The 230686-nt window shown below is 64.1% G+C and carries 193 protein-coding genes, 5 tRNA genes and 8 pseudogenes (2 of these 206 only partly in view); 100 read left to right on the top strand and 106 right to left on the bottom strand.

Annotation, left to right across the window (positions count from 1 at the left end):
• Positions 1–296: the 3' end of a manganese catalase family protein gene (locus tag ACY8GK_RS10240; RefSeq protein ID WP_196177452.1), read on the top strand. It extends 622 nt beyond the left edge of the window; only the last 296 of its 918 coding nucleotides appear in the window; the start codon falls outside the window, past its left edge; it ends in the stop codon at positions 294–296.
• A gap of 61 nt (positions 297–357) precedes the next feature.
• On the opposite strand, the gene ACY8GK_RS10235 is transcribed toward ACY8GK_RS10240, so the two are convergent.
• The 3 genes from ACY8GK_RS10235 to ACY8GK_RS10225 all read right to left on the bottom strand — a co-directional run bounded on the left by ACY8GK_RS10235 (position 358) and on the right by ACY8GK_RS10225 (position 2731).
• Positions 358–873 (bottom strand): ferritin-like domain-containing protein, encoded by a 516-nt coding sequence (locus ACY8GK_RS10235; protein ID WP_196177450.1) that lies wholly within the window; start codon positions 871–873, stop codon positions 358–360.
• Positions 874–977: 104 nt separating this feature from the next.
• Complete coding sequence (locus tag ACY8GK_RS10230; RefSeq protein WP_462402946.1) at positions 978–2033, bottom strand: zinc-binding metallopeptidase family protein; 1056 nt, start codon at positions 2031–2033, stop codon at positions 978–980.
• A gap of 32 nt (positions 2034–2065) precedes the next feature.
• A complete protein-coding gene (locus ACY8GK_RS10225; RefSeq protein WP_196177446.1) occupies positions 2066–2731 on the bottom strand; it encodes an SOS response-associated peptidase family protein in 666 nt (221 codons plus the stop codon).
• Between the two features lie 334 nt (positions 2732–3065).
• Here ACY8GK_RS10225 and mqo point away from each other — a divergent pair, with 334 nt between their 5' ends.
• Positions 3066–4706, top strand: a complete 1641-nt coding sequence (gene mqo / locus ACY8GK_RS10220; RefSeq protein ID WP_196177869.1) for a malate dehydrogenase (quinone) — start codon at positions 3066–3068, stop codon at positions 4704–4706.
• 208 nt (positions 4707–4914) lie between these two features.
• Here the strand turns inward: mqo and ACY8GK_RS10215 are convergent, their stop codons facing one another.
• From ACY8GK_RS10215 to ACY8GK_RS10200, 4 genes are all read right to left on the bottom strand, one after another.
• On the bottom strand, positions 4915–5823 hold the full coding sequence (locus ACY8GK_RS10215) for a LysR family transcriptional regulator (protein WP_196177444.1): 909 nt from the start codon (positions 5821–5823) through the stop codon (positions 4915–4917).
• A gap of 75 nt (positions 5824–5898) precedes the next feature.
• Entirely contained in the window at positions 5899–6798 is a 900-nt protein-coding gene (locus ACY8GK_RS10210) for a bestrophin family protein (RefSeq protein WP_196177442.1), read from the bottom strand.
• Between the two features lie 22 nt (positions 6799–6820).
• The gene (moaA, locus tag ACY8GK_RS10205; protein WP_462402945.1) at positions 6821–7825 is read right to left on the bottom strand and encodes a GTP 3',8-cyclase MoaA; all 1005 of its coding nucleotides are present in this window, start codon (positions 7823–7825) and stop codon (positions 6821–6823) included.
• A gap of 133 nt (positions 7826–7958) precedes the next feature.
• A complete protein-coding gene (locus ACY8GK_RS10200) occupies positions 7959–8417 on the bottom strand; it encodes an Lrp/AsnC family transcriptional regulator (RefSeq protein ID WP_462402944.1) in 459 nt (152 codons plus the stop codon).
• A gap of 146 nt (positions 8418–8563) precedes the next feature.
• Between ACY8GK_RS10200 and ACY8GK_RS10195 the strand changes: the two genes are divergently transcribed.
• Positions 8564–9727 (top strand): trans-sulfuration enzyme family protein, encoded by a 1164-nt coding sequence (locus ACY8GK_RS10195; protein ID WP_196177436.1) that lies wholly within the window; start codon positions 8564–8566, stop codon positions 9725–9727.
• A gap of 79 nt (positions 9728–9806) precedes the next feature.
• Here ACY8GK_RS10195 and ACY8GK_RS10190 read toward each other — a convergent pair whose 3' ends face one another.
• From ACY8GK_RS10190 to ACY8GK_RS10180, 3 genes are all read right to left on the bottom strand, one after another.
• The gene (locus ACY8GK_RS10190; RefSeq protein ID WP_196177434.1) at positions 9807–10985 is read right to left on the bottom strand and encodes a vWA domain-containing protein; all 1179 of its coding nucleotides are present in this window, start codon (positions 10983–10985) and stop codon (positions 9807–9809) included.
• 12 nt (positions 10986–10997) lie between these two features.
• The gene (locus ACY8GK_RS10185; RefSeq protein WP_196177432.1) at positions 10998–11843 is read right to left on the bottom strand and encodes an AAA family ATPase; all 846 of its coding nucleotides are present in this window, start codon (positions 11841–11843) and stop codon (positions 10998–11000) included.
• A gap of 123 nt (positions 11844–11966) precedes the next feature.
• Positions 11967–13040 carry a DUF748 domain-containing protein gene (locus tag ACY8GK_RS10180; RefSeq protein ID WP_196177431.1) on the bottom strand — a complete coding sequence of 358 codons (1074 nt, stop codon included), beginning with the start codon at positions 13038–13040 and terminating at the stop codon, positions 11967–11969.
• Positions 13041–13165: 125 nt separating this feature from the next.
• Here ACY8GK_RS10180 and cysK point away from each other — a divergent pair, with 125 nt between their 5' ends.
• The 3 genes from cysK (at position 13166) to ACY8GK_RS10165 (ending at position 15485) form a co-directional block, all read left to right on the top strand.
• Positions 13166–14140 (top strand): cysteine synthase A, encoded by a 975-nt coding sequence (gene cysK / locus ACY8GK_RS10175; RefSeq protein ID WP_196177429.1) that lies wholly within the window; start codon positions 13166–13168, stop codon positions 14138–14140.
• Positions 14141–14245: 105 nt separating this feature from the next.
• Positions 14246–14371 (top strand): hypothetical protein, encoded by a 126-nt coding sequence (locus ACY8GK_RS10170; protein WP_268947979.1) that lies wholly within the window; start codon positions 14246–14248, stop codon positions 14369–14371.
• A 178-nt stretch (positions 14372–14549) separates the two neighbouring features.
• Positions 14550–15485 carry an aspartyl/asparaginyl beta-hydroxylase domain-containing protein gene (locus tag ACY8GK_RS10165; protein ID WP_196177427.1) on the top strand — a complete coding sequence of 312 codons (936 nt, stop codon included), beginning with the start codon at positions 14550–14552 and terminating at the stop codon, positions 15483–15485.
• Between the two features lie 57 nt (positions 15486–15542).
• Here ACY8GK_RS10165 and ACY8GK_RS10160 read toward each other — a convergent pair whose 3' ends face one another.
• Complete coding sequence (locus tag ACY8GK_RS10160; RefSeq protein ID WP_462402943.1) at positions 15543–16421, bottom strand: DMT family transporter; 879 nt, start codon at positions 16419–16421, stop codon at positions 15543–15545.
• Positions 16422–16566: 145 nt separating this feature from the next.
• The gene (locus ACY8GK_RS10155) at positions 16567–17439 is read right to left on the bottom strand and encodes a DUF6279 family lipoprotein (RefSeq protein WP_196177423.1); all 873 of its coding nucleotides are present in this window, start codon (positions 17437–17439) and stop codon (positions 16567–16569) included.
• Positions 17440–17564: 125 nt separating this feature from the next.
• Here ACY8GK_RS10155 and ACY8GK_RS10150 point away from each other — a divergent pair, with 125 nt between their 5' ends.
• A complete protein-coding gene (locus tag ACY8GK_RS10150) occupies positions 17565–18401 on the top strand; it encodes a CvfB family protein (RefSeq protein WP_462402942.1) in 837 nt (278 codons plus the stop codon).
• On the opposite strand, the gene ACY8GK_RS10145 is transcribed toward ACY8GK_RS10150, so the two are convergent.
• From ACY8GK_RS10145 to ACY8GK_RS10130, 4 genes and pseudogenes are all read right to left on the bottom strand, one after another.
• Positions 18402–18782 (bottom strand): hypothetical protein, encoded by a 381-nt coding sequence (locus ACY8GK_RS10145; protein WP_462402941.1) that lies wholly within the window; start codon positions 18780–18782, stop codon positions 18402–18404. It lies immediately after the preceding gene.
• 187 nt (positions 18783–18969) lie between these two features.
• Positions 18970–20800, bottom strand: a pseudogene (locus tag ACY8GK_RS10140) (ABC transporter ATP-binding protein).
• A gap of 61 nt (positions 20801–20861) precedes the next feature.
• On the bottom strand, positions 20862–21419 hold the full coding sequence (locus ACY8GK_RS10135; RefSeq protein ID WP_196177866.1) for a peptidylprolyl isomerase: 558 nt from the start codon (positions 21417–21419) through the stop codon (positions 20862–20864).
• Between the two features lie 302 nt (positions 21420–21721).
• Positions 21722–22645 carry a LysR family transcriptional regulator gene (locus tag ACY8GK_RS10130; protein ID WP_196177415.1) on the bottom strand — a complete coding sequence of 308 codons (924 nt, stop codon included), beginning with the start codon at positions 22643–22645 and terminating at the stop codon, positions 21722–21724.
• A gap of 164 nt (positions 22646–22809) precedes the next feature.
• Between ACY8GK_RS10130 and ACY8GK_RS10125 the strand changes: the two genes are divergently transcribed.
• Entirely contained in the window at positions 22810–23409 is a 600-nt protein-coding gene (locus ACY8GK_RS10125; protein ID WP_196177413.1) for an FMN-dependent NADH-azoreductase, read from the top strand.
• Positions 23410–23475: 66 nt separating this feature from the next.
• Here the strand turns inward: ACY8GK_RS10125 and ACY8GK_RS10120 are convergent, their stop codons facing one another.
• Complete coding sequence (locus ACY8GK_RS10120; protein WP_462402940.1) at positions 23476–24276, bottom strand: c-type cytochrome; 801 nt, start codon at positions 24274–24276, stop codon at positions 23476–23478.
• A 524-nt stretch (positions 24277–24800) separates the two neighbouring features.
• On the opposite strand from ACY8GK_RS10120, the gene ACY8GK_RS10115 reads away from it, so the two are divergent.
• Positions 24801–25562: an amidotransferase gene (locus ACY8GK_RS10115; protein WP_462402939.1), complete on the top strand. Its 762-nt coding sequence runs from the start codon at positions 24801–24803 to the stop codon at positions 25560–25562.
• Between the two features lie 203 nt (positions 25563–25765).
• Here the strand turns inward: ACY8GK_RS10115 and ACY8GK_RS10110 are convergent, their stop codons facing one another.
• Genes ACY8GK_RS10110 through ACY8GK_RS10100 form a run of 3 tightly spaced genes read right to left on the bottom strand, consistent with a single transcriptional unit; the run spans position 25766 to position 31530 of the window.
• Positions 25766–27220, bottom strand: a complete 1455-nt coding sequence (locus tag ACY8GK_RS10110) for an AdeC/AdeK/OprM family multidrug efflux complex outer membrane factor (protein WP_196177408.1) — start codon at positions 27218–27220, stop codon at positions 25766–25768.
• Positions 27217–30369: a multidrug efflux RND transporter permease subunit TtgB gene (ttgB, locus tag ACY8GK_RS10105; RefSeq protein ID WP_462402938.1), complete on the bottom strand. Its 3153-nt coding sequence runs from the start codon at positions 30367–30369 to the stop codon at positions 27217–27219. The genes ACY8GK_RS10110 and ttgB overlap by 4 nt, the downstream gene beginning before the upstream one ends.
• Before the next feature lie 3 nt (positions 30370–30372).
• Positions 30373–31530: an efflux RND transporter periplasmic adaptor subunit gene (locus tag ACY8GK_RS10100; RefSeq protein WP_462402937.1), complete on the bottom strand. Its 1158-nt coding sequence runs from the start codon at positions 31528–31530 to the stop codon at positions 30373–30375.
• Positions 31531–31819: 289 nt separating this feature from the next.
• Here ACY8GK_RS10100 and ACY8GK_RS10095 point away from each other — a divergent pair, with 289 nt between their 5' ends.
• On the top strand, positions 31820–32452 hold the full coding sequence (locus ACY8GK_RS10095; protein WP_196177402.1) for a TetR family transcriptional regulator: 633 nt from the start codon (positions 31820–31822) through the stop codon (positions 32450–32452).
• A 51-nt stretch (positions 32453–32503) separates the two neighbouring features.
• Here the strand turns inward: ACY8GK_RS10095 and ACY8GK_RS10090 are convergent, their stop codons facing one another.
• Entirely contained in the window at positions 32504–33958 is a 1455-nt protein-coding gene (locus ACY8GK_RS10090; RefSeq protein WP_462402936.1) for an MDR family MFS transporter, read from the bottom strand.
• A 398-nt stretch (positions 33959–34356) separates the two neighbouring features.
• Between ACY8GK_RS10090 and ACY8GK_RS10085 the strand changes: the two genes are divergently transcribed.
• Positions 34357–35226: an isocitrate lyase/PEP mutase family protein gene (locus ACY8GK_RS10085; protein WP_196177397.1), complete on the top strand. Its 870-nt coding sequence runs from the start codon at positions 34357–34359 to the stop codon at positions 35224–35226.
• 30 nt (positions 35227–35256) lie between these two features.
• On the opposite strand, the pseudogene ACY8GK_RS10080 reads toward ACY8GK_RS10085, so the two are convergent.
• Positions 35257–35610 (bottom strand): annotated as a pseudogene (locus tag ACY8GK_RS10080) (AraC family transcriptional regulator); the annotation flags it as partial.
• On the opposite strand from ACY8GK_RS10080, the pseudogene ACY8GK_RS10075 reads away from it, so the two are divergent.
• Both ACY8GK_RS10075 and ACY8GK_RS10070 read left to right on the top strand, forming a co-directional pair.
• A pseudogene (locus ACY8GK_RS10075) lies at positions 35580–35780 on the top strand (putative quinol monooxygenase); the annotation flags it as partial. The pseudogenes ACY8GK_RS10080 and ACY8GK_RS10075 overlap by 31 nt on opposite strands.
• Before the next feature lie 36 nt (positions 35781–35816).
• Entirely contained in the window at positions 35817–36071 is a 255-nt protein-coding gene (locus ACY8GK_RS10070) for a hypothetical protein (RefSeq protein WP_196177396.1), read from the top strand.
• A 56-nt stretch (positions 36072–36127) separates the two neighbouring features.
• On the opposite strand, the gene ACY8GK_RS10065 is transcribed toward ACY8GK_RS10070, so the two are convergent.
• The 5 genes from ACY8GK_RS10065 to bglX all read right to left on the bottom strand — a co-directional run bounded on the left by ACY8GK_RS10065 (position 36128) and on the right by bglX (position 43903).
• Positions 36128–36739, bottom strand: a complete 612-nt coding sequence (locus ACY8GK_RS10065) for a flavin reductase family protein (protein ID WP_196177394.1) — start codon at positions 36737–36739, stop codon at positions 36128–36130.
• Positions 36740–36863: 124 nt separating this feature from the next.
• Entirely contained in the window at positions 36864–38186 is a 1323-nt protein-coding gene (locus ACY8GK_RS10060; RefSeq protein ID WP_462402935.1) for an MFS transporter, read from the bottom strand.
• Between the two features lie 234 nt (positions 38187–38420).
• Positions 38421–39755: a sigma-54-dependent transcriptional regulator gene (locus ACY8GK_RS10055; protein ID WP_196177390.1), complete on the bottom strand. Its 1335-nt coding sequence runs from the start codon at positions 39753–39755 to the stop codon at positions 38421–38423.
• The gene (locus ACY8GK_RS10050; protein ID WP_462402934.1) at positions 39749–41506 is read right to left on the bottom strand and encodes an ATP-binding protein; all 1758 of its coding nucleotides are present in this window, start codon (positions 41504–41506) and stop codon (positions 39749–39751) included. Before ACY8GK_RS10050 ends, ACY8GK_RS10055 begins: the two co-directional genes overlap by 7 nt.
• 111 nt (positions 41507–41617) lie before the next feature.
• Entirely contained in the window at positions 41618–43903 is a 2286-nt protein-coding gene (bglX, locus tag ACY8GK_RS10045; protein WP_462402933.1) for a beta-glucosidase BglX, read from the bottom strand.
• A 183-nt stretch (positions 43904–44086) separates the two neighbouring features.
• Here bglX and ACY8GK_RS10040 point away from each other — a divergent pair, with 183 nt between their 5' ends.
• The 3 genes from ACY8GK_RS10040 to ACY8GK_RS10030 are packed head-to-tail and all read left to right on the top strand — an operon-like array spanning position 44087 to position 46080.
• Positions 44087–44689 carry a LemA family protein gene (locus ACY8GK_RS10040; protein ID WP_196177384.1) on the top strand — a complete coding sequence of 201 codons (603 nt, stop codon included), beginning with the start codon at positions 44087–44089 and terminating at the stop codon, positions 44687–44689.
• Positions 44689–45435, top strand: coding sequence for a TPM domain-containing protein (locus ACY8GK_RS10035; RefSeq protein ID WP_196177382.1), 747 nt, complete (start codon positions 44689–44691; stop codon positions 45433–45435). Before ACY8GK_RS10040 ends, ACY8GK_RS10035 begins: the two co-directional genes overlap by 1 nt.
• Before the next feature lie 27 nt (positions 45436–45462).
• Positions 45463–46080: a TPM domain-containing protein gene (locus tag ACY8GK_RS10030; RefSeq protein WP_196177380.1), complete on the top strand. Its 618-nt coding sequence runs from the start codon at positions 45463–45465 to the stop codon at positions 46078–46080.
• Positions 46081–46123: 43 nt separating this feature from the next.
• Here ACY8GK_RS10030 and ACY8GK_RS10025 read toward each other — a convergent pair whose 3' ends face one another.
• Positions 46124–46957: a DMT family transporter gene (locus ACY8GK_RS10025; protein ID WP_196177379.1), complete on the bottom strand. Its 834-nt coding sequence runs from the start codon at positions 46955–46957 to the stop codon at positions 46124–46126.
• A 159-nt stretch (positions 46958–47116) separates the two neighbouring features.
• Between ACY8GK_RS10025 and ACY8GK_RS10020 the strand changes: the two genes are divergently transcribed.
• Complete coding sequence (locus tag ACY8GK_RS10020) at positions 47117–48334, top strand: class I SAM-dependent methyltransferase (protein WP_196177377.1); 1218 nt, start codon at positions 47117–47119, stop codon at positions 48332–48334.
• 30 nt (positions 48335–48364) lie between these two features.
• On the opposite strand, the gene ACY8GK_RS10015 is transcribed toward ACY8GK_RS10020, so the two are convergent.
• The 3 genes and pseudogenes from ACY8GK_RS10015 to ACY8GK_RS10005 all read right to left on the bottom strand — a co-directional run.
• Complete coding sequence (locus ACY8GK_RS10015) at positions 48365–49600, bottom strand: hypothetical protein (protein ID WP_462402932.1); 1236 nt, start codon at positions 49598–49600, stop codon at positions 48365–48367.
• A 270-nt stretch (positions 49601–49870) separates the two neighbouring features.
• Positions 49871–50890, bottom strand: a complete 1020-nt coding sequence (locus ACY8GK_RS10010) for a DUF4917 family protein (RefSeq protein WP_462402931.1) — start codon at positions 50888–50890, stop codon at positions 49871–49873.
• A 158-nt stretch (positions 50891–51048) separates the two neighbouring features.
• Positions 51049–51216: pseudogene (locus ACY8GK_RS10005) on the bottom strand (DUF3053 family protein); the annotation flags it as partial.
• Between the two features lie 79 nt (positions 51217–51295).
• Here ACY8GK_RS10005 and ACY8GK_RS10000 point away from each other — a divergent pair.
• From ACY8GK_RS10000 to hemB, 3 genes are all read left to right on the top strand, one after another.
• Positions 51296–52045: a TorF family putative porin gene (locus tag ACY8GK_RS10000; RefSeq protein ID WP_462403009.1), complete on the top strand. Its 750-nt coding sequence runs from the start codon at positions 51296–51298 to the stop codon at positions 52043–52045.
• Between the two features lie 40 nt (positions 52046–52085).
• Positions 52086–52265, top strand: a complete 180-nt coding sequence (locus ACY8GK_RS09995) for a DUF1289 domain-containing protein (protein ID WP_196177371.1) — start codon at positions 52086–52088, stop codon at positions 52263–52265.
• 147 nt (positions 52266–52412) lie between these two features.
• Positions 52413–53387, top strand: coding sequence for a porphobilinogen synthase (hemB, locus tag ACY8GK_RS09990; protein ID WP_196177369.1), 975 nt, complete (start codon positions 52413–52415; stop codon positions 53385–53387).
• 63 nt (positions 53388–53450) lie between these two features.
• On the opposite strand, the gene ACY8GK_RS09985 is transcribed toward hemB, so the two are convergent.
• Positions 53451–54263, bottom strand: coding sequence for a class I SAM-dependent methyltransferase (locus ACY8GK_RS09985; protein ID WP_462402930.1), 813 nt, complete (start codon positions 54261–54263; stop codon positions 53451–53453).
• A gap of 507 nt (positions 54264–54770) precedes the next feature.
• Here ACY8GK_RS09985 and ACY8GK_RS09980 point away from each other — a divergent pair.
• Positions 54771–55058, top strand: coding sequence for a hypothetical protein (locus tag ACY8GK_RS09980; RefSeq protein ID WP_196177365.1), 288 nt, complete (start codon positions 54771–54773; stop codon positions 55056–55058).
• Positions 55059–55106: 48 nt separating this feature from the next.
• Here ACY8GK_RS09980 and ACY8GK_RS09975 read toward each other — a convergent pair whose 3' ends face one another.
• A complete protein-coding gene (locus ACY8GK_RS09975; RefSeq protein ID WP_462402929.1) occupies positions 55107–57206 on the bottom strand; it encodes a TonB-dependent siderophore receptor in 2100 nt (699 codons plus the stop codon).
• Between the two features lie 186 nt (positions 57207–57392).
• Positions 57393–57673, bottom strand: a pseudogene (locus ACY8GK_RS09970) (isochorismatase family protein); the annotation flags it as partial.
• 265 nt (positions 57674–57938) lie between these two features.
• On the opposite strand from ACY8GK_RS09970, the gene ACY8GK_RS09965 reads away from it, so the two are divergent.
• The 3 genes from ACY8GK_RS09965 to ACY8GK_RS09955 all read left to right on the top strand — a co-directional run bounded on the left by ACY8GK_RS09965 (position 57939) and on the right by ACY8GK_RS09955 (position 60905).
• On the top strand, positions 57939–58367 hold the full coding sequence (locus ACY8GK_RS09965; protein ID WP_196177363.1) for a DUF2231 domain-containing protein: 429 nt from the start codon (positions 57939–57941) through the stop codon (positions 58365–58367).
• Positions 58364–59656, top strand: a complete 1293-nt coding sequence (locus ACY8GK_RS09960) for a PQQ-dependent sugar dehydrogenase (protein WP_462402928.1) — start codon at positions 58364–58366, stop codon at positions 59654–59656. The genes ACY8GK_RS09965 and ACY8GK_RS09960 overlap by 4 nt, the downstream gene beginning before the upstream one ends.
• A 355-nt stretch (positions 59657–60011) precedes the next feature.
• Positions 60012–60905 (top strand): PA4780 family RIO1-like protein kinase, encoded by an 894-nt coding sequence (locus ACY8GK_RS09955; protein WP_462402927.1) that lies wholly within the window; start codon positions 60012–60014, stop codon positions 60903–60905.
• A 113-nt stretch (positions 60906–61018) separates the two neighbouring features.
• Here the strand turns inward: ACY8GK_RS09955 and pip are convergent, their stop codons facing one another.
• Complete coding sequence (pip, locus tag ACY8GK_RS09950) at positions 61019–61999, bottom strand: prolyl aminopeptidase (RefSeq protein ID WP_462402926.1); 981 nt, start codon at positions 61997–61999, stop codon at positions 61019–61021.
• Positions 62000–62268: 269 nt separating this feature from the next.
• Here pip and ACY8GK_RS09945 point away from each other — a divergent pair, with 269 nt between their 5' ends.
• Positions 62269–63228: a TIGR03885 family FMN-dependent LLM class oxidoreductase gene (locus ACY8GK_RS09945; protein WP_462402925.1), complete on the top strand. Its 960-nt coding sequence runs from the start codon at positions 62269–62271 to the stop codon at positions 63226–63228.
• A 103-nt stretch (positions 63229–63331) separates the two neighbouring features.
• A complete protein-coding gene (locus tag ACY8GK_RS09940) occupies positions 63332–64213 on the top strand; it encodes an MBL fold metallo-hydrolase (protein ID WP_196177355.1) in 882 nt (293 codons plus the stop codon).
• 30 nt (positions 64214–64243) lie between these two features.
• Here the strand turns inward: ACY8GK_RS09940 and ACY8GK_RS09935 are convergent, their stop codons facing one another.
• On the bottom strand, positions 64244–64543 hold the full coding sequence (locus ACY8GK_RS09935) for an ArsR/SmtB family transcription factor (protein ID WP_196177353.1): 300 nt from the start codon (positions 64541–64543) through the stop codon (positions 64244–64246).
• An 84-nt stretch (positions 64544–64627) separates the two neighbouring features.
• Between ACY8GK_RS09935 and ACY8GK_RS09930 the strand changes: the two genes are divergently transcribed.
• A complete protein-coding gene (locus ACY8GK_RS09930) occupies positions 64628–65719 on the top strand; it encodes an NADH:flavin oxidoreductase/NADH oxidase (RefSeq protein ID WP_196177351.1) in 1092 nt (363 codons plus the stop codon).
• Between the two features lie 136 nt (positions 65720–65855).
• Here ACY8GK_RS09930 and ACY8GK_RS09925 read toward each other — a convergent pair whose 3' ends face one another.
• Positions 65856–67466 (bottom strand): catalase, encoded by a 1611-nt coding sequence (locus tag ACY8GK_RS09925; protein WP_462402924.1) that lies wholly within the window; start codon positions 67464–67466, stop codon positions 65856–65858.
• A gap of 255 nt (positions 67467–67721) precedes the next feature.
• On the opposite strand from ACY8GK_RS09925, the gene ACY8GK_RS09920 reads away from it, so the two are divergent.
• On the top strand, positions 67722–68822 hold the full coding sequence (locus tag ACY8GK_RS09920; protein ID WP_196177347.1) for a mechanosensitive ion channel family protein: 1101 nt from the start codon (positions 67722–67724) through the stop codon (positions 68820–68822).
• A 62-nt stretch (positions 68823–68884) separates the two neighbouring features.
• Here the strand turns inward: ACY8GK_RS09920 and ACY8GK_RS09915 are convergent, their stop codons facing one another.
• Positions 68885–69823, bottom strand: coding sequence for a LysR family transcriptional regulator (locus tag ACY8GK_RS09915; protein WP_462402923.1), 939 nt, complete (start codon positions 69821–69823; stop codon positions 68885–68887).
• 109 nt (positions 69824–69932) lie between these two features.
• Between ACY8GK_RS09915 and ACY8GK_RS09910 the strand changes: the two genes are divergently transcribed.
• On the top strand, positions 69933–71135 hold the full coding sequence (locus ACY8GK_RS09910) for an MFS transporter (protein WP_462402922.1): 1203 nt from the start codon (positions 69933–69935) through the stop codon (positions 71133–71135).
• Positions 71136–71164: 29 nt separating this feature from the next.
• Here the strand turns inward: ACY8GK_RS09910 and ACY8GK_RS09905 are convergent, their stop codons facing one another.
• Both ACY8GK_RS09905 and ACY8GK_RS09900 read right to left on the bottom strand, forming a co-directional pair.
• A complete protein-coding gene (locus tag ACY8GK_RS09905; RefSeq protein ID WP_462402921.1) occupies positions 71165–73519 on the bottom strand; it encodes an FdhF/YdeP family oxidoreductase in 2355 nt (784 codons plus the stop codon).
• Between the two features lie 95 nt (positions 73520–73614).
• On the bottom strand, positions 73615–74787 hold the full coding sequence (locus ACY8GK_RS09900; RefSeq protein WP_196181437.1) for a GGDEF domain-containing protein: 1173 nt from the start codon (positions 74785–74787) through the stop codon (positions 73615–73617).
• Positions 74788–75073: 286 nt separating this feature from the next.
• On the opposite strand from ACY8GK_RS09900, the gene mdcA reads away from it, so the two are divergent.
• From mdcA to madM, 9 genes are read left to right on the top strand one after another with little or no spacing between them, the layout of a single operon-like run.
• Positions 75074–76735 (top strand): malonate decarboxylase subunit alpha, encoded by a 1662-nt coding sequence (gene mdcA, locus ACY8GK_RS09895; protein WP_196181435.1) that lies wholly within the window; start codon positions 75074–75076, stop codon positions 76733–76735.
• Positions 76735–77586, top strand: a complete 852-nt coding sequence (locus ACY8GK_RS09890; protein ID WP_230376249.1) for a triphosphoribosyl-dephospho-CoA synthase — start codon at positions 76735–76737, stop codon at positions 77584–77586. Before mdcA ends, ACY8GK_RS09890 begins: the two co-directional genes overlap by 1 nt.
• Entirely contained in the window at positions 77586–77885 is a 300-nt protein-coding gene (locus tag ACY8GK_RS09885) for a malonate decarboxylase subunit delta (protein ID WP_196181432.1), read from the top strand. The genes ACY8GK_RS09890 and ACY8GK_RS09885 overlap by 1 nt, the downstream gene beginning before the upstream one ends.
• Positions 77878–78735 carry a biotin-independent malonate decarboxylase subunit beta gene (locus ACY8GK_RS09880; RefSeq protein WP_196181430.1) on the top strand — a complete coding sequence of 286 codons (858 nt, stop codon included), beginning with the start codon at positions 77878–77880 and terminating at the stop codon, positions 78733–78735. The genes ACY8GK_RS09885 and ACY8GK_RS09880 overlap by 8 nt, the downstream gene beginning before the upstream one ends.
• On the top strand, positions 78732–79523 hold the full coding sequence (mdcE, locus tag ACY8GK_RS09875) for a biotin-independent malonate decarboxylase subunit gamma (protein WP_196181428.1): 792 nt from the start codon (positions 78732–78734) through the stop codon (positions 79521–79523). Before ACY8GK_RS09880 ends, mdcE begins: the two co-directional genes overlap by 4 nt.
• Before the next feature lies 1 nt (position 79524).
• A complete protein-coding gene (locus tag ACY8GK_RS09870; protein WP_462402920.1) occupies positions 79525–80151 on the top strand; it encodes a malonate decarboxylase holo-ACP synthase in 627 nt (208 codons plus the stop codon).
• Positions 80148–81068, top strand: coding sequence for a malonate decarboxylase subunit epsilon (gene mdcH, locus ACY8GK_RS09865; protein WP_462402919.1), 921 nt, complete (start codon positions 80148–80150; stop codon positions 81066–81068). The genes ACY8GK_RS09870 and mdcH overlap by 4 nt, the downstream gene beginning before the upstream one ends.
• A 58-nt stretch (positions 81069–81126) precedes the next feature.
• Positions 81127–81549, top strand: coding sequence for a malonate transporter subunit MadL (gene madL / locus ACY8GK_RS09860; RefSeq protein WP_196181422.1), 423 nt, complete (start codon positions 81127–81129; stop codon positions 81547–81549).
• Position 81550: 1 nt separating this feature from the next.
• Positions 81551–82315: a malonate transporter subunit MadM gene (gene madM, locus ACY8GK_RS09855; RefSeq protein ID WP_462402918.1), complete on the top strand. Its 765-nt coding sequence runs from the start codon at positions 81551–81553 to the stop codon at positions 82313–82315.
• Positions 82316–82327: 12 nt separating this feature from the next.
• Here the strand turns inward: madM and ACY8GK_RS09850 are convergent, their stop codons facing one another.
• From ACY8GK_RS09850 to ACY8GK_RS09835, 4 genes are all read right to left on the bottom strand, one after another.
• A complete protein-coding gene (locus ACY8GK_RS09850) occupies positions 82328–83245 on the bottom strand; it encodes a LysR family transcriptional regulator (protein WP_196181419.1) in 918 nt (305 codons plus the stop codon).
• Between the two features lie 101 nt (positions 83246–83346).
• Entirely contained in the window at positions 83347–84471 is a 1125-nt protein-coding gene (locus ACY8GK_RS09845; protein WP_196181417.1) for a beta-glucosidase, read from the bottom strand.
• A gap of 132 nt (positions 84472–84603) precedes the next feature.
• Complete coding sequence (glf, locus tag ACY8GK_RS09840) at positions 84604–85773, bottom strand: UDP-galactopyranose mutase (RefSeq protein ID WP_196181415.1); 1170 nt, start codon at positions 85771–85773, stop codon at positions 84604–84606.
• Positions 85761–86933 (bottom strand): glycosyltransferase family 1 protein, encoded by a 1173-nt coding sequence (locus tag ACY8GK_RS09835; RefSeq protein ID WP_462402917.1) that lies wholly within the window; start codon positions 86931–86933, stop codon positions 85761–85763. Before ACY8GK_RS09835 ends, glf begins: the two co-directional genes overlap by 13 nt.
• 288 nt (positions 86934–87221) lie before the next feature.
• On the opposite strand from ACY8GK_RS09835, the gene galE reads away from it, so the two are divergent.
• The 4 genes from galE to ACY8GK_RS09815 all read left to right on the top strand — a co-directional run bounded on the left by galE (position 87222) and on the right by ACY8GK_RS09815 (position 89858).
• Positions 87222–88217 (top strand): UDP-glucose 4-epimerase GalE, encoded by a 996-nt coding sequence (gene galE, locus ACY8GK_RS09830; RefSeq protein ID WP_462402916.1) that lies wholly within the window; start codon positions 87222–87224, stop codon positions 88215–88217.
• 129 nt (positions 88218–88346) lie between these two features.
• Positions 88347–88853, top strand: coding sequence for a CinA family protein (locus ACY8GK_RS09825; protein WP_196181409.1), 507 nt, complete (start codon positions 88347–88349; stop codon positions 88851–88853).
• A 24-nt stretch (positions 88854–88877) separates the two neighbouring features.
• On the top strand, positions 88878–89387 hold the full coding sequence (locus ACY8GK_RS09820) for a hypothetical protein (RefSeq protein WP_196181407.1): 510 nt from the start codon (positions 88878–88880) through the stop codon (positions 89385–89387).
• A gap of 9 nt (positions 89388–89396) precedes the next feature.
• Positions 89397–89858 carry a DUF421 domain-containing protein gene (locus tag ACY8GK_RS09815; RefSeq protein ID WP_196181405.1) on the top strand — a complete coding sequence of 154 codons (462 nt, stop codon included), beginning with the start codon at positions 89397–89399 and terminating at the stop codon, positions 89856–89858.
• Between the two features lie 52 nt (positions 89859–89910).
• Here ACY8GK_RS09815 and ACY8GK_RS09810 read toward each other — a convergent pair.
• From ACY8GK_RS09810 to ACY8GK_RS09790, 5 genes and pseudogenes are all read right to left on the bottom strand, one after another.
• Positions 89911–90087, bottom strand: a pseudogene (locus ACY8GK_RS09810) (con-10 family general stress protein); the annotation flags it as partial.
• A 570-nt stretch (positions 90088–90657) separates the two neighbouring features.
• Positions 90658–91404, bottom strand: a complete 747-nt coding sequence (locus ACY8GK_RS09805) for an outer membrane beta-barrel protein (protein ID WP_462402915.1) — start codon at positions 91402–91404, stop codon at positions 90658–90660.
• Positions 91405–91588: 184 nt separating this feature from the next.
• Positions 91589–92590 carry an NADP-dependent oxidoreductase gene (locus ACY8GK_RS09800; RefSeq protein WP_462402914.1) on the bottom strand — a complete coding sequence of 334 codons (1002 nt, stop codon included), beginning with the start codon at positions 92588–92590 and terminating at the stop codon, positions 91589–91591.
• Between the two features lie 84 nt (positions 92591–92674).
• Complete coding sequence (locus ACY8GK_RS09795) at positions 92675–93490, bottom strand: MlaA family lipoprotein (protein ID WP_196181397.1); 816 nt, start codon at positions 93488–93490, stop codon at positions 92675–92677.
• On the bottom strand, positions 93483–94781 hold the full coding sequence (locus ACY8GK_RS09790; protein WP_462402913.1) for a serine/threonine protein kinase: 1299 nt from the start codon (positions 94779–94781) through the stop codon (positions 93483–93485). Before ACY8GK_RS09790 ends, ACY8GK_RS09795 begins: the two co-directional genes overlap by 8 nt.
• A gap of 222 nt (positions 94782–95003) precedes the next feature.
• Here ACY8GK_RS09790 and ACY8GK_RS09785 point away from each other — a divergent pair, with 222 nt between their 5' ends.
• Positions 95004–95369 carry a hypothetical protein gene (locus ACY8GK_RS09785; RefSeq protein WP_462402912.1) on the top strand — a complete coding sequence of 122 codons (366 nt, stop codon included), beginning with the start codon at positions 95004–95006 and terminating at the stop codon, positions 95367–95369.
• A 202-nt stretch (positions 95370–95571) separates the two neighbouring features.
• On the opposite strand, the pseudogene ACY8GK_RS09780 reads toward ACY8GK_RS09785, so the two are convergent.
• Positions 95572–97122: pseudogene (locus ACY8GK_RS09780) on the bottom strand (glycoside hydrolase family 17 protein); the annotation flags it as partial.
• A gap of 209 nt (positions 97123–97331) precedes the next feature.
• Here ACY8GK_RS09780 and ACY8GK_RS09775 point away from each other — a divergent pair.
• The 10 genes from ACY8GK_RS09775 (at position 97332) to ACY8GK_RS09730 (ending at position 111498) form a co-directional block, all read left to right on the top strand.
• Entirely contained in the window at positions 97332–98180 is an 849-nt protein-coding gene (locus ACY8GK_RS09775; RefSeq protein WP_196181392.1) for a glycine betaine ABC transporter substrate-binding protein, read from the top strand.
• Positions 98181–98458: 278 nt separating this feature from the next.
• A complete protein-coding gene (locus ACY8GK_RS09770) occupies positions 98459–98770 on the top strand; it encodes a DUF485 domain-containing protein (RefSeq protein WP_196181391.1) in 312 nt (103 codons plus the stop codon).
• Complete coding sequence (locus ACY8GK_RS09765) at positions 98767–100431, top strand: cation acetate symporter (RefSeq protein WP_230376245.1); 1665 nt, start codon at positions 98767–98769, stop codon at positions 100429–100431. The genes ACY8GK_RS09770 and ACY8GK_RS09765 overlap by 4 nt, the downstream gene beginning before the upstream one ends.
• Positions 100432–100723: 292 nt before the next feature.
• Positions 100724–101203: a CS1 type fimbrial major subunit gene (locus ACY8GK_RS09760; RefSeq protein ID WP_196181390.1), complete on the top strand. Its 480-nt coding sequence runs from the start codon at positions 100724–100726 to the stop codon at positions 101201–101203.
• Positions 101204–101301: 98 nt separating this feature from the next.
• Complete coding sequence (locus tag ACY8GK_RS09755; protein WP_462402911.1) at positions 101302–103800, top strand: TcfC E-set like domain-containing protein; 2499 nt, start codon at positions 101302–101304, stop codon at positions 103798–103800.
• 73 nt (positions 103801–103873) lie between these two features.
• On the top strand, positions 103874–105094 hold the full coding sequence (locus tag ACY8GK_RS09750; protein ID WP_462402910.1) for a hypothetical protein: 1221 nt from the start codon (positions 103874–103876) through the stop codon (positions 105092–105094).
• Positions 105095–105205: 111 nt separating this feature from the next.
• Complete coding sequence (locus ACY8GK_RS09745) at positions 105206–105943, top strand: molecular chaperone (RefSeq protein ID WP_196181387.1); 738 nt, start codon at positions 105206–105208, stop codon at positions 105941–105943.
• Positions 105944–105970: 27 nt separating this feature from the next.
• Complete coding sequence (locus ACY8GK_RS09740) at positions 105971–106603, top strand: response regulator (RefSeq protein WP_462402909.1); 633 nt, start codon at positions 105971–105973, stop codon at positions 106601–106603.
• Positions 106600–110286 (top strand): transporter substrate-binding domain-containing protein, encoded by a 3687-nt coding sequence (locus ACY8GK_RS09735; RefSeq protein ID WP_462402908.1) that lies wholly within the window; start codon positions 106600–106602, stop codon positions 110284–110286. The genes ACY8GK_RS09740 and ACY8GK_RS09735 overlap by 4 nt, the downstream gene beginning before the upstream one ends.
• A 3-nt stretch (positions 110287–110289) precedes the next feature.
• Positions 110290–111498 (top strand): EAL domain-containing response regulator, encoded by a 1209-nt coding sequence (locus tag ACY8GK_RS09730; protein ID WP_462402907.1) that lies wholly within the window; start codon positions 110290–110292, stop codon positions 111496–111498.
• A 93-nt stretch (positions 111499–111591) separates the two neighbouring features.
• On the opposite strand, the gene ACY8GK_RS09725 is transcribed toward ACY8GK_RS09730, so the two are convergent.
• Positions 111592–111744, bottom strand: a complete 153-nt coding sequence (locus ACY8GK_RS09725; RefSeq protein ID WP_081016659.1) for a DUF3309 family protein — start codon at positions 111742–111744, stop codon at positions 111592–111594.
• Positions 111745–111981: 237 nt separating this feature from the next.
• Between ACY8GK_RS09725 and ACY8GK_RS09720 the strand changes: the two genes are divergently transcribed.
• Positions 111982–112170 (top strand): carbon storage regulator, encoded by a 189-nt coding sequence (locus ACY8GK_RS09720; RefSeq protein WP_462402906.1) that lies wholly within the window; start codon positions 111982–111984, stop codon positions 112168–112170.
• 9 nt (positions 112171–112179) lie between these two features.
• On the opposite strand, the gene ACY8GK_RS09715 is transcribed toward ACY8GK_RS09720, so the two are convergent.
• The 6 genes from ACY8GK_RS09715 to ACY8GK_RS09690 all read right to left on the bottom strand — a co-directional run bounded on the left by ACY8GK_RS09715 (position 112180) and on the right by ACY8GK_RS09690 (position 118464).
• Positions 112180–112407 (bottom strand): YheU family protein, encoded by a 228-nt coding sequence (locus ACY8GK_RS09715; protein WP_196181382.1) that lies wholly within the window; start codon positions 112405–112407, stop codon positions 112180–112182.
• Between the two features lie 180 nt (positions 112408–112587).
• A complete protein-coding gene (locus ACY8GK_RS09710) occupies positions 112588–113772 on the bottom strand; it encodes an osmoprotectant NAGGN system M42 family peptidase (protein WP_462402905.1) in 1185 nt (394 codons plus the stop codon).
• 15 nt (positions 113773–113787) lie between these two features.
• Positions 113788–115533: an N-acetylglutaminylglutamine synthetase gene (gene ngg, locus ACY8GK_RS09705; protein ID WP_462402904.1), complete on the bottom strand. Its 1746-nt coding sequence runs from the start codon at positions 115531–115533 to the stop codon at positions 113788–113790.
• A 3-nt stretch (positions 115534–115536) separates the two neighbouring features.
• Positions 115537–117324, bottom strand: coding sequence for an N-acetylglutaminylglutamine amidotransferase (locus tag ACY8GK_RS09700; RefSeq protein WP_462402903.1), 1788 nt, complete (start codon positions 117322–117324; stop codon positions 115537–115539).
• Positions 117325–117513: 189 nt separating this feature from the next.
• Positions 117514–117870, bottom strand: coding sequence for a YbaN family protein (locus ACY8GK_RS09695; RefSeq protein WP_462402902.1), 357 nt, complete (start codon positions 117868–117870; stop codon positions 117514–117516).
• 6 nt (positions 117871–117876) lie between these two features.
• Positions 117877–118464: a UPF0149 family protein gene (locus tag ACY8GK_RS09690; protein ID WP_196181375.1), complete on the bottom strand. Its 588-nt coding sequence runs from the start codon at positions 118462–118464 to the stop codon at positions 117877–117879.
• 241 nt (positions 118465–118705) lie between these two features.
• Between ACY8GK_RS09690 and recQ the strand changes: the two genes are divergently transcribed.
• The 3 genes from recQ to ACY8GK_RS09675 all read left to right on the top strand — a co-directional run bounded on the left by recQ (position 118706) and on the right by ACY8GK_RS09675 (position 121878).
• Positions 118706–120835, top strand: coding sequence for a DNA helicase RecQ (recQ, locus tag ACY8GK_RS09685; RefSeq protein WP_462402901.1), 2130 nt, complete (start codon positions 118706–118708; stop codon positions 120833–120835).
• Positions 120836–120965: 130 nt separating this feature from the next.
• Entirely contained in the window at positions 120966–121403 is a 438-nt protein-coding gene (slyA, locus tag ACY8GK_RS09680) for a transcriptional regulator SlyA (protein WP_196181373.1), read from the top strand.
• A 193-nt stretch (positions 121404–121596) separates the two neighbouring features.
• On the top strand, positions 121597–121878 hold the full coding sequence (locus ACY8GK_RS09675) for an Rdx family protein (protein ID WP_196181372.1): 282 nt from the start codon (positions 121597–121599) through the stop codon (positions 121876–121878).
• Here the strand turns inward: ACY8GK_RS09675 and ACY8GK_RS09670 are convergent, their stop codons facing one another.
• From ACY8GK_RS09670 to ACY8GK_RS09660, 3 genes are all read right to left on the bottom strand, one after another.
• Positions 121879–122769 (bottom strand): DMT family transporter, encoded by an 891-nt coding sequence (locus ACY8GK_RS09670; protein ID WP_462402900.1) that lies wholly within the window; start codon positions 122767–122769, stop codon positions 121879–121881. It lies immediately after the preceding gene.
• A 111-nt stretch (positions 122770–122880) separates the two neighbouring features.
• Positions 122881–123645 carry an AraC family transcriptional regulator gene (locus ACY8GK_RS09665; protein WP_196181370.1) on the bottom strand — a complete coding sequence of 255 codons (765 nt, stop codon included), beginning with the start codon at positions 123643–123645 and terminating at the stop codon, positions 122881–122883.
• Between the two features lie 15 nt (positions 123646–123660).
• Entirely contained in the window at positions 123661–124428 is a 768-nt protein-coding gene (locus ACY8GK_RS09660) for a hypothetical protein (protein WP_196181369.1), read from the bottom strand.
• A gap of 285 nt (positions 124429–124713) precedes the next feature.
• Here ACY8GK_RS09660 and ACY8GK_RS09655 point away from each other — a divergent pair.
• From ACY8GK_RS09655 to ACY8GK_RS09630, 6 genes are all read left to right on the top strand, one after another.
• A tRNA-Glu gene (locus ACY8GK_RS09655) sits at positions 124714–124789 on the top strand.
• Between the two features lie 2 nt (positions 124790–124791).
• A tRNA-Gly gene (locus ACY8GK_RS09650) sits at positions 124792–124867 on the top strand.
• Between the two features lie 92 nt (positions 124868–124959).
• Positions 124960–125035: transfer RNA gene (locus ACY8GK_RS09645), tRNA-Glu, on the top strand.
• A gap of 3 nt (positions 125036–125038) precedes the next feature.
• Positions 125039–125114, top strand: a tRNA-Gly gene (locus ACY8GK_RS09640).
• A gap of 85 nt (positions 125115–125199) precedes the next feature.
• Positions 125200–125275: transfer RNA gene (locus tag ACY8GK_RS09635), tRNA-Gly, on the top strand.
• A gap of 225 nt (positions 125276–125500) precedes the next feature.
• A complete protein-coding gene (locus tag ACY8GK_RS09630) occupies positions 125501–125710 on the top strand; it encodes an Arm DNA-binding domain-containing protein (RefSeq protein WP_462402899.1) in 210 nt (69 codons plus the stop codon).
• Here the strand turns inward: ACY8GK_RS09630 and ACY8GK_RS09625 are convergent.
• From ACY8GK_RS09625 to ACY8GK_RS09605, 5 genes are all read right to left on the bottom strand, one after another.
• Entirely contained in the window at positions 125682–125903 is a 222-nt protein-coding gene (locus ACY8GK_RS09625; protein WP_462402898.1) for a hypothetical protein, read from the bottom strand. The genes ACY8GK_RS09630 and ACY8GK_RS09625 overlap by 29 nt on opposite strands.
• A 389-nt stretch (positions 125904–126292) precedes the next feature.
• Positions 126293–127381: a fimbrial protein gene (locus ACY8GK_RS09620; RefSeq protein ID WP_462402897.1), complete on the bottom strand. Its 1089-nt coding sequence runs from the start codon at positions 127379–127381 to the stop codon at positions 126293–126295.
• Positions 127382–127425: 44 nt separating this feature from the next.
• Positions 127426–129948 (bottom strand): fimbria/pilus outer membrane usher protein, encoded by a 2523-nt coding sequence (locus ACY8GK_RS09615; protein ID WP_462402896.1) that lies wholly within the window; start codon positions 129946–129948, stop codon positions 127426–127428.
• A 176-nt stretch (positions 129949–130124) separates the two neighbouring features.
• On the bottom strand, positions 130125–135179 hold the full coding sequence (locus tag ACY8GK_RS09610) for an RHS repeat-associated core domain-containing protein (RefSeq protein WP_462402895.1): 5055 nt from the start codon (positions 135177–135179) through the stop codon (positions 130125–130127).
• A gap of 2 nt (positions 135180–135181) precedes the next feature.
• Entirely contained in the window at positions 135182–135769 is a 588-nt protein-coding gene (locus ACY8GK_RS09605; protein WP_462402894.1) for a hypothetical protein, read from the bottom strand.
• A gap of 348 nt (positions 135770–136117) precedes the next feature.
• On the opposite strand from ACY8GK_RS09605, the gene ACY8GK_RS09600 reads away from it, so the two are divergent.
• Genes ACY8GK_RS09600 through ACY8GK_RS09585 form a run of 4 tightly spaced genes read left to right on the top strand, consistent with a single transcriptional unit; the run spans position 136118 to position 147055 of the window.
• Positions 136118–137875 carry a hypothetical protein gene (locus ACY8GK_RS09600; RefSeq protein ID WP_462402893.1) on the top strand — a complete coding sequence of 586 codons (1758 nt, stop codon included), beginning with the start codon at positions 136118–136120 and terminating at the stop codon, positions 137873–137875.
• Positions 137876–137919: 44 nt separating this feature from the next.
• Positions 137920–140346: a hypothetical protein gene (locus ACY8GK_RS09595; protein ID WP_462402892.1), complete on the top strand. Its 2427-nt coding sequence runs from the start codon at positions 137920–137922 to the stop codon at positions 140344–140346.
• A 1-nt stretch (position 140347) separates the two neighbouring features.
• Positions 140348–143218 carry a hypothetical protein gene (locus tag ACY8GK_RS09590; RefSeq protein ID WP_462402891.1) on the top strand — a complete coding sequence of 957 codons (2871 nt, stop codon included), beginning with the start codon at positions 140348–140350 and terminating at the stop codon, positions 143216–143218.
• A gap of 54 nt (positions 143219–143272) precedes the next feature.
• Positions 143273–147055: an RHS repeat domain-containing protein gene (locus ACY8GK_RS09585; RefSeq protein ID WP_462402890.1), complete on the top strand. Its 3783-nt coding sequence runs from the start codon at positions 143273–143275 to the stop codon at positions 147053–147055.
• A gap of 74 nt (positions 147056–147129) precedes the next feature.
• Here ACY8GK_RS09585 and ACY8GK_RS09580 read toward each other — a convergent pair whose 3' ends face one another.
• The 3 genes from ACY8GK_RS09580 to ACY8GK_RS09570 all read right to left on the bottom strand — a co-directional run bounded on the left by ACY8GK_RS09580 (position 147130) and on the right by ACY8GK_RS09570 (position 149270).
• A complete protein-coding gene (locus ACY8GK_RS09580) occupies positions 147130–147669 on the bottom strand; it encodes a fimbrial protein (RefSeq protein WP_462402889.1) in 540 nt (179 codons plus the stop codon).
• 129 nt (positions 147670–147798) lie between these two features.
• Entirely contained in the window at positions 147799–148524 is a 726-nt protein-coding gene (locus tag ACY8GK_RS09575; RefSeq protein WP_462403008.1) for a fimbrial biogenesis chaperone, read from the bottom strand.
• 209 nt (positions 148525–148733) lie between these two features.
• Positions 148734–149270, bottom strand: coding sequence for a fimbrial protein (locus ACY8GK_RS09570; protein WP_462402888.1), 537 nt, complete (start codon positions 149268–149270; stop codon positions 148734–148736).
• A 410-nt stretch (positions 149271–149680) separates the two neighbouring features.
• Between ACY8GK_RS09570 and ACY8GK_RS09565 the strand changes: the two genes are divergently transcribed.
• Entirely contained in the window at positions 149681–151168 is a 1488-nt protein-coding gene (locus tag ACY8GK_RS09565) for a hypothetical protein (protein WP_462402887.1), read from the top strand.
• 40 nt (positions 151169–151208) lie between these two features.
• Here the strand turns inward: ACY8GK_RS09565 and ACY8GK_RS09560 are convergent, their stop codons facing one another.
• The 13 genes from ACY8GK_RS09560 to minC form a co-directional block, all read right to left on the bottom strand.
• Entirely contained in the window at positions 151209–151619 is a 411-nt protein-coding gene (locus tag ACY8GK_RS09560) for a PA2817 family protein (RefSeq protein ID WP_196181078.1), read from the bottom strand.
• Positions 151620–151683: 64 nt separating this feature from the next.
• Entirely contained in the window at positions 151684–152673 is a 990-nt protein-coding gene (locus ACY8GK_RS09555) for an ABC transporter ATP-binding protein (RefSeq protein ID WP_196181077.1), read from the bottom strand.
• A 1-nt stretch (position 152674) separates the two neighbouring features.
• A complete protein-coding gene (locus ACY8GK_RS09550) occupies positions 152675–153475 on the bottom strand; it encodes an ABC transporter permease (protein ID WP_196181076.1) in 801 nt (266 codons plus the stop codon).
• A complete protein-coding gene (locus tag ACY8GK_RS09545; protein ID WP_196181093.1) occupies positions 153465–154277 on the bottom strand; it encodes an ABC transporter permease in 813 nt (270 codons plus the stop codon). Before ACY8GK_RS09545 ends, ACY8GK_RS09550 begins: the two co-directional genes overlap by 11 nt.
• Positions 154278–154300: 23 nt before the next feature.
• Entirely contained in the window at positions 154301–155107 is an 807-nt protein-coding gene (locus tag ACY8GK_RS09540; RefSeq protein WP_196181075.1) for an alkaline phosphatase family protein, read from the bottom strand.
• A 130-nt stretch (positions 155108–155237) separates the two neighbouring features.
• Positions 155238–156302 (bottom strand): ABC transporter substrate-binding protein, encoded by a 1065-nt coding sequence (locus ACY8GK_RS09535; RefSeq protein WP_196181074.1) that lies wholly within the window; start codon positions 156300–156302, stop codon positions 155238–155240.
• Positions 156303–156588: 286 nt separating this feature from the next.
• Entirely contained in the window at positions 156589–158751 is a 2163-nt protein-coding gene (locus tag ACY8GK_RS09530; protein WP_462402886.1) for a mechanosensitive ion channel family protein, read from the bottom strand.
• A gap of 48 nt (positions 158752–158799) precedes the next feature.
• A complete protein-coding gene (locus ACY8GK_RS09525; protein ID WP_196181072.1) occupies positions 158800–158964 on the bottom strand; it encodes a hypothetical protein in 165 nt (54 codons plus the stop codon).
• Between the two features lie 212 nt (positions 158965–159176).
• Entirely contained in the window at positions 159177–160466 is a 1290-nt protein-coding gene (locus ACY8GK_RS09520) for a M18 family aminopeptidase (RefSeq protein WP_196181071.1), read from the bottom strand.
• Positions 160467–160624: 158 nt separating this feature from the next.
• On the bottom strand, positions 160625–161260 hold the full coding sequence (locus tag ACY8GK_RS09515) for an RluA family pseudouridine synthase (RefSeq protein ID WP_196181070.1): 636 nt from the start codon (positions 161258–161260) through the stop codon (positions 160625–160627).
• A 94-nt stretch (positions 161261–161354) separates the two neighbouring features.
• The gene (gene minE / locus ACY8GK_RS09510; RefSeq protein WP_196181068.1) at positions 161355–161609 is read right to left on the bottom strand and encodes a cell division topological specificity factor MinE; all 255 of its coding nucleotides are present in this window, start codon (positions 161607–161609) and stop codon (positions 161355–161357) included.
• 3 nt (positions 161610–161612) lie between these two features.
• Complete coding sequence (gene minD / locus ACY8GK_RS09505) at positions 161613–162425, bottom strand: septum site-determining protein MinD (protein ID WP_196181066.1); 813 nt, start codon at positions 162423–162425, stop codon at positions 161613–161615.
• Positions 162426–162520: 95 nt separating this feature from the next.
• A complete protein-coding gene (gene minC, locus ACY8GK_RS09500) occupies positions 162521–163273 on the bottom strand; it encodes a septum site-determining protein MinC (RefSeq protein ID WP_462402885.1) in 753 nt (250 codons plus the stop codon).
• A gap of 111 nt (positions 163274–163384) precedes the next feature.
• On the opposite strand from minC, the gene ACY8GK_RS09495 reads away from it, so the two are divergent.
• Positions 163385–164317, top strand: a complete 933-nt coding sequence (locus ACY8GK_RS09495; RefSeq protein WP_196181063.1) for a lipid A biosynthesis lauroyl acyltransferase — start codon at positions 163385–163387, stop codon at positions 164315–164317.
• Between the two features lie 19 nt (positions 164318–164336).
• On the opposite strand, the gene ACY8GK_RS09490 is transcribed toward ACY8GK_RS09495, so the two are convergent.
• Complete coding sequence (locus ACY8GK_RS09490) at positions 164337–164792, bottom strand: MarR family winged helix-turn-helix transcriptional regulator (RefSeq protein WP_196181061.1); 456 nt, start codon at positions 164790–164792, stop codon at positions 164337–164339.
• Between the two features lie 263 nt (positions 164793–165055).
• Here ACY8GK_RS09490 and ACY8GK_RS09485 point away from each other — a divergent pair, with 263 nt between their 5' ends.
• Positions 165056–165805, top strand: coding sequence for a sulfite exporter TauE/SafE family protein (locus tag ACY8GK_RS09485; protein WP_196181091.1), 750 nt, complete (start codon positions 165056–165058; stop codon positions 165803–165805).
• Positions 165806–165921: 116 nt separating this feature from the next.
• On the opposite strand, the gene ACY8GK_RS09480 is transcribed toward ACY8GK_RS09485, so the two are convergent.
• On the bottom strand, positions 165922–167268 hold the full coding sequence (locus tag ACY8GK_RS09480; RefSeq protein WP_462402884.1) for a class II 3-deoxy-7-phosphoheptulonate synthase: 1347 nt from the start codon (positions 167266–167268) through the stop codon (positions 165922–165924).
• A 104-nt stretch (positions 167269–167372) separates the two neighbouring features.
• On the opposite strand from ACY8GK_RS09480, the gene ACY8GK_RS09475 reads away from it, so the two are divergent.
• From ACY8GK_RS09475 to ACY8GK_RS09465, 3 genes and pseudogenes are all read left to right on the top strand, one after another.
• On the top strand, positions 167373–168128 hold the full coding sequence (locus ACY8GK_RS09475; RefSeq protein ID WP_462402883.1) for a spermidine synthase: 756 nt from the start codon (positions 167373–167375) through the stop codon (positions 168126–168128).
• Between the two features lie 285 nt (positions 168129–168413).
• Positions 168414–170127: pseudogene (locus ACY8GK_RS09470) on the top strand (DEAD/DEAH box helicase).
• A 170-nt stretch (positions 170128–170297) separates the two neighbouring features.
• Positions 170298–170951, top strand: coding sequence for a thiopurine S-methyltransferase (locus ACY8GK_RS09465; protein WP_196181054.1), 654 nt, complete (start codon positions 170298–170300; stop codon positions 170949–170951).
• Positions 170952–171012: 61 nt separating this feature from the next.
• On the opposite strand, the gene htpX is transcribed toward ACY8GK_RS09465, so the two are convergent.
• Together htpX and ACY8GK_RS09455 are read right to left on the bottom strand one after the other, a co-directional pair.
• Positions 171013–171900: a protease HtpX gene (htpX, locus tag ACY8GK_RS09460; RefSeq protein ID WP_196181052.1), complete on the bottom strand. Its 888-nt coding sequence runs from the start codon at positions 171898–171900 to the stop codon at positions 171013–171015.
• Positions 171901–172228: 328 nt separating this feature from the next.
• Positions 172229–173440, bottom strand: coding sequence for a pyridoxal phosphate-dependent aminotransferase (locus ACY8GK_RS09455; RefSeq protein ID WP_196181050.1), 1212 nt, complete (start codon positions 173438–173440; stop codon positions 172229–172231).
• 169 nt (positions 173441–173609) lie between these two features.
• On the opposite strand from ACY8GK_RS09455, the gene msrB reads away from it, so the two are divergent.
• The 5 genes from msrB (at position 173610) to ACY8GK_RS09430 (ending at position 177138) form a co-directional block, all read left to right on the top strand.
• Positions 173610–174005 (top strand): peptide-methionine (R)-S-oxide reductase MsrB, encoded by a 396-nt coding sequence (gene msrB, locus ACY8GK_RS09450; protein ID WP_196181048.1) that lies wholly within the window; start codon positions 173610–173612, stop codon positions 174003–174005.
• Positions 173998–174507 carry a glutathione peroxidase gene (locus ACY8GK_RS09445; protein WP_462402882.1) on the top strand — a complete coding sequence of 170 codons (510 nt, stop codon included), beginning with the start codon at positions 173998–174000 and terminating at the stop codon, positions 174505–174507. The genes msrB and ACY8GK_RS09445 overlap by 8 nt, the downstream gene beginning before the upstream one ends.
• 330 nt (positions 174508–174837) lie before the next feature.
• Positions 174838–175728 (top strand): ATP-binding protein, encoded by an 891-nt coding sequence (locus ACY8GK_RS09440; protein ID WP_196181045.1) that lies wholly within the window; start codon positions 174838–174840, stop codon positions 175726–175728.
• Positions 175725–176207: a GAF domain-containing protein gene (locus tag ACY8GK_RS09435; RefSeq protein ID WP_462402881.1), complete on the top strand. Its 483-nt coding sequence runs from the start codon at positions 175725–175727 to the stop codon at positions 176205–176207. The genes ACY8GK_RS09440 and ACY8GK_RS09435 overlap by 4 nt, the downstream gene beginning before the upstream one ends.
• Positions 176208–176325: 118 nt before the next feature.
• A complete protein-coding gene (locus ACY8GK_RS09430) occupies positions 176326–177138 on the top strand; it encodes a UDP-2,3-diacylglucosamine diphosphatase (RefSeq protein ID WP_462402880.1) in 813 nt (270 codons plus the stop codon).
• Between the two features lie 14 nt (positions 177139–177152).
• Here the strand turns inward: ACY8GK_RS09430 and ACY8GK_RS09425 are convergent, their stop codons facing one another.
• Positions 177153–177464 carry a DUF962 domain-containing protein gene (locus tag ACY8GK_RS09425; RefSeq protein ID WP_196181042.1) on the bottom strand — a complete coding sequence of 104 codons (312 nt, stop codon included), beginning with the start codon at positions 177462–177464 and terminating at the stop codon, positions 177153–177155.
• A 151-nt stretch (positions 177465–177615) separates the two neighbouring features.
• On the opposite strand from ACY8GK_RS09425, the gene ACY8GK_RS09420 reads away from it, so the two are divergent.
• Complete coding sequence (locus ACY8GK_RS09420; protein WP_462402879.1) at positions 177616–178677, top strand: AraC family transcriptional regulator; 1062 nt, start codon at positions 177616–177618, stop codon at positions 178675–178677.
• On the opposite strand, the gene ACY8GK_RS09415 is transcribed toward ACY8GK_RS09420, so the two are convergent.
• The gene (locus tag ACY8GK_RS09415; protein ID WP_196181040.1) at positions 178634–180088 is read right to left on the bottom strand and encodes a TrkH family potassium uptake protein; all 1455 of its coding nucleotides are present in this window, start codon (positions 180086–180088) and stop codon (positions 178634–178636) included. The two genes, ACY8GK_RS09420 and ACY8GK_RS09415, sit on opposite strands and share 44 nt — an antisense overlap.
• Before the next feature lie 187 nt (positions 180089–180275).
• On the opposite strand from ACY8GK_RS09415, the gene ACY8GK_RS09410 reads away from it, so the two are divergent.
• Positions 180276–180845: a nitroreductase family protein gene (locus ACY8GK_RS09410; protein ID WP_462402878.1), complete on the top strand. Its 570-nt coding sequence runs from the start codon at positions 180276–180278 to the stop codon at positions 180843–180845.
• Between the two features lie 217 nt (positions 180846–181062).
• Here the strand turns inward: ACY8GK_RS09410 and ACY8GK_RS09405 are convergent, their stop codons facing one another.
• The 5 genes from ACY8GK_RS09405 to ACY8GK_RS09385 all read right to left on the bottom strand — a co-directional run bounded on the left by ACY8GK_RS09405 (position 181063) and on the right by ACY8GK_RS09385 (position 184676).
• On the bottom strand, positions 181063–182400 hold the full coding sequence (locus ACY8GK_RS09405) for a sensor histidine kinase (protein WP_462402877.1): 1338 nt from the start codon (positions 182398–182400) through the stop codon (positions 181063–181065).
• Positions 182401–182469: 69 nt separating this feature from the next.
• Complete coding sequence (locus ACY8GK_RS09400; protein ID WP_196181037.1) at positions 182470–182886, bottom strand: Spy/CpxP family protein refolding chaperone; 417 nt, start codon at positions 182884–182886, stop codon at positions 182470–182472.
• A 154-nt stretch (positions 182887–183040) separates the two neighbouring features.
• A complete protein-coding gene (locus ACY8GK_RS09395; RefSeq protein WP_196181036.1) occupies positions 183041–183718 on the bottom strand; it encodes a response regulator transcription factor in 678 nt (225 codons plus the stop codon).
• 51 nt (positions 183719–183769) lie between these two features.
• Positions 183770–184069, bottom strand: coding sequence for a YciI family protein (locus tag ACY8GK_RS09390; protein WP_196181034.1), 300 nt, complete (start codon positions 184067–184069; stop codon positions 183770–183772).
• Between the two features lies 1 nt (position 184070).
• On the bottom strand, positions 184071–184676 hold the full coding sequence (locus ACY8GK_RS09385) for a septation protein A (protein WP_196181032.1): 606 nt from the start codon (positions 184674–184676) through the stop codon (positions 184071–184073).
• A gap of 69 nt (positions 184677–184745) precedes the next feature.
• Between ACY8GK_RS09385 and ACY8GK_RS09380 the strand changes: the two genes are divergently transcribed.
• The 6 genes from ACY8GK_RS09380 (at position 184746) to ACY8GK_RS09355 (ending at position 190851) form a co-directional block, all read left to right on the top strand.
• Complete coding sequence (locus tag ACY8GK_RS09380; protein WP_196181030.1) at positions 184746–185606, top strand: PHP domain-containing protein; 861 nt, start codon at positions 184746–184748, stop codon at positions 185604–185606.
• Between the two features lie 13 nt (positions 185607–185619).
• Entirely contained in the window at positions 185620–186249 is a 630-nt protein-coding gene (locus ACY8GK_RS09375) for an L-threonylcarbamoyladenylate synthase (protein WP_196181087.1), read from the top strand.
• Between the two features lie 122 nt (positions 186250–186371).
• Positions 186372–187070: a segregation and condensation protein A gene (locus ACY8GK_RS09370; RefSeq protein WP_462403007.1), complete on the top strand. Its 699-nt coding sequence runs from the start codon at positions 186372–186374 to the stop codon at positions 187068–187070.
• Positions 187071–187092: 22 nt separating this feature from the next.
• Positions 187093–187896 carry an SMC-Scp complex subunit ScpB gene (gene scpB / locus ACY8GK_RS09365; protein ID WP_462402876.1) on the top strand — a complete coding sequence of 268 codons (804 nt, stop codon included), beginning with the start codon at positions 187093–187095 and terminating at the stop codon, positions 187894–187896.
• A gap of 142 nt (positions 187897–188038) precedes the next feature.
• Positions 188039–189130: a 23S rRNA pseudouridine(2605) synthase RluB gene (gene rluB, locus ACY8GK_RS09360; protein ID WP_462402875.1), complete on the top strand. Its 1092-nt coding sequence runs from the start codon at positions 188039–188041 to the stop codon at positions 189128–189130.
• Positions 189131–189432: 302 nt separating this feature from the next.
• The gene (locus tag ACY8GK_RS09355) at positions 189433–190851 is read left to right on the top strand and encodes an amino acid permease (protein WP_196181024.1); all 1419 of its coding nucleotides are present in this window, start codon (positions 189433–189435) and stop codon (positions 190849–190851) included.
• A 45-nt stretch (positions 190852–190896) separates the two neighbouring features.
• Here the strand turns inward: ACY8GK_RS09355 and ACY8GK_RS09350 are convergent, their stop codons facing one another.
• Entirely contained in the window at positions 190897–191781 is an 885-nt protein-coding gene (locus ACY8GK_RS09350) for a LysR substrate-binding domain-containing protein (RefSeq protein WP_462402874.1), read from the bottom strand.
• Positions 191782–191955: 174 nt separating this feature from the next.
• On the opposite strand from ACY8GK_RS09350, the gene ydiJ reads away from it, so the two are divergent.
• On the top strand, positions 191956–194976 hold the full coding sequence (gene ydiJ, locus ACY8GK_RS09345; RefSeq protein ID WP_462402873.1) for a D-2-hydroxyglutarate dehydrogenase YdiJ: 3021 nt from the start codon (positions 191956–191958) through the stop codon (positions 194974–194976).
• Positions 194977–195398: 422 nt separating this feature from the next.
• Here ydiJ and ACY8GK_RS09340 read toward each other — a convergent pair whose 3' ends face one another.
• The gene (locus tag ACY8GK_RS09340) at positions 195399–195758 is read right to left on the bottom strand and encodes a 4a-hydroxytetrahydrobiopterin dehydratase (protein WP_196181018.1); all 360 of its coding nucleotides are present in this window, start codon (positions 195756–195758) and stop codon (positions 195399–195401) included.
• Between the two features lie 46 nt (positions 195759–195804).
• Positions 195805–196590, bottom strand: a complete 786-nt coding sequence (gene phhA, locus ACY8GK_RS09335) for a phenylalanine 4-monooxygenase (protein WP_196181016.1) — start codon at positions 196588–196590, stop codon at positions 195805–195807.
• Between the two features lie 252 nt (positions 196591–196842).
• Between phhA and ACY8GK_RS09330 the strand changes: the two genes are divergently transcribed.
• Entirely contained in the window at positions 196843–198402 is a 1560-nt protein-coding gene (locus tag ACY8GK_RS09330) for a sigma-54-dependent transcriptional regulator (protein ID WP_462402872.1), read from the top strand.
• A gap of 218 nt (positions 198403–198620) precedes the next feature.
• On the opposite strand, the gene ACY8GK_RS09325 is transcribed toward ACY8GK_RS09330, so the two are convergent.
• Entirely contained in the window at positions 198621–198875 is a 255-nt protein-coding gene (locus ACY8GK_RS09325; RefSeq protein WP_462402871.1) for a DUF2790 domain-containing protein, read from the bottom strand.
• Between the two features lie 403 nt (positions 198876–199278).
• Here ACY8GK_RS09325 and acs point away from each other — a divergent pair, with 403 nt between their 5' ends.
• The 8 genes from acs (at position 199279) to ACY8GK_RS09285 (ending at position 207357) form a co-directional block, all read left to right on the top strand.
• On the top strand, positions 199279–201234 hold the full coding sequence (gene acs, locus ACY8GK_RS09320) for an acetate--CoA ligase (RefSeq protein WP_462402870.1): 1956 nt from the start codon (positions 199279–199281) through the stop codon (positions 201232–201234).
• Between the two features lie 521 nt (positions 201235–201755).
• Positions 201756–202556: an ABC transporter substrate-binding protein gene (locus ACY8GK_RS09315; RefSeq protein WP_196181008.1), complete on the top strand. Its 801-nt coding sequence runs from the start codon at positions 201756–201758 to the stop codon at positions 202554–202556.
• Positions 202557–202643: 87 nt separating this feature from the next.
• The gene (locus ACY8GK_RS09310) at positions 202644–203333 is read left to right on the top strand and encodes an ABC transporter permease (RefSeq protein ID WP_462402869.1); all 690 of its coding nucleotides are present in this window, start codon (positions 202644–202646) and stop codon (positions 203331–203333) included.
• Positions 203330–204028: an ABC transporter permease gene (locus ACY8GK_RS09305; protein WP_196181004.1), complete on the top strand. Its 699-nt coding sequence runs from the start codon at positions 203330–203332 to the stop codon at positions 204026–204028. The genes ACY8GK_RS09310 and ACY8GK_RS09305 overlap by 4 nt, the downstream gene beginning before the upstream one ends.
• A 22-nt stretch (positions 204029–204050) precedes the next feature.
• Positions 204051–204815 (top strand): ABC transporter ATP-binding protein, encoded by a 765-nt coding sequence (locus ACY8GK_RS09300; protein ID WP_196181002.1) that lies wholly within the window; start codon positions 204051–204053, stop codon positions 204813–204815.
• A 97-nt stretch (positions 204816–204912) separates the two neighbouring features.
• Positions 204913–205893 carry a transcriptional regulator ArgR gene (gene argR / locus ACY8GK_RS09295; RefSeq protein WP_196181000.1) on the top strand — a complete coding sequence of 327 codons (981 nt, stop codon included), beginning with the start codon at positions 204913–204915 and terminating at the stop codon, positions 205891–205893.
• Between the two features lie 74 nt (positions 205894–205967).
• A complete protein-coding gene (locus tag ACY8GK_RS09290) occupies positions 205968–206255 on the top strand; it encodes a DUF5629 family protein (RefSeq protein WP_196180999.1) in 288 nt (95 codons plus the stop codon).
• A 4-nt stretch (positions 206256–206259) separates the two neighbouring features.
• The gene (locus ACY8GK_RS09285) at positions 206260–207357 is read left to right on the top strand and encodes a lactonase family protein (protein WP_462402868.1); all 1098 of its coding nucleotides are present in this window, start codon (positions 206260–206262) and stop codon (positions 207355–207357) included.
• A 47-nt stretch (positions 207358–207404) separates the two neighbouring features.
• Here the strand turns inward: ACY8GK_RS09285 and ACY8GK_RS09280 are convergent, their stop codons facing one another.
• From ACY8GK_RS09280 to ACY8GK_RS09245, 8 genes are read right to left on the bottom strand one after another with little or no spacing between them, the layout of a single operon-like run.
• Positions 207405–211052, bottom strand: a complete 3648-nt coding sequence (locus ACY8GK_RS09280) for an AAA family ATPase (protein ID WP_462402867.1) — start codon at positions 211050–211052, stop codon at positions 207405–207407.
• Complete coding sequence (locus tag ACY8GK_RS09275) at positions 211049–212287, bottom strand: exonuclease SbcCD subunit D C-terminal domain-containing protein (protein WP_196180996.1); 1239 nt, start codon at positions 212285–212287, stop codon at positions 211049–211051. The genes ACY8GK_RS09280 and ACY8GK_RS09275 overlap by 4 nt, the downstream gene beginning before the upstream one ends.
• Positions 212288–212341: 54 nt before the next feature.
• Complete coding sequence (locus ACY8GK_RS09270) at positions 212342–213964, bottom strand: BatD family protein (RefSeq protein WP_462402866.1); 1623 nt, start codon at positions 213962–213964, stop codon at positions 212342–212344.
• Complete coding sequence (locus ACY8GK_RS09265) at positions 213961–215679, bottom strand: tetratricopeptide repeat protein (protein WP_196180994.1); 1719 nt, start codon at positions 215677–215679, stop codon at positions 213961–213963. Before ACY8GK_RS09265 ends, ACY8GK_RS09270 begins: the two co-directional genes overlap by 4 nt.
• On the bottom strand, positions 215676–216752 hold the full coding sequence (locus ACY8GK_RS09260; protein WP_462402865.1) for a vWA domain-containing protein: 1077 nt from the start codon (positions 216750–216752) through the stop codon (positions 215676–215678). Before ACY8GK_RS09260 ends, ACY8GK_RS09265 begins: the two co-directional genes overlap by 4 nt.
• Positions 216745–217239, bottom strand: coding sequence for a DUF4381 domain-containing protein (locus ACY8GK_RS09255; RefSeq protein ID WP_196180992.1), 495 nt, complete (start codon positions 217237–217239; stop codon positions 216745–216747). The genes ACY8GK_RS09260 and ACY8GK_RS09255 overlap by 8 nt, the downstream gene beginning before the upstream one ends.
• Complete coding sequence (locus ACY8GK_RS09250) at positions 217236–218180, bottom strand: DUF58 domain-containing protein (protein ID WP_462402864.1); 945 nt, start codon at positions 218178–218180, stop codon at positions 217236–217238. The genes ACY8GK_RS09255 and ACY8GK_RS09250 overlap by 4 nt, the downstream gene beginning before the upstream one ends.
• Before the next feature lie 4 nt (positions 218181–218184).
• Positions 218185–219144, bottom strand: coding sequence for an AAA family ATPase (locus tag ACY8GK_RS09245; protein ID WP_196180990.1), 960 nt, complete (start codon positions 219142–219144; stop codon positions 218185–218187).
• 228 nt (positions 219145–219372) lie between these two features.
• On the opposite strand from ACY8GK_RS09245, the gene ACY8GK_RS09240 reads away from it, so the two are divergent.
• Positions 219373–220707: a T6SS phospholipase effector Tle1-like catalytic domain-containing protein gene (locus tag ACY8GK_RS09240; protein WP_196180989.1), complete on the top strand. Its 1335-nt coding sequence runs from the start codon at positions 219373–219375 to the stop codon at positions 220705–220707.
• 78 nt (positions 220708–220785) lie between these two features.
• Here ACY8GK_RS09240 and ACY8GK_RS09235 read toward each other — a convergent pair whose 3' ends face one another.
• On the bottom strand, positions 220786–221142 hold the full coding sequence (locus ACY8GK_RS09235; protein ID WP_196180988.1) for a hypothetical protein: 357 nt from the start codon (positions 221140–221142) through the stop codon (positions 220786–220788).
• A gap of 355 nt (positions 221143–221497) precedes the next feature.
• Here ACY8GK_RS09235 and ACY8GK_RS09230 point away from each other — a divergent pair, with 355 nt between their 5' ends.
• Entirely contained in the window at positions 221498–226339 is a 4842-nt protein-coding gene (locus ACY8GK_RS09230) for an NAD-glutamate dehydrogenase (RefSeq protein ID WP_462402863.1), read from the top strand.
• A gap of 163 nt (positions 226340–226502) precedes the next feature.
• On the opposite strand, the gene ppsR is transcribed toward ACY8GK_RS09230, so the two are convergent.
• Positions 226503–227321: a posphoenolpyruvate synthetase regulatory kinase/phosphorylase PpsR gene (gene ppsR, locus ACY8GK_RS09225; RefSeq protein WP_196180983.1), complete on the bottom strand. Its 819-nt coding sequence runs from the start codon at positions 227319–227321 to the stop codon at positions 226503–226505.
• Positions 227322–227499: 178 nt separating this feature from the next.
• On the opposite strand from ppsR, the gene ppsA reads away from it, so the two are divergent.
• Together ppsA and ACY8GK_RS09215 are read left to right on the top strand one after the other, a co-directional pair.
• Positions 227500–229875: a phosphoenolpyruvate synthase gene (gene ppsA / locus ACY8GK_RS09220; protein ID WP_462402862.1), complete on the top strand. Its 2376-nt coding sequence runs from the start codon at positions 227500–227502 to the stop codon at positions 229873–229875.
• Positions 229876–229971: 96 nt separating this feature from the next.
• Positions 229972–230686 carry the 5' portion of an alpha/beta fold hydrolase gene (locus tag ACY8GK_RS09215; RefSeq protein WP_196180980.1) on the top strand. It continues 278 nt past the right edge of the window, so only the first 715 of its 993 coding nucleotides appear in the window; the start codon lies at positions 229972–229974; the stop codon falls past the right edge of the window.

Below are 230686 nucleotides of genomic sequence, written 5' to 3'. Positions count from 1 at the left end.
CAGAGTTCAGCAAGACCTACTTCAACATGTCCAGTGGCCAGGAAATGCGTGGTTCCTGGAACCAGGGCGAGGACTGGGTGTATGTCGAGAACCCGACACCGGGCGTCGACGGCGGCGATGGCAACGCTTCGGTGGAACTGGATACCGCCTCGGCCGAGACGCTGGAGCAGTTCAAGCTGCGTACCATGTCCGATCCGATGGCCAAGCCATTGACCGGTGCGGAACTGGGCAGTGGGCTGGCGGACGAACTAGGCACCCAGGCGGGCCTGGACGGCGACAAGACTCTCAAGCCGTAAAGACAAAACCGCACTGGAAGCGATTCCAGTGCGGTTCAGGCGTCAAGCCTGGGCTTTGCGCTTAACGCTTGGCTTCGGCATCCGGATCGGCCGAGCGAGCAAGGAAGGCACGGGTCACTTCCGGCAAGTGTTCCCTGAGCCAATCGGCCATCGCGATCTCTTCCTTGATGATCGACCGGCAAGCGTCTGCCGTTTTCGTGTCGCCAGCATAGTCGGCCGCTTCGATCAGGACGGTGTACGAAGCGATCTCCATGTTTTCGAAAATGTACCCCGACATTGCGCCCTTGACCACTTCGTCGCTCATGGTGGCGCCACCGACGGCCTGCCCGAACGCCATGAGCTTGCCAGCCAGGTCCTTGAGGGTCGAAGTGCTGCCGCCGAGTCGCTTGATGCAGTTCTCGAGCGTTTCCTGTTGCCCTTGAGTCTCCCGGATATGCTGCTCGATCCTCGCCTTGAGAGTCGGATAGTGTTCCAGCCGCTCCGCCTGTCCCTTGAGCATGGTTTCAGCTTGCTGTTCCATCGCATGAGCATCACGCAGCCAGTCCAGCAGGTGTTCCTGTGGTTTGGTTGAGGCCATCTCGTTGACTCCTTCGGTTGGGTGGTGTGATTGAGAGATCTGGCCGGCCCCGACCGTTCAGCGTTTGCGATGAACGGACCAGGGGCTTGCCGCCAGGTAACCGATCAGGCCCGTGGATCGAGCAGGAAGGCGGCCAAGGTGGCGGCGCAAGCGCTGATGCCTTCTTCCAGGATGACTTCCAGGCCATGGGTGTTCTCGGTGGGAATGGCCAGGCAGCCGGCCTTGGCCGCGATGCCGCTGCTCATTACCGCACTGGCATCGGAGGCGAAGTCCACCAGCAGGGCGGCCTGCGGATCGTATCCGGCGCTTCGTGCCGCCTTCATCAGTGCCATTACCACCGAAGGGGTGTAGTAGCCTTTCTGGTCCCCGGTATTGACGATCGGATCGGCCACCAGCCGGGTCTCGTATTCCTCGAGGACTGGCCCCACCTCAAGGGCGATGGTGGTATCGCCTGGCAGGCGCGAGGCGGCGAACATCGCACCGGCATTGGACTCTTCCTCGAGCGTGGTGAAGACGAACCAGACATCCTGAGGCAGTTCGGCACGCTTGGCCCGGACCCGCTCGGCGGCCTGGATCGCTGCCACGAGGGGCGCGCGGTCGTCGAGAAAGTGCGCGGCAACGGCATCGTTGATACGCAGCGGTGCCCTCCAGCGGCGCGCGAACACCACGCGGGTTCCCGGCCGCACGCCCATCTCGAGCAGTTCCAGCGCGCTGCGTCGGGTCACCACGTGCACGTCATCCCAGTGCACATCGCCCGCCAGCACATCGCGTCCGGTGCGGGAGGCTTGCGAAGCGTGCATGGAGCCATAGGACAGGACGCCTTCGAAGGACCCAAGGTCGCCAAGGATTTCTACGGGACAGACACCGAAGCAGATTGGCTGTGCGCCACCGAGCGCCACGACCTGCAGGGTGCCGTCCGGCATGACGCGCTTGACGATCATGGCAATTTCATCCATGTGAGCCATCACGCGGATGCTGTCGTCGGGGTCGGCAGGCCTGTCGGCGCGGATCACGCCCAGCACATTGCCAGCGCGGTCGACGCTCACCTCGTCGCAATGGGCGCGCAGGGCCTCGATGCACAGCTTGCGCACTTCGTCTTCCTGTCCTCCTGGGCCGTAGGCCTGGAGCAGTCTGTCGAGCAAAGGCTGTTGGTCAGGCATGGTTCTCCTTCCATATCGCTTGCGTGTCAGGTTCAACGGGCCAGCGGCGTGAACCCGCGCTTGGCCGAAAACAGTTGCTCAAGGCGATCGTTACCCAAGGCGTGGGGCAATAGCTGCTGCCGGGCCTGGCACCAGTCCAGGTCCGCTGCCAGCCAGGCCTTGGCAGGCTCGCCCTCGAGTATCAGCAGACGTTGCTGCCCGGCCTCGTCGGCGCAGGTCATCAAGGCCAGCCCGTCGCAGCCATTGGGCTCGCTGCCAACCTGGGCCAGAGCCGCAAGGAACAGTGGGCCGGCGTGGCGGGCCGTGATGTAGGCCAGGCGTGGACGAGTGCCGGCCAACATGGCACTGGAGGCTTCGTACCAACCTTCGACCGGGATCAGTGCCCGGCCCTGGTCGCGTAGCCGGGCATACTGCCGAGAGCGCAGGACCTGTTCGAGGGACAGGTGGGTCAATGGCAGGCCACCCATCGACCAGTCAGGTGTCCAGCCCCAGCGCACGTCCACGCAGGTGGGCTGACCGTTGCGCAGCAGCACCGCCCGCACACGCATTTTCGGCTTGACCAGATGCTCGCGCGTCCTGGCCGGGCCGGGCAGCAAGTCTGCCGCTGCGTCTGCCTGGTGACGAGCATCCAGCAAGGGCGCAGCGAAGAAGGCCAGCGCGGCGCTGGCATCCGCCGATTGAACGATGCATTCGCACATTTGGATCACCTGCTCGGAAAATGGACTCACCGGGAAGCGCCAAGACCATGGAGCCCACGGCGTAGCTGTTAAATTTCCGAGACTGGGCGGGAAAGGTTCGTTCAGCCAGCGCATCCATGAGGCCGATGAGTGGCTCCGGAAAGACCCTGAACGGCTGATGGGGGCGTCAGCGGCAGCAACTGGCGGTACTGCCGGCCAGGTACCTTCATTGCGCTGCCTGCGACCGGCCATTGGTCGTGTCGGCTGCACGCTACCGAACCACGGGTGATCGAAACCTAACCACACATCGCGACTGGAAGGAGTCCACGACTTCGAGGGCAACGAGATGAACACAATGAAGCATGTGCAGGCGGCCCTGGTCACGGGGTTTCTGGTCTTCGCGGCTGGCGCCCATGCAGCCGAGACCAGGCGAGTCGACGTGCTGCTGGTCGGCGGCGGAATCATGAGCACGACCCTGGCCATCTGGCTCAACGAACTGGAGCCTGGCTGGAGCATGGAGATGATCGAGCGACTGGACCAGGTGGCCGAGGAAAGCTCCAACGGCTGGAACAATGCCGGTACTGGCCACTCGGCGCTCGCCGAGCTCAACTACACGCCCGAGAAGGACGGCAAGATCGACATTTCCAAGGCTGTCGAGATCAACGAGTCGTTCCAGATCACCCGGCAGTTCCTCGCATGGCAGGTCAGGAACGGCGTGCTCCATGACCCTCGTTCGTTCATCAATTCGACACCGCACATGAGCTTCGTCTGGGGTGACGACAACATCGCATTTCTCAGGAAGCGCTACGAAGCCCTGCAGAAAAGCCCCTTGTTCCGCCCGATGCAGTATTCCGAAGACCCTGAGCAGATTCGCCAATGGGTCCCGCTGATGATGGAAGGGCGCGATCCGCGGCAGAAGATCGCCGCCACCTGGACGCCCATCGGTACCGATGTCAACTTCGGCGAGATCACCCGCCAGTTCGCCAGGCACCTGCAGGGCAACAAGAACTTCTCGTTGAAGCTGTCCACCGAAGTCAGCGACATCACACGCAACGAGGACGGTTCCTGGCATGTCGAGTACAAGAACCTCGAGGATGGCCACGAAGCGGCCACCGATGCACGGTTCGTCTTCGTGGGCGCCGGTGGTGCGGCATTGCCGCTGCTGCAGAAGTCGGGCATCGAGCAAGCCAAGGACTATGCGGGCTTCCCGGTTGGCGGTTCGTTCCTGGTCACCGAGAATCCGCAAATCGCCGAGCGACACATGGCCAAGGCCTATGGCATCGCCTCGACCGGCTCGCCGCCCATGTCAGTGCCCCATCTCGACACTCGAGTGCTCGACGGCAAGCGGGTGATCCTGTTCGGACCGTTCGCGACGTTCTCCACCAAGTTCCTCAAGGAAGGCTCCTACCTGGACCTGTTCGCCAGCATGACCACGCACAACGTCTGGCCGATGATGAAGGTCGGCTTGCATGAGTTCGACCTGGTCCAGTACCTGGCCGGCCAGTTGATGCAGTCCGACGACGACCGCTTCGCTGCCTTGCAGAGTTATTTCCCCAATGCCAGGCAGGAAGACTGGCGCCTGTGGCAGGCCGGGCAACGGGTGCAGATCATCAAGCGTGATCCGGACAAGGGCGGCGTGCTCAAGCTCGGCACTGAGGTGGTCGCCGCCAGTGACGGCAGCATCGCCGGCCTGCTAGGCGCCTCCCCAGGCGCCTCGACGGCGGCGCCGATCATGCTCGATCTATTGCATAAGGTGTTCAAGGACAAGGTCGCGTCGCCGGCCTGGCAGGACAAGATTCGCCAGATCGTGCCGAGCTACGGCACCCGCCTCAACGATCATCCCGAACAGGTAGCCCAGGAGTGGGCCTACACCAGCGAGATCCTGCAACTGGCGCCACCGCCGCAGATCGACAAGCAGCGTCATCCGGACCAGCCGAAGGACATCGATCCACTGGGCCAGAAACATGGCGACTCGGACCCTGATCTCAAGCCCTGATGGGCGACGGGTGTAGAAGCCGCAAGTTGCAAGCTGCAAGCCGCAGCGGAACGTGGAGGCTTGGAAGCGTCGCTCTTGCAGCTTGCAGTTCAAAACCTGCCGCTCGTCGGCTTCGGGGAGTCCCTTGGGGCTTGCCAGGTCAATCGGTACGAGGTATCCCTCCCTTGCAATTCGACCCGCCCGGTGCGGGTTTTTTTTCGCCGGTCGATCAGTTCGATCGGGCTTGGCCTGGCTTGGCCGGGAACAGTTCGCCGGCCCTGGCGAAGCATTGCTCGGCGATGGCCGATCTTGGCGCGCTGCGCCGTAACAGCAGGCCGACCGGACTGTGGATGCTCGCTTCGGCTACCGGGATGATCCGCAAGTGCTGGTTCAGGGCTTCCAGGCCGCAGTGAAGCGGCATGACCGCACAGCAGAGGCCGGCACCGATGGCCTGGATGAGCTGGAAGGTCGAGTCGCTTTCCAGTAGCGCCAGCGGCTCCAGCCCGCGGCTGCGAAAGCTCAGGTCGAGCGACTGGCGGTAGTGCATGCCTTTGCTCAACAGGCCCAGCGGCAGGGCGCCGAGGTCTTCCCAACGCAGTTGATCCTGGTCGAAACGAAAGTGCCGCGTATCGTGCAGCAGGCCCATGGTGGTGGTGCCGAGCTCGATCACGTCGAAGAAGCTGGTATCGACCTGGTCCAGGTAGCAGATGCCCAGGTCCAGCTGGTTGCGACTCAGGCCATCGATGACTTGCTCGGAGCTGAGCGAGGAAAGCTCGTAGCGCAGCTCCGGGTAACGTTCGCGCAGGGGCAACAGCAGGGTCATCGGATCGAAGCTCGACAGCGGCACGCTACCCAGGCGCAGGCTGCCGACCACCTGGCCGCGGCAACTGGCCGCCTCGGCCTGCAGGCCATCGTGGGCGGCCAGCAGCGTGCGGGCCCAGGCCAGGACCCGTTCACCGGCCTCGGTGAAGCCTTCGAAGCGCTGGCCACGCTTGACCAGCATCAGGTCCAGTTCGTCCTCCAGGTTGCGCAGGCGCATGGACAAGGTCGGCTGGGTGACATGGCACAAGGTGGCCGCCTGGCCGAAGTGCCGGGTCTGGTCGAGGGCGATGAGGAACTTCAGCTGCTTGATGTCCATGGTACGGCCTGGAGCGGAGGGGGTCCGTCGACCATAACCAACTCCGTGGCGCCTGGCCAATCTTTATGGCCTGGCTCAGGTCAGCACGTGACCGACCGGCGCCAGGGCTTCAGGCAGCGGTTCGTGCCCCAGCGCGGCCAGGATGTCGCGCTCGATGGTCCGTACCAGAGCATCGGTCGGCAGGTCGTTCTCGTCGCGCCCGAACGGGTCTTCCAGCTCGTTGCCGATGGCATCCAGGCCGAAGAAGGTATAGCTGACCAAGGTGGTGAACAGCGGCGCCAGCCAGCCGAGCGGCTCGGCCAGGGCGAAGGGCAGCAACAGACAGAAAATGTAGATGGTCCGGTGCAGCAGCAGGGTATAGGGGAAGGGCAGGGGCGTTTGCTTGATCCGCTCGCAGGTGGCCTGGACTTCCGCCAGGCCGGTCAGGCGCTGCTCGAGCAGGGTGTAGCGCCATTCACCGATGTGGCCCTGTTCGGCCAGCCGCGAACAGTGGCTGCCGACCTCTTGCAGGATGCCGTTGCAGACATTGTGCGCGCTGATCCGGCCGGGCTCTTGCAGCCAGGGGGCGGCGGCGCTGGCGGCGTCTTCGTTGCGCAGTCGCGCGTTGAGGGCATGGGCGAAGCCGCACAGGCTGTACAGCAGCTCGGCGCGCAGCCGGGCGTCGGCCACCACCACGCTTTGCCGAACGAACGAGCGGGTCTCGATCAGCAGGCGGCCCCAGGCCTTGCGCCCTTCCCACCAGCGGTCATAGCAGGCGTTGTTGCGAAAGCTCATGAATATCGACAGCGACAGGCCGAGCAAGGTGAACGGTGTGGCGCTGACCGGATAGAACAGGGCCGGATAGTGTCGCTCGACCATCACGATCAGTGCGGCCAGCACGGTCACCAGCAGGCAGCGCCCGGCGATGCGCTTGACGATCGAGCCCTTGAGGGTGAACAGCACGCGCAGCAGGTCGGGACGCGGGGGAACGATCATGGATTACCCGATGTGGTCGCGATCAGCCACCGGTCATGTTCATGAAACGCAGGATCTGCACTTCGCCGCCGACTTCGAAGTGATGGCGGTAAGGCTTGAGCTGCACGGCTGTGCGGATGGACTGTTCGAGGCGCGCCGGATCGCCCGGATGGGCCCGCAGCACCTGCTTGAGGTCCAGCGAGTGCTCGTTGCCCAGGCACAGCAGCAGGCGACCTTCAACCGTCAGGCGCACCCGGTTGCAGGTCGCGCAGAAGTTGTGGCTGTGGGGCGAGATGAAGCCGACCCTGGTTCGCGGTGCCTCGGCCAGGCGCCAATAGCGTGCCGGCCCCAGGGACGACTCGGCCGACTCGACCAGGGTGAAATGCTCGGCCAGGCGCGCGCGTACCTCATCGCTGGAGCAGTAGGACTCGCCACGTTCGTGTTCGCTGATTACGCCCAGCGGCATTTCCTCGATGAAGGAAATGTCCAGTTCCCGGTCGATGGCGAAGCGCACCAGGTCGACGATCTCGTCGTCGTTGCGGCCCTTGAGCACCACGCAGTTGAGCTTGGTCCGACGGAACCCCGCGCGGCGCGCGGCATCGATGCCGGCGATGACCTGTCGCAGGTCGCCGGTGCGGGTGAGCGCGCGAAAGCGCTCCGGATCCAGGCTGTCGAGACTGATGTTCAGGCGCGCAACACCGGCGTCGAACAGCGGCTGGGCCAGCCGGCCCAGTTGCGAGCCATTGCTGGTCAGGCACAATTCTCGCAGCCCGGGCAGGGTCGCGATGCGCGCGCACAGCTCGACGATGCCCTGGCGTACCAGCGGCTCGCCGCCGGTCAGGCGAATCTTGCGCGTGCCGAGGGCCACGAAGCGCTCGGCGACCTGATACAGCTCTTCGAGCGTGAGGATGCGTTGGCGCGGCAGGAACTGCATGTCCTCGGCCATGCAGTAGACACAGCGGAAATCACAGCGGTCGGTGACCGACATGCGCAAGTAGTCGATTTTCCGGTTGTAGCCGTCGATCAAGGACTGGTCACGTTCTTCCACAGATATGCCTGAATGCTGGGGGCGTCATGCACGCCGCGTGTCAAGTCAACCTATAACCTGGCCAAGGCTGCGTCAAATTGGTTTTTCCGACCGCACGATCAGCCTGCTCTATCGGTACGCCAAGATCGCTGGCTCAACGTCGCACCGGGAACGCCGTGGTGAATTTCATCTGCTCCATGGCGAACGTGGATGTGATGTTGGACAAGCCATCGGTGCTGGTGATCAATTTCTTGTAGAAGCGATCGTAGGCCGGCATGTCCGATACCACCACGCGCAGCAGGTAGTCCCAGTCACCCGCCATTCGGTAGCACTCCATGACTTCCCCGAAACCGCTCACGGTCTCGGCGAAACCGGCCAGCCAGGCGGTGTCGTGGCGCTGGGTCTTGAGCTGGACGAAGACCGTCAGGCCCAGGCCCAGGCGCTGCGGGTCGAGCAGGGCGACGCGGGCGCGAATGTAGCCTTCTTCCTCGAGCCGCTTGACCCGTTTCCAGCAGGGTGTGGTCGACAGGTTGACCGCTTCGGCCAGGTCCTTGAGCGAAATCGAGGCATCGCGTTGGAGCAGGGTGAGGATGTGCTGGTCGAAGCTGTCCATGTCGCTGAGCGCTATCCAGGCAAGGCTATGATGTGCAGCCTAACCAAGCCGAGGCGCCGCGCATAGGGGTATGGCCTGCCAAGCGGCCTGGCGGGGCGGGATGTGCCATAGTGTTCTTTCAGGTTCCATTCGCCACAGGCCAGACCATGTCCGACAAGCCGCGCCACTTCGCTACCCGCACCATCCATGCCGGCGAGCAGAACCTCGTCGCTGACAATGCCCTGTTTCCGGCCATCGTCACCGCCAGCTCCTTCGTCAAGCATGGTCTGGACGACCACCCGGCCTATGCCTACAGCCGCGTGGCCAACCCTACCCGGCATGCCTACGAGACCTGCGTCGCGGCGTTGGAGGAAGGCGTCGGCGCCGTGGCCTGCGCGTCCGGGGTCAGCGCCACCGCCACGGTGCTCGAGCTGCTGCCCAAGGACTCCCATGTGGTGGTCATGCGGGGCGTCTATGGTGGTACCTTTCGTCTGCTGGAAGACTACCGCGCGCATACCTGCGGACTGACCACCAGTCATGTCGATCTCAACGACCTGCAGGCGGTGAGCGATGCGATTCGCTCCGACACTCGGCTGATCTGGATCGAGTCGCCGACCAACCCGTTGTTGCAACTGGTGGACATCAAGGCGCTGTGCGACCTGGCCCGTGCCCGCGGCGTGCTGACCTGCATCGACAACACGTTCTGCTCGCCCTGGAACCAGCGACCGATCCGCCTGGGTGTCGACCTGGTGATGCACTCGGCAAGCAAGTACATCGGTGGCCATTCCGATCTCATTGGCGGCGTGGTAGTGGCAGCCGACGAACGCCTGTTGGCTCGGCTGCGCAAGATCAGCATGGCGGTCGGTGCGATCCAGGGCCCGTTCGATTGCTACCTGGCCCTGCGCGGTCTCAAGACCCTGGATGTGCGCATGGAGCGTCAATGCGCCAATGCCTTGCAGGTCGCCAGGTTCCTGGAAAACCACCGCAACGTCGAGCAGGTGTTCTACCCAGGGCTGGAGAGCCATCCGCAACACGCCCTGAGTCAGCGCCAGATGCGCAGCGGCGGCGCAGTGGTGGCGATGCGGGTCAAGGGCGGCCGGGCGGCGGTTGAGCGTCTAGTGGAGCGGCTGCAGATCTTTGCCCTGGCCGATTCGCTGGGCGGGGTCGAGAGCATGGTCAATCATGCCTGGAGCATGTCGCACAATTCGCTGCGGCCCGAGCAGAAGCAGCAGATGGGCATCACCGAGAACCTGCTGCGGCTGTCGATCGGTGTCGAGGATGACCGGGACCTGATCGAGGATCTGGGTCAGGCGCTGGCGGCTGCCGGGTAGACCGGCCTGGCCATGGTCGTCGGCGAAGGCGCTGGCGGGCCGCTCAGCAGCCGGCCCATGACGTGCCATCGAGCCTGGTTCATTTGCCCAGCTCCCGCATCCCGTCCTCCAGCCCTTGCAAGGTCAGCGGGTACATGCGCTGCTGGACCAGCTCGCGTACCAGGCCGGTCGATGCGCTGTAGTCCCAGGTCTGCCGGGGGTAGGGGTTGATCCACACCAGCTTCCTGAACTTCTCGGTGAAGCGCTGCATCCAGACGTACCCGGCTTCTTCGTTCCAGTGCTCGACGCTGCCGCCGGGCTGGGTGATTTCGTAGGGCGCCATCGAGGCGTCGCCGACGAAGACCACCTTGTAGTCGTCGCCGTACTTGTGCAGCAGGTCGAACGTGGCGAAGCGCTCGGCATTGCGCCGCAGGTTGTTCTTCCACACCGTCTCGTACACGAAGTTGTGGAAATAGTAGTACTCCAGGTGCTTGAACTCGGTCTTGCAGGCCGAGAACAGTTCCTCGCAGACACGGACATGGGCGTCCATGGAGCCGCCGATATCGAACAGCAGGAGCAACTTGACGCTGTTGCGTCGTTGCGCACGCATCTGGATGTTCAGCAGCCCAGCATCCCGGGCGGTGTGCTCGATGGTGCCGTCGATGTCGAGCTCTTCGGCAGCGCCGTCGCGAGCGAACTTGCGCAGGCGGCGCAAGGCCAGCTTGATGTTGCGGGTCCCCAGTTCGACCTGATCGTCCAGGTTGCGATATTCCCGCGCCTCCCACACCTTGACCGCCTTGCCCTGGCGCGTACCGGCGTCACCGACCCGAATGCCCTCGGGGTTGTAGCCGCCCGCGCCGAACGGGCTGGTGCCGCCGGTGCCGATCCACTTGTTGCCACCGGCATGCCGGCCCTTCTGTTCCGCGAGGCGCTGCCTGAAGGCTTCGATCAGCTTGTCCAGCCCGCCCAGCGACTGAATCGTTGCCCGTTCCTCTTCGCTTAGCGAGCGCTCGAATTCCTTGCGCAGCCACTGTTCGGGAATCAGGGCCTCCAGGTGCCGGTCGAGGTGCTGCAGCCCATCGAAGTAGGCGCAAAAGGCTCGGTCGAACTTGTCGAAATGTCGCTCATCCTTCACCAGGATGGCGCGCGCCAGGTAATAGAACTCGTCCATGTCGGCGAACACCACCTGCTTTTGCAGGGCCGCGAGCAGGTCGAGCAGTTCGCGCAGTGACACCGGCACCTTGGCCGCGCGCAGCTCGTTGAACAGGTTCAGCAGCATGGCACGGCTCCGTCAGCGGTTGCCGCGCCGGCTCATGAAAGCCAGGCGCTCGAGCAACTGGACATCCTGCTCGTTCTTCACCAGCGCGCCTGCCAAGGGCGGGATGGCCTTGGTCGGATCGCGTTCGCGCAGCACCGCTTCGCCGATATCGTCGGCCATCAGCAGCTTGAGCCAGTCGACCAGTTCCGAGGTCGAGGGCTTCTTCTTCAGGCCCGGCACCTTGCGCACGTCGAAGAATACCTCGAGCGCTTCGCTGACCAGGCTCTGCTTGATACCGGGAAAGTGCACGTCGACGATCTTCTGCAAGGTGTCCCGGTCGGGGAAGGCGATGTAGTGAAAGAAACAGCGCCGCAGGAAGGCATCTGGCAGTTCCTTCTCGTTGTTCGACGTGATGATGATGATCGGTCGATGCCTGGCCTTGATGGTCTCGTTGGTCTCGTAGACATAGAACTCCATCTTGTCGAGCTCCTGCAACAGATCGTTGGGAAACTCGATATCGGCCTTGTCGATCTCGTCGATCAGCAGGATCACCCGCTCCTCGGCCTCGAAGGCCTCCCACAGCTTGCCCTTCTTCAGGTAGTTGCGTACGTCATGCACCTTGTCCACGCCCAGTTGCGAGTCGCGCAGGCGGCTCACCGCATCGTATTCGTACAGCCCCTGGTGGGCCTTGGTGGTGGACTTGACATGCCAGGTGATCAACCGCGCCCCGAAGGCTGCCGCCAGCTGCTCGGCCAGCATGGTCTTGCCGGTACCCGGTTCGCCTTTCACCAGTAAAGGCCGCTCGAGGGTGATCGCCGCATTGACTGCCAGCTTCAGGTCGTCGGTGGCGACATACTCGCCAGTGCCTTCGAATTTCATGGGCCGTTCCTTTGAATGGTCTGTGCGCGGCGCCGATGCACCGGCTGTCCGCATCGGGGCGGCCGGACGCCGCTGTCTATCGTCGGACTATAACGCGGCCCATCGGCGCTGGGAACGCGACTGCTATTCGGGGTCGGGCTTGGGCTGCTCATAGCGCGCGTTGAAAGCCTGCACGAAGCCGTTGCGCAAGATCTGCAAGAAGGCCTCGAAGGCGCTGATGTCTTGCTGGTGCACGTTGCCGTTGAGTTCGACCCGCGTGGCGAACTGGTTCTTGGGTTGGTTCTTCAGGACTGTCTGGCCAGCGCCGACCACCGCTTCCCAGATCGAACGGAAGAAGCCTTTGTCCTTTTCCTCCACGTCCTGTTGCCAGTTGAACACGTCGACATCGCGCAGCAGCGGCTTGATATAGCCATTGAGCCTGCCGTTCTCGGCCTGGGCTTCGATCACCACGTCGCCGTGGCCAGCATTGAAATCGAACTTGCCATAGGCGCTGGCGAAGTCGTTGAGCCGACGCAGCTGGATATCGGTGGCGCGCAGACGGAACTGGAAGTCGTCGAAGTCGCTGAACGGGTCGAAGGTCGCGCTGCTTTCGACCTTGGCGTCGCCGAGCAGTCGCGCGTTCGCCTCGAAGCTGGCATCGCGCCGGCCTTGCTCGTCACGCACGTTGGTCAGGTTGCGGATGCTGGCGTCGAGCTGGGTCGCCTTGAGGTTGACCTGAGGCTTGGAATGGAAGTTGCGGAAGGTCAGGGTACCGTTGTCGATACGGACTTCGTTGAGGGTGATCGGCAGCAGCTTTTCCAGTTGCTGGCGCCAGTCGGTGCCTTGACCGGTCTGGGACTGCTGCTTGCTGCCACCATCGACGAAATTCAGCTCGGGGCGTTCGAAGGTCACTTCGGCGACCACTGCGCGGTCATGCCACAACGCCTGCCAGCTCACCGACAGGTCGATCAGCGGAGCGTCCAGCAGCGGCACGGGGACCTTGCCAGTGGTCTTGACGATCTGCAGGCCCTTGATCTGGTAAGCGCCGCGCCACCAGGCCAGGTCCACGTCGGTCACCTGGCCCTTGTACTCACCCATGTCGGCCAGCTTGTCGTTGAGGTAGTTGCGCACGAGGTAGGGCAGCGTCAGGTGCAAGACCAGCAATAGCAGCAGTACGCCGACCAGGCCGACGAGCGGCCAGCGATATCGACCTTTCATCGAATGCTCTCCAAGGGCAGATGTGCGGTTGACCGTCACCAGTGCATGCGAGTTCGAACGGGCTTTACGCCCCAGGCACGCAGGCTTACCCTGTGGTTTTCACTGCACGGTTACAAGGACCTGCCATGAGCCGTATCTACACCGACAACGCCCATTCCATCGGCAACACGCCGCTGGTGCAGATCAACCGCATCGCCCCGCGGGGCGTGACCATCCTGGCCAAGATCGAGGGTCGCAACCCAGGCTACTCGGTCAAGTGCCGGATCGGCGCCAACATGGTCTGGGACGCTGAAGGCAGTGGCAGGCTCAAGCCGGGCATGACCATCGTCGAGCCGACCTCCGGCAACACCGGCATCGGCCTGGCGTTCGTCGCCGCGGCGCGTGGCTACAAGCTGGTCCTGACCATGCCGGCTTCCATGAGCCTGGAACGGCGCAAGGTGCTCAAGGCGCTCGGCGCCGAGCTGGTGCTGACCGAGCCGGCCAAGGGCATGAAGGGCGCCATCGAGAAGGCCGGCGAAATCGTTGCCAGCGACCCGGCGCGGTACTTCATGCCGGCGCAGTTCGAAAACCCGGCCAACCCCGCCATTCATGAAAAGACCACCGGTCCGGAGATCTGGAACGACACCGATGGGGCGATCGACGTATTGGTCGCTGGCGTGGGCACGGGTGGCACCCTCACCGGTGTTTCGCGCTACATCAAGCAGACTCAGGGCAAGCCGATTCTCTCGGTGGCGGTCGAGCCGGTCAGTTCGCCGCTGATCAGCCAGACCCTGGCTGGTCAGGAGCTGACCCCCAGCCCGCACAAGATCCAGGGCATCGGCGCCGGTTTCGTGCCGAAGAACCTGGATCTTGCGCTGGTCGACCAGGTCGAGACGGTGACCGACGAAGAGTCCAAGGCCATGGCCCTGCGCCTGATGCAGGAAGAAGGCATCCTCTGCGGCATTTCCTGCGGCGCGGCCATGGCTGCCGCGGCACGCCTGGCGGAGAAACCGGAAATGCAAGGCAAGACCATCGTGGTGATCCTGCCCGACTCGGGCGAGCGCTACCTGTCGAGCATGCTCTTCAGCGACCTGTTCACCGAACAGGAGAACCAGCAGTGAGCGTGGGCCGCCACCCATGGCAGGGCCGACACCCGTTGCTGGTGCTCGAAGCAAGGTGAGCTGCGCCCCGGATGTTGGACACCCATCCAGCATCCGGGTTTTCCCATGAGCAAGTACTCAATACCGCTCAAGCAGTCAGTGATCCAGGCCTTTCTCGAACGCGGACGAGGCGTTCGCCATCTTGCCGAGCGGTTCCAGCTGGAACCAGCACTGCACACACCCAACCCATGAGGCAGCTCACGGCCCTATGGGAAGTTGCCCTGGCGCAACGTCCGTCATGCGCTGCTGCTGCACACTGGGCGGCACTCTCCGGCAGTGGCTGTTTTTACCGGCGCCGGATAGGTTTATCATCAGTGGCTGATCCGTAAGCAGGCAGCGATCGCCTGTTCTGCTCTCCAAGGAGTGTTGCATGACCTTTTCCTTCCTCGCCAAGGCGGCCATCCTGCTGGTGTTCGTCGGCAGCGTCCTGTTCGTGCACCTGCGCGGCAAGGCGCGCTTGCCGGTGCTGCGCCAGTTCGTCAACCACTCGGCGCTGTTCGCCCCCTACAACAGCCTCATGTACCTGTTCTCGGGCGTACCGTCCAAGCCCTATCTCGATCGCAGCCGCTTCCCCGAGCTGGACGTGCTCAAGGACAACTGGCAGGAGATTCGCGAGGAGGCCATGCGCCTGTTCGACGAGGGCTACATCCGCGCCGCCGAAAAGGACAACGACGCCGGCTTCGGCTCGTTCTTCAAGAAGGGCTGGAAGCGCTTCTATCTCAAGTGGTACGACAAGCCGCTGCCTTCGGCCGAGGCGTTGTGCCCCAGGACCGTCGAACTGGTCAGCAGCATCCCCAACGTCAAGGGCGCGATGTTCGCGCTGCTGCCAGGCGGCAGTCACCTGAACCCGCACCGCGATCCGTTCGCCGGCTCCCTGCGCTATCACCTGGGGCTTTCCACGCCGAACTCGGACAACTGCCGGATCTATGTCGACGGGCAGCCCTACGCCTGGCGAGATGGCGAGGACGTGATGTTCGACGAGACCTTCGTCCACTGGGTCAAGAACGAAACCGACATCACCCGGGTGATCCTGTTCTGCGACGTCGAACGGCCGCTCAGCAGCCCGCTGATGACCCGTATCAACCGCCAGGTCAGTGCCTTTCTCGGGCGAGCGACCGCTCCACAGAACACCGATGACGAGCGCGTCGGCGGGATCAACCAGGCCTATGCCTGGAGCAAGCGCTTCAGTAACGTCGTCAGCAGCCGGGTCAAGACTTTCAAGCGTGCCAATCCCAAGGCCTACCGCGTGCTCCGGCCGGTGCTGGCCGTGCTGGTGGTCTACGCACTGTACCGCTGGCTGTTCTGAGCCGCGCGTCTGCCAGAAGCCCTCGTCAGGCCCAGGCAGCGAGCGCGACGGCAGGTTTCAACCGGTGCGCTGTGGCTTGAGCACCAGCCATAGCGCCGCACCGATCAGCAGGCCGCCATACAGGTGCGCCATCGACAACGGCTCATTCAGCAGCCAGGCGCCCCACAGCACGCCGAATACCGGGATCAGGAACGTCACGGTGCTGGCCTTGACCGGGCCAGTCTCGGCCAGCAGCCGGAAATACAGGATATAGGCAAAGGCTGTGCATACCAGTCCCAGGCCCAGCAAGGACAGCCAGACCTGCCAGCCGCCCCAGCCGGCAGGCGGCCGGGACAGCCAGTCCCAGGCGAACAAGGGCGTCAGTAGAATCGTGGCGCCGATCATGCTGCCCAACGCCGAAAGGCGACTGTCCAGGCCTGCGACCCAGCGCCGTGCCAGGTAGCCGGCGAAGCCATAGCAGGTGGTCGCGCCCAGACAGGCCAGGGCACCTTTGATCAAGGCCAGGTCCAGCGCGACCGGCCCCGCGCCGCTGAGGATCCCGACACCCAGCAGTCCGAGAAAGATCCCGCCCAGCTTGGCCAGCGTCATCGCCTCGTTGAAGAACAGCACGCCGATCAGCACACCCATCAGCGGCGTGGTGGCATTGAAGATCGCCGAATAGCCGGCGGGCAGGACCTGGGCCGCGACGGCATAGAGCGTTGCCGGAATCCCCGAGTTGATCATGCCCAGGACGATGCAGGCGCCAAGCTTGCCCTGGAAGTCCAGCGGCAGCCGCGCGGCCACGAAGATCGCCAGCAGGCCGAGACAGGCGATCGCCACCCGCAAGAAGGCCGTAGGCACGCTGCCAAGTTCGGGAGCGATGATACGCATGAACAGAAAGCTGGCACCCCATATGGCGGCGAGGGTCAGCAGGCGGGTCAGGGCAATGGGGCTCACTTGGCGCTCCGGGAATGCAGGGCAGGGGAGCTTGAAGCGTGGAGCTGCAAGCTGCAAGCCCCAGGCGCCAAGCCACAGACGGATCGGCACCGCGCTCTGCTCTTGCTCTTGCTCTTGCTCTTGCTCTTGCTTGCGGCTTGCAGCCTCATCCCCTCCCCAGACACTTCATTTCACTGAAGTCCCCGCGCACCTTGCCCAGGCGTTCCTGCAAGTGCTGGCGCTGCGCCGGCGTGCTTTGCTGCATCAGGTCCACCAGCAGGCTGCGAGCCTGCCGTTCGGTGTTCTCGAAGGCCAGGCGATACTGTTCGGTCCAGACGCTTTCCTTGTGTCGCAGCAGCTGCGTCAGGCGTGGTTCGAAGGCGGGCGTCTGGCGCTGCTCCATGGCTGCCAGCAGCTGCGCCTGCCAATGGGCGCGGTTGGCGATCCAGGCGCGATTCTGCTCGCCCAGCGCTTGCGACCAGCGCTCGATGCGCAGTCGCTGGGCCTGGCTGAGCTCGCCAAGCCATGGCTGGATGCGCTTCTCCATGCGCTTGGCGCGTTCGTCGATCTGCCTGGCCAGCGGCACGTCCACATACTCGGCCTGGCGCTCGCGGATGTCCTTGGCGAAGGCCTTGCGCATCTCGCCGACCTGCCGCTCGTCCATGCCGGCCAGCAGCTCGATCGCCGAAGGCGTGATGGCTTCGGCGACCCGGTCGATGGCTTCCCGAGCCTCGCGGGTGCGTTGCCGCAGGAGCGGATCGGTCACTTCGTTGCGTGCGACCATTGCCCGGATCTGGTCGAGCCAGTCCAGGTAGCCAGGCAGCTCGGTCTGGCAGTGCCAGGCCAGGTGCTGTTTCAGGCGCTGGTCGAGCCAGTTCTTTTGCTGGCGGTTCATGTCCAGGTAGTCGCCGAGTGACCACGGGACCAGCACGTCGAGATTGCGGTAGGCCAGGTCGATACGGCTGCAAGAGGCCAGCGACAGGGCCACGGCGCAGAGGGCCAGGAGCGTGCGCAGGGCGTTGTTCAGGCGGACAGGCATGAGCGATTCCTTGCTTGGGCGTGCCAGGTTGTAGACGCAGTGGGGAACAGGCGGTTCCTGCCAGTTGCAGGCGTCTGCTCAGGTTCGGTGTAGAATAGGCGCCTTGTCTCGAGGATTTATCGGTTATGGCTTTGCTTGGGCGTTACAACAGTTTGCAAATCGTTAAACACACCGACTTTGGCCTGTACCTCGACGGTGGTGCCGACGGCGAGATCCTGCTGCCCCGGCGCTATATTCCCAAGGACGTGCCCAGCGAGGTCGACGACTGGCTGAACGTGTTCATCTACCTCGACAGCGAGGACCAGCTGATCGCGACCACCGAGAAGCCCAAGGTGCAGGTCGGCGGCTTCGCCAGCCTCAAGGTCAAGGACATCAACAACGCCGGCATCTTCCTCGACTGGGGGCTGACCAAGGACCTGTTGATGCCGTATTCCGAAGAGCAGCGCCCGCTGAAGATTGGCGACTATTGCGTCGTCCACGTCTATCTCGACAAGCGCACCCGGCGCATCACCGCCACTGCCCGCCTGGATCGCTACCTCGATCGCACGCCGGCCAGCTATGCGGCGGGCCAGGCCGTGGGTCTGCTGGTGGTGGGCCAGACGCCCATGGGGTTCAAGGCGATCATCGAGGATCGCCACTGGGGCCTGATCCACCAGAACGAGGTCTTCAAGTTCCTGCGTCCGGGCATGCGCGAGAAGGGTTTCATCAAGCAGGTGCGCAGCGACGGCAAGATTGCCCTGAGCCTGCAGCCGGTCGGCCAGGCGCTGTCCGACGATTTGCAGGCGCAGATCATCAAACGCCTGGAAGAGGCGGGCGGCACGCTGGAAGTGTCCGACAAGAGCGCGCCGGAGCTGATCAGCCGCCTGTTCGGCGTCAGCAAGGGCAATTTCAAGAAGGCGATCGGGGGCTTGTTCAAGCAGGGCCTGATCGTCATCCATGACGATCGCATCGAGCAGGTCTGATCAGGCCTGCAGGAACGGCCTGAAATCGAGCTGCTCGCCGCCTGGGCGCGTGTCACGCAGCAGCGAATCGCGATCGGCGCTCAGCGCCAGGCTGATGGTCGAGCGGCGCTTGCCAGGGTGGCGTATTTCCATCTGTTCTTGGTGAGCGCGAAGGAAACTGATCGGGACCTTCAGATGCTGCAGCTCGTCGCTGTCGGGCGCATGCAGCAGCAGGTTGACCCAGTCTGGCTGTCCCTTGCGCAACAGCGCGACCGGCACTTCGAACCACCACAGGTTGCGCTTGCGGTCGAGGATGGCGAACAGCGTGTTGTCACGCGTGAGCACCGGGCGCGCCAGCGTTTCGTTGCGACGGGCGATGGCGGCGGGTTTGTCGAGTTTCATGCAGGTTCCTGCGGTCGAAGCGGGCATGGTCCAGCGCTGGTCGGGCAGCTACATGGCTTGACCGACAGGCAGCGACGGGAGATGAAGTCGGATATTGTGCGGGTGCGCGCATCGCCGGACAAGCCTTCGCGGCCGCATGCAGCGACCCCGAAGACCTGTCCCGACGGCAGGCGAGCAGCCCCGACCTTCAGTCGACCCCGACGAACCCGCCAGTCTGATGCTGCCACAGTCGGGCATACAGCCCTTGCTGCGCCAGCAGCTCGGCGTGGCTGCCGATCTCCACGATGCGGCCTTTCTCCAGCACCACCAGCCGGTCCATTCGGGCGATGGTCGACAAGCGGTGGGCAATGGCGATGACCGTCTTGCCTTGCATCAGCGTTTCCAGGCTTTCCTGGATCGCCGCTTCGACTTCCGAGTCCAGTGCCGAGGTGGCTTCATCCATGATCAGGATCGGCGCGTTCTTCAACAGCACTCGGGCAATGGCGATACGCTGACGCTGGCCTCCGGAGAGCTTCACTCCGCGCTCGCCGACATGCGCGTCGAAGCCGGTACGGCCCTGGGCGTCGGACAGCAACGGGATGAAATCGTCGGCGCGCGCGCCGCGCACTGCTTCCCAGACTTCTTGCTCGCTGGCCCCTGGGCGTCCGTAGAGCAGGTTCTCGCGGATCGAACGATGCAGCAGCGAGGTGTCCTGGGTGATCATGCCGATCTGCGCCCGCAGGCTGGCCTGGGTGACCTTGGCGATGTCCTGGCCATCGATGAGAATGCGTCCACCGTCGAGGTCGTACAGGCGCAGCAGCAAGTTGACCAGGGTCGACTTGCCTGCCCCGGAAGGGCCGATCAGGCCGATCTTCTCGCCGGGCCGAATCTCCAGGTCCAGGCCGTCGATGACCTTGTTGCCCTGGCCATAATGGAAGTCCACCTTCTCGAAACGCACGCCGCCGCGCGCCACCTGAAGCCTGGCGGCGTCCGGCAGGTCGGTGACCGTGACCGGCTGGGCGATGGTCTGCAAGCCATCCTGGACCATGCCGATGTTCTCGAAGATGCCGTTGACCACCCACATGATCCACGCCGACATGTTGACGATACGGATCACCAGGCCAGTGGCGAGGGCGATCGCACCCACCGAGATCGATGACTGACTCCACAGCCACAGGGCCAGGCCCGTGGTGGTGACCACCAGCAACCCGTTGAGCGAGGTGATGACCAGATCCATGCTGGTGATCACCCGCGAGGCCAGCTGGGTCTTTTCGGTCTGCTCGCTGATCGCCTCGCGGGCATACTGGCGCTCGTGGTCGGTATGGGCGAACAGCTTGAGCGTGGCGATGTTGGTATAGCCGTCGACGATGCGCCCCATCAGCCGTGAGCGCGTCGGAAGAGGTCACGGAGCGAGCCTTGACTCGCGGCACGAAGTGGTACAAGGCCGCGACGTACAACACGATCCAGGCCAGCAACGGCACCATCAGTCGCCAGTCCGCTTCGGCGAACAGCACCAGCGAACTGACCGCGTAGACCAGCACGTGCCACAGCGCATCCACGGCCTGTACCGCCGAGTCGCGCAGCGAGTTGCCGGTCTGCATGATGCGCTGGGCGATGCGCCCGGCGAAGTCGCTCTGGAAGAAGTTCAGGCTCTGTTTGAGCACATAGGTGTGGTTCTGCCAGCGGATCAGGCTGGTCATGCCGGGGTTGATGGTCTGGTGGACCAGCAGGTCGTGCAGGCCGAAGAACAGCGGCCGCAACAGCAGTACCACCACCAGCATCCAGATCAGTTCGCCCCTGTGCCTGGTGAAGAAGCCGGGGTCAGGCTCGCCCTGGGCCAGGTCGATGATCCGGCTGAGATAGCTGAACATCGCCACCTCGATCAGCGAAGCCACCAGGCCCACCAGCAGCAGGGCCAGGAAGCTCGGCCAGACCTGGCGCAGGTAGTACAGGTAGAACGGCAGCACCTTGCCTGGCGGCGCCTCGGATGGCGCCTCGCGGAAGATGTCGATGATGCGTTCGAAACGACGGTACAGCATGGATTTCCTGACTCCTTGTTCGGCGCGACCCTGGGCCGTTCACGTCCCTGTGCTCAGCGGGTCAGTCGATGCGCTTGGCCGACTTGATGTACACCGGGTCGGCCGGTACGTCGCGCATGCCTTTCTTGATCGTGGTGGGCGAGTTGACGATCTGGTCGACCACCTCCATCCCCTTGGTCACCTTGCCGAACACGGCGTAGCCGGCATCCCGGCCGGGGTTGAGGAAGTCGTTGTCGGCCACGTTGATGAAGAACTGACTGGTGGCCGAGTTGGGGTTGGCGGTACGGGCCATGGCCAGGGTGCCGCGAGCGTTGGCCAGGCCATTGCTGGCCTCGTTACGGATCGGATCGCGGGTGGGTTTCTGCAGCATCGTGTCGGTGAAGCCGCCGCCCTGGGCCATGAAGCCTGGGATGACACGATGGAAGATAGTGTTGTCGTAGAAGCCACTGTCGACGTATTCGAGAAAGTTCTTCGTGCTGAGCGGCGCTTTCTCGGCGTTCAGTTCGACCTCGATGGCACCGAAGCTGGTGTCGAGCACGACGTGGGGCTGCTTGTCGGAGGCCAGGACGTTGGCGGCGAAGGCAAGCGAACAGGCGGCGAGCAGGATGTTCTTCAGCATGGGCTCGATGATCCTTGGAAAGTGAAGGGTGGTCGGGATTGCAGCAGGGTCTGGTTGGGCACCCCTGGAAGGGTCCTGCGGCGTAGCGTGCCGGGAATCGGCGCCGATCGCCAGCGACGTGTAGGACATGCACGCCACCTGGCGTGCCTCGAGTTGTATCCGCTATTGTCCAGGTCAGCCTCGATCACCCAAGTGGGACATTGCCATGGCCGATGCGTTCCGCCGCGCCCAGCCGGCGAGCGCCTCCTGTCGCTGCGGGCGGGGCTTGCGGGCGTCGTGCTCGCAATCGGCCAGGCGGGGCCTCAGGGGTGGGCCACGGCCGTGAACGGGACGTCCAGCGGCGCGGTGTCGAAGCGGCGCAGCAGGTCGATGAGGATCTGCGTGGCCGGGCCGAGAGTCTTGTCCTTGCTCGCGTACAGGTAGAACGGCGGATGACGGCGGCCACCCTGGTCCAGCGGCAGCGCCTTGAGCAGGCCATCGCGCAGTTCACGCTCGATCATGTGCCTGGGCAGCCAGGCGAAGCCCAGCCCGCTGCCGACGAAGGTAGCCGCGGTGCCCAGGCTGCCGACGGTCCAGCGTTGCTCGGCGCCAAGCCAGCCGACATCGCGTGGCTGCGCCCGGCCGGAGTCACGGATGACCACTTGCAGCTGGCTTTCCAGGTCCTGGAAGGTGATGGCCCGATCCAGCCGATGCAGGCTGTGTTCAGGATGAGCAACCGCGACGAACTCCACCGTGCTCAGCTCCGTGCCTAGGTAGCCAGGAATGCTGAAGCTGCTGATCGCCAGGTCGGCGACGCCCTCCTGCAGCACTTCCTCGACCCCGGAAAGCACCTCCTCGCGCAATCGCACGCGGCAGCCGCGACTCTGCGGCATGAAGGCGCTCAAGGCGCGCACCAGGCGCGCACTGGGATAGGCCGCATCGACCACCAGGCGCACTTCGGCTTCCCAGCCTTGTTCCATGTGGTGGGCCAGGTCCTCGAGCTGGCTGGCCTGCTTGACCAGTTGCCGGGAACGTCGCAATAGCACGTTGCCGGCTTCGGTCAGTACCGCCTTGCGCCCATCGATACGCAGCAGTGGCACGCCGAGCTGTTCCTGCATGCGCGCCACCGTGTAGCTGACCGACGATTGCGAGCGGTGCAAGGCATCGGCTGCCTGGGCGAAGCCGCCATGATCGACCACGGCCTGCAAAGTGCGCCACTGGTCGAGGGTCACGCGTGGCGCTTTCATATGCTGCTCCTGTCGTGCGGGTCTGCGCGCTTGCTGGAAGCGTCCATGCAGCGAAGAAAACAATTAATTCGATATATAGGAGCCAATAATTACGCTTTTTTATCGATAAGTCCATGGTTAACCTTGCTCCATCGCTTGACGACCCCGTGCCGATGGAGGCCACCATGTCCCGTGTATTGATCATCGAAAGCAGCGCCCGCCAGCAGGATTCCGTTTCCCGCCAACTGACCCGCGACTTCGTCGAGCGCTGGCAGTCTGCTCACCCGAACGACCAGATCACTCTGCGCGATCTGGCCAATGCGCCGGTTCCCCACCTCGACGCGCAGCTGCTCGGCGGCTGGATGAAGGCCGAAGAGCAGCGCAGCGCAGAGGAGCAGCAGGCGCTGGCACGCTCCAACGAGCTGACCGAGGAATTGCTGGCAGCCGATGTGCTGGTCATGGCCGCACCGATGTACAATTTCGCCATTCCCAGTACCTTGAAGGCCTGGCTGGACCACGTGCTGCGTGCCGGCATCACGTTCCGCTACACCCCCGAAGGTCCTCAGGGGCTGCTGACCGACAAGCGGGCCATCGTCCTCACCGCCCGAGGCGGCATCCATGCCGGCGCCGTGAGTGATCACCAGGAACCGTACCTGCGTCAGGTGCTGGCGTTCATCGGCATCCAGGACGTGACCTTCATTCATGCCGAAGGTTTGAACATGGGCGGCAGTCTGCTCGAGAAAGGCCTGAGCCAGGCCAAGGCGCGGATGGCTGAACTGGCCTGAAAGGGCTGCTGACTCACCGGGCAGCAGGCCAGGTTCATGGTGCCGCGGCGCCTCAGGCGCGCTCGATCACCGCTTGCGCTGCGCCATGTGTCTCAGGTAGGCCAGCACCGCATCGAGCTCATGATCGCTCAATACTTGCGGTGGGAAGGCTGGCATCTTGCCTTGCGGCCAACGCCGCAGGCTCTGTGGGTCGCGGATATAGCGACGCAGGTACCCTGGCTGGAAATATTCGGTCGGGTTGTGTGGCAGGTTCAGGTCCGGGCCCAACTGCGCATCGCCTGCGTCGTTGAGCCGGTGACAGACCAGGCAGTTCTGTTGGAACAGGGCGAAGCCTTTGCGTACCGGATCGTCTGTGGCCAGCCTGGATGCCGGCAGCAGCGCAGGGAAGCGTTCGGCTACCGTGGCGAGCTTGCGAATGGCCACGATCTGGAAGGGCCACTGTTCAGGGCGTATCCCCGCAGCCTGCGGCTGGGTCCAGACTACGTAGAACGGTCCGGCGCTCGGCTTGCCTGGCCCCAGTGCCGGCCAGGGGCGCAGCGGATCCTCGATCGCCAGCCAGGCGCGCGCTGGCCCGTCGCGCAACAGCGGCCCAGCCGGCATCTCGGCGGCGAACCCGTCCCGCGCCAGCGCCTGCAGATGGTCGCTGGCGCTGGCGCCTTCCAGCACCACGGCCAACGGTACCGCACGGTAGCGCATCGGGCGCTTGTAGCTGACATCCTGCTCGATGACGATTTCTCGCGCCTGCGGATGGGCAAGCAGTTGCTCGCTCTGCCAGCGCTGCGGGCCGGTACCGCTCTCGATGTCCAGCTGCGCGGCGGCAAGAGGCAAGCTGAACAGGCAATGCAGCAGGATGAAACAGCGGCGCATGGGTGGTCTCCGACGTCAGGGTCGGCAGCTTACCTGTGCCGCGGCCGTGCAAGCCACTGCGGCATTCAGCCGAACAGGCGGGTCAGGTTCGGCAGAATCAGCAGCAGGGTCGTGGCGAACAATATGAGCCCGGCTTGGCGTAGTTTCGAACGTCTGAACATGGCGGACCGCCTTGTTGTTGTTATTCCTGGAAAGGGGTTGGCTTCCTTGTCTCGCAGCGGGTCGTTCACGGCAGCTCGCAGCATTGACCCGAGCTGTCTCATTCGAGCGACACATCATGCAACCTTAGGGTGAAGCGCCCGTCGGTTCGAGATCTCTTCGCTTTGACCCAGGACATTCTGATTCCATCCCGTTATCAGACGTATGGCACCCTTGGCGCCAGGCTCTGACTAGACGGGCGCATGCCGGAAACCGACAGAAGAGCCCGAGACCGCCATTCGTCAGGACATCCCTACTTGCTTGTACGTGTCTTTCGCGGCAGGCTCTACAGGTCAATCCATCTCATGTCGTTCAGGACTATTGCCATGTCGCTACGCATCTGCATCCTTGAAACCGATGTCCTGCGGCCGGAGTTGATCGCGCAGTACGAGGGCTACGGAAGGATGTTCGAGCAGCTCTTCGCTCGTCAGCCGATTGCCGCGCAGTTCCAGGTGCATAACGTGATGAATGGCGATTACCCCGCCGAGCATGAACGCTTCGACGCCTACCTGGTCACCGGGAGCAAGGCCGACTCGTTCGGTTCGGATCCGTGGATCCAGACGCTAAAGGCCTATCTGCTCAAGCTCTACCAACGTGGCGAGAAACTGCTGGGTGTCTGCTTCGGCCACCAACTGCTGGCCCTGGTGCTGGGTGGCAAGGCCGAGCGTGCGCCGCAGGGGTGGGGTGTGGGCGTGCATCGCTACCGCCTGACGGCGAAAACGCCGTGGATGGACCCAGCGGTTTCCGAGCTGACCCTGTTGATCAGCCACCAGGACCAAGTGACCCAGCTGCCGGCAGAGGCGCAGGTCATCGCATGGAGTGACTTCTGTCCGTTCGCCGCTTATCACATTGGTGATCAGGTGCTGTGCTTCCAGGGGCATCCCGAGTTCGTGCACGATTATTCGCGCGCCTTGCTTGAGGCCCGTCAGCAGTACCTGGACGACGAAGTCTATGCGCGCGCCATGGCCAGCCTCACCCAAGAGCACCATGGCGATGTGGTGGGGCTATGGATGTTGCGCTTCATCGGGCATGCCGGCGAGCACGGCGAGGCCACGCAAGACGCCCAGCCGGCATTGCAGGATCGCTGAAGATTCAAGGGTGCTGCCAGCGGTATGCACGCTGACCGGCTGCGCACGGCAAGGCACAGCGCCGGTGCCGACGGAGGGTTTCGATAGGGCCGAGGGTTGCCTCGAAGCACCGGACAGCCTCGACGAAGCACTTGATCCGGGATTGCTGGAATATCGAAGCCGGGCAGGGCGCAAGGGCCGCCCTGTCGGCTTCATGACGAACATCAGCCTCGCGAAGCGCTGACGACCGATTGCTGGCTGGCTTGGCCGGTGCGCTCGTACCAGCCGCCACCGAGCGCCTTGTACAGGTTCACTTCGCTGGTGAGCTGCGACAGACGATCGCTGATCAGGGCCTGCTGGGCGCTGAACAGGTTGCGCTGGGCGTCGAGAAAGGTCAGGTTGCTGTCGATGCCGATGCGGTAGCGCCGTTCGGCCAGGCGATAGTAGTCCTGGTTCGCGGCCACCAGGTCACGCTGGGCCTGCAGCTGTTCGGAGAAGGTCTTGCGTGCCGCCAGGCCATCGGACACTTCCTGGAAGGCCGTCTGGATGGCCTTCTCGTAACGGGCCACATTGATGTCCTTCTGAATCTTCGAGTAATCCAGGCTGGCCTTCAGGCTCCCCGCCGTGAAGATCGGCAGGTTGATCTGCGGCTGGAACAGCCAGGTACCCGAGCCACCCTTGAACAGGCCGTCCATGTCGGAACTGAGCGTTCCGGCATTGGCAGTCAGGCTGATGCTCGGGAAGAACGCCGCGCGTGCCGCGCCGATGTTGGCATTGGCGGCCCTGAGCAGATGCTCGGCCTCGAGGATGTCGGGGCGCCGTTGCAGCAGGTCGGACGGCAGGCCGGCCGGCACTTCGGCCAGCTGGTCGTCGCCCAGTTCCAGTGCCTGGGGCAGGTCGGCCGGCACGCCAGTGCCCAGCAGCACGGCCAGGCTGTTGAGGTCCTGGGCTACTAGGCGCTGGTATTGCGACAGCTTGACACGCGCGCCCTCGACCGCCGTGCGTGCCTGGCTGACATCGAGCGCCGAAGAGACCCCGACCTCGTTGCTGCGGCGAGTCAGCGCGTAGCTTTGCTCGTAGGTCTTGAGGGTATCCTCGGTCAGCTTGAGCAGTTCCTTGTCGGCCTGCCAGGTGTAATAGGCATTGGCTACGCTGGCGACCAGGCTGATCTGCGTGGAGCGCCGGGCCTGCTCGCTGGACAGGTAGGTTTCCAGGGCCTGTTCGGACAGGCTGCGCACCCGTCCGAACAGGTCCAGTTCGTAGGCGCTCACGCCCAGGGTGGCCGAATACTGGCTGGTGATGCCTGATTCACCCGTCTGCGACAGATCCGCCGGCACCCGCTGGCGGGTACCGCTGCCGGTAGCCGAGACCGCTGGCAGCAGGTCGGCCCGCTGGATGCGATATTGGGCGCGATAGGCGTCGATGTTCAGGGCCGCCACCCGCAGGTCGCGGTTGTTGAGCAGCGCGGTCTGGATCAGCTGTTGCAGCGCAGGATCCCGGAACACCTGGCGCCAGCCCTGTTCGGCGGCCGCCACGCTGGCCGATTCGGCCGGCGAGTAGGCCGGGCCCTGGGGCCACTGGGCAGGCACCGGCGCTTCCGGGGCCTGGTAGTCGGGAATCAGCGAGCAACCGCCAAGGATGAAGGCGGTTACCGCCAGGGACAGCAAGGACTTGGTCATTGCCCAGCCTCATAACGTGGAGTTTCAGGGGTGGCGTCGGTCTTCGGCTGCTTGCTGCCGAACAGCGACGACACTGCGACGAAGAACAGCGGCACCCAGAAGATGGCCAGTACGGTCGCACTGATCATGCCGCCGATCACGCCGGTGCCGATGGCATGCTGGCTACCCGAGCCTGCGCCGGTGGCGATGGTCAACGGTACCACGCCCAGGATGAAGGCCAGCGAGGTCATGATGATCGGCCGCAGACGCATGCGGCACGCTTCGATGGTCGCGTCATACAGGCTCTTGCCCTGTTCGTGCAGCTCCTTGGCGAACTCGACGATCAGGATCGCGTTCTTCGCCGCCAGGCCGATGGTGGTCAGCAGGCCGACCAGGAAGTACACATCGTTGGACAGGCCGCGCAGGCTGGTGGCGATCAGCGCACCGATGATGCCCAGCGGTACCACCAGCACCACGGCGATCGGGATCGACCAGCTCTCGTACAGCGCTGCCAGGCAGAGGAACACGAACAGCAGCGAGAGGGCGAACAGCGCCGGCATCTGCGAGCCGGAGAGTTTCTCCTCGTAGGACATGCCGGTCCAGGCGAAACCGATGCCGTCCGGCAGCTCGCCGGCGATACGCTCGACCTCGGCCATGGCTTCACCGGTACTGTAGCCGGGCGCCGGCGCACCGAGGATCTCCACCGCTTCCACGCCGTTGTAGCGCGACAGCTTGGGCGAACCGTAGGTCCATTCGCCACGGGCGAAGGCCGAGAACGGCACCATCTCGCCGGCGCCGTTGCGCACGTACCACTTGTGCAGGTCTTCAGGGCTCATCCGGGCGTTGGGCTGGCCCTGGATATAGACCTTCTTGACGCGGCCACGGTCGATGAAGTCGTTGACGTAGCTGCCGCCCAGGGCGATCGACAGGGTGCTGTTGATATCGGCGATGGTCACACCCAGGGCGCTGGCGCGCTCATCGTCGATGGTCAGCTCGTACTGCGGTTCGTCGTTCAGGCCATTGGGGCGCACGCCCGAGAGGATCTTGCTCTGCGAAGCCTTGGCCAGGAACTGGTTGCGCGCTTCCATGAGCTTCTCGTGGCCGACACCGCCGCGATCCTGGAGGAACACGTCGAAGCCGGTGGCGTTGCCCAACTCCAGCACCGCCGGTGGCGCGAAGGCGAACACCATGGCGTCGCGGAAGCTGAAGAAGTGCTGCTGGGCGCGGGCGGCCAGGCCGAACACGCTGTTCTCGGAGGAGCGTTCTTCCCACGGCTTGAGCATGATGAAGGCCATGCCCGAACTCTGGCCGCGACCGGCGAAGTTGAAGCCGGTGACCGTGAACACCGAGGATACCGTGTCGGCCTCGTCGCGCAGCAGGTATTCACGCATGTTGTCGACCACCGCCTGAGTGCGCTCGGCGCTGGAGCCGGCTGGCGTCTGTACCTGGGCGAACAGCACGCCCTGGTCCTCCTCGGGCAGGAACGCGGTCGGGATGCGGGTGAACAGCCAGATCATGCCGACCACGATCAGCGCATAGACCAGCAGGAACGGCGCCTTGTGGCGCAGGATGCCGCCGACGCTACGCTCGTAGCCTGTCACGCTGCGATCGAACTGACGGTTGAACCAGCCGAAGAAGCCGCCCTTGGCCTCGTGATGCTGGCCCTTCTTCAGCGGCTTGAGCAAGGTGGCGCACAGCGCCGGGGTGAAGATCAGCGCAACCAGCACCGACAGGCCCATGGCCGAGACGATGGTGATCGAGAACTGACGGTAGATCACACCGGTGGAGCCGCCGAAGAACGCCATGGGCAGCAGTACCGCCGAAAGCACCAGGGCGATACCCACCAACGCACCCTGGATCTGCCCCATGGAGCGCTTGGTCGCTTCCTTCGGCGGCAGCCCCTCCTCGGACATGACCCGCTCGACGTTCTCCACCACCACGATGGCATCGTCCACCAGCAGGCCGATGGCCAGGATCATGGCGAACATCGTCAGGGTATTGATGTTGAAACCGGCGGCGGCCAGGATGCCGAACGTACCGAGCAGCACCACCGGCACGGTCATGGTGGTGATGATGGTGGCACGGAAGTTCTGCAGGAACAGGTACATCACCAGGAACACCAGCACCACCGCCTCGATCAGGGTGTGGATCACGCCACTGATGGATTCGGTGACCACGGGCGTGGTGTCGTAGGGGAATACCGCCTTCACGCCTGGCGGGAAGAACGGCTCGAGGTCGGCGACGGTCTGGCGCAGCGCCTTGGCGGTATCCAGGGCGTTCGCGCCAGTGGCCAGCTTGATCGCCATGCCGGACGCCGGCTTGCCGTTGTATTGCGCGCTGACGGCATAGTTCTCGCCACCCAGGCCGACCTGGGCGACGTCCCTCAGGCGAACCTGGGAGCCGTCCTGGTTGACCTTGAGCAGGATATTCTCGAACTGGTCAGCGGTCTGCAGGCGCGTCTTGCCGATGATGGTCGCGTTGAGCTGAGTGCCAGGCACGGCCGGCAGGCCGCCGAGCTGGCCAGAGGAAACCTGCACGTTCTGCGCGGTCACCGCATTGCGCACGTCCACCGGCGTCAGCTGGAACTTGTTCAGCTTGGCCGGATCGAGCCAGATACGCATGGCGTACTGGGCGCCGAACACCTGGAAGTCACCGACCCCGGAGGTTCGCGAGATCGGGTCCTGCATGTTGGAGACGATGTAGTTCGCCAGGTCGTCCTTGGTCAGGCTGCCATCCTCGGAAACCAGGCCGATGACCAGCAGGAAGTTCTTCACCGCCTTGGTCACGCGGATACCCTGCTGTTGCACCTCTTGCGGCAGCAGCGGGGTGGCCAGGTTGAGCTTGTTCTGCACCTGGACCTGGGCGATGTCGGGGTCGGTGCCCTGCTCGAAGGTGGCGGTGATGGTCATGCTGCCGTCGGAGTTGCTCTCGGACTGCACATAACGCAGGTGGTCGATGCCGTTGAGCTGCTGCTCGATCACCTGTACCACGGTGTCCTGCACGGTCTGCGCCGAGGCGCCCGGGTAGTTCACCGAGATGGCGATGGCCGGCGGCGCGATGCTGGGGTACTGGCTGATCGGCAGCTTGAGGATCGACAAGGCGCCGACCAGCATGATCACCAGGGCGATCACCCAGGCGAAGATCGGGCGATCGATAAAGAACTTCGACATGTCTTACTCCCCTTTGCCGCCTGCGCTGGTCGCATTGGCCTGGGCTGGATCGGCCGGCTTCTTGACGTTGGTGGCTTCGCCGACCTGGACCTCGACGCCGGGGCGCACGTACTGCAAGCCCTCGGTGATCAGGCGGTCGCCGGGATTGAGGCCTTCCTCGATCAGCCAGTCGTTGCCAACGGTGCGGCTGGCCTTGAGTTGACGCTGCTCGACCTTGTTCTGCTGGTTGACCACCATGGCCGTCGGGTTGCCCTTGAGGTCGCGGGTCACACCCTGTTGCGGTGCCAGGATGGCTTTTTCGTTGACGCCGGCCTGCAGGCGGGCATGAACGAACATGCCGGGCAGCAGGACATGGTCAGGGTTGGGGAACAGGGCGCGAAGAGTCACCGAGCCTGTGGTCTCGTCGACCGAGACTTCGGAGAACTCCAGGCGGCCTTCCTGGGCATAGAGCGAGCCGTCCTCCAGCACCAGCTGGACCTTGGCGGCGTTTTCGCCGGCGCGCTGCAGCTGGCCGTTTTCCAGATCACGGCGCAGCTTGAGCAGCTCGGCGGTGGACTGGGTCACGTCGACGTAGATCGGATCGAGCTGCTGGATGGTGGCCAGGGCGTTGCTCTGGCCGCTGTTCACCAGCGCGCCCTCGGTCACCGCCGAGCGGCCGATGCGCCCGCTGATCGGGGCCAGCACCTTGGTGTAGCGCAGGTCGATCTGGGCACTCTTGAGGGCCGCCTCGGCCTGCAGCCGCTTGGCGTTGGCATCGTCGTATTCCTGCTTGCTCACGGCCTGCTCGTCGATCAGCTGCTTGTAGCGACCGGCCAGCGAACGGGTGGCCTGCACGTCGGCCTGGGCATTGGCCAGGTTGGCCTCATAGACGGAAGGGTCGATCTGGTAGAGCTGCTGGCCTGCCTTGACGTCGCTGCCTTCCTTGAACAACCGCTTGAGGATGATCCCGTTGACCTGAGGACGGACCTCCGCGACGCGGAAGGCGCTGGTGCGTCCGGGCAGTTCCGAAGTCAGGGTGAAAGGCTGCTGCTGCAGGGTGACGACGCCGACCTTGGGAGCTTGCGCGGGTGGCGCTGCTTCCTCGTTCTTCTGGCAGCCACTGAGCAAGGCGGCCAGGGCGACGGCGGAAACCAGAGCGGAGACGGCTGGCTTGAGTTGCATGGGGATCCTCGGGTCGCAAGAGCAGGGAGACGCTCAAAGATGGTGGAGATACCTTTTCAGGTCCAGCGCCGTGCGCGCGGCGGCTGAACATCGAAAAACGTTGTCGTGTGGATAAATAGCTTACTAACGAATATACTTACATTCATGGTTGTTTGTAAATACCGCCAGCGGCGAACTTGCCACTGCAGCGGCACTGGATAAATGCATGCCGACAACGCCCCGCAGAGGCGCTTCGGCCAGATCGTCCTGCGCCTGACCGGGGCCTGGACCCTGATGAGGTTGTACTGCCATGGTCCGTCGTACCAAAGAGGAAGCCCAGGAAACCCGTAGCCAGATCATCGAGGCCGCGGAAAAGGCCTTCTACAACCGTGGCGTGGCGCGAACCACGCTTGCCGACATCGCCGAGCTGGCGGGCGTGACCCGGGGCGCGATCTACTGGCACTTCAGTAACAAGGCCGAGCTGGTCGAGGCCCTGCTCGACAGCCTGCACGAAACCCTCGATCCGCTCGCCCGCGCCAGCGAGAGCGAGGACGAACTGGACCCGCTGGGCTGCACGCGAGAGCTGCTCATCCAGTTGATGCGGCAACTGGTGCGTGATCCGCGCACGCGCCGGATCAACGAGATCCTGCAATACAAGTGCGAATTCACCGACGACATGTGCGATATCCGCCTGCAGCGACAGAGTTCGATCATCGAGTGCCATGAAAACATCTCGCTCGCTATCGCCAATGCCGTACGCCGCCGCCAGTTGCCTGCGGACCTCGATGTCGACCGCGCGGCCATCGCGCTGTTCGCCTATATCGACGGGCTGGTGGGTCGCTGGCTGTTGCTGCCCGACAGCTTCGATCTGCTCGGTGACGCGGAAAAATGGGCCGATACCGGGCTGGACATGTTGCGCTTGAGCCCTGCGCTGCGCAAATGACACCTTGTGAAGGATTGTGAACAAGTGTTGCACGATTATTACGAGATGCGACTAGCGGTAGCCGCGCAAGGAACGGTCTGGTAGCGCCAAGGCTGCCACCAGACCTACCAGCGAAACCCCGGCGCTGAACACCAATAGATCACGGAAGATGACCAGCAGATGGGCCTGGACCTGCAAGTCGCTTCGCCCGGCCTGCAGACTGCCAAGCAGGAGGTTACCGTCGGTGGCCAGGCCCTCGGCGTGCAGCAATGCCAGCAGCAGGCTGGACATCAGCGCCACGCCTACCGCCCCACCCAGGGAGCGGAACAGGTTGGTGGTGCTGGTGGCGACCCCGATATGGCTGGCCTGCACGGCATTCTGCGTGCCGACCAGCGAGGTCGGGAATTGCAGGCCACAGGCGATACCGGTGCCGAGCATGAATACCGCGCCCAGCACGGCCGCCTGCGGTGGCGTCAAGGCCATGCCGAGCACGGTCAATGGCATCAGCGCAGCGCCAACGAGGATCTGCGGCTTGTAGCGTCCGGTCATCGACGTCAGTCGTCCACCGGTGAAAGCTCCGATGGGCAACCCCATCGCCAATGGCAGCAGATGCAGCGCGGCATTGTCGGCACCCGCGCCAGTCACCGCCTGGAAGCGCAAGGGCATCAGCACGCCCAGGGAAATCGACTGGAAGCTGGCGAAGAACAGGGTGCACCAGCACAGCACCGCCACCCGGTTGCCGAACAGATGCAGCGGCAACAGCGGCTCGGGGGTTCGTCCTTCGTGAACGACGAACGCCGCCAGCCCGACCAGCGCACAGGCTTCCAGCGCCAGCACCGGCGTAGATGACCAGGCATGGCCCTGACCGACCAGGGTGATGCCGAGCAGCAAGCTGCCCAGGCCCAGGACCAGCAGCAGTGCGCCCAGGTAATCGACCCGGCCTTGGCGGTGGGGCGCTTCGATCTGGGCGAGGGCGCGCCGCAGCATCCACCAGGCACCCAGGCCCAGCGGCAGGTTGATCCAGAATACCCAGCGCCACGACAGGTGCTCGGTCAGCCCGCCGCCCAGTACCGGGCCGGCCACGCTGGCCAGTGCGTACATGCTGCTGAAGTAGCCTTGGTAGCGTCCACGCTCGCGTGGCGGGACGAAGTCGCCGATGATCGCCTGGCTGACCGAGACCATGCCGCCCGCCCCGATGCCTTGCAGCACCCTGGCCATGATCAGTTGCGGCATGTCCTGGGCCACGGCACAGAACAGCGAGGCCAGGGTGAACAAGGCGGTCCCGGTGAGAATCATCCGCCGTCGCCCGTGCAGGTCGCCCAGCTTGCCGTAGATCGGCACGGCCACGGTCATGGCGACCATGTATCCGGAAACGACCCAGGCCAGCAGGCCGACATCGCCCAATTGCGTCGAGATGGCAGGCAACGACACGGCGACGATGGTCTGGTCCAATGCGCCGAGGAAGATCGCCGTCATCAGGGCAAGGAGTACTTTGCGCAGTGCGTCGGGTGCGAGGCCGGTAGTCACTCGGGATTCCTGACAATGAAAAAGTCGATGATGGAGCAGGGCCGAACGTGTCGCTGGCCTTGCGTGTCGCTGTTCATGAAGCCCGGTCATCCTACCTGGTTTGATAGCTAACTATGTAATAGCGGCATTCCCTATGCCGGATCGGCATGAAGGGTTTCATTCTGGTATGCCAACCAACATGGTAATGTGGCCATGCCTGAAAGGCCGAATTCCGGGGCCTGCACCACAATGGCGCAGGTTTTCGCCGGAGATGTTCAGACGCTGTAAATCCACACCTTCTATTCCCCTGCCAGCATGTCGAGCATGACCGCCTGATGGCGTCGGTTGGAACAGGTCAGGTAGGCCCTCCCAGGGTCGGTAGTCAGCCCGTTCAAATTCACTGTTAATGCGGAGTGACCATGCCCAAGGCTTCCCATCACGATTTGCGTATCGCCTTTCGCGAACTCCTTTGCTCGGATTCGTGCTATCACACCGCCTCGGTATTCGATCCAATGTCGGCCCGCATCGCCGCGGACCTGGGCTTCGAGGTCGGTATCCTCGGTGGCTCGGTCGCCTCGTTGCAGGTGCTGGCCGCGCCTGACTTCGCCCTGATCACCCTCAGCGAATTCGTCGAACAGGCGACCCGGATCGGTCGTGTGGCGCAGTTGCCGTTCCTGGCCGATGCCGATCATGGCTACGGCAATGCGCTGAATGTCATGCGCACGGTGATCGAGCTCGAGCGTGCCGGGGTGGCTGCCCTCACCCTCGAGGATACCTTGCTGCCGGCTCAGTTCGGACGCAAGTCCACCGACCTGATCTCGATCGAGGAAGGTGTCGGCAAGATTCGCGCGGCGCTGGAGGCTCGGGTCGATTCGGCCATGTCGATCATCGCCCGGACCAATGCCGGGGTCCTGTCGCTCGAAGAGGTGGTCGCTCGCACCCTGGACTATCAGCGTGCCGGGGCCGACGGGATCTGCATGGTCGGTGTGAAGGACTTCGATCATCTGGAAAAGATCGCCGAGCGCCTGAGCGTGCCACTGATGCTGGTGACCTATGGCAATCCCAGCCTCAACGACGACAAGCGTCTGGCCGACCTGGGCGTACGCATCGTGGTCGACGGCCATGCCGCCTACTTCGCCGCGATCAAGGCCACCTACGATTGCCTGCGCCAGCAGCGCGGTCGCCAGAGCCGCTCGGAAAACCTCAGTGCCACCGAGCTCTCGCACACCTACACCCAGCCCGAGGACTACATCCGCTGGGCCAAGCAATACATGAGCGTCGAGGAGTGACCGCTGCCGGTCGTCCGGCTAGGTGCCACGCAGTCGCGCCATGTCGCGAATCGGTGGCGCGCCATACAGGCGTCTGAGCAGCGCATCGAGCAACGATGGATCGGTGCGCTCGACGAACAGGTCTCTCCCGGAGGGTAGGCTGGGGACCGGCAGCGGCGCGCTTTCTGCCAGCCATTGCCCAAGCTGCGCCGGATCGATCTCCAGGCGCAAGCCGAAGCTCGGCTTCCGCGGGCTGGCATCGAGCCTGACGCCACTCAGCGGCAAGGTCACCGATACCACCATGTAGTGCAGCGAGTCGTAGGTGTAGCGTTCCTCGCCAAGCAACAGCGAGTTGCCTTCGACCATGATGTACAGCGCTGGCTGCGCCAGGCTGCCTGGGCTTCGAGGTGCAGCGCTCACAAGCCGACCCCGACCTGTGGCTGGTCAGTGGCAGCCGGCGCGACCAGCAGGCCATGAGCGGCTATTTCGCTTCGCCGACCCTGCAGATCTTCAGCGAGCTTCTGCAAATCCAGGTCGTCAGCAGTCTCGACCTGCATACCTTCGACCAGGGTTGAGGCATGGCTTAGAATGACGTTCTTTGCCCGGTCTGGATGAACACGATGGCACGTAGAACGTTTTCCCGCTTCGAGGCGGTTTCGGCAATGGTTCCGGTCGAAGGCGGTTACCATGCCGCGATCGCGGTGAAGCGTTTGCACGCACCGGGCGCGCCTCGCTTCCACAAGGTGCTGCCGGGCCAGGTATTCAGCAGCGCAAGTGCTGCCGACGAAGCGGCAAGCGTCGAGCTGCAACGGTTGCTGGGGATAGACGAGGAGGGTGGGTTGATTCTCGATGCCCAGGCGTCCTGAAAGACTTCAGGCGTGACGCCAGGCTGCAAGGCAGCCCCGGCGTCGGCCGTGCGACATCAGTCCGGAGTCTTCGGCCGGGCCATCTTGAACAAGGCGCCCAGCTCGAAGTAGTCGGCGGGGCCGCCGCCGCGCAGGATCGGTTCGGCCGCCGCGGTGTCGTAGATACCGTCTTTGAGCAGGTGTTGGGCAATGTGCACCGCCACCACCTCGCCCAGGACCAGCCAACTGGGCACCAGGGCCTGGTCGGCGCGCTTGAGCTGGATGATTTGGCTGACCTTGCATTCGAACGCCACGGGGCTTTCGCCTACCCTCGGCACGCTGACCAGGCGCGAAGCCACCGGGGTCAGGCCACTGATGGCGAACTCGTCCACCTCTGCCGGTACCGCCGTGCAGCTCTGGTTCATCGCCTCGGCCAACGGCCTGGTCGCCAGGTTCCAGACGAACTCTCCGGTCTGCTCGATGTTGTTCAGGCTGTCCTTGCGGCCGACGCTACAGAAGCCGATGATCGGCGGGACGTAGTTGAAGGCGTTGAAAAAACTGTAGGGCGCCAGGTTCAGGCAGCCGTCCCGGTCCTGGGAGGCGATCCAGCCAATCGGCCGAGGGCCGACGATGGCGTTGAACGGATCGTGGGGCAGGCCGTGGCCTTTGGCGGTTTCGTAGTAGTACATCTGCGCTGGGCCGCGGCCCTTCCTCTAGGTGAACGAGCCCGTAGTGTGCCAAGCGTTCGACGCCGTGCAAATGGCCAGTCGCCTGGCAGGCAGCGGAATGTCCCGCTGCCTGCCAGGCGCCGTTTCACTCGCTGGTGATGCGCGAATGGGTGCGGGTGTCCTTCATGGTGGCGTACACCAGCAGGGAACAGGCGATGCCGCCTGTCACATACCAGTAGAAGCCACTTTCCAGGCCCACGCTCTTGAACCACAGCGCCACGTACTCGGCCGTGCCGCCGAAGATCGATACCGTCAGCGCATAGGGCAGGCCGACGCCCAGGGCGCGGATCTCGGTCGGGAACAGTTCGGCTTTGACCACCGCGTTGATCGAGGTATAGCCGCTGACGATGATCAGCGCCGCCATGATCAGGAAGAATGCGCCCCACCAGGTCTGGATGGTGTGCAAGGTACTGAGGATCGGCACGGTGAACAGGGTCCCGAGCACGCCGAAGGCGATCAGGATCGGCCGTCGGCCGATGCGGTCGGACAACCCGCCGATCACCGGCTGCAGGCACATGAACAGGAACAGGGTAGCCGCCGAGATGGTGGTCGAGTCGCTGATGCTCATGCCAACCGTGTTGACCAGGTACTTCTGCATGTAGGTGGTATAGGTATAGAAGGCCAGGGTGCCGCCCATGGTCAGGCCGACCACGGTGAGCAGTTCCTTGGGGTGACGCAGCAGGGTGCGCATCAGGCTTTCTTCGGACTTCTTCTTCCTGGTGAAGGAGCTGGTTTCTTCCATGCCACGGCGCAGGTACAGCGCCACCACCGCGCACAAGGCGCCGATCACGAAGGGCACGCGCCAGCCCCAGGCGTACAGCTGTTCGGTGGTCAGGGTCTGCTGCAGGATGATCAGCACGGCCAGGGCGATCAACTGGCCGGAAATCAGCGTCACGTACTGGAAGCTGGAGAAGAAGCCGCGACGGTCCTTGCTCGCCATCTCGCTCAGGTAGGTGGCCGAAGTACCGTACTCGCCGCCGACCGACAGGCCCTGCATCAGGCGCGCCAGCACCAGCAGGATCGGAGCCGCCACGCCAATGGTCTCGTAGCCCGGCGTGAGCGCGATGACCAGCGAACCGGCACACATCAACAGCACCGAGGCCATCAGCGCGGCCTTGCGTCCCTTGCGGTCGGCGTACAGGCCCATCAGCCAGCCGCCGATCGGGCGCATCAAAAAGCCCACGGCGAAGATCGCGGCGGTGTTGAGCAACTGGGCCGTGGTATCGCCGGCCGGGAAGAAGGCCTTGGCGAAGTACAGGGAGAATGCAGCGTAGACGTACCAGTCGTACCATTCGACCATGTTGCCGATCGAACCGCTGAAGATCGATTTGAGCCGTGAGGCGGTAGTCTTTTCGGTGACGGGCGTGGCGCCCGCCGCCCCGGTGGGCAGGGAGGTGGTGTTGTCCATCAGCAATGACCTTTTCGTTGTTTTTCTAGGGCGCGCCAGGGAGGCGGCTGGGCGGGGTTATTGCAGGAGCTGTGCCAGCCGGCTGAACTGAACTCGGTGGGTTTCCCCTGGCGCCCTGAGCACTGGGTTGGCTGGGGGTCATGATCGCGGCGGTCGGGCTGACCAGTGTCCGAAGTTTCGCTGCAAATGAGCGGATCCTTGCTCAAATTCACCGGTTCATCGGCAAGAATCCGCCTACTGCCGGTCGAGAAACCGTTCCCTGACCAGCCCGTGGCGCTGCATCTTTTCGTTCAGCGTGCGTCGTGGCAGCCCCAGGCTTGCCATCACCTTGCGGATCTCGCCCTTGTGCTGGCGCAAGGCAGCCTGCAGGCATTGCGCCTCGAACGCTTCCATCTGCTCGGCCAGCGAGCGCGTGCCGGACTCGGTTTGCCAGTGGGGCGGGTCCAAGCCCAGCGCCTGCCGCTGCGCCGCGTTGGCCAGTTCGCGCACATTGCCAGGCCAGTCATGGGCCAGCAGGCGGGCCAGCTGTTCGCCGCTCGGTGCGGGCGCCTGCCGGCCCAGGCGCTGGGCCGCTTCCTGGAGAAAATGCTCGAACAGCAAGGGGATGTCTTCGCGCCGCTCGCGCAGTGGTGCCAGGCGCAGCTCCGCGACGTTCAGCCGGTAGGCGAGGTCTTCGCGAAAGCGGCCGGCGCGGGCTTCTTCGAGCAAGTCCGGCTTGGTCGCCGCGATGATCCGCAAGTCCACGCCAATGCTGCGGTTGGCGCCGAGCCTTTCCAGCTTCTGCTCCTGGATCACCCGCAGCAGCTTGGCCTGCTGGGCCAGTGGCATGCTTTCGATCTCATCGAGGAATACCGTTCCGCCATCGGCGTACTCGAGCTTGCCGATGCGCTTGCCCTGGGCACCGGTGAATGCGCCGCTTTCGTGGCCGAACAGTTCGGCCTCGAACAGCGTTTCGGGGATCGCCGCGCAGTTCAGCGCGACGAACGGCTTGCCAGCCCGCGGGCCGAAGTCGTGCAGACAGCGCGCGACCAGTTCCTTGCCGCTGCCGGTATCGCCACGCACCAGTACGTTGACCGGCAGGCCGGCAAGGTCGAGCACCTGGCGGCGCAGTTGCTGCATGCCGCGCGACATGCCGAGCAAGGTGCCCTCCAGGCGTGCCTTGAGGTCGGCCTGCAGATGCAGCTGGCGGTTCTCCAGCACCAGGCGGCGCTTGTCCAGGGCGCGCCGCAGGCTGCCTAGCAGGCTTTGCGGGCTGAAGGGTTTTTCCAGAAAGTCGTACGCACCGCTGCGCATGGCTTCCACCGCCATCGGCACATCGCCGTGTCCGGTCAGCAGGATCACTGGCAAGTCCGGATCGCTGGCGTGCAGGCGCTCGAGCAGCTGCAGGCCGTCCATGCCAGGCATGCGCACATCGCTGATGACCACCCCCGGGTAATGCTCTGGCAGGGCCGAGAGGCAGTCCTCGGCGCGGGCGAACAACCGTACCTGGAAGCCGGAAAGGCTCAGCCACTGCTCGACCGCTGTGCGGATGCTGGCTTCATCATCGACGACGATCACCGAGTTCAACATGCAGGCTCCAGGTCACGCGGCAGAATCACGCTCAAGCAGGCGCCACCGGGCAGGTTCGCTGCCTCCAGCCGGCCGCCGGCTTCGGCGACGATGCCATAGGATATGGCCAGGCCCAGACCTAGCCCGGCACCGACCGGCTTGGTGGTGAAGAAAGGATCGAACACTTTGGCCAGGTCCGCTTCAGGGATGCCACCTCCGGTGTCCAGCACGCTCAGATGCCAGTCGCCATGTTGGGCTTCGATACGGATCTCCAGACGTCTGTAGCGCTTGTCAGCCATCGCATCGAGGCTATTGTGCAACAGGTTGACCATGACCTGCTCCAGCCGGATCGCGTCGCCGCGTACCCAGGCCGGTCGCGCCAGGTACAGTGCCAGCTCGACCCCTTCGGCGCGAATGCGCCCGTCGAGCAGGTGCAAGGCCTGCTCCACCACGCCGGCCAGGTCCAATCGCTCGCGCAGGCCGCCAGGGCTGTTGCGGGCGAAGGTCTTCAAATGACCGGTCAGCGCCGCCATGCGCGCAAGCATCTGCTCCAGCGGGTCCAGGGCCTGGCGGGCCTGTTCGTGGCGGCCTTGATCGAGCAGCAGGCGCACGGTTTCCAGCTGCATGCGCTGGGTGGTCAGGGGCTGGTTGAGTTCATGGGCGAGCGCCGCCGACATCTGCCCCAGCGCCGCCAGCTTGGCCGACTGCACCAGGCCTTCCTGGGCGGTGCGCAGTTGCTGGGTCCGCTCCTGGACCTGGCGCTCCAGCGACTCGCGATTGCGTTGGCGCAGGCGCGCCAGGCGCAGCCGCTGGCTGACGAACAGCCCGGCGAATACCAGCGTCAGCCAGGCTGCCGCGCCAGCCAGGGCGGCACTGCGGCCATCGTCGCCGGCCTGCGGCTCGCGCAGCAGGTGCAACGTCCAGCCTTCGTCGGCCAGCGGCAGGCTCTGCCACAAGTAGGTGGCCGGCCCGCCAGGGCCTTCCACCCGGCTCAGGCGGGCATTGTCCGGCAAGCGCGTGAGCAACCGGTGTCGCAGCGGCACCAGGGGTTGCCTGTCGTACTGGCGGGTAGCGGCCAGTTCGGCGCGGTCGGCAGCCGACAACGGTCGCAGCTCGCGATAGCGCCAGCCTTCCTGGTTGGCGATGAAGAGGATGCCGCGGGCATCACTGACCAACAGGATATCGCGGCCTTGGCGCCATTCGCGCTCCAGTTCGGGGAACTCGAGCTTGACCACCATGGCGCCGAGGAACACGCCATGCTCGTCGACCACCGCGCTGGAGAGAAAGTAGCCTGGCACGCCGCTGGTCACGCCCACGGCATAGAAGCGCCCGCTGCCGTGGCTGCGGGTCTGCTTGAAATACGGGCGGAACCCGTAGTTGGAACCGACGTAGCTGGTGGGCAGGCGCCAGTTGCTGGCGGCCACGGCCAGGCCGTCGCGATCGAGCAGTTCCAGGGTCGATGATTGCGCCGCGCCGTTGATGCGCTCGAGCTTGCGGTTGAGCGCCTCTTGCGCCTGGCCTTGCACCGGTCCGCGCAGCGCCGCGATGAGCTCGGGGTCCAGGGCCAGCACTGCCGGCAGGGCCCGATAGCGTTCGATCAGGGTATGCAGGCCATTGGCGTACAGCTTGAGTTGCTCGCCGGCGCGCCGTGCATCGGCTTCCAGCGCCTGCCGCTCGGCCTGGCGCATTGCCCAGCCGGCGCAGAGCGCAGTGCCGAGCAGTATCAGCAAGGTGGTCAGGGCCAGGCGCAGACTGCGGGCGGAAAAGGGCATCGGGACGAACCTGACAGGGTAGAGACAGTGACGGGGCACCAGGTCACGCGCTGACGCTCGTCCCGGCCAGGCACTTCATGCCCTTGCGTCCGGTCGAGCGCGTCATCGTGTCTAGAGCAGTTCGAAGGCGGCCTGACGCACCTGCTGCGAATCCAGGCCGACCTGCAGGTTGAAGCGTCCTGGCTCGGCCACCTGCTGCAACTGGCCGTTGTAGAACTTCAGGTCGTTCTCGTCGATCCTGAACGTCAGCTCCCGCGACTCGCCCGCCTTGAGCAGCACCTTCTGGAACTGCTTGAGCTCCTTCACCGGGCGGCTCAGGGACGCCGTGACGTCCTGCAGGTACAGCTGCACCACGGTTTCGCCGTCGCGCTGGCTGGCGTTGCGTACCGTGATCTTGGCCTCGAGCGCCTGGCCTTGGCTGATCTGGCTGGAAGACACGGCCAGCTCGGAAAGCTCGAAGTGGCTGTAGCTCAAGCCGTAGCCGAACGGGTAGAGCGGGCCGTTGGGTTCGTCGAAGTACTGCGAGGTGTAGTTGCCTGGCTTGCCTGGCGTGAAGGGCCGACCGATGCTCGTGTGGTTGTAGTACACCGGGATCTGCCCGACCGAACGCGGGAAGGTGATCGCCAGCTTGCCCGAGGGGTTGTAGTCACCCAGCAGCACATCGGCGATCGCATTGCCGCCCTCGGTGCCACTGAACCAGGTCTCGAGGACCGCATCGGCCTGCTCGCGCTCCCAGGCCAGCGACAAGGGCCGACCGTTCATCAGCACCAGTACCAGCGGCTTGCCGGTGGCCTTGAGCGCCTTGATCAGTTCGCGCTGGGTCGCCGGGATCTCCAGGCTGGTACGACTCGAGGATTCATGGGACATGCCGCGCGACTCGCCGACCACGGCCACGACTACATCGGCCTGCCGGGCGGCCTTGACCGCTTCGTCGATCAGCACCGCAGGCGGTCGCGGATCGTCGATGACTTCCGGGGCATCGGCATTGAAGAAGTTCAAGTAGTCGATGATCGCCTTGTCGCCCGTCACGTTCGAGCCCCGGGCGTAGAGCAGCTTGCCCTTGCCTTGCAGGGCGCGCTCCAGGCCCTGGCGCACGGTCACCGAGTGTCGCGCTCGCCCTGCGGCGGCCCAACTGCCCATCATGTCGATCGGTGCATCGGCCAACGGGCCGACCAAGGCGATGGCACGATCCCTCCCCAGCGGCAGGGTCTGGGCGCGATTCTCCAGCAGCACCAGGCTGCGGCGGGCCACGTCCCGGGCCACGTCCCGGTGCAGGCGCTGCTCGGCGTAGACGTCCTGGGGATCGTCCTTGGCCTGGCCGATGCGCACGTAGGGATCCTTGAACAAGCCCATCTCGTACTTGGCGCCCAACACCTCGCGCACCGCCTGGTCCAGCTCGGCCTGGCTGACCTGGCCCGAGGCGAGCAGCCCCGGCAGTTCCTGGCCATACAGCGAGTCGTTCATGCTCATGTCGATGCCGGCCTTGAGCGCCAGCCTGGCCGCGTCGCGTCCATCGCGGGCCACGCCATGGCGGATGAGCTCCTCGATGGCGCCATGGTCGCTGATGGTCACGCCCTTGAAGCCCCACTGCTGGCGCAGCAGGTCGTGCATCAGCCAGGTGTTCGAGGTGGCCGGCACGCCATTGATGGAGTTGAGCGCCACCATCACCCCGCCAGCCCCGGCGTCGATGCCGGCGCGGTAGGGCGGAAGGTAGTCGTTGTACATCTTCGGCAGGCTCATGTCGACCGTGTTGTAGTCGCGCCCCCCTTCCACCGCGCCGTACAGGGCGAAGTGCTTGACGACTGCCAGGACGCTGTCGGCCTTGGCCGGGCTGCTGCCCTGGAACGCTTCGACCATGACCTGGGAAATCCGCGAGGTCAGGTAGGTGTCCTCGCCGAACCCTTCGCTGGTACGGCCCCAGCGCGGATCGCGGGCGATGTCGACCATTGGCGCGAAGGTCATGTCGATGCCGTCGCTGGCCGCCTCGATGGCGGAGGTGCGCCCGACCTTGGCGATGGCGTCCAGGTCCCAGGTCGACGCCAGGCCCAGGCTGATCGGGAACAGGGTACGGTGACCGTGGACCACGTCATAGGCGAAGAACATCGGGATCTTCAGGCGGCTGCGCAGTGCTGCGTCCTGCATGGGACGGTTCTCGTCGCGGGTGATCGAATTGAAGGTGCCGCCGATACGTCCCGCCGCGATTTCCTCGCGAATCCGTTCACGTGGCATCTGCGGGCCGATGCTGATCAGGCGCAGCTGGCCGATCTTCTCCTCGACGGTCATCTGCCCGATCAGGTGCTCGATGAATGCATCCTTGTCCTGTAGCGGCGGGGTCGCGGCGACGGCCGACTGACTGGCCAGGCCGACGAGCAGGCCCAGCAAACACAGCTTGTTCATGAATTATTTTCTCTGAGGCGCGGTCCGTATCGGAAGGGGCGCGAGCCTTCGCAAGCGAAGCGGCTATTGTTGTAGAGTTTCGCAGGGGGTCTTTTTAGCCGATAGTACCCGGCCGATCCAGCGTCGGGCACCGATTATGCCCCATCTACCATCAATCGAGAGTGATTCAGGAGCGTGCAGGACATGCAGGGGATTCGAGCGAGGGCCGCGCAGGTGTGGTTGTTGTTGTTGCTGGGCAGCTTTCTGTCAGGTTGCGGCATCAACAACATCCCGCAGTACGATGAACAGGTCAAGGCAGCCTGGGGCCAGGTGCAGAACCAGTACCAGCGACGCGCCGACCTGATTCCGAACCTGGTGGAAACCGTCAAGGGCTATGCTCGCCAGGAGCAGGAAACCCTGACCGCGGTGATCGAGGCGCGGGCCAAGGCCACTTCGATCCAGGTGGACGCCAGCACGCTGGATGACGCACGGAAGCTGCAGCAGTTCCAGCAGGCCCAGAACCAGCTCACCGGCGCCCTGAACCGGCTGATGGTGGTGTCCGAACGCTATCCGGACCTCAAGTCCAACCAGAACTTCCTGGCCCTGCAATCGCAGCTCGAAGGCACCGAGAACCGTATCGCCGTGGCGCGTCGCGACTTCATCGCCGCCGTCCAGCAGTACAACACCGAGATCCGTACCTTCCCCGGGCGGCTCTGGCATAGCGTGATGTACAGCGACCTGAAGGTCCGCGAGAGCTTCGAGGCTACCAGCGAGAACGCCGACCGGGCGCCTGAAGTGAAATTCTGATGCGCCGGTTGATCGCCATCGTCTGGCTGGCCGTGCTGGCCAGCACAGGCCTGCACGCCGCCCCGGAATTTCCGGCACTGACCGGGCGCGTGGTGGACAACGCCCACCTGCTCGACGATGCGCGCAGGCAGCAGCTCGAAGGCCTGCTGGCCGCACACGAGAAGGCCACTGGCGACCAGGTGGTCGTGGTTACCTTGCCTGACCTGCAGGGCCAGAGCATCGAGCAGTTCGGCTACCAGCTCGGGCGTCATTGGGGGATCGGCCAGAAAGACAAGGACAATGGCGCCCTGCTGCTCGTCGCGCCCCAGGAGCGGCGCCTGCGCATCGAAGTGGGCTATGGCCTGGAGGATCGTCTGACCGACGCCCAGTCCTCGGTGATCATCAACAGCGTGATCACCCCGGCGTTTCGCCGGGGAGCGTTCGCCGACGGCATCGTGGCCGGAGTCAGCGCGATGCTGCAGGTACTCGGGGGCGAACCCCTGGACCAGTCCCAGGCATTGGCCGGTCAGCAAGACGATCGCCATCCGTTACCGGCGGCCTTTGGCTTTCTGGTGCTGCTGGTCATCGTCGTGTTCGTCCTGCAGGGCCTGGGCTTCAGCGGCCGGCGCCGGGGCGGTGGCGGTGGCGGTTTCGGGGGCGGCTTCGGTGGCTTCGGCGGCTCGGGTGGTTTCGGCGGTGGCGGTGGTGGTGGCTTCGGCGGCGGTGGCGGCAGCTTCGGTGGCGGAGGCTCTTCAGGTGGCTGGTAAGGACTGGATCAACGGGACGACGATGGCATGACATTGCTGAGCGAATACGAACAACGCCAGGTGGCCGAAGCGATCGACCGGGTCGAGCAGCGTACCGATGCCGAGCTGGTTACCGTGCTGGCCAGGCGGGCCGACGACTACACGTACATACCGCTGCTCTGGGCTGGCCTGGTGGCGCTGGTCCTGCCGGGCATGCTGCACTACCTGTTGGGCTGGGCGAATGTCGACGTGCTGCTGCTGAGTCAATGGCTGACCTTCGTGGTGCTGTGCCTGGTGTTTCGCATCCCGTTCCTGACGACCCGGCTGATTCCCCGTGGCGTGCGGCATTGGCGCGCGTCCAACCTGGCCCGTCGTCAGTTCCTGGAGCTGAACCTGCATCACACGGTTGGGGCCACGGGCGTGCTGATCTTCGTCAGCGAGGCCGAGCGCTACGTGGAAATACTGGTCGACCAGGGCATCGCGCGCAAGCTGGACAACGACGCCTGGTCCGGCATCGTCGCACGGTTTACCGAGCAGGTTCGACAGGGGCGCACCCTGGACGGGTTCGTCGAATGCATCGAGTCATGCGGTGCCTTGCTGGAAGTGCATGTACCACTGACCCAGCCGCGCGATGAACTGCCGAACCGGCTGGTGGTGCTGGGCTGAACCGCTCCCACGGCGTGCACCGCAGGCACTTTTCGTACAAAGCCTAAGCCAGCCGCAAGATCACCACCCCGGCCACGATCACTCCCACCGACAGCGCCCGGAGTCGTCCCACCGGCTCCTTGAGCACCAGCCAGGCAATGCCGGTGGCGAAGAGAATCGAGCTTTCGCGCAGTGCCGCCACCACCGCCACCGGCGCAAGGGTCATGGCATACAACGCCAGCCCGTAGGAGGCGAGGGTGCCGAATCCGCCCACCATGCCCAGATGCCAGTTGTCACGCAGGTAGCCGCGGGTCTGCTGCCAGCGACTCGACCCGGCCCACAGGGCGATGGCCGCGCCGCTGAGCAGGAATATCCAGAGCGTATAGGCCACCGGCGCCGCCGATAGCCGCACGCCCACTCCATCGACCAGCGTATAGGTGCCGATCAGCATCGCGTTGAGCAACGCCAGCCGCAACCCGGCCCGGCTCTGCCGCCGGGCACCGGCGAGCATGGCCAGGATGCCGAGGCAGATGACAGCGATGCCGAGCCACGCGCCGGGCGAAGGCACCTCGCCCAGCAGCACCGCCCCGGCCAGTGCCACCAGCAAGGGCGCCACCCCGCGCATCAGCGGATAGGTCTGGCTCATGTCGGCGACGCGATAGATACGTGCGACCAGCATGTAATAGATGACCTGGAGCGCGGCGGATACGACGATCGATGGCCAGCTTGGCGCAGCGGGCGCGGAAAAGAAGGGCAGCAGCAGCGCCGACCAGAGCGCGGCCGAGCCGGTCACCAGTACCGTGGTCAGGGACTTGTCCTGGCCTGCCTTGACGATCGCATTCCATGAAGCATGCAAGGCCGCCGCGAGCAGGACCAGTTCAAACGCACTTTGCGACATCGGTTCCTTCCAGTCTGGATGAAGGGTGGTGCAGGACGATGCACGGCCTCGACCGGGCAGCATCTGTCGACAAGCCCTTCGCGCAAGTCCTGCATCGACGTAGAATGCCCGACACTGCGCCACTGGCGCGCTTTCGTCGTTCGAGGCACCCAAGCTCCCATGTCCGCAACTTCTTCCGTCCCCATCGCGCCGGATGCCCGCGCCCAGTTTCTGAACCTGCTGACCGAAGCCTTGCAGGGCGATACCCTGGTCAAGCTGGTACTGGCGCGTCATGTCGGCGACGACCAGAGCTTGCAACGTATCATCGCCAAGCCGCTGCAGGTCAAGGGACAAGCCTGCCTGTCGCTGACCTACCGGCACCAGACCCGCGATATTACCCGCAATCTGCCGCTAGCGCAGGCCTGCGAGCATGTGGCCGGGCTGCTGCCAGACAGTTTTCGCAACGCCCATCTGTTCACCATGGACGGCGAAGTCCAGCTGGGTTTCAGCAAGAAGGGCAAGGCCATGTTCCAGCGCCATGCCGCCCAGCCCGCGCGTGACGCCGCGCCTGCCGCGCATGACCGCGAGAAGAAGCGCTACCTGGATCTTTCCCGGCCGTTCCTGCGCGACCTGGGTGTCACCGATGCCCAAGGCGCACTGATCCCGTCCATGTCGCGCAAGTGGAAGCAGATCAACAAGTTCATCGAAGTTTTCGACCATGCGTTGGCCAGCGCCCCGCTCGCCTCCGGACAGACCCTGAAGGTCGCCGATTTCGGCTCGGGCAAGGGCTACCTGACCTTCGCCATGCATGACTACCTGAGCGATCGCCTCGGCCGCCCAGCGCAGGTCACCGGCGTGGAACTGCGCCAGGACATGGTCGAGCTGTGCAATGCTGCCGCTGGACGCCTGGAGCATCCAGGGCTGCAATTTCAGTGCGGCGACGTGCGCAGCGTGGTACCGGCGGCCATCGATGTCATGATCGCGCTGCATGCCTGTGATGTCGCCACCGACTATGCCATCCATACCGGTATCCGCTGCGACGCAGCGATCATCATGTGCTCGCCATGCTGCCACAAGCAGATCCGTGGGCAACTGCACAGCCCCGGCCTGCTCCAGCCGATGCTGCAGTACGGCCTGCATCTTGGCCAGCAGGCCGAGATGCTCACCGATAGCCTGCGCGCCTTGTATCTCGAAGCCTGCGGCTACCAGACCAAGGTATTCGAATTCATTTCTCTCGAGCATACCAACAAGAACAAGATGATCCTGGCGGTCAAGCGGCGCCACCATGAAGCTGACCCGGCGCTGCTGGAGCGGATCGCCGCCCTCAAGCAGTTCTATGGGGTGCGCGAACATTGCCTGGAGACGCTGCTGCAGGCCGATGGGCTGCTGCCGCGCTAGCCAGGCGCCGGTCCCTGGACTGGCCGTCCGCTATTCCCCTGGCACCAGGCCCGGCAGCTGGCCGGCGTCTTCCCAGGCGCGGATCTGCCGATAGTCCTGCTCGACCTGCGCGAAGCTGTCGTGCAGCAGGCAGACCTGCCAGGTGGCAGGCCCAGGAGCATTTCCGCCGGCCGGCAGCAGCAGGCGGAAAGAAGGCAGACTAGCCAGCAGGCGCCGTGCGTCGTCGTCCTGCGCCTGCTTGCTCCCGGCCTGGCTCGTGCCGAGATTCACGATGCGCAAGATCCTCGTCAAGGCATAGCCGGCGCAGGCGCTGGTCGCGAATCCTCGTGGATCGAGATAGCGTTCGAGCATCACGGCCAGATGGTGGCAGCCAAGCGCTTCGATCACCAGGGACATGGGGCTCGGCTGGTCCAGGCAGGTCCTGGTATCGAGCAGCAGTGGGCCTCGCCTGGTGAGTGCCAGCCTGGACTGGCTGGGACCTTCGAGCACTTCCAGTGCGTCGAGAGCCTTACACAGGTAGTCGATCAGGGTCTTCTGCAGCGCACCGTGGCCATGCACCAGGGTCCGATGATCCAGTTCGGGTGCGCGCCCTGGCGAGCAGCGCCACTGTTCATGCCAGATCTCGGTGACCCGGTGCCGGCCATGCAGGCTGACGACCTTGATCAGGAACTGCGGTCCCTGGATGAATTCCTGCAGCAACACCGGCGCAGGGCCGTGGTGGCGGTTCGCGATGGCAAGCCAAGCCGCGAGCGCCTGCTCCGGGGCGTGGCAGACCCGGGCGCGGCGCTCGCCGCTCGGTTCGACGGGCTTGACCACGACCGGTGACGCCAGCGTCTGGAGCCCATCGAGTAGTGCCGCCTCGCTATCGACCCGCTTCTGTCGTGGCGTGTCCAAGCCCAGCCGGGCAAGTGCCTGCGCCATTGCCAGGCGGTCGCCCCGTCGCTGGCTGCTGCGTGGCGGGTTGCCTGGCAATCGCAGCGAGGCGGCCAACTGGTCGGCCAGGCCCACGCCGCCAGGAGCGCCCGCGATCACGAAGTGGGTGTTGCGCAGACGTAGGTGTTCGACCAGTGAGCAGTAGGGGAGCTGCGGAAGTTGCCAGATCGTGTCGCAGAAAGTTTCGGTGCAGGCCGGCGTTGGCTGTTCGGGCGTGGTGGCGCAACGGAGATGAAGTACTCGCCATCCTTGATGTTTCAGAAGGCGCGCGAACGAAAGGGCAGGGCCGTGGCAATCGACGATGCAGGCCACGGAGCGTCTGTGCTTGCTCATGCGGTCGAAGGTTCTTGTGAACTTTTGAACGGCTGAGATTTGCCGCGTGGAACAGCATTGTCAATCTCGCTCGGGCGAAATAAGTAGAGCCTGGCTTAATAAAGGAGGTTGCTGTAGGAAGAGTCTTGAAAGTTGCGGTAGTTGGAGAACGGTGTGTTTATCAGCGGCGGCGGTCAGGGGGCAGCTGCAAGCCGCAAGCTACACGCAAAAGCGGATCTGCACCCGATCTGCTCCTGGCTCCTGGTTCCTGCTTGCAGCTGCAGCCCAGCGTCAGCGCCGGGCGCGCGTCGCCGGCACCGCTATGGCCAGGTGGTTCGCGGCCAGGGGATGGCTGCTGGCATCGAAGAAGTGCAGCGGCACACCGGCTTCGGCAGGGAAGCGCTCCTGGTAATGACGCTTCTGGTTGGCGATCGCCGCCTCGCCAAGCGCACGGATGCCGATGGCCAGGTGCTGGGGACGCGCCTGGCGGATGGCTTCGAGCAGATGCTGGTCGGCGCTGTCCAGGTGCTGGCCGAGCAGGCATAGTCCGTCACGCTCGCCCGCCAGCGCGGCCAGGCACCATGCCAGGTAGTCGCTATGACGCAAGGCGCCGAGCTTTTCCGCGCTCGTGGCTTCGTTGACGAACAACGGCACTTCCCCTGGATTGTTCACCGCAAAACCATCGAGCAGCTCGCTGCCTTCGGCGTTGCGCTGTCGGGTGCTGCCATCGGCGTGCTTGAGCAAGTGCAATCCCCCGTGCAGGTAGAACACCCGGGTGCCAGGCGTAGCGGGCCGGCGCAGGTCGAACAAGCCCTGGTCGTCGAAGCTGCTGGCGAACCCCGCTGGCGCATGGCGGATGGCCCAAGGCAAGACCAGGTCATAGTTGCTGGTGTACACCCGCTGGTAGCGTTGCAACTCGGCATTCAGGCGCTCCAGCGTGGCGGTCGGCAGCAGCGCGTACGGTACATGCACTGCGCGCACGGCATGGATCAGCGCTTCTTTGATCGAGTAGTAACGGTTGAGCGGTGCGGTCGAATTGATCGCCAGGGCGGCGTTGGCACGCACCGTGGCGTTCAAGGTGCTGAGCACCGGTTCGAACAGCTCGGTGCCCAAGGCCTTGAACAGCGCCTGGTCGCTGACCCCCAGCGCCTTGTGACGTACCCGCTGGGCCTGTTCGAACAGGGAGAAATAGCCGAACGGCTTCCATAGGGCCCGGCTGGCGCCATTTCCCAGCAGCAGGGCTGCGCACGGGTGGCGATCGTCGACCTCGCTCCAGGAGGGCAGCTTGGGGTCGGAAGAGGTCTGGGACATGGGCTGAATCCTGCGTGGGGCTTGAACGCGAGGACTTTAGCACGACCTGGCACAACGTCTGGCCAGGATTGCCCTTGTCGGGCGCTCGTCGAGGGGCGGCGAGCGCCCGACAAGGGCGCGGAGCAACGATCGAGCATTACCGATTGCAGGCGAGCCTGCGCCTGCTGGACATCCCTGGCATGTTCGTCGAGTTCGCCGAGCAGGCCGTTGAGCTCGGCCTGTATCTGGGGGGAGGGGACCTTGATGACCGGACCGTTGATTTCCATCTGGGCCTTGTGGGCCGATACGTAGCCCGCCAGCTTCAGGCTGGCTGTCGCGCTGGCCAAGATGATCCGTTACTCTTGCAAGCCTTAAGGAGGTCTTCCCGCCATGAGTCCTTGCCGCAGCCAGGGCCGTCACAGGGCCATGCCTGCCCGGGCCCGCCTGAGCCTGCTCCGGTCCATTTCCATCACCCTGCTGGGCGCGGCGGTGATCATCAGCCCTGCATCGCTGGCGCAGCAGATCCAGCGCCAGTGGGGCGACTTCGACTTCAAGCTGGGCACCACGGCATCGCGAACCATGGCCCAGGGGCTGATTTCACCGAGCGCCGCGGGCGCCTTCCATGGCGGCCTCGACGTCAGCCATGCCGATGGCTGGTACGTTGGTCAGTACGCGCCGAGCATGGGCCTTTCGCCTGCCTCGACCCTTCGCCTGGACAGCTACATGGGCTACAAGCAACGTTTCGACGGCAGCCTGGGCTATGAGGTGGGCATGATCCACTACAGTTATCCGAAGCTCTCGGGCACCGACAGCCACGCCCTGTACGGTGGCTTGTCGATGTTCGGCAGCCGCCTGGGCGCAGCGCTCGACGACAACCCTGACAACCGCACCGGCACGCTCTTCGCCGATCTGGGCCAACTGCCCTTGCTGGACGTCGCGATCACCGTCAAGCTGGCCCATCATCGACTGGGCACGCCCTTCACCATCGGCGACGGCAGCGAGGTGAGCGCCTTCAACGACTGGTCGCTGAAGCTGTCGCGTCCCTGGCTGGGCATCGACCTGGACCTGATCTACAGCGGCTCGGATCTCGACGGCAGCGGCTGCGACGCCTACGCCGGCATGAACGCTTACTGCGAAGGCATGGTCACTTTCAAGGCCCAGCGCAGATTTTTCTAGGTTTCGCAAGACTTTCGCCCGACCCTGAGGATCGATCGCTTTGGCCAAAGATGCCGAGAACCCCTGTACCTCGAACTGCAAGATCCGCGATGGCATCTGCCAGGGGTGCGGGCGCAGCAAGGAAGAAATACGCAAGTGGAAACGCCTGAAGAAAAGCGAGCGCATCGAGGTCGTGCACAAGGCCAAGGCACGCCTGAAGGCGGCCAAGAAAGCCAGGTAGGCCTGGCGACCGAAGGAGGCTGAGCAGGCCCGCTTCGCCCCCGGCGAGCTTTGTTGCGGGTCCGGCAAAGGTGATTATTGGCCTTGCCTCTTTTTCCACGGGACGCTTGCGACTAAGGTAGGGGCTGCAAAAACCTCTGGAGTCGAAATGTCCAACCTGTTCCCTGTCGTCCGCCCACGTCGCCTGCGCCGCAGCGAGTCCTTGCGCAGCGTGTTCCAGGAGACCGAATTTCGCCTAGACGACTTGATCCTGCCGATCTTCGTCGAAGAAGGCATCGATGATTTCGTCCCCATTACCAGCATGCCGGGGGTCAATCGCATCCCGGAGAAGAAGCTCGCCCAGGAAATCGAGCGTTATGCCCGCGCCGGTATCAAATCGGTGATGACGTTCGGGGTTTCTCACCATCTGGACGAAATCGGCAGCGACACCTGGAACGAGAACGGCCTGGTCGCGCGCATGGCGCGGATCTGCAAGGACAGCGTTCCGGAAATGCTGGTGATGTCCGATACCTGTTTCTGCGAGTACACCAGCCACGGCCACTGCGGGGTGCTGCACGAGCATGGCGTGGACAATGACGCCACTTTGGCCAACCTGGGCAGGCAGGCGGTGGTCGCCGCCTCGGCCGGCGCCGACTTCATCGCGCCATCGGCGGCGATGGACGGCCAGGTCCAGGCCATCCGTGGCGCGCTGGATGCGGCCGGCTTCCACGATACCGCCGTGATGGCCTATTCGACCAAGTTCGCCTCGTCGCTCTATGGCCCGTTCCGTGAAGCGGGCGGCACTGCGCTCAAGGGCGATCGCAAGAGCTACCAGATGAACCCAATGAACCGGCGCGAAGCCGTTCGCGAGTCGTTGCTCGACGAGCAGGAAGGGGCCGATGTGCTGATGGTCAAGCCCGCTGGCGCCTACCTGGACGTGATCGCCGATATCCGTGCCGCGTCCCGCCTGCCGCTGGCGGCCTATCAGGTCAGCGGCGAGTACGCGATGATCAAGTTCGCTGGCCTGGCGGGCGCGATCGATGAAGCGCGGGTGATGCGCGAAAGCATTGGCGCCATCAAGCGAGCCGGTGCCGACCTGATCCTGACCTATTTCGCCATGGACCTGGCCGAGCAAGGTATCTGATCCTGCCTGGGTGGTTGCCAGCCATGGCCGTCGAAGATTCAGCCGACGGCCATGGCCTGGCTGTCAGCGTCGATCGATCACCACCTCCAGGTATTCACTGGGCACCACCAGCGAAGACGGGCCGGCGACGTTGTGTTCTTCCAGCAGGCGCGAGAGGTCCTGCTCCAGGTCTTGCGCGGCTTCGCTGTCCAGCGCCGCGAAAGCCTTGTGCACCGGGCCGTACCAGGTTCTGAAGACCTCGATGAAGTGAGCGGGCGAGCGATAGCGGAAGTTGAACTGCTGACGCTTGACGTGGAACTCGTCCAGGTCCTCGCCGAACAGTTGTCGCAACTGTCGCTCATCGCCCCAGCGAGAAGGTGGCTGGGCGCCGGGCGGCGGTGGCACATGCCGTCCGAGTGTCTTGAACATCTGGCCGACGAAGCCTTCGGGCGTCCAGTTGGCTAGGCCCATCCTGCCGCCCGGACGACAGACGCGACGCAGCTCGCTGGCTGCCTGTGCCTGGCCAGGGGCGAACATCACGCCGAATGTCGAGACCACGGCGTCGAAGGCTCCGTCCTCGAACGGTAGCGCTTCGGCATCAGCCACCTGGAACTGCACGTCCAGGCGCTCGGCTTGCGCCCTTTCTCGCCCGCGCTCGAGCAGTTCGGGCACATAGTCGGTCGATAGCACCCGGCAACCGCGTCGCGCGGCGGCCAGGGTGACGTTGCCGTTACCGGCGGCCACATCCAGCACGCGCTCGTCCCAGCGCAGGTCGCAGGCTTCGGCCAGGGACTCGCCGACCATTTGCAAGGTCGTGCCGATCACTGCATAGTCGCCGCTGGCCCACGCGGCTTGCTGACGGGCCTTGAGTGCTTTCAGATCCAAGGATGTGTTCATGGCATTGCACCCTGAATGGTCCAGGCGATCGCCGTCCTTCGGGCGGTCGTCGCGCCTGTGGTTCGAACGATGGTTCCGACCGGGGTAGCGAGGCAGGCGCAGGCGCGCCATCGCCACCGGGCAAGACAGCACGCTCGACTGACGTCCCGGCCTGCAGTTAGGCTTTGTACGAAAAGTGCCTGCGCGACGATCAGGCTACGTTGAAACAGGCTCGGAATGCTCATTTACAACCAGTGAACTGCGCTTGCTCGCCTGTTTTTCGCCTTGCCTGATCGCCGCTCGGCGACTTTTCGTACAAAGCCTAGCTAAACTCGGTCTCTGGTCCCGTACAAGCGTTTTCGCCAGCTGTTGAGAACGATTGGCTACTGCCCTCATAGCGGTGCTGCATGAGCTCCGCCAGGAGGCATCGAGACAAGAGGCGCCAGTGAACCGGAGACTGTCCGCATGTCCCGCCGCCCGCCATCAATGAGGTGCACCGATCTGTCCAAGCCTGGTCCAGGAGATGAGATGCGTGCAAAACCAGACCGAGGCCGTGGGCCAAGTCGCCAGCTTCTGCTGATCGCTGTCTTGACGACGATCGCGGCCTGCTCGAACCAGGCCGGCAAGGTTCGCCAAGTCGGCGCCAACTGTTATGCCAAGGCCGTACCCACCGTCGGTGAGGGCGGCCTGGCCTGGGGGCCGACGGCAGGCGTGGCGAGCAAAAAATCACTGAGCAACTGCGTCCGCTATGCCGCCAGGTCCGGCGGCACGCCGCAGACCTGCAAGGTGACCTTGGCCCGCTGCAAGAGCCGTTAACAAGGCTCTGCCGTACTCGGCCAGGCTTTGCAGGAGCTGGCCCGACGGTCAGTACTTCCAGGTGACCGAGGCCGTCAGGTTGCGTGGAGCGCCGTAGTTGGCGCTGCTACCGGTCTTGAGCGAAGACAGGTACTTGCGGTCGGTGACGTTGTTCAGGTTCAGCGAGGTGCTCCAGTGCGAGTCGATGTCGTAGGTAGCCAGCAGATCCACCAGGGCGAAGGCATCCTGGCGCAGCGTACGGTAGTCATCGCTTTGGCTGCTGCTCTGCCAGCTCAGACGGCCGCCCAGCTTGACCTTCGGCAGGGTCGGCAGGCGGTAGGTCGCCATGCTGCGCAAGGTATGGGTGGGAACGTAGCGGCGCGCCTCGTTGCCGTCTGGATCGTCGATGCGCACGTAGGTATAGCCGGCAAGCAGTTCCAGGCCCGGCAGGATTTCTCCGCGAGCTTCGAGCTCCACGCCATGGCTCTTGTAGTCCACCCCGTCATAGACATATTGGTTGCCGAGCATGCCGGCATACTTCGATACGTTCTCTTGCCGGGTCTTGAACAGCGCGGCGGTCAGGTCCAGACGCTCGTCCAGCAAGCTGGCCTTGATACCGATTTCAGCGCTGGTTCCCTCGAGCGGATCGAGCAGAGCGCCATCGGTCCCTAGTACATACTGCGGGCTGAAGATTCGAGTCCAGCTGCCATATACGCTCCACTGGTCGTTCAGGTCGTACACCAGCCCGGTGTAGGGCGTGATCTTGCCGTGCTCGCGCGTGTCATGCGCGCTGCCATAGCTGTCGCCTTCGCCATCGGCGCTGAGCATGCGCGCGCCGAGAATCCAGTGCAGGCCGTCCACCACACTCAGGCGCGTACCGGCGTACACGCTCTTCTGCCGATCGATGAAGTTCTGCATGTTGGCGTCGTTGGTGAAGGTCAAGGCCGGCCGTATTACGTTGCCTGCCAGCGCCTCGGCCAAGGACGTGGTGAAGTAGCCGTTTTCATCGATGTTGTACGCCAGTTCCTTGTGATGAGTGCGTCCATAGTTGGCCCCGAGCGTCAGTTGATGTTCGCGTCCGAACAAGGTGAACGGCCCGGACAGCTGTGCTTCGCCGATCAGCTGGTGTTCCTTGCTGGTGGTATCGCTGGCATAGGCATTGTCGCCGACCCCACCGATGTTGTAGATGTAGAACATATTGGTGTCCTGCTTCTGCGAGACACCGGTCACGGTGAGCTTGCCGTTCCAACCGTTACCGAAGTCATGGTCGAGTTCGGCGAATGCCCGCTGGGTATGCAGGTTCCAATAGGTCCATGGCTGGCCGATGCTCGAGCTGCGGCTGCTGTAGTGGATGCGGTTGCCGGCGCTGTCCACCAACGGCAGGTTGCCCCAGCTGCTGCCATTGGAATCGCTGTCATGCTGGGAAAAACCGACGGTCAGGGTGTCCGCCTCGGACAGATCGAACGCCAGCAGGCCCGCCGCGACGTTGATCTCATGGCTGTAGCGATCGAGATGGGCGTTGCCCTTGTCGTGGGCATAGATGAAGCGTCCACGCACCTTGCTACTTTCGCTCAGCGGTCCGGAAACATCCGCTTCGATCCTGCGGTTGTCCCAGGACCCTACGCTGACGCCGACCTTGGCCTGGGCGCTGGCGGTCGGACGTTTGCGCACGAAGTTGACCGTGGCCGATGGGTTGCCCGTGCCGCTCATCAAGCCGTTGGCGCCATGCAACACGTCGATCTGCTCGTATTCGGCCAGGTCTTGCGCACCGATCAGGGTCGTGGCGGCGAACGGCATGCCCATGCCGTCGTATTCGAAGGTGTCGATGGTGAAGCCGCGCGAGGTGAACTCCGTGCGGTCGGTCTCGATCTGCTCGACAGTTACCGAAGGCGCCGCACGCAAGGCATCGCGCACATCATCGAGCTTGAAGTCGTCGATCTGGTCGCGCGTGATGATGGTCACTGCCTGTGGGGTCTCCCTGGTCGACAGTCCCAGGCGAGTGGTACTGGTCGCGGTCTTTCCCTGGTAGCCCTGGCCAAGGCTGCTGGTTCGCTCGCTGTTGCTCTGGATTTCGATGTTCGGCAAGACCAGTTCTTCGCCGGCATGGGCGACAGGCACGGCACCGCAAGCGCCGGCCAGCAGCAAGGTAGTGCAAAGACGGGGTTTCAAGATCGGGTTTCCTGACAGGGCTTATGTGAATACGACGCTAGGCGCAGTCGCAAATGAGAAGTAGACACACATGATATCAATTCTCTCACAATTTTTTCACATCTTGTTTCACGTCTTGGAGGCCGCCGTGACCTACCGGTCAATCTCGACTGGCGGCACCATCGAGCCTGACCGATAGGCTGTGCCTCAGGCGCCGGTTTGGCCGGACAGGTAGTCCTGGGTGAATTGCACTTGGGCGTAGCCGAAAGCGAACGCCACCATCATGGCTGCATGGACCTGCTCGGCCGGCGTGGTCACACTCTGGAACTCCAGGTCCAGCGTGGCGCAGGCGTCATGCAGCACCTTCACCGAGTAGCCCTGGTCGGCCGCGGCACGTACCGCGGCATCGACGCACATATGGCCCATCGCGCCGATGATCACCACATCCTCTACCTGATGACGTCCAGTCGCTGCTTGAGATCGGTGTCGCAATGCATTGATCGCCATCTGCCGTGGAAATGCTGTTGGTCAAGAGCCAGGCACGAGCCGGGGGCAAGCATGGGGATGGAAACGGTGAGGGATCCAGCCTGCGGGGCCGCTGCCAGCCTTGCAATATGTTTCAGCCTTGCCAAGCGGTGAACTTACTCCCGCGCGATGGGATCAGTTTCTGTGCAAAGGCAGCGCGAACCTGATGGTCCAGTGCATCTGCATCGGGCGTCTGTGCAGGGTCGCTGAACCATGAGGAGACTGTTCGTGACCGCTACTATCCATCCCGTTCATCGATGCACACCCAGTCCACTGCATGCGATCCTGCTGGCCGGTGCCGTGCCGTTGTTCCTCGGCGCCTTGCTCAGCGATGTGGCCTATTCGAAAAGCTACCAGATCCAGTGGAGCAACTTCGCGTCCTGGCTGATCGCCGGAGGGCTGGTGTTCTGTGGCCTGGCGCTGCTGTTCGCGCTGGTCAACCTGGTGCGTGCCCGGCACAAGACCGGCCGTCCGGTGCTGTACTTCCTGCTGCTGCTGGTCACCTGGGTGCTGGGGCTGGCCAATGCCTTCGAGCACGCCAAGGATGCCTGGGCGGTGATGCCCTCCGGGCTGGTGCTGTCGGTGATCGTGACCGTGCTGTCTCTGGTCTCGGCCTGGATCGGTCTGAGCGACCGGCGTTCGGGAGGTGCACAATGAACTACCTCAGCGGCTTGACCCTGTTGAGCATGGCCGTGCTGTTGAGCGCCTGTGGTGGCGAAGCGGACAGCACCCAGGCCCGCGGCCCCGATCCGAAACTGCCCGAGCCGCAGCGCGGCCTGCTGCCGAGCATGAAGATCGCCGAACCAGCCGAATGGGGCGAGCGCAAGCCGACCGTGCCCGAGGGCTACAGCGTGACGGCCATCGCCACCGACTTGAAGATTCCCCGCCAGACCCTGGTATTGCCCAACGGCGACATCCTGGTGGCCGAAGGACGGGGCGGCAACGCTGCCAAGCTCAAGCCCAAGGACGTCATCGCCGGCTACATCAAGGCCAAGGGCAACACCCAGGTCAAGGGCGGTAACCGCCTGACCCTGCTGCGTGACGCCGACGGCGACGGCACCTACGAGCTCAATACGGTGTTCGCCGAGAACCTCAATGCGCCTTATGGACTGGCCTTGGCCAATGGCAAGCTGTACGTGGCCAACCAGGACGCGCTGGTGAGCTTCGATTACACCGAAGGGCAGACCAAGGCCAGTGGCGCACCCGTCAAGCTCACCGACTTGCCGTCGCAGATCAATCATCACTGGACCAAGTCGCTGGCGGCGAGCGAAGACGGACGTTTCCTCTACGTGGGCATTGGCTCCAACAGCAACGTGACCGAGCGCGGCATGGAAGTCGAGATCGACCGTGCCATGGTCTGGCAGATCGATGCGAGCAGCGGCGCCCACAAGCCCTACGCCACCGGGATACGCAACCCCACCGCATTGACCATCCAGCCGGGAACCGGCCAGCTGTGGGCGGTGGTCAACGAGCGCGACGAGCTTGGTCCTGACCTGGTTCCGGACTACCTGACTTCCGTGCGCGAAGGCCAGTTCTATGGCTGGCCCTACAGCTATTGGGGTCAGAACGTCGATCCGCGGGCCCAGCCGCAGGATCCGGAGAAAGTGGCCGCGGCCATCAAGCCGGACTACAGCCTCGGCTCCCACGTCGCGGCATTGGGCGTGGACTTTTCCAGCCCGGCCATGGGCGAGCGATTCGCCGACGGTGCGTTCGTCGGCGAACACGGCAGCTGGAACCGCGACAACCCCGTGGGCTACAAGGTGATCTTCGTGCCTTTCAGCAATGGCAAGCCGTCGGGCGAGCCGATCGATTTCGCCACCGGTTTTCGCGGTGACGATGGCAAGACTCGCGGGCGCCCGGTCGGCGTGACGGTCGACCCGCGCGGTGCGCTGATCATCGCCGACGACCTGGCCAATACGATCTGGCGAGTGACACGCGACCAGTAGGGCCTGAGCAAGGCCAGGGGAGGCGTGGCACGATCCTGCGGGGTCGATCGCGACCGCTGCACCTGGCCTTGCAAGGCGCCACCGATGGCGCGCAGCGCCCGTGAAACCAGGCTATGCGGTTGGTCTGTCAAGGCAGGATGCTGATTCTATCGGGCCGGCAGGCTCGATCGCGGCCGGTTCGGCAGCCCTGGCCGCGGCTGCTCTTGCACGGTGCCAGCGCCAGTATTGGTCGTTTGCGTTTCACGGCCCCGGCTACCCGGAGCGCCATCACTCCCTCCCGAGCCAAGCAACCTCGCCCAGCCTGTGAGAGTATGACGCACCTGTCTTTGGTCATACGGATCCCAGAAAACAACCGATGAAGACTCCAAAACGGATTGAACCGCTGATCGAGGACGGTCTGGTCGACGAGGTGGTACGGCCGCTGATGAGTGGCAAGGAGGCAGCCGTCTATGTGGTGCGTTGCGCCGGTCAGCTGCGCTGCGCGAAGGTCTACAAGGAAGCCAGCAAGCGGAGTTTCCGGCAGGCCGCCGAATACCAGGAGGGTCGCAAGGTGCGCAACTCGCGCCAGGCCAGGGCCATGGCCAAGGGTTCGAAGTATGGTCGCAAGGAAGCCGAGCAGGCCTGGCAGAACGCCGAGGTCACGGCCCTGTTCCGGCTTGCCGGGGCGGGCGTGCGGGTGCCCAAGCCGTACGACTTCCTCGATGGCGTGCTGCTGATGGAACTGGTCATGGACGCCGACGGAGATGCCGCCCCGCGTCTCAACGACGTGGTGCTCGAGGCCGAGCAGGCGCGCGAGTATCACGGTTTCATCATGCGCCAGATCGTGCTGATGCTGTGTGCCGGGCTGGTCCACGGCGACCTGTCGGAATTCAACGTGCTGCTGGGGCCTGACGGGCCAGTGATCATCGACCTGCCCCAGGCCGTGGATGCGGCTGGCAACAACCACGCCTACAGCATGCTCGAACGCGACGTGGCGAACATGACCAGCTATTTCGCACGCTTCGATCCAGCGCTTGCCAGCACGCGCTACGCCCAGGAAATGTGGGCGCTCTACGAGGTCGGAAAACTGCTGCCAGAAACACCGCTGACCGGGCGGTTCGAGCAGCACGCGCAGGACGCCGACGTAGACGCCGTGCTGCGCGAGATCGAAGCGGCGAAGGTCGAAGACGCTCGCCGCCGCGCCGCCAGGAGCGAAACCGAGCACGACCAGGCGAAGGCCGGCGAACCCACCCCACCGTGGCTACGGTAATGCCAGGCGGCAACGGCATGATGGGCACTGCTGCTCAGCACGGGTTGGCGCCCTGGGCCCTCGCTCCTGGATGATATCGACCTGTGTCGCATGGATCTTGCCAAGGGCCCTGCTCAAGCAAAGCTCCTGTTGACCTTGAACCGCTCGGTCGCTTCGATCAACGCGCTGACGATGCCTGGTTCCGAAGGGGCATGGCCAGCGTCGTCGATCATCGCCAGCCGGGAGCCTGGCCAGGCCTTGTGCAGGCGATAGGCGGAATTGGGCGTGGTGATCATGTCATGGCCGCCTTGGATGATGCTGCACGGCAGGTGGCTGACCCTGTCGATGTCGCGCAGCAGCTGGTCGGGTTCGAGGAAGAAACGGTGCTTGAAATACCAGGCGTCCAGGCAACCCATGCCAATGCTGGTCTGATCGTCCGAAGCCTGCTCCTCGACGCCCTTGGGATCGTGCCTGAGCAGCGAGCAACTGGCCGAATAGCGTACCCAGGCGCGGATCGCTTCCATCCGCAATGCTTCATCCGGCGACAGCATCCGAGCCAGGTAGGCCTCGATCAGGTCGTCCTGCTCCTGTGCCGGGATCAAGCCGATGAAATCCTCGTGCGCGCGCGGGAAGAACCTGCGCATGCCATGCATGAACCAGTCGATTTCATCATCGGTACCGAGCAGCACGCCGCGCAGCAGGAAGCCGAGGCAGGCTTCAGGGTGGGCCTGGCCGTAAGCCAGCGCCAGCGTGGTTCCCCAGGACCCGCCGGTGACCAGCCAGCGTTCCACGCCAAGGTGCTGACGCAATGCCTCGATATCTGCCACCAGGTGCTGGGTGGTGTTGTTGCGTGTCTCGGCCAGGGGCGTGGAGCGCAGGGCGCCGCGCTGGTCGAAGAGAATGATGCGGTAGGCTTGCGGATCCCAGAACTGCCGTCTTGACGGTGGTGCCCCTTCGCCGGGCCCACCATGCAGGTAGACCACCGGGATGCCTTGCGGGTTGCCGCTTTCCTCCCAATAGAGCGCATGCAGGTCATCCACCGCGAGCATGCCGCTGCGCAGCGGGTTCTCGATGGGGTCGAACAGGCTGTAGGTCGTCCGGCGAGGTGCGTCCATGGAAACTCCTGAGATTCATGCATTGAGGCGATCCGAAGGCCGCATCGGTGGGCAGTTGAGGCAAGACTCATGAGTTGGGAGAAATCGGCTGGCGAAAGATTCAGGCGCGTGGGACCAGCGGTTTGTAAGCGCATGTGGCAGCAGTACCAGGCTCGCCCGTGGCTCCCCTGGCCACGGCCTGTCCTGTCATCCACCGGGTGGAACCTCGGGCCGCCACGGTGTTCCTCTGAGGTATGCAGGCATTGGCCTGAGCGCGACCGGAGCGAGTGATGGCAGTGATCGGTTACCATGCGTCCCATGAGCAATTTCCCCCCGATGAGCTGCTGCGGCTGTTGATCCAGGCCCAGACGGCCGGTTTCGCCAGTGGCATGTGCTCGGACCATTTCCACCCCTGGACCCGTGACCAGGGCCACAGCGGTTTCGCCTGGTCCTGGCTGGGCGCGGCATTGCAGGCCACTTCGCTGGACCTGGGCGTGGTCAACGCGCCGTCCCCGCGCTATCACCCCACGACCATTGCCCAGGCCGGCGCGACGCTGGCGCAGATGTATCCCGGACGGTTCTGGCTGGCGGTCGGCAGTGGCGAGGCCATCAACGAGACCATCACCGGCGAGCGCTGGCCGTGCAAGGCCGAACGGAACGCGCGGCTGGCAGAAGCGGTGCAAGTGATACGAGCCCTGTGGGCCGGCGAAGAGGTTGATCACCACGGTCTGGTCACGGTCGAACATGCGCGGCTGTACAGCCTGCCGCCGACGCCTCCGGCAGTCTATGCCGCTGCGCTTACCGAACAGACGGCGCGCTGGGCTGGCGGCTGGGCCGATGGCCTGATCACCGTGAGCGCCGCGCGCGAGCAGCAGCAGCGCATGCTCGATGCGTTTCGCGAAGGGGGCGGCGAGGGCAAGCCGGTGCTGCTGCAGGTGAAGCTGTCGTATGCGCCAGACCATCAGCGAGCGCTGGAAGAGGCCCATGCGCAGTGGCGGGCCAACGTGCTGCCCGGCAAGCTGGACCAGGAACTGCGCCACATCGCCGATTTCGAGGCCGCGGGCGGTCTGATAAGACCCCAGGACTTGGCCGGGCAGGTGCGCATCAGCGCCGATCTGGCGCAGCACGCCGCGTGGCTGCAGGCTGACCTGGAACAAGGCTTCGATCGCCTCTACCTGCACAACGTCAACCGTCGCCAGCAGGCCTTCATCGAAGCGTTCGGCCATTCGGTGCTGCCGCAGCTGTGCTAGTGGCGCGCCGGCCAGCTGTCGCGCCTGCAGAATTCATACGCTGCCTGAAAGGTCGCCTGATCAAGCGTTCACTACCCGCGCGGTTGCGCGAAGGAGTTGCCAGATGCGCGTGCATCACCTGAACTGCGGTTGCATGTGCCCCTTGGGCGGTGCCTGGTTCGATGGCTACAGCCGCGGCCTCACCGCTTCGCTGCCATGCCACTGCCTGTTGATCGAAACCGAGCGCAGCGGGCTGATGCTGGTCGATACCGGCTTCGGCCAGCAGGACGTACAGCATCCGCAGCGGCTGAGCCGAATGTTCAGGGTGATGAACAACATCCGCCTGGAGCATCGGTTCACGGCTGTGGACCAGATTCGCCGCCTGGGGCTAGATCCCGAGGATGTGCGGCATATCCTGCTGACCCATCTGGATTTCGACCATGCCGGTGGCCTGAGCGACTTTCCCAGGGCGCGGGTGCATGTAATGGCAGCCGAACGCCACCAGGCCGAAGGCGCGCCGGGTTGGCTCGACCGGCGCAGGTTCTCTGCACCGCAATGGCGCGACGTGCAGAACTGGCAACTGTATTTGCCCCAGGGCGACAAGTGGTTCGGCTTCGATTCGGTGCGCGCGGTGATCGGTGCCGAACAGGAAGACGTGTTGCTGGTACCGCTGCCAGGCCACACCGAAGGACACGCGGGCATTGCCGTGCGTACCGCCGAGGGCTGGAAGCTGCATGCGGGCGACGCCTATTTCCACCATGACGAGGTGCACGCAGCCGAGCGCTGGTGTCCGCCAGGAAAACGGCTGTACCAGCGCCTGATGGACACACAGCGTCCGCTGCGCTTCTACAACCAGCGTCGACTGAGGGATCTGGCAAGGGATCAACAGGGCGCGATGGAGATATTTTGCAGCCACGACCTGGCCGAGTTGCAGCGGGCGCAGGCCGTCAGCGACGATGCCACGCGATGGCAGGCAGGCGGCGAGGCGGCGTGCGCCTCGCCATGAAGACAGTCGACGCTGAATCGACAGCGGCCGTCATCGCTGTGCCAGGATGCAGTCCAGCAGGCCCGGGAAGCGACTGTCCAGCGCTTGGCGACGCAGGGAGTTCATGTGCGTGGTGCCGACGTTGCGGGTCTGTACCAGCCCGGCATCGCGCAACACCCGAAAATGATGGGACATGCTGGATTTCGGCCGGCCACCGTCCAGTTCGCCGCAGGAGGCTTCCGCCACCCCGGCCAGGCACTGGACGATCTCCAGGCGAACAGGATCGCTCAGGGCGTGCAGCACGCGTTCGAGAACGAAGTCCTTGGGATCGGGATGTGTGTAGGTTCGCATGGCGCTCATCATAACGGGGTTTCACAAAATGCCATAGTTCGATTATGATCGAAATATCGAAATCATGGTATTCAGGAGTCTTGCATGTCCGCGCTGTTCCAACCTTATTCCCTCAAGGACGTCACGCTGCGCAATCGCATCGCGATCCCACCGATGTGTCAGTACAGTGCCGAGGATGGCCTGATCAACGACTGGCATCATGTCCACCTGGCCGGGCTCGCCCGTGGTGGCGCCGGCCTGCTAGTAGTGGAAGCCACCGCCGTGTCTCCGGAAGGCCGCATAACCCCCGGCTGTGCCGGTATCTGGACCGATGAACAGGCCCAGGCGTTCGTCCCGGTGGTCAAGGCCATCAAGGCTGCCGGCTGCGTGCCGGGCATCCAGATCGCCCATGCCGGCCGCAAGGCCAGCGCCAACCGCCCGTGGGAAGGCGACGACCACATCGCCAGCGACGATCCGCGTGGCTGGGAAACCATCGCCCCGTCGGCCATCGCGTTCGGTGGACACTTGCCGAAAGTCCCGCGTGCCATGTCGCTCGAAGACATCGCCCGCGTGCAGCAGGATTTCGTTGCCGCTGCACGACGCGCGCGTGATGCCGGTTTCGAATGGATCGAGCTGCACTTCGCCCATGGCTACCTGGGGCAGAGCTTCTTCTCCGAGCATTCCAACCAGCGTACCGACGCCTATGGCGGCAGTTTCGACAACCGCAGCCGCTTCCTGCTCGAGACCCTGGCGGCCGTGCGTGAAGTCTGGCCGGAAAACCTGCCGCTGACCGCGCGTTTCGGCGTGATCGAGTATGACGGTCGTGACGAGCAGACCCTGGCCGAGTCCATCGAGCTGGCACGCCGCTTCAAGGCCGGAGGGTTGGACTTGCTGAGCGTCAGCGTCGGCTTCACCATTGCCGATACCAACATACCCTGGGGGCCGGCATTCCTCGGGCCGATCGCCGAGCGTGTGCGTCGCGAGGCCGAGCTGCCGGTCACGTCGGCTTGGGGCTTCGGTACCCCACAGCTGGCCGAAGAGGCGGTGAAGGCTGGCCAGCTCGACCTGGTCTCGGTCGGTCGCGCGCATCTGGCCGATCCGCACTGGGCCTATGCCGCGGCCAAGCAGCTGGGCGTCGACAAGGCTTCCTGGACCTTGCCGGCACCTTATGCCCACTGGTTGGAGCGGTATCGCTGATTCAGGAGGGCCGGGACGACCTGTGAGAGCGACCGTGGCCGGAACGCCGGCCCGGCCCTCATCTGGCATGCAATCCCGAGCCCTGCTTGGACACTGCGCGGCGTCAGACTTTACCCATCGCCGTTGGCGCGGCCGCTCACCCCGTCGACTTCACGCTCGGCTGAGTAGGTGTCTGCTTGTCGGACGGCTCGGCCTGGCCACTCACATAGGTCGGGCCGGGGCGGTCCTGGCCGGGCGCGGGTCGGCCTTGCAGGGGAGGCAGGGCCTTGGCCTTCTCCAGGTCCACGCCAGCGCATTCGGCCAGTCGCCGGCCGTAGTCCTCGTCGCAGTGCCAGAAGTGCCAGATCATCCGTAGCTGGATGTTCTCCGGGCATTGCCGCAGGTCGGCGCTGATGTTGGCGATCAGGTCGTCGCGTTCCCAGTCTTCGAAAGACCGGTAGCGCTCGCCTGTCTGCTGGTAGTCCGCGGCGGTCTTGCTGGTCTGGTAGCGTCCGACATGTCCCTCTACCCACTGCTTGTAGTCCGGCCCGCTGCGTGGTGCCTCGTGCAGCCCGCCCTCGGAGCTGGGCTCGTAGTTGACGTGCGGGTTACGGCCACCGTTGTCGACCTGGTAGGTCATCTGCCCATCGCGCTGGTTGGTGGCATAGGGACACTTGGGGGCGTTGATCGGCAACTGCAGGTAGTTGGGACCGACCCGGTAGCGCTGGGTGTCGGAGTAGGACAGGGTACGTCCCTGCAGCATTTTGTCGTCCGAGAAATCGATGCCGTCCACCAGCACGCCAGTACCGAAGGCCGACTGCTCGGTCTCGGCGAACACGTTGCTCGGGTTGCGATCGAGCACGATGCGCCCCACCGGCAGCAGCGGGAACTGGTCTTCCGGCCAGCGCTTGGTATCGTCGAGCGGATCGAAGGGCAATTCGTCATGTGCCTCGTCCGACATGATCTGCACGCACATTTCCCATTCGGGGTAGTCGCCGCGTTCGATGGCCTCGTACAGGTCCTTGGTGGCGTGCCCGACGTCCTGCTTCTGGATCTCGGCAGCCTGTTCGCTGGTCAGGTTGCGCACGCCCTGCTTGGGCTCGAAGGAGAACTTGCACAGCACGGCCACGCCGTCCTGGTTGACCAGCTTGTAGGTGTTGACGCTCGAGCCCTGCATCTCCCGGTAGCTGGCCGGAATGCCCCAGGGGCTCTTGACCCAGGTCACCATGTGCAAGGCTTCGGGATGATGCTGCACGAAGTCGTAGAAGCGCCAAGGCTCCTGGCGATTGGTGACGGGGTCGGGCTTGAACGCGTGGATCATGTCCGGGAACTTGATCGCGTCGCGGATGAAGAACACCTTCAGGTTGTTGCCGACCAGATCCCAGTTGCCATCTTCGGTATAGAACTTGATGGCGAAGCCGCGCGGGTCGCGTGCGGTCTCAGGGGATTCCTTGGCACCGATCACGGTGGAAAAGCGCAGGAAGATAGGGGTCCTGCGGCCCTTGCTGGTCAGCACCTTGGCACGGGTGTACTTGCTCGCCGGCTCGTCGCCGATCGTGCCATAGGGTTCGAAGTAACCGTGCGCCGCGGTGCCACGGGCATGCACCACACGCTCCGGAATACGCTCACGATCGAAATGGGTGATCTTCTCGATGAATTGATAGTTCTCCAAGGTTCCCGGCCCACGCTCGCCTACGCTGCGCAGGCTCTGGTTGTCGCTTACCGGGTGTCCTTGGCGTGTCGTCAGTGTCCGATCTTTGTCAGCCATCGTTCCTCTCCAGGCTTGAGGGGTTGTTCTGGTTTAGGGAAAACAGGCATGGCCATGGTTTCTCGCCACTGACGAACGGTGTCCCGGTCAGCCGCGGCACCAGCTGCGCGTTGCCCCTGGAAAATCGGTCGCGAAGGCAGCCGCGTATCGACGACGGCCAAGGGGTGAGACGCCGCCCGGCGACATCGGGCGGAACTTATCCAGCCCGATGTTCCCGAAAAAGGACTGCGAGCAGGCAAATTTCGAGGAGGTAGCATGCAGTGGCAGGACTGGCTGGACCGTACCCTATGGTTGAACATCGGCATCGTCGCCACGGCGACAGTGGTCATTCACCTGATCCTGCGCAGCCTGGTGTCGCTGCTGCGCCGGCGGGTGGCGGCCGGGGAGGGCAATGGTCGGGTCTGGGCAAGGGCGATCATCACTCGCACCAGCGGCGTGCTGCTGTTCGCGTTTTCCCTGCTGCTGGCCCTGAAGCTGATCGACCTGCCGAGCAACTGGGATTCCGGCCTGTCCCATGGCTGGTTTGTGGTACTGGCCCTGCAGGTGGCGCTATGGCTGGATGCCTGCGTCCGGCTCTGGGGGCGCGGGCTGCTATTTCACAAGGACAAGGGACGCTTCAACCCGGTCATGACCACCATCGTTTCGGTACTGGGCCTGATCGTGGTCTGGGCGATCATGCTGCTGTCGATCCTGGCCAACCTGGGGGTCGACATCACCGCGCTGGTCGCCAGCCTGGGGGTGGGCGGCATCGCCGTGGCCCTGGCGGTCCAGACCGTGCTCAGCGACATCTTCGCCTCGCTGTCGATCGGCTTCGACAAACCCTTCGAGATCGGGGACTTCGTGGTGTTCGGCGACGTGGCCGGCACCATCGAGCACATCGGCCTGAAGACCACCCGGATCCGTAGCCTCAGCGGCGAGCAGATCGTCTGCTCCAATACCGACCTGCTCAAGCAGACCTTGCACAACTACAAGCGCATGGATACCCGGCGCATCGTCTTCAGCTTCGGTATCAGCTACGACACCCCGGCACAGAAGGTTCGCGAAGTCGCCCCGTTGGTCAGGAAGATCATCGAAGGAGTCTCGGCGACCCGCTTCGACCGCGCGCATTTCTTGTCCTTCGACGAAAGCCGGCTGCTGTTCGAGGTGGTCTATATCGTCCAGAGCCCCGACTACAACCGCTACATGGACATCCAGCAGGAGATCAACCTGCAGTTGCTGCAGGGGCTGCGCGACCTGGATATCCGCTTTGCCTTCCCGGTACGCAACGTTCGTGTCATGAACAATCGCCTGCCGGAGATGCCGGTGACGGTCGAGGCACAAGGCACGCCGCGCCAGGAGGCGATGGCTACCCGCTAGGGTGTCGTGGCGCCGGCCGTGTGGTCGCGGGCGTATGATGCCCTGGCGAACGATGGTGCACGTCAGCCAGCGCTGGCCCGCTCGTTCACCCCATGCGGAGCCAATCGCTCGAGCAGGTGGTCGAGCAGGGCGCGGATCTTCGGCAGGTTCTCCCGGCTCCTGACCCACACCAGGTTCATCGGCAAGCCATCGGTCGCCAGGTGTGGCAGCACTTCGACCAGCGATCCGGCGTCGAGATGGCGCTGGACCAGCCAGGTCGGCAGTTGGCCGATTCCATGGCCGGCCAGCACCGCCGCTACTTCGCCTTCGCCGTCACCGACCGCGATTCGGGTGTGCACGACGCGACGCTCCATCTCGCCTGGCTGCCGGCCCTTGAAGAACCAGGGGCTGACCAGGCCGTCGCGTAGGGCGTAGCCCACGCACTGGTGCTGGTCCAGCTCTGCCGGTGTGGAGGGAATGCCATGCAGAGCCAGGTAGGCAGGCGCTGCACAGAAGACCAGGCGCTGGGCGCCGAAATACTGGTGGCCGAGCGCGGCCGGCCACGCATCCGGCCCGCCGATGCGCATGACGATATCGATGCCCTCGTGCACTGGATCGACGAAACGATCGGAGAAGGACACATGTGGTTGCAGGAAAGGGTGTCGACGGACGAAGTCCAGGATCAGGGGCAGGACATGCAGGCGACCGTAGGATGCTGGCAGATCGATGCGCACCCGTCCGCGCGGATCATGGCTTTCGCTGATGATGGCCAGCTCAGCTTCTTCCAGGTCAGCCAGTACCGCCACGCAGGTGCGATAGAACCGCGTACCGGCTTCGCTCAGAGACAAGCGCCGGGTGGTGCGCTGGAACAACCGGGCGTCCAACCGCCGTTCCAGGCGCGCGATGCTCTTGCTCACGGCCGAACGGGTAAGGTTCAGTCGCTGCGCCGCGGCGGTGAAGCTGCCCAGGTCAGCGACGGTCACGAACACATCCAGCCCTTTCAGACGTTCCGAGCTATGCATCGAGCCTTCCGATTGTTGAGGTGGATTCCCGGCATTGCGTCATTTATTCCCCAGATAAGCATCCAATTCTTCAATAGGCTATGGCAAAAGTCTTTTGGAGTTAAGTGTCATGCAGGCTTCAACCCCGGCAGATGTCACCCTGGCCCCTGCCGATCGACCCGCTTCGGGTTTGCAGATCCTCATCATGGCCGTGGCGGCTTTCATCATCGTTACCACGGAATTTCTGATTCTTGGCCTGCTACCGGCCTTGGCCAGGGACCTGGACATTTCCATCTCGCTGGCCGGGCAGACCGTCACGCTGTTCGCCTTCACCGTCATGCTCTTCGGCCCGTTGCTCACGGCGCGGCTGGCGCATGTGGAGCGCAAGACCCTATTCACGCTGATCCTGCTGGTATTCGCCGCGTCCAATGTGCTGGCAGCGGTGTCCACCAACATCTGGGTGCTGGCCGTGGCGCGCTTCGTTCCCGCGCTGGGGTTGCCGGTGTTCTGGGGCACGGCCAGCGAGACGGCGGGGCGCCTGGCGGGCCCGGGCAACGCCGGCAAGGCCGTGTCGAAGGTCTATCTGGGGATTTCCGCCGCGCTGGTCTTCGGCGTTCCTTTGGGTACCGTGGCCGCGGACGGAGTGGGTTGGCGTGGCAGCTTCTGGATCCTGGCGGGCGTCTCGCTGGCGATCGCCTGGCTGATGCACCGCGTCATGCCGCAACTGCCCGGATCGCCCGATCGGGCCGCAGGCGAGCGACAGACGGCGATCCTACGCCAGCCGCGCTTTCTTGGCCATGTGCTGCTCTCGGTGCTGACCTTCACCGCGATGTTCACTGCCTACACCTACCTGGCCGACACCCTGGAACGCCTGGCGGGCGTGCCGGCCGGGCAGGTGGGCTGGTGGCTGATGGGCTTCGGCGCCGTGGGCATGCTCGGCAACCAGCTGGGCGGCATGCTGGTCGATCGCAGCGCACTGGGCGCGATGCTGCTGTTCCTGCTGATCCTCGCCGTGGGCATGCTGATGGCGGTGCCACTGGTCGCGAGCCGGAGCGGGTTCATCGTCGCCCTGGTCGCCTGGGGCGTGGCCTATACCGCGCTGTTTCCGATCTGCCAGGTCAGGGTCATGCAGGCAGGTGCCAGTGCCCAGGCGTTGGCCGCCTCGCTGAACATTTCAGCGGCCAACGCCGGGATCGGGCTGGGAGCGATCATCGGTGGGCTGGGCATACGCCAGTGGGGGCTGGAAGTGCTTGGCCTGCTGGCGACCGGGATCGCCTTGCTGGCGGTGCTGCTGGTCCTGGCGATGATCGCCAGCGCCCGACGCCAGGCCTGAGCGAACCGCCAACGCGCGCTTGGCTGCGCTCAGGTGACCTGATCTTGCTCAGGGAGCGCATGCTCCAGGTCCGCCTGGCCGGGCGCCGCGCGCAGCAGGTTGATCGGCACCGACTTCGCTGCTGGCACCTTGCTGCGCTCTGCGTGGTGCCAGAGCGGAATCAGCGGGTTGCACTCCGGGTAGTAGGAGGCCGCGCAGCCTTCGGGAATATCGTAGGCGATGATCTGGAACGGCCCCGCTTCGCGGCGCACCTCGGGCTCGATCGCCGTGCGCAAGGTCACCCAGTCCCCAGGCGTGAAGCCCAGCCGGACAATGTCGTTGCGATTGAGCAATACCACGCTGCGGGTGCCGTGCACGCCCCGGAAGCGATCGTCATAACCATACACCGTGGTGTTGAACTGGTCGTTGCTGCGTAGCGTCATCAGCTGCAGGACGTCGCGCCGCCCACGCTCGGGCGAGACATCGTCGTCCTCGTCGAGATCGCTCGGCGAGCAGAACTGCGCCCTGCCCGAGTCGGTCGCCCATTGGCGCCGGGCAGCGCCGAGCGGGCGATGGAACCCGCCCGGTTCCCACATGCGCGTCTCCATGTCATGGAAGATGTGCGGGTACACCTCGGCGATGGCCTTGCGGATCAGGGCATAGTCGCGTCGCCAGGCCTGCCATGGCACGCCGATCGGTGGATCGAGCGCCGCCTGCGCCAGCCCGGCGATGATCGCCGGTTCCGACAGCAGGTGCTCGCTGGCCGGCTCGGCCGTGCCCTGCCAGGCGCGGATGCAGCCGGTGCTGTCTTCGGTGGTATGGGTCTGCTGCTGCCCATCCTGGCGGTCGATCTCGATCCGTCCCAGGCATGGCAGCAGCCAGCCCTCCCGGCCAGGCACCAGGTGAGTGCGGTTGAGCTTGGTGGCCACCTGCACGTTCAGCTGCAGGCCGGACCAGGCCGGCTCCATGCGAGCGGTGTCCGGCACGGCGCGCAGGAAGTTGCCTCCCAGGCCGACGAAACCTTTTACCCGGCCTTCGACGATGCCCTGGCAGGCATCGACAGTGCTCATGCCCTTGTGTTCCGGAACCTTGAAGCCGAACAGTCGCTCGATCCGGTCCTTGGGCACCTTGCCCGGGTCCTCGGTGATGCCGACCGTGCGCTGGCCCTGGACATTGGAGTGTCCCCGGACCGGACAGATGCCGGCGCCACGATTGCCGATGTTGCCGCGCATGAGCAACAGGTTGACCAGCATCTGCACGTTTTCCACGCCATGGCGATGCTGGGTCATGCCCATGCCATAGATGACCATTACCCGCTGGCTGCGGGCGTAGACCGTCGCGGCGGCCTCCAAGGCGCTGCGGCTCAGGCCGGAGCGGCTTTCCAGCTGCGCCCAGGAGCGGCTTTCGACCGCCGTGGCGAAGGCCCCGAAGCCTTCGGTGTGCTCGGCGATGAAGGCATGGTCCAGAACCGGCGCCTGGCCTTGGACACTGGCCTGACGATCCATTGCCAGCAACGCCTTGGCGATGCCCATTACCGCGGCGGTATCGCCGCCAATGGCCACCTGATGATACTGGGTGCTGATGACCGTGGAGCCAGGCCCAAGCATTTCGCTCGGCGACTGTGGGTTGACGAAGCGCTCCAGGCCGCGTTCACGCAACGGGTTGAAGGTGATGATCGGCACCTTGCGCTTGCGTGCCTCCTGGAGTGGATGCAGCATGCGTGGGCTGTTGCTGCCAACGTTCTGGCCGAAGAAAAAGATGCAATCGGTGTGCTCGAAGTCTTCCAGGGTCACGGTCCCCACCGGCACGCCGATGCTCTCCTGCAGGCCCACCGAGGTGCTTTCATGGCACATGTTGGAACTGTCGGGCAGGTTGTTGGTGCCGTAGGCGCGTGCCAGCAGCTGGTACATGAACGAGGCTTCCAGCGAGGCGCGGCCAGAGGCGTAGAAGACTACCTGGTCAGGCGCGAGCGCGCGCAAGCGGGCGCCGATGCCGGCGAAAGCCTGCTCCCATGACACCGGGCGATAGCGATCGCTGGCCGGGTCGTAGCGCAGCGGATGGGTCAGGCGCCCGTGCTGCTCGAGCGCGTAGTCGCTCCACGACCGCAGTTCGCTCAAGGTATGGCGCTCGAAGAACTCCGGCCCGGTCCGTGCCGCGGTCAGCTCCCATGCGGTGGCCTTGGCGCCATTCTCGCAGAACTCAAGCGCATGCGGATTGCCTGGCTTGGCCCAGGCACAGCTGACACAGGCGAACCCCTTGGGCTTGTTCTGCTTGAGCAGGGCGGCCGGGCCCTTGCGCAGCGCCTGTTCGTGCCAGAGCACGCGCATGACCGAATGGGCCGACCCCCAGCCGCCCGAGGCGGACGTGTACGGACGAAAACGCGCATGTGGATGGATCAGCCGCATCGAACCGTGCTCCCCTCGAGTTGTATCTAAAAATTACGAGCTTGGCTGCCAAGAAAGGTTCGAACTGTTTGTCGCCTGCTGGCCGAGGCGAGCCTTCAGGTGGGCAGGGCACCTGCCCGCCAGGTGCGATCGATCAGGCGGATACTGTTCCGGCCGCTGCGCTTGGACTGATAGAGCGCGATGTCGCCTTGCTCGATCAAGGCAGTCAGGCTTGCTGGCGGGCGGTCGAAGAGGGTCGCGCCGATGCTCAGTGTCACCGGCTCCGGCGTGTCGAAGGCCCGCGAAGCGGTGTCCTGGAAGCGCGTGCGCAGCAGGCTGCCCAAAGCCATGACTCGCTCGCCCGAGGCGTCGGCCAGCAGGATGACGAATTCGTCGCCGCCCAGTCGGGCCGGCAGCGCGCCCTGCGGGACCAGCGAGCGGATCATCTCGCTGAGCGCCACCAGCAGCCGATCGCCGGCCGTATGGCCATGCAGGTCGTTGACCAGCTTGAAGTTGTCGATGTCGATCAGCAGCAGCGCTCCCGGTCGCGCGGGCGAGACGTCCTCGAGCAGGCGCGGCGCCCGCATTTCCAGCGCGCGACGGTTGTAGAGCGCCGTCAGTGGATCGCGCGCGGCCAGCCGGGCAATGTGCTTTTCCCGCCGGTAACGTTCGGTTCCGGTCATCGACAGGGCGATGAGCATGATGGCCATGACCCCCTCGACCAGTGAAACCTGGATGATCGCGCCGCGAAACGCCGCCAGGTCGATCAGGCTGCCAGGCGTGACGGCGATAGCAGCCTTGGCCAGGTAGAAACAGCCATGCAATAGCAGCACGTAGCGCAACTGTACCGCTCCGATGCTCAGCGATCGGCCATGGGGTCGGAGCAGGAAGCTGGCCCGCAGCGAAAGCAGGGCGACCAGCAGCGAGTTGACCAGCAGCATGATCTTCGACCAGTGCTGCTCGTTCGGCAGCAGCAACATCAGCAGCCAGGCGACGAAGACCAAGTACCAGGCCCGTGACAGGCGCGCCTCGGTAAAGCGCGCCACGCCCAGCAGGAACAGCCAGTGGGCCGTCACCAGCAGGCCGTTGGCGAACCAGATGCCGACCAGCAGCCAACCGCTGCCGCGCAGCAGCGACAGGATGCAGCCCACCGTGATGGTGGCGAAACCGGCGCTCCAGTACAGCAGCGAGCGTTCGCGCACGGTGCCCCATTCGATCGCCAGGTACAGGGCCGCCGCGGCGGCCAGGGCGACCGTCATCATCAACATCGTGGGTGGATCGAGCGCCATGACGGCCTGGCCTGTGGGAGCATGGGGAAAGAGTGCTGATTGTATGCCTTCGCAGCGGATTTTCGCAGCGTTACCCATCGTCTCGAGCCGCAAGCGAAAGCGCACCGAGTCGCCTGTGCAAGCGACTCCAGCTTCAAGGCGGTCATCGTTGGCAAGACCGACACGTTCAGCATGCCGCTTGCCGCTTCATTACCCTGAGCGTAACGATGGAGCAGGCTGCTTGATTGATGACCTTGCAGCACGGACCTAAGGTGAGTCCACGACAGCCCGAACGTGGAGTCACCGAATGACCGCATTGACCTCCCCACCGCCGCAGTGGTCACGGCGGCGCGCCGAGAAGCAGCGCCGTCTCGACCGGGTTCGCCACCTCGCCGATGGCGCGGTGCTGCCTACCGAGCGGATCGTCGAAGCCCTGGAACTGCTCATCGCGCCAGGCGACCGGGTGGTGCTCGAAGGCAACAACCAGAAGCAGGCGGACTTCCTCTCACGCGCGCTGGCCAAGGTCGACGCGGGCGTGCTGCATGACCTGCACATGATCATGCCCAGCGTCAGCCGCAGCGAGCACCTGGACCTGTTCGAGCGTGGCATCGCGCGCAAGCTCGATTTCTCCTTTGCCGGCCCTCAGAGCCTGCGTATCGGGCAACTGCTCGAGGATGGGCTGCTGGAAGTCGGGGCCATCCACACCTATATCGAGCTCTATTCGCGCCTGTTGGTGGACCTGATCCCCAACGTCACCCTGGTGGCCGGTTTCATGGCCGACCGCGACGGCAATCTCTACACCGGGCCGAGCACCGAGGATACCCCGGCGCTGGTGGAGCCCGCGGCGTTCAGCGACGGTATCGTCATCGCCCAGGTCAACCAGCTGGTGGAGCGTTGCGACGACCTGCCTCGGGTGGACATACCCGCCAGCTGGGTCGATTTCGTGGTGGTGGCTGACCAGCCCTTCTACATCGAGCCGCTGTTCACGCGCGATCCACGGCATATCAAGCCGGTCCACGTGTTGATGGCGATGATGGCCATCCGTGGCATCTACGAGCGCCACCAGGTGCAATCGCTCAATCATGGGATCGGTTTCAATACCGCGGCCATCGAGCTGATCCTGCCGACCTACGGCCAGTCGCTGGGGCTCAAGGGGCGGATCTGCCGCAACTGGACGCTCAATCCGCATCCGACGCTGATCCCGGCCATCGAGACCGGCTGGGTGCAGAGCGTGCACTGCTTCGGCACCGAACTGGGCATGGAGAACTATATCGCTCAGCGCCCGGATGTGTTCTTCACCGGTCGCGACGGCTCCCTGCGCTCCAATCGCATGATGTGTCAGCTGGCCGGCCAGTATGCCGTGGACCTGTTCATCGGCGCGACCTTGCAGGTGGACGGCGATGGTCACTCCTCGACCGTCACTCGAGGCCGGCTGGCCGGCTTCGGTGGCGCGCCGAACATGGGCCATGATCCGCGTGGGCGCCGGCATGCCACGCCAGCCTGGCTGGACATGACCGTGCCCGAGACGCTGCTCGAGCGTGGCCGCAAGCTGGTGGTGCAGATGGTCGAGACCTACCAGGAGGGCGGCAAGCCGACCTTCGTCGAGTCGCTCGACGCCGTCGACGTGGCGCGCAAGACCGGCATGCCGCTGGCACCGATAATGATCTATGGCGATGACGTCACCCACCTGCTGACCGAGGAAGGCATCGCCTACCTGTACAAGGCGCGTAGCCTGGAGGAGCGTCGGCAGATGATCGCCGCGGTCGCCGGGGTCACCGCGATCGGTCTGCGTCATGATCCCAGGGCTACCCTGCGCCTGCGCCAGGAAGGGCTGGTGGCCTTGCCCGAAGACCTGGGCATTCGCCGCACCGATGCCAGCCGCGAGCTGCTGGCCGCCCGCAGCATCGCCGATCTGGTGCAATGGTCGGGCGGGCTGTACGAGCCGCCCGCGCGCTTCAGGAGCTGGTGATGAACGCGCTCGATCATGGCATTGAGGCTCTTCCGTTGCCGGACCGGCTGGCCGACCTGGCCGTCGAGGCGCTGATCGACGAAGCCGACCTGTCGCCCAAGCCAGGGTTGGTGGATCGCCGCGGCAGTGGCGCGCACGGTGACATGAGCCTGGCCTTGATGCAGGCCTCGGCGTTGGCGCTGTGGCCATGCTTCTGGCGGATGGCGTGCGCGGCCCAGTCCCTGGGCGAGATCGGCGTGCCGCTACGCAGCGCGCTGGGCCGTATCGGCCGTGAAGGCGAAGCGGCCATGCTCGAGGCCACGGGTGGGGTCAACACCCACCGTGGCGCGATCTGGGCCTTGGGTCTGCTGGTGGCGGCGCGAGCGCTGCGCGCCGAGCCCCTGGAACCGGCCAGCCTGGCCTCACGCGCCGGACGCATTGCGCTGATCGATGATCCAGCCGGCACCGTGGCCAATACCCACGGCGCCTGGGTACGCCGTCGACATGGCAGCGGTGGCGCCCGTGAGCAGGCTCAACTGGGCTTTCCTGCGGTGATCGCCGCTGGCCTGCCACAGCTGGCGCGCAGCCGGGCAGCCGGGGCTTGCGAAAGCCATGCGCGGCTGGATGCGCTGCTGGCGATCATGGCCGGTCTGGACGATACCTGCGTGCTCTGGCGCGCCGGGCCGCAAGGGCTCAGGGCGGTACAGCAGGGCGCGCTGTTGGTCCTCGCCGCGGGCGGTGCCGGCAGCCTGGCTGGCCGTCGCGCACTGCGCGCGCTCGATCGCCAGATGCTCAGCTTGAATGCTTCGCCGGGTGGGGCGGCCGATCTGCTGGCCGCCAGCCTGTTTCTCGACAAAGCCGGGAGTCACTGATGGAAACCCTCAACTTTCAATTTCCCGCCGCGCTCGTCGGGCGTGGGCGGGCCCTGGTCGGCTGTGTCAGCTCCGGAGACCTGGAAGTGCTGATCGAACCAGGTGTCGCTGGCCAGCTGGACATCCAGGTGCTGACGTCGGTCAATGGCAGCGCGGCGCGCTGGGCGCAGGTGTTCGAGCGTCTGTTCGATGGCCGCGCCCTGCCAGCCGTGCGCATCGACATCCATGATTTCGGCGCCACGCCTGGCGTGGTGCGCCTGCGCCTGGAGCAGGGCCTGGAGGAGATCGCCCATGACTGACACGACGCGTCTGCTGCAAGGCCGCAGCTTCGTCGAGCTCGCCGCCCGCCAACGTGCCCAGGCGCTGCTCGACCCTGGCTCCTTTCGCGAACTGCTGGGGCCCTTCGAGCGTCTGATGTCGCCCTGGCTGCCACGCCAGGGCATCGTGCCCCAGGCCGACGACGGGGTGGTCATCGCCAAAGGCACGCTCGATGGCCGCAACGCCGTGGTCGCGGCCATCGAAGGGGCTTTCCAGGGCGGCAGCATGGGCGAGGTCGGTGCCGCCAAGATCGCCGGGGCCCTGGAACTGGCCATCGAGGACAGCCGCAATGGCACGCCGACCTGTGCGGTGCTGTTGCTGGAAACCGGTGGTGTGCGTTTGCAGGAAGCCAACCTGGGCCTGGCGGCGATCGCCGAGATCCAGTCGGCCATCGTCGAGCTGCGCGATTACCAGCCGGTGATCGGCCTGATCGCAGGAGCGGTTGGCTGTTTTGGCGGGATGTCGATCGCCGCCGGGCTGTGCAGCCATCTGCTGGTCACCCGCGAGGCGCGGCTGGGGCTCAACGGGCCTCAGGTCATCGAACAGGAGGCCGGCATCGCTGAATACGATGCCAAGGATCGACCGTTGATCTGGAGTCTGACCGGTGGCGAACAGCGCCATGCCAGCGGCTTGGCGGACGCCTTCGTGGCCGATGAGGTCGAGGCGGTCCGCGAACGGCTGCTGGCGCTGCTCGATCGTCCGTCGGCTCGGCGCAGCCAGCGACACGCCTGGTTCCTCGAGCGCCTGCGGACGCTGCAGGCAGCAGGCACCGCTTGTCCGCAGCTGGATGCCGCCGCCGTTCGCACCCTCTATCAAGGAGCAAGCTCATGAGCCGTGCCTGGAACTGGCTGAGCGGACTGGCTGACGGCCCGTCACGCCCAGGTTTCCCTGCCTCCGTGCAGGTCGTCGACGGCGAGCTGGGCAATCGCCCGGTGCGCTTCATCGCCGTGGTGCCTGACCCGGACAATCCGTTCCCTCGCGCGCGCGCCGGCGAAGTCGGCCTGCTCGAGGGTTGGGGGCTGGCCAAGGCCGTGGATCAAGCCATCGAGGCGGACCGGGGCGGCCAGCCGCGCGCGCTGGTAGCGATCATCGACGTCCCCAGCCAAGCCTACGGCCGGCGCGAAGAAGCCCTGGGTATCCACCAGGCCCTGGCCGGTGCCGTCGACGCCTATGCCCGGGCCCGCCTGGCCGGGCATCCACTGATCGGGCTGCTGGTGGGCAAGGCCATGTCCGGCGCTTTTCTCGCCCATGGCTACCAGGCCCAGCGGCTGATCGCGCTGGACGACGATGGGGTCATGGTGCATGCCATGGGCAAGGCCGCGGCGGCGCGCATCACCTTGCGCAGCGTGGATGAGCTGGAACGCCTGGCCGCCGAAGTGCCGCCGATGGCCTACGACCTGGCCAGCTACGCGTCGCTGGGCCTGCTCTGGCGCCGCCTGGCGGTCGCCGATGCGCAGGCGCCAGGCGCCGACGACCTGGCCAAGGTAAACGCCTGTCTGGTCGAGGCCCTGCAGGACATCGGCGAATCGACCGACCTTGCTTCACGCCTGCACGGCGAACATCGCCAGGCTTCCCGCGAGGTTCGCCGGCGCCTGCGCGCCGAATGGCGGGAGGCCTGAGGTGAAGCTGCGCCCACACGACCTGCTCTGGGGCCTGACGCCGGACGCCTTGCCCGCCGACGCGCCGGCATGGGCATGGCAGGTGGTGGCGGCAGGGCATCCGGTGGTGGTGCGGCGAGCCCTGGCAGAGCCGCACATGGTCGCGGTAGGTCTGCGCGGCGAACGCCGGGACGAACGTCTGGCCTGTTTCATGAGGCGGGCCTGGGTCAGCGCCAGGACAACGCCGCAAATGCTCCGCTGGCGTGGCCGGGACGACTGGCCGGCATTGCGCGCGCTTGCCCAGGTCGAACCCTGGCTCGATGCCTGCGGTTGTGCATGGGGACCTACCGGCAGCGTGGGCTACCAGCTGGCGACCGGCCAGCCAGTGCTGCATGCCCGCAGCGACCTTGACCTGGTGCTGCACGCACCGCTGCCGATCGCTCGCGAGCAGGCGCGAGCGTGGCTTGCCAGGCTGGATCGGCTGGCGTGCCGTGTCGACCTGCAACTGGAGACGCCAGCCGGTGCCATTGCCCTGCGCGAGTGGGCTGGCGCCTCGCCACGCGTGCTGCTCAAGGCCATCGACGGCGCGCGCCTGGTCAGCGATCCATGGGCGGCGCGGGCACGACCGGAGCAGGAGCGGGCAGCATGAGCAGCCTGTTCGTGTTCCCCGGACAGGGCGCCCAGCAGCCCGGCATGCTGCACCGCCTGCCTGACGACGCTGGCGGCGTGCTCGAGCAGGCCAGCGATGTGCTGGGCGAGCAGGTCCTGGCGCTCGACAGCCCCGAAGCCTTGCAGGCGACGCGCGCCGTACAGCTGTGCCTGTTGCTGGCCGGGGTCGCCTGGGCACGCTGGCTGATGCGCCGCAGCCCGGCCCCGGACCTGGTCGCCGGCCTGTCCATCGGTGCCTACGCCGCGGCGGTGAGCGCCGATGCGCTGGAACTGGCCGATGCCGTGCGCCTGGTGGCCTTGCGCGGCGAGCTGATGCAGCGCGCCTATCCTGCCGGCTACGGCATGACCGCGCTCAGCGGCCTGGACCTGCCCAGCGTCGAACGCCTGCTCGAGGATGTCGGCGGCCCGGTCTACCTTGCCAACCTCAACAGTGATTCGCAGATCGTGATCGCCGGTAGCAATACGGCCATGGCCGAAGTCGCGGCCAGGGCCCGTGGCATCGGCCGCGGCATGGCCCGTCGGCTGGCGGTGAGCGTTCCGTCACACTGCGCATTGCTCGATGCGCCTGCCCGGGAGCTCGCCGCGGCCTTCGCCGAGGTCAGCCTGCGCCGACCCCGGATCACCTACCTCAGTGGCAGCACGGCGCGTCCGCTGTTCGACCCGCTGCGCCTGGCCGACGACCTGGCCGGCAACATGGCCCGGGTGGTCGACTGGCGTGCCACGTTGCGCAGCGCCTACGAGCGTGGCGCGCGCCTGCACGTCGAACTGCCGCCGGGCAGCGTGCTCAGCGGCCTGGCTCGGCCCGTGTTCGAACAGGGACGGGTGGTGGCGGTCGAAGATACCCGTGCCGATACCCTCGACGCGCTGTTGCGCCAGGAGGTGGCCCGCCAGCGATGAGCCTGTTTCTCGAAGGACAATAACAAGCCACTTCGACACGAGACCGAGGACAACGACAATGATCATTTATGGTGTGGCTCTATTGGCGGTATGCACGCTTGCCGGCGTCATCGTCGGCGATCTGCTGGGCGTGCTGCTCGGCGTGAAATCCAATGTGGGCGGGGTCGGCATCGCCATGATCCTGCTGATCTGCGCACGGCTGTACATGCATCGGCACGGTGGCATGAGCAAGGAGTGCGAATTCGGCGTCGGCTTCTGGGGCGCACTGTACATCCCCGTGGTAGTAGCGATGGCGGCCCAGCAGAACGTGGTAACGGCCTTGCACGGAGGGCCGGTGGCGCTGATCGCGGCCGTTGGCGCGGTACTGGTCTGCGGCGCTACCATCGCGCTGATCAGCCGGACCCACCGTGGCGAGCCGCTGCCTGCGCTGGAGCCGAGCACCGCTGCCGCGACGCAGGCCGTGCCGGCGGGAGGTCGCTGACATGCTCGAGATCATCGACAAGGCGCTGGAGCACAACGGCCTGGTCACGGCCTTCGCCGTGGTCGGCGCGATCATGTGGCTGTCGGTGCTGCTATCCCGGCACCTGACGTTCGGGCGGGTCCATGGCTCGGCCATCGCCATCGTCATCGGCCTGGTGCTCGCCTGGGTGGGCGGTACCCTTACCGGGGGGCAGAAGGGCCTGGCGGACCTGGCCTTGTTCTCCGGCATCGGGCTGATGGGGGGCGCGATGCTGCGTGATTTCGCGATCGTCGCCACGGCCTTCGAGGTCCAGGCCACCGAGGCGCGCAAGGCCGGCATGATTGGCGCGCTGGCGCTGCTGCTCGGTACGGTGCTGCCGTTCATCGTCGGTGCCGCGGTGGCCTGGGCCTTCGGCTATCGCGATGCGGTCAGCATGACCACCATCGGGGCGGGCGCGGTGACCTATATCGTCGGCCCGGTCACTGGCGCTGCGCTGGGCGCCAGCTCCGATGTCATGGCCCTGTCGATCGCCACCGGCCTGATCAAGGCGATCCTGGTCATGGTCCTCACGCCGGTATCGGCGCGCCTGCTGGCGCTCGACAACCCCCGCTCGGCGATGGTCTTCGGCGGCCTGGCCGGCACCGTCTCAGGGGTCACGGCAGGCTTGGCGGCGACCGATCGCAGGCTGGTGCCGTACGGTGCGCTGACCGCAACTTTCCACACCGGACTTGGCTGCCTGATGGGGCCGTCCATTCTCTACTTCTGCGTACGTGCCCTGGTGGGGTGAGCCCGTCGCGGTTCAGGCATCCTGCTCGCGCCGATACATCCTGCATTCGGCCAGCAGGGCCAGCAGGTTCGGCTCGCGCTCCCGGGCCTTGAGGAAGACCACGCCGATGTGCTGTTGCAGACGGTAGCGCGGTTGCAGTGCGATCAGGCGGATGCGGTTTTCGTAGACCGCGGCGATGCGCCCTGGCAAGAGGGCGTAGCCGACCCCGGAACTGACCATGCTGAGCAGGGTGAAGATATCGTTGACTTGCATGGCGACCTGCGGCTCGAAGCCGGCCTGCTGGAAGACCTGGGCGCCGTCACGGTGGGTGGCGAACCCTCGGCTCAAGGTGATGAAAGTCGAATCGGCCAGGTCGGCCAGGTCGACCTCGGCCTGTTCGGCGAATGGCGAGTCGGTCGGCACGGCCAGGAATATGTCATCGGAAAACAGCGGTAGCTGCTCGCACGCCGGATCGCGCACGCTTTCATCCAGCGAAACGAGGATGGCATCGAGTTCGTGGCTTTTCAGCCGATGCATCAAGTCGAGGTTCGAACCGAGGTTCAGGTCGATGTTCAGCGCGCTGCGCCGCAGTTTCAGGCCCATGACCAGCTTCGGTACGGTCCTGACCGTCAGCGAGTAGAGCGCGCCGAGCTTGAAGCGTTCGGCATAGAAACCTGCCGCTTCGCGCGTCTGGCGAACCATCTGTTCGGCATCCTGGAGCAGCTGGCGAGCCTTCTTTTCCAGCACGTAGGCGCTTTCCAGCGGGATCAGGTGCCGCCCTTCATGCTTGAACAGCGGGCAGCGCAGGGCGTTCTCCAGGGAATGGATCGCCCGATGCACGCTGACCGTGCTGGTCGACAGCGCGCTGGCGGCGCGGGCGAGGTTGCCGCTGCGCATGAAGGCCAGGAAAGTGTCGAGCTTCTTCAGGGTGAGCTCTTCGTCGATCGGCATGCAGGAACGGCCTCATGGTCGGCATCGCGGTGACAAGACTGCACACGATAGCGGACAAACCCACGCCGATGCACGGGGTCGCAGGCCCAGCGTGGCCTCGCTCAGTCGCTGAGCGGCCCGGCGAACCTGGCTTGCACCGCGGCCAGCTCGGCCAGCAGCGGGTCGCAGGCCAGGCGGCTGCCTTGGGCATCGGGGTAGCCGAAGGCGCCGGACGGGCAATAACGGTCATCGTCCCAGCCCGGATAGTCGAGGAAGGGATACCAGCACAGCCCCTGGATCGGGACGCCACGGCGCATGGCGTGCGCCACCTGCTCGGCGACATGCCGCAGCCATGGCAGACGCATGCTGCCTTCGGCGCCGGTTTCCGACAGCAGGATCGGCCGCTGGTAACGCTGGTGAAGCTCGGCCAGCATGCCTTGCAGGGGGCGATAGTCCGGGTCGCTTGGCGCGATCTTCGGGCCGTTGAGGAACCACTGGTTCTGTGGGTAGAAGTTCGCGCCGAGGATATCCAGGTAGTCCTCGCGTCCGCCCAGCCCTGGCCAGCATCGGCCGGCCAGCAGGTCCCAGGCTTCGAACTGTGCCTGGCGATAGGCCTCGGCATCGGCCACATCCCGGGTTCTCCGGGACTGGCTGCGCACGTTGATCAGCGGCTCGCTCTGGACGAAGCGCGCCTGCGGGCTGATTTCGCGGATCGCCTCGATCGCCGCGATGCTCGCGCGTACCAGCTGGTGCTTGAGTTCCTGGCCGCGACGGTGCTGGGTGGGATGGAAGTAGCCGACTTCACCGCCGGCCCAGCTCCAGAAGGAGATCTCGTTGATCGGGCAGAACAGTGGTGTGTCGTTGCCCAGTTCGCGCAGCAGGCTGGCGACCGCGCCGGCGAAGCGGGCGAAACGTTCGACGAAGGCCGGGCGCCAGATGTCCAGGTCGTCGGGATAGCCGTAGTGACAGAGGTCCCAGATGACCTGCACGCCGCTGTCGTGCGCCGCCTGCAACATCGGCAGCGCACTGCTCCAGTCGTAGACATGCGGCGCCTGTTCGATCAGGTGCCAGCGCACGCCATCGCGAGCGCAGCGGATGCCCATCGGCGCCAGTGCCGCGTAGTCGCGCATGCACCAGCGCGCGTGGCCGGTGGAGTCCAGCAGGTCGAGTCGGCGGCCGTCGGCGCGGCGCTGGGAAGAACACTCGTATCCGGCCATCACGAAGCTGTCGAAGATCCCTCTGCGCATTTCGTGGTTCTCGTGAGAAGTTCGAATGGGTGATGCGGTGGTGAAGGCCCGGTTGGGTTCCAGGGCGCGTGGCGGGCCGGCTAGGCGGGCCGCTGCTGCACAGGCACTGCCATGCGCAGCGGCCCTCTGGGATCAGCCAGGTTCTTGTTCGTGGCTTTCCACTTCGACGCCCGCTTCCCGGGCGATGCGCTGGTAGAGCGCCAGCGCCTGGCCGACCACCTGGTCCATGTTGTAGTACTTGTAGGTCCCCAGCCTGCCGAGGAAGGTCACGTTGTCCAGCTCCTGAGCCAGGGCCTGGTAACGCTTGTACAGCTCGGCGTTCTCCGGACGCGGCACCGGATAATAGGGGTCACCCTCGGCGCAGGGATATTCGTAGCTGATGCTGGTACAGGCATGCTGCTGGCCGGTCAGGTGCTTGTATTCGGTGATCCGGGTATGAGGCACGTCCTGGTCAGGGTAGTTGACCACCGCGACCGGCTGGAACTGCGCCTGCTGCAAGGTCTCGTGGCGAAAGCGCAGGGAGCGGTAGGGCAACGGCCCGAAACAGTGGCCGAAATACTCGTCGATCGGGCCGCAATACACCAGCTGGTCATGCTTGACCTGTTGCCCCAGCGCCTTGAAATCGACACCAAGCAGCACATCGATCGACGGGTGGTCGAGCATGCGCTCGAACATTCGGGTATAGCCGTCCTTTGGCATGATCTGGTATTTGTCGGTGAAGTAGCGATCATCGCGGTTGGTGCGGGTAGGCACCCGTGAAGTGACCGACTTGTCCAGCTGCGACGGGTCCAGGCCCCATTGCTTGCGGGTATAGCCGCGAAAGAACAGCTCGTAGAGTTCGCGGCCGATCTGGTTGACCACCACGTCCTCGGAGGTGCGGATGCTGGCCACGGGCTCTGCGCGCCTGGCCAGCAATGCCTGGGCCTGCTCTTCGTCCAGGTCGAGGTCGAACAGCAGGTTGAGCGTGGTCAGGTTGATCGGCACCGGCACCAGGCGCTCCCGGACATGAGCCAGCACCCGATGCTCGTAGGGGCGCCAGTCGGTGAAGTTGGACAGGTAGTCGACGATGCGCTGCGCATTGGTATGGAAGATATGCGGACCATAGCGATGGACCAGCACGCCCGCGGCGTCGTGTTCATCGAAGGCATTGCCGCCGACATGGTCGCGGCGGTCGATCAGCAGGATCCGCTTGCCCAGCCCGGCGGCCAGGCGTTCGGCCAGCACGCTGCCGGCGAAGCCGGCGCCGACGATCAGGTAGTCGTACCGCTCGGCCGCCACCTGCTGCAAGGTTACCTTAGGCATTCGATGTGCTCCTTCATGTCGGCGCAGGTGCGGTCCCAGGACTTGCCTTCCAGGGCCTGGTCGGCCAGGGCTAGCAGCCGTTCGGGGTCGCGGCGCAGGGCCAGCGCGCCCTCGACCGCCTCGATGAATGCGCCGGGCGATCCGGCGATGCTCACCACGCCGCTCAGGCCATAGCCATCGATGACGTCGCGGATCGGTGTCGATACCACTGGGCGTCCACCGGCGAGGTATTCCGGCGTCTTGGTCGGGCTGATGTAGCGGGTCGATTCGTTGAGGGCGAAGGGCATGAGCGCGACGTCCCAGCCCGACAGGTAGCTGGGCAGCTCTTCGTAACGCTTGCCGCCCAGGTAATGGATATTGGGCATGCGCGGCAGGGTAGCCGGATCGATCTTGACCACCGGTCCTACCAGCACGATCTGCCAGTCTGGACGCTGCTGCGCCATGGCCTGCACCAGCGCGATGTCGAAGCGCTCGTCGATGACGCCGAAGAAGCCCAGCCGCGGATGGGCGATTCCGGCCTGGTCGGCAGGTTCAGGCAGGGACTGGCGTGCCGCCGCGAAATGCGCGATGTCGACGCTGCTGGGCATGGAATGGACGTTGGCATGCTGCTGGCGCTTGGCTTCCCAGAGGCTGTAGCCACCGGTGAAGACCACATCGGCGCGTTCCATCAGCTTGCGCTCCATTTCCACCAGCGCGGGCGGGGCGTACTTGAACGCCGACAGTTCGTCCATGCAATCGAAGATCACCACCTCGGCCTGCAGGTGATCGGTAAATGCCAGGCTCATCGGCGTCAGGTACCACAGCAGCAGCGAGTTGGCCGGATGCGTGTCGAGCCACTGGTCCAGCAGCTGGCGCTGAGCTGCGCAGGCCTCGGTTTCATCGAGCCCCTCGGGAAGCACGGGTACCAGCAAGGTCACACCGGGCGCGGGGCGCTCGACATCCAGGCGCGGCGCGGCGATCGGCTGATGCACCGGCTCTTCGAAGAACAGCACGTCATAGCCCTGGGCAAGACGGCTCATGACATGTTGCGGCCGCTGGTAGACGAAACCCCAGCGCAAGTGCGAAAGGCACAGCAAGGTAGGTCGCAGATGGGTTTTGGGATCAGCTTGCTGCTGGGTGGATACCGGGCTGCCAATGATGGAACGTTCTGCCTGATTCATCGAGTCACTCCTTTGCGGACATGCAGGAACCGATGACTGCTTCGCAGGCCGGGATGGCTGCGCATTGGCTCGGATGAAACTTGGAAGAAGCGTAGATGATCGGCGTTCAGCCAAACCGATGAAATGCGCGTCCCGGCGATCACTTTCACTGAACCATGGCGTCGATTCGCGCCCTGAGCTACAGGAGGCACCTTGCGGGCGGCCTCCGTCACTGCATGCAATACTCCCTGTCACCATCTGCCGTATCGATGACCGCGGGGCCTTCAGGCGAACCATGGAGACGATGCGATGATCCTGATTACAGGCGGTGCCGGCTACATCGGCGCGCACGTGGCGGTCGAAGTGATGGCTGCCGGCGACGATGTGCTGCTCCTGGACAACCTCTGCAACAGTTGCAAACAGAGTGTGGGCAGAATAGCCGAGATTGCCGGACGGCAACCGGGTTTCATCCTGGCCGACGTCAGGGACGCACAGACATTGGGCAACATATTCGCCGATTATCCGATCGAGGCGGTGATCCACTGCGCTGGCCTCAAGGCCGTCGGTGAAAGCGTGCGCGAGCCGTTGCGGTACTTCGAGAACAACGTCGGAGGCAGCGTGGCCCTGTGTCAGGCGATGGCCGCGGCGGGCGTCTTCAAGCTGGTATTCAGCTCTTCGGCCACGGTCTATGGCGATTGCCCGCGAATGCCGATCGACGAAAGCTGCCCCACCGGGCAGCCCACCAACCCGTACGGCGAATCCAAGCTCATGGCCGAGCATGTGATGAACTTCACGGCTGCCGCGGATCCGCGCTGGTCGATCGGCCTGCTGCGCTATTTCAACCCTATCGGCGCCCATGCCTCGGGGCTGCTGGGAGAACAGTGCAACGACACGCCCAACAACCTGTTGCCCTACCTGCTGCAAGTGGCCAGGCGCGAGCGCGACAGGCTACACGTGTTCGGCAGGGACTACCCGACGCCTGACGGCACGGGTATCCGCGACTATGTCCATGTCGTGGACCTGGCCGAAGGGCACCTGCGCGCGCTGCGCTTCCTCCAGGCCCATGCCGGTGTGCATGTCTGGAATTTCGGCACCGGCCAGGGCCACTCGGTGCTGGAAGTCGTGGGGGCGTTCGAGCAGGCCACCGGCATCTGCGTGCCGCTGAGCTTCGAGCCGCGTCGGTTGGGCGACATCGCGCAATGCTGGGCCGATCCCAGCAAGGCGGCGCGCGAACTCGGCTGGACCGCCCGGCGCAGCCTGGAATGCATGCTGACCGATGCCTGGCGTTGGCAGCAACGCATCTAGGCGTGCTTGGCGTGGTGCTTGCGCGCGAACGTCTCGCCAGGGTACCGCGGGCCGGTACCGGCGAGCCCCCCTGAACCAATGAAATGCCCGCGACGTCTATCGAGCAACTGACATGGGAAGGGATTTTCGATGAAAAACGATCCGCTCGACGAGCTTTTGGATTACCTCAAGCGCCACGACCTGGTGCTCACCACTGCCGAGTCCTGCACGGCAGGGCGGATGGTCGCCTTGCTCTCGGAAAAGGAAGGCATCGGCAGCGTGCTGGAAAGCGGTTACGTGGTGTATTCCCCGCAAGCCAAGCAACGTCTGCTCGGGGTGCGCCCGCAGACCATCGAGCGCTGCGGCCTGACCAGCGAGGAAGTGGCTCGCGAGATGGCCCAGGGCGCATTGCTCGACAGCACGGCCAACGTGGCCATCGCCACTACCGGAGTGGCGGGGCCTGGGCCTGCTGGCGACACCCCGCCTGGCACGGTGTGCTTTGCCTGGGCCTTCGCCGGCCAGTCGACTCCGGCGGTCTTCAGCCGCACCGAGCGCTTCTTCGGCGATCGCCAGGCGGTGCTGCGGCAATCTTCCCTGCACGGTCTGCTGCGTCTGATGCACTTTCATCAACGCTGGCTACATGGCGAGCGCGCCTGATCAACACCTGTCGGAGACGCGATCATGGAGATCGAGCAACAACCAGCACCAGGACGCTACCCGATCGAGGAGGATCTGGACAGGCAACGACGTGTCTGGCGCTTCGAGCGCATTGGTTGGTACGTGCTGCTGCTGATCGTGCTGGTGAGCCTGGCCGGGCTGTTCGGCAATGGCCCGCTCAGCCAGCGCAGCGTCACCAGCAGCGATGGGCGGATCCAGGTGGAGTATGCACGATTCGTCCGCAATGGCGCCTCGCAGCAGCTGAGCATTCGCGTCCAAGGCAAACCCGACGCCGAGGTGAAGCTGCTGCTCGACGGCTCGATGTTCCGCGCGCTGCCTGTCGAGACCCTGCAGCCCCAGCCATTGCAGTCGGTGAGCCAGGGACGGGCACTGCTGCTGCATCTGGGCACCGATGCCGAGGGGATCGCCACCTTGTACCTGGGCTTGCGCAACGATGGCGTCGGCCCGTTCGACGGCAAGGCCCGGGTGGGCCCGGACAGTGTCGTGAACTTCTCCACGTTCATCTATCCCTGAGGATTGGCAATGGATTCGGTTCTTCGCGCCGGTGCCATGTACGTGGCACTGATGGTGTTGTTTCGCGTCGCTGGGCGTCGTTCGCTAGCCGACCTGACCACGTTCGACTTCGTGCTGCTGCTGATCATTGGCGAAGCCACGCAGCAGGCACTGCTGGGAGACGACTTTTCGTTCACCAACGCGGTGCTGGTGATCATCACCTTGATCGTGCTGGATGTCGGCTTGTCGCTGCTCAAGCTCAATTCGGTGCGGGTCGCGCGTTTTCTCGATGGGCATGCCACGGTGGTGGTCGAGGATGGGCGCTTTCTGCATGGACGCATGCGTCGCTGCCGGCTGACGGAGGACGACATACTCGAATCGGCAAGGGCCAACCAGGGGCTGGAGCAGGTTGCCCAGATCAAGTACGCCATCGTCGAGCGCAACGGCAAGATCTCGATCATCGAGCAGGAGGCGGGGGGAAAAGCGGGATGACCCGTTCGGAAACGACAGCCAGGGGGGAGAAGCCCTGGCTGCCGGGTGACGCTTAACGCGAGCGGCTATTGTCGCTGCTGCGGCCGCCGCCGTGGCTGTGCTGGCCACCTACACGACCTGCTTCGGAGGCTTTTTCACGGTCGTTGGCGAAGTTGCCACCAGAATTCTGACCGCCCTTGCGCCCAGCTTCGGACGCCTTCTCGCGATCGTTGGCAAAGTTGCCTGGATTGGTGTTACCGGTTTTACCTTGATTGTTCGCCATGATCTTTCACCTCATGTTGAGCACAGGACATTCTGTGCACTTACTCTGAGTGACTCAGGAACGAGACGATCCATCGATCTTCAACTCCGGGACCAAAGGTCGTAAAGATTGTCTCGGGACTTTTTAGGGCGCAAATCAATGGGTTGGCAAAAGTCCTGGTCAATCACGCTGACTCCGGCGCGAGACAGTCTGGAGAAGACGGGCGCAAGGAACGGGCTCGGCAGGGCGAGGCCTTGTACGAAAAGTCGCCGAGCAGCGATCAGGCACGGCGAAAACAGGCGAGCAGCGGCCGGGGTCGCGCTCGACCTTACTGGTTGTAAAATGAGCATTCCGAGCCTGGTTCCAACGTAGCCTGATCGTCGCGCAGGCACTTTTCGTACAAAGCCAAGGACGGTTGTCTCAGGTTGCCTGCGAGGTTCTGGGGCTGCGCGGCAGCCCCAGAATCAACACAGCCTCGGGCACGCTCGAGAGACAGCCGGCCCTGCGGCGCCATCGCCGGGCGCTTGCGGGCCCGGGCAAACGAGGGAGCGGTGCGGATCAGAAAGCCAGGCCGACCTTCACGCCGAATTCGTCACGCTTGAGCTTGGTGTTATCGGCGACCGGGGAGTCATCGTCCAGCTTGTATTCGGTGCGGGCATAGTACACGCCGGCCTGTACCGGCAGGTCGCCGTTCTGGTTCATCAGCAAGGTGACTTCCGCATACGGATTGGTACGGTCCTTCAGGTCCACGCTGTCACTGCCGAAATCCTCGACCTTGAGCTTGGCGCGTCCGTCGATGGTATGCCGGGCACCGAGCTCGACGCGCAGGGTCGCGGTGTCGAACTGATGGTTGTAACCCAGCGCGGCCTTGGCGAATGGCGACTTGTTGGTCAGCTCGACATCCAGGCGGTTGATCTCCGGTTCGTAGCGCGACCAGCCGTAGCCACCGCCCACGATCACATCGACGAAGTTGCGCGCATCCAGCGCGGCACGCCAGCCAAGGTCCAGGTCGACCTGGGCTTCCTTGAGCTTGTTGTCATTCTTCTCACCGTATTTGGCCAACGCACCGATCTGGTAGACGAAGCCCGATTCGGCAGTCATCTTGTTGCCGAAGTTGGCGAATACGCCGCCCTGGCCCAGGTGATCGGTGTCCGATTCGCTACCGTCTTCGAACTTGAACTTGTCGTAGCTGCCCAGCAGGCCGAAGGTGAACAGCGGATCGGTGCTTGGGGCCGCCATGGCCGCCAGAGGGGTGCCCAGCAGGGCCAGGAGGCAGGTATGGCGCAGCAGTTTGCGTGAGGACATTCGTGATATCTCCATGACATGAATGCAATGACAGACGCGGCTGTTCGAATACACCCTGCATGGAAAAGTTCAGAAAATGAGTGGCAAGCTACAAGCAAGCGCCGATAGCGCTGTGCTCGCTTGCGGCGGTGGCCGTCGTGACAGGCGTTCGCCTGACGACGCGGTCTGCTTGCAGCTTGTCGGGCTAGACCTTCAGCACCAGCTTGCCGAAGTTTTCGCCGCTGAACAGCTTGAGCAGGGTATGCGGGAAGGTTTCCAGGCCTTCGACCACATGTTCTTTGCTCTTGAGCTGTCCGCTGGCCAGCCAGCCGGCGATTTCCTTGGCGGCCTGGGCATAACCGGCGGCGTGATCGGTGACGATGAAGCCTTCCATCCGCGCCCGGTTGACCAGTAGCGACAGGTAGTTGGCCGGGCCCTTGACCGGCTCTGTGCTGTTGTACTGGCTGATGGCGCCACAGATCACCACCCGGGCCTTGAAATTCAGGCAGGCGAGGGCGGCGTCCAGGATGTCGCCGCCGACGTTGTCGAAATACACGTCAATACCCTTGACGCATTCGCGCCGCAACGCCGCCGGTACTGCTTCGGCCTTGTAGTCGATGACCGCGTCGAAGCCGAGCTCCTCCTTCAGGTATCGGCACTTGCGCTCGCCGCCAGCGATGCCGACCACCTGGCAGCCCTTGAGCCTGGCGATCTGCCCGACCATGCTGCCGACCGCGCCGGCCGCACCGGAGATCACCACGGTGTCACCGGCCTTGGGCTGGCCGACTTCGAGCAGGGCGAAATAGGCGGTCATGCCGGTCATGCCCAGCGCCGACAGGTAGCGTGGCAGGGGCGCGAGCGAAGGGTCGATAGGCTGCAGCTCCTTGGCTTGGCCGAGAAAGAAATCCTGCACGCCCAGCGTACCGCCGACGTGGTCGCCTGGCTTGAAATCGGGATGCCGGGAGGCGATCACCTCGCCCACGCCCAGCGCGCGCATGACTTCGCCCAGGGCGACCGGCGGCACGTAGGACCTGCCTTCGTTCATCCAGCCGCGCATGGCTGGGTCCAGGGACAGGTAGAGGTTCTTCACCAGCACCTGGCCTTCGCTCGGCTCGGCGACGGTGACTCGCTCGAAGTCTAAATCCTCGCGGCGCACGGCACCGACGGGGCGTTTGGCAAGCAGGAAACGGCGATTGGTCCGGGACATCGGGCAGCCTCGCTGGAGTGAGGGGTTCGTGGGGGGCGAGGCCGGGGACAGCCTGTTCGGCGAACGAGCGCCCCCCGGACTGGCCTATTCGGCGATCTGAAGCTTGCGCGCCTGAGTATAGACGTAGCGGATCTTCTCGTATTCGAACGGCGAGTTGAGCTGCCCGTAGCGGAAGCTGGTGGTGTAGCGCCTGTCCACGGCCCGCAGGGCAAAGAATTCGGGGTGGTCGGTGCTGGCCTTGGCCATCCCCAGGTAGTCGGCCGAGCGCTCCCCGGCGTAGTCCACTACCAGGCCCGTGGTGTCACGCAGGTTGGAGGGGCCGAGGATCGGCAGCATCAGGTAAGGTCCTTCCGGCACGCCATAGAACCCCAGTGTCTGCCCGAAGTCCTCGCTCTGGCGCGGCAGGCCCATGTGGGTCGCCGGATCCCATAGCCCGCCCACACCGATGAGGGTGTTGAACATCAGGCGCGCGGTGATTTGCGCGGCACGCTCGCCCTTGAGCTGCAGCACGCTGTTGAACAGGTTCGGGACGTCGCCCAGGTTGTTGAAGAAGTTGCTCACGCCGGTGCGCACGAAACCTGGAGTGATGCGCTTGTAGCCGTCCACGACCGGCAGGAACACCCATTGGTCGAAGCGGTAGTTGAAGTGGTAGACGCGCCGGTTGAACGATTCGAACGGGTCCGGAACGTTCAGCGCATCGAAGGTCGAACGCTCGAATTCGCGCTGGTCCAGGCCTGGGTTGAACTTCAGTTCCCGCAGCGGGTTGGTGAAGCCGTCACTCTGGATGCTGTGGGTATCGAGGGCATCGGACTCGATGATGCTGGTCCGAGGCGCGGTCTCGGCTGCCAGGACATTGCCGCAGGCCAGGAATGCAGTGACGAGCAGAAGTCTGTTAACCACGGAAGAACTCCAGCATGGCGTCGCTGTTGACGCGGTAGTTGAGGTTGCCGCAATGACCGCCATGAGGGTAGAGGGTCAGTCGATCACCGAAGACCTTGCGCAAGAAACCGATATCGCCGGGGCCGAGAATGACGTCGTCGGCATTGTGCATCACGGCGATCTTCGGGCTGCTCGCCAGGTAGTCCTCGAGCGCGTACAGGCTCACCTGGTCGATCAGCTGCAACAGGCTGCCGCCGTCGCTGCGCGCGCGCCACATGGGGATCACCTGCTCGGTGAGGTAGCAGTCGAAGTCGCATTGCAGGGCGCGCTTGAAGAATGGGGTCAGGCTGCTGCCTTCGCTGATCGGGTACTTGGGCGGCGTGATCAGGCCGCGCCGGTTGATCAGGTCGGAAGTGAAGGCGATATCCGCCGACGAAAAGCGGAACGAGGTGCCGATCAGCATCGCCATCTGCTCGTTGGACAGGTGCTGGCGCGACTGCTGGAAGTCGTACAGCAGGGCTTCGTTGAGGTCGACGTAGCCTTTCTGGCGGAAGTACAAGGTCAGCTTGTGCAGCATCAGCTCATAGAAGGTCGTGCCGTTGTCGATGCCCTTGACCCGAGTCTGAACCAGCTTGTCCAGGTTCGAGATCGAGGTATGCAGGTTCACGGGCGGATTGAGCAGCAGCACGCGCTTGAAGTTGAAGCTGCGTCGGGTTTCGTCCAGGCGGCTGACGAACGCCGCGTCGAGCGCGCCGAGGCTGTAGCCGGTCAGGTAGAACTCGCTCACCGGCAGGCGTGCATGCTGGGCACGTACCGCCTGCATCACCCGATACATGTCTTCGGCATCTTCCTGGCTGATGCCGGGCGTGGCGAAGCGCGAGGCGGCGCTGATGAAGTCCCAGCTGGTCGGCGAGGACAGCTGCACCACATGGTAGCCGGCCTGGTAGAAAAGCTTCTTGAGGTACTCGTTGATGCTGCTCGAATAAGGCGCCCCGGTGCCGGCGATGAGGAAGATCAGGGGGGCCTCGTGGTCCTGGCGAGCAAGACGGTACTTGAGTTTCTTCACCGGCCAGAAATTGTCCGGCAGGGTGAAGGCCCGTTCCGGGCGCAAGTTCAGGCTGTAGTCGTCCTGGTCGATGTCTTCATCCTTGGGCAGGGTTGGACGCTGTTCCGGGGGCGTGGTGGCGATGGTCGCCTCGAACGGATTGGTCAGGGGGTAGCCATAGCTGGCGGCGTCTATGTCTCGCGCCGTGGCGGCCGCACTCAGGAACAGGCCGCCAAGCAGGGCAGCGAGGCGCAAGGATCGAAGCATGGATTCCCCCAGGAGGACAGCAGTGATGCGATATGCAGGCTCAGACTGCCCGACCCCTGGCAAAGTTGCCGGTCTGGCCTGCATTTGTTCGTCGTGATGTTGCCGCGCCCGCGGTCTGCGCGGCAAGCCTGCCGGACAGTGGCTCGGCCCCGTCTCGATTGTCTTGCTCGGCGAGGAGGGCGATGATTGGCCCAGGCAGCAGGCCGTCATGAGGGAAGACAGATGAGTCGCTGGATACCATTGGTGGTGTTGCTCCTGGCCCTGGGGTCGTGCCTGGCGGCCAGCCATGGCGTGCGTCTTGGGTTGATGGAGGATGCACGCTGGGTCGGTCGTTGCTTGCAGCCCGGCGGGGCGTGGCAGTGCCAGGCTCGCTCGCTGCTGGGCTTGGCGATTCATTACCAGGTGATTGCCTGGGCCGCGCTGGGCCTGGCGTTGCTGGCGCAAGCGATGCGTGGAGGCAGAGGCCAAGGCCTGGCGTTGGCCGGATTGCTGCTGGGGATACCGGCATTGGTGTTGTATACGGCGAGCATCGCATCGTTCGCGGTCGTGCTGGCCGGATTGCGGCTCGTGCGCGGGGATGTGCGGTGATCCCGAGTCGGAACACGGGCGTGGACGGTCGCAGGCAGGCGTCCGGGCGGATGTTTGGATCAGGTAGCGCGGCCGCATCGAGGGCGCCGGCACTGTTGGCGTCCTGGCGGCAGCCGGCCCACGGTGTCCGTGGCCGTTACCTTGGACGGTCATGAGTGGTGCAAGATCCTGGGGCCGCTTGGCGGCCCATCGTGGCCGGTTCGGCGTTCCGGCGACGAGCGCTCCTGCACAGGGCTCCGGCCATCAACCCGCTCACCAGGGCCCAGCCCCAGGCCTGCTGGTTGAGCAAGCCTTCCTGATACAGCTGCGGCACTATCCCGGCGGCGACGACCCCGCCGAGCAAGGCGAGCTGCGCCCTGGGCGCCGCGACTGGCCTGGTCAGGTACACCAGTGCCGGCACCAGCAGCGCCGCGCTGGGGAAGCTGCGGTAGCGTGGATCGAAGACCAGCGCTAGCATGCTGACCGCCGCGACGAAGCCTGCGGCCAGCAGCAGCCAGCCCGAGCGAGCCTGCAGCCAGGCGAACGTCCGTTGGCGCCATCCCGCGTGCCTGGCCAGGCCGATAGTCGCATGGGCCAGCACCAGCAGGTTCAAGGCCGCCAGCGCAATAGCCCATAGCCACTCGAAGGCAAAGCGCGCGTGGCTGCGCATCAGTTCCCCCCATAGCCCGAGGCTGATCCCCGCGACGCCGGCGAGCAATGGCAGCAGCATGGCCGCGCGACGATCCTGCGGGCGACCGGCCAGGCACGACACGCCAGCCAGCACGACCACTCCGAGCAGCCACCACTGACGCCACAGCGGCAGATTGCTGACCGGCCCCGCCAGCACGCCCTTGTCCTGGCGATCGGCATCGTACAAGCCCCAGTATCCGCCCACCGCGCCTTCATTGGCGCGCTTCCATGGCTGGTCGAAGGCTTCGATCAGGTTGTAGCGCCAACCCTCGGCCTCGGCCTGGGCGACGAAGCCGCGAATGAACCGGGCTTCGTTCACCCGGCTGGGCAAGGCGGTTTCGCGTTGGCGGCCTTCGCTGGGCCAACCGGTCTCGCCGATCAGGATCTGCTTGGGCGCGAAGCGCTCGCCGAATGCCCGGCGAACCTCGGCCACATGGGCCAGGGCCTCGTCGATGCCTCGGGGATCGTCCTCCCAGTACGGCAACAGGTGGATGGTCAGGAAATCCACTGCCGGCGCGATCTGTGGATGTCGCAACCAGAACTCCCAGACGTCGGCATAGGTGACCGGAACCTTGACCTGGCGCCTGACCTGGTCGATCAGGCTCGCCAGATGCTCGCCGGTGACCTCCTTGCGCAACAGCGCTTCGTTGCCGACGATCACCGCCGTGACCACGTCCGGGTTGGCATTGGCCGCCGCGATCAGCGCCTCGATTTCCTGCGCGGTGTCGATCGGGTTGGCATTGACCCAGGCGCCCAGCATCACCTTCAGACCGTGCTTGCGCGCCAGGGCCGGAATGGCTTGCAGGCCCGTCATCGAATAGGTCCGTATGCATTGGAAACGCCTGGCCAGCAAGGCCAGGTCGGCATCCATCCGAGCCGGGCGCAGCTGCAAGGGTTGGTCGAAGGGCGACTGGTCCTTGTCGAACGGTGTATAGGAGGCACATTGCAGCTTGTGTGCCGGTCCTGCGGCGTCGGGCAGTTGCACGGGCTTGCCGAGCCAATGCCAGAAGGCCCCCAGACCAAGCACCACGGCCAGGCTGGTGAGCAGGTAGAGGGTCCAGGCGTGGCGGGCGGAGGCGGGCATCGAGGCGGTCCATCGTCGGGGCTCGGAGCTGTGAAGCTACAAGCTGGAAGCGGCAAGCGGCAAGCTGATGGTGTCGCGATTCGTGCAGCGAACGCCTGCTCCTGCTTGCAGCGCATGTCGCGCATCGCTGGCTGGAGGTCGTTGTTGGAGCAGGTGGCGGGTCAGGGGAGGCCGATGATGCGATTTCCAAGACCTACGAGGATGCCTTGATGAAGATGCGACGTTTCCTGGGGGTGGGTGCTGCCCTGGTGCTGGCCATGGGTGCCGCGCAGGCCATGGCCAAGCAGGTGAGCATTGGCTACGTGGATGGCTGGTCCGACAGCGTGGCGACGACCCACGTGGCCGCCGAGGTGATCAAGCAGAAGCTTGGCTACGATGTCGACCTCAAGCCGATCGCCACCGGCATCATGTGGCAAGGCGTGGCCACCGGCAAGCTCGATGCCATGCTGTCGGCCTGGCTGCCAGTGACCCATGGTGAATACTGGGCCAAGAACAAGGACAAGGTGGTCGACTATGGCCCCAACTTCAAGGACGCGCGGATCGGCCTGATCGTCCCGGAATACGTCAAGGCCAGCAGCATCGCCGACCTCAAGGGCGATGACAGCTTCAAACGCAAGATCGTCGGCATCGATGCAGGCGCTGGGGTGATGCTCAAGACCGACCAGGCAATCAAGGACTACGACCTGAGCGGCTACAAGTTGCAGGCCAGCTCCGGCGCGGCGATGACCTCCGAACTGGGCCGTGCCTACGCCAAGCAGCAGTCGATCGCGGTGACCGGATGGGTGCCGCATTGGATGTTCGCCAAGTGGAAGCTCAAGTTCCTCGACGACCCCAAGCAGGTGTATGGCGCCGCGGAGACGGTCAACAGCATCGGCAGCCAGCAGCTGGAAAGCAAGGCACCGGAGGTGGCGCAGTTTCTCAGGAACTTCTCCTGGCAGTCCAAGGACGAGATCGGCGAGGTGATGTTGGCGATCCAGGAAGGCGCCAAGCCGGAGGCGGCGGCCAAGGACTGGGTGGCCAAGCATCCGGAACGGGTCAAGGAGTGGACCGGGCAATGACAGGATGAGCATCGGGTCCAGCATGGCCGGATGATTCAACCGTGGGTGCCTGGCAGATCTTGGGGCCGCTGTGCGGCCCATCGCGGCACTGAGGCCGCTTCTGCAGGACCGGGCTACCACACCACTGCGTGGGATCGGCCAGGGCCAACGGCCGGTCCTATTGTTACTACCTCTGCAATACACCCTTGCATCTAAGACTAAGGTCGTCTGGTTGACGTCCAACGGCAGCATAAAGTGAAGGTGGGTGCTATCCAATCCGTGCTGCTAGGACAAAAACAATGAACGACAGCATTTATCTTTCGATTCAAAACAGCCCGCGCTTCAAGGAGCTGGTCAGAAAACGCGAACGCTTCGCCTGGATCCTCTCGATCATCATGCTCGGGCTCTACTGCGCTTTCATCCTGCTGATCGCCTACGGGCCGCAGGTGCTCGGGACGCGGCTGTCGCCCGACTCGTCGATCACCTGGGGCATACCGCTGGGCGTGGGGCTGATCGTCTCGGCCTTCATCCTGACCGCCATCTACGTGCGTCGTGCCAACGGCGAGTTCGATGAGCTGAACAAGGAAATCCTCAAGGAGGCGCAGCAATGAAAGGTCCAGCCAAAGCCCTGGCCGGCTTCGCCGCCGGCGTGTTCCTGCCCGGCGCCTGGGCGGCAGACGCCCTGACCGGCGCCGTCGAGAAACAGCCCTTGAACGTCTCGGCGATCGTCATGTTCCTGGCCTTCGTCTGCTTTACCCTGGGTATCACCTACTGGGCCTCCAAGCGCAACAAGTCGGCCTCCGACTACTACGCTGCCGGAGGACGCATCACCGGTTTCCAGAACGGCCTGGCGATCGCCGGCGACTACATGTCGGCCGCCTCGTTCCTGGGCATCTCGGCACTGGTGTTCACCTCTGGCTACGATGGCCTGATCTACTCGATCGGCTTCCTGGTCGGCTGGCCGATCATCCTCTTCCTGATCGCCGAGCGGCTGCGCAACCTGGGCAAGTACACCTTCGCCGATGTGGCGTCCTATCGCCTGGGCCAGAAGCAGATCCGCACCTTGTCGGCTTCCGGCTCGCTGGTGGTGGTGGCCTTCTACCTGATCGCGCAGATGGTCGGTGCCGGCAAGCTGATCCAGTTGCTGTTCGGTCTGGACTACCATGTCGCGGTCATCCTGGTCGGCATCCTCATGTGCCTGTACGTGCTGTTCGGCGGCATGCTGGCGACCACCTGGGTGCAGATCATCAAGGCGGTGCTGCTGCTCTCCGGTGCCAGCTTCATGGCGCTGATGGTCATGAAGCACGTCAACTTCGACTTCAACGCACTGTTCTCGCAGGCGATCGACGTGCATCCCAAGGGCGAGGCGATCATGAGCCCGGGCGGCCTGGTCAAGGATCCGATCTCGGCATTCTCCCTGGGCCTGGCGCTGATGTTCGGTACCGCCGGCCTGCCGCACATCCTGATGCGCTTCTTCACCGTCAGCGACGCCAAGGAAGCGCGCAAGAGCGTGCTTTATGCCACCGGTTTCATCGGCTACTTCTACATCCTGACCTTCATCATCGGCTTCGGCGCGATTCTGCTGGTCAGCACCAACCCGGCGTTCAAGGACGCGGCCGGTGCCCTGATCGGCGGCAACAACATGGCGGCGGTGCACCTGGCCGATGCGGTCGGCGGCAGTGTCTTCCTCGGCTTCATCTCGGCGGTAGCCTTCGCCACCATCCTGGCAGTGGTCGCCGGCCTGACCCTGGCCGGCGCCTCGGCGGTGTCCCACGACCTGTACGCCAGTGTCTGGCGCAAGGGCAAGGCCAACGACAGGGATGAGATCCGCGTGTCGAAGATCACCACCATCGCCCTGGGCATCCTGGCGATCGGCCTGGGGATCCTTTTCGAAAGCCAGAACATCGCCTTCATGGTCGGCCTGGCATTCTCCATCGCTGCCAGCTGCAACTTCCCGGTGCTGCTGCTTTCGATGTACTGGAAGCGCCTGACCACTCGTGGCGCGATGATCGGCGGCTGGCTCGGCCTGGTCAGCGCGGTGACGCTGATGATCCTCGGCCCGACCATCTGGGTGCAGATCCTTGGCCATGCCACGCCGATCTACCCGTACGAATACCCGGCGCTGTTCTCGATGCTGATCGCCTTCGCCGGTATCTGGTTCTTCTCGGTCACCGACAAGTCGGCGGCGGCGGAGAAGGAGCGGGCGTTGTTCTTCCCGCAGTTCGTGCGCTCGCAGACTGGCCTGGGAGCCAGTGGGGCGGTTTCGCACTGAAACCGCGCGCGATAGCCTGGCCTGGGCTATCGCATCGATTTCCGGGGGGCCAGCAATTGGCCCCTTCGCGAGGTTGCTCGCCATGGCATGGATCATGACCTGTGTCAATTCGTAACTCTTTCCAATGCTGGCGTTTTGAAAAAGCGCGCGTGGGAAATTTCCACACCATTTTGGGAACCGTCTGGATCCAGATTCACATGCTTTTCCAAATAATCCCCTTGTCAGCGGCATGTCGCCGGGCTGACAGCTCGTCTGCGGCCTGTTCGCAGGCCTTTCAAGGAGATCGAAAATCGTGAAACGCATCCTTCTGGCCCTTCCACTTGCCCTTCTGGGCGCAACCTGCGCCCTGGCTGCCGACCCGATCGAGAAGCAGGTGCAGGTCATTGCCACCGTACCGACCGCCACCTTCTACGTGGAACCGGTGGGCGGCGGCTGGATGAACGACCCGCAAGAACTTCCGTGGAACTCGTTCCAGTCCGCGTTCGGCACTATCAACAAGCAGCTGCAGGTCAAGAGCACCGTCGGAGCGATCGCGGCGTACCTCATGTCGCCCGCAGTCATCTCCGATGGCGCCAATTCCATCGGCCTGGACGTGAAGGTTGCCGGGAAGTCGCTGGGTACGGCGTCGGCTGAGGTCGTCAATGCCGCCGATGCCAATGCCGGCAGCGTGGTCGGCTTCCAGATTGCAGCCAAGGCGCCCGGCACCGGCAGTTTTGTCCCAGGCAACTACCAGGGCTTGGTCAGCATGGTCTTCGAAACCGCCGCCCCCTGATCTGCGGCGCTCGATTCTCTCTTTATCCGTCATTGCCGACTCTCGCCTCTCGCGCTCATTCGCGAGGGGGAGGGTGGGTATTGCCTGCGGAACGTGTCATGGTCATATCCCGATTATCATTTCGCTGGCGTCGCTGGGCCGTTACTGGACTGTGCCTTGGTCTGTTCGGCAGCCCCGGTATGGTCTCGGGCGCTGTGCTGGGCGACATCGCCAAAGGCTTGCCCAGCGAGTTCGAGGCGCATTTCTTTGACGTACCGCTCGCGGTGCGGGTCGACCTCGACGGGCGCTATCTGGGCGATGCACTCGTGGTATTGTCCCGCGATGAGCAGGTCCAATTACTCGAATTTACCGATGTGCAGCAGAGCCAGGAGCCGGCCGCCGTTCGTCGACGCTGGCAAGAGCGCCTAGCCGAAGGCCGCTCGCTGGGAGAGTGTCAACGGGATTGCCCGGAAGGCTTGAAGACGATCCATTACAGCCTGGTCAATTCCCAGCTGTCGCTGCTCACCAACCAGGCCGAACAACAAGGTGACGCACCGCGCTACTACAGCTTGCCCGAAGAAGGTAGCTATGGACTACTGCTGCGCAACCAGCTCAATCTGGTAGGAGGCGGGCAGAGCACCACAGGCCGTTATGCCTTGCAGGGTCAGGGCAGCATCGGCAACTGGACGACGTTGGCCGATGCGCAGGTGGTTCGAAACAGCGATCAGCAGCAGCGCACCCGTCATCGGCTCGACCAGTTGTATGGCGAGCGGATCGTGGACGATCACTTCTACCGCCTGGGATACTTCACACCAGGTGCCCAAGGCTTGACGCGTGAGCCACGGTTCTACGGCGCCACGCCAAATTCGACGCTCGGCCTGATGTTCGGCAGTAGCGACAGCCTGTTGATCGACAATGGGCAGCCCAGCGCGACGCCGATCTACGTAACGCCCAACCGTCCCGGCATAGTGGAGATCTATCGTAACGGTGTCCTGATCAATAGCCAGGCGGTGGAGCCTGGGTTGCAAACGATCGACACCCGGGTGCTGCCCGCTGGTATCTATGAGGTCGAAGTCCGGCTGGTCGAAGACGGCCAAGAAAGCACGCGTACCCAAGCGTTCATCTACAAGCCGTCCAACTGGAGCAACATGGACAGCCGTTGGCGCTACAACGCGTATGTAGGTCAGCAAACCGCGTTGCTGAGCAACTGGGACGACGACAACTCTGACGGGCTCAACGCTGGCGTGCTGACTAATTACCTGCTGCGCCCAGGCGCCGTGCTGGGCCTGTCGGCACAGCACGTCGACCGAACCTTTCAATACAGCACCTCGTTGGACTGGGACATCAACGACCGCCTCAAGCTCTACGCCAATGCTTATCAGACCGATGGGAAGGGCAATGGGTACGACATGCAGTGGATCGGCACACATGCGCTTGGCTCCTGGGTGTTGAGCCACAGTCGCAGTCGTGTGCTGCCCTCGCGGACCGTGCGCGATGCCCTGGCCGACGCAGGTGACGTTCGAGAGACGTCGTTGTCGCTGAACCATCGCATCGGCAATCGCAACACCGCAACCGTAAGGCTTTCGCATGCTTCGGGTGCCGCCAGCGGCCTGGGCATCGACCTGGGTTGGGCGTTCTACGGCAAGGTATTGGGTTCTGACGCCAACTGGCGGCTATCGGTATTCGACCGTCCTGGTTCGCTCAGCACCGGGCAAGCACGTAACCGTGGCATCAATCTGGGCTTGAGCATGAGCCTGGGGCAGCCAGGCAAGCGTATTGGCGCCACTCTTGGTAGCCGCACCTCGCGCGACGGCCGGCGTGACCAGAACGCCTCGCTGACCTATCGGCAGGACATGGAGTTAGGGCCGCTGCGCATGCTCTCCGGCACGGCGACGTTCGATCGCTACGGCACGGGCCTGTCAGGCAACGCACAGTTCAATAACCAGTACCTGTACGGCGATGCCTTCTTGCAACGCTCCTCCTACAATGCCGACCTCAGTGGGGGGCTCAACCTGCATAGCCTCGTCGCCGTGGGCAAGGGCGAACTGGCGATGAGTGGGCAGTTCATGCCGCCCGAGGCCGGGCTTATCGTGGACGTAGAGACCGACCTTGACGCCCTGGAGCTGCAGGCCTACGAGGCGCAAGGCACAAGTGTCCGCCTGCGGCCTGGCCGCAACGTCGTGCCAGTCGCCGCCTATCAGGCAAGCCATGTGCAGTTCGATTTCGCCGGCAACCACGACCCTGCCGCCGTGATTCAGCCCAGCAGTTTCGACTATCACCTCAATCGTGGCGCGGTCGAGCACCATACGGTACGGGTACTGCGCACCGTCACGGTATTGGGGCGCCTGGTGGACGGGCAGGGGCGGAGCCTGGGCGGTGTCTCGGTCATCAACCATGCCAGTCGCAGCGTCAGCGAGGCAGACGGGTATTTCTCGGTGCAGATGAGCGCCTCATCGCCGTCCCTGGAGGTACGTCGTGGGGGCAATACGCTGTGCAACCTCGTGCTGGACCTCGAGCGCTTCACCCAGGAACAGGATGTACTGCTGACCGGCGATTTGCACTGCGTGCGTAACGAACTGGCCACCAATGCGCCCGCGACGCGGGCTGGCGACAGCTGAGCATGGTCGGCGAATCTTCCCTCGAACGACCGCCGTTCGGCGTACTGGCTCGGGCTGCGGAAGGATGTGTGAAATGAACAACAAGCAGCAGTTCTGGAGACGCTGCCTGCCCAGGCTGGCCTTGTGCTTGCTGGCCTGGGCCGCCATGGATACGGCCAAGGCATCGGATATGTACATCACGGCCGTCTACGATGGCAGTATCGATCGCGAATTTCGTAACACGACCACCCCTTCAGGGTTCTGTCACGAAAACCCCGAGTTTTGTAACGGCTTCGAGACCATCGCCACGCCGCTCACCTACGAAAAGGTAGCCGAGCACAGCGCCAGCGACGTGCGCGATCGGTTCTACATACGCTTGCCTGGGGCTCGCAAGGTCAGTGTGCAGAATGCGCGGGGCGAGCACTACGAACTGACGCTGATGTTTACGGCCATTGGTCAACGCGTCAGGTCGCACAACGGCTTCGGTTCACCTTCCGCAACCGGCGAACCGCAAGGCGGTTGCAGCTTCTTGTCTGGCGAGATCGAAGACCCTGGGCCTGGAGGCGAGCAGCAACCGGAGTCTTACTACGCCTGGCTGGTAAAGAACCCCCGGAACCCGCAGGGTTGCTATTCGGACTATCACGCGGGTAAGCCGGGTGACCGTAGTGTTTCGACGGTCTCCGACGTATCGATCGGTTATCGGCTACTGATGCCCAACCCGCACAATATGCGGCAAGGGCTCTACCACGGAACGGCTACCTTTCGTGTGGGACAGGGCGCAGAGTTCGACCTGGGCAATGGCGTGACGGGGCTGAGCAGCGACGTGCTGAACATTCATTTCAGCGTGGATGTGCAGCACGCCTTCGACCTGCGTTTCCCACCCGGTAGCGAGCGTGCGGTGTTGGAGCCGCCAGGTGGCTGGCAGGCATGGTTGAGTGGGCGAGGCGAGCCGCCCTACCTGGAGCGCGACCTGCCGTTCGACATTTGGTCGACTGGGCCTTTCAGCGTTTACAAGACGTGCGGCCACTTGGTCGCCGGACGCTGCACCCTGCGCAACCAGCGCAATCAGGAAGTCCCCGTCGAGGTGGCTGTGAGCATGCCCCCTGGCGTGACCTACAACAATGCGCCGGTGCGCAGGGTAAATGTGCCCACGGGCCTGCTCGCGCCCTTGGAATTGAGCCAGGCTACGTCGTTGGCCAATCGACCCGGACAGCTGCACTTCCGAATCGACAAGGCGGGTGTTCAGGCGATGGTTCGTGAGGCCGGTACGACCTATACGGGGGTGGTCACTGTGGTGTTCAACTCGGAGATGTAGGTGTCTATCAGAAATTTCTCTGTTCTTTTAGGAAGACTCCCACAGTTCACTTCCTGCTCAGCATTGATAATAGCGCTGTGCTATCAATCGGCCATTGTCTGGAGATTCATCATGATTGTTCGCAGGTACAAGATGCTCCTTGCTGCGCTGTTGTTGCCCAGCCTGGTGCATGCCGCTCCCGAACTCAATGTCGGTGCGCTGTACGACTATCTGGAGCCTAACACCAGTACCTTGCTCAAGCGAGTGCGCAACGGCGGTGACAACACGGCCTTCGTCAAGGTCAGCGTGGCCGAACTGGTGTACGACCAGCAAGGCAAGCCGCAAGAGGTCGATCTGGAGGGGGTTCCCATGGAGCGGCGGGGCCTGGTGGTGAGCCCGTCACGCCTGATCGTGCCGGCGCGCGGCATGCAGACGATGCGTATCCTGTACCGCGGCGAGCGCGACCGCGAACGCTATTTCCGCCTGCGCTTCATGCCGGTGCTGCCCGAGCAGGGCGATGGCTTCGCCCTCAGCGAACAGGAGGCCAAGGCCTATGGCGACAGCCTCAAGGCAGGCGTCCAGCTGCTGGCCGGCTATGGCACATTGCTGTTCGTGCGGCCCTCGCAGGTGCGCTATGACACCTCGGCAGGCATGGAAAACGGACGCCTGCATATACGCAACAAGGGCAACGCCACGGTGGTGCTCGATCACTTCCGGCACTGCGACCCGGACGGCCAGGCCTGCGCCACGGCCACCAAGCATCACCTGCTGCCGGGCCGCGAGCGTGACTTTCCTGGCCAGCCCGGCCGTGTCTATCAATTCGAGCTGCGCGAGGGCGACAAACGCCAGGACATGACAATCAACGGCTGATCGTGGATCGATCGGAGGAACGGAGCAATGGAAAAGTACAAGGCGCTGGTGGTCGATGACCATCCTTTCATCCGCTCCAGCGTTTGCCTGCAGTTGCAACGTGACAATGTGCAGGTGGTCGGCGAAACCGACAACGGCGTGGAGGCCCTGCGCCTGGCCAAGGAGCGCACGCCCAACGTGGTCATTCTCGACATCGCCTTGCCAGGCCTGGATGGCATGCAGGTGCTGCAACGGCTCAATGCTCTGGAGCGACGACCCAAGGTGCTGATGCTTACCTCGCAACTGCCCGATGCCTATTCTCTGCGCTGCATGAAGGCCGGTGCCGCCGGATTCATCTGCAAGACCGACGACCTGGCCGAGCTGAGCAAGGCAGTCCTGGCGATCCGCTCCGGCTATACCTACTTCCCCGAGGTGCTGCTCAGCTCGGTGCGTCGCCAGGACATGGCCACCAGCGAAAGCCGTTGCCTGGCCAGCCTCAGCGATCGCGAGCTGGTGATCCTGCAGTACCTGGCCCGCGGCATGAGCAACAAGGCCATCGGCGAGATGATGCTGCTGAGCAACAAGACGGTCAGCACCTACAAGACGCGCCTGATCGAGAAACTCGGCGTGACCTCGCTGATCGACCTGGCCGACCTGGCCAGGCGCAATGGCCTGGTGTGATTGCCTGGTCCAGGCGCCTGTCGTGGGCCCTGCTGGCACTCCTTGCCCTGCTGCCGCCCCCCTTGCAGGCGGACGAGCCTGCCTTGCAGTTGCAAGGCCGTTCGAGCCTGGGGCGGTCGCTGGCTCTGCCGGACGACAGGCAGCTGCGCTGGCTGTGGGCGCGGCGCAAGCTCGACCTGGGCGTGGTCCCGCCGGACAGCCCACCGTTCAACCTGGTCGGGCCCAGCCATGAATACGAGGGCATCACTGCCGACTATGCCGGTCTGCTGGCCGAGTACCTGCAGCTACCGGTGCGGGTGCATGCCTTCGATTCTCTGGCCGAGGCGATCGCAGCGCTGCGTGACGGCAGGCTCGACCTGCTCGGTGGCATCACCGCGCTGCAAGCCGAACAGGCCGGGTTGCGCCTGTCCCGCGGCTACGCCCAGGACCAGCCACGCGTGGTGGTGCGCGACGAGGGTGGAATCGGCTGCGAAGCCGACGAACCGCTGCGAGTGGCCATCAATGAAGGATACCGAAGCCTCGAGCAAGTGCGCGCGCGTTACCCGAAGGCCCAGCTGCGGGTCTATTCGTCCACGCGCCAGGCGCTGGGCGCGGTGGCCTTCGGCCAGGCCGACCTGTTCATCGGCGGCGCGCTGGAAAGTCATTACCTGATCGGGCGCGGACAGGTCAGCAATCTGCGCCTGCGCCGCTGCCCCGGCTGGCCGGCGCAACCTGTGGGGTTCGCCATCAATCCGGGCGATACCACGCTGGGCGCGCTGCTCGACACCTTGCTGGCGAGCGTGCCGCAAGCCGAGCAGGAGGCGATCCGTAAACGCTGGGTGCCTTTCGTCGATCACCTGGTCGAGCATGCTCCGTTGCGGCTGACGGACGCGGAGCAAGGCTGGCTGCGTCGTCATCCGGTGCTGCGGGTCATGCTCGATGAACAGCTCCTGCCGCTGAGCTATCGCGACAGCGACGGGCGCTTCAAGGGCCTGAGCGTCGATGTGCTGCAGCGTGTCTCGCGCATGACCGGCCTGCGCTTCGAATTCGTCGCCGGTGGCAGCGTCGAGCAGATGATTCGCCAGGCGCGCCAGGGGCGAGCCGAGATCATCGGCGCGCTGACCCCCAGTAGCAGGCGCGAGCAATTGCTGTCGTTCACTCGTGCCTATCTGACATCGGCTCGTGTGCTGATCACCACCGCCAAGGAGCGACCCTTGTCCGAGCTGGAGGAGCTGCAAGGGCGACGAGTAGCGGTATTGCCCAACGGCATCCCGGAAGCCTACATGCGCGAGCATTACCCGGCCGCGACCCTGGTGGAAAGCCAAGGCACGCTGGATGCCGCTCTGAAGGTGGCCAACGGGCGCGCCGACGCCGCCATCCTGCCGCTGGCATCTGTGCGCTCGCTGAGCGCCAGGCTGCCGTCGGGCAGTTTCAGGATCAGCGCCAGCCTGCCGCTGCCTCCGGCCTATTTCGCGCTGGCCGTGCCGAAAGGCGAGCCTGAGCTGCTGTCGATTCTCAACAAGGCGCTTGCCAGCCTGTCGCCCCAGGAGCTCGACGCCATGGCGCGGCGCTGGCAGGGCGAGGTGATCATGGAGGACAACTTCTGGCATCGCCATCGCCAACAGGTCCTGCAGGGGTTCGCCGCGATTGCCATCATGCTGCTGCTGTCGCTGGCCTGGGTGCGTTACCTGCGGCGCCTGGTCAGGGTGCGCGAGCAGGCCGAGCAAGCGCTGGCCGACCAGCTGGAATTCATGCGCGTGATGATCGACGGTACGCCTCATCCACTGTACGTCTGCGACCGCAACGGTCGCTTGCTCACCTGCAACAGCAGTTATCTGGAGACGCTCGGCGTCTGCCGCGACGAAGTGGTCGGTCGGCCGCTCGGTTGCCTGCCGCACCTGGCCTGGCAGCGTGGCTGGCGCGAGGTGCTGTGCAGCGGCAAGGTCCAGGTCGAGGATCGCCGAGTGGTGCTGGCCGATGGGCGCGAGCGAACCTTCTATCACTGGATGCTGCCTTGCCGTGGCGGACATGCCGGTGCCAGCGTGATTGCCGGCTGGATCGATGTGACCGAGCGCCACCAGCTACAGGCTGCGCTGCAGCGGGCCAAGGAGGAAGCGGAACAGGCCAACCAGGCCAAGACCGATTTCCTGGCGGCCATGAGCCATGAGATCCGTACCCCGCTCAATGCCGTGCTCGGCATGCTGGAGCTGGCCGTGCGCAAGGCCGAGCAGGGCATCTTCGATCGACTGTCCATCGAGGTGGCCTCGGAAGCCGCGCGAGGGCTACTGGCCCTGATCGGCGATATCCTCGACGTCACCCGCATCGAGTCCGGCCACCTCGAGCTTAAGCTGGAGCCGGTGCAACTGGCCGACCATGTCCGCAGCGTGGTGCAGCTGTTCCAGCAGCAGGCACATGTCAAGGGCTTGCAGCTCGAGCTGCACTTCGAAGGTGAGGTGGAGTCGCAGGTCATGCTCGATCCGCTGCGTTTCAAACAGGTACTGGCGAACCTGTTGAGCAATGCCATCAAGTTCACCCACGAAGGTTGCGTGCAGGTGCGCGTTAGCCTGGCGCCTTGCGGGGCGCGCCAGATGCTCGGACTGGTGGTGGAAGACACCGGCATCGGCATCCCCGAAGCGGACCTGCCACGCCTGGGCGAGCCATTCTGGCAGGCCTGCAACCACCAGCAGTCGGCTCGGCGGGGCGCCGGGCTGGGCTTGTCGATCAGCCGTACGCTGTGCGACCTGATGGGCGGCAACATGCTCCTGCAGAGCACCTTGGGCGTGGGCACTCGCATCGAGATTCACCTCCCCGTCGATGGCATGGCTCGTGCGCCGGCCCCACTAGCCGACAGTCAGATGCCCGCCCCGGTCGAAAGCTGCACGCGCACCGGCCTGCGGGTGCTGGTCGTCGACGATTACCCGGCCAATCGGCTGCTGCTGGGCAACCAGCTGGCCTATCTTGGCCATCAGGCCAGCATGGCCGAGGAGGGCATGCAGGCGCTGCGTCTGTGGTTGCAGGAAGGTTTCGACGTGGTCATCAGCGATTGCAGCATGCCAGGGATGGACGGCCATGCGCTGTGCCGGGCGATCCGTCTGCATGAACGCCGTCACCACTTGAGGCCTTGCACGGTCCTGGGCATCACCGCCAATGCGATGGTCGACGAACGCCGCCGCTGCCTGGCCGCGGGCATGGATGACTGCCTGTTCAAGCCCTTGAGCCTCAAGACCCTGGCCGGCGTGCTCGACCAGGTGGCCGGTCGGCCTGGGCTTGGCGATCCGGCAGTCACGGCCCATGGCAGCGTAGCCGACCTGAGCAACTTGCAACGGCTTGCCGCAGGCGAGCCCCAGGCGTTTTCGGCCTTGCTGCACGATCTGCTGCAAAGCAACCGCCAGGACCTCGAGCAACTGGCGCGCCATACTGATGGCAACGACCTGGCCCGCTTGGCCGAACTGGCTCATCGTATCAAGGGCGGTGCTCGACTGATCCGTGCCACCAGGCTGATCGAAGCTTGCGAGCAGGTCGAGCGCAGCTGCGCCGGGCAGCAGGTTCCATTGACTCGGCTGCAGGATCAGGTCGATGCCGTGCGTCTGGCCATGCAGGCCCTGGAGCGAGAACTGCGCACAGACCCTGCGGCGCGATCCACAGCTGGGTCGCGCAACAGGCGCGAAGCCAATACCGGAGTGGACATCCAGCCCGGAGGATGAGTGATGGTGGGCCAGAAACCGCGGGTACTGGTGCTCGAACCCCATGTTTTCCAGCGGGCCGTCGCGGTCCGGATCTTCCAGTGCCTGGACTGCGAGCAGGTGTACCAGGCGGCCAGCGCAGCCCAGGCCCTGACCTTGCTGCAAGACGCCGGAGGCGTCGACCTGATCGCCTGCAACCTGCGTGACGTGGATGACCGGCACATGGATAGCCTGGAGTTCATCCACCGGGTCGGTCGCGACAAGCTGGCCGAGGGTGTGCTGGTCTGCGGCAGCCTGACGCCGACCCTGCGCGCAGCCTTGCAGCGCATGATCGGCGAGCTGGGCATGCACTTGATCGGGGTCGTGGATCCACCCCTGTCGCTCGAGCCTGTACAGGAGTCGTTGCGCGCGCCGGTGCCGCTGTTGCCCGTGAGTGCCATGCCAGTGCGCTACTGGCCGGACGAGGCGCAAGTGCGCGAGGCCCTGCGTGAAGGCCAGTTCGTGGCCTGGTTCGTGCCCAGCTTCGAGCTGGCCACTGGCCGCATCGAGGCGGTAGAGCTGGTCGCGCGCTGGAATCATCCCTTGCTCGGTATCCTGGCGCCGGAGCTGTTCCTGCCAGTCGTAGAACGCTGCAACCTGCAGGAAATGCTATGGCAGACGCTACTTGAGCAGGGCCTGGCCCTGCAGCGTCAGCTGGCCGCCGAGCAGCGACCGCTGCGCCTTTCGTTGCGGCTGCAGGCCAGGCAGTTGTCGGACCGCCAGACCTGCCAGAGGATCCGCGCGTTGCTGCGGCGCTTTCGTTGCCAGGCCCGCCATTTGTGCCTGGAGCTGGCTGATCATGGCCTGCACCGCCTGACCGTCATCGAACAGGAAAACCTGCTGCGCCTGCGCATGCTGGGCTGTGATCTTGGCCTGGCCAGATTCGGCAGCGAGCAAGGCGGCAGCGAACTGCTGTGCCAGCTCCCGTTCAGCCGCATCAAGCTCGATGAGCAATTCGTCAAGGGCTTGCCGACAGAGCCCAGGTGCCAGGCCGTGGTGAAGAACGGCCTGGCGCTGGCGGCCGAGCTGCATCATCCGTTGACCGTGCCAGGCGTGGACAGCGCGGAACAGCACCTGGCCCTGCTGGCCCTAGGTTGCGAAAGTGCCCAAGGCAACTATCTGGCACCGCCCCTGGAACGTGAAGAGTTGCTGCGTCGGTTGCGCCGTGAACGGTGTCCAGGGGCGTCTGGGTGAAGGGCATGGCTCCGAGCGGCCATGGAACGTCATGCCCAGCGCCACGGGTGGATGTTACGGGGCAAGACGGCCGCCAGCGCTCGCCCCGCCCAGTCATATCCGCCCAAGCAACAACAGCACCAGCAACACGACCAACACCACGCCGATGATGCCGGACGGGCCGTAGCCCCAGCTGCGCGAATGAGGAAACACCGGTAAGCCACCAATCAACAGCAGGATCAGGATGATGATGAGGATCGTGGTCATGTCGAAACCCTTGTGTGATAGGGAAGATGGCGGCCGCCTCACTGCGGGCCGCTCGATATTGGGACCGGCGCGCTGGCGTAAAAATTCATTTCCAAGCGAAGCGTTACTTGAGGATCCGGGATTTTTCTGTAGGTCGATTCGTTGGGCTGGGTAGGCTGCGTCTATTTTCATGCCGACCGCTTGAGCATGCGCCACGCGCTCTCCACGCTGGTGTTTTCACAGGGCAGGAGATGGACCATGTTGGTATTCGGACGTGAGGTCGGCGAGTTCTTCGTCATCGGCGACAAGGTTCGCATCAAGATCGTGGGCGTTAGCGGAGGGGACGTGCGTTTGGGGATCATCGCGCCGCGTTCGGTCACGGTGAATCGCCTGGAGGTGCATGAGCGGATGAAAGCCCGGCAGCGGGCCAAGGCACCGTTCAGGTAAGGCGGCTGGTCAGTCGAGCAGCTCGGGCGGCACGTCGTGGCGTGCGAGCAGCTGGCACTGCTGGCTTTCCGGATCGAACAGGATGAAGGCCTGGCCCTTGGCCAGGGCGTGCCGGACCCGCAACACACGCGTCTGCAATGGCGTCTCGTCACCATTGTCGGTGCCGTCCCGGGTCACGAAATCCTCGATCAGACGCGTGAGGGTTTCGGCTTCCAGTTGGTCATGGGGAATGAGCATGATGAGGCTATCCAGTCGATTGTTACCTGATGCTACGCCAAAAAATGATCAGGGCAAGCGGCTTCGATTGATCGCCGTCCCGACGCAACGGCGTAGGGACGGCCGGTCCGGCGTCCCCGACTGCGGCCGCTTGCGCACGTCGCCGGGGGACGTTGGTGCCGGGGTTATCGGGCCAGGTGATCAGTCGTGATGTTTCAGCAGGCTGTCGACCGCCGGCACGCGGGTTTCGCTTTCCATCTGGGTGTCATGCTCGAGCTGGTGGCTAAAGCGCTCCAGAGAGGCGTTGGCGGGATGCGAGTCGCTGGCGAAGACCGGCGGGCTGAGCAGGTAGGCGCTGAGCAGGCGGCTAAGGGCCGCGAGACTGTCGATGTGGGTGCGCTCGTAGCCATGCGTCGCGTCGCAGCCGAAGGCGACCAGCGCCGTGCGGATGTCGTGCCCGGCGGTCACTGCCGAGTGGGCGTCGCTGAAGTAGTAGCGGAACAGATCGCGGCGCACCGGCAGGTCGTGTTCGCCCGCCAGCTTGAGCAGGTGGCGGGACAGGTGATAGTCGTAGGGGCCGGAAGAATCCTGCATGGCCACACTCACCGCATGCTCGCTCGAAGCCTGTCCAGGGGCCACCGGCGCGATGTCGATGCCGACGAATTCGCTGACATCCCAGGGCAGGGCACCGGCCGCACCGGAGCCGGTTTCCTCGGTGATGGTGAACAGCGGATGACAGTCGATCAGCGGCTGGCGGTCGCTTTCCACTACCGCCTTGAGCGCCGCCAGCAAGGCCGCCACGCCGGCCTTGTCGTCGAGGTGCCGGGCGCTGATGTGCCCGCTTTCGGTGAACTCGGGCAACGGGTCGAAGGCCACGAAGTCGCCGATGCCGATCCCCAGCGCCTCGCAGTCGGCACGCGTGGCGCAGTACGCGTCCAGGCGAACCTCCACATGGTCCCAGCTGATCGGCATCTGGTCGATCGCGGTGTTGAACGCATGACCGCTGGCCATCAGCGGCAACACGCTGCCACGGTAGACGCCGGTGTCGGTGAACACGCTGACCCGGCTGCCTTCGGCAAAGCGGCTCGACCAGCAGCCCACCGGTGCCAAGGCCAGGCGACCGTTGTCGAGCAGCTGGCGCACGCTGGCGCCGATGGTGTCCAGGTGTGCCGATACGGCGCGGTCAGGTGAACTCTGCCGACCTTTGAGCGTGGCGCGGATGGTGCCGCGCCGGGTCAGTTCGAAGGGTATGCCCAGCTCTTCCAGGCGCTCGGCGACATAGCGCACGATGGTGTCGGTGAAACCGGTGGGGCTGGGGATGGCGAGCATTTCCAGGAGTACCCGTTGCAGGTACTCCAGGTCCGGTTCGAGGGGTTGTTCAGTCATGCGCACTCCTTCGGTTCAGGCGATGGAACGACTGTGCGGGAACAGCAGGTCGATGAAGCGTTCGGCGGTCGGTTGCGGCTCATGGTTGGCCAGTCCGGCGCGTTCGTTGGCTTCGATGATGACGTACTGCGGCTGGTCGGCGGCCTGTACCATGAAGTCAAGACCGACCACCGGGATGTCCAGAGCGCGCGCCGCGCGGATGGCAGCTTCGGCCAGGACCGGGTGCAGCCGCTCGGTGACATCCTCAAGGACGCCACCAGTGTGCAGGTTGGCGGTGCGGCGCACGTCCAGGCGCTGGCCAGCCGGCAGTACGCTGTCGTAGTCGAACCCGGCAGCGCGCAGGGTGCGTTCGGTTTCATCATCCATCGGGATGCGACTCTCGCCACCAGTGGCGGCCTGGCGACGACGACTTTGCGCCTCGATCAGCGCCTTGATGCTGTGGCTGCCATCGCCGATCACCTGGGCCGGATGACGGATGGCCGCGGCCACCACTTCCTGGCCGATCACCAGGATGCGCAAGTCAAGTCCGGGATGGAAGCTCTCGAGCAGTACCCGGCTGTCGAAACGGCGAGCCTGCTCGATGGCATGCAGCAGCTCGTCCAGCTCGGTGATGTTCACCGCCACGCCCTGGCCCTGTTCGCCATCGACCGGCTTGACCACCACCGCGCCGTGTTCTTCGAGGAAGGCCAGGTCTTCGTCGGCCTCGCCGGCCAGTTGCTGCGCCGGGACGCGCAGGTCTGCCTGATGCAGCACCTTGCGGGTCAGGCGCTTGTCCTGACAGAGCGTCATGCTCACCGCGCTGGTCAGGTCGCTCAGCGATTCCCGGCAACGAATCCGGCGTCCGCCCAAGGTCAGAGTGAACAGCCCACCGACGGCATCGTCGACCTGCACCTCGATGCCTCGACGCAAGGCCTCGTCGACGATGATGCGCGCGTACGGATTGAGCCCGGCCTCGGGGCCAGGACCGAGAAACAGGGGCTGGTTGATGCCGTTCTTGCGTTTGACGGCGAAGGTCGGCAGGTTGCGAAAGCCCAGCTTGGCATACAGGCGCTTGGCCTGGCGGTTGTCGTGCAGCACCGAAAGGTCCAGATAGGCCAGGCCGCGGCTCATGAAGTGCTCGATCAGGTGCCTCACCAGCACCTCGCCAACGCCGGGGCGGCTGCATTGCGGGGCGACGGCCAGGCACCACAAGCTGCAGCCGTGTTCCGGATCGTCGAAGGCCTTGCTGTGATTCAGGCCCATGACACTGCCGATGATGGCGCCGGTATCCTCGTCTTCGGCCAGCCAGTACACCGGCCCGCCCTGATGGCGTGGGGTGAGCAGCTGCGGGTTGATCGGCAGCATGCCTCGCGCCTGGTACAAGGTATTGATGGCCTGCCAGTCGGCTTCCGATTGCGCGCGGCGGATGTTGAAGCCGCGAAACACGCGCTGCGCCGGCCGGTAGTCGGTGAACCACAGGCGCAAGGTATCGGAAGGGTCGAGGAACAACTGTTGCGGGGCATAGGCCAGCACTTGCTGGGGCGCGCACACGTAGAGCGCGATGTCGCGTTCGCCAGGTCGTTCCTCGAGCAGCGCCTCGGCCAGCGTAGCCGGCTTCGGGTAGGTATGGCCGATCAGCAGCCTTCCCCAACCGCAATGAATGGCGCGCGGTTGATCGTGGGGCTCGCTGCCGTCGCCGGCCAGACGTGCCTGGAGCCGTTCGTAGGATGGAGCCTGGCCACGCAGCAGTCGCTGGCCATAGGCATTCTGATGGGCTTTCATCGATCAGATTCCTTGTTCGCTGAGCCAGAGGTTCAGCGCGGCCAGTTGCCACAGCTTCGAGCCGTGCAGCGGGGTGAGCTGGCCGTGCGGGTTGCTCAGCAGCTTGTCGAGCATGGCCGGGTTGAACAGCCCGCGATCCTGGCTGGAGTCGGTCAGCAGTTCGCGTACCCAGCCCAGCGTGGCGCCTTCCAGATGCTTGAGGCCCGGCACCGGGAAATAGCCTTTCTTGCGGTCGATCACCTCGTGGGGAATCACTCGCCGCGCGGCTTCCTTGAGCACCTGCTTGCCACCGTCGGGCAACTTGAAGCGGGCCGGGATACGCGCCGACAGCTCCACCAGGCGGTAGTCGAGGAACGGGGTGCGGGCTTCCAGGCCCCAGGCCATGGTCATGTTGTCCACACGCTTGACCGGGTCTTCGACCAGCATCACCGTGCTGTCCAGGCGCAGCGCCTTGTCGACCGCCGCCGACGCGCCCGGACGGGCGAAGTGCTCGCGGACGAAATCGCCGGCGGCATCGTAGTCCAGCGCCCAGGGCGCCTGGACCGTTTCGCGGTATTCGTCGTAGCTGCGGTCGAAGAACGCTGCCCGGTAGGCGGCGAAGGCATCCTGGGCGCCATCGACCTGTGGATACCAGTGATAGCCGGCGAACAGTTCGTCGGCGCCCTGGCCACTCTGCACGCCCTTGCAATGCTTGGCGACTTCTCGCGACAGCAGGTAGAAGGCGATGCAGTCATGGCTGACCATCGGTTCGCTCATGGCGCGGAAGGCCGCGGGCAACTGGTCGATGATCTCGTGTTCGGCGATGCGCAGCTGGTGATGTCGGGTGCCATAGTGGCGTGCGATCAGATCGGAATACTGGAACTCGTCGCCGCGTTCGCCGCCGGCATCCTCGAAACCGATGGAGAAGGTCGACAGGTCGTCGACGCCGACTTCGCGCAGCAGGCCGACCAGCATGCTCGAATCGACACCGCCGGAGAGCAGCACGCCGACATCCACCGCGGCACGCTGGCGGATGCCCACGGCTTCACGGGTGGCGTCCAGCACGCGGGTGGTCCAGTCTTCCAGGCCAAGCCCCTGTTCATCTGAGCGAGGGCCGTATTGCAGCTCCCACCAGGTCCGTTGTTCGACCTGACCATGACGGTCGACGCGCATCCAGGTACCCGGCTCGAGTTTCTGCACGTTGGCCAGCAAGGTGCGCGGCGCTGGCACCACGGCATGGAAGTTCAGGTAATGGTTGAGCGCGACCGGGTCGAGCATCGGGTCGATGTCGCCACCCTTGAGCAATGCCGGCAAGCTCGAGGCGAAGCGCAGGCGCTCGCCATTGCGCGACAGGTACAGTGGCTTGACGCCCAGCCGGTCGCGGGCGAGGAACAGGCGCTGGCTGTCACGTTCCCAGATGGCCAGGGCGAACATGCCGTTGAGCTTGGGCAGCATGGCTTCGCCCCAGGCGTGATAGCCCTTGAGCAGCACCTCGGTATCGCCATCGGAGTAGAAGGTGTAGCCCAGGTCTTGCAGCTCCTGGCGCAGCTCGGGGAAATTGTAGATGGCGCCATTGAAGGCCAGCGCCAGGCCCAGCGGACTGTCGATCATCGGCTGCGCCGATCCATCGGACAGGTCCATGATCTTCAGCCGTCGATGCCCCAGGGCGATCGGCCCTTGGCTATGGAAGCCCCACGCATCCGGGCCCCGGGGCGCCAGATGATGGGTGATCCGCTCTACCGCGGCGAGGTCCGCCGGGCGCGAGGCTTGATCGATCGGGGTGAAGCGCAACTCTCCTGCTAATCCGCACATAGGTCCTTACCGGTTTTTCCGTTGGGGAAGATGCCCAAAAACAGGGCACTTAGGAAATGACCAAGGTGCGGAGCGAGAGTTTTAGAACAATCGGTTATATAGGACGGGCGGTTGAAAGAAGGCAAGTCTAGCGCCAATCTGGCGCAATGCCAGGATGACCTCAATCATCCGCCTTTCCTGCCGTCCGCTTTAGTGGCGCGTCTTCTGCCGGAGTATGTAGAGGGAGACCAGCATGGCGCTGACGATCATCAGCAGCCGTGCCCAGAATAGGGGCACCAGCCAGCACGAAAACAGGATGCTCGCCCACATCAGGCCGATGGTATAGGCCTTTGCCTTGAGTGGAATGCCCTCGCCATCGAGATACCCACGTATCCATGGGCCGAGCCTGGGATGATGGATCAGCCAGGCGTGAAAGCGTGGCGAGCTTCGAGCGAAGCAGGCCGCTGCCAGCAGCAGGAAAGGGGTGGTGGGCAACACTGGCAGGAAGATCCCCAGCACCCCCAGCGCGACGCTGAGCCAGCCGATGGCCAGCAGCAGGTAGCGCACCACCGGTCAATGGTGGCGCGGCTTGAGCAAGGCAGGCTTCTCGTCGGGCGCGTGCAGCAGCAGGAACAGCGCGGTCAGTGCCTCGGGAATCTGCACGACCATGTCCTCCTGCAGATGCTGGTTCGCGGCGATGTCGGCGAATTCCGGCTGCTCGTCGAACAGGCCGGAGCCGACCATGATCGGCAGGAGCATCTCGCTGACTTCCTCCTCGGCGTTCTCGAACCAGGCTTCCTCGCGCAGGAAGACGCCCTCCATGAAACCGATGCACCAGCCGCGCAGGTCGGAATCGTCCGGGTCGTCGCCCAGGTCCAGGTCGCAAGGCAGCTCGAATTCGTCATCGCTGGCCAGCTGCCGGCCGATGTGAGCCTTGAGCGCGACCAAGGTGGCTTCGATCTCCACGCGCTGGGCCTCGCTGTCGTAGTGGGGTTCCTCGGCGAACAGCGCGTCGATCCATTCGCGCTCGGGAACGTCCTCGGCGCAGATCGACAGCGCGGTCAGGTAGCCGTGGGCGGCGACGTAGTCCAGCGCTTCTTCGTGCAGCTCGTCGGCGTCGAGGAAGGCTTGCAGGCGGGTCAGTTGCTCGGCGAAGGACATTACAGGGCTACCTTGGGAATAAACGATACCGAATTCTAGCACCTTGCAGCGACAACGGTACAAAGGGAACGTCCGTCACGCAGCGCCCTGCCAGGCGGGGCGCTGGGGTATACTCGGCGATTTTCGGCCGGGACGGCTTTTTTCGTCATCGGCAACAGCCGCTTACGCATTCGCAGGTGTGCCAGGCGGATCCATCGTTCAGCCTGTCGCCAGGATGGCAAGACGATTCGTGGAGTTCCAAATGCTTGAACAGGCTCAGCGCGTCCTCAAGGACGTCTTCGGCTACGACAGTTTCCGCGGGCGCCAGGCAGCGATCATCGAATGCGTGGCCAGTGGCGGCGATGCCTTGGTACTGATGCCCACCGGGGGCGGCAAGTCGCTGTGTTTCCAGGTGCCTGCCTTGTTGCGCCCTGGCCTTGCGGTGGTGGTCTCGCCGCTGATCGCGCTGATGGACGACCAGGTGGCGACGCTCGACGAACTGGGGGTGGCTGCCGCGGCGCTCAACTCCACCCTCAGCAGCGACCAGCAGCGCGAGCTGGCCGCCCGCCTGCGACGCGGCGAGATCAAGATGCTCTACCTGGCCCCCGAACGGCTGGTCCAGCCGCGCATGCTGGAGTTCCTGCGCACGCTGGACATCGCTCTGTTCGCCATCGACGAAGCGCATTGCGTGTCGCAATGGGGGCATGATTTCCGTCCCGAATACCTGCAGCTGGGCCAACTGGCCGAGCTGTTCCCGCACGTGCCGCGCATCGCCCTGACCGCCACGGCCGACATGCGCACACGCGAGGAAATCGTCCAGCGCCTGCACCTGCAAGGCGCCGAGCGCTTCCTGTCGAGCTTCGACCGGCCGAACATCTTCTACCGCATCGTGCCCAAGGAGCAGCCGCGCAAGCAGTTGCTGGCGTTTCTCGGCGAGCGTCGCGGTAACGCCGGCATCGTCTATTGCCTGTCGCGCAAGAAGGTCGACGAAACCGCCGCCTTCCTCTGCGACCAGGGCATTCCGGCCTTGCCCTATCACGCCGGCCTGGCGGCCGAGACCCGCGCGGCCAACCAGCACCGTTTCCTCAACGAGGAGGGCCTGGTGATGGTAGCGACGATCGCCTTCGGCATGGGCATCGACAAGCCCAACGTGCGTTTCGTCGCCCACCTGGACTTGCCCAAGTCGCTCGAGGCTTACTACCAGGAAACCGGCCGCGCCGGTCGTGACGGCTTGCCCGCCGACGCCTGGATGGCCTATGGGCTGCAGGACATGGTGATGCTCAAGCAGATGCTGCAGAACTCCGAAGGCGATGAGCGACACAAGCGCATCGAGCAGCACAAGCTCGATGCCATGCTCGCGCTGTGCGAAGAGACACGCTGCCGCCGGCAGGCGCTGCTGGCCTACTTCGACGAGCGGCTCGAGCAACCCTGTGGGCATTGCGACAATTGCGTCGACCAGGTGCAGACCTGGGACGCCACCGAGCCGGCGCGGCAGGCCCTGTCGACGGTCTATCGCACCGGCCAGCGCTATGGCGTCGGTCATCTGGTCGACGTGCTGATGGGCAAGCAGACCGAAAAAGTGCGCAATTTCGGCCATGAAAAGCTCTCGGTGTTCGGCGTTGGCAAGGCGACCTCGGAGAGCGAATGGCGCTCGCTGTTCCGCCAGCTGGTGGCACGTGGCCTGGTCGACATCGACCTGGAAGGCTACGGTGGCCTGCGTCTGTCCGACAGCTGCCGGCCGCTGCTGCGTGGCGAAGTCAGCCTGCAACTGCGCCGCGACCTCAAGCCGCAGACCGTCGCCAGGAGCAGCGGCGGCAGTCCGGCCAGCCAACTGGTACGTGGCGAAGAGCGTGAGCGCTGGGAGGCCCTGCGTGCCTTGCGGCGCAAGCTTGCCGAGGAGCACAGCGTGCCGCCCTACGTCATTTTCCCCGATTCGACGCTCCTGGAGATGCTGCGCAGTCAGCCTGGCAGCCTCGCCGAGATGGGCCGGGTCAGCGGTGTCGGTGCGCGCAAGCTGGAACGTTATGGCCAGGCGTTCCTCGAAGTGCTCAACGGCGGCGAGCAAGCGCCCAAGGTGGTCCTCGACCTGCGTCACGAGCTGGTCGTGCTGGCCCGCGCCGGCATGACTCCGGCGCAGATCGCCGGCCAGCTCAAGTGCAGCGAGAAGAATGTCTATGGTCTGCTGGCCGAGGCGCTCGGGCGCCAGGAACTGAGCCTGGAGCAGGCCCTGGACCTGCCGGAAGACTTGCTGAGCGAGATCCAGGACGCTTTCCTCGATGGCGAGGGCGAGTTGCCGCCGGTCTCGGCCGTGGCGGCGCAACTGGGCAGCCAGGTACCGGAAGGCGTGTTGCACTGCGTCCGCGCAGCCTTGGCGGCAGAGTTCGAGCTGTAAGCATTGACTCAGGTCGGGCCGTGTCACGCTTTTTCACGATTATCGAGCATCCTCGACCAGCCGATTCTTGCCTGGAAGGCTGGGGCATGGTTAGCTAACTAATGATTAGTCCTGTAAGTCGAGTTACCTTATGCCCCTGACCGACCACCAACATCGTTTCGGCATGCAGCTGGCACAGATGTCCCGTGGCTGGCGCGCCGAACTGGATCGCCGCCTCGCCGGACTGAACCTGTCCCAGGCCCGCTGGCTGGTGCTGTTGCACCTGGCCCGTTTCGAAGAAGCCCCGACCCAGCGCGAGCTGGCCCAGAGCGTCGGTGTGGAGGGGCCTACCCTGGCGCGTCTGCTCGACAGCTTGGAAACCCAGGGGCTGGTGCAGCGCCAGGCAGTGCTGGAAGATCGGCGGGCCAAGAAGATCCAGCTATGTCCGCCGGCCAGGCCGTTGATCGAGCAAATCGAGACCATCGCCAACCAACTGCGCGCCGAGCTGTTCAGTGGCATCAGCGAGGCGGACCTGGAGACCTGCATGCGCGTGCATGCCCGGATCCTCGACAACCTGGAGAAGTCCTGAGGCCTCGGCTGCGCCCCGGCTGCCGCTCGGCAAGGGCGAGCCAGCGTCGTCGATGGGTTTGTGGCCGTTCTTGCAGCGCCGTCGATGGGTGGCCGGCTGCGACGCCACTACTCATGCACAGGGCGCTTGCAGTGGCAGTGCGACGCAAGGGGCCGCACACCAACCCATCCACCCTTCATCAGGACGCTCCGGCATGAGCCACCCGAAACCCGAAATCGTCATCACCTATTGCACCCAGTGCCAATGGTTGCTGCGTGCTGCCTGGCTGGCCCAGGAGCTGCTGAGTACCTTCGCCGAGGATCTGCGACGGGTTGCTCTGGAGCCGGGACATGGCGGGGTGTTTCGCATCACCTGTGACGAAGTGCAGATCTGGGAGCGCAAGGCCGACGGCGGTTTTCCCGAGGCCAAGGCACTCAAGCAGCGAGTGCGCGACCAGATCGACCCGCAGCGCGACCTTGGCCACAACGATCGCTGATCAGTTGCCTTCGCTCGCTGGAGTCGCTTTGCCAGGGTTGCCAGTTGCCATCCGGCTGGACAGGACGATCGCCAGGATGATCAGCGAGCCTCCAGCCAGCATGCGCAGGGTGGGTGTCTCGGCGAATATCACCCAGGCCAGGGCGATGCCGTAGACGGGCTCCATGGCGAACACCACGGCGGCAGTGCGCGCCTTGACCACTGCCAGGCTGGCGACGAACAGACTGTGCGCCACTCCCGTGCAGAAGATGCCGAGCAAGGCGATCCACAGCCAGTCCATCGGCCTTACCTGGGCCAACCCCGGGGTGGCGAACGGCAGCAGGCACATGGCGACCACCAGGTTCTGACAGAGCGCTGCCTGGACAGCTGGCACCCGGCCCGAACCGGCACGGTTGGTCAGTGAAAGCAGGGCGAACAGCAGTCCAGACAGCAATGCCCACAGCAGCCCGCCGGTGGCTGCGCTGGCCAGGTCGAACGCCGGCGTGACCAGTACCAGGCCGACGCTGACCAGCAACACCAGCCAGGCCTCGTGGCCACGCACCCGTTCGCGCCACAGCATGCCTTCCAGAATCACCGTGAAAGCCGGAAAGCTGGCGAAGCCCAGGGTGGCGATGGCCACGCCCCCGACCTTGACGGCGATGAAGAAACTGACCCAGTGTCCGGCCAGTAGCAAGCCCGCGCAGAACAGTCGTCGCGCATCCTGGCCGGCCAACGCCTGCCAGCGCTGGCGCGCCATGCTCATGAACACGGCTAGGGCGAGCACGGCGAAGGCCGCTCGGCCCAGGACGATGATCGTCGCGCTGGCGCTGCCGGCCAGCTTGCCGAACACGCCGGTGAGGCCAAAGAACAGGGCGCCTATGTGCAAGGCGCCGAGGGCGGTGCGGTGGTTCATGAAAATCCTTGTGTCGTACCAGGCTGCTGCGCTACGTGTCACGAAAATGGGAGTGCCGTTTGCTGTTCAGCCTAACCTGAGCCTGGCACGAAATCTGTCGCCAGGCTCTCGTCAGTTATCGCCAGGCTCGCGGCGCAGGGCCAGGGGCGAGTGACCGAAGGCGCGTTGCATGGCCGCGCTGAACGCGCTTTGCGAGCCATAGCCGACCAGGGCGGCGACTTCGCCGATGGCAAGCCCGGTGGTGCGCAGCAGATGCAGGGCATGCTGAAGCCGGCGCCGACGGATGTATTGCATCGGCGTCAGCCCGACTTCGCTGGCGAAACGGGCATGAAGCCTGGCGTTGGAAAGTCTGGCCAGACGCGCCAGGTCGGCTACCTGCAACGCATGGGCGGCATGTCGATCGATGTAGGCATCGAACTCGGCATAAGGCAGCCGGGCAGGTTCGCGGCACGCTGGGCCCTGGGCATTCAGGCTCGCCAGCAGCAGCGCCGCCCCTTGGCGAGCGATCAGGGCATCCTCGACCGGGCTTGCGGCAAGCCAGTCGACCAGACGCTGCTGGTGGCTGTCGAGGCGCAGGGCAGCGGGGCGCCCGAGCAGGCGGCGGCTGGCGTCTGCTTGCTCGCCCAATTGCTCGGCCAGCCAGCATTCCCCGGGAACATCGAGCACCAGGCAATCGCTGCCGGTCTGGCTGGCGCAGACGTGGTGGGTCCCAGCCGGCACCACGATCATCCGCTCGCGGTCGATTTGTCCGCCCCGGCCCTGGAGCTCGAAATCCAGGCGGCCGCGCAGGCCGAAGACCAGTTGCGTATGCTCGTGGCTATGGGCGACCAGGCTTTGCTGGTAGTGGCGTACGGAAAGAATGGCCTGGACACTCATGCCGCAACCTGGCCATCAGTCATAAAGGGTCTTCTTGCGCCAGTTTTCGTTCTCGTCGGTCTTGAGTCCCTCGGTCAGCTCGTTCTCGTCGGTCTCGGCAGGCTCGAGCTGGTCCAAGGTCAGCGCATCGGCCCGGGCCAGCAGTTTTTCCAGGTAGGCGACCTGCTCCTTGTAGAAGACCTGGTCCGGCTGCTTGCGCAGGTACTGCAGGCCGCGCTCGAAAGCCAGGCGCGCCTGGCCGGGTTGTTCCTGGGCTAGCGCCTGCTGTCCGAGGTTGTTGAACAGCTCCAGATGCAGCAAGACCACGATATGACGTATTTCCTTGACCCACTGCTTGCCTTCTTCCTTGCTCAGGAAGCCTTCGTGGACAGCCCTCACGACCTGTTGATGGAGCGCCTCGAGCAAAAAGCGCACGTCCTTGGCCTTGGCTTCGGTGAGGATCGGGCCGGGCGGGTTGCTGACCGGGATCTGCTGCCCCAGCGCGATCAGACCTTCGAGTTCGGCCACGCGGGCCTTCAGCTCGGTGTTCTGTTTGTCCAGCAGCAGCAGGCGCCGGTTGAGGTTGAGTTCCAGCCGGGCCAGCAGCAGCTTGAGCGCTGGCGTCATCAATTGACCAGGGAAGGTTTCGGTGATCTGGCCGCAACGACGTAGGCGTTCGTTGAGTTCGATTTTTGCCCGTGTCCGTTCGAGCTTGGCGTTTTCCACCATGTTGTTGAAGTAACCGATGACGATCAGCAGGGTGATGCCGGCGATGACGAGCAAGGTGATCAGGAATGGGGTCACCGGTAGAGCCTCTGTCAGGATGCTGTTTTTGCCGAGTGTAGTGAGTTCGCCGCCCTGCGAACAGCTCGATCGATGGATTGGCTGGCCTGCCGTCCGAATGCCCACCGCACTGTTCGACCCGCTGGGCCAACGCCCCGTCACGCGGCGCCTTGGTCGTCCGGAAGTCATTGATTTGAATAAATTTATAGAAAAGTGTTGACGGCTTTCCAATGCCTCCATAGAATGCGCGCCACTTGCAGCGCAAAGCACAACGCGAAGCGCGGCAGGCAGTGAATGTTGTAGCGTGTCCCCTTCGTCTAGTGGCCTAGGACACCGCCCTTTCACGGCGGTAACAGGGGTTCGAGTCCCCTAGGGGACGCCATTGCGGGAATAGCTCAGTTGGTAGAGCACGACCTTGCCAAGGTCGGGGTCGCGAGTTCGAGTCTCGTTTCCCGCTCCAGTTTCTCCGGCAACGCCTTATGGCGGGGCAGGAAAAGGAAATCCAGGCTGAATCGTGAGGTTCACGTGCTGGTGCACTGAAAAGTGTCGTGTGTCCCCTTCGTCTAGTGGCCTAGGACACCGCCCTTTCACGGCGGTAACAGGGGTTCGAGTCCCCTAGGGGACGCCATTTGCGGGAATAGCTCAGTTGGTAGAGCACGACCTTGCCAAGGTCGGGGTCGCGAGTTCGAGTCTCGTTTCCCGCTCCAGTTTGCAAACTGTGGCGTCTGTGCGGTGCAGTGGTGGTGAAGGTCTCAAAGGCGCTTCACGCCGACAGTGGTAAAGCTCAAAAAAGCGGGAATAGCTCAGTTGGTAGAGCACGACCTTGCCAAGGTCGGGGTCGCGAGTTCGAGTCTCGTTTCCCGCTCCAATTCTTCATCCATAGACGATTACCCAAGTCTATAGGTTCCTGATTCAAAAGGGTTTTAGCCCTGGAGAATGTCTAGCGAAAGCTACTCGATTCCACTCTCAACCATGCCCTACCAGTACACGAAACAGTACATGAAATCCGGGCGGTTGCTGGTGCGGATTGTTTGCTGAGTCACCGCCCCTGAGCACGGTACACCTCTCCTCAACCTGAGAAGGAGGCGTACCCATGGCGTTAACCGATGCCGTTGTCCGGCAGGCCAAGACCACCGGCAAAGACTACACCCTCGACGATACTGACGGCCTGGTGCTGTTCGTCACCGCCCGAGCGGCCAAGAAGTGGCACTTCCGCTTCACCTGGATGGGCAAGCAGCAGCGCGTTGCCGTTGGCAGCTACCCGAAAATGTCCCTCAAGGATGCGCGCGCAGGTGGCTCATGATGTCGATCCGCGTGTTCACCGTCTGCATTTCAAGGCGGCAGAGCTGGCCGCACCCCTGAACACCTTTGCTTGCGTCTTCAAGGCCTGGCGCGACTTCAAGGCGCTGAACCTGAAAACCGGCCGCCAGCACTCTGTCGCAGATCGACCGCATTTTTGCCCAGGACGTGCTGCCCTGGCTGGGCAAGTTCTCCATCTTCGATATCGACAACCGTGGCAACCAAAAAAGGAGAAGTAAAATGCCTGAACTGCCAATGCGAGATATGGAGCTGGTGTCCGGGGCCTTCGGCCCCGTTGGTGTCGCTATTGGTGCCGCCAGTGGCGCTGCACATACATCGGGGCGACGATAGGATCGGGTGAGGGAAGCGTGGCTGTGCCGCTTGGAAGCACAGTCACGGGGGTCATTGTGGGTGGTCTCACCGGCCCGGCAGGAATATCTGCTATGCAGGCGGGGGTATATATCATTGTTGGAACCCCAGGACGGATTTCTTGGGGAATGGCTGGAGGGCTTACGCAGCGAACAAGCATTCGCACTTTCGCCTCATCTGCCCAGGCATGACTTCGCTGCCGCCGAGGCCGTGCTCGTCAACGGTAATTGATGGTGAAGTTCAAGGCGCCCTTGGCCAGGCCCGGGGTGACCCGGTTGTTCGTCTGGTAATACTGGGCGCGAAGATCGAGACGCACGTTGCCAGGCGTCAGCGCAGCCATGTCGACGAACTCTTCCAGCTTCACAGGCGTGTTGTCGCTGCGCAGTACCTGAATGCCAAGCCCGGTGGCGGTCGAGTCGCTGGTCAGGCTGAACAGGCCGCGATCACGATCCAGCGCGGCCGAGCCGTTCACGCCGTCCAGGCGCATGAAGGCGCGGGCCACGCTGCCATTTGGATCATCCTCGCAGTCGCTGAGCGTGATATGGAAATCGACCGGGGCGGTGGTGGTGCCGACGCCACGGAACTGGGCGATGTCCTGCGTACCGAGCTGCACCGGGTTGGCGCTGACCGCGTCTGCCTTCAAGGTGCACTGCGCCTGCTGGACCTGGCCTCGCAGGGTCAGTCTGGCGGCATCGCCCACATCGCTCATCGTAGCTCTGGCGACCTCGTCGTTGAAGGCTTGCAGTCCAGGCGCGATCGTACCGGTCTTGATCAGGGCGACGTAGTTGACCACCATATGATTCACGATCAGGTAGCTGGGCCTCATGTGCTCCTGGTGCTCGCTGACAAACGGCACGGCGCCTTTGCCGTCGGTGGGCTTGAAGTGATTGTTCGCATGGCCGTTAAAGGGTATGCCGAGCTCCACGTACAAACCGACCCCTGGAATGCTGGTGCGCAAGACCTTGCCTGTCACGTCCTTGCCGTCCACCGGGGGCAGCGTGCCTGGCTCTATGGGCCGTGGCGTGTTCACGGTAGCGGTAAGCAGTCTGCTGCCATCGTTGTCGCATATGAGCTGGACACCTGGCTGCTGGAGGATGGGAAGGCGATTGAGCGAGGCTATCTTTGTTCCGATTGCGGCATCGCGGGGCACCCAGAACGTGCCCAGGTCAGCCGTATAGAGCAGCGGACCGGTCCCCATGCTCCATTCACACCGCGCGATGGCCAGGGCCTGCTCCGGTAGCGCCATCGTCGCCGCAGCGGTGACGATGGCGACGGCAAGAAATTTCAGACGTGGAATGGAAGGCATTGTCAGCATCCTGTCGGGCATGCGAGTGGGCCGCATGGGCAAGGTCATGGGGCAGGGCAGCGCAAGGTTTGCATGCGATAGCCCTGGTCTTCCTGCATGGACGAAGGGTCGATGGCCAGTTGGCAGCGCTGGTCCGGTCGGTCTCCCCAGCGGGCTTCCAGGATCTGCGCCGTGGCTTCGGTGGCCACCAGAGCCTGGCCAGCCTGGCCGACCACCGCGAGGTGCTCGCCCTGCTGATCGCTCAGTTGCGTACCGAATGGCAGCGCACGACCGTCGGCATGTTGCAAGGTCAGTATCAGCCGGCTTACCTGGCGCGCCTTGAATGCCGCCTTGACCACCGCGCCGCGGCGCGGAACGACTTGCGTGGCGCCGTTCTCGATCTCCACGTCGGGGCCGAGCTGGTCGGTCTGCAGAGCGATCTGGTTGACCCGATAGGGACGCAGGTGCGGCGCCAGCAGATAACCGCTTTCATTGGTCTTGGCACCTGGAGCGTTATCGACGCCGACACCGGCGACATCGGGTACATGGACCAGAGCCGTGGTTTCACCCAGGTACTGGCCAAGCACGATCCCGTCGGAATGGGCCAGCACCGTACCGCTGGCGTTTACCGATACGCTGCGATAGCCATGCGCTTCGGTATATCCGGCACCCAGGCTGCCTTGCTGGGTCTGGTAGCCGAGGGCGACCGAAGCGGTCTTGCGCTGTCGTTCATCGTTGGCCAGCGAGGCGAGATAGCTCAGACGGTTGTCCAGCGCGCCGCCACTGAGGCTGGCGCGCTCGCTGGTGCGGCCATTGCTTTGCTGGATATCGAAACTGGCACTGCTGGATGAGCCGAAGTCCAGCGGGACGGTGACGCCCAGGCCGATGATGCGATCGTTGCGGTCATGGCGCTGACTGTCGCTCAGCGACTGCGAGGCGTAAAGATTGACACTGGCCCGGCGGTAGAGCGTGGTGAACTGGAACTGATACTGGCGCCTTTGCAAATCGCGGTGCCAGTAGTCATCCTGCGACAGGGTCAAGCTGAGCGAGCTGCGGGTGCCGATATTCTGGTAGATCGAGGTCTCCAGGCGGCTACGGCGGTTGCCCAGATAGCGACTGGAGGCATTGCGTTGCTGCACGGCCTCGTCGAACTCCCGGTAGCCTTCGGTGGAATAGCGATACCCGGCGAAGCGCAGGCTGGTCCCGGTCTGGAACGATTTGCCGTAGCGGGTGGCATAGCTTTGCCCTTGTACTTGCCCTTGTTCGCCGAGGTCGCTTTGAGCCTGGGTGACGTCGAAGGAAAGGGCGCCGAGCGAGCCGAAATCACGTGCCACGCCCAGGTTGGCGGCGCGGTAATACTCACTGCCGAGCAGGCCGCCATACAAGGTCGTATTCCAGCTGCCTCCACGCGCAAGAGTCGCTTGACCCAGCAACGGAGCGTCCAGATCCTCGGCACCGTTGTAGCGGCCCACGGCGATGTTGTAGCGCCATACGCCTTCGCGTAGCAGGTTGCCCAAGGTAGAGTACGGTTGAATGAACCGGCGCACCTGGCCGTCGGCTTCGGTGAGGACGATTTCCAGGTCGCCACTGCTGCCGCCGATACCCAGGTCATCGATTTCGTAGGGGCCGGGCGCCACGTAGGTGGAGTAGATCGGGTAGTCGTTCTGCAGGACTTCCAGTTTGGCGCGGGTCTGGGCCACGCCGCGTATCACCGGAGCATAGCCCTGCATCACGTCCGGCAGCATGTTCATGTCGGTCGCCAGTTGCACTCCCTTGAACGGCAGGCTGCGAAAGACATCGCCGTTGCTGAAGGTTTCGCCCAAGGTGAGGGTGCCCCAGGTGCCGGGCAGGTCACGCTGGGCATAGGTGTTGGCCCGTGTCCAGCGCCGCTGGCGGTTGCCGTTGTCGCGCCAGCTCTGGCTGCTGCGCAGGCGCCAGCCGGCGAAGTTCACGCCGCTGTTGAGATACAGGTCCTGGCTGCTGCGCGAGACGCCGTTGGCACCGCTCCAATGCTGCGCGGATGCCTGATAGCTGACGAAGGCAGTATCGATCCCGTCATCCCAGCGCTCTGGCGCGACGCTACCGGCCACATCGCGACGCAGGAAAGCCTGGGGAATCGACAGCGCCAGCTGGAGCTTGGCCGTATCCAGCGCGACCACCGCGTCGGGAGCCAGCGCGCGAAGATCGACGCAGCGGTCTTCTTCTGGCAGCGGTTCGGCCAGGCTCTTCTCGCGCAGGCCGAGCTCGCGCAGCAAGCCTGCGCCAAGGCATGGTTCCAGGCCCTGGCCGTCGCTGCGTTGGCGAAACTCTATCTCGTATTGTCCGGCCGGGGCCAGGTTGACCAGCACTTCGACCCGATAACGTCCAGGCGCCAGGGGCGTTTGCATGGCCAAGTTGCTCAAGGCCGCTGCGCTGGCTTCGACCGACTGGCCAGGTGTCTGGCGCATGAAGTTGGGATTGAATTGCAGTTGGCGCCCTTGAGCCAGCGTGGGGGTAAAGACCAGAAGCATGCTGCAACCGGCAGTCGTCAGGAATAGAGCGAGACGAGGGCGTGTCGGCAGTTGCCGACGCCGAATTGGCTTGAGCATTGGAAGATACCGTTGTTTGGCGCCGATTGTGGAACTACGGCGCGGCGTTTGAAGCAGAAGATAGAGAGGCTGCGGGGCTTCAGATGTAGGAGAATTCCGAGTCTTTATATGGGGAATTCAACAACGACAAGGCAGGGTTAGCAGGCGGCGATCCTTGCAAGGACCACCGCCACGGATCATTCAGCGCTCGGGGCTAATCGATATCGTCCTTCGACGAAATAGATAGGGTCGACTTTCCACTTGAATCCGGCTTGGCCCTGCGCTGGCGCTGCCGGAGGCGTTATAGAACTCACGCCTCCATTGGTTTCGCGGCTAGAACCTAGGCGAACAGGAGTGAAGTCATGTGAAACGTCGTTGGGCACGAACAAGGGGTTGACTTTTTCAAGATCCTCTGTTCCCGGCAGGACATTCCAATCCAGTTCGGGATTGGAGGCAGATGCTGGCCTCACTGAGCCGACGACACTATTCATGCTGCTTCGGGAGACACTCGCCGAACGACCAGCTACCGACCCGGCTGGCGTGGCACTGGCTGAACTGGCTGCACGGCTCAGGATCGACCCGCGTGGCGTTCCGCCGACACCTGTGCTAACCGCCCGCGAGGCAGTCTGCGTGCCCTGGCTCAGGCCTTGCCTGGCTCCCTGCGCGGCACTGCGACCAGCGAACCTGCTGTAGCCGATGACCCCCAGGGTGCTCACCGCACTGCCTATGCCAAGCCAGAACGAGGCATCGAGGGCCGCTTGGTTGCCTGTCACCAAGGCCGCCGCAGATGCGGCGGTGCTGGCTACGTCGAGCGCCAGGCTGGAAGCGCCCAGGGCAAAGGCGAATGTCGCACCGACCGGCGGCAACAGTGCAAAACTCACCACGGCGAATACCGCGCCCACCGCCACGCCAAGCCAGGACCGCCAGTCAGCCTTAGGCTTGGGTGCCGGCCTCAACGGGACATATGGCAGTTCCTGGCTGTAACGTTCGCCCAGATGACCGCTTGGGTCACGCCAGTTCACCGGGTCGCCGCCGCAATAGGCATAAGGATTGATTCCGGCGTCTTCCGGAGCCAGCACGTCAGGGCTGTGGAATCGCATCAGCGCAGGGTTGTAGGCCCGGTAGCCGCGGCCCAGCAGATACCAACCCAAGGCACGTTCGCGGGCTTCGCCGTTGAAGCCAAGCAGACCCAGCAGCTCGCTGTCGTCGGGCGCTTCGCCGTAGGCGCTGTAAGAGGTGCGATGCAATGCGGTGGCAGTGCTTTCCCCGACCACACTGTTGCCGGGGTCGGTCAGGAACAGGCGTGCCTGTGCTTCGTCGGTCGAGCGTTGCAGTCCCAGCGGACGGTCTGCGGCATAGAGGTACTGGGTAAGCAGGCCATTCTCCAGCGTGGCGCTGACCCGATACCCTTGATAGCGGCGCACTACTTCGGGGCCTTGGCCCTGACTCACGCCAAGCAGGTGGTCATGACCATCGAAGCGATAACGGTACAGGGTCCGTGCGTCGTCGGCGCTGCGCACCTCGACGAGGCGCCCCGCTTCGTCGTAGACCAGCCGGTTGCCTCGTTCATCGTTCAGCAAATTGCCGTCGGCGTCATGCTCGAACGCCTGGCTGGCAGGATAGTCTGGCTGAAGGCTGTGTTCGACCTTGCGCAGAAGGAAACCTTCGTAGGTAAAAGTGGCTTCGTCGCTCTTGCCATCGGCGAAATCCGTGTAACATTCGACGAGATTATCCAGCTCGTCATAGACGAAGAACTGGTTGACGATTTCCCGACCATGGGCGTTGCGTGGCAGGCGCGAGCCGCTACAAGCGTGATTCTCGAGCCGATCGAGCATGTCGTACTCGAACGTTTCCTCAAGCAGCTGCTCCCCGTCGCAGCTCAACGTGCGGCTGCGCAACTGATCATCCTCGCGCCACTGCTGTTCGACGGTCTGGCACAGGACAGTCCCGTCGCGCTTGCTCAACGTCAGTGTACGCAAAATCTCCCGCCCCAGATCGTCGTAGCCTTGTTCGCACGACAGGGTTTGGGCGTTTGCCAGGTCCTTGGTCTGCGTGGTGTGCAGGCGGCCGGCCGAATCGTAGGTGATGGTGGCTTCAAGCTGGCCTTGGCAAGTCTTGATCAGTCGACCCAGCTCATCGTAGGTATGCGCCACCGTCACGCCGTCGCTGTCGGTATAGCCCAATGGCAGCCCCTGGAAGGAACTGGTGTACTGGCACGTATATTCATCTCCAGCTGCGTCCTTCCACTGGGCCTCGCGCAGGTAGCCTTGCTCGGTATAGGCATAGGTATGCGAGCCTTGTACGTTGCGGGCGCTCTTGATCGCGGCACTGCGCCAGTCGTAATCGAACTCGGCCTTGCTCGCCGCGACTTCTATGAGCTTGGGCTGGGCAGACAGGCTTGGACGATAGCTGTAGCTGAAGGTGCGCTTGGCCGCGGTCGTGCGCGTTGCAATCAGCGAGGTATCGCCCTGATAGCGATAGGTTTCCTTTCGCAGGCCAACACTGAGGGTCTTGAGGCGCTCGATCCCATCGAACGTGCGGTCCCAGGCAAGAATCGAATCGGTGGTCCCGCGTCGCTTGACGCTCAGGCGCTCGGTCAGTTCATTGCTGCTGTGCGTTGCGAACTCGCGACTCACGGTCGAAGCGTCCGCACGCACGGTCTGGGTGATTCGCCCAAGAGGATCGTAACGATAGCCGGTCGTGCGAAGTGTTGGCCGCCTGGCCTTCGTCTGGAAACTCGATGCCTCGCTGGTGCATTGGCCCAACCCATCGTAGGTGAAGTCCCGCCGCCCGACCTGCTTGCCTGTTTCGTCAACTCTGCACTGCCAGGCCGGCTTGTCGAAGCGGTTGGTTTCGATGATCGATTGCTGCTGCCGTATACCGGGTCTATCAGGTGTTTCCATCCAGCGCGTGATCGTGTCACCGTGCTCGCCAAACGGCGAATGCTGGATGTGCAAGGTAGCACCGGTAGGCAGTTGGGTCTTGCACAGATTCCCCCAGGCGTCATATTCGAAGGTGGACTTCAACGACACTACCTGATCATTGCAGTAGTCGAACGTGGTTTGCTCGATCACCTGGCCCAAGCCGTCGTGATTCGTCTGCGCGATCAGTTTCCTCCAGCGGGGGCGTTCGTCCCCCTCGGGTGCTTCCGTTTCGCGCTCTTGCTTGACCAGCCTATTGCAGCCGTCGAGGGTCAGGTAAGTGACCACGCCACTGCTTTCGGTGACTGCTTGTACAGCCTGGCCACCCGCTTCGGTGACTAACGTGTAGTCGAGGCGCGTACGGGTTTCGTCTTCGCTGTCTGGCGCAACGATTTCCTCCACCAGTCTGGTGAGCTTGTCGTAGCGCAAACGGGTGGCGTTGCCCAGGTCATCCTGCAAGTAGGTGGGCTGGCCATGCAGAAGGGACAACGCCTGGGTCTTGCGTTTCTGTACCAGGTCGAAACCGGTGACTGTCTCGTCGATCCAATGCTCAGGCCCAAGCTCGGGGTGCGAGGCCTTGCTGTAGTGCCAGTCGGTGCGGGTCGTGCGGCTTTCCATGGCCTTGCGCAGCGGGTCGGTGAGATCCGATCCGTAGCGCGTCGTTTTCTGATAATCCACACGGCCATGCAGGTAGGCGTCGGCGGGTGTTTCCAGGTAGCCTCGCTCGATCAGTTGCAACAGCTGCTCCGATTCGCCTTTGCGCTCCTGCTCTGTCACTTGGAGCAATGACTCCTGGATGACGGCGAGCCAGGGCGCAGGCTCGACGGCACTGGTCAGGGGAGGATAGGCCGCATAGCTGAGACGAGTGCGAGTGACCGGCGCGGCGGCATCCTGACCGGGAGCAGGGTAGACAGTCATGCACTTGAGGTGACGGACGAAACCTTGCGGATCGGCCGGGCACTGCCAGTCCTGGGATCGTTCGCCTCCTTTGGGGTAGTACTCGTAGACGGTACGAATGCCGGTGGGCTGGACTTCCTCGACCAGATTGCCGTGCTCATCGTACCGGGTGGTCGCTTGCTCGATACGCACTTGGCTGGCGTCATCGCGCAGTTTCCAGCGTTTGGTCACTGTATGGGGTAGCTGGAAATTGGCAGGTTGCCCTTCGAAGTCGGCGTCAGGCCGTTCATGGAAGCGGGTTTCGGTCTCTTCGATGTGGCCGTCCTGCTCGACGGTCTGCAGCGTCATCAGATGGAACCGATTGTAGGTCCGGGTTTGCTTGCGCACTATCTTGTCATCCTGCCAGTGATGGGAGGTGACGCTGTAGCGGTAGCTTGCCTGGGCGCGATACAGGTTGTCCTGGCCATCGTCGCGCCAGGTGATACCGCTGTTGTTGCCCAGGAAGTTGTTCTGCGCCTGCTGGCCGGTGTCTGGATCGCGGTAGGTATAGGTGTAGGTGGTCTTGAGCGGTGGTTGGCCTGACCCGGGATCGATCAGGTGGGTGGTGACCCGGGGCAGCGCCACGCGTGAACCACCACCCGGCAGCAGGTGGCCGTCATCCTCGTAGGCGATGTCCTCCACCGCGCCGACCGGGGTCCAGATCTTCTTCAGGCACGTCAGCTCGCGCACGCGGGCATACTCGAAACGCCAGCTCGCCTTGTCCTCGGTCGGCAAGATGACCTTGCGCAACTGACGGTTGCTCAGCTCCAGCGTGTAGCGCGCGAACGGCGCGCCATTGGCACCGGCGCCGGGATGCAGGTCGAGGGTCACCTGGCCGAGGGCGTAGTCGAGCTGCAGCAGCTGCAGGCCATTGCCATCGACGATGCGTTCCAGGCAATGCTGGCCCTGAAACAGGGTGTAGGTCAGTTCCAGGTGGTGGCCAGAGGGCGCCTGCACGCGGGTCGGCAAGGCGACGGGCTGCTGGTCGCCGAATGGGGTGAGCATTTCCACCAGCCCGGATTTGTGCACGATCCGGTAGCGCTGGTCGCTGGAGGTGCTGTCGTCATGGAAGTGGAAGCTGTCGATCTTCTTCTCGCGGATCGCCGGCTGCGGGCCGCTACCGGTGACCTTGTAGCTTTCCCCGGTGTGCAGCGAGAGCATGTGGGTAGCGGGCACGTACTGGCTCAGGGCAAGGTTCCAGCCCTGGCCAAAGCCTGAATCCTGGTCGTTGAACGGGTTGAACGACAGGCGCAGGGGCAGTTGCGGGCCGATCAGGTCGTTGCCGACCAGGGCCGGCAGCTCGATGGCCAGGGTGTACTGGCCGGTGCGCGGGTCGACGCTGTTCTGCACGAAGCTGAGGAAGTTCGCGGCACTGGAATGAATGACGTTGGCCATGCTCATTTACTCCCCGCAGAGGGACCGGAGGAGGTCGTGATCCTGATGCAGGACAGCTTGCCTTGGTCGATCCGACCCTCGGACGCCAATAGCTTGAAGCCCAGGCTCCGGGCGCCGGAATCCGTACCGGAATTGGTGATATAGCCGCGATAATCGGTGATCTTGTCCAGGCCGATTTTTTCCAGCGCAGCTACTGGTCGGGTCGTCTCGAGTTCGATCCAGGCGCTATCGTTCTTCTCGCAACGCTCGTTGTTGGTCAGGAGGAACTTCGCCGCGGCGGGCGCCTGCCGGATACGGATCGCATGGGGCTTGAAGGAATCGTCTTTGCTGTCGTCATTGTCGCCTTCCGGACAAGGACCGTCAGCGCGCTTGGGCAAGAGTTTGACCACGGTACCGCTGCCAGGGCCAGGAACGTCAAACGAGCAGCTCTGCTCCTGGCCATCGATGGTCTGGTACAGCGTGAGAACGCCCGGCGGTTCGTTTGCGACAACGGCACAGGATGTTGCGCTGCCGATGACCAGCGCGCCGAAGATCAAGAATGCGCGCGCAAGCCCAGGCGTTGCTGGGAAGTTGCAGTGTGAACATTTCATCGTCAAGTTTCCGCTGATGAGTAGTGAAGGAAAGAAGAAGTTATCCGTCGACACGTTGTCCTGAAGAGGGTCTAACTTCCTGTTCGCTGTTCACAGCCTATTGCAGCAGCCCTGGCCTGACACCTGACAGAAATGACAGCCAAAGGCGCGACGCCGGAGTCGAGTGTCGGCTGCTAAGGCGCGGGCGGCTGTGTGTTTGCGGGGTGGCCTGACATTTCTGCCAGTAGGAAAGCAGACGTACGCATCGTAAAACTATGGCCATACCGCGATGCAAGGAGTTGGCTCATGGCCTCTAAAGTTGAAAAGGATGGAAACAGGCGCACATTCTTACCCCCGCCTGAAATCCCCTTGAAGAATGAATATGACGAAATCGATATCGATGCCCTGGCGGGGCAAGACCTGCAAACTTTTATCAAAGGCGATCATATCAATCCGGGCGATACCGTTTATCCGATATGGCGCGCACTCGATCCAGCCGGCATGCCCTTCGATGTACTCGGCTCTGCCTACGATGTAGCGCCGGGCTATGATCCGGATATTGGCCTGAGCGTGCCGATCGCCAACCGTTTCCTGGTATCGGCGAAGGGGGGATGGGCTTTCTATTCCTACAAGCTCAATGGTTTCGACGATGCGACCCCCGATTCGAGGCGCGTGTTCTGCTACCTGGGGCGGCGTGATCGTGGCGTCTCCGAAGGGCTATCGGTTGTCCAGGCCCGGGAGTCCCATGATCGGGTGATCGTGTGGGACGAACTGGAAACCGAAGGCGTACTGTTCATGGCGCCGCCGTACCAGGCCATGCAAGTTGGCGACAGTGTGGAACTGGTCATCCGGCGCTTCGATGCCACTGGCACAGAGCGTTCTCCAGTGACTGAACGCTATGACATCAGCGCATCCGATATTGGTCAGCCGCTGCGCTGGCAGGTCCGAAAGGCCTCGTTCACGCCCATTCGCGAGGGTCATGCGGACATTCACTATGAAGTTGCGCTGACGGGACGTCTCGATGTCCTGCTGTCGCCAGTGCAGAGTGTGCAGGTCGCTCGCGCGCCGAGCCCGACAGACTACCTGCCCGAGGTCAGGATCGATGGCCATGCCGGTGATCCGATCGATCCTGGCAGGTTTCCAGATGGGCTGACCGTGCGTGTTCCGGCCTATCCGGACATGCAGGTGGGTGACCAGCTGCTGCTGTATTGGGAAGGACCGACCAGCTTCGAGCCGCAGGTGCGGACCGCACGCATGGACGTGAGCAGTCTGCAGGTCGAGGACATTACCTTCGGAATCGAAGCGCAGCTGCTGGAAGCCGGCGAGCACCGAGTGTCCTATCAATTTGCCCGCGCTGGTGCAGCCCTAAGCTCCAAGGTAATGGTTCTCCAAGTCGAGGCCCCGCGCATGCTCGTAGCGCCGCGTATCGAACAGGCGCTGGAGGACGGTCCTGGCAGGCAGATGCTGGAGGCGGCCAAGGCGATTACCGGTGCCTATGTGAGCGTGCCGGACTTCGAGTTGCGGCCTGGCGAGAAGATCGAAGTTCATTGGCAAGGCTACCGCAACGGAGGCCAGCAGGTCACCGCCATACCGGAATCGCCCGATACCCGTCGCTACCGGATCGACCCAGCGGTGGTCGCGGCCAACATGCATCAGCCACGTGACCCTGAAGGCAGGCGCTTCCAGGTGTTCTACCGCATCGTCGGGGAAGATGGCACGCCGCTGCAGGACTCGCCCTCGGTGGACTTGCGTATCGCCCCGTTGGCGCCCAACCCGACCATTGCCTGCCGGGAGGCGGACAGCAACGGCGAGCTGCGCAACTCCAGGCTTACTGCCAATGGCGCGCTGCTGTTGATTACCGGTGCCGGTTTATGGCCATTCGCCGCCGAAGGGCAGTTGCTCACGATCAGCATCGACGACGTCGAGGGTGGTGTGCTGCGTGATGCCAAGCCGATCACTGTCGGAGAAGTCAGTGGAGCGAGGGTCGAGCAATGGTTGAGCCGGACGGTGTACGGCCGCATGGCTGATGGGGTGCAGCATACCGTACGCGGCCAGGTCAGCTTCGACCAGGGCGACAGTTGGCACGCCACCCCGCTGCTGCGCCTCACTCCCCGTAAAAGCCTCTGACTGGGCAGCCACGCAGATTTCACGAAATTCAGGAGCAATGAATCATGACCCTTCCCTCCACGGCAACCCTTTCGCTCGAGGAATTTCTGGCAAAGATGTCCGAAAAGCCTTGGACATTCGGCTGGGACGCCATTCTTGTCTTTGATCGTCAAAAGACCAATATGCTGTTGATGCAGGAGTACATCGACCGTTTCGACGCCGATGCCTATTTTCCCCCGATCGAACCTAGCGAGATCGACATCGCCGAAGGCATCAAGCACGCGCTGATAGGGCTGGTGCTGGACAAGCCACGGCTGTCGTTCGAGAACGCCAATATCTCCGACTCCAGGGCCAGGCTGACCCTGCGCATGGTCGGCGGCAAGCAGATGCAGCTCACCGAGGCGCTGCGCGACGGCAAGCCGGTCAAGACACCGACCCGGCTGTCGACGCTCAATGCAGTCGTCGGTCCTTCACTGCTGATGAACATCAATCTTCTGGCGGTACCGGGCAGTGTCGACTCGGCCGGCAAGGTGATGCTGGATCTGGCCCAAGGCTATGACTACTACTTCACCGGCGTCGAGACCGAGTACGAACGGGAGAAGGTCGGGGTGCATCTCAAGGGCATCCTGGAGCATTGGCAGGACGATCTTACCCAATTCGAACTTAGTGAGCTGAAGAAAAGTGAACAGTCGCTGCTGGAGCCGGGAAACTTCGGCATACGTACCCATTTGGCGCCGGGTGGCAATGTATTAGATGGCCCTGCCTACGGCGAGGGTGCCGTGGTGCTGTTCGTGGCCATGAAGGGCAGCCAAAACGGAAGCTATCCTGCCGCGAACGAGGACATGGTATACATGTTACCCTCCGGCCCTCGGACTTATTCCAGCAACCTGGTGTTGGGAAGCAAGTTCATCCTGGAAAAGGTCGTGCTGCCGGCCTTGGACGACGTGAACTGGATACCCGGCGCAAAACTCGAGTTGCGAGCGCAACCAGGGACCCCACGTGACCAGTTGGTCGCAACAGCTGGGATCCATACCTACGAGGCCTGGGAGCATACATTGGGCATCTTGACCGTGGCGCTGCCTGCCATGTCGATGGATTTCGTTTCCGAAGAGCCTTTGAGTTTTTATGTTGAAAATGATCACTTGATCTTTCGCTGGAAGACTCAGCCGAAGTCGTATGAGATCGATATCAATTATCTGAATACTGACTACAATCCGCCAAATCTAATTAGAACCAAGGCGCAAGTCGATGTCCTGCAAGATGTGCTCTGCAGGTTTTCGTTCAAGATCGAGCGGGTGGAAGAACAGCACCGTATTCGCTTCGAACTGAGCGAGGCCAAGATGGACTCCTCGCTCACGCTCACGTCGTGGGATAAGCGAATCCATGGCACCAAACTGGAGATGGCCCGCAGTATCTTGGACACTGCCCAGGCGCGTTTTCGCTATTTCACTGATTCGCTGCTCGACCCGCTCAAGGCGGTCAGCGCAACGCTGGACGCCTTCCGCTTGAACAACTTGCTGTTTCGCGGAGAAAACACCGTTGTTCCTCAGGCACTGCATTGGCCAACCGACCTGACCATACTGGGCGACCTGGCACCTGATCGTACCAGCCTAGAGATCAGTCCAGCCGAAGTGGTGGTATCGGGCGGCCGTACCCAGCACTTCAAGGTAGAGCCCGCCGGCAGCGTGCAGTGGTCGGTCGAGAACATCCCCGGAGAGTCAGGCGATACCGGCACGATCGACGCCAACGGGGCATACCAGGCGCCTTCCGCTGCCTCTTTGCGTGCCGATGGCTTCCGTCGGGTAGTGGTCAAGGCCACCCGCGGCGCAATGATCAGCAAGGCGCTAGTCAGCCTGGTCGAAAACGAAGTGTCCGTATACCCCTCGGTAGTTGTCGTCGGCCTGGGGTCGAGCCATTCGCTGGTGGCGGGTACTGCCGATGGCGCCGCCCTGGAATGGTCGCTGGGTGCGGACGGCTTGGGCTCGCTCGGCGACGACCCGAACAAGGATCCTGAAATGCAGGATGGCCGCCGGTACACCGCGCCCAATCGCTTGCCTGAACCCAAGCCTGGCGATCCGCTTGCCTATTTCGCATCGCGACTCGACCAGGTGACCGTGACGCCCAAGGCGGGCGGCACGCCACGTACCATCGATGTGCTGATTGCCGGCAACCAGAGCGGCTCCTACTGGCTCGAAGCGAGCGCGCAAGGCGCCAACGCAGTGAAGCTGACGTTCTACAGAGCTACCCGATCATCACCGAAGGATGAGGTGCCCGCGGCGGATACCCATTGGCACCTGTTCAAGGGCGATGGCACGTTGAGCAACGGCGTCTATACCCCAGCCGTCGACTCCGCCGAGCAATACGCGATCGTCCTGGCTTTCTACGATGACGGCGAAAGCAGTGACCGGTACGCCTACATGATCGTGCCTGTGCCTTTCGTTTCGACCCGGCATTTCATCCAACTACTCAGCACTCCAGTCTCGGAGGTATGACATGAGCGGACATTCCAAGCAGCAACTTCTCGAACGCCTGAGTCAGGCTTCCGTTCGCCATGGCTGGGGTGGTGTCCTGGCTCTTGACCAGAAGGTCCTGAACCTGACGCTGCGCGAGCAGTTTCTCGAAGCGCTGGGTGGCCTGAGCTTCGTCGAGCCGATCGATCTGCAAGCCGATCTGGACGAAGGTGGCCAGGTGACCATATCGTTCCGTGGCCTGGTTTTCGGCGCGCCCGAGGTGTCCTTCGAACAGGCGACGTTTGCCAAGGCCGAGCTGACCCTACGGCTGAGCATCATCGCCGGCGAATGCGTACGCGAAGTCGCGCCTGTCGGTCAACCCAGGCGGGTGGTGGAGAGCTTCTCCATCGGCGAGGAACTTGGTTATCGAGTCGAGGCTCGGCTTGCGCTTGGCACCGAGTCAGGTGACAGCAGCGCTTATGCTTCCGTGGTGCTCGACCTGGCGCAAATGCATGACGTCTCCACGAACCTTGCGCCCACCGAATACGCCAACCGGATGCTCGGCCGACGTCTGCAGGAGTACATCGGCTACCAGCCAGCCTACCGTCGCAGCTACACGCTCGGCCGGTTCGATCTGGAAGACTATCATCCGCTGAGTCCGAGCCGGATCGAGGTGCGCACCATGGCTGCGCCATGGGGGCAATCGGAGCCCGATCCACGTTATGGCGACGGCGCCGTGTTGGTGTTCATGCAGCTGGGTGTCGATGCACGACCAGGTGGCGCTCCTGATCCGGGCTTCGATTTCCCCTATCCGATTCCCGAAGAAGCGAGCGGCCTTGCCGGTACGCTGATTCTCGACCCGACCATAGACGGTCTAGGTGCAGGCGATGCCTTGGAGGCGCTCAGGCCATTGCGCATGACCAATGGCTTGGCCTTTGCCGATACTGACCGCCATACCCCCTGCGACTGGGTCTTGTTTGGCCAATGGCAGGCCAGCGCGCAGACCGTGCGTATCGAGCCTGCCTTCGCTACCGTCGCTGCCGGGCAGCACCAGCCATTCACCTTGCACGGCGCACCATCGGCAGTACAGTGGTCAGCGAGCAACTTGCTGCGACCCTTGGCCTCGGGCAGCTTCCAAGGCTCGACGTACAACTCGCGCGGTGTAGCCGATTTCGCCCAGGATCGGCAACTGGTGGTGGTCAGCGCTACCTACCCCGAAGGCCGCCGGCATGCCCTGGTTTCGGAGCGTGCGCGCTCCGTCCAGGTTAGCCCGCGGGTGGCGAGCTGGGTCGCTGGCAATGCGCCGATCGAGCTGCGCGCTGCCACCAGCGAGGGCGGCACCCTCAGCTGGACCCTGGCGGGCAGCCATCAGCTGGCGGGGGGGGCGCAACGCCACGGCTCCCGAGCCAACGGGCAGGCCTACATCGAAGAGCCACTTGGCGTGCTCGAAGACCTAGGCGCAGGGCGGGCGCGCTTCACCCCCGCGAACCCGAGCTCGTTCGTGCCGGAAATTCGCATCCAGCAGATCAAGGTGACCGACAGGCAGAGCGGGCAGAGCGCAGAATGTGCGGTGGTAATCATCGCCTGGCCAGCCAGCCTGGCCGTCGAGCCTTATCATGTGCCGCAGCTGGAGTCTGCCCAGACGGTCACGTTCAGCCTGGCCAACAGCAATCGGAAAGTGACCTGGCATGTATTTGGCGACGGCGAAATCGATGCCGATGGACGCTATACCCCTGCGCAGAAGCCGACCTTGCCGGTAAGCGTGATCATGGCGGATGACGGTGACGAACGCACAGGCTATGCCTTGGTGGAGGTCGCCCAGGACCGAGTCGTTTCGTCGGCAGTGATGTCCTGGACCAGACTGAGCACTTTTGAAGTGAAGGTGATAGGCGTACCTCGGTGTTTCGCCAACGGTTGGCAGCAACTGGAAATCGAAGTCAGCGTCGCGGCCCAGGACGGCCCCGATGGACAGCCTCTGGAAATCTCCGATGCCGACCTGGCCAGCTTGAAGCTGATGGAGCAGGGCAGCTCGAATGAAATTCCGTTCCTCAAGCCGGACGAGGAAGGCATCGATCCAGGGAGTGACCTGACCTGGGCAGTCAGTACCAGCAAGAATAGGGTCGATCCTCCCGCTGGAGTGATCGCCGAGCAAGATCCTGCGACCAGTCTTGCGCAGATCAGGCGCCGCCGACTTTTCGTACATACCCGGCAGGCCACGACCATCGAGGTCTATGCGGCCATACAGAATAGCCAGACCTACCAGTGGTTCTATTCGAAAGACAGTGGCGAGAAAGGGCGGGTCGAGTTGACCGGCCTTACGGTGCCCAGCTTTGCCCGTCCTTCCTATTCTTTCGAGCGCAAGCGCGTTTCAGGCGATGTTTCGCCTGTCGAGGGGGACGAATTCGTCTATGTGGACAACACCACGGACCATTGGCGTCTGGCGCATGTCGTGCGCGGTGGGGCCGTCGTCAAGTTCGTTCGCCTGCGCATTGCTTCGCAGGCGAACAAGTCGACGATCCGATGGGCTTCGCAGCAGTACGAGGATCACTACTGCAGCTACACCGGCTTCGCATTCAGCCGTGCCGACGGCAAAGAAGCGGATGAGGGACTGCTCTTCGACGGGCTTCTCTTTCGCATGGCAAGCCATCGTGAGCACAGCCTGCCAAGCCTTGAGGGAGAAAACGTCGCACCCGGCGAGTTGCTGATCAGCCTGCACCGGCGCTCGGGCTTCAAGTTCTGGGACGATATTCAGACCGGCGAACCTTACCGTGCCAGCCTGGAACGGCCGTTGGAACTGGAACTGATCGACCAGGAAGGCAACCTGCACAGGTTGCGCTTGAGCTTTGGTATCGACGAAGCGGATGGCAGGAACGGACTTACCGTGCGCGACAAGCTGCAGCTGTCTCTTCGCTAAACGAGTGCCTCTGCCGGTAAGGCAGGGGCCCAGCTCCCTTACTGGAATACAGTCATGACGATCAAATCCGTAGTTCATTCCAATGCATTCAACTTCCTCAGCTTCGTGCAGAACAGCGTCGACCCGCGCACCGGCCAGTACACCCTGGCCATCGAGCTGCCAGCCCTGGTCGGCAACGACCTGATCGGCCCGCAACTGCCCCTGCGCCTGTCGTTCAACCCGTTCAACGACCAGGATTCAGGCTTTGGCCAGGGCTGGAACCTTGCCCTGAGCCAGTACGTGCTCGCTACCCACATGCTCTCGCTGCACACCGGGGAAAGCTACAAGGTCACCGGTAGCGGCCCGCAGCCGGCGATCCGCGAGAAGAAGATCGACAGCTTCCACTTCCATGACGACAGCACCTCCAGCGACCAGCGCTACCGGATCGTGCACAAATCCGGGCTGGTGGAAATGCTCACCCCATTCGGCGACCAGCAGCCCGTCGCCTTGCCGACCCGCGTGCAGGCGCCCTCTGGCCACCACCTGGAACTGACCTACACCCTGTTTCAGGGCCAGCATTGCCTGGAACGCATCGTCGATGGCAATGGCCTGCAGCTGCTGCAGCTCGACTACGCCCTCGGCCAGGTGACCCTCGACCTGCATCCCGGCGCCGGTGCCAATGGCGCGCCGTTCGCGCGCTACACGCTGGAGCTGAGCAACCGTCAGTTGCGCAAGGTCATCTTGCCGACCGAGGACAAGGCGAGCTGGCGTTTCGAGTATGCCCGCGTGCGCGAGCTGACGTGCCTGAAGAAGATCTGGACCCCGGTCGGCGCGGTGGAGGACATCGCCTACGAGGATGACGGCCACCTGCTGCCGGGTGGTGGTTCACGCGTGGCGCTGCCCCGGGTCACCACCCACCTGATCGATCCCGGGTCAGGCCAACCACCGCTCAAGACCACCTACACCTATACCTACCGCGATCCAGACACCGGCCAGCAGGCGCAGAACAACTTCCTGGGCAACAACAGCGGTATCACCTGGCGCGACGATGGCCAGGACAACCTGTATCGCGCCCAGGCAAGCTATAAGTACAGCACCACGGCTCATCATTGGCTGACCGTCGATGACAAGGAAGTGGAAGCGCGCACGGTCGAGCGGCGATACAACCGCTTCCACCTGCTCGAGAGCGAGATCACCCGGCAGGCCGGTCATGTACAGGTCAGCGAGACGACCTATCACGGGAAAGTCACCGAGGCGTTCGACAACCAGCCGAACAATTTCCAGCTGCCACGAACCAGCACCCAGACCTGGCGGCTCGATCAGGATGCTGCCAGACGTCGTAGCGAGACGGTCGAAACCCATTATGATCTGCATGGCAACCTGATCGAGGAGATCCAGCCTACCGGGGTACGCACGGTCATCGAGTACTATCCTGCCCAGGGTGATCAAGGGTGTCCGCCCGATCCGGAGGGGTTCGTGCGCAACCTAAAGAGTGAAACGGTGCACCCTGCGCCAGGTGGTGATGCTCCGGCGCCTGTGCTGCGCACCAGTTACCGCTACCAGGCGCTTGCCGCTCTCGCTGGCGGCGCGGGCGGTTTCGCAACCTCCGCTTCAACTTGGCTGCTGCCGTGCCAGCAGACCTTGTGCGAGGTGATCGACACGGTCGAGCGGCCTGCCTTGCAGGCCACCTCCTTCCAAGCCATCGACAATGTCGGCGATGTGCTGCGTCATGGTCGAGCCCTGTCGCAGACCTTGAGCATGGGAGGACAAGACACCACGACCGAATACGCTTATCGCAAGGAAGTGCGTGACGGGCATCCGGTGTTGATCACCGAACAGACACTGACTGGTTTCGACCATGGTCGTCCCGGGGAAGATGGCCTGCCGCGCCATGCCTGCAAGAAGATCACGCTCGAGCACTCGATCCTGATCGGCGAACCCTTACTCAATCGTGACGACAACGATGTCGAGATCGCCTATGAATATGATGCGTTGCGCCGGGTCGTCCGGGAGACGGTGGCGCCCAACGATGACGTCTACAGGGCTTCGCGGGAATATGCCTACTACTTGGTGAGCGATGCGGGACAGCAGGCCTGGCAGAGCATGACGGACGTCAAGGGTGTGATTACCCGTTCGCTGGTCGATGGACTCAATCGAACGGTAAGCGAGCTGCGTCACGATGCCGATGCACAGAACAGTGTGTTGCGCGAGGAATTCCGCCTTCGCTACCAGGCGGCGTACGACGGGCTCGGCCAGTTGATCGAGGAAGTCCAGCACGATTGGCTAGGGAACGAGCAGGTCCCCCTTCGCACCCTATATGAGTACGATGAGTGGGGACAGCAGTGCTGCGAAACCGGCCCGGACCTGGTCAAGCACTTCCAGCACAACGACCCTATTGGCACTGCCGAGTCGGGAGATCTGCCGATTCAGACCGTCTGGAGCGAGTCTGCCGATGGAAAGAAACGTCTGGGCAAGACAGTGACCTGGATCAACCCATTCCAACAGCCTGCCCAGATGCAGCGTTTCGACCTGGCGGAGAAAGCCGTCAGCAAGCACGAATATTTCTACGACGGATTGGGACGTACCGTCAGGGAAATCGATGGGCGACGTGCGGTGACCCGCCATGCATACGATGCCTTCGACCGCCTCGTCGACCAGACGCTGCCGGACAACACCGTCGTGCACCGGGATTATGCGGTTCACAGTTCGCAAGATCTGCCGACCAGGATCCAGATACAGGAGAGGCAGAACATCATCGTGTTGGGAGAGCAGGCTTTCGACGGGATCGACCGCATGGTCTCTTCCACCACCGGTGGGCGCAAGCGTGTCATGTTCTACGACCCCGGACAGCGCCAGCCCAGGAAAGTCATGACCGCCACCGGCCAGGAAATCGAGTACCAGTACCTGCCGCAATTGAGCGAAGCCCCTTTGCAGCGAGGGATACCTGGCAAGCAGGCCAACTATGTCTACGATGCCAAGAACGCCCGGCTTACTTCCAGCAAGGAACAGCATCAGGAAATCAGCCGCGACTACTTCAGTACCGGTGAGCTCAGGTTGGAAACCCGCAGAATAGGTGAAGAAAGCTGGAACATGCAGTACGACTACAGCCTGCAAGGGCGGATATTGTCGTATGTCGACGTTCTTGGGCAGGAGCAGAGCTACACCTATGACCAGGCTGGCCGCCTCGAGAACACCACACTGGGGTCTACCCGAAGCGACTTCAGCTATGACGCCCTAGGCAACCTCGAGCGCATCGAGACACAGGACGGCGAGCAGAAGCTGACCACCGAACTCGAGTACGATGAGCTGGGCCGGGAAACACTGCGTCGTTTCATCCATTCGGACACGACGCAGGAACTTGCCCAGACGTACAACGCCATCGACCAGCTCACCCGCAAGACGCTCACCGAGCAAGGCAAGCTCCTGCGCGATGAAACCTATGACTACGACTTGCGTGGCCGCCTGGTGTCCTATACCTGTGACGGCCCCTTGGCCCCCTTGGACCCCTATGGCAAGACCATACGCGAACAGCAGTTCGACTTCGACCGGTTGGATAACATCGTCTGGGTCTTCACGGCGTTCGACGGGGCTGACGGCAAGCTGGAGGACAACGAGGCCACCTACCTGTTCGAGAATGAAGATCCCGCGCAGTTGAGTGGTATCGAGAACACCCATCCTGACTATCCGGCAAAAATCGAACTGCTCTATGACGGCGATGGCAATCTGGTACAGGACGAGCAAGGCAGGACGTTGAGCTATGATGCCCTGGGGCGCCTGATGAGTGTGGAACTGTCCGATGGCGGCGGTGCCCGCTATGACTATGATCCGCTGGACCGCTTGGCAAGCCAGGAAAGTTGAGATGCACGGCAGCTCGGGCCGCAAGGCCCGAGCTGCCGGAAACGAATTTCAGGCACATCTGCATCGGACAAGCCTCAGGGAATATCGACCAGGAAACGGATGTCGGTATTGGCCTGGCCGGCGGTGACCGGAAGAGCGATGGCCTTGTAGGCTGCGGAAAACAGCATCCGGGTTGGCCTGGAGTCATCCAGGGGATACAGCTTGGAAGGCACCCCATGGGCGACCGGTACGCCGCTATCGTCCTTGATGCTCAGCGCTAGCCCAGTGCTCCCACCCGGCTCCAGCGCGTACAGTGTGCCCCTGGCGCCGGCGCCGCCGTAACTGCCGGTGAATGTCACGGAAGCATTGGCTCCAGGTACCAGGAGACAGCCTGCCTCAGGTGTCAGGCGCATGGCGAAGGCGCGCACGACCGCCTCCTGGTCCACCTGGGTGAACTGGGCCGTGTTGACGCTGCCCATGTAGACCCGGCTCAATGGCAGGCCGGTATCCGGATCGATGATCTCGATCGCGCAGGTCCCGGCATCGATCTGGCCGTGGAAGCTGATCGAGCCGGTGTTGGCCAGGGATGAGCTGCTGGCCAGGCCGAAGCTCAAGGCGAGGGCGATGTTCTTCATGATGTGCTCCGTCATTCCCGGATTATGGAAGGCGGGTTGCATTCCATGAAGCGGGGTAGCTGGCTAGTGGAGAAAAATGGAGTGATTGGCTGCCAGGATCTTTGACGAAAGGCTGCCACTCGAGCATCTTCAACGCCTGCCCGACAAGGCCCGCTGCATGACCGGCGTGGCGACCCCGTAATCATTGATCGTGGTGAAAGTCACCTGTAACCCGCTGACTGGCTTGATGGTCTTGAGATCATAAGCTTGCTGCCCGAACGGCGGCGCCATGTCCATTGCCTGGATCGCCTCGGTCTTGCCCGCGCCGCTCACCTCCAAGCGACCGAAGGTATAGTGGTAGGGCGTGGGGTTGTCGACGATCAACTGAACAGATCCGGCTTCCTGGCGCAGCGACCACTTGAGCTGGTCGAGGCGACTGGCCGGAATGTCCTTGAGCTGGCCAGGACGGTAGAAGAGCTTGAGCCGGGTACGCAGTGCGATATTGAGTACGTTCTCCTCGCTTGGGTCGACCTGAGGTATTTCCTGCACATTGAGATAGAAGAGCGACTCACGGTCTTGGGGCAGGTCGTTGGGCAGCCGGTTTATCTGGAGCATCTGCTCCTTGCCTGGGTCCAGGCGGAAGAGTCCAGGCGAGACGGCCAGAGGCACAGGCGTGTCGGTATCGTCCTTGGCCGTATTGACCCAGCTCTGAACGGCATAGGGATGCGGGCTGGGATTGGCGATCACGACCGACGTGCTGCGCTTTTCACTGGCGAAGACGATACGGGTGGTGTTGACGGTCAAGGCAGCCTGCACCGACGGCAGGAATGCCATCAGGCAGGTGCCGAGGGCAAGATGACGCAGGTGACTGAGCATCTGGGCACGACCTTCGAAAAGAGGGAAGTCGACGCCAGACATATTCGCTACGTCTGACATCATGCTTGGGCTTTGTACGAAAAATGCCTGAGCGGCGATCATGCTGCGTTGAAACGGGTTCGGAAGGCTCGGTTACAACCCGTAATCTGCGGCTGCTCGCCGGTTTTCGCCTTGCCTGATCGCCGCTCGACGGCTTTTCGTGCAAACCCTTAGGGAATGGTGACCAGGAACTGCACATCGGTATTGGCCTGACCTGCCGTGACGCTGGCGGCAATGGACTGATACGCAGCGGAGAACAGCATGTCGGTGGGCTTCGTGTCGTCCAGTGCGTAGTTCTTGGAAGCGGCTCCGTTGGCTACCGCGGCACCGGTGTCATCCTTGATGATCAGGGCCAGGCCGGTGGCGCCACCTGGCTGCAGCGCATATAGCGAGCTGTTGCTGCCTACTCCCCCGTAGGCGCCGGTGAAGGTGACCGATCCTGTGCCATTGTTGACAACGCAGCCACTGCCAGGCGTCACGCGCATGCTGAACGGGCGGGAAGCTGCTTCGCTGCCCACTGCGGTGAAGTTGGCGACGCTGACGTTGCCCATGTTGATGCGGCTCATCGGCAGGCCGGTGGATGGATCGATGATCTGGATCGGGCAGGTGCCGGCGTGGACCTGGCCATGGAAGTTGATCGAGCCGGAATTGGCCAGGGCTGCGCTGCTGGCTATGCTCAGGGCAAGGGCGAAGGTGATTTTTTTCATGTGATCTCCAATGACTGTGGGCGGGCAGCTCGTCTACGCGGAATCAAGCTGTGTCCGGACGGTGCTCGTCTGATTTGGTGGGCAGCGGATGAAACACTACTCATGTCTTTTCCATCTTTCTGTAGGGTAAGTCTGACAAGCAGGGGGGATTAAACTGAGTGATGGATTAGTGAATTTTCCGAAACTATCACGGGTGCGATATTTAGAAAGGGCGTGCCACCGCGCACAGTTTTCGCGGACGTGCTGGACTCTCCAAGACACTCAGGGCAGACAGAGCGTTTGCAAACAATATATAGCCGTGTTGCACTAATTAAGATCGCGATTCGACATATCGTCCACTGGCAAAAATATCAGTTTTCTTCACCCCGGCAAGATGATGGAGTATCGGAAAATCCTGCGGGGAGCGATTGATGGATATTGGACAATTGAAGGGGGGCGAAACCCCGAATGAGGACGCGTTTGTCGTCTCCCTGTGGGGAAACGCCTTGCTCTACACCTCAGTGTGGCGAGGGCCCGAGGAAGAGATCGGGCCTGAGACGCTGATCAGCGTCGCACCGATGGCAGCGGGTGTATGGCAAGCCATGGTAGTCAACTTTGCGCCGGCAAGGTTGGGCATGCTCGACTCCAAATGGCAGTTGCGGATGGCAAGGTCTCGGGTGACTACCGTGCGAGTGTCCAAGCGGAGCAATGTCGGCGCGAAACAAATCGTGCGCCTGGATGACGAATTGGCAGGTGGGGACTTTGCGGTATTCGTCGAGCTGAAGAGCAGCTTTCTCCGGTACAGTGCATCCCAGGATAAGAAGCTCAGTTTCGAGTGGACGGGAACGCCGGCTTACAGGTTGGGGATCTTTGATGCGCCCCAGGCGTACAGGGATTTTTATAACAGGCGCAAGCGTATCGATATTGTCGCGCTGACCCCGCCCCAGGCGAGTTCCCTTCGAGAGTTGTGGATCCATGGCCATCTGGAGGCCGAGACAGTCTTGCTGCAGGCCTTCAGGCAACCCAGTACCTATCGAAGCCCGATGCTCGCCTTGCCATCGCGAGCGATGCAGGGGCCGCTGGCTGTCACCTACATGCAAGCCCTGTTTCCTGCCTCCGTCTTTCCCGAAGCTGCCGCAGGCAAAGCGCCGGCGGACTCCGCCTGGGTCGCTCAGCTCTTCGCCCCACCGGGAAGGTTGGTAGTGTCTGGCGGAGCACGTGAAGACAACGGCTCTGGCTGGCTGAATTCCTACTCGACGGCACTGGCCAGCGAGTTGCCCGCTGCCGCACAGTCCATCTATCGAATCGCTCCGCTGGCACAGATCGTTCGGGCAGGAGCGCAGAGCGAGAAACTACAGTTCGTTGGCTGGCCAATGCTCGATGCGACATGGAGCGTGACGGGGGAAGCCGAAGGGCGTCTTGAAAGACGAGGCGAGGATCACTACTACGTACCCCCACGCCAGCTCTCTCCCGCGGCGGTCTACAATACAGCGGGCGAGACGCTGATTCCTGCAGCCTACCGGGCCAGCATGGCTGACTTGCCCATAGTCGCCCAGCAGGTGCAGGCCAACGATGGCTCGGCAAGCGCATCGGCCACCTTCGTGACCTTTTTCGTCGCGCCCACCCATTTCATTCGTTTCGTTATCAATGGGGCGAGGCTGCAGATGAAACTTTGCTACATCGATCGCTGGCAAGAAGAGCGACAGGTCTCGTATGCCGAGATCAAATGGCATGTCGTTGCCGGCAACGGGACCGTGTCGGATACAGGTGTGTTTACCCCGGCGCAGCGCAATCCGAGCCAGGTCACCATCGTCATGGCCGAAGATCTGCGCGACATGTCCGAGTGGCGCTTTGCCTTGACCATCGTGCCAATGCCCTTCTTCACTGCCAGCGAAGTCGTGCGTCTGCAAGAGGACTGAGCATCTGCTCGGACATGCCTGGCGCCGGAGACCTCCAGACTCAGTGCCAGCTTCCCTGGGGGGCTGCGCCCAGCAGCTGCTTCTCCTGATGCCAGTCGAACGGCTCATCGCTCTGTTCGGCCTCGTACCTGCGCTCTTCCAGCCGCTGATAGAGATCGAGCTCTTCGTCCGGCATGAAGTGCAGGCAATCGCCACCGAAGAACCATAGCAGGTCGCGGGGTACCAGATGGGCGATCTGTGGGTAGCGCTGGATGACCTGGCACATCAGGTCCTGACCCAGGTACTGGCTCTGCAGAGGGTCGCGCGGCAACTCGACCAGCAGTTCGTCGAAGCGTTCGAGGAACAGGGCGTGGCTTTCTTCCGGGACCTGCTCCGCCTCGCCCAGCGCCACCAGGATGGTGCGCAGGTGCTGCAGCAGCTGCAGGTGGTATTCCAGATGCGGATTGGCCATGGAAAAGTCCTCGGTTGGCTGAAACGGAGGCGGAGTATACGCCTGATCGGCGGGCATGGGGCGTTCAGGGCAGTTCTCTGAGTGCCGCTGGGTCGATGGACAGGGAAACGGGCTGGCCAGCGGCATGCAGGTCGGCAGCCGAGCGGTTGAGCACGTCGACCACCAGCTGCACCTGGCGAACCTCGACCCGGTAGCGAATCACGTTGCCCAGCAAACTGTGGCCAAGCACCCGGCCGTCCAGGTCGCCGTCCAGCGCAAGGCTGATGGCTTCTGGGCGAATCGCCAGGCGCTTGTCGATCGGACGTCGCAGCAGTCGGCTGGCACTGTCGGCATCGAGCAGGTTGTAGTTGCCGATGAAGCCCGCCGCGAACAGGTCCACGGGCGCGGTGTAGAGTGTCTCGGCGTCACCGCTCTGGACGATGCGACCTTGGTTCATCAGCACGATACGATCGGAAAGCACCAGTGCTTCTTCCTGGTCATGGGTGACGAACAGCGTGGTCAGCCCGAGCTCGCGCTGGATCGCTCGGATCTGCTCGCGCAAGTGCTTGCGAATGCGTGCATCGAGCGCTGATAGCGGTTCGTCGAGCAACAGCAGCCGCGGCCGGGTCACCAGCGAGCGGGCCAGGGCGACCCGTTGGCACTGGCCGCCGGACAGCTGGTGTGGGTAACGTGCGGCAAACGCTTTCAGCTCGACCAGCTGCAGGATGTCATGCACGCGGGCCAGCCGCTCATGTGGCGCGATCTTCTGCATGCGCAGGCCGAAGGCGACGTTTTGCTCCACGGTCATGTTGGGGAACAGCGCATAGCTCTGGAACACCATGCCGATCCCGCGCTTCTGCGGGCTCAGCGGTACCAGGTCATGGCCATCGAGCAGTATCCTGCCGCTGTCCACGGGCGTCAGCCCGGCGATACAGCGCAGCAGGGTCGACTTGCCGCACCCGGAAGGCCCCAGCAGGGTCACGAACTCGCCGCGCTCGACCTGGCAGTCGATATCCTGGAACACCATGGCCCCGGCATAGCTCTTGCGCAGGTTTTGCACGCTCAGGAAGCTCATCTCAAGACTTGTCCTCGTTCAGGCGATTGGCGAACCAGGTCAGCAGCAGCACGAAGGCGAAGTACGAGATCACCAGCGCACTGTTGAAATGCCCGCTGCTGTTGCGCATGTTGTTCAAGTACACCTGCAAGGTCTCGTAGCGGGTGCCGACCAGCAGGTTGGCGAAGACGAACTCGCCGAACAGGAACGAGAACGACAGCAGCAGGGCCACCAGCAGACCCTTGCGCAGGTTGGGCAGCACGATCAGGAACGCGGCCTGCCAGGTATTGGCTCCCAGCAGTTGCGCCGCATCCATCAGCTCACGCAGGTTGATCGCCTGCAGGTTGTTGGTGATCGCACGGTACATGAAGGGCAGGGCGATGGTGAAGTAGCAGCCGATCAGGATCCATGGCGTGCCGACCATGGCCAGCGGGCCGCTGCCATAAAGCTGTAGCAGGCCGACCGAGGACACCACCGGCGGCACCGCGAAGGGCAGCAGGATCAGGATGTTCATCAGCGCATCGAGCCGCGGGAAGTGGTAATGCACCACGAACAGCAACGGCAGGATCAGTACCACCGACAGCAGCAGCGCCGCGAAACAGACCAGCAGCGAATGGGCGAAGGCGGCAAGGAAGCGCGGCTCGCTCCACAAGGCCACGTACCACTTGAGCGTCAGGCCGCTGGGCAGCAGGCTCGCCGACCAACTGGTGGCAAGCGAATAGAGCAGGGTGCCGGCCAGCGGCAGCAGGAGGATGAGAAACAGCAGCCAGACCACCAGGCGGTGGTACAGGTTGCCGCGGCCGGCTGGGCGTTCACCGGGCATGGTAGGTTCTCCTCAGCAGCCATTGATGCACGAGCGTGACCAAGGTCATCAGGCCGACCAGCACCATGGCCAGGGCGCTGGCCAGGTTGGGATCGAGCGTGATGTCGCCGGCCACCAGCGCCGCGATACGGATCGGTAGCACGTTGAAGTTGCCGGTGGTCAAGGCATAGACCGTGGCGTAGGCGCCCAGGGCATTGGCCAGCAGGATCACGAAGGTGCCGATCAATGCCGGTGCCAGAACCGGCAGGCCGACGTGCCGCCAGTATTGCCAGCGACCAGCCCCAAGCAGCGCGGCGGCTTCGCGCCAGTCCTCGCGCAGCGCCTCGAAGGCCGGGTAGAGCAGCAGCACGCCGAGAGGGATCTGGAAATAGCTGTACACCAGGATCAGCCCGCTTTTCGAATACAGGTTGAAGCCCTCGATCAGTCCGGCCTGTCTGAGCAGCAGGGTCAGCGCGCCATTGAAGCCGAGCAGGATGATGAAGGCGAACGCCAGCGGCACCCCGCTGAAGTTGCTGGTCATGTTGGCGAAGGCGGCGACGAAGTCGCGCAGTCGCGAATCGACCTGCCGTAGCGAATAGGCGCCCAGCCCGGCGACGAGGATGCCGATCAGGCTCGACCAGAAGCTGATTTCCAGGCTATGGCGGATCGCCTGGCGCTGGAACTTCGAGGTGAAGATCCGCGTGAAGTTGTCCAGGCTCCAGCCTGCGTCGTCCTGCAGGCTGTGCAGCGCGACCCAGGCCAGCGGCGCGACCTGGAACACGATGAAGAACGAGGCGAACGGGAGCAGGCAGAGCAGGGCCATCGCGCGGGCGCGTCGGCTGGACTTCACGCCAGCAGTTCCCGGCAGACGGTCTTGTCGTGCGCTGCGCCGAGCAAGGTGCACAGGGTGCCGCACAGGTCGGTCTGCAAGGGCTTGGCGGCAGGGTCGAGGCTGAATGCCTGGCCGAACACGAACAGCGGCACCTCACGCTCCTCGACCAGCAGGCCATTGTGCGAACGGTCGTTGTTCATGCCGTGATCGGCCGTGATCATCACCTGGTAGCCTTCTTCGAGCCAGCGCGGCAGGTAGTCGGCCAGCAGGATATCGACCCTGCGCGCGGCATTGCGGTAGTGGCTGCTGTCCAGGCCATGACGATGCCCGGCATCGTCCACGCTCATCGGATGAACCAGCAGAAAGTTCGGGGCATGACGGCGGCGCAGGTACTCGGCATCGGCCAGCAGGTGCGAATCGGGGTAGTCGTCTGCCCAGTAGAACAGCCCATGCTGGATCGGCAGCTTCGGCGCATGGGTATGGCGATCGCGCAGGGCGTCGAATGGGCTGCGGTTGTACAGCTCGCTGATCCAGTGGAAGGCAGCAGCCGCGGTGCCAAGGCCAGCTTCCCGGGCATAGTGGAAGACGCTGCGCTGGCTCGATAGCCGGTGGATCTGGTTGTGCACGATGCCGCTGTCGATCGGCGCGACCCCGGTAAGGATGCATTCGTACAACGGCCGTGACAGCGCCGGCAGCTCGCATTCCAGGCGATACAGCGCGGCGCGGTCGGCCTCGACGTAGGCATGCAGGTGCCCCATCGCATGATAGGCCACCTGATGATTGAGGCCGTCGAGCAGGACCAGGATGACATTGTGTGACATGGCGCTTCGCTCAGGTTGATGGCTGGATGACGGCAGTTCAGGCATTGGCGAAGGCGAGCCCGATCCCAGGGGGGCGGGAACCGCGTCGGTCATGGCGGGTGGTCCTGCGCTCACCGACGCCCAGCCTGCCTCATTCCATTTCCATGATGACCTGTTCCTGCCACATCTGCGGCAGTTTCTTCGAGGTCGTTTCCCAGACCGTGGCATCCTTTATCGGCTGGGCGGCGGCGTACTGCTCGTTGGGCAGCAGCCTGGCCTGGACCTCGGCCGGCAGCTTCAGATGCTCGGCACGGATCGGCCGGGCGTGGCCGATGGCCAGGTTGGTCTGGCCGGCATCGCTGAAGATGTATTCCCGAGCAAGCTTGGCCGCGTTCGGGTGCCTGGCATATTTATTGATGATAGTGGTATAGCCGGAAATCACCGAGCCATCGGCTGGAATCAGCACTTCAAAACGTTCGGGATCGATCTGCTGGCGGTAGCTCAGGCCGTTGAAGTCCCAGACCACGCCTACTTCGACCTCGCCTTTCTCCAGGGTCTGGATGGTCGGGTTGGCCAGTGACAGACGCCCGTCCTGGGCCAGCTTGGTGAACAGCTGCAGTCCCGGCTCGACATTGGCTTCGCTACCCTGGTAGGCGATTGCCGCGGCGAGCACGCCATTGGCGGCTTGGGCCGCCGTGCCCACATCGCCGATGGCGACCTTGTACGTGCCACGTTCGAGGTCATGCCAGGTCTTGGGGCGATCGGCTTGCTTGACCAAGTCCTTGTTGATGATGAAGGCGATGGTGCCAGTGTAGGCCAGCGCCCAGTGCCCATCCTCGTCCTTGGCCCACTCGGGAATCTGCTGCCAGGTGGTGGGCTTGTAGGGCTGGGTGACGCCCCGGGCGACGGCAACCGGGCCGAAGGCCGCGCCAACGTCGCCGATGTCGGCGCTGGCATTGTCCTTCTCGGCCTCGAACTTGGCGATCTCCTGCGCCGAACTCATGTCGGTATCGCTGTGCTTGAGTCCGTACTGGCGGCTCAGGTCGTCCCAGGTCGCCTTCCAGTTGGCCCAGGCGTCGGGCATGCCGACGCTGTTGATCGCGCCCTCCTTGCGGGCAGCGTCTTCCAATGCCTTGATATCGGTGTCGGCAGCGATGGCCGAGAGGGACAATGCGAGGGCCGAGCCCAGCAGTGACGCCATGAAGAACGTTTTCATCCGGAACTCCCTGGAAGCTATGGCAATCGAGAACGTGCAGCGAACCTGGCTCTGCGGCGCTTGGGTTCGTACGGAACGTTGCGTGGGCAGTTTTCCTACGAACCCTAGGCCAGCCAGCGTTCTGGCCAGCCTGGACCACGGGCATGACAGCTTGATGTAGCCCGAACCGGGATGGCTTGCTGACACTACAGCGTAGACCAGTTCCGTCTGCTGCAAGGGCGCTGCTGCGTGCCTGACGCCATTGCGGAGGCAGTGGCGCCCGTGGGGGCTGGCGTCGAGCGCGGACTCAACCGGCCAGGTCGCCGCCCGCTTCGCCCATGCCACCGCCACCTGCCGTGACCACTTGCACCGAAAGGCGCGGCGTGGCCAGGTCCAGGCCCGCTTCGTCGAGCTGACGCTTGAGTGCCAGGTTGAAGGCCCGCGAGACTTCCCACTGCTTGATGGGCGCGGTCTTGAAGCGGGCGCGCAGGACGGCCGAGCCCGACTCGAAACCCTCCACGCCTTGCAGCTCCAGGGGCGACCAGATGTTGCGGCGCATCAACGGGTCGGCGCGCAGCTTCTGCGCCACTTCGCGCACCAGGGCGATGGCCTGGTCTATCGGCATGTTGTGCGGGATGGCCACACGGAAGATCGCGTAGCCGAACTCCCGCGAATAGTTCTTGATGCTCTTGATCTCGCTGAACGGGATGGTATGAACGATGCCATCGATGTCGCGCAGGCGCACGGTACGGATGGTCAGCCCCTCCACGGTACCCAGGTGGCCGCCGACCTCGACGTAGTCGTCGATGGCCAGCGAGTCCTCGATGATGATGAACAGGCCCGTGATCAGATCGGCGACCAGCGACTGGGCACCGAAGCCGATGGCCAGGCCGATGACGCCGGCACCGGCGAGCAACGGCGTGACGTTCATGCCCATGTTCGCCAGCGCGACGATCAGCGCGATGATGAAAATGGTCACGAACAGCACGTTGCGGATCAGCGGCATCATGGTCTGCGCCCTGGCGTTGGCCAGGCCGCGGCGTGAGCGCACCAGGGCGTGATGCACGGCGCTGTCGGCCAGGATCCATACCAGCCAGGCGACGATCAGCGTGCCGGCCAGGCCCATGAGACGCATGCTCGCCTCGTGCCCGTCGCCGTCGGCGAAGCGGATCATCGAAAGCCCCCAGACACGCAGGCCGATTTCCAGAAATACCAGCCAGATGAACAGGTGCACCAGGGCGTAACCGAAGTTCTTCAGGCGCTCGGCATAGACCTGCTGGCGGCGGTTGACCCGCCGGGGGCTGGTGGCGTGGCGGCGCACCAGGCCATTGAGCACCATGCAGACCACCAGCAGCACCGTGCACATCAGCGACTGGCGCAGGGCCGTGCTGGTGTCCCCGGCGGAAACGAAGGTGGCGAACAGCGAGATCGCCACCAGCACCAGCGCAGGCACGTACCAGAAACTGCCGAGCACTTCGATGGTATCGCTCAAGGTGCGCCTGTTCAGACGCCGGGGCAGCGGCTGGTTGCGGATCAGATGCGCGATCGGGCGACGGAAGCGCACGATGAACAGCCCGCTGCACAGGGCGGCAAGCACGTTGGCCACGGTGGCCAGGGCATGGGCCAGATGGATGCCCAGGGCGTCGGTCAGGCGGGGGTCGTTCATCGCCTCGCCAAAGGCGGCGAAGCTGCCTATCAGCCACAGTGGATTGAAGGCGCGGTGGCGCAGGATGTGCAGGGCTCGATGGCGATGCGGGCCATCGAGCAGGGAAAAGGCGATCACGCAGATGGCCGAGAAGCAGGTCCCGACCACCAGGGCATACGCCAGAACCATCGCCATCGACTTGCCCAGCGAGGGGGGCAGGGCGAAGCTCAGGTACACCGTGAAGACCAGCGCGACCAACCAGGGCCCGAGCTTGCGCAGGGCGAAGCGCACCAGGTCCCAGGGACGCGGATGTTGCGGCAGTTCCTCGGTCAGGCCGAAGCGTACCCGGACGCGATGGCCTATCCAGTTGAAGGCCAGGGCCAGCAGGCTCCACACCGCGATGACCGCGGCGAAGCCGAATAGGATCATCGGCCATTGCTCGATAGGCACCACCAAAGCAGCCAGCTCCTGGCGTGCCTGATCGAGTTCCCGCGACCAGCGCAAGAACGGGCTGGCATCCCCGCTGAACTGTTTTTCCAGATCGTGCAGGGTGCCGCCGATCAGGCCCAGCACACCTTGCTCCGGGGTCGGCTGGGCCTGGCGGGTGCTGTCGCGCAACTTTTTCAGGTCGGCCAGCAGCTTGCCGCGCTGCTGGTCGTTTTCCAAGGTGGTGATCACTTCGTCGAGCGACTTGCCCAGGGGCTCGGAGGATTGCGCCTGGGGCGCGCTGCTCGAGCCGAGCAGGCCCGGCAGGCCGGCTCCCTGGGCGGACGTGACGAACAGCAGCAGGCACAGCAGATGAAGGCAACGCAGAAGAACAGGCACCGGGAAATCTACCTCAGGTCGTACGATCGCCCGAGTGTAGAGGATTTCTCAGGCCAGTTTCTCGAGGATCTTCCAGCACATGATGCCGAACATGCCGAGCGTGCCCAGCCACATCATCAATACCCCGACATCCCGCTCGCGCAGGCTGAAGCCAAGGGTCAGCAAGGACAACCCGGCGACGACCGGGATCAACATGGAATGAAAGGCGGACATGGCAGGTTCCTTCTGCTGGCGGCTAGGCCGATATCAACAGTGTAGGCCGGAACCGGGTTGACGGCATTGGCGTGAAAATGGATGACATGGCCAGGTTCCGAGCGTATGCAAACCCCACCGATGGTGCTGCAAGCACGGCCAGCTACCCAGCGGTGGAGTGCACGACCGCCGAGCGGCCGCCGCCAGACGATCAGGCTCGAACCCGGCTCCCGTCAAGGCAAGTCCCGGCTGCGGTAGAACGCCGTCAGTACCTTGACCAGGTGAGCCAGGTCATGACTGCCGCACAGTTCGCGGATCGAATGCATGGCGAAGGTCGGCAGGCCGATGTCCACTGTGCGCACGCCCAGGTGTCCGGCGGTGATCGGCCCGATGGTCGAGCCGCAGCCCATGTCGCTGCGTACCACGAAACTCTGTACCGGGACCTCCTCGGCCATGCACAGATGACGGAAGAAGCCTGCGGTTTCGCTGTTGGTGGCATAGCGCTGGTTGCTGTTGACCTTGATCACCGGGCCGGCGTTGAGCTTGGGGCCATGGTTGCCATCATGCTTGTCGGCATAGTTGGGATGCACTCCATGGGCATTGTCGGCCGAGATCAGCAACGAGCGCTGGATGCTTCGCACATAGTCGGCATGGTCCGGCAGCAGGCGCTGGAGCGTCTGCTCGAGCATTGGCCCGTCGGCACCGCAGGCCGAGCAGGAGCCCACCTCCTCATGATCGGTACAGACCAGCACGCAGGTTTCATCGCTATCGGCGGCCAGCAACGCCTGCAGGCCAGCGAAGCACGACAGCAGGTTGTCCAGGCGCGCGCCCGCGACGAATTCGCCATGCAGGCCGATCTGCGCGGCGTCCTGGGTATCGTAGAAACTCAGCTCGTAGTCGAGCACCACGTCGGCGTTGAGGTCATGCTCGCGGGCCAGTTGTTCGGTCAGCACGGCACGGAAGTCGACCCGTTCGTCACCGGCCACCTGGGCCAGGATCGGTGGCAGCTCGTTCTGCGGATTGATCGGCCAGCCCTCGTTGGCACCGCGATTGAGGTGGATGGCCAGGTTGGGCACGATGGCGATCGGCAGCTTGAAGTCGATCAGCTGGCTTTCCACCTTGCCGTCGCGGCGGAAGGTGACACGGCCCGCCAGCGACAGGTCGCGATCGAACCAGGGCGCGAGCAGGGCACCACCATAGACTTCGACCCCCAGTTGCAGGAAGCCATGGCGCTGCAGCTCAGGTTGCGGCTTGACCCGCAGGCAAGGGCTATCGGTATGCGCGCCGACGATGCGCAGGCCGCCGAGCAATGGCGACTGCTTGCCCAGCTGGATGGCGATGATCGAAGAATCGTTGCGGGTCACGTAGTAGCGACCGGCCGGTGCCGTGGTCCAGCTGTCGCGCTCGTCGAGACGCTGATAGCCGGCCGCCTCCAGGCGCCTGACGATGGAGGCGGTGGCATGGAACGGGGTAGGGGAAGCCTTGAGGAAATCGATCAAGCCTCGATTCAGGGCATCGCGCATAAGTTACTCCAGACGAGCTTCAAGCTTTGACCTGCAAGCTTGAAGCTTCAAGCCGCAAGCCGCAAGCCGCAAGCCGCGTCGCTGCAAGCATGAAGCCATGTTGGGCGATCTTGCATGGCTGCATGCTCACCACCCGCTCTTGGCTTGCAGCTTGCAGCTCAGAAAGGCACGGGACAGGTGAAACGCAAGCGTTGGCCGCAGATCGGGTGGGTGAAGGTCAGCATGCTGGCATGCAGGCACAACCGATCATGGGCAGCCAGCGCCTCGGGGTTGGCGTAGAGCCGGTCGCCGAGCAGCGGATGACCGATCGACAGCATATGCACGCGCAACTGGTGCGAACGGCCGGTGATGGGGGTCAGCTCGACGCGGCAATGCCCGTCGTGACGCTCGAGGACGCGCCAAAAGGTCAGCGCATGCTTGCCATGTTCATGGTCGACCACATGCCGCGGCTTGGTTGGTGGGTCATAGCGCAACGGCAGGTCGATACTGCCGCTGTCGCGTTCCGGCTGGCCCCAGCACAGTGCGGTATAGGCTTTTTCGGTTTCGCGATCATGGAACTGCCGGGATAGCTCGCGGTGACTGGCGGCGTCGCGGGCCAGCAGGATGATGCCCGAGGTTTCCCAGTCGAGGCGATGGACGATCAGCGCGTCCGGGTAGCCATTGTGCTGCAGGCGGGTGATCAGGCAGTCCTTGTTGTCGTCGGCCCGGCCTGGCACCGAAAGCAGCAGGGTAGGTTTGTTGACCACCAGGATGGCGGCGTCTTCATGGAGGATCTGGATGCTGGACAGCGGCATTGCATGCTCTCTGCAAAAAACAGCGGCGACGGCAGGCCCGGCAGCATCGCTGCCGGTCTGTCCGTCGCCGGGCAGGTGACCCGAAGCGTGGTGTTCAGCGTTCGGGAAGGGTGACGTTGAGCTCGAGGATGGAGCAGTTGCCCTGGTCTTCCAAGGCGACATGCACATCGTCGCTGCCGATGTTCACGTACTTGCGGATCACCTCGACCAGCTCCTTCTGCAGGGCGGGGAGGTAGTCCGGGGTGCTGCGCTGCCCGCGCTCGTGCGCCACGATGATCTGTAGACGCTCTTTCGCTACCGACGCGCTGGACTGTTTCTGTCTGCCACGAAAGAAGTCAAAAAGGTTCATGGTTTATTTGCTCCCGAAAAGGCGCTCGAAGAATCCCTTCTTCTGTACATCGACGAACCGCAGTTCTTTTTCTTTGCCCAGCAGGCGATCGACCGTGTCGCTGTAGGCCTGGCCGGCATCGCTCTGCTCGTCCAGGATGACCGGGATGCCCTGGTTGGAGGCCTTGAGCACGGCCTGCGACTCGGGGATCACGCCCTTGAGCTTGATGGCCAGGATTTCCTCGACGTCGGCGACGCTGAGCATTTCGCCCTTGACGACGCGCTCGGGGTGGTAGCGGGTGATGAGCAGGTGTTCCTTAATCGGCTCGCCGCCGTTCTCGGCGCGGCGCGACTTGCTCGACAGGATGCCCAGCATGCGGTCGGAGTCGCGCACCGACGAGACCTCGGGGTTGGTCACCACGATCGCCTCGTCGGCGAAGTACATGGCCAGGTGCGCGCCTTTCTCGATACCGGCCGGCGAGTCGCAGACCACGTAGTCGAAGGTTTCCTTGAGCTCCATGAGCACCTTCTCGACGCCTTCCTGGGTGAGCGCGTCCTTGTCGCGGGTCTGGCTGGCCGCCAGCACGAACAGGTTCTCCAGGCGCTTGTCCTTGATCAGCGCCTGTTGCAGGTTGGCCTCGCCGTTGACCACGTTGACGAAGTCGTACACCACGCGGCGTTCGCAGCCCATGATCAGGTCAAGGTTGCGCAGGCCGACGTCGAAGTCGACGATGACAGTCTTGTAGCCGCGCAGCGCGAGGCCGGTGCCGATGGCGGCGCTGGTCGTGGTCTTGCCCACGCCCCCCTTGCCGGAGGTAACGACGAGAATCTTGGCCAAGGTGTTTCACCCCTAGATGAACGGGACAGGCGTCCCAGCAAATACACGAAACGGCAACGAGTGAACAGTTGCACTAAAAATGACGGCAGTATCCGTTAAAGGCGGGTGATGTTCAACACATCCCCGGACAGGCTGACCTGCACCGCGGCCCCCCACAGCGGGTCGCGTCGAAGCTCTTCGCAGACCTTGTACTGGCCGGCGATCGAGACCAGTTCGGCGGTCATCTGCTGGCAGAAGATCCGGGCCCGGACATTGCCCTTCACGCCCGCCAGGGCCCGCCCTCGCATGGCGCCGTACACATGGATGTTGCCGTCGGCGAGAAGTTCCGCGCCCGGACTTACCGACGAGGTGACGATCAGGTCGCCGCCCTGGGCATAGATCTGCTGGCCCCCGCGAACCGGCGCGGTGACGATCCGTGTCGGCCGCACTTCGGGCTCGCTCGGCGGTGGCGGCGCTGGCTCGGGCTTCCTGACCTCTGGCTCGGGCTCGAGCGGGCGCTCGCGGGCACCTGAAGGAGGCAGCACGGGAAGGTCGATGGCGATCGCCGCGGCAATGTCCTCGATGCGGTTGGCGCGAATCGCCAGAGTCCGCAGGCCATGGTGCCGACACACCCGCATCAGCCCGGCCAGGTCGACGGCGCCGCTTGTGGCCGGCAGCTTGTCCAGCGCCAGCACCAGGGGGGTGTTGCTGAAAAAGTTCGGTGCCTGGGCCACTTTCGCCGCCAGTTGCCGGTCGAGCGCGTCGAGGTCGTTGTGGGCCAGTTCCAGCACGGTGATGGCGAGCATGCTGCCCTTGAGCTGGAACACGGGTATGGTGTCAGGTGTCTGATTGAGGCTCATGGTCTGCATAGACGGCTTGTTGCGAAAAAAGTGCCCTGACTTATAGCGATAACGTCACTTAGCCGCAACCACGGGCGATCCGTTGTAGAATGCCCGGCCCTTGTCTTTCCGGATGCTTCAATGGAACGCCCGCGTTTTCGTCCCCTGTTCTTCCATCCTCGTTTCTGGGGGCTCTGGCTTGGCCTGGCCGTGCTGTGGCTGGTGGTTCAGCTGCCCTACAAGGTCCTGCTGCGACTGGGGCGCCTGCTTGGCGCGCTGATGTACCGTGTCGCCGGCGAGCGTCGGCGCATCGCCGCGCGCAACCTGGAGCTGTGCTTTCCGGAGCTGTCGCACGACCAGCGGCAACGGCTGCTCGAGGAAAACTTCGCTTCCACCGGCATCGCGTTCTTCGAGATGGCCATGAGCTGGTGGTGGCCGCGAGCCAGGCTGGCCCGCCTGGCCCATATAGAAGGGCTGGAGCATCTGCAGGCCGCCCAGCGAGACGGGCAGGGGGCGATCCTCATGGCCGTGCATTTCACCACCCTGGAAATCGGTGCCGCGCTGCTCGGGCAGGCGCACACCATCGATGGCATGTACCGCGAGCACGACAACCTGCTGTTCGACTACATCCAGCGGCGCGGCCGGGAACGGCATAACCTCGATGCGCTGGCCGTCGAGCGCGAGGACGTACGCGGCATGCTCAAGCTGCTGCGTGGCGGGCGCGCCATCTGGTACGCGCCGGATCAGGACTATGGCACCAAGCAGAGCCTGTTCGTGCCGCTGTTCGGCATTGCGGCGGCCACCGTCACGGCCACCAGCAAGTTCGCCCGCCTGGGCCGGGCGCGGGTCATTCCCTTCACCCAGCGTCGCCTCGAAGATGGCAGTGGTTATCGCCTGGTCATCCATCCGCCGCTCGTCGACTTCCCCGGGGAAAGCGAGGAGGCGGACTGCCTGCGGATCAACCAATGGATCGAACAGGTGCTGCGCGCATGCCCCGAGCAGTATCTGTGGGCCCACCGTCGTTTCAAGTCGCGTCCGCCAGGGGCGCCGAAGCTGTACCAGAAGAAGCGCTAGGCGACCGCCCAGGCAGCCCTCAAAGGCTTTTCTGCAAGCTGGCCCGCAGTTCCAGCAGGTCTTCCTGCAGCTGTCGCAGGCGCTCCTGGCTGCGGCCGCTGGCGGTCAGGATCTGTCCGGGTATGTCGCGGGCCGCCTGCTCCAGTTGGCGGCCCTTGTCGGTCAGTTGCACCTGGACCACGCGTTCGTCTTCCCGGCTGCGGTTGCGCTCGAGCAGGCCTTCGCTTTCCAGGCGCTTGAGCAAGGGCGTGAGCGAGCCAGGGTCGGTCAGCAGGCGCTGGCTGATTTCCCCCACGGTCATGTTGTCGTGCTCCCACAGGACCAGCATCGCCAGGTATTGCGGATAGGTCAGGCCAAGCGCTTGCAGCAGCGGCTTGTAGACCTTGGTCATCAGCAGCGAGGTGGAATGCAGGGCGAAACAGACCTGGCTGTCCAGCAACAGCTCATCGCTGGGAGTTCGAATGTCGGCGTTCATGCAAATCCTTGAATGCTGAGTGGATGACAATCTGGCAGCCGGGCAACGGGTAGGTTCATTGCCGGTGCGGCTCATGGCGCAAGGCCAGACCCTTCGTCATTGCTGGGCTGAAGCACCTCCTGAGAAGTTCGAGCGGTAATCTGGCAGGAGAGTTCGTTTCATCTTGTGACAGCCACGCCGAACTGCTCGCGGGCCGATTCACGTTTCTGGAAGCCGGCAAAATCGGTAGCATGCTTGCAATTGATCCGACAGGCGAGGCAGTGATGATCGAGTGGTTGATGTACGCGGTGCTGGGCGCCGGGTTGGGCACGGTAGGCGGGTTGTTCGGCATCGGCGGCGGTTTGATCGCCATTCCGGCATTGGCCGTGTTGTTCGGGCTCGATCAGCAGCTGGCCCAAGGCACCGCTCTGGTCATGGTCGTGCCCAACGTGATGCTGGCATTGTGGCGCTATCACCAGCGCAATCGCATCGAATTGCGTCATGCCTTGCCGCTGTCGCTGTGCAGCTTCGTCTTCGCCTGGCTCGGCTCGATCTGGGCGGTCGGTCTCGATGCCCATGTCATGCGCCTGGGCTTCGTAGGGTTCCTGGTCGCACTGGCGGTCTGGAACTTGGCGCGCATGTTCCTGCCGGTGGCGCCACCCAGCGCCGAGCTGCGTCATCCGTGGCCATGGCTGGGCGTGCTGGGGTGTTTCGCCGGCAGCATGGGAGGATTGTTCGGCGTAGGCGGCGCCGTGGTCGCCACGCCTGTGCTGACCAGCGTATTCGGTACCACGCAAGTCGTCGCGCAAGGCCTGTCGCTGGCCCTGGCCGTGCCCAGCACCACGGTGACCCTGGTGACCTATGGTGTGCACCATAGCGTGAACTGGGCGATTGGCATTCCCTTGGCCGTCGGTGGCCTGCTCAGCATCAGTTGGGGCGTGAAGCTTGCCCATGCCTTGCCGGAAAAGATCCTGCGCGCAATGTTCTGCGGCTTTCTGGTCGTGTGCGCGGTGATGCTGGCCCTCGAGGTTTGAGTCCAGCCGCAAGCGCCAGCCCTAGCTACAAGCAACAGCAGTACGGCGTGGTGGCGGCGATTGTAGTCCGCGCCTTTGTCCGCGGCGCGCAACGCTATTGCTTGCAGCTTGCAGCTCTAGAGGCGCGCCTGTTTGAGCGTCTCGGCGATCATGAAGGCCAGCTCCAGCGACTGGTCGGCGTTCAGGCGCGGGTCGCAGTGGGTATGGTAGCGGTCCGACAAGCCATCCTCGGTGATCGGCCGCGCCCCTCCAATGCATTCGGTGACGTTCTGGCCGGTCATCTCGATGTGGATGCCACCGGCATGGCTGCCTTCGGCCTGGTGGACCTCGAAGAACTGGCGGACCTCGGCGAGGATCTGGGCGAAGTCCCGGGTCTTGTAGCCGCTGCTGGCCTTGATGGTATTGCCATGCATCGGGTCGCTGCTCCACAGGACCTGGCGCCCTTCCTGTTCGACGGCGCGGATCAGCCGGGGCAGGTGCTCGCCCACCTTGCTGGCGCCCATGCGCACGATCAGGTTGAGCCTGCCGGGATCGTTCCGCGGATTGAGGATGTCGATCAGGCGGATCAGCTCCTGTGGGTCCATGCTCGGGCCGACCTTGACGCCGATCGGATTGTGTACCCCACGCAGGAACTCCACGTGCGCGCCATCGAGCTGCCGTGTGCGATCGCCGATCCACAGCATGTGCGCCGAACAGTCGTAGTGATCGCCGGTCAGGCTGTCACGACGAACGAAGGCCTGCTCGTAGTTCAGCAGCAATGCCTCGTGGGCGGTGAAGAAACTGGTCTCGCGCAGCTGCGGAGCGCCATCCAGGCCGCAGGCGCGCATGAAGGCCAGGGTTTCGTCGATGCGATCGGCCAGTTGGTGATATTTCTCGGCAAGGGCCGAGTTGGCGATGAAATCCAGGTTCCAGCGATGGACCTGATGCAGGTCGGCGAAGCCGCCCTGGGCAAAGGCGCGCAGCAGGTTGAGGCTGGCGGTGGCCTGGTGGTAGGCCTGCAGTAGCCGTTCAGGGTCGGGAACCCGGTTGGCGGTGTCGAAGCCGATGCCGTTGACGATGTCGCCCCGATAGGCGGGCAGGGTCACGCCGGCGATGGTCTCGTCGTCGGCCGAGCGCGGCTTGGCGAACTGGCCGGCCATGCGTCCGACCTTCACTACCGGGCAGCCAGCGGCGAACGTCATGACGATGGCCATCTGCAACAGCACCTTGAAGGTGTCGCGGATCTTCGCCGCGGAGAACTCCGCGAAGCTTTCCGCGCAGTCGCCGCCCTGCAAGAGGAACGCCCGCCCCTGGGTGACCTCGGCGAACTGCCGGCGCAGTTCGCGCGCCTCGCCGGCGAACACCAGTGGCGGATAGCTGGCCAGCGTCTGCTCGACGCGCAGCAGGTGAGCGGCATCGGGGTAGTTGGGCTGCTGCTGGATCGGCAAGGCGCGCCAGCTGTCGGGACTCCAGGATCTGTTCATGTCGAGCTCGATGCTTGGTGGTCAGGCAGGCATGTTAACAGTTGCACGCTCGCTTGTTGCATGAGGTGCATTGGCGGACAATGGCGGTTTTGCGGATGGAAGAGATGACCAAGGAGCGCGATGAGCGCCTGCTGGCCCGGGTGGAGGATGCGTTCGGGGTCATCAGTGTGTTCGAGGTGGACGACTACCGCTTCCTCGAGTTCGGCGATGCCATCGAGCAGAGCTGCGTCTTCACGGCCGATCCGAGCTGGCTGGAATACGACTACACCCGCGCCATGCTGGTGGGCGCGCTTTGTCACGCGAGTCCCGAAAGCGCGCTCTTCCTTGGGCTCGGCGCGGGCACCCTGACCCAGGCATGTCTGAAGTTTCTGTCGCTCGATGATGTCGAGGCGATCGAGCTGCGCGCGGACGTGCCGCGCCTGGCCATGGAGTATCTGGGGCTGGATGACGATCCGCGCCTGTACATCCGTGTCGGCGACGCCCTGGAGCTGCTGCCGAGCGCCGAAAAGGCCGACCTGCTGTTCGTCGACCTCTATACCGACCATGGGCCGGGCGTTGGCCACCTGGCCTGGAGTTTTCTCGAGCGCTGCCAGCGCCAGCTCAATCCCGAAGGCTGGCTGGTGATCAACCAGTGGGCTGGCGAGGATGGAAAGCCGCTCGGCGCGGCCTTGTTGCGCGGCCTGTATCATCGGCACTACTGGGAATTGCCGGTGAGCGAGGGCAACGTGATCCTGCTCGTGCCGGCCGGGCTCGACCAGACCCTGGACATGCAAGGCTTGCGCGAGCGGGCCGAGATGCTCGCGCCGCGCCTGGGCTACAGCCTCGATGCGTTGATCGCCCAACTGCGCCCGGCCAGCTGAAGGCCAGGCGCGCAAACGTTTCAGCGGCCCGCTTCGCGGCTTCCCGGCTGGCGCACGGGCTCGAAAAAAATCTCACGGCTGGCTCGTATTCGGGTATAGTACGCGCCGGTCTTTCAGCGGACCCCCGTTGCAGGTGGTGCAAATCCCCCGTATATCAGCTTCGGCTGCGCGTCCGCTCGTCGGACTTTCCCAAGATGTTCCCTTTTCAATCGTTTTCGCAAATCCCCGCCGCCAGAGCTGCCTGGGTGACCTCCGGGTCTTTCAAGGCATGTGCAGCTCTGGAGCATGGGTCTTTGCGGATGCACCTAGAGGCAGACCCATGACCCAGGAAACCGGCGGATTCGCCGCTCTCGATCTCAATCCGAACATTGTTGCTGCAGTGCTGGCTACCGGCTACGAAGAGCCATCGGCCATCCAGCAACAGTCGATCCCGATCATTCTCGCCGGTCACGACATGATCGGCCAGGCGCAGACCGGCACCGGCAAGACCGCTGCCTTCGCCCTGCCGATCCTGAACCGTATCGACACGAGCAAGCGCGAACCGCAAGCCCTGATCCTGGCGCCAACCCGTGAGTTGGCGCTGCAAGTAGCCACGGCCTTCGAAACCTACGCCAAGCAGATGCCGGGCGTGAACGTGGTCGCCGTGTACGGTGGTGCCCCGATGGGCCCGCAGTTGCGCGCCATTCGCAATGGTGCCCAGATCGTCGTCGCCACGCCTGGTCGCCTCTGCGACCACCTGCGTCGCGACGAGAAAGTCCTGTCCACGGTCAAGCACCTGGTGCTCGACGAAGCCGACGAGATGCTCAAGCTTGGTTTCATGGATGACCTGGAAGTCATCTTCGACGCGCTTCCGGAAAGCCGTCAGACCGTGCTGTTCTCCGCCACTTTGCCGTCCTCGATCCGTTCGATCGCCGAGCGTCACCTGCGCGAGCCGAAGCACGTCAAGATCCAGAGCAAGACCCAGACCGTCACCGCGATCGACCAGGCCCACCTGATGGTGCATGCCGACCAGAAGATCCCGGCCGTGCTGCGCCTGCTGGAAGTGGAGGAGTTCGATGCGCTGATCGCCTTCGTGCGTACCAAGCAGGCCACCCTGGACCTGGCCAGCGCCCTGGAAGCCAAGGGCTACAAGGCCGCTGCGCTGAACGGCGACATCGCCCAGAACCAGCGCGAGCGTGTCATCGACTCGCTCAAGGATGGCCGCCTGGACATCGTCGTCGCCACCGACGTGGCCGCTCGTGGTCTGGACGTACCGCGCATCACCCATGTGTTCAACGTGGACATGCCGTACGATCCGGAATCCTATGTCCACCGCATCGGTCGTACTGGCCGTGCTGGTCGCGAAGGTCGTGCCTTGCTGCTGGTCACGCCGCGTGAGCGCCGCATGCTCCAGGTCATCGAGCGCGTGACCGGGCAGAAGGTCGCCGAAGCGCGCCTGCCGAACGCCCAGGCCGTGTTGGATGCGCGCATCAAGAAGCTGACTTCCAGCCTGGCCCCTCTGGTCGCCGATTCGGAAGCCAGCCACGGCGACCTGCTCGACCGCCTCACGGCCGACCTGGGCTGCAGCCCGCGTGCCTTGGCTGCCGCACTGCTGCGCAAGGCCACCAATGGCCAGGCGCTGGATCTGGCCAGTGTCGAACGTGACCAACCGCTGGTGCCGACCTACACTCCGCGTGAGCGCAGCGGTGAGCGTGGCGAGCGTGGCGAGCGTGGCGAGCGTGGCGAGCGCGAGCGTCGCGCACCCCTGCCGCTGGCCGAAGGGCGCGTACGCTGCCGTACCGCCTTGGGCGCCCGCGATGGGATCGCCGCCAAGAACCTGCTCGGCGCGATTCTCAACGAGGGTGGCCTGGCCCGTGATGCCATCGGCCGGATCCAGGTGCGTGACAGCTTCAGTCTGGTCGAGTTGCCGGAAGAGGGTCTCGAGAAGCTGCTGTCCAAGCTCAAGGACACGCGCGTTGCTGGCAAGCAGCTGAAGCTGCGCCGTTACCGCGAAGACTGATGCACGCTTGAAGAATCCCCGACTCGTTCGGGGATTTTTTTGCGCGTCATTCGAATGATCGGCCGAAGCGGCGAGCAGGCACGCGCGATTGCCGCAGGTTGGGCAGGCTGGCTATCCTGAGCGGGTGGCCTGGTACTCAGGCGAACTTCTCCATCAGACCAGGAGTGATCATGGAAGCGGCATTCTGGCATCAGCGCTGGGCCGAAAATCGAATCGGTTTCCACCAGCGCCAGGTCAACCCTTACTTGCAACGTCATTGGCCCGACCTCCAGCTGCCAGAAGGTTCGCAGGTCCTGGTGCCGTTGTGTGGCAAGAGTCTGGATCTGGCCTGGCTTGCCGAGCGGGGTCATGAGGTGCTCGGCGTGGAGCTGTCGCGCCAGGCGGTACAGGCATTTTTCACCGAGCAGGGGCTGCAGCCGACGATCGAGCGGCATGGCGAGTTCGAGGTCTGGCGCAGCGGGACGGTGCAGCTCTGGTGCGGTGACTTCTTCGCCTTGCGTGCAGAGGATCTGGTCGCCTGCGCGGGTCTCTACGACCGGGCCGCGCTGATCGCTTTCCCGGCGCCGATGCGCCAGCTCTACATGGCGCATCTGGCCAGGCTGCTGCCGCCAGCTTGCCAGGGGTTGCTGGTCACGCTCGATTACCCGCAATCCCTGGTCGAAGGGCCACCCTTCGCCGTGTCGAACGACGAAGTGCTGCGGGGATTGGCCGCCTGGCAGCGAGTCGAGAGGCTGGAGGAAGGGGATATCATCGAGCAGAGCCCGCGATTTCTCCAGGCTGGCGTAACCAGGCTTCGCGAACGTGTCTACCGCTTGCAGCGATAACGGCCGCGGTGCATGAAAAAGGGCGACCGAAGTCGCCCTTTTTCATGGCTGGCCGAATGAATCAGCCGCGACGGCGCAGGGCCTCGATACGGTCTTCCAAGGGCGGATGGCTCATCAGCAGCCCGGCCAGGCCCTGCTTGAGGCCGCCGTTGATGCCGAAGGCGTGCAGCGAGTCAGGCATCTGCACCGGCATGCCCTGTTCGGCACGCAGGCGCTGCAGGGCGTTGATCATCGCGCCTGTCCCGGCCAGCCGGGCGCCGGCGTCGTCGGCGCGGTACTCGCGACGTCGCGAGAACCACATGACGATGATGCTGGCCAGAATGCCCAGGACCAGCTCGGCCACGATGGTGGCGACGTAATAAGCAATACCCTGGCCTTCCTCGTTCTTGAAGATCACCTTGTCGACGAAGTTGCCAATGATGCGTGCGAAGAACATCACGAACGTGTTGACCACGCCTTGCACCAGCGCCAGCGTCACCATGTCGCCGTTGGCCACGTGACCGATCTCGTGGGCGAGCACGGCGCGCACCTCGTCGGGCGAGAAGCGTTCGAGCAGGCCCTGGCTGACCGCCACCAGGGCGTCGTTGCGGTTCCAGCCGGTAGCGAAGGCGTTCGCTTCGTAGGCCGGGAAGATACCCACCTCGGGCATCTTGATCCCGGCTTCGCGAGACAGTTCCTCTACCGTTTGCAGCAGCCACTGCTCATGGCGAGTGCGCGGCTGGGTGATGATCTGGGTACCGGTGCTCATCTTCGCCATCCATTTGGAGATGAGCAACGAAACGATGGAGCCGGCGAAACCGAACACGGCGCAGAAGACCAGCAGCTGGCTCAGGTCGAGGTCGACCCCATTGGCTGCCATGAACCCGTTGAAGCCGAACAGGCTCAGGGTAATGCTTGCAACCAGCACCACCGCGAGGTTGGTGGCCACAAACAACAAGATGCGCATCATGGTTGTCACGTTCTCCTGACGGATGAAATGTTGCGTACTGCGGGGGTATATAAGGGGGAGGGGGCGCCGATTCAACCGGGGGACTATTTCAAACTGTGTAGGACGTAGTATGACAGAGGATGCGAGAAGCTCTGTGGGATACAGCGTTGCAGAATGTAAGAAGAATCCGAGAGGCGGTTATGAAATGGACTGGCCGCCTCGTTGCAGAGGCCCCAATGCCTCGATGGCCGTGCTACCAGCACGACCGGTGGGCGTTTGCAGAGGCGGCACAGGGCCGCCCTGCCGCCCAGCACGGCAGGGCGGCCGCTCAAGCCCACGGCGCGCGGCCTTACTGGCTGTAGGTCCGCAGGAAATTGCCGATGCGGCCGATGGCCTGTTCCAGGTCATCCACGCGTGGCAAGGTCACCACGCGGAAATGATCCGGCCACGGCCAGTTGAAAGCGGTGCCCTGGACGATCAGCAGCCGCTCCGACAGCAGCAGGTCGAGCACGAATTTCTCGTCGTTGTGGATGGGGCAGACCTTCGGGTCGATCCGTGGGAAGGCGTACAGCGCGCCCATTGGCTTGACGCAGCTGACGCCGGGGATGTCGTTGAGCAGCTCCCAGGCGCGGTTGCGCTGTTCGAGCAGACGGCCGGGCGGCAGGACCAGGTCATTGATGCTCTGGTAGCCGCCCAGGGCGGTCTGGATGGCGTGCTGGGCCGGTACGTTGGCGCATAGGCGCATGTTGGCCAGCATGTCGATGCCCTCGATGTAGCTCTGCGCGCGGTGCTTGGGCCCGGAAATGATCAGCCAGCCGGAGCGAAAGCCCGCCACGCGGTAGGACTTCGACAGGCCGTTGAAGGTCAGGCAGAGCAGGTCCGGGGCCAGCGAAGCGGTGCTGACGTGCACGGCCTCGTCGTAGAGGATCTTGTCGTAGATCTCGTCGGAGAACACCACCAGGTCGTGCTGACGCGCCAGTTCCAGCATGCCCAGCAGCAGTTCGCGCGAATACACCGCGCCGGTCGGATTGTTCGGGTTGATGATCACCATTGCCTTGGTGTTGGGCGTGATCTTGGCCTTGATGTCGTCGAGATCCGGGAACCAGTCGGCCTTTTCATCGCACAGGTAATGAACCGGCCTGCCACCGGCCAGGCTGACCGCGGCCGTCCACAGCGGGTAGTCCGGTGCCGGGATCAGGACTTCGTCGCCGTTGTCGAGCAAGGCCTGCATGGACATCACGATCAGTTCGGAGACGCCATTGCCCAGGTAGATGTCCTCGATGCCGACGCCTTCGATCTGCTTCTGCTGGCAGTATTGCATCACCGCCTTGCGCGCGCTGAACAGGCCCTTCGAGTCGCTGTAGCCCTGGGCGGTCGGCAGGTTGCGGATCACGTCCTGGAGGATTTCGTCGGGCGCCTCGAAGCCAAACGGCGCCGGATTGCCGATGTTCAGCTTGAGGATGCGATGACCTTCCTCCTCGAGGCGTTTGGCGTGCTTGAGCACCGGGCCGCGAATGTCGTAGCAGACATTGGCGAGCTTGTTCGATTTGCTGAACTGCATGATGAAATCCCGATTGGAGAGGTCGCAGCGCTGCGCCGTCGAAAGGTTTGAAAAAGGCGGAGCGTGGGTGCCAGACTGATGTCAGACGAGGAAAGCGCACTAATATACGTGCTCCCCGCGCCCTCGAAAAGACGGCGCGGTGCAAATTCAAGCCTGCCGAGGTCCAGCCATGCAGAAGATCGAAAAGACATTGGAACAATGGCGCGAGATGCTCGATCCCGCGCAATACCAGGTGTGCCGTCTCAAGGGCACCGAGCGGCCATTCAGTGGCAAGTACAACGGCGAGCGACGCGACGGTATCTATCACTGCATCTGCTGCGATGCGCCGCTGTTCGACGCCAAGGCCAAGTTCGACTCCGGTTGCGGCTGGCCGAGCTTCTATGAGCCGCTGCAAGACAATGCCATGATCGAGGTGCGCGATACGTCCCATGGCATGATTCGCACCGAGGTCACCTGTGCCCGCTGCGACGCGCACCTGGGGCACGTGTTTCCGGATGGCCCGCCGCCGACCGGCCTGCGCTACTGCATCAACTCGGTCTGCCTGGAGCTCAAGTCTCGTGCGTGAAGACAAAGCGGTTCACGGCGTCGATCTGCAGGACATCGCTTGCGTGACCCTCGGGGGCGAGCACAGGAAGCTCGGCGATTTTCCAGGCAAGGCGCTACTGGTGGTCAATACTGCCAGCCAGTGCGGCTTCACGCCTCAATACAAGGGGCTGGAGCAGCTGTGGCAGGCTTATCGTGCTCGCGGCCTGGTCGTGCTGGGATTCCCCTGCAACCAGTTCGGTCAGCAGGAGCCAGGCGACGCGCGAACCATCGCGCAGTTCTGCAAGCGCAACTTCGAGGTGAGTTTCCCGATGTTCCGCAAGATCGAAGTCAACGGCCCAGGCGCGCACCCGTTGTTCGTCGAGCTCAAGCGCCGCGCTCCGGGCTTTCTCGGCAGTGAACGGATCAAGTGGAATTTCACCAAGTTCCTGGTCGACCCCGCCACTGGCCGGGTCACGCGCCATGCGCCGTTCACCAAGCCCCAGGCGCTGGAGTCGGAGATCGAGGCACTGCTCGGTCGCTGAGGCGGCAGGCTGGCGCCTGGCCATGTTCGGCCGCCATTAGAGCAGGATGGGCGATTTGTGGCCGCAACTGCATTTGCCGGTTGATGCAAGCGTCTTCGCTGGCATAATCGATGCTGATCTGGATGACACGAGCAAGGCCCGAGCCTGACACCTATCAGGATGGTCGGACAGGCTTGCTTGCAGGACAGGCGATCAGCGACTCGATATCCGTGAGTCCCGAGCCAGTTTTGCGCTGCGTGCGCTGTCCAGCATGGCCGAACCATCCCCCGGCAGCTGGCGAACCTGCCATTTGGTCCATCCGTTTGTTTTAACCCGTCCCGAGGAGTGGTCATGGACCCCCGCCTTACCGTTTTCCTGGAGCGAGCCGAATCGGTGCTCGCCCGCCTCGAACCCTTGCTGCCTGCTCCCCGTCCCGAGATCGACTGGCAACAGTGCCTGGCCGCGCGCTGGCAGCGCGACGGACGCAGCGGCTATCTGCTGCCCCTGGAGGTCAGCCTGGACATTCGTCTGAGCGACCTGATCGGCGTCGACCAGCAGCGTGAGCAGCTGGGCCGCAATACCCGGCAGTTCATCGACGGCATGCCGGCCAACCATGCCCTGCTCTGGGGCTCGCGTGGCACCGGCAAGTCTTCGCTGGTGCGGGCGTTGCTGGCCGAACATGCGCCGGCCGGGTTGCGTCTGATCGAGATCGAGCGCGACCACCTGGCCGACCTGCCTCGCGTCGTCGAGCAGCTGCAGAAGCTGCCGCAACGCTTCATCCTGTTCTGTGACGACCTGTCGTTCGAGGCCGGCGAAGGCGACTATCGCGTGCTCAAGAGCGTGCTCGACGGTTCCCTGGAACAGGCGCCCGACAACGTCCTGCTCTATGCGACCTCCAATCGTCGTCATCTGGTACCGGAAAAGCAGAGCGACAACGAAAACTGGAAGATGGTCGACGGCGAGCTGCATCCGAACGAGGCGGTGGAGGACAAGATTGCCCTGTCCGACCGTTTCGGCCTGTGGCTGTCGTTCTATCCGTTCAGCCAGGAACATTTCCTCGACGTGGTCGAGCACTGGATCGGCCAGCTCGCCAGCTCCGCCGGCCTGGCCTGGCAGCGCGACGAGGCGCTGGAGAAGCTTGCCGTGCGCTGGGCCACCGGGCGCGGCAACCGCAACGGCCGTTGCGCCTATCAGTTCGCCCGCTATTGGGTCGGGCTGCAGTTGCTGGAACACAAGGCATGATCGATCTGACTGCCACGGGCAAGGGGTTGGACGGCTACGCGATGCTGGCGGCGCAGGTGCAGGCCCTGTTCGCCGACGAACGTGACTTCATTGCCAATGCCGCACAGTTTTCGGCTTTCCTCTACCACCAGGTGGAGGACCTCAATTGGGCCGGTTTCTACCTCAATCGTGACGGGCAGCTGGTGCTGGGCCCGTTCCAGGGGCAGGTCGCGTGCGTGCGCATCCCGTTCGGCAAGGGCGTCTGTGGCACCGCGGCCGCCACCGGCCAGACCCAGCGGGTCGAGGACGTGCATGCCTTCCCAGGGCATATCGCCTGCGACAGCGCTTCGAACAGCGAGCTGGTGATTCCGCTGGTCAAGGAAGGTCGCCTGATCGGCGTGGTCGACCTGGACAGCCCTCGCCTGGGCCGCTTCACCGTTCAGGACCAGCAAGGGCTGGAGCAGCTGGCCAGGATCTTCCTCGAGCTGACCGACTGCTGAACAGGCCGCGGGGTAGCCTCGGCTCGCCCCGCAGCCTCTGCAGGCATCTCCTGCCGACTGTCACCAAGCTGTCAGGTTGGCCTGTCAGTCTCCAGCAAACAGCGCCGGAGGCCACGACATGACCCATGCCGAATGTTCTCGTCCGTCCCGCAGGCAAAGGGTGCGGACGCTGTGGATCTCCGATGTCCACCTCGGTACACGTGGCTGTCAGGCCGAACATCTGTCAGGCTTTCTGCGACGCTACCAGGCCGATCGCCTCTACCTGGTCGGCGACATCATCGACGGCTGGAAACTGCGTGGCGGGATCTACTGGCCGCAGAGTCATACCAATGTCATCCGCCGCCTGTTGAACATGAGCAAGCGCGGCACCGAAGTCATCTACGTGACTGGCAACCATGACGAGTTTCTGCGCCGCTATTCCAGGCTGATGCTTGGCAACCTGCGGCTGGTCGATGAAGCCGAGCACCTCACCGCCGACGGTCGCAGGCTGCTGGTGATTCATGGTGACCAGTTCGATGTCATCACGCGCTATCACCGCTGGCTGGCTTGGCTTGGCGATCGAGCCTACACCCTCAGCCTGACGCTCAACCGCTGGCTCAACCACTGGCGCGCACGGCATGGTCACGGCTACTGGTCGCTTTCAGCCTATCTCAAGCACAAGGTCAAGGGCGCGGTGAGCTTCATCAGCGATTTCGAACATGCCATCGCCCACGAATGCCTGCGCAGAGGCTTTCAGGGGGTAGTCTGCGGACACATCCATCATGCCGAGATCCGTCAGCTTGGTGGGGTCGAGTATTTCAACTGCGGCGACTGGGTCGAGTCCTGCACGGCACTGATAGAACATTGGGATGGCAGCATCGAGCTGTATCGCCTGACCGATGCCCAGGCGCGACCGCTCGGGCCGGTGGCCCTGGCGCGCGAGCCGGCCTGAGGCACAGGGCACGGCTAGAGCCCGACCTTGCCGAGCAAGACGTCGCGGAACATCGCGAAATCCCCGAGCAGGCTATACCACGGGTGGGTGAAGGTCGCTGGGCGGTTCTTCTCGAAGAAGAAGTGGCCGATCCAGGCGAAGCCGTAGCCGACGAGCGGAACCAGCGACAGTAGCCACCAACTGCCGCTGGCGATCACGTAGGCGAGCAGCGCGATGACCAGGCTGGTACCAATGAAATGCAGGCGCCGACAGACCGGATCGTTGTGTTCGCCAAGGTAGTAGGGATAGAAATCGGCAAAGCTGCGAAAAGGAGTGGCGCGGCTCATCTGGATTGTCCGCCTGCGGTTGCCTGAGAAAGATGAATAGCTTGCTTGCATTCGGATTCTAGGATGACGAAGGCGCATCGACAGTGACAATAGGCGCCAATTGAGTATCCTTTGCAGGCAACCACCCTAGCGGCCAGCGCGGAAACCGGTCATGAGCGAAAGAACCACGTCAGCCAGCTGGGCTTCCGGTATCGTCAAGGCGTTGGAGCTCGAAGGGCTCGACTGCCAAGCCATGTTCCGCAGGCTGGGCCTGGACTTCTCCGCCCTGGACGATCCTGACGCCCGCTTCACGCAGGACTCCCTGACGCGCCTGTGGATGCTCGCCGAAGAACTGTCGGGCAACCAGGCCATCGGCCTGAACATGGCTCGGTTGGTGCGCCCGGCGTCATTTCATGTGGTCGGTTATGCGCTGATGTCCAGCCGGACCTTGGCCGAGGGGTTCAGGCGCCTGGTGCGTTACCAGCGCATCATTGCGGAAAGCTCCGACCTGACCTTCGGCCTGGAGCCGGAAGGTTATGCGCTGGTGCTCAGCGTCTACGGCGACCACCTGCCACCCACCCGACACAGCGCCGAGGCTTCGCTGGCTTGCGCGCTGTCACTGTGCCGCTGGCTCAGTGGACGTGCAATGGCGCCACGCAAGGTCTTCATCCGGGGCGCGCAGCCACGCGATGTCGAACCCTACCGCGCGGTTTTCCGTGCGCCACTGGTCTTTGGCGCTGCCCACGACGCGCTGATCTTCGATCCGCAGGACATGGAGGCGCCGTTGCCGACGGCCAACGAAGCCATGGCCACGCTGCATGATCGCTTCGCCGGTGAATACCTGGCGCGGTTTTCCGGTAGCCGGGTGACCCACCGTGCCCGCCAGGTGCTGTGTCGTGTGCTGCCTCAGGGCGAGCCCAAGCGGGAACTGGTGGCCCAGGCCCTGCACATGTCGCAGCGCACCTTGCAACGACGGCTCCAGGAGGAGGGCACCAGTTTTCAGGCGTTGCTCGACGATACCCGACGCGAGCTGGCAGAACAGTATCTTGCGCAACCTGGCATGACCCTGCTGCAGACCGCCTACCTGCTCGGCTTCGCCGACCCGAGCAACTTCTACCGGGCGTTCCGCCGCTGGTTCGATGCCACGCCCAGCGAATATCGGGCGCGCCTGGCAGGCCTTCCCGCCGTGTTCAGTGACGCCAGAACGCCGGCATGCACAACACCAGCACGGTGATGATTTCCAGGCGGCCTAGCAGCATGCCGCCGGCCAGTATCCACTTGGCCGCATCTGGCAGAGTCGAGAAGTTGCCCGCCGGCCCGATCACCTCGCCCAGCCCTGGTCCGACCCCGGACACGGTACTGGCCGCGCCGGTCAGCGCGGTCATCCAGTCGACGCCCAGCAATGACAGCAGCAAGGCGATCAGGCAAATGGTGATGGCGAAGAAGAAGGAAAAGGTGAGGATGGAACGTACGATTTCTTCGTCCAGGCGGTGACCGTTGTATTTCTGCTTGATCACCGCGCGTGGATGGATGAGCTGGTTGAGGTTGGCTTTGAGCAGGATGTAGGCCACCTGGAAACGGAAGATCTTGATACCGCCCGCGGTCGAGCCCGAGCAGCCGCCGATGAAGCCCAGGTAGAAGAAGAACATCAGCGAGAAATTGCCCCACAGGCTGTAGTCGCCGAGGGCGAAGCCGGTGGTGGTGACCACCGAGGTCACGTTAAGCGCGACATGACGCAGGGCATCGAGCCAAGGCAGGTCGGTGGTCAGCCAGTACCAGCTGCCCAGTACCACCCAGGTCGCCACCAGTAGCCCGAGCAGCCCCTGCACCTGCTGGTCGCGCCATAGCGCCCAGCGATTGCCGCGCAAGGTGGCCACGTACAGGGTGAACGGCAGGCTGCCGAGAATCATCACCACCACGGCGACCCAGTGCACGGCGGGAATGTCCCACTTGGCCAGGGACAGGTCGGAGGTGGAAAAGCCACCGGTGGAAATCGCCGACATGGCGTGATTGATGGCGTCGAACGGCGACATGCCCGCCCACCAGAAGGCCAGGCTACCGACGATGGTGATGCCGACGTACACCAGCACGATCGACTTGGCGACCATGTGCGAACGCGGCATGACCTTTTCCGAGCGATCGGAGGATTCGGTCTGGAACAGGCGCATGCCACCGATGCGCAGCAGCGGCAGGATCGCCACGGCCATGCCGATGAAGCCGATGCCGCCGAGCCAGTGCAGCATCGAACGCCACATCAGGATGCCGGGGGACAGGTTGTCCAACCCGCTGAGCACGGTCGAGCCTGTGGCGGTGATGCCGGACATGCTTTCGAAGAAGGCGTTGGTGTAGCTGATGTGCTGGGTGAACAGGAACGGCAGGGCGGCGAACACGCAGACCACCAGCCAGCTGCAGACCGTCAGCAGGTACATGTCGCGAGGGCGCAGGTGCACATGTTGGGGCCGACCCTGGGCGACCATGGCCAGCCCTGCGACGAAGGTGAGCAGGCTCGACCAGAGGAACGAGGGCAGGTCGCCGGTGCGCTCGAAGACCAGCAAGGTCGCCATGGGCACGACCATGCTCACTGCCAGGGTGATCAGGAAGATGCCGATGATGAACGCGATGATCCTGATGGTCGGCAACGCCATGTGAACTGCTCTGACTCGCAACGGGGAAGGGCGCCATTCTACTCTCGGGATCGGCGGCTGCAAGCCGCAGGCTTCGAGCCGCGAGCCGCAAGTGGAGTCCCAGCGTCGATCCGCTCTTGCTCTTGCTTGCAGCTCGAAGCTCACGCCTTGAGAATGGCCGCACATCCATATGCCAGGAGGGTAGCCCGTGGAGGCTCTCGATGCACTGCTCAACCGCGTTTCCGTTCCACGCCTGACTGATCCGGCGCCGAATGCCGCGCAGCGCGAGGCACTGTTCCAGGCGGCGTTGCGCGCTCCGGATCATGGCCAGTTGCGTCCTTGGCGCTTCCTCACCATCGAAGGAGCCGGGCGTGACAGGCTCGGTGAGCTGTTCGCCGAGGCCCTGCGCCAGAAGGGCGAGGCCAGCCAGGCTGCGCTGGACAAGGCGCGTGCCATGCCCTTGCGCGCACCGCTGCTGATCGTGGTGATTGCTCGCCCGCAGGCGCATTTCAAAGTGCCGCTGTCCGAGCAGCGCCTGGCGGCTGGATGCGCAGCCCACGGCATTCTCATCGCGGCGCATGCACAGGGCATCGGCGCGGTATGGCGTACCGGCGACATGGCATACGACGCACACGTGGCGAGCGGGCTGGGCTTGCAGGACAACGAAGAGCTGATCGGCTATCTGTATCTCGGCACCCCAGCCACCGAGCCGCGCAAGGCGCCAGTGCTGGCGACCGGAGATTATGTGAAGGCGTGGGGCGAGCAGGGCCACGGCTGAACGATCGGAGCGGCCACCGCCGCGGCCTGGACCTGCCGCGATGGACCGCGCGGCGGCCTCAGGATCTGGCAGACAATACTCTTTTCCTCGTTGGTAGTGCGGGGCGCTTTGCGCCCCATTGCGGCCCTGCGGCCACTCCCACAGCCGTGCCATCGAGGGTAGAGCGTTGGCGGCCTGGTGGGCCGCGATCTGCCGGACAAGAGTCAGCGCAGACACCTCACTGTCCTGCAGAACCTCCCGCCACAGGCAACTCCAGCCGCGCCAGAAAACCTCCTTGGCGATGGTTGTTCAACGCCAGGCTACCCCCGTGTCGCTCCGCTGCCTTGCGGGCGATGGCCAGCCCCAGGCCGTGGCCGGTTGCCGTCTGTCCGGGTGCGCGGAAGAAAGGTTCGCCCAGCTGTGACAAGTGCTCGATTGCCACGCCAGGGCCATGGTCGCGCACGCTCAGCACGATCCGTTGCTCTTCACGATGTGCACCGATTTCGATCGGCTGCCCCGGCGGGTTGAAGCGCAAGGCATTGCGCACCAGGTTATCGATGGCGCGCTCGAGCAGCGTCGGCCAGCCTTGCAGCACCAGGCCAGGCTCGGCTTCCAGGCGGATGTCCTGGTCTGGTGCGCTGAGCTGAGCGTCCTTGCGCACGCTGCCGAGCAGGGCATTGACGTCGATCGGTTCGGCGTGGGCCTGTTCGGCGTCTACCCGAGCCAGTTCGAGGATTTCGCTGATCAGGTCTTCGAGACGGTCGCATTCGCGTGTCAGGCGCGGCCAGAGCGCCTGACGCTGTTCGGGCTCGGCGCGCTCGGCCAGGGCCAAGGCTATGCGCAGCCGCGCCAGGGGCGAACGAAGCTCGTGGGAAACGTCACGCAGCAGCTGGCGTTGGCTGCCGATCAGGCTTTGCAGCCGGGCACCCATCTTGTTGAAGTCGGTGGCCAGTACGCCGAATTCGTCGCGTCGGTCGGCCAGGCGGGCCAGGCTAGTCTGCTGGTAGCTGGTCTGGCCCAGGTCATGCACGGCGCTGCGCAGACGACTGAGCGGGCGGGTAATCGACAAGGTCACCAGCAGGCTGAACAGGGTCAGCACGACCAGCGCGATACCCAACGCGCTCAATGGCCAGATCAGGCTGTCGCGATGCCAGGCATCCAGTTCCGGGTGGGGGATGCGGTAGATCAGCAGGTAGTTCTCGCCACTGTAGGGGCTGGTGTATTCCTCGGTCAGGCGGCGCCAGGGCAGGCGCCGCTGGTCATTGTGCTGGCGCGCCTCGAACGCTGCCGCCCGATGTGGGAAGGTGCCTGGCACCACGGCCTTGCCGCTGTCGTCGAGTACCTGAACATCGATCTTGTAGCGATGCTTGCGTCGTTCCAGGAAGCGTTGCGCCGAGGCCAGGCCTTCCTGTTCGTAGTGCTGGGTCCAGCGGCTGGCCAGGGTGTTCAGGCCAGGGTGGCGACTGAGAATCCAGGCATCCTGGTTCAGCATGTGGCCAAGCAGGATCGACAGGCCGGCGACCAGGGCGATGGCCAGCCAGAAGCTGGCCAGGATGCGCCAGAACAATGAACGCAAGGCATGCACCTCCAACGAACGGAAACAGCCCGACCCGCCAGGAGGCGGGTCGGGCGCGGGGCAGATAGCTTACTGGGCCTTGCGGGCTTTTTCAGCCTTCCAGGCCTGGAACTCCTGCCACTCGGCCTTGCGCGCGGCGCGCTCCTTTTCCAGCTGGTCGAACTTCTTTTGCTGCTCAGGCTTGAGCAAGGCACGAATGTCAGCCTGGGTCTTGTCGCGGCTGGCTTTGATTTCGTCCTTCATGGCCTTTTTCTCGCCTGCTGGCAGCTTGTCCAGGTAACGCTCGGTGATGTCGCGGCGTGCTTTCATCTGCTCGCCCATCAGCTTGCCGACCTGCTGGCGCTGCTCGGGGCTCAGGTCCAGTTGGGCGAACGGCGCGGCACCACGGTGATGGGGGCCTTCGTGGCGTGGACCACCTTCAGGCATGGCCATGGCCACGGTTGGCAGGGCGGCGGCGAACAGCAGGGCGGTAAGGGTCTTGCGCATGATGTTTCTCCTTTCATGGGCCGGCGTCCACCGGATGAGCCCAGTCTAGGGAAACCAAGGTCAAGGGCGGTCAGCGCTAGGTAAAGCCTTGGTAAAGAGCTGCAAGTTGCAAGCTTCCAGCTGAACGCGGTGCCGATACGCTCCTGCGTGTGGCTCAGGGACTGTAGTAGTAGCCGCGGCTGCGCAATGCGACTATCCGCGGGCGACCGTCAGGGTGCGGGCCGATCTTCCTGCGCAGGTTGCTCACATGCATGTCCAGACTGCGGTCGTACAGGGTCAGCTTGCGGCCCAGGGCAAGTTGGGCCAGCGCCTGCTTGTCCAGCGGTTCGCCGGGCTGGCGCAGCAGGGCTTCGAGGATGCGGCTTTCCGAAAGCGTGAGGGTCATTTCGCGGCCCTCGATGGCTACCACGCCGCGGGCCGGGCTGAAGGCCAGGTCGCCTGCTTCGAGCTGGCTGGGCGTGGTCACCGGGTGGCTGCGGCGCAGCACTGCCCGCAGGCGCGCGGTCAGTTCGCGCGGATCGCAGGGCTTGGCCAGGTAGTCGTCGGCCCCCAGCTCCAGGCCGAGGATGCGGTCCAGTGGCTCGCCGCGCGCCGAAAGCATCAGCACCGGCAGGTCGGCATGCTCGCTGCGCAGTTGCTTGAGCAACTCCAGGCCGCTGCCATCCGGAAGCATGACGTCCAGCACCACGGCGGCAGGCGCCTGGCTGGCCAATGCCTGGCGTGCGCCCTGGCCGTCGTGGCAGGCCGTCACGCAGAACCCTTCCTGGGTCAGCCAGCTGCCCAGCAGCTCGCACAGTTCCTGGTCATCATCAATCAGTAACAGGTCGCTCATGACTCACTCGGGACGACATGGGCGGCGCGGGGGCGGGCGCCGCCGGAAAGCTCAGGGCAGGACCTGCTTGAACGGCTTGACCACGACCTGGTCGTAGACGCCCGCGGCGACGTAAGGGTCGGCCTCGGCCCAGGCACGGGCCGCGGCCAATGATTCGAATTCGGCGACGATCAGGCTGCCGCTGAACCCCGCCTCGCCGGGATCGTTGCTGTCGATGGCCGGATGCGGGCCAGCCAGGACCACCCGACCCTCGCTCTTGAGTTGCTGCAGGCGCTCGATATGGGCCGGGCGAGCGGCCAGGCGTTTTTCCAGCGAGCCTTCGACGTCGCTGGCGATGATGGCGTAGAGCATGTCAGTCCTCGTGCTTTGGGGTGGACGGCGGGGTAGAGGTAGCGTCATGCAGGTGGCGCGACAGGTAGACGCCCTGCGCGACCAGGAACAGCACGGTCATGCCCAGGCTGCCGAAGACCTTGAAATCGACCCAGAAGCGCTCGAAGGTGAAGGCCACGAACAGGTTCGCCGCGCCACAGAACAGGAAGAACAGGATCCACGCCACGTTCAGGCGCAGCCAGACCGGTTCGGGAAGCGTCAAGGCATGGCCCATGATGCGCTTGATCAGCACCCGATCGCCAATGAAGTGGCTGGCCCCGAAGCCCAGGGCGAACAGCCAGTTGACCACCGGAGCCTTCCACTTGAGGAAGGTTTCGCTGTGGAACGCGAGGGTCAGGCCGCCGAACACCAGGCAGGCGACCAAGGTCAGCCACTGACCTTTCTCCAGCTTGCGCTGGCGCAGGAACAGCGCGCCGTAGACGATCAGCGAGCTGCCGATCAGCACCTTGGTGGCGCTGTAGATGCCGCCGAGCTCGAAATCGTGGCCGGCAAGCTCCACCAGGCGTGGATCGAGCTTGTAGACGATGAAGAACAGCAGCAGCGGGATGAAATCGATGAATTGTTTCACAGTGGCAGCCAGAAGCAGGATGTGGCGGCATAATAACAAACATCGATCCAGGCGAAAGCGCTCCCCCCCATGAATCTTGATCTGCACTGTCACAGCACGGCCTCCGATGGCGCGCTGACACCTACCGCGCTGGCCGCCAGGGCCCACGAGCACGGGGTGCGCATGCTGGCGCTGACCGACCACGATACCCTCGATGGCCTCGTCGAGGTCCGCCAGGCCTGCACTGCGCTGGGCTTGCACTGGGTCAGCGGGGTCGAGCTGTCCTGTACCTGGGGTGGCGCTACCATCCATGTGCTGGGCTACGACTTCGCGCTCGACGCCCCGCCCCTGCTCGAAGCCGTCGAAAAGCTGCATCGCGGCCGCTGGCTGCGCGCCGAGGAAATCGATCGGCGCCTGGCGGCCAAGGGCATGCCCGGTGCGCTGGAGGGCGCCCGAAGCATCCAGCAGGCGCTGGGAGACAGTGGCAACGCGCCGGCGCGCCCGCATTTCGCCGAATTCCTGGTGCGTGCCGGCCACGTCAAGGATCGCGCCGAAGCGTTTCGCAAATGGCTGGGCGCCGGCAAGCTGGGCGATGTCAAGCTGCACTGGCCCACGCTCGAGGAAACCGTTGCGGTGCTGCGTCGGTCAAATGCCTGGGTGAGCCTGGCGCATCCCATGCACTATGAGCTGACGCGCAGCAAGCGTCGACGCCTGGTCGCCGACTACATCCAGGCCGGCGGACAGGCATTGGAAGTGGTCAACGGGATGATGCCGGCCGAGCAGGTAGGCACGCTGTCCATCCTCGCCCGCGAGTTCGGTCTGCTGGCAAGTGCCGGTAGTGACTTCCATGGTCCCGGCACCTGGGGCGAGATCGGTGCCTACCGACCTTTGCCCGAGGATCTGCCGCCGCTCTGGCGCCGATTCAGCCATGACCAGTCAATTACGCCATGAACAGGACGAGCATGTGAGCCAATTCTTCCAGATCCATCCGGAGAACCCGCAGCCACGGCTGATCCGCCAGGCCGTGGACATCATTCGCAAGGGCGGCGTGGTGGTCTACCCCACCGATTCGGCCTATGCCTTGGGTTGCCAGATCGGCGACAAGAGCGCCGTGGAACGGGTTCGGCGCCTGCGCCAGCTGGACAAGAACCACAACTTCACGCTGATGTGCTGCGACATGTCACAGCTGGGCTTGTACGCCAAGGTCGACACGGGGACGTTCCGCCTGCTCAAGGCCCATGTGCCGGGGCCCTACACCTTCATTCTCAACGGCACCCGCGAGGTGCCGCGCCTGCTGCTGCACGAGAAGCGCCGGACCATCGGCCTGCGCGTGCCGGATCATGCCATCACCCTGGCGCTGCTGGCCGAACTGGGCGAGCCGTTGATGAGCGTCAGCCTGATCCTGCCGGGAGACGAGGAGCCGATGACCGATCCTTACGAGATCCGCGAGCGGCTCGAGCACCAGGTCGACCTGGTCATCGACGGCGGCTTTGGCGACCTGAAGGCGTCCACGGTGATCAACCTGGCCGACGAGCGGCCAGAGGTGATTCGCGTCGGCTGTGGCGACCCCGCGCCGTTCCTGGCGCCCGCATGAGCGAGGCGCAGGGCATTGAGGCCCTGGCCAGCCAGGCTGAGCCGGCGCAACTGCAGTTGGCCCTGGTCTATGGCCAGGCGCTCACCGAGTTGCCGGTCGACTTGTACATCCCGCCGGATGCGCTGGAAGTCTTCCTGGAAGCCTTCGAAGGTCCGCTGGACCTGTTGCTGTACCTGATCCGCAAGCAGAACATCGACATCCTCGACATTCCGGTGGCGGAAATCACCCGTCAGTACATGGGCTATGTCGAGCTGATGAAGAGCGTGCGCCTGGAGCTGGCCGCCGAGTACCTGGTCATGGCCGCCATGCTGGCCGAGATCAAGTCACGCATGCTCCTGCCGCGTGTCGCCACTGCCGAGGAGGACGAGGGCGATCCGCGCGCCGAACTGATTCGTCGGCTGCAGGAGTATGAGCGCTTCAAGGCGGCGGCCGAGGACCTCGACGGTCTCGCCCGGGTCGGCCGCGAGATCATCGTGCCGCGTCTGGAGGCGCCCCAGGCCAAGGTGCGCAAGCTGTTGCCGCAGGTCAGCCTGGAAGAAGTGCTGCTGTCCATGGCCGAGGTGATGCGTCGCAACGACCTGTTCGAAAGCCACCAGATCACCCGCGAGACCTTGTCGACCCGCGAGCGCATGAGCGATGTGCTCGAGCGCCTCGAGGGCAACGGCTTCGTACCGTTCGGCCAGCTGTTCACGGCGGACGAAGGCAAGCTCGGGGTAGTGGTCACCTTCATGGCGATTCTCGAACTGGTGAAGGAATCGCTCGTCGAACTGGTGCAGAATGAGCCTTTCGCGCCCATCCATGTCCGGGCCCGCACCGAGTGACGCAACGAGCAGTCTGGCAATCATGAACCTGAACGAACCGCGCGACCTGGCGTCGCTGATCGAAGCTTTCCTGCTGGCCTCGGGCAAGCCGCAATCGCTCGAGCGCTTGTACGAGCTGTTAGAGGAGGCCGAACGGCCGGCCCCGAACGTATTCCGCAAGGCCCTGGAGCTGCTGGCCAAGTCGTGCAGCGGGCGAGCCTTCGAACTCAAGGAGGTGGCGACCGGCTACCGCCTGCAGATTCGCGAGGTCTATGCGCCCTGGGTCGGACGTCTGTGGGAGGAACGTCCGCAGCGTTATTCGCGAGCCTTGCTCGAGACCCTGGCGCTGATCGCCTATCGCCAGCCGGTGACCCGCGGCGAGATCGAAGAGGTGCGTGGCGTCGCGGTCAACAGCAACATCACCCGGACCTTGCTCGAACGCGAGTGGATCCGCGTGGTGGGCTACCGCGAAGTGCCCGGGCGTCCGGCCATGTTCGCCACCACCAAGGCGTTTCTCGACCACTTCAATCTCAAGAGCCTGGACGAGCTGCCGGCGCTGGCCGAGCTTCGCGAGCTGGAGCCCGAGCCGCTGCTCGAGCAAGAGGACGCGCCGGTTCCGGAGCGTTTGCAGGCCCTGGCCGACGCCAGCCTGGCCGAGGACCAGGAGGCACTGCCCGAGGGGCGTGAGGAAACCAGTTTCCGCACCTTGCTGGTGGAGCTCGATGCCATGGAAGAGGGCTTGAAGGTCGATTTCGACGACCTGCGCCAGGAACCCCTGGATAGTGCAGCGCAATCGGAGCAAGCCCTGCTGGAGGACGAAGTGGAGTCGTCATTGCCGCGCGACTGAAGCTGGCTTGCCGGCAAGCGCCGCCTGTCCGGAAAAAACCCGAGGTCGCGGTGCGCTCGGCCCGCGAACGGCGTATGATGCGCGCCCCTGCGACGCGTTCGTCGTCGCCAACGTCTTGATCCTTACACCGGGAGGTGCCCAGATGAGTGACAACGACCTGCAAGAAAACCAACCTATTCGACCTGCCGGCGAAAAGCTGCAGAAGGTCCTGGCGCGTATCGGCGTCGGCTCGCGTCGCGATGTCGAGGCCTGGATCAGCCAGGGTCGGATCAAGGTCAACGGTGTCGAGGCCACGCTGGGCCAGCGTGTCGACCTGCATGACGCCATTGCCGTGGATGGCAAGCTGATCAAGCGCGAGGAAGCGGCCGAGTCCGTGCGCCGGGTGATCATGTACAACAAGCCCGACGGCGAAATCTGCACGCGCGACGACCCTGAGGGGCGTCCGACCGTGTTCGATCGCCTGCCACGTCCCAAGGAAGGCCGCTGGATCAATATCGGTCGCCTGGACATCAACACCACCGGGCTGCTGCTGTTCACCACCGATGGCGAGCTGGCCAACCGTCTGATGCATCCTTCCTACGAGATGGACCGCGAATACGCGGTACGGGTGCGGGGCGAGGTCGACGACGACATGCTCAAGCGCCTGACCGACGGCGTCATGCTCGAGGACGGCCCGGCCAAGTTCACCGACATCCAGAAAGCGCCCGGTGGCGAAGGCTTCAACCACTGGTACCACTGCGTGGTGATGGAAGGCCGCAACCGCGAGGTGCGTCGCCTCTGGGAGTCCCAGGGCGTGGTGGTCAGCCGCCTCAAGCGGGTGCGTTTCGGGCCGGTGTTCCTCAATGCCGACCTGCCGATGGGCCGCTGGCGGGAAATGAGCCAGGGTGAAATCGACATTCTTTCTGCCGAGGTCGGCTTGCAGCCAGTCGCCTTGCCGGCGATGAACCTCAAGACCAAGGACAAGCTCGAACGCCTGCAGCGCAAGTCGACCCGTCCCTTGGGGCGCAACGAGCGTGCGCGGACCTTGCGTCCGGCGCAGGAGGCCGCAGCCGAGCGGCCGGCGCGCCAGGCGCGGGAAGAGGCGCCGCGCAAGGGGGGGCGAAGCAGCACCGTGGCCGAGCGACCAGGCGACATGCGCAAGCGTCCGGCGCGCCCCGAGGGTGGCCGGCCCTCCGGCGGTCGTCCAGACGGTGGCAAGCCTGCCGGTGGCGGGCGCAACAAGCCGCGCGACTGATCGAGGCAGCGCCAGCCGGGCAGTTGCCTGGCTGGCCTGGATAGCGTCGGCCAGGCAACCTGGTCGGCACCGGAACAATCCGATTTCGACCGGGAAAATACGCAACGCGTTGACGCCCGCGCCTGGGCAGGGGTATACAGTGCGCCGCGTTTTACCTGTGAGCCTCATCGCATATCGCACATTCCCGCCGGCCTCCGGTCGAGTCGCCGCGGGAAACCCAAGGTAGCCCACCTTGCTCATTCCGCCGCGCCAGGCGCGGTGGGTCCGATTCTGTCACAGCTAGAAGCAGGGTGACTCCGTTCATGAATGGACAAAACACGCCTTCCGGCGAACTCAAGCGCGGCTTGAAGAACCGCCACATTCAGCTGATTGCCTTGGGCGGTGCCATCGGCACCGGCCTGTTCCTCGGTTCGGCCGGGGTCATGAAGTCCGCCGGGCCGTCGATGATCCTCGGCTATGCCATCTGTGGCTTCATTGCCTTCATGATCATGCGCCAGCTGGGCGAGATGATCGTCGAGGAGCCGGTGGCCGGCTCCTTCAGCCATTTCGCGCATCGCTACTGGGGCGGCTTCGCAGGCTTCCTGTCCGGCTGGAACTGCTGGGTGCTGTACATCCTGGTCGGGATGTCGGAGCTTTCCGCGGTCGGCAAGTACATTCACTACTGGTGGCCGGAAATACCGAACTGGGTGACCGCCGCGGTGTTCTTCGTGCTGATCAATGCCGTCAACCTGGCCAACGTCAAGGTCTTCGGCGAGGCGGAGTTCTGGTTCGCGATCATCAAGGTCCTGGCCATCATCGGCATGATCGCCCTGGGAAGCTACCTGCTGGTCAGCGGACGCGGCGGCAGCGAAGCCTCGGTGAGCAACCTCTGGGAACATGGCGGCTTCTTCCCGAACGGCTTCGGTGGGTTGGTCATGGCGCTGGCGATCATCATGTTCTCCTTCGGCGGCCTGGAGATGCTCGGCTTCACCGCGGCCGAGGCCGACCAGCCAAGGACGGTGATTCCCAAGGCCATCAACCAGGTCATCTACCGCATTCTGATCTTCTATATCGGTGCGCTGGTGGTACTGCTGTCGCTGACGCCCTGGGACAGCCTGGTCAAGAGCATCGACGCGGCGGGAGGCAGCTATGCCAGCAGTCCGTTCGTGCAGGTCTTCTCGCTGCTTGGCAGCGACGTGGCTGCCCACCTGCTCAACTTCGTCGTGCTCACCGCCGCGCTATCGGTATACAACAGCGGCACCTACTGCAATGCACGGATGCTCTACGGCATGGCTGAGCAGGGCGATGCGCCGGCCGGCCTGGCCAGGGTCGATCGGCGTGGCGTTCCGGTGCGCGCGATCCTGGTGTCTGCCGCGGTGACGGTGGTGGCGGTACTGCTGAACTACCTGATGCCGCACGATGCCCTGGAGCTGCTGATGTCGCTGGTGGTCGCGGCGCTGGTCATCAACTGGGCGATGATCAGCTATTCGCACCTCAAGTTCCGCCAGCATCTCGAACGTACCGGGCGCCAGCCATTGTTCAAGGCGCTGTGGTACCCGCTGGGCAATTACCTGTGCCTGGCCTTCGTGGTGCTCATCCTCGGCATCATGCTGCAGATCCCGGGCATCCAGGTCTCGGTCTATGCGATTCCGGTATGGCTGGTGGTCATGTACCTGTGCTACCGGGTCAGCCATGCGCGCAAGCTCCGGGCCGGCGTTGCGCCAGGCGCCTCGAGCGACTGACGACGCGCCGGCGAGTCGCTGCCGCCGGGCAGCGGCTCACCGGTCTCAGATCTGCTCCAGCAGCCAGCCGCGGAAAGCCCGCAGCGAAGGCAGCGCTTCGTTGCGCGGCGGGTAGATCAGGTAATAGCTGCGCTGGCTGGCGAAGGCCGCTGCCGGGCTGAACAGCTCGCCATTGGCCAGTTCCTCCTGCACGAGGATCCTGGGCACCAGGCCGATGCCGATGCCGGCCCTGACGGCCTGGATCAGGTGCGACGTCAGCTCGAAGCTCGGGCCCAGGCGCATGCCGCGATGGGGCAGGGCGTGGTGAGAGAACCATTCGCCCCAGGCGTGCGGATTGTTGGCCACGGTGAGCAGCAACTGTTCGCTGATCCTGGCCGCGGTCCATGCCTCGGCCTGCTGCGCCGCCGACGGCGGCAACACCACCACCAGCTCTTCGGCATGCAACCTGTGGCAGACCAAGCCTGGCAGGTCGTGGCTGGCCACGCCGATGGCGGCATCGATTTCGCTGGTTTCGAAGTCGATCGCCTCGATCCGCGAATGGATATGCACCAGCATGCCCGGATGGGCGGTATAGAAGGCATGCAGGCGCGGCAGCAACCATTTGGAGCCGAACGTCGGCAAGGTGGCCAGGCGAAGCGTGCCGACCCCGGACTGGTAGGCCAGGGCCTGCAAGGTGGCGCTACGGATCCGTCCGAGCGCTTCGCTCAACTGGCGCTGGTAAAGGCGCCCGACATCGGTCAGTTGGACCTGGCGCCCTTCACGCCTGAACAGGGTCAGGCCCAGTTGCTTTTCGAGCGCCTGGACCTGGCGGCTGACGGCACTCTGGGTCAGGGAAAGCTCCACCGCGGCTCGCGTGTAGCTTTCGTGCCGGGCTGCCGCCTCGAAGGCCAGCAGGAGCGACATGGACGGTGTCAGGTGGCGGTAATTCATTCATTGAAGTCATCGATAGCGGCAGGATTATCCGTTTGCCCTTGCTTCGAAAGTACAGGAACATTGCCCTATTCGTCATTCGGCCTGGATCGATTCATGCCGTTACGACAGGCAACCAGGCCATGCGCCGATTGCCCACCACCGTGAACCAGCCGATAAAGAGGCCGTCCTTCGATGATCGCCCAACTGCACCCCCAGGCGCCTGCCGCCAACTATCCCGAGTTTCTCGAAGCGTTGCGCGCCAGCGGCTTCCGTGGCCAGATCAGTGCCGACTACGGCACGCGCACGGTACTGGCCACCGACAACTCCATCTACCAGCGCCTGCCCCAGGCTGCCGTCTTTCCGGTCGATGCCGACGATGTGGCGCGCGTCGCCAGGCTGATGGGCGAAGCACGCTTTCGCCAGGTCAAGCTGACGCCTCGCGGCGGAGGGACCGGAACCAATGGCCAGTCGCTGACCGATGGCATCGTCGTCGATCTGTCCCGGCACATGAACGAGATCCTCGAGATCAACGTGCAGGAGCGCTGGGTGAGGGTTCAGGCCGGGGTGGTCAAGGACCAGCTCAATGCCGCGCTCAAGCCGCACGGGCTGTTCTTCGCGCCGGAGCTGTCGACGTCCAACCGGGCGACCATCGGCGGCATGATCAATACCGATGCCAGCGGCCAGGGCAGCTGCACCTATGGCAAGACTCGCGACCATGTGCTCGAGCTGCACAGCGTGCTGCTCGGTGGCGAACGCCTGCACAGCCTGCCGATCGACGACCAGACGCTAGAACTGGCTTGCGCGGCTTCCGGGCGGGTGGGGGAGGTCTACCGCACGGCGCGCGACATCCAGCGAACCCAGGCTGAACTGATCGAGCACACCTTCCCCAAGCTCAATCGCTGCCTGACCGGCTACGACCTGGCCCACCTGCGTGACGAACAGGGTCGTTTCAACCTCAACAGTGTCCTGTGTGGTGCCGAAGGATCGCTAGGCTACGTCGTCGAGGCCAAGCTTAACGTACTGCCGATTCCCCGCTATGCGGTGCTGGTCAACGTGCGCTATGCCAGTTTCATGGATGCGCTGCGCGACGCCAATGCACTGATGGCGCTCAAGCCGCTTTCGATCGAGACGGTGGATTCCAAGGTACTGATGCTGGCGATGAAGGACATCGTCTGGGACAGTGTCGCCGAATACTTCCCCGCCGATGCGCAGCGCCCAACCTTGGGCATCAATCTGGTCGAGTTCTGTGGCGACCAGCCTGACGAGGTCCACGCCAGAGTCCGTGCCTTCGTCGAGCATCTGCAGGCCGACACCAGCGTCGAGCGCCTGGGGCACACCCTGGCCGAGGGCGCCGAGGCGGTCACGCGGGTATACGCGATGCGCAAGCGCTCGGTGGGGCTGCTCGGCAACGTCGAAGGCGAAGTGCGTCCGCAGCCGTTCGTGGAGGATACCGCGGTCCCTCCGGAGCAACTGGCCGACTACATCGCCGAATTTCGTGCGCTGCTCGACGGTCACGGTCTGGCGTACGGCATGTTCGGCCATGTCGATGCCGGCGTGCTGCACGTGCGTCCGGCGCTGGACATGAAGGATCCGGCCCAGGCCGCGCTGGTCAAGCCGATTTCCGATGCCGTGGCGGCCTTGACGCGGCGTTACGGTGGCCTGTTGTGGGGCGAACACGGCAAGGGCTTGCGTTCGGAATACGTGCCGGAATACTTCGGCGAGCTGTACCCGGCGCTGCAGCGTCTCAAGGGCGCCTTCGATCCGCACAACCAGCTCAACCCGGGAAAGATCTGCACGCCGCCCGACAGCGCCGAAGGGTTGATCAAGGTGGACGAGGCACCGCTGCGCGGCGAACTCGATCGCAGCATCGACGAACGTGTCTGGCAGAGCTTCGGCAGTGCCGTGCATTGCAATGGCAACGGCGCCTGCTACAACTACGATCCGAACGACGCGATGTGCCCGTCCTGGAAAGCCACGCGCGAACGCCGCCATTCGCCCAAGGGGCGCGCCTCGCTGATTCGCGAGTGGCTGCGGCTGCAGGGCGCGTCCGACGTCGATGTGCTTGCCGCTGCGCGCCAGCCGAGCGGCTGGCTCAAGGGGCTGCCGGCACGCCTGCGCAACGAGCGTGCGCGCCGGCAGGGCCAGGAGGATTTCTCCCACGAGGTGTACGATGCCATGGCTGGCTGCCTGGCTTGCAAGTCATGCGCCGGGCAGTGCCCAGTCAAGGTCAACGTGCCGGACTTCCGTTCGCGCTTTCTCGAGCTGTACCACGGCCGCTACCAGCGTCCGCTGCGCGACTACCTGATCGGCTCGCTGGAATTCAGCATTCCCTATCTGGCTTACGCGCCCGGGCTGTACAACGCAGTGATGGGCTCCAGGTGGGTGAACAAGCTGCTGGCCGAGCAGGTCGGCATGGTCGACAGCCCCTTGATCAGCCGCTTCAACCTGCAATCGACCCTGACCCGCTGCCGGGTCGGCGTGGCGACCGTCCCGGCCTTGAGCGAGCTGACGCCGGCCCAGCGCGAGCGCAGCATCGTGCTGGTCCAGGACGCCTTCACCCGCTATTTCGAAACCCCCTTGCTCGCGGCGTTCATCGATCTGGCCCATCGTTTGGGGCATCGCGTGTTCCTGGCGCCCTACAGCGCCAATGGCAAGCCATTGCACGTACAAGGCTTCCTGGGCGCATTCGCCAAGGCGGCCATTCGCAACGGCAGCCAGCTCAAGGCCTTGGCCGATTGCGGCGTGCCGCTGGTCGGGCTGGATCCGGCCATGACCCTGGTCTATCGCCAGGAATACCAGAAAGTACCGGGGCTCGAGGGGTGTCCGAAGGTGCTGCTGCCGCAGGAGTGGTTGATCGACGTGCTGCCCAGTCAGCCCAGCGCCACCGTTGAGCATTTCCGTCTGATGGCGCATTGCACGGAAAAGACCAATGTTCCGGCCAGTGTCCGGCAGTGGGAACAGGTCTTCGCCAGGTTGGGGCTGAAGCTGACCACCGAGGCGACCGGCTGCTGCGGGATGTCTGGCACCTATGGGCATGAGGCGCGCAACCAGGAGACCTCGCGAACCATTTTCGAACAGTCTTGGGCAAGCAAGCTGGACAAGGAAGGCGAGGCCCTGGCGACCGGCTATTCCTGCCGCAGCCAGGTCAAGCGCCTTGCCGACCGCAAGCTGCGCCATCCGCTGGAAGTGGTACTGCAGCACGTGCGGCCATGACCGGCTGGGCGGCGGTCGCTCCTGCCGTGGGATGCAAACGCCTCAGCGGCCACCTGTAGGAGGCCGCCGTGGCGGGATGGTCCGCAAAGCGGGCCCAGGGTCGGCCAGGCACTTTTCGTACAAAGCCTAGTCTTGGTCGGCGCTGGAGGCGTCTTCGCCGTCCTGCTGGGCAGTTGCTGCAGGCTCGGCATGGGGGGCAACGGAGTGCTCTTCAGGGTTCAGGCTTGGGAAGGGAAGATTCGGGATCTCGTGCATCTCGTCGTCCTCGCTAGTGTCATCGAAGGGGCTGCGCCAGGCGCAGGGGTTCGCAAAGCGGGGGCAGGATACAGCAGCCTCGATGACACTTAGAAGTCCTTGCGTTCCAGCGCCTGCCATCATGCGCGATCCATCGCGCTTCAAGGCAGGCGCGGGTGGGCCGTTTGTCAGACTTTGCGGCCCTCGGCCGACTGGGCGACCTGGTCGGTCCTTGCGGCCATGACGAAGTCGTTGCGGTGCAGGCCCTTGATCGAATGGCTCCACCAAGTGACGGTGACCTTGCCCCATTCCGTCAGCAACCCCGGATGATGCCCTTCGGCCTCGGCGATCTGGCCAACCGCGTTGGTGAAGGCCAGGGCATGCTTGAAGTTTCTGAATGCGAATACTCTTTCCAGCTGCATGATCCCGTCGCGAACTTCGATGTTCCAGTCGGGGATCTCGCGAATCAGTGCTGCCAGTTCCTGTTCGGTGACCTGTGGGGCATCGGCGCGACAGGCTTCGCAGTGGGCTTGGTTCAAGGCGGTCATCAATGGGCTCCGGTCGATGGATGTTCGGGTGGTGGCACCAAGACGCTCAGGCCGCCCGGGGCGGGAACTTGGGCGCGTGCAACCCTAGCTGCATGGCACGCTGGACGAGCGCCATGATGTCTTCATGGGCCAGGTCGAACAAGCGCCTGAGGTTCGGCAAGACGAAGTAGACCGGCTGTAGGATGTCGATGCGGTAGGGCGTGCGCATGGCCTCGAGTGGATCGAAGGGCTGGTGTTCCGGTGTCTCGGACAGGCTGTAGAGGGTTTCCTTGGGCGACGAAAGAATACCACCGCCATAGATCCTGCGGCCCTGGGCGGTCTCGATCAGGCCGAACTCGATGGTCATCCAGTACAGCCGCGCCAGGTACACACGCTCCTGCTTGCTCGCGGCCAGCCCCAGCTTGCCGTAGGTATGGGTGAATTCGGCGAACCAGGGGTTGGTCAGCAGCGGGCAATGACCGAAAATCTCATGGAAGATATCCGGTTCCTGCAGGTAGTCCAGCTCTTGCGGGGTGCGGATGAAGGTCGCCACCGGAAAACGCTTGCTGGCCAGTAGTTCGAAGAAGGTCTGGAACGGGATCAGCGCTGGTACCCGTGCCACCTGCCAGCCGGTGCTGGCAGCGAGCACCTTGTTTATCTCGCCAAGCTGAGGGATCCGCTCGCGTGGCAGCCGAAGCTGCTCGACACCGTCCAGGTATTCCTGGCAGGCGCGTCCTTCGACCACCTTCAGCTGTCGCTCGATCAAGGTATGCCAGACCTGATGGTCTTGCGGCGAATAGTCGATGAAGCCCTGTGGATCCGGTTCGCGTGCCACATAGTGGGTCTGTTTCATGGAAGCTCTCCAGGACGGTTCTTGTTCTTGCCGGCTGACTTGCGCCCAGTAAAGCCAGGGTCGAATAGGCTTTTCCAGTGCTGCGGTCCCTGAACGCCGCCCTAGAAAACCTGACGCTCGTAAAGAAAAGTTTACGAATGGCAGGGTGCGCCCCAGAATCAAGCGTTTCAAACCGATCTTTCAGGCCAATCTGGCAAGAAAACCTGACACGTTTTTCGCCGGCGGTCGATTGTTAGTTCAAGGGAGGCCGTCATGCGTATCAAGGTCCATTGTCAGAACCGCATCGGCATGCTGCGTGACATCCTCGAGTTGCTGGTGTCGTACGGCATCAACGTGGCGCGTGGAGAGGTGGGCGGCGAGCACGGCAACGCCATCTATCTGAACTGCCCGAACCTGATCAACCTGCAGTTCCAGTCGCTGCGTCCGAAATTCGAGGCGATCGATGGCGTCTTCGGGGTCAAGCGGGTCGGACTGATGCCCAGTGAGCGAAGGCACATGGAACTCAATGCCTTGCTCGGTGCCCTGGAGTTCCCGGTACTGTCGGTCGACATGAGCGGCGGTGTCGTCGCTGGCAACCGGGCGGCTGCGCAATTGCTCGGTGTGCGGGTCGACGAGGTACCGGGCCTGTCGCTGGCGCGCCACATCGAGGACTTCGATCTGCCGGAGCTGATGCGAACCGGTCGTTCGCGGATCAACGGGCTACGGCTGAAGGTGCATGGTGACATATTCCTGGCCGACGTCGCGCCACTGCAATCGCAGCTCGATGATACCGAGGCCCTGGCAGGCGCCGTGCTGACCTTGCACCGCGCAGATCGCATCGGTGAGCAGATCTATCATGTGCGCAAGCAGGAGCTGCGCGGCTTCGACAGCATCTTCCAGAGTTCGCGAAGGATGGCGGCGGTGGTCCGAGAAGCCAGACGCATGGCGCCGCTGGATGCGCCGTTGCTGATCGAGGGCGAGACCGGCACTGGCAAGGAGCTGCTGGCCCGTGCCTGTCACCTGGCGAGCCCACGCCGTCAGTCGCCCATGCTTGCACTCAACTGCGCCGGTCTGTCGGAATCGATGGCCGAGACCGAACTGTTCGGCTATGGGCCAGGCGCCTTCGAGGGAGCCCGCGCAGAAGGCAAGCTGGGGTTGCTCGAGCTGACTTCGGGCGGCACGTTGTTTGTCGATGGTGTCGACGAGATGAGCCCACGTCTGCAGGGCAAGCTGTTGCACTTCTTGCAGGAAGGCAGTTTCCGTCGGGTGGGTAGCGACGAGGACGTCTACCTGGATGTGCGGATCGTCTGCGCGACCCAGCTCGACCTGTCCGAACGGTGCGCGCGCGGCGAATTCCGCCAGGATCTTTACCATCGCCTCAGCGTGCTGTCGTTACACATCCCTCCGCTGCGCGAGTGCATGGACGGCCTGGCTGGCCTGGCCGAGCATTTCCTCGACCAGGCCAGCCGGCAAATCGGCTGTCCCGTGCCGCGCCTGGCTCCGGCGGCGCTGGAAAAGCTGGGCCGATATGCCTGGCCAGGCAATGTCCGTCAATTGGAAAACGTGTTGTTCCAGGCAGTTTCAGTATGCGAGGACGGTGTGGTCGGCAGCGCGCATATCCGCCTGCCGGATCATGGCGGGCGTCATCCTCTGAACGGTTTTTCTCTGGAAGGCTCGCTGGCTACTATCGTCGGCCGATTCGAAAGGACGGTGCTGGAAACTTTGCTGCAGGACTATCCAGGCACCCGGGCGCTGGGTAAGCGTCTGGGTGTTTCACATACCACGATCGCCAACAAGTTGCGTGAACATGCACTGGGAAAGTTCAGTGAATAGGAGTCGAGTTACTGAACTTCAATGACGAAGAAGGCAAGTTAACAATCGTTCATCTTCGAACATCGATATCGTGATCGTGTCTTTGCAAATGACCGATCATGTGGCGTCAGGCTTGCATCGATCGCGACGCCCGCGAGGCGACCCAGGCGGCCTGGGTCGTTGTCCCGCGAATGAGGCGCTATGCGACTGCGGGCTCGTCCGGCGCGGGCGGCAGGCGCTCAACCGTTGGAGCAACCGTTGCCCATGACCCGGTATTCCAGGATATGCCGGTGACCTGCGGAATCTTCGTAGGTCATGCGCGCCGGCACCACCGCGCAGACATTGGGGACCGGGCTCACGGACAACACACGGGCGATGTCCAGGGTCTGATCATAGCTGTACTGTTCCACCGGTGTCTCGGCAGTGGCCGTTGCGTCTTCAGCCATGGCTGTGCCGCAGAGACCAGCGAGTACCAATACCAGTAACGCTTTCATGGGGGTTTTACCTGTTCGAAGTCGTGGGGAAGCGCGCGGCTGTGAAAGCCGCGTGAATATCAGGTCAAAGGCATCGAGTGAATGGCGGATCAAGTTGCCCGGCGTGGGGGTCGGAATAAAAGATCCGCGATCGGATTCGAAGTCTGTGTCATGCCGTTGTGGCGGGGATCATTCTAAGGGGCGCGATGAAATGGAAACAGATCAAGTTCTGATAAGATTTTTCTAAGTTTTGACAAAACCTGTAATAATCCTGGCGCCAAGTAGCTGCGGGTGGACGGCCAGCCCCGGGCGCAGGGCATGCCAGGCGGCAGGTTGATTACTACCAATGTCGAATGGCCGCGAGCCTCTTCATGCAGCTACAAACGGTCTCATACAAAAACAACTATTACACCGAGGTATCAAGATGAGTGCGGCTCCACTGTATCCCGTTCGTCCCGAGGTCGCGGCCAGCACGCTGACCGACGAGGCCACCTACAAGGCCATGTACCAGCAATCGGTGATCAACCCGGACGGCTTCTGGCGCGAGCAGGCCCAGCGGCTGGACTGGATCAAGCCGTTCACCAAGGTCAAGCAGACTTCCTTCGATGACCATCATGTGGACATCAAGTGGTTCGCCGACGGCACTCTGAACGTTTCTTCCAACTGCCTCGACCGTCATCTCGAGGAACGTGGCGACCAGCTGGCGATCATCTGGGAGGGCGACGATCCTTCCGAGCATCGCAACATCACCTATCGCGAACTGCACGAGCAGGTCTGCAAGTTCGCCAATGCCTTGCGCGGCCAGGACGTCCATCGTGGCGACGTGGTGACCATCTACATGCCGATGATCCCCGAGGCGGTGGTCGCGATGCTGGCTTGCGCGCGTATCGGCGCGATCCACTCGGTGGTCTTCGGCGGCTTCTCCCCCGAGGCGTTGGCCGGGCGTATCATCGACTGCCGCTCCAAGGTGGTGATCACCGCCGACGAGGGCGTGCGTGGCGGCCGCCGCACCGCGCTCAAGGCCAACGTCGACCTGGCCCTGACCAACCCCGAGACCAGCAGCGTACAAAAGATCATCGTATGCAAGCGCACTGGCGGCGACATCGCCTGGCACCAGCACCGCGACATCTGGTACGAAGACCTGATGAAGGTCGCCTCCAGCCACTGTGCGCCGAAGGAAATGGGGGCCGAGGAAGCCTTGTTCATCCTTTATACCTCCGGCTCCACGGGCAAGCCCAAGGGCGTGCTGCATACCACCGGCGGCTACCTGCTCTACGCTTCGCTGACCCACGAGCGGGTCTTCGACTACCGTCCGGGCGAGGTCTACTGGTGCACCGCAGACGTCGGCTGGGTCACTGGCCATAGCTACATCGTCTACGGGCCGCTGGCCAACGGGGCCACGACCTTGCTGTTCGAGGGCGTGCCCAATTATCCGGACATCACACGCGTGTCGAAGATCATCGACAAGCACAAGGTCAACATCCTCTACACGGCACCGACGGCCATCCGCGCCATGATGGCTGAGGGCCGGGCAGCGGTCGACGGCGCGGACGGCTCGAGCCTGCGCCTGCTCGGCTCGGTTGGCGAACCGATCAACCCGGAAGCGTGGAACTGGTACTACACCACCGTCGGCAAGGAGCGCTGCCCGATCGTCGACACCTGGTGGCAAACCGAGACCGGTGGCATCCTGATCAGCCCGTTGCCTGGCGCCACCGGGCTCAAGCCGGGCTCGGCGACTCGCCCGTTCTTCGGCGTGGTGCCTGCGCTGGTCGACAATCTTGGCAACCTGATCGAGGGCGCGGCCGAGGGCAACCTGGTGATCCTCGACTCCTGGCCAGGGCAGTCGCGCTCGCTGTACGGCGACCATGACCGCTTCGTCGACACCTACTTCAAGACCTTCCGTGGCATGTACTTCACCGGTGACGGTGCGCGTCGCGACGAAGATGGCTACTACTGGATCACCGGACGCGTGGATGATGTGCTCAACGTGTCCGGTCACCGCATGGGCACCGCGGAGATCGAGAGCGCCATGGTCGCTCACGCCAAGGTCGCCGAGGCAGCGGTGGTCGGCGTGCCGCATGACATAAAAGGGCAGGGCATCTATGTGTACGTCACGCTCAATGCCGGTGAAGAGCCGAGCGAGGCCTTGCGCCAGGAGCTGAAGAACTGGGTGCGCAAGGAAATCGGTCCGATCGCCTCGCCGGATGTGATCCAGTGGGCGCCAGGGCTGCCCAAGACCCGCTCGGGCAAGATCATGCGACGTATCCTGCGCAAGATCGCCACCGGCGAATACGATGCCCTGGGCGACATCTCGACCCTCGCCGACCCAGGCGTGGTGCAGCATCTGATCGATACGCACAAGACCATGAAGGCGGCGTGATCGCAGCCCTGCAACACGGGGCGTGCTGACGGCGCTGTCCGAGGTTTTGCAAGGCCGGGCGTCGGAGCAATGGTCTTTCGCACTCACTTTGAGCCTGTCATCCGACGGGCTCCTCCCTCCACGGCGACCCATCGCGGCCGGTCCGGCGCTCCGGCGGCGGCCGCTGGTACCTGTTACCGTGCTGCCCAGTTGCTTCCAGACGCATGGCTTTCCCCGCAAGATTTCATGTCAGACTTGCCGTAGCCAAAGGGTTTGCGAATAATAGGCCCGCTAATTGCTTGACTCTCTGGTTGGATCCTTTTTGCTCTTGCATATCATGGCTGAGCTGTCAATATCGCCGGACGCGATTTCTGGCGCTTCTATAAGTAGTTGTCGCTTTGAAGAAATATCGACCAGTCGCCTGCCGCTAGAATGCAATCGCGCGCTCATGGCCGCGTGATCGGCGGCTGGCCTTGTCCCCCTTCGCATAGCGGGCAGTATCGATCCTGCCTTTTATTGCCTGTACCCGATGGAGCTACCAGATGAAGAAACTCGCACTGCTTGGCGCCCTGGCGCTGTCCGTGTTTTCCCTGGCATCGCTGGCCGACTCGAAGCCGCTGAAGATCGGCATCGAGGCAGCCTATCCACCCTTCGCCTTCAAGCAGCCCGACGGTAGCCTGGCCGGCTTCGACTACGATATCGGCAATGCCCTGTGCGAAGAGATGAAGGCCAAGTGCACCTGGGTCGAGCAAGAGTTCGACGGTCTGATCCCGGCGCTCAAGGTACGCAAGATCGATGCGATCCTGTCGTCGATGTCGATTACCGAGGATCGCAAGAAGTCGGTCGACTTCACCAATCGCTACTACCTGACCCCGGCACGCCTGGTGATGAAGGAAGGCAGCGCGGTCAGCGCGGACCTGCACGAGCTGGCCGGCAAGAAGATCGGTGTCCAGCGCGGTTCGATCCATGATCGCTTCGCCAAGGAAGTCTTCGCGCCCAAGGGCGTCACCGTGGTGCCATACGGTACCCAGAACGAGATCTACCTGGATGTCGCCGCTGGCCGGCTCGACGGTACGGTCGCCGATGCCACCCTGCTCGAGGACGGTTTCCTCAAGACCGACGCCGGCAAGGGCTTCGCCTTCGTCGGTCCTTCCTTCACCGACGCCAAGTACTTCGGCGACGGCATTGGCATCGCGGTCCGCAAGGGCGACGACGCCAACCGCGAGCGCATCAATGCGGCCATCGATGCCATCCGCGCCAACGGCAAGTACAAGCAGATCGAAGCCAAGTACTTCAACTTCGATATCTATGGCGCCGATGACCAGGCCCAGGCTGCGCAATAATCCATACATTCACACCTGTCCAATGGTGCAAACAGCAGAGATCCTGTGGTTTGCACCATTTTCATTTTCCAGGTCGAGGACCTCATCATGTTGAAAGGCTACGGGGCAGTCATCCTCGACGGGGCATGGCTGACACTGCAGCTTGCCCTGTCTTCCATGGCCCTGGCCGTCGTGCTCGGCCTGATCGGCGTCGCCCTGCGTCTGTCGCCGGTGCGCTGGCTGGCCTGGCTGGGCGACGTGTACTCCACGGTGATACGCGGCATCCCGGACCTGGTCCTGATCCTGCTGATCTTCTACGGCGGCCAGGATGTGATCAATCGGGTCGCGCCGCTGCTCGGCCATGACGACTATATCGATCTCAATCCGCTGGTCGCCGGTATCTGCACGCTGGGCTTCATCTTCGGCGCCTATCTCTCGGAGACCTTCCGGGGCGCGTTCCTCGGCATCCCCAAGGGCCAGGCCGAGGCAGGACGGGCCTATGGCATGAATGAGCGTCAGGTGTTCTTCCGGATCATGGTGCCGCAGATGATCCGCCTGGCCATCCCCGGCTTCACCAACAACTGGCTGGTGCTGACCAAGGCCACCGCGCTGATTTCCGTGGTCGGCTTGCAGGACATGATGTTCAAGGCCAAGCAGGCGGCCGACGCCACCCGCGAGCCGTTCACCTTCTTCCTGGCGGTGGCGGCGTTGTACCTGGTCATCACCAGTGTCTCGCTGCTGGCACTCAAGCGACTGGAGAAACGTTATTCCGTGGGCATCAAGGCGGCCGAGCTATGATTTTCGACTACAACGTGGTGTGGGACGCGCTGCCGCTGTATTTCGCAGGCATGCTGGTGACCCTCAAGCTGCTGGCGATCTCGTTGTTCTTCGGTTTGCTGGCGGCCATTCCACTGGCCATGATGCGGGTGTCGCGCCAGCCCGTGGTCAACTTCGTCGCCTGGCTGTACACCTACGTCATCCGGGGCACCCCGATGCTGGTGCAACTGTTCCTGATCTACTACGGCCTGGCCCAGTTCGAAGCCGTACGCCAGAGCATCTTCTGGCCATGGCTGTCGAGCGCCACGTTCTGCGCCTGCCTGGCGTTCGCCATCAATACCAGCGCCTATACCGCCGAGATCATCGCTGGCAGCCTCAAGGCCACCCCGCATGGCGAGATCGAGGCCGCCAGGGCGATGGGCATGGCGCCGTTGAAGATGTATCGACGCATCCTGCTGCCGTCGGCCCTGCGCCGGGCGCTGCCGCAGTACAGCAACGAGGTGATCATGATGTTGCAGACCACCAGCCTGGCTTCCATCGTCACGCTCATCGACATCACCGGTGCGGCGCGTACGGTCAATGCCCAGTATTATCTGCCTTTCGAGGCCTACATCACGGCAGGCGTGTTCTACCTGTGCCTGACCTTCATCCTGGTGCGCCTGTTCAAGCTGGCCGAACGCCGCTGGCTCGGCTACCTGGCGCCACGCAAGCACTGATCGCATCGTGAGAACCGACAGCATGTACAAACTACAAGTCCAGGGCCTGCACAAGCGCTACGGCAGCCATGAGGTGCTCAAGGGCGTCTCGCTGTCTGCCAAGGCAGGCGACGTGACCAGCATCATCGGCTCCAGCGGATCGGGCAAGTCGACCTTCCTGCGCTGCATCAACCTGCTCGAGCAGCCACACGCCGGCAGGATCCTGCTCAACAACGAGGAACTCAAGCTGGTGGCGGGCAAGGACGGCGCGCTCCGGGCCGCCGAGCCAAAGCAGCTGCAGCGCATGCGCGCACGCTTGTCGATGGTGTTCCAGCATTTCAATCTGTGGGCGCACATGACTGCCTTGCAGAACGTCATCGAGGCGCCGGTGCACGTGCTGGGCATCGATCGCAAGCAGGCGCTGGAGAAGGCCGAGCACTACCTGGCCAAGGTCGGAGTGGCCCATCGCAAGGATGCCTATCCGGGACACATGTCCGGGGGCGAGCAGCAACGGGTGGCCATTGCCCGCGCCTTGGCCATGGAGCCTGAGGTGATGCTGTTCGATGAACCGACCTCGGCGCTCGACCCGGAGCTGGTAGGCGACGTGCTCAAGGTCATGCAGTCGCTGGCCCAGGAAGGCCGGACCATGGTCGTGGTCACTCACGAAATGGGCTTTGCCCGCGAAGTGTCCAACCAGCTGGTGTTTCTGCACCAAGGCAAGGTCGAGGAAAGCGGCGATCCACGCCAGGTACTGGCCAATCCCCAGTCGGAGCGCCTGAAGCAGTTTCTTTCCGGCAGCCTGAAGTAGGCACTGCCGACTTGCACCGAAATAGGGCATGCTACGCCCCTGGCGTTGCAAGCCCTGGCGCCATCGACTCGATCGACTTCAGGTTTCGGACCCTTCTATGACCTCCCAGCGAATCGGTTTTCTCATCTGGCCCAGTACCAGGGCGCTGACCTTGGCCTTGGCCGAGGATGTGCTGCAGGTGGCCCGACGGCTGCAGGCGGATGCGGCGTACGAGCTGGTCTTTCTGCAGGCCGAGGCACCGCTGGAGGGCGACTGGCGTCTGCCTGGCACTGCCTGGGCCGGCCGTCTGGAGGGTCTGGATACCTTGTTCCTGCTGGCTGACGAGCCACCGTTGGCCGTCGCTCCGGCGCTTGCCGGGGCGCTGCGCCAGCTGGCCAGGAGTGGCTGCATGATCGGCGGCTTGTCCGCCGGGGTCTATCCGCTGGCCTTGCTGGGCCTGCTCGAGGGTTATCGCGCGGCCGTCCATTGGCGCTGGCAGGACGATTTCGCCGAGCGCTTCCCCAAGGTGATCGCCACCAGCCATCTGTTCGACTGGGACCGTGACCGGCTGACCGCCTGCGGCGGCATGTCGGTGGCAGACCTGATGCTCGCGGTGCTGGCGCGCGACCATGGCGCCGAGCTGGCCGGGGCGGTTTCCGAGGAGCTGGTGGTGGAGCGTATCCGCGAAGGCGGCGAGCGCCAACGCATTCCGCTGCAGAACCGCCTGGGCTCCAGCCACCCCAAGCTAACCCAGGCGGTGGTCTTGATGGAGGCCAATATCGAGGAGCCGTTGACCACCGACGAAATAGCCCAGCATGTCTGCGTTTCGCGTCGCCAGCTGGAGCGTATCTTCAAGCAGTACCTCAACCGGGTACCGAGTCAGTACTACCTGGAGCTGCGCCTGAACAAGGCGCGCCAGATGCTGCTGCAGACCAGCAAGTCGATCATCCAGATCGGCTTGTCCTGCGGCTTTTCCTCCGGGCCGCACTTCTCCAGCGCCTACCGCAACTTCTTTGGCGCGACACCGCGCGAGGACCGTAACCAGCGTCGTGGCAGCAGCCCGTTCGAAGCTGGCGCGGCACCCGCCGAACGAGGCTGAGCGTCATCGCTTTGAACGCCGCCGGTCATCCCCGGTCTGCCTATAATGCGTGCTTTTCTTGACGGTAGAACCTGATGACTGCTCTGTCCGAAGCCCTGCAATCCTGTGACATGCTGCTGATCGATGGCCTGCATGCCTTCGACTTCACCTTCGATGCCGAGGGTCTTTCGATCGAATGCATCGATGGCCGTGAGCATCGGCGCTGGCGCTTCTCGCTCGAGCAGGTTGCAGCCGCGACGGCAGAGGGCGAGCAATGGCGCCTGAGCGATTCGCAGGGCGAGCATCGACTGGTCTGCATGGACGCTCTGCGCGCTCCGGAAGAGGATGAAGATGACGACACTCGAGAAGATACTGGGGGCTAGCCTGATGAGCCTGACGATCCAAGCCCATGCTGCCGGCCTGCTGGTCGGTGGTTATACCCAAGGCCAAGGCGAGGGCATCTATCGCTACCAGTTCGACACGCGCACAGGGCTGATCGACGCCCAGGCGCGCCAGCTGGTCAAGAGCGACAACCCCTCCTGGCTGGTGCTGTCGGAGGACCAGCGCCTGCTGTTCGCGGTCAACGAAGTGGGGCAGGGCAAAGGCCGGGTCAGCAGCTTCTCGGTAAGTGCCGAGGGTCTGATCGAGCCGCTTTCGCAGGTCTCCAGCCAAGGTGACGAGCCGACCCATGCCAGCCTCAGCCAGGACCGGCGCTACCTGATGGTAGCCAATTATTCCGGCGAACCGGTACCCGGTGGCAGCCTGGCAGTCTTGCCGGTGGACAAGGATGGACGGCTTGCGCAGGCGATCCAGCAGCAGCGTCACGCGCCCAGTGGCGTGGACCCGGAGCGTCAATCCGGGCCTCACGTGCACTCGGCGGTTTTCTCCCCCGATGGCCTGTATCTGTATGCCAGCGACCTGGGCGCCGACAAGGTCTTCATCTACCGCTACGACGCTGCCAGCCCCACGCAGCCACTGAGCCCGGCGCAACCGGCAGCGGTGAGCCTGCCGCCAGGCAGCGGTCCTCGGCACCTGCTGTTCGATGCCCAAGGCGAGCATGCCTACCTGACCTTGGAAATGAGCGGGGAGGTGGTGATGTTCGATGTCGAGGATGGCGCCTTGCTCGAGCGTCAGCGCCTGCCATTGACCGAGCGCGACGACCCCCAGGCCAAGGCCGGCGGTGGCCTGCACCTGTCCAGCGATGGTCGCTTCCTTTACGTGAGCAATCGCGGCACGGCCAATCAGGTCGTGGTCTATGCCGTGGACAGCGAGAACGGCCGCCTAACCCTGATACAAAGGCGTTCGTCCGAAGGCCGGGAGCCACGCGAGTTCGCCATCGATCCGAGCGGCCATTATCTGCTGGTGGCCAACCAGAAAAGCGATCGCATCGTGGTGATGCGACGCGACCCGCTCAGCGGCGAGCTGGGCGACACCGTGCAGGCCCTGGCGCACGGCGCGCCATCGGACTTCGAGTTCCTCGACTGAGCACCCGGCCGGGCCAAGGCGTGACGCCTGCGGCTCCGGCCGGCCCGCTAGCCGACCACCTGCACATCGCTCAAGCCATTGCCACGTCGGCGAACCTGGATCTGCACCGGGATCCTTTCGTGCATCTCCTGTACATGAGAGATGACGGCAACCTTGCGCCCCTGGGCCTGCAAGCCGTCCAGCGCATCCATGGCCAACTGCAACGATTCCGGATCGAGACTGCCGAAACCTTCGTCGATGAACAGCGACTCGATGCGCAAGGTGCTCGAGGCCATCGAGGCCAGGCCAAGCGCCAGGGCCAGGGACACGAGGAAGGTCTCGCCGCCTGACAGCGAGTGCACCGAACGCAGCTCGTCGCCCATCTCGGTATCGAGTACCAGCAGCCCCAGCGAACTGCCGCCGCGCTTGAGCCGATAGCGTCGGGCCAGCTGGCGCAGCTGGCCGTTGGCATGGTGCAGCAGCAGGTCCAGGTTGTAGCCTTGGGCGAGCTTGCGGAAGGTGTCGCCGGACGCCGAACCGATCAGCGCGCTCAGGCGTGCCCAGCGCTGCCACTGGCCATGGGCCGCCTCGATCTCTGCGGCCAGGGCCTGGTAGGCCAGCCGTCGGCGCTGGTCTTCGGCCTGCTCGGCACGCAGCTCGGCGCAGCGCTGTTCCTGGCCGGCCAGGCGCTCCTGCAACTGCGCCAGGAAGTGTTCCAGGTTTTCGGCCGACGGCGGGGCTTGTACCAGCGTGGCATGCTGGCGCAGGCGTGCATCGCGTTCCTCGAGCAGCACTCGTGCCTGTTCGACAGCCTTGTCGGCTGCTTGCACGGCCTGGCTTATCTGCTCCAGGTGCGCGTCGTCCATGACCAGCAAGCGCTCGAGCGCAGCGTCGTCGAGCTCGGCATGGTTGGCTCGCCAGCCGGCGATAGCGTGCTGCAGCTGCCGATCTTCCTCCTGCAAGGCGGCGTGACGCGCCTGTTCGGCCTTGAGCTCGCCGCTGAGCGTTATCAGCTGTTCGCGGGCCTGCTGCAGTTGCTGGACGGCCGCGGCCTCGTCGTCGCGGGCCTGCTGCAACTGCTGCTGCAACTGACGCTGCCAGTCATCGGCGCTGGCGTGCCCGTTGAGCAGGTCGGCCAGGCGCTGGTCGAGCTGCCGGCGCTGCGCATCCAGGTCGTCCAGCTGGCGGGCAAGCTCCAGCTGATGCTGCCGGCATGCCTGCAGCTCGTTGTCCAGGCTTGCCAGATGCTGCTGGCGCTGCTGTCGTTGCTGCTGGTGCTCTTGCTGTTGCGCCTGTTGTCGCAGGCGCAGGGTGACCTGTTGGTCGAGTTCCAGGAAGGCTTGCGCCGGCTGCTCGCGCAAGCCTTGCAGGCGCGCTTCGGGGAGCAGCTCGGAGAAGGCCGCCAAGGCCTGCTCGAGGTTCTGCGTGTCGGCTGCCAGTGCCTGCTGCTGCTGGTCCAGGCGTTGTCGGGTCTGTTGCTGCGTCTGGCTGGCCGACTGCAGTTGCTGGTTGAAACGAGCCGCCTGCTTTTGCACATCGAGCAACTGCGCCTGGCGTCGCTCGTCACGACTGATCTCGTCGTCGAGCCGGCGTTGCTGGGCTTTTAGCCAGGTGCCACGGGCCGGCCCATCCAGGTCCAGCAATGCCGGCCACAACGAGTGAGCGGCAAGCTGTTCGGCCAGTGGTTGCAGTTGCTCGGCCAGTTGTCGTTGCTGGCGCTGGTATTCCTTGATCTGCCCATTGAGCACGCCCACCAGGGTGCGCAATTCCTCCAGGCGCGCCTTGAGCGTATCGACCGTGGCCTTGGCGCGTGCCTGCTCGGCCTGGTCATGCTGGTCGAGGCGTTCGAGCAACGGCTCGGATGCACGATACGGATGCTCCGCGCTGCCACAGACCGGGCAGGGTTCGCCTGGTTGTAGCTGGGCGCGCAGCTGCTCGACGCTGGCGCTGCGCGCCAGGCGCTGACGTTCGAGCAATTGCTGGGTGATGTTCAAGGCCTGTTCGGCCGCCTCCAGCTCGGCCTTGACGGCCTGGCCCTCGACGATATGGCGCTGGCGCTCCTGCAAGGCGTGCTGCTGGCGCTCGCGCACGGCCTGATCGCTCTGCTCGAGTTCCCGCTGATGGTCATGCAGACGTGCAAGCGCCTCGACAGCGCGTTGCTGCTTGCGGTTCTGCTGCAACAGGTTGCCCAGCAAGTCGAGTTGTTCGGGCAGCGCCTGCGGTTCGACCTCGGCTTCCTGGAACAGCAGGGCACAGGCCTGTTGGTGTTCCAGCAGCTGCGCCTCGGCCTGGCTGGCCTGCTCCTGCAGGGCGGGCAACTCCCGGCGGCCCTGGGCCAGCCGATCGCCGACCTGCAACAGCTGCTGCAACTGGCCGCGGTACGCCTGCCAGGCATTGCCAAGCCTCTCCAGCGCGGCACTTTCGGCCAGCGCCGCCTCGATCGCGGCCAACTGCTCCTGGTCCTGCCGCTGGCGTGCCTGCCCCTCGTGAAGTTGCGCCTGCACGCTGGCCAGCGCCTGGTCGGCCTGGGCGATGGCTTCAGTCAGCCCGCTTCGTTCCAGCGCCAGGCGTGCCAGATGATCCTGGCTGGCGTAGGCCTGGCGCAGCGAAGCTGCGCTTTGCGCCTGTTGCGCCTGGGCCTGGGCGCAGGTCAGGCGAGCCGCTTCGAGCGTCTGTTGCTGTTGGCTGATGCACGCTTGCAACTCGACCTGGCTGTGTCGTCGCAGCTCCAGTGCGGCGGCCAGCGGCGCCAGCTGGGCGGCCACCAGGCGCTGGCGCTGGAACTGGTGCCGCTGCGGCGCCAGGCGCTGCAACAGCTGTACGTCGCGGCGCTGGGCGCTCAGCCGAGCCGCCTCGTGCTGGGCCGTTTGCAGGGCCTGCTGCGCGGCTGCCAGCTGCGCCTGCAACTGGGCTTGCTCGCGCAGCCAGGCACGTTGCAGCTCCAGCTGACGCAGGCTTGTCTGGCTGTCGCGGTATTCGCCCAGCGCCTGCTCCAGGCGCTGCTCGAGCTCGGCACGGGCCTGCTCGGCCAGCGGCATCAGGTGCACGGCGCGGGCCTGCAGGTCCCGGTGGAGCTCACCGGCCTGCTTGGCCTTGCCGAAGGCGCGTTGGCCCAGCCGCGTGTAGATGGACGTGTTGGTGAGCTTTTCCAGCAGCTCGCTGCGTTCCTTGTCGTCAGCCTTGAGAAAGGCGCTGAACTCGCTCTGGGCGAGCATGACGGCACGGGTGAACTGCTCGAAGTTCAGGCCCAGGCGCGCCTCGAGCAGCTGCTTGTACTCGCTCTTGCTCTGGTTGCTCAGCAGTTGCCCGGTATCCAGATCATGCAGGCTCTGGCGACTATGCTGCAGCTTGCCCGCGGCCTTGTCGCGGGCGCGGTTGGCCTCCCAGCGGGCGCGATAGCGGTGGCCATCGGTGCCGACGAAGTCGACCTCGGCGTAGCCGCTACCAGTGCCGCGTCGCAGCAGCGTGCGCGGGTCCCAGGTGGCCAGGTCGCCGTCGGCGTCCGGCACCTTGGCTTCGCGCGAGACATCGCCCAGACGTGGCACGTTGCCGAACAGGGCCAGGCACAAGGCATCGAGCAAGGTGCTCTTGCCGGCGCCGGTCGCACCGGTGATGGCGAACAGCCCGGCGCTGGCCAACGGCTCGGCGGTGAAGTCGATGTCCACCGGGCCGGCGAGCGAGGCCAGATTCTTCAGGCGAATGGCGAGGATCTTCATGATTTGTGCTCTTCCAGCTGGACGTCCTGCAGCAACAGGGCGAAATCGTCGAGCAGCTGCTTGTCGGCGGGCTGCCCGTAAGCCTGGAGCCAGGCCCGGGCGAACAAATCCTGGGGGGTGATCTCGCCCAGTTCGATCAGGGCCTGGTCAACTTGTTCATCCAGGCCGGGACCTGCGTATTCGGCGCTGATGCGTACCAGGCGCACCGCCTTGCCAGCGAGCGCGGCTTCGATCTGCTGGCGCAGGTCCGGTCGTGGTTCGTCCAGCCGCACCTTGACTTCCAGCCATGGCTGGTGCTGCGGATCTTCCAGCAAGTCGACCGCCGGCAGGGCCGCAAGCGCTTCGAGCAGCTCGTCCAGGGGCGCTGGACCGAAACGCTTCAAGGCAACCGCACGGGGCACCAGGCGCGCTTCGACGCTGACCAGTTCGGCGCCGTCGAGCTCCACTTCGAGGATCTGGTGCGGGTAGCCGATCTCGGCGAACGACAGTGGGATCGGCGAGCCGCTGTAGCGGATCCGTTCTTCCCGATTGACCCGCTGCGGCTTGTGCAAGTGGCCGAGCGCTACGTAGCTGACGCACTTGTCGAACAGTCGCGCCGGCAGGGCTTCGGCGTTGCCGATGATCAAGCTACGCTCGGAATCCTCGGATACCGCGCCACCGGCCATGTGCGCATGGCCGATGGCGACCAGGGCCTGGTCCTTTCTGCGCTTGGCCTGGGCCGCGGCGATCAGTTGCTGGTGCACCTGCGTCACGCCTTCCAGGAAGTCGTCGCCCAGATGCGCTCCGGTCACTTCCGCCGGACGCATGAACGGTAGGGCCAGGCACCAGGCACAGACCTTGCCACGCGCATTGGTCAGCGGTATCAGCAGGCGCTCGGCATCGAGCTGGCCGTCGTCGAGCCAATGCACCCGGCCCAGGGCGTGAGCGCGCAGGCGCCGCATCAGAACGGCGGGCAGTTCGATGCGCGAGCCCGAGTCGTGGTTGCCGGCGATCATCACGATATCCAGCCTGGGCTGCTGTTCATGGGCCTGGACGATGAAGTCGTAGAGCCGTTCTTGTGCCTTGACCGGAGGATTGACCGTATCGAAGATGTCGCCCGCGATCAGCAGGGCATCCGGCTGGCGCAGCTTGAGCTGGCCGAGCAGCCAGTCGAGAAAGCAGGCATGTTCGAAGTCACGTTCCTGGCCGTGCAGGGTCTGCCCCAGGTGCCAGTCGGAAGTATGAAACAGACGCATCGAAAGAGAGGTTCCACGTCGTGCCGGCGCGGCGGCTGGCGCCACGCCGGTGCATTATCTGGGGTACAGCGGCGGCAGGCTGCCAGCCTCGCCGGCGGCTGGCAGCAGGTGCTCGGCCGCTGGGATGGTACCGATCGCGCGCCACAGGTCCTCGCCCTGCCAGAACTGGCCAGCCTCGCTGTACAGGGCGCCATTGAGGCCATCGAGCGCATCGGACAGCGGCACGAAACGCGCGGCCATCTCGGCAAGGGTCTCCGGCTGCTGGCGGGCCCAGGCATCGAGCGCCTGGCGCGTGGCCTGGGGGTCGTTGGCCTGGCAGGCGCGCTTGAGATCGTCGAGCAGGCTGCGCGGGCTCGGTCCGCTCTGTGCGCTGCGTGGCACGGCCGGCTGCGAGCGTGCACGCCACCATAGCGCATAGGCCACCAGGTTGGACAGCGCCAGCAGCAAAGTGGCCAGTTGCCAGGGCCCCATTCGAGCGGCACTGCCGCGCGCAATGCCTGGGGCGTCGCTGGAGAGCGCCGGGTTATCCACAACGGTCAGGGTCCGCGCCGGTAGGCTGGTATGTTCCAGATGATCCTCGAGCGTGTTCCACCACGTGATTTCCTGGGCAGGCAGGGCCAGCTCCCCGGCACGGGTGGGGACCAGCGCCTCGCGTTCCTCGCGATTGGCGATCATGCCGCGCTCCCCGACTTCGTTGCGTAACAGAGGTTGGTCGGGATAACGGCGCAGGCCAACCACTTCGGTTGCCGGAACCGCTGCCAGCTGGGCGCTGGACAGGCCTTCGGCGCGCACGCTGATGCTCCGGGTCAGGGAATCGCCCACCTGCGTCGGCTGGCTGGCCGGATCAGGGCTCCAATGCTCCTCCAGGCTCAATCGACGCGCCGGCAGCCAGGGCTGGCCGGCCGGATAGTTTGCCGGGATCGGCCGCACCTGCAGGCGCAACGGCAGCGAGCTGGCCTGGATCTGGCGCGCGCCGCGCGGGCTGTCGGCCGTCTGCCCGCCACTGCCCGCGGCGGTGGCGGTGAAGGTCAGGGGGGCAATGGCGAGGCTGCCGCTGTGCTGCGGGAAAATGGCGTAGCGCGTTTCGATCACGCCATGGCGCAGGCCATTGATCTGCTTCTCGTAGGTGCGTGATTCGCCCAGGGGTTCGACCTTGGCGTCCTGCAGTGCAATGGGGCTCAGGTTGCTGTCGTCGTACAACGATACCGAATGGTAGATGCGCACGGTCAGCACGGCCTGGGCCTGGACATAGACCTCGCTGCTGTCCAGGGTGGCCTCGACGAAGACCTGGGCCGCGCTGGACGGCTGGCTGGCGTCGGCCTGCTGCACCTGGAGTTCGATCGGCTGGCTACGTGACTGGCCAAGTTGCAGCTCGGGAATGCGCAGGCTGCCGCTGCGCCGCGGCAACAGGGTGATGATCCAGCGCGTGCTCGCCCGGGTCTCGCCATCGAGCGTGTGCAGACTGTTGAGCTGGCGGGTGCTACCTACTTCGAAGTCCGGCTCGAGCACGCTCAGGTCGGGCTTGCCGAACTGGGTGACGTCCTGGCTTTCCAGGGTCAGCTCCAGGGTTTCGCCAGCCTCGACGCGAGTACGGTCGACGCTGGCCTGGAACGCAGGCTGAGCCAGCACTGGCAAGGCGATGGCCAGGCTCAGAAGAAGGGCGCCGAGGCGTCTCATCGTGGGTCTTCCTGATGCAGTTGCTGCTCGTACCAGAACTTGCGTCGAAGCAGCTCCGCCGGGTTGTCGGGAATTTCTCGCAGCCATTGTTCCAGGGCCTGGCGCTGCTCGGCATCCAGCGTGGCGGTAGACGGGCGCCGGGGCGGCTCGAGCGTATCGGCGTCGCTACCCTGGCCCCCGGCTGCCTGCCCCTGGCCATCGCTGTCGGCAGTGTTGCCAGCCTGGCCGGCCTGCTCGTCGTGGGCAGACGGATGCGGATCCTCGGCGGTGGCCGAGCTGCTGTTGCCATCGTTGTCCGGCCCAGGCGTGGCCGCGGCCTCGCCTGGGCTTGCCGGTTGCGCCTCGGCGCGTGCCTGGCGCTGTTGCAGCGCCTGATTGACCAGGGCCTGGTTGGCCAAGGCTGGCTGCAGGTCCGGCTGCAGCGCCAGGGCCTGGTCATAGGCGTCCAGCGCTGCCTCCAGGTCGCCGCTGCGGGCCAGCGCATTGCCTCGATTGTAATGACCCTGGGCGCTATCGTCCCTGGCGAAGGCGCGAGCGGCGCCAGCGAAGTCGCCGGCCCGGTACAAGGCCATGCCCTGCCAGCGTGGATCCTCGAACCGGCGCGCGGCTTCGGCCGCCTGTCCGGCTTCGAGCAGGCGCTGACCCTGCTGGTCCGGTCGCAGCCACAGGTTTTCGAATTCGAAGGCATGCCCCGGTTGCGGCACGGCCAGCAAGAGCGGCAGGCAGAACAGCCAGCCGCGGCGACCGGCACAGGCGGCCAGCAACAGCAACGGCAGCAGCAGCCAGTAGCCCTGGTCGGCCCACTCATCGAGCTGCAGGGCCTGGCCATCGCTGCGCAACGCCTGCGGATCATCGAACAGCCCCAGGGCGCGCAGGTCCAGGTCGTCGATCCGCGCATGGCGATAACGACCGCCGGTGCCGTTGATGAAGGCCCTGAGGCTCGGACCGTCCAGCCGCGGCAGCAGAATGCTGCCCTGATCGTCCTTGAGGTACTCGCCATTGGCCTGGCGTACCGGCGCACCGGCGCTGCTACCGATGCCCAGCATCAGCAGACCGGGGCCCTGCCGGCCCAGGGCTTGCAGGATGCCGTCGCGTTCTCCCGGATCGAGCGAGGAGCCGATCAGCAGCAGGCGACCCTGGCCCAGGCCGCTCTGCGCCAGCAGGGCCAGCCCTTTGCGTACTGCCAGGTCGGCCCGTTGGCCTGGCTGGGGCATGATCGACGGCTCGGCAGCCTCGAGCAGGTTGCGGGTGGTGGCCAGGTCGTCGGAAAGCGGTACCAGTACGTGGGCGCTGCCGGCATAGACGATCAGGGCCGTCTGGCTGTCACGGCGGTGTTCCAGCAGATCGAGGATCTTGCGCCGCGCTTGCTGCAGGCGATTGGGCGAAGCGTCCTCGGCGAGCATGGCCGGGGTCAGTTCGAGCAGAATCACCAGCGGGTCGGCCGGACGCTGGCGTGTTTCTTCCAGGCGTTGCCAGCTGGGACCAAGCAAGGCCAGCACCGCCAGCAGCCAGCCCAGCCCGAGGACGATCCATGGCAACTTGCTGGTGGTGCCATTGCCACCGCCAAGCAGGGCGGCATGGAACTGTGGTGGCAGGATCAGCTCCCAGCGCCCGGCGCGCTTGCGTCGGTGCCAGAGCTTGAGCAGCAGCCAGACGAGCAGCGGCAACATCGCTAGCCAGAGCGGGCGCAACCATTGTGGCCAGAGTTCGCTCATCGACGCCTCCTTGGGCGCAGGCGCTCGAGACGCTCGCGCCATTGCGGATGGGAAACCTGCAGCCTGGAGCGCAGGCGCAGGCGCCGCAGCGGATTGTCCGGCCACAGGTTGGCGGCCACCAGCAGCATGCTCAGCAGCAGTGCCGCAGCCACAGGCCAGGCATAGAGCTGGCGAGCGGTACGGGTGCGGGTCGGCTGCTGGGCAACCGGCTCGAGGCGATCAAGGGTGTCGCCGATCGCATTCAGTTCGGCGCCGTCATGGGCGCGGAAGTACGCACCCTGGGTGATTTCGGCGATTTCCTTGAGCGAAGCTTCGTCCAGGTCCAGGCTGGGGTTGAGCCCGAGCAGGCCAGGGGTGCCGGTCGCCTGCGGGTCTGCCCCAATGCCGATGGCATAGATGCGCACGTTTTCCTGGGCTGCCAGGCGGGCGGCGGTCACTGGATGAATCTGCCCGCCGTTATTGGCTCCGTCGGTGATCAGGATAAGCACCCGGCTCTGCGCCGGTCGTTCGCGCAGGCGCTTGACGGCCAGGCCAATGGCATCGCCGATGGCAGTATTCTTGCCGGCGATGCCGATCTGCGCTTCATCCAGGAAAGTCCTGACCGTGCGCCGGTCGAAGGTCAGCGGCGCTTGCAGGTAGGCTTGGCTGCCGAACAGGATCAGGCCCACTCGATCCCCCTGGCGCTCCTGAAGGAAGTCGCCAAGCAGCGCCTTGACCAGGTCCAGGCGGCTGATGTCGTCGCCTTGCCACTGCATGTCCGGAAAATCCATCGAGCCGGAGACATCGACGGCCACCAGCAGGTCGCGACCGCTGGCTGCCACCGGGACTGGCTCGCCCAGCCATTGGGGGCGCGCGACGGCCAGCAGCAGCAACAGCCAGATGAGCAGGAACGGTGCCTGCTGACGCCAGGTCGGCAGGTTCAGCCGCGCCCGCCGGCCAGCCAGGCTTTCCAGCTCGCCGAGAAACCCCACCTTGAGCACCGGTTCGCCACTGTCGGCCGCAGGCAGGGCCAGGCGCGCCAGCCACGGCAACGGCAACAGCAACAGCATCCAGGGCCAGGCCAGTTCAAACATGTTTGCGAATCCAGGTTTCGACGGCGGCGTTGAGACCGGCGATGGCCTTGTCGTCTAGCTTGCACTCGGGCTTGTAAGCGCCTTCGACCAGAATCATCCAGCGCGTCAGGCCGGCGGCCGGGCAGCGGTTGTCGAGAAAGGCCAGCCATTGCCGGCCATTGAGCGTATGGCTGTTAGCCCCAGGGTAATGGTTGCGGCACAGGCGCTTGAGCAGGGCATTGATCTGTTGCAGCCAGGCACCCGCGGGCGCGCCGTCATAGGGGCGAGGCAACCTGGCCAGTTCGGCCAGCGCCTCGACGCGTACCGCGTCCAGTGGCTGCTCGACGCTCGTCGCCTGGCGCTTGGCCGGCCGCCAATGGCGCAGGTGCCACAAGCCCCAGCCCAGCAGCGGCACGATCACCAGCAAGACCCACCAGCCAGGTGCCGGTGGCCAGGGGCTGACCGGCGCGGGCGCGATCAGGGCCTGCAACTGGTCCAGAGGATTCACCGACGGCTCCCGGGACGCTGGGCATTGAGGTACTCGCGCAGCTGTTCGATCATCTCGCTCTGGGTGCTCAGCGGCATCAGTACCACGCGCAGTTTCTGCGCCAGCGTTTCCCAGCGTTCGACACGCGCTTCGGCTTGCTGGCGGTAGCGCTGGCGCAGGCTGGCATCCAGGGTGTCGAGTTCCAGCTGCGCGCCACGCTGGCCGAAGCGCAGCAGGCCGGCAGCCGGCAGGGCGTGGTCCAGCGGATCGGACACCGGCATCAGCAGCAGGTCGCAATGCCGTGACAGCAGGCTCAATTGCTGCTCTACCGATGGTCCCAATGCCCGTTCGTCACAGATCACGATGGCCAGGCTGCCCGGACGCAGCACTTCGCGGGCGCGGCGCAAGGCCAGGCCAAGGCTGTCGGGCTGCAATTGCGCCTCGGCATGCAGCGACTGGTTGGCCCGGGCCAGGCGGTCGAGCAATTGCAGCAGGCTCTGCTTGCTGCGCCTTGGCTTGACCTCGTAATGCTGGTTGTCGCCGAACACCAGCCCGCCGATCCGATCGTTGTGGTCGAGCGCCGCCCAGCCGAACAGCGCCGCAGCCTCGGCCGCCAGCACCGACTTGAAGCTCACCCCGGAACTGAAGAACAGCCGCTGGCTCTGCTCGACCAGGATGAAGATCGGGCGCTCGCGCTCTTCATGGAACAGCTTGGTGTGCGGCTCCTGGGTGCGCGCGGTGACCCTCCAGTCGATATTGCGCACATCGTCGCCGGCCTGGTAGACCCGCACCTGGTCGAAGTCCACGCCGCGACCGCGCAGGCGCGAATGGTGCAGGCCGACCAGCGGGCTGCGCTGGCCGGGACGCGAGAACAGCTGCACTTCGCGCACGCGGTGGCGCATCTCGATGAGTTCCGTGAGCCCGATACGGATGCCAGGCTCTGGCGTTCGGCTCGTGGGCATCGGCTCAGGCGACGGCCACGACGTCGAGGATGCGCTGGACCACGCGATCCTGGTCGATGCCGGCCGCTTCGGCTTCGAACGACAGGATGATCCGGTGGCGCAGCACGTCGAACAGCACGGCCTGGATGTCCTCGGGGCTGACGAAATCGCGGCCGGCCAGCCAGGCGTGGGCGCGCGCGCAGCGGTCGAGGGCGATCGATCCCCGTGGGCTGGCGCCGTAGGCGATCCAGTCGGCCAGCTCGGCATCGAACTTGGCCGGCGTGCGCGTGGCCATGACCAGCTGGACCAGGTATTCCTCGACGGCATCGGCCATGTACAGGCCAAGGATGTCCTTGCGCGCGGCGAAGATCGCCTGCTGGCTGACCCGGCGCTCCGGCTTGGTCTCGCCGTTGAGCGCTTCGCCGCGAGCCTGCTGCAGAATGCGTCGCTCGACCGCCGCATCCGGAAAGCCGATCTTCACATGCATCAGGAAACGGTCGAGCTGGGCCTCCGGCAAGGGATAGGTCCCTTCCTGCTCGATCGGGTTCTGCGTGGCCATCACCAGAAACAGCGGAGACAGCTCGTAGGTGCTGCGGCCGACGCTGACCTGGCGCTCGGCCATCGCCTCGAGCAGGGCCGACTGGACCTTGGCCGGGGCCCGGTTGATCTCGTCGGCGAGCACCAGGTTGTGGAAGATCGGACCCTGCTGGAACACGAAGCTACCGGTTTCGGGGCGGTAGATCTCGGTGCCGGTGATGTCGGCCGGCAACAGGTCAGGGGTGAACTGAATACGGTGGAACTGGGCCTCGATGCCGTCGGCCAGTTCCTTGATGGCCTTGGTCTTGGCCAGGCCCGGAGCGCCTTCGACGAGCATGTGGCCATCGGCCAGGAGCACGATCAGCAGACGCTCGACCAGCTTTTCCTGGCCAAGGATCTGGGTGGAAAGAAAAGTGCGCAGCGCGATCAGCGCTTCACGGTGTTCCATCGTCGACGATTCCTGGGGTGCGCCGAGGTGGGTGGGCTGAACACTGCTCGGCAAGGGTTGCTACTTTAATGCATCCGGGGCCGTGCCGACCAATCCGGGCACGCAAAAAAGCTGCTGGCCGATACCGTCGCGCTGTCCGATTCGCCGCCGGCGAAGTCGGAAAGCGCTGATTCATCCGCTTTCAGGCAACACTGTTCGATGGGCGCTTTCGAGCACGAGGGCGCTGCCATGATTCGATCACACTCCCATCATCACCTTGCCGGCCAGAACACCTTGCGGATCGGCATATTCTTCGACGGAACCGGCAACCATCGCGGCAACAGCCAGGCCGGAGCGAATGCGTCGGCGCCAGGCAGCTACGGCAATGCCTTGACCAACATCGCCCTGCTCCACGAGCTGTATGCCGATTCCAGGCGCCAGCCTTGCGCGGTGCCTGGCCGTGCTTGCCTGGCGATCTATGTCGAGGGGGTCGGCACCCTCGAAGGCCAGCCTGACTCGATGCTCGCCCAGGCCACCGGGCGTGGGCGCACGGGCATCGCCGGGCGTGTACGGCAAGCCTGCCAGGCCACGGCGCGGCAGGTGCACGCCTGGCAGGCAGGGCACGCCGAGCTGCCGCTGGCGCGCCTGGAATTCGACCTGTTCGGCTTCAGCCGCGGAGCCGCGGCGGCCAGGCACTTCGCCAACGAGCTGGACAAGGGCGAAGACTCGTTGCTGACCAAGGCCCTGGCCAACCTGGCGGGGCATGGCCAGGCGGCAATTCGATTGGCTGGCCGAGCATCGATCAACTTCATCGGTCTGTTCGATACGGTGGAGGCCGTGGTGGCACCGATTACCGGCAGACTCGGCACTTCGCATCGACTGCAGCTTGGCCTGGCCGACGGCCTCGCACGACGAACGGTGCAACTGGTGGCGGCTGACGAGCATCGGCACAACTTCCCGCTGGTGCGCACCGCGCACGACATCGTCATGCCCGGTGCGCATTCGGATATCGGCGGTGGCTACCATGAGCGCATGACCGAAAGAGTCCTCCTGTGCAAGCCCAGGTCGACGCAGGTCCCGGCGAGCCTGCCGGTCCAGCAAAGCGCGGCCTATCGTGCGGTGCTCGCGCTGCAGCAGTCCGGCGCGGACGACCTGGCACAGGCGCGGATCGTCACTTGGGAAGTGCCGCTGCCCTCCCAGCGCGACAAGCATGACCTGCCGCAGAAGCGGGTCTATGTCGCGTTGCAGCGCGAACGGGAGGTGCTTGGGCATCTCTCGCGCATCTACCTGCGCATCATGCGCGAGCTGGCGCTGCGGGCCGACGTGCCGTTCGCCGCGCTGGACGAAGCTCATGAACGCTACCGCCTGCCCGAGGAGCTCGAGTCGGTGAGTCGCAAACTGCATGGGTTCGCGCTCGGCGAGCGCGACGAGATCGGGCTGGACGAGGCGCAGAAAAGCATGCTCCGGGCACGCTACATCCATGCTTCGGCGCACTGGAATCCGCTCAAGGGCTTGCGCAATAGCGAGCTGGATGCACTCTATGTCGATCGTCCAGCCGAAGGCGGGCGCAGGGTAGTGGAGTAGCTGAGACCGGAGCGGGTGCCGTCAAGGCGCCGGGCAGGGCAGAGCCAGGCCGTCGTCCGACCGCTGCAGTGCCCAGCGTCACGCTTCGATCACCAGCGTGCCGATGCCGTCGACGATCTTGCGCAAGGCCAGCTCCACCTCGCCACGCAGATCGCCTTCCGGTGTCTGGTGCAGGATCTCCAGGGTGGCGTGGCCCTTGAGCGCATCGCGGTCGCTGGCAGCGACTTCCACCAGCAGGCGGCGTGGACCGAGGGTGATCTTCAGTGTGCCAAGGGTGGAGAATTCCTCGCCCAAGGTCAGATCGATCGAATCCTCGTCGGGATAGCGGGTCATCAGGAACATGTGCCCGCCATCGCACGAGCAGCACAGCGTAGCCATGTTCTCCTCCTCTTCGTCACAAGGGGTAGCGAACAACAGGGCGGTCTTCAATTGCATGGGCGGCTCGATCAGTTGGGGTGAGGGGCAATTCTGCCAGCCTGCCGCCCAGGCATAAACAGCCGCCTGCCGTGCACTGTCCGAATATGTCGCAGCCTCGCAAGCCGAGGCGGCTGGCCAGTCGTTAAGCTGGCGGACGAGAATCACCCGCCAGGTCACGCTTGGTCGGCAGCGTTGCACGGGCGAACATGCGTGCAACCGGGCGTTTGCAGCCGCGCCATGGAACGGATGGCTGCCAGCTTCCGTCTGAAGCCTGGTACCACCGTCTTCGCGCAGGACTTGGCTATGGTTGTTTCTCGAAAGACGGATCCACGCGACGCTTCCTTCATGAAAAAGCACAAGCGGAGTACCACAGATGGCGTTCTTCACCGCAGCCAGCAAGGCCGACTTCCAGCATCAACTGCAAGCGGCCCTGGCGCAGCACATCGGCGAGCAGTTCCTGCCGCAGGTGGCACTGTTCGCCGAGCAGTTCTTCGGCATCATTTCCCTGGACGAACTCACTCAGCGCAGGCTTTCGGACCTGATCGGCTCGACCCTCTCGGCCTGGCGCATCATCGAACGTTTCGACCCCGAGCGACCCCAGGTGCGGGTCTACAACCCTGATTACGAACGGCACGGCTGGCAGTCCACGCATACCGTGGTCGAGGTACTGCACCATGACCTGCCGTTTCTCGTCGATTCGGTGCGCACCGAGCTCAACCGGCGCGGCTACAGCATCCATACCCTGCAGACCACCGTGCTCAGTGTCCGCCGCGGGCCAGGCGGCGAGCTGCTGGAGCTGCTGCCCAAGGGCACCCAGGGCGAGGATGTCGGCCACGAATCGCTGATGTACCTGGAGATCGATCGCTGCGCCAATGCCTCCGACCTCAATGTCCTGGCCCGCGAGATCGAGAAGGTGCTGGCCGAGGTACGAGTCGCCGTCGCCGACTTCGAGCCGATGAAAGCCAAGATCCGCGACCTGCTGTCGCTCGTCGAGCGTAGCGCCTACGCACCGGCGCAGGCCGAAAAGACCGCAGTCCAGGGTTTCCTGTCCTGGCTGCTGGACAACCATTTCACCTTCCTCGGCTACGAGGAGTTCACCGTGCAGGACGATGCCGAAGGCGGGCATCTGGTCTACGATGAACGGTCCTTCCTGGGCCTGACGCGTTTGCTGCGCGCCGGCCTGGGTGCCGACGACCTGCGCATCGAGGACTACGCCGTCGCCTACCTGCGCGAGCCTCGTCTGCTGTCGTTCGCCAAGGCTTCGCAGCCAAGCCGCGTGCACCGTCCGGGTTATCCCGACTATGTGTCGATCCGCGAGCTCGACGCCGATGGCAAGGTCATCAGGGAATGCCGCTTCATGGGCCTGTACACCTCCACGGTCTACGGCGAGAGCGTGCGTACGATTCCCTATATCCGCGATAAGGTGGCCGAGGTCGAGCGCCGCTCGCAGTTCGATCCAAAGGCACACCTGGGCAAGGAGCTGGCTCAGGTGCTGGAGGTGCTGCCGCGCGATGATCTGTTCCAGACGCCGGTCGACGAGCTGTTCAGCACGGTCATGGCGATCGTGCAGATCCAGGAACGCAACAAGATCCGGGTATTCCTGCGCAAGGATCCCTATGGTCGCTTCTGCTACTGCCTGGCCTACGTGCCACGGGAAATCTATTCCACGGAAGTGCGACAGAAGATCCAGCAGGTGCTGATGGAGCGCCTCAAGGCCAGCGACTGCGAATTCTGGACCTTCTTCTCCGAATCGGTGCTGGCGCGGGTGCAGTTGATCCTGCGCGTGGACCCCAGGAACCGCATCGACATCGATCCGCAGCAGTTGGAAAGCGAGGTGGTCCAGGCCTGTCGCTCATGGCAGGACGACTATTCGGCACTGGTCATCGAAAGCTTCGGCGAAGGGCAGGGCACCAACATCCTGGCCAACTTCCCCAAGGGCTTCCCGGCCGGGTATCGCGAGCGTTTCGCCGCCCATTCGGCGGTGGTCGACCTGCAGCACGTGGTCGCGCTGTCCGAAGCCAAGCCCCTGGCCATGAGTTTCTACCAGCCGCTGACGCAGGTGGGCGAACGCCAGCTGCACTGCAAGCTGTATCACGCCGATACGCCGCTGGCGCTGTCCGATGTCCTGCCGATCCTGGAGAACCTGGGCTTGCGCGTGCTGGGCGAGTTCCCCTATCGGTTGCGCCATGCCAGCGGCCGGGAGTTCTGGATCCATGACTTCGCCTTCACCTACAGCGAAGGCTTGAGTCTGGACCTGCAGCAGCTCAACGATACCTTGCAGGATGCCTTCATTCATATCGTTCGCGGCGAGGCCGAGAACGACGCCTTCAACCGCCTGGTACTGACCGCAGGCCTGCCCTGGCGCGACGTGGCGCTGCTACGCGCCTACGCCCGCTACCTCAAGCAGATTCGCCTGGGCTTCGACCTGGGCTACATTGCCAGCACCCTGAACAACCACACCGAGATCGCCCGCGAACTGACCAGGTTGTTCAAGACCCGCTTCTACCTCGCCCGCAAGCTCACCCAGGAAGACCTGGAAGACAAGCAGCAGCGACTGGAACAGGCGATCGTCACCGCGCTGGACGATGTCCAGGTACTCAATGAAGACCGCATCCTGCGTCGCTACCTGGACCTGATCAAGGCCACCTTGCGAACCAACTTCTACCAGACCGATGCCAACGGCCAGGCCAAGCCGTACTTCAGCTTCAAGTTCAACCCGCGGTCGATTCCCGAACTGCCCAAGCCGGTGCCCAAGTTCGAGATCTTCGTCTATTCACCACGGGTCGAGGGCGTGCATCTGCGCTTTGGCAACGTCGCCCGCGGCGGCCTGCGCTGGTCGGACCGCGAGGAAGACTTCCGGACCGAAGTGCTTGGCCTGGTCAAGGCTCAGCAGGTGAAGAACTCGGTGATCGTCCCGGTCGGCGCCAAGGGCGGCTTCCTGCCGCGGCGCCTGCCGGCAGGCGGCACGCGCGACGAGATCCAGGCCGAAGGCATCGCCTGCTACCGGATCTTCATCTCGGGTCTGCTCGACATCACCGACAACCTCAAGGAAGGTGGCGTGGTGCCGCCTGCCAACGTGGTGCGCCATGACGGCGACGATCCGTACCTGGTGGTAGCGGCGGACAAGGGCACCGCGACCTTCTCCGACATCGCCAATGGCATTGCCCTGGACTACGGCTTCTGGCTCGGCGATGCCTTCGCCTCGGGTGGCTCGGCGGGCTACGATCACAAGAAGATGGGCATCACCGCCCGTGGCGCCTGGGTCGGCGTGCAAAGGCACTTCCGCGAGCGCGGGATCAACGTCCAGCAGGATCCGATCACGGTGATCGGCATCGGCGACATGGCTGGCGACGTGTTCGGCAATGGCCTGCTGATGTCCGACAAGCTCAAGCTGGTCGCCGCGTTCAACCACCTGCACATCTTCATCGACCCGAACCCGGACCCGGCGAGCAGCTTCGCCGAACGCAAGCGTCTGTTCGAGCTGCCGCGCTCGGCCTGGAGCGACTATGACAAGAGCCTGATCTCCGAAGGCGGCGGCATCTTCCCGCGCAGCGCCAAGAGCATCGCCATCAGCGCGCAGATGAAAGAGCGCTTTGCCATCAGCGCCGACCGGATGACCCCCACCGAGCTGCTTCATGCGCTGCTCAAGGCGCCGGTGGACCTGTTGTGGAACGGTGGCATCGGCACCTATGTCAAGGCCAGCAGCGAGAGCCATGCCGATGTCGGCGACAAGGCCAACGACGCGCTGCGCGTCAATGGCGACGAGTTGCGCTGCAAGGTGGTGGGCGAGGGCGGCAACCTGGGCATGACCCAGCTTGGCCGCGTCGAGTTCGGCCTGCACGGCGGGGCGACCAATACCGATTTCATCGACAATGCCGGCGGGGTCGACTGCTCCGACCACGAAGTCAACATCAAGATCCTGCTCAACGAGCTGGTGCAGGCCGGCGACATGACCGAGAAGCAGCGCAACCAGCTGCTGGGCAGCATGACCGACGAAGTCGGCGCGCTGGTGCTTGGCAACAACTACAAGCAGACTCAGGCGCTGTCACTGGCGGCACGCCGTGCACGCGAGCGCATCGCCGAGTACAAGCGCCTGATGGCCGACCTGGAAGGGCGCGGCAAGCTCGACCGGGCGATCGAGTTCCTCCCCTCCGAAGAGCAACTGTCGGAGCGGCTGGCCGCCGGGCAGGGTCTGACACGCGCCGAACTTTCGGTGCTGATTTCCTACAGCAAGATCGATCTCAAGGAGCAGTTGCTCAAGTCGCAGGTGCCCGATGACGACTACCTGACCCGCGACATGGAAACGGCCTTCCCGCCGTCGCTGGTCAGCAAGTACGCCCAGGCCATGCGTCAGCACCGCCTCAAGCGCGAGATCGTCAGCACGCAGATCGCCAATGACCTGGTCAACAACATGGGGATCACTTTCGTCCAGCGCCTGAAGGAGTCCACCGGCATGAGCGCGGCCAACGTGGCTGGTGCCTATGTCACGGTGCGCGACGTCTTCCACCTGCCGCACTGGTTCCGCCAGATCGAGGCACTCGACTACCAGGTACCGGCCGAGATCCAGCTGACCTTGATGGACGAGCTGATGCGCCTGGGTCGCCGCGCCACCCGCTGGTTCCTGCGCAGCAGGCGCAACGAGCAGGATGCCGGGCGCGATGTGGCCCACTTCGGGCCGAAGATCGCCCAGCTCGGGCTCAAGCTCGACGAACTGCTCGAAGGGCCGACCCGCGCCCGCTGGCAGGTACGCTACCAAGGCTTCGTCAAGGCTGGCGTGCCAGAGTTGCTGGCGCGCATGGTCGCCGGCACCACCCACCTCTATACCCTGCTGCCGATCATCGAGGCCGCCGACGTGACCGGCCACGAACCGGCGCAGGTGGCCAGGGCGTTCTTCGCGGTGGGCAGTGCGTTGGACCTGACCTGGTACCTGCAGGAAATCGGCAACCTGCCAGTGGAAAACAACTGGCAGGCGCTGGCGCGCGAGGCGTTCCGTGACGACATCGACCTGCAGCAGCGGGCAATCACCATCTCCGTGCTGCAGATGGCCGATGCGCCGCAGGACATGGATGCGCGGGTGGCGCTGTGGTGCGAGCAGCGCCGGGTCATGGTCGACCGCTGGCGCGCCATGCTCGAGGACCTGCGTAACGCCACCGGCACCGACTATGCCATGTATGCCGTGGCCAACCGCGAGCTGGTGGACCTGGCAATGAGCTGAACCCTGGCTGCCAAGGGGTGAGCGGCAAGCCGCCAGCTCCAGGCTACAAGCTGCAAGTCGATCGAGGCGCCCGAGCGGGCCTCATCGACTTGCAGACCCAGGCGCAAGTATCTTGCATCGGGCCTGGCTCAACCTCGATCAGCTTGCGGCTCGCAGCTGCCCTCTATTTGAACCGACGTTCCACGCCTTTCTCGACCAGGATCTTCGCGGAAATTTCTTCCACGGAGAAGTGCGTCGAATTGATATGGGCTATGTTTTCCCGGCGGAACAGGTTTTCCACCTCGCGCACCTCGAACTCGCACTGGGCAAAGCTCGAGTAGCGGCTGTTGGGCTTGCGTTCATGGCGGATGGCGGTCAGGCGGTCGGGATCGATGGTCAGGCCGAACAGCTTGTGCTGGTATTTCTTCAGCACCGGTGGCAGTTGCAGACGTTCCATGTCTTCCTCGGTCAGCGGGTAGTTGGCGGCGCGGATGCCGAACTGCATCGCCATGTACAGGCAGGTGGGAGTCTTGCCGCAACGTGACACGCCGACCAGGATCAGGTCGGCCTTGTCGTAGTAGTGGGTGCGCGCGCCATCGTCGTTGTCCAGGGCGAAGTTGACGGCTTCGATGCGCTCCATGTAATTGGAGTTGCCGCCGATCGAATGGGACTTGCCGACCGAATAGGACGAGTGGGCGGACAGTTCCTGTTCGAGCGGGGACAGGAAGGTCGAGAAGATGTCGATCATGAAGCCATTGGACGTGGCCAGTACTTCGCGGATGTCCTGGTTGACGATGGTGTCGAAGATGATCGGACGCATGCCGTCCCGCTCGGCCGCCGCGTTGATCTGCTGGACCATGGCGCGGGCCTTGTCGAGGGTATCGATGTAGGGGCGGGTAAATTTGTTGAACGGGATGCTGTCGAACTGCGCCAGCAGGCTTTGCCCCAGGGTCTCGGCGGTGATGCCGGTACCGTCGGAGATGAAGAACGCGGTTCTTTTCATTTGCACCCTGGACCTTATGGCTGATGACGTTTCTTGGATATGATAAGTTCGGTCTGTCGCATGCAGCTGGCGGCATTCTCACTTATTTTCCAGGTCCGGACTACACGCGCCCGGCTGGCCCCGAGCAGGCAGGCGGGCAACTTCGAGCTTTTCCCATACAGTCAGTGGAGAGAACACCTTGGTAGAGTACGTAGTTTCCCTCGATAAGCTCGGCGTCCATGATGTGGAGCACGTAGGGGGCAAGAACGCATCCCTGGGCGAGATGATCAGCAACCTCGCCGGAGCCGGCGTCTCGGTGCCGGGCGGCTTCGCCACTACGGCTCAGGCCTACCGCGACTTTCTCGAGCAGAGCGGCCTGAACGAGCGGATCCATGCCGCGCTCGACGCACTGGACGTCGACGACGTCAACGCCCTGGCCAAGACCGGCGCGCAGATCCGCCAGTGGGTCATGGAAGCCGAGTTCCCGGCGCGCCTGGATGCCGAAATCCGCACGGCCTTCGCCGAAATGGCCCAGGGCAACGACAACATGGCCGTGGCCGTGCGCTCCTCGGCCACCGCCGAAGACCTGCCAGACGCTTCCTTCGCCGGCCAGCAGGAGACCTTCCTCAACATCCGTGGCGTCGACAACGTGATCCACGCGGCCAAGGAGGTGTTCGCCTCGCTGTTCAACGACCGCGCCATCGCCTACCGCGTGCACCAGGGCTTCGACCACAAGCTGGTGGCCCTGTCGGCCGGCGTGCAGCGCATGGTCCGCTCGGAAACCGGCACCGCCGGGGTGATGTTCACCCTCGACACCGAGTCGGGCTTTCGCGACGTGGTGTTCATCACTGGCGCCTACGGCCTGGGCGAGACCGTGGTCCAAGGAGCGGTCAACCCTGACGAATTCTACGTGCACAAGCAGACGCTGCAGGCCGGGCGCCCGGCCATCCTGCGCCGCAACCTGGGCAGCAAGGCGATCAAGATGGTCTATGGCGAGCAAGCCAAGGCCGGTCGCTCGGTCAAGACCGTCGAGGTCGAGCGTGCCGAGCGCGCGCGCTTCTGCCTGAGCGACGCAGAAGTCACCGAACTGGCCAAGCAGGCGCTGATCATCGAGCAGCACTACCAGCGGCCGATGGACATCGAATGGGCCAAGGACGGCGACGACGGCAAGCTGTACATCGTCCAGGCTCGCCCGGAGACGGTGAAGAGCCGCGCCAGCGCCAACGTGATGGAGCGCTACCTGCTCAAGGAGAAGGGCAACGTGCTGGTGGAGGGCCGCGCCATCGGCCAGCGCATCGGCGCCGGCAAGGTGCGGGTGATCCAGGACGTCTCGCAGATGGACAAGGTCCAGCCAGGCGACGTGCTGGTCTCGGACATGACCGACCCGGACTGGGAGCCGGTGATGAAGCGCGCCAGCGCCATCGTCACCAACCGCGGCGGGCGGACCTGCCACGCGGCGATCATCGCCCGCGAGCTGGGCATCCCGGCGGTGGTCGGCTGCGGCAACGCCACCCAGGTGCTCAAGGATGGCCAGGGGGTCACCGTGTCCTGCGCCGAGGGCGATACCGGCTACATCTTCGAGGGCGAGCTGGGCTTCGACGTCAAGCAGAACTCGGTCGATGCGATGCCCGAGCTGCCGTTCAAGATCATGATGAACGTCGGCAACCCGGACCGCGCCTTCGACTTCGCCCAGCTGCCCAATGAAGGTGTCGGCCTGGCGCGCCTGGAGTTCATCATCAACCGCATGATCGGCGTGCATCCCAAGGCGCTGCTCAACTACGCCGGCCTGCCGCCCGAGCTCAAGGACAGCGTGGACAAGCGCATCGCCGGCTATGACGACCCGGTCGGCTTCTATGTCGAGAAGCTGGTCGAGGGCATCAGCACCCTGGCCGCGGCGTTCCATCCGAAGAAGGTCATCGTGCGCCTGTCGGACTTCAAGTCCAACGAGTATGCCAACCTGATCGGCGGCAAGCTGTACGAGCCGGAGGAAGAGAACCCGATGCTGGGCTTCCGCGGTGCCTCGCGCTACATCAGCGAGTCGTTCCGCGACTGCTTCGAGCTCGAGTGCCGCGCCCTCAAGCGTGTGCGCAACGAGATGGGCCTGACCAACGTCGAGATCATGGTGCCGTTCGTGCGCACCCTGGGCGAGGCCAGCCAGGTGGTCGAGCTGCTTGCCGAGAACGGCCTGGCCCGCGGCGACAACGGCCTGCGGGTGATCATGATGTGCGAGCTGCCGTCCAACGCGCTGCTGGCCGACGAGTTCCTGGAGTATTTCGACGGCTTCTCCATCGGTTCCAACGACCTGACCCAGCTGACCCTGGGCCTGGACCGCGACTCGGGCATCATCGCCCACCTGTTCGACGAGCGAAATCCTGCAGTGAAGAAGCTGCTGGCCAATGCCATCGCCGCCTGCAACCGGGCGGGCAAGTACATCGGCATCTGTGGCCAGGGCCCGTCGGACCACCCTGACCTGGCCAAGTGGCTGATGGAACAGGGCATCGAGAGCGTGTCGCTGAACCCGGACTCGGTGCTCGAGACCTGGTTCTTCCTCGCGGAGAACCAGGGCGCGGCCTGATGTGACGATGCGCGGGCGTGCCTGGCGCGCCCGCGCCTGTTTTCTTCCAGGGCGAGTTCCAGCGATGGATCCCGCCCTTTTTCGTGCAAGCACCCTATGCAAAGCAGCAGTACCCTTTTCCCCGTCGCCTTGCTCAGCGCCGAGCGTCGCGGTGACCTGAGCGAGGATGTCTACCGGATCAAGGCCGGCAACAGTCCCGATCCCAGCGTCGAACTGGCGGTGACTCGTCTGGGACTGGCCAGCCAGTCGAGCCCTCAGGGCGTGCCGGTGGTCCTCCTGCACGGCAGCTTCTCCAACCGTCGATTCTGGTACTCGCCCAAGGGCATTGGCCTGGGCGCCTTCCTTGCCCGGGCGGGCTTCGATGTATGGATCCCGGAAATGCGTGGCCATGGCCTCTCGCCACGCAACCGCAACTGGCGCGACAATCGGGTAGCCGACTATGCCCGTCACGATCTGCCGGTCATCGGCGCCTTCGTCCAGGAACAGACGGGCCAGGCAGCACACTGGATCGGCCATTCGCTGGGCGGCATCACCTTGGCCGCGGCCCTTGCTGGCGGTTACCTGCCGCCACGGCAGGTCGCCAGCGCGGCACTGTTCGGCACCCAGGTCAGCCGCACGCCTTGGCCATTGAAGCTCCCGCCACTGGCCTGGAGCGCGCGCCTGCTGCTCAAGCGGTTCGCGCAGATATCCGGGCCGCGGCTGAAGCGAGGGCCGGAAGATGAGCCGATCGGGCTGGGGCTCGAAGCATTGCGCTGGCGTGGCCTGTTCGGGCGCTTCGGCGATGGGCAGGACGACTGGTGGGCAGGGCTGG

This window comes from Pseudomonas sp. Marseille-QA0332 (assembly GCF_054950175.1).
This window is presented reverse-complemented; position numbering and strand designations above follow the sequence as displayed.

Bases quoted from the DNA above. Each gene is read 5' to 3' on its own strand.
- ACY8GK_RS10235 (WP_196177450.1), bottom strand. From the start codon at position 873: ATGGCCTCAACCAAACCACAGGAACACCTGCTGGACTGGCTGCGTGAT.
- ACY8GK_RS10230 (WP_462402946.1), bottom strand. From the start codon at position 2,033: ATGCCTGACCAACAGCCTTTGCTCGACAGACTGCTCCAGGCCTACGGC.
- ACY8GK_RS10225 (WP_196177446.1), bottom strand. From the start codon at position 2,731: ATGTGCGAATGCATCGTTCAATCGGCGGATGCCAGCGCCGCGCTGGCC.
- mqo (WP_196177869.1), top strand. From the start codon at position 3,066: ATGAAGCATGTGCAGGCGGCCCTGGTCACGGGGTTTCTGGTCTTCGCG.
- ACY8GK_RS10215 (WP_196177444.1), bottom strand. From the start codon at position 5,823: ATGGACATCAAGCAGCTGAAGTTCCTCATCGCCCTCGACCAGACCCGG.
- ACY8GK_RS10210 (WP_196177442.1), bottom strand. From the start codon at position 6,798: ATGATCGTTCCCCCGCGTCCCGACCTGCTGCGCGTGCTGTTCACCCTC.
- ACY8GK_RS10200 (WP_462402944.1), bottom strand. From the start codon at position 8,417: ATGGACAGCTTCGACCAGCACATCCTCACCCTGCTCCAACGCGATGCC.
- ACY8GK_RS10195 (WP_196177436.1), top strand. From the start codon at position 8,564: ATGTCCGACAAGCCGCGCCACTTCGCTACCCGCACCATCCATGCCGGC.
- ACY8GK_RS10190 (WP_196177434.1), bottom strand. From the start codon at position 10,985: ATGCTGCTGAACCTGTTCAACGAGCTGCGCGCGGCCAAGGTGCCGGTG.
- ACY8GK_RS10185 (WP_196177432.1), bottom strand. From the start codon at position 11,843: ATGAAATTCGAAGGCACTGGCGAGTATGTCGCCACCGACGACCTGAAG.
- ACY8GK_RS10180 (WP_196177431.1), bottom strand. From the start codon at position 13,040: ATGAAAGGTCGATATCGCTGGCCGCTCGTCGGCCTGGTCGGCGTACTG.
- cysK (WP_196177429.1), top strand. From the start codon at position 13,166: ATGAGCCGTATCTACACCGACAACGCCCATTCCATCGGCAACACGCCG.
- ACY8GK_RS10170 (WP_268947979.1), top strand. From the start codon at position 14,246: ATGAGCAAGTACTCAATACCGCTCAAGCAGTCAGTGATCCAGGCCTTT.
- ACY8GK_RS10165 (WP_196177427.1), top strand. From the start codon at position 14,550: ATGACCTTTTCCTTCCTCGCCAAGGCGGCCATCCTGCTGGTGTTCGTC.
- ACY8GK_RS10155 (WP_196177423.1), bottom strand. From the start codon at position 17,439: ATGCCTGTCCGCCTGAACAACGCCCTGCGCACGCTCCTGGCCCTCTGC.
- ACY8GK_RS10150 (WP_462402942.1), top strand. From the start codon at position 17,565: ATGGCTTTGCTTGGGCGTTACAACAGTTTGCAAATCGTTAAACACACC.
- ACY8GK_RS10145 (WP_462402941.1), bottom strand. From the start codon at position 18,782: ATGAAACTCGACAAACCCGCCGCCATCGCCCGTCGCAACGAAACGCTG.
- ACY8GK_RS10135 (WP_196177866.1), bottom strand. From the start codon at position 21,419: ATGCTGAAGAACATCCTGCTCGCCGCCTGTTCGCTTGCCTTCGCCGCC.
- ACY8GK_RS10130 (WP_196177415.1), bottom strand. From the start codon at position 22,645: ATGAAAGCGCCACGCGTGACCCTCGACCAGTGGCGCACTTTGCAGGCC.
- ACY8GK_RS10125 (WP_196177413.1), top strand. From the start codon at position 22,810: ATGTCCCGTGTATTGATCATCGAAAGCAGCGCCCGCCAGCAGGATTCC.
- ACY8GK_RS10120 (WP_462402940.1), bottom strand. From the start codon at position 24,276: ATGCGCCGCTGTTTCATCCTGCTGCATTGCCTGTTCAGCTTGCCTCTT.
- ACY8GK_RS10115 (WP_462402939.1), top strand. From the start codon at position 24,801: ATGTCGCTACGCATCTGCATCCTTGAAACCGATGTCCTGCGGCCGGAG.
- ACY8GK_RS10110 (WP_196177408.1), bottom strand. From the start codon at position 27,220: ATGACCAAGTCCTTGCTGTCCCTGGCGGTAACCGCCTTCATCCTTGGC.
- ttgB (WP_462402938.1), bottom strand. From the start codon at position 30,369: ATGTCGAAGTTCTTTATCGATCGCCCGATCTTCGCCTGGGTGATCGCC.
- ACY8GK_RS10100 (WP_462402937.1), bottom strand. From the start codon at position 31,530: ATGCAACTCAAGCCAGCCGTCTCCGCTCTGGTTTCCGCCGTCGCCCTG.
- ACY8GK_RS10095 (WP_196177402.1), top strand. From the start codon at position 31,820: ATGGTCCGTCGTACCAAAGAGGAAGCCCAGGAAACCCGTAGCCAGATC.
- ACY8GK_RS10085 (WP_196177397.1), top strand. From the start codon at position 34,357: ATGCCCAAGGCTTCCCATCACGATTTGCGTATCGCCTTTCGCGAACTC.
- ACY8GK_RS10070 (WP_196177396.1), top strand. From the start codon at position 35,817: ATGAACACGATGGCACGTAGAACGTTTTCCCGCTTCGAGGCGGTTTCG.
- ACY8GK_RS10065 (WP_196177394.1), bottom strand. From the start codon at position 36,739: ATGTACTACTACGAAACCGCCAAAGGCCACGGCCTGCCCCACGATCCG.
- ACY8GK_RS10060 (WP_462402935.1), bottom strand. From the start codon at position 38,186: ATGGACAACACCACCTCCCTGCCCACCGGGGCGGCGGGCGCCACGCCC.
- ACY8GK_RS10055 (WP_196177390.1), bottom strand. From the start codon at position 39,755: ATGTTGAACTCGGTGATCGTCGTCGATGATGAAGCCAGCATCCGCACA.
- ACY8GK_RS10050 (WP_462402934.1), bottom strand. From the start codon at position 41,506: ATGCCCTTTTCCGCCCGCAGTCTGCGCCTGGCCCTGACCACCTTGCTG.
- bglX (WP_462402933.1), bottom strand. From the start codon at position 43,903: ATGAACAAGCTGTGTTTGCTGGGCCTGCTCGTCGGCCTGGCCAGTCAG.
- ACY8GK_RS10040 (WP_196177384.1), top strand. From the start codon at position 44,087: ATGCAGGGGATTCGAGCGAGGGCCGCGCAGGTGTGGTTGTTGTTGTTG.
- ACY8GK_RS10035 (WP_196177382.1), top strand. From the start codon at position 44,689: ATGCGCCGGTTGATCGCCATCGTCTGGCTGGCCGTGCTGGCCAGCACA.
- ACY8GK_RS10030 (WP_196177380.1), top strand. From the start codon at position 45,463: ATGACATTGCTGAGCGAATACGAACAACGCCAGGTGGCCGAAGCGATC.
- ACY8GK_RS10025 (WP_196177379.1), bottom strand. From the start codon at position 46,957: ATGTCGCAAAGTGCGTTTGAACTGGTCCTGCTCGCGGCGGCCTTGCAT.
- ACY8GK_RS10020 (WP_196177377.1), top strand. From the start codon at position 47,117: ATGTCCGCAACTTCTTCCGTCCCCATCGCGCCGGATGCCCGCGCCCAG.
- ACY8GK_RS10015 (WP_462402932.1), bottom strand. From the start codon at position 49,600: ATGAGCAAGCACAGACGCTCCGTGGCCTGCATCGTCGATTGCCACGGC.
- ACY8GK_RS10010 (WP_462402931.1), bottom strand. From the start codon at position 50,890: ATGTCCCAGACCTCTTCCGACCCCAAGCTGCCCTCCTGGAGCGAGGTC.
- ACY8GK_RS10000 (WP_462403009.1), top strand. From the start codon at position 51,296: ATGCCTGCCCGGGCCCGCCTGAGCCTGCTCCGGTCCATTTCCATCACC.
- hemB (WP_196177369.1), top strand. From the start codon at position 52,413: ATGTCCAACCTGTTCCCTGTCGTCCGCCCACGTCGCCTGCGCCGCAGC.
- ACY8GK_RS09985 (WP_462402930.1), bottom strand. From the start codon at position 54,263: ATGAACACATCCTTGGATCTGAAAGCACTCAAGGCCCGTCAGCAAGCC.
- ACY8GK_RS09980 (WP_196177365.1), top strand. From the start codon at position 54,771: ATGCGTGCAAAACCAGACCGAGGCCGTGGGCCAAGTCGCCAGCTTCTG.
- ACY8GK_RS09960 (WP_462402928.1), top strand. From the start codon at position 58,364: ATGAACTACCTCAGCGGCTTGACCCTGTTGAGCATGGCCGTGCTGTTG.
- ACY8GK_RS09955 (WP_462402927.1), top strand. From the start codon at position 60,012: ATGAAGACTCCAAAACGGATTGAACCGCTGATCGAGGACGGTCTGGTC.
- pip (WP_462402926.1), bottom strand. From the start codon at position 61,999: ATGGACGCACCTCGCCGGACGACCTACAGCCTGTTCGACCCCATCGAG.
- ACY8GK_RS09945 (WP_462402925.1), top strand. From the start codon at position 62,269: ATGGCAGTGATCGGTTACCATGCGTCCCATGAGCAATTTCCCCCCGAT.
- ACY8GK_RS09940 (WP_196177355.1), top strand. From the start codon at position 63,332: ATGCGCGTGCATCACCTGAACTGCGGTTGCATGTGCCCCTTGGGCGGT.
- ACY8GK_RS09935 (WP_196177353.1), bottom strand. From the start codon at position 64,543: ATGCGAACCTACACACATCCCGATCCCAAGGACTTCGTTCTCGAACGC.
- ACY8GK_RS09930 (WP_196177351.1), top strand. From the start codon at position 64,628: ATGTCCGCGCTGTTCCAACCTTATTCCCTCAAGGACGTCACGCTGCGC.
- ACY8GK_RS09925 (WP_462402924.1), bottom strand. From the start codon at position 67,466: ATGGCTGACAAAGATCGGACACTGACGACACGCCAAGGACACCCGGTA.
- ACY8GK_RS09920 (WP_196177347.1), top strand. From the start codon at position 67,722: ATGCAGTGGCAGGACTGGCTGGACCGTACCCTATGGTTGAACATCGGC.
- ACY8GK_RS09915 (WP_462402923.1), bottom strand. From the start codon at position 69,823: ATGCATAGCTCGGAACGTCTGAAAGGGCTGGATGTGTTCGTGACCGTC.
- ACY8GK_RS09910 (WP_462402922.1), top strand. From the start codon at position 69,933: ATGCAGGCTTCAACCCCGGCAGATGTCACCCTGGCCCCTGCCGATCGA.
- ACY8GK_RS09905 (WP_462402921.1), bottom strand. From the start codon at position 73,519: ATGCGGCTGATCCATCCACATGCGCGTTTTCGTCCGTACACGTCCGCC.
- ACY8GK_RS09900 (WP_196181437.1), bottom strand. From the start codon at position 74,787: ATGGCGCTCGATCCACCCACGATGTTGATGATGACGGTCGCCCTGGCC.
- mdcA (WP_196181435.1), top strand. From the start codon at position 75,074: ATGACCGCATTGACCTCCCCACCGCCGCAGTGGTCACGGCGGCGCGCC.
- ACY8GK_RS09890 (WP_230376249.1), top strand. From the start codon at position 76,735: ATGAACGCGCTCGATCATGGCATTGAGGCTCTTCCGTTGCCGGACCGG.
- ACY8GK_RS09885 (WP_196181432.1), top strand. From the start codon at position 77,586: ATGGAAACCCTCAACTTTCAATTTCCCGCCGCGCTCGTCGGGCGTGGG.
- ACY8GK_RS09880 (WP_196181430.1), top strand. From the start codon at position 77,878: ATGACTGACACGACGCGTCTGCTGCAAGGCCGCAGCTTCGTCGAGCTC.
- mdcE (WP_196181428.1), top strand. From the start codon at position 78,732: ATGAGCCGTGCCTGGAACTGGCTGAGCGGACTGGCTGACGGCCCGTCA.
- mdcH (WP_462402919.1), top strand. From the start codon at position 80,148: ATGAGCAGCCTGTTCGTGTTCCCCGGACAGGGCGCCCAGCAGCCCGGC.
- madL (WP_196181422.1), top strand. From the start codon at position 81,127: ATGATCATTTATGGTGTGGCTCTATTGGCGGTATGCACGCTTGCCGGC.
- madM (WP_462402918.1), top strand. From the start codon at position 81,551: ATGCTCGAGATCATCGACAAGGCGCTGGAGCACAACGGCCTGGTCACG.
- ACY8GK_RS09850 (WP_196181419.1), bottom strand. From the start codon at position 83,245: ATGCCGATCGACGAAGAGCTCACCCTGAAGAAGCTCGACACTTTCCTG.
- ACY8GK_RS09845 (WP_196181417.1), bottom strand. From the start codon at position 84,471: ATGCGCAGAGGGATCTTCGACAGCTTCGTGATGGCCGGATACGAGTGT.
- glf (WP_196181415.1), bottom strand. From the start codon at position 85,773: ATGCCTAAGGTAACCTTGCAGCAGGTGGCGGCCGAGCGGTACGACTAC.
- ACY8GK_RS09835 (WP_462402917.1), bottom strand. From the start codon at position 86,933: ATGAATCAGGCAGAACGTTCCATCATTGGCAGCCCGGTATCCACCCAG.
- galE (WP_462402916.1), top strand. From the start codon at position 87,222: ATGATCCTGATTACAGGCGGTGCCGGCTACATCGGCGCGCACGTGGCG.
- ACY8GK_RS09825 (WP_196181409.1), top strand. From the start codon at position 88,347: ATGAAAAACGATCCGCTCGACGAGCTTTTGGATTACCTCAAGCGCCAC.
- ACY8GK_RS09820 (WP_196181407.1), top strand. From the start codon at position 88,878: ATGGAGATCGAGCAACAACCAGCACCAGGACGCTACCCGATCGAGGAG.
- ACY8GK_RS09815 (WP_196181405.1), top strand. From the start codon at position 89,397: ATGGATTCGGTTCTTCGCGCCGGTGCCATGTACGTGGCACTGATGGTG.
- ACY8GK_RS09805 (WP_462402915.1), bottom strand. From the start codon at position 91,404: ATGTCCTCACGCAAACTGCTGCGCCATACCTGCCTCCTGGCCCTGCTG.
- ACY8GK_RS09800 (WP_462402914.1), bottom strand. From the start codon at position 92,590: ATGTCCCGGACCAATCGCCGTTTCCTGCTTGCCAAACGCCCCGTCGGT.
- ACY8GK_RS09790 (WP_462402913.1), bottom strand. From the start codon at position 94,781: ATGCTTCGATCCTTGCGCCTCGCTGCCCTGCTTGGCGGCCTGTTCCTG.
- ACY8GK_RS09785 (WP_462402912.1), top strand. From the start codon at position 95,004: ATGAGTCGCTGGATACCATTGGTGGTGTTGCTCCTGGCCCTGGGGTCG.
- ACY8GK_RS09775 (WP_196181392.1), top strand. From the start codon at position 97,332: ATGAAGATGCGACGTTTCCTGGGGGTGGGTGCTGCCCTGGTGCTGGCC.
- ACY8GK_RS09770 (WP_196181391.1), top strand. From the start codon at position 98,459: ATGAACGACAGCATTTATCTTTCGATTCAAAACAGCCCGCGCTTCAAG.
- ACY8GK_RS09765 (WP_230376245.1), top strand. From the start codon at position 98,767: ATGAAAGGTCCAGCCAAAGCCCTGGCCGGCTTCGCCGCCGGCGTGTTC.
- ACY8GK_RS09755 (WP_462402911.1), top strand. From the start codon at position 101,302: ATGGTCATATCCCGATTATCATTTCGCTGGCGTCGCTGGGCCGTTACT.
- ACY8GK_RS09750 (WP_462402910.1), top strand. From the start codon at position 103,874: ATGAACAACAAGCAGCAGTTCTGGAGACGCTGCCTGCCCAGGCTGGCC.
- ACY8GK_RS09745 (WP_196181387.1), top strand. From the start codon at position 105,206: ATGATTGTTCGCAGGTACAAGATGCTCCTTGCTGCGCTGTTGTTGCCC.
- ACY8GK_RS09740 (WP_462402909.1), top strand. From the start codon at position 105,971: ATGGAAAAGTACAAGGCGCTGGTGGTCGATGACCATCCTTTCATCCGC.
- ACY8GK_RS09730 (WP_462402907.1), top strand. From the start codon at position 110,290: ATGGTGGGCCAGAAACCGCGGGTACTGGTGCTCGAACCCCATGTTTTC.
- ACY8GK_RS09725 (WP_081016659.1), bottom strand. From the start codon at position 111,744: ATGACCACGATCCTCATCATCATCCTGATCCTGCTGTTGATTGGTGGC.
- ACY8GK_RS09720 (WP_462402906.1), top strand. From the start codon at position 111,982: ATGTTGGTATTCGGACGTGAGGTCGGCGAGTTCTTCGTCATCGGCGAC.
- ACY8GK_RS09715 (WP_196181382.1), bottom strand. From the start codon at position 112,407: ATGCTCATTCCCCATGACCAACTGGAAGCCGAAACCCTCACGCGTCTG.
- ACY8GK_RS09710 (WP_462402905.1), bottom strand. From the start codon at position 113,772: ATGACTGAACAACCCCTCGAACCGGACCTGGAGTACCTGCAACGGGTA.
- ngg (WP_462402904.1), bottom strand. From the start codon at position 115,533: ATGAAAGCCCATCAGAATGCCTATGGCCAGCGACTGCTGCGTGGCCAG.
- ACY8GK_RS09700 (WP_462402903.1), bottom strand. From the start codon at position 117,324: ATGTGCGGATTAGCAGGAGAGTTGCGCTTCACCCCGATCGATCAAGCC.
- ACY8GK_RS09690 (WP_196181375.1), bottom strand. From the start codon at position 118,464: ATGTCCTTCGCCGAGCAACTGACCCGCCTGCAAGCCTTCCTCGACGCC.
- recQ (WP_462402901.1), top strand. From the start codon at position 118,706: ATGCTTGAACAGGCTCAGCGCGTCCTCAAGGACGTCTTCGGCTACGAC.
- slyA (WP_196181373.1), top strand. From the start codon at position 120,966: ATGCCCCTGACCGACCACCAACATCGTTTCGGCATGCAGCTGGCACAG.
- ACY8GK_RS09675 (WP_196181372.1), top strand. From the start codon at position 121,597: ATGAGCCACCCGAAACCCGAAATCGTCATCACCTATTGCACCCAGTGC.
- ACY8GK_RS09670 (WP_462402900.1), bottom strand. From the start codon at position 122,769: ATGAACCACCGCACCGCCCTCGGCGCCTTGCACATAGGCGCCCTGTTC.
- ACY8GK_RS09665 (WP_196181370.1), bottom strand. From the start codon at position 123,645: ATGAGTGTCCAGGCCATTCTTTCCGTACGCCACTACCAGCAAAGCCTG.
- ACY8GK_RS09630 (WP_462402899.1), top strand. From the start codon at position 125,501: ATGGCGTTAACCGATGCCGTTGTCCGGCAGGCCAAGACCACCGGCAAA.
- ACY8GK_RS09625 (WP_462402898.1), bottom strand. From the start codon at position 125,903: ATGGAGAACTTGCCCAGCCAGGGCAGCACGTCCTGGGCAAAAATGCGG.
- ACY8GK_RS09620 (WP_462402897.1), bottom strand. From the start codon at position 127,381: ATGCCTTCCATTCCACGTCTGAAATTTCTTGCCGTCGCCATCGTCACC.
- ACY8GK_RS09615 (WP_462402896.1), bottom strand. From the start codon at position 129,948: ATGCTCAAGCCAATTCGGCGTCGGCAACTGCCGACACGCCCTCGTCTC.
- ACY8GK_RS09610 (WP_462402895.1), bottom strand. From the start codon at position 135,179: ATGGCCAACGTCATTCATTCCAGTGCCGCGAACTTCCTCAGCTTCGTG.
- ACY8GK_RS09605 (WP_462402894.1), bottom strand. From the start codon at position 135,769: ATGAAATGTTCACACTGCAACTTCCCAGCAACGCCTGGGCTTGCGCGC.
- ACY8GK_RS09595 (WP_462402892.1), top strand. From the start codon at position 137,920: ATGACCCTTCCCTCCACGGCAACCCTTTCGCTCGAGGAATTTCTGGCA.
- ACY8GK_RS09590 (WP_462402891.1), top strand. From the start codon at position 140,348: ATGAGCGGACATTCCAAGCAGCAACTTCTCGAACGCCTGAGTCAGGCT.
- ACY8GK_RS09585 (WP_462402890.1), top strand. From the start codon at position 143,273: ATGACGATCAAATCCGTAGTTCATTCCAATGCATTCAACTTCCTCAGC.
- ACY8GK_RS09580 (WP_462402889.1), bottom strand. From the start codon at position 147,669: ATGAAGAACATCGCCCTCGCCTTGAGCTTCGGCCTGGCCAGCAGCTCA.
- ACY8GK_RS09575 (WP_462403008.1), bottom strand. From the start codon at position 148,524: ATGCTCAGTCACCTGCGTCATCTTGCCCTCGGCACCTGCCTGATGGCA.
- ACY8GK_RS09570 (WP_462402888.1), bottom strand. From the start codon at position 149,270: ATGAAAAAAATCACCTTCGCCCTTGCCCTGAGCATAGCCAGCAGCGCA.
- ACY8GK_RS09565 (WP_462402887.1), top strand. From the start codon at position 149,681: ATGGATATTGGACAATTGAAGGGGGGCGAAACCCCGAATGAGGACGCG.
- ACY8GK_RS09560 (WP_196181078.1), bottom strand. From the start codon at position 151,619: ATGGCCAATCCGCATCTGGAATACCACCTGCAGCTGCTGCAGCACCTG.
- ACY8GK_RS09555 (WP_196181077.1), bottom strand. From the start codon at position 152,673: ATGAGCTTCCTGAGCGTGCAAAACCTGCGCAAGAGCTATGCCGGGGCC.
- ACY8GK_RS09550 (WP_196181076.1), bottom strand. From the start codon at position 153,475: ATGCCCGGTGAACGCCCAGCCGGCCGCGGCAACCTGTACCACCGCCTG.
- ACY8GK_RS09545 (WP_196181093.1), bottom strand. From the start codon at position 154,277: ATGGCCCTGCTCTGCCTGCTCCCGTTCGCCTCGTTCTTCATCGTGTTC.
- ACY8GK_RS09540 (WP_196181075.1), bottom strand. From the start codon at position 155,107: ATGTCACACAATGTCATCCTGGTCCTGCTCGACGGCCTCAATCATCAG.
- ACY8GK_RS09535 (WP_196181074.1), bottom strand. From the start codon at position 156,302: ATGAAAACGTTCTTCATGGCGTCACTGCTGGGCTCGGCCCTCGCATTG.
- ACY8GK_RS09525 (WP_196181072.1), bottom strand. From the start codon at position 158,964: ATGTCCGCCTTTCATTCCATGTTGATCCCGGTCGTCGCCGGGTTGTCC.
- ACY8GK_RS09520 (WP_196181071.1), bottom strand. From the start codon at position 160,466: ATGCGCGATGCCCTGAATCGAGGCTTGATCGATTTCCTCAAGGCTTCC.
- ACY8GK_RS09515 (WP_196181070.1), bottom strand. From the start codon at position 161,260: ATGCCGCTGTCCAGCATCCAGATCCTCCATGAAGACGCCGCCATCCTG.
- minE (WP_196181068.1), bottom strand. From the start codon at position 161,609: ATGAACCTTTTTGACTTCTTTCGTGGCAGACAGAAACAGTCCAGCGCG.
- minC (WP_462402885.1), bottom strand. From the start codon at position 163,273: ATGCAGACCATGAGCCTCAATCAGACACCTGACACCATACCCGTGTTC.
- ACY8GK_RS09495 (WP_196181063.1), top strand. From the start codon at position 163,385: ATGGAACGCCCGCGTTTTCGTCCCCTGTTCTTCCATCCTCGTTTCTGG.
- ACY8GK_RS09490 (WP_196181061.1), bottom strand. From the start codon at position 164,792: ATGAACGCCGACATTCGAACTCCCAGCGATGAGCTGTTGCTGGACAGC.
- ACY8GK_RS09485 (WP_196181091.1), top strand. From the start codon at position 165,056: ATGATCGAGTGGTTGATGTACGCGGTGCTGGGCGCCGGGTTGGGCACG.
- ACY8GK_RS09480 (WP_462402884.1), bottom strand. From the start codon at position 167,268: ATGAACAGATCCTGGAGTCCCGACAGCTGGCGCGCCTTGCCGATCCAG.
- ACY8GK_RS09475 (WP_462402883.1), top strand. From the start codon at position 167,373: ATGACCAAGGAGCGCGATGAGCGCCTGCTGGCCCGGGTGGAGGATGCG.
- ACY8GK_RS09465 (WP_196181054.1), top strand. From the start codon at position 170,298: ATGGAAGCGGCATTCTGGCATCAGCGCTGGGCCGAAAATCGAATCGGT.
- htpX (WP_196181052.1), bottom strand. From the start codon at position 171,900: ATGATGCGCATCTTGTTGTTTGTGGCCACCAACCTCGCGGTGGTGCTG.
- ACY8GK_RS09455 (WP_196181050.1), bottom strand. From the start codon at position 173,440: ATGCAGTTCAGCAAATCGAACAAGCTCGCCAATGTCTGCTACGACATT.
- msrB (WP_196181048.1), top strand. From the start codon at position 173,610: ATGCAGAAGATCGAAAAGACATTGGAACAATGGCGCGAGATGCTCGAT.
- ACY8GK_RS09440 (WP_196181045.1), top strand. From the start codon at position 174,838: ATGGACCCCCGCCTTACCGTTTTCCTGGAGCGAGCCGAATCGGTGCTC.
- ACY8GK_RS09435 (WP_462402881.1), top strand. From the start codon at position 175,725: ATGATCGATCTGACTGCCACGGGCAAGGGGTTGGACGGCTACGCGATG.
- ACY8GK_RS09430 (WP_462402880.1), top strand. From the start codon at position 176,326: ATGACCCATGCCGAATGTTCTCGTCCGTCCCGCAGGCAAAGGGTGCGG.
- ACY8GK_RS09425 (WP_196181042.1), bottom strand. From the start codon at position 177,464: ATGAGCCGCGCCACTCCTTTTCGCAGCTTTGCCGATTTCTATCCCTAC.
- ACY8GK_RS09420 (WP_462402879.1), top strand. From the start codon at position 177,616: ATGAGCGAAAGAACCACGTCAGCCAGCTGGGCTTCCGGTATCGTCAAG.
- ACY8GK_RS09415 (WP_196181040.1), bottom strand. From the start codon at position 180,088: ATGGCGTTGCCGACCATCAGGATCATCGCGTTCATCATCGGCATCTTC.
- ACY8GK_RS09400 (WP_196181037.1), bottom strand. From the start codon at position 182,886: ATGCGCAAGACCCTTACCGCCCTGCTGTTCGCCGCCGCCCTGCCAACC.
- ACY8GK_RS09395 (WP_196181036.1), bottom strand. From the start codon at position 183,718: ATGAGCGACCTGTTACTGATTGATGATGACCAGGAACTGTGCGAGCTG.
- ACY8GK_RS09390 (WP_196181034.1), bottom strand. From the start codon at position 184,069: ATGCTCTACGCCATCATCGCCAGCGACGTCGAAGGCTCGCTGGAAAAA.
- ACY8GK_RS09380 (WP_196181030.1), top strand. From the start codon at position 184,746: ATGAATCTTGATCTGCACTGTCACAGCACGGCCTCCGATGGCGCGCTG.
- scpB (WP_462402876.1), top strand. From the start codon at position 187,093: ATGAACCTGAACGAACCGCGCGACCTGGCGTCGCTGATCGAAGCTTTC.
- rluB (WP_462402875.1), top strand. From the start codon at position 188,039: ATGAGTGACAACGACCTGCAAGAAAACCAACCTATTCGACCTGCCGGC.
- ACY8GK_RS09355 (WP_196181024.1), top strand. From the start codon at position 189,433: ATGAATGGACAAAACACGCCTTCCGGCGAACTCAAGCGCGGCTTGAAG.
- ACY8GK_RS09350 (WP_462402874.1), bottom strand. From the start codon at position 191,781: ATGAATTACCGCCACCTGACACCGTCCATGTCGCTCCTGCTGGCCTTC.
- ydiJ (WP_462402873.1), top strand. From the start codon at position 191,956: ATGATCGCCCAACTGCACCCCCAGGCGCCTGCCGCCAACTATCCCGAG.
- ACY8GK_RS09340 (WP_196181018.1), bottom strand. From the start codon at position 195,758: ATGACCGCCTTGAACCAAGCCCACTGCGAAGCCTGTCGCGCCGATGCC.
- phhA (WP_196181016.1), bottom strand. From the start codon at position 196,590: ATGAAACAGACCCACTATGTGGCACGCGAACCGGATCCACAGGGCTTC.
- ACY8GK_RS09330 (WP_462402872.1), top strand. From the start codon at position 196,843: ATGCGTATCAAGGTCCATTGTCAGAACCGCATCGGCATGCTGCGTGAC.
- ACY8GK_RS09325 (WP_462402871.1), bottom strand. From the start codon at position 198,875: ATGAAAGCGTTACTGGTATTGGTACTCGCTGGTCTCTGCGGCACAGCC.
- acs (WP_462402870.1), top strand. From the start codon at position 199,279: ATGAGTGCGGCTCCACTGTATCCCGTTCGTCCCGAGGTCGCGGCCAGC.
- ACY8GK_RS09315 (WP_196181008.1), top strand. From the start codon at position 201,756: ATGAAGAAACTCGCACTGCTTGGCGCCCTGGCGCTGTCCGTGTTTTCC.
- ACY8GK_RS09310 (WP_462402869.1), top strand. From the start codon at position 202,644: ATGTTGAAAGGCTACGGGGCAGTCATCCTCGACGGGGCATGGCTGACA.
- ACY8GK_RS09305 (WP_196181004.1), top strand. From the start codon at position 203,330: ATGATTTTCGACTACAACGTGGTGTGGGACGCGCTGCCGCTGTATTTC.
- ACY8GK_RS09300 (WP_196181002.1), top strand. From the start codon at position 204,051: ATGTACAAACTACAAGTCCAGGGCCTGCACAAGCGCTACGGCAGCCAT.
- argR (WP_196181000.1), top strand. From the start codon at position 204,913: ATGACCTCCCAGCGAATCGGTTTTCTCATCTGGCCCAGTACCAGGGCG.
- ACY8GK_RS09290 (WP_196180999.1), top strand. From the start codon at position 205,968: ATGACTGCTCTGTCCGAAGCCCTGCAATCCTGTGACATGCTGCTGATC.
- ACY8GK_RS09285 (WP_462402868.1), top strand. From the start codon at position 206,260: ATGAGCCTGACGATCCAAGCCCATGCTGCCGGCCTGCTGGTCGGTGGT.
- ACY8GK_RS09280 (WP_462402867.1), bottom strand. From the start codon at position 211,052: ATGAAGATCCTCGCCATTCGCCTGAAGAATCTGGCCTCGCTCGCCGGC.
- ACY8GK_RS09275 (WP_196180996.1), bottom strand. From the start codon at position 212,287: ATGCGTCTGTTTCATACTTCCGACTGGCACCTGGGGCAGACCCTGCAC.
- ACY8GK_RS09270 (WP_462402866.1), bottom strand. From the start codon at position 213,964: ATGAGACGCCTCGGCGCCCTTCTTCTGAGCCTGGCCATCGCCTTGCCA.
- ACY8GK_RS09265 (WP_196180994.1), bottom strand. From the start codon at position 215,679: ATGAGCGAACTCTGGCCACAATGGTTGCGCCCGCTCTGGCTAGCGATG.
- ACY8GK_RS09260 (WP_462402865.1), bottom strand. From the start codon at position 216,752: ATGTTTGAACTGGCCTGGCCCTGGATGCTGTTGCTGTTGCCGTTGCCG.
- ACY8GK_RS09250 (WP_462402864.1), bottom strand. From the start codon at position 218,180: ATGCCCACGAGCCGAACGCCAGAGCCTGGCATCCGTATCGGGCTCACG.
- ACY8GK_RS09245 (WP_196180990.1), bottom strand. From the start codon at position 219,144: ATGGAACACCGTGAAGCGCTGATCGCGCTGCGCACTTTTCTTTCCACC.
- ACY8GK_RS09240 (WP_196180989.1), top strand. From the start codon at position 219,373: ATGATTCGATCACACTCCCATCATCACCTTGCCGGCCAGAACACCTTG.
- ACY8GK_RS09235 (WP_196180988.1), bottom strand. From the start codon at position 221,142: ATGCAATTGAAGACCGCCCTGTTGTTCGCTACCCCTTGTGACGAAGAG.
- ACY8GK_RS09230 (WP_462402863.1), top strand. From the start codon at position 221,498: ATGGCGTTCTTCACCGCAGCCAGCAAGGCCGACTTCCAGCATCAACTG.
- ppsR (WP_196180983.1), bottom strand. From the start codon at position 227,321: ATGAAAAGAACCGCGTTCTTCATCTCCGACGGTACCGGCATCACCGCC.